Source organism: Roseovarius sp. (genome assembly GCF_965228755.1).
Taxonomy (GTDB): Bacteria; Pseudomonadota; Alphaproteobacteria; order Rhodobacterales; family Rhodobacteraceae; genus Roseovarius.
Genome location: NZ_CBDDIG010000008.1, coordinates 329,800 through 531,444 on the forward strand (window position 1 = coordinate 329,800; position 201,645 = coordinate 531,444).

The window sequence follows — 201,645 nt, forward strand, 5'->3', positions numbered from 1 at the left end:
CCGTGTCTTCGGCATACCGGCGCGGTTGCGGGCGGATGGCAGCGAACCGCTGGCGCCAGCGCCCGAGGCGGTGCAGGCGGCCGTGGCGCAGGCGCGCCGGGCCGGGGCCGAGGGGATCGTCGTGTCGTTCCTTCACAGCTGGCGCAACGGCGCGCAGGAGGCGACGGTGAAGGCCATGATCGAGGCCGAGGCGCCCGATCTCTTCGTCTTCACCTCCTCCGAGGTCTGGCCGGTCATTCGCGAGTACGAGCGCAGCTCGACGGCGATCCTCAACGGATATGTGCACCCGCGCGTGGCCGGCTATCTCGCGGCGCTGGAAGCCCGGCTGGAGGGGCGCGGGGTGCCTGCGAAGGCGCTGCTGACGAAATCCAATGGCGGGCTGATGAGCGCCTTCGAAGGGCGGCGCGACTGTGTCTCGATGCTGCTTTCGGGCACCGCCTCGGGCGTGATGGGCGCCGCGTGGCTGGCCCGGCAATCGGGCGCGTCGCGGGTTCTGACACTGGATATCGGCGGCACGTCGGCCGATTTCGCGCTGATCGTGGATGCCGAGGTTCAATACGGGACGGATGAACGGATCGGGGATTTTCCCCTGCATATCCCTTCGGTTTCTGTAAGTTCCATTGCCATCGGCGGAGGCTCGATCGCCACTGTCGACAGCCATGGCGTGCTGCGGGTCGGGCCGGAGTCCGCCGGATCGACTCCGGGCCCCGCCTGCTACGGGCGCGGCGGCACCGAACCCACGGTGACGGATGCGATGGCCGTTTGCGGATGGCTGGGGCAGGTCGAGCTGGCCTATGGCCAGTTGAACATCGACCGCGACCTGGCCCGCGCGGCGGTCGCACGCCTTGCAGGGCCGGCGGGCCGCAGCGTGGACGAGACGGCACAGGCCATTCTGGATATCGCGGTGTCGGAACTGTTCGTCGAGGTCGAGAAGCTGGGCTCGCGCGCCGGGGTCGACCTGCGGGACTTCACGCTGATGCCCTTTGGCGGCGGCGGGCCGATGCTGGGCGCGTTCCTGGCGCGCGAACTGGGGATGTCGCGCGTGCTGGCGCCTCGCCGGCCGGGCGTGGTGTCCGCGCTGGGCGGGCTGGTGGCGGACATGCGGGGGGATTTTCTGCAAACCGTCTTCACCGCGTTGGATGCCGGCGCCGTGCCGCAACTGGGCGCCGCGTTCGACGCGCTGCGGACCGAGGGGCAGGCATGGCTCGCGGCCCAGGGCCACGACGGCCCGGCGCAGATCCGCCTTTCGGCAGACATGCGCTATGCCGGGCAAAGCTACGAGATCGAAACCCCGTTGGAGCCCGGCTGGCTGACCGATCCGGGCCGGATCGCCGCGGCCTTTCACGAGACGCACCGCCAGATCTACGATTTCGAGGACAGGAGCGGCGCCATCGAGATCGTCAACCTCCGGCTTTCGGCGATCGGCATCACGCCCAAGCCGGACATGGCGGAAGAGGTCGCTGTCGGCGCGTCACGGGCCACCCCTGCGCGTCACGTGCCGGTCCACCTGCACGAGGCCCGGGACATCCCCCTGTTCCAGCGGGCCGATCTCATGCCCGGGGCGGAATTCAACGGTCCGGCCGTGGTCTGCCAGGAAGACACCACACTGGCCATTCCCGACGGCGCCACCGCGCATGTCGACCGGCATCTAAACATCCACCTCGAATTCGCGGAGTGATCCCTTGTCCGACAAGATGACCCTTCAGGTTCTGGCCAACCACGCCCGCGCGGCGGCCGAGAACATGGCCTATACGCTGCATCGCACGGCGCATTCCGCCTTCGTCAAGGAAACCCAGGATTTCACCGTCATGAACATGGACCGCGCCGGCGATACCTTTGCCGTGCCGATGGACCTTGGCGCCACGTGGTATCCCGGCCTGACCTACGGGCGGGCCATCGACATGATCGACGACTACCGCCCCGGCGACGTGGCCTTTACCAATGACCCCTATTCCGGGCACGTCGCCACCCACGCGCCGGACACGCATCTTTGGAAGCCCGTCTTTCACGAGGGCGAGATTGTGGCCTGGACAGGCGGGCATATTCACAACACCGACATGGGCGGCGCGGTGCCTGCGTCGCTGTCGCGCTCGCTCACCGAGATTCACCAGGAAGGCGTCCGGTTTCCGCCGATGAAACTGGTGAACGAAGGGGTCTTCGACGAGCAGATCCTGCGGATCATGGAAACGAATGTCCGCAAGCCCGGCCTCAACATCGGGGATATCAAGGCGCTGGTGGGCGCGCTCAACACCGGCGAACGCAAGGTGCATGCGATGCTGGCGCGCTTCGGACGGCAGAATTTCCTGTCGGGCGTGGCCGCGCTCAAGGACCAGGCGGAAGCCCAGGCGCGCGAGATTCTGCGGGCCATACCCGATGGCGACTACTGCTTTGCCGATTACGCGGACGAGGACAGCGATTTCGCCAATCCCTGCCGGCTCAACCTGACCCTGCGCATCCGCGGTGACAGTGCCGAGCTCGATTTCACCGGGTCCGACCCTCAGCTTGGGTCGTCGCTCAACGTGCCATCGGGCGGTGATCCGCGTCACACCATCCTGATGGTGGGGGTCTACTACGTGCTCTACACGCTCAACCCGCGTCTGTTGCTGAACACCGGGCTGACGCGACCCTTCACCTGTATCGCGCCGGAGGGGACCGTGCTGAACCCGGTCGCGCCCGCGGCTGTGGGGATGCGGTCGCTGACCTGTGCGCGCCTGCGTTCGGTCATTTTCGGCGCGTTCAGCCAAGCGGTGCCCGAACGGATGCCCGCCGCGCCCGCGGGCAACAATTGTATCGTCAATGTCATGACCCATGACGAGCGCAGCGGGCAGAAGATCATCGCCGCGGTGAACCCTGTGGTTGGCGGTGGCGGCGGGATGCCGGACCGCGACGGCACCAACGGGTCGGGCGCCGATGCGGCCTATCTGCGCAACACGCCGATCGAGATCACCGAAACCGAGGTGCCGGTGGAGTTCGTGAAGTACGGGCTTGCCCGTGACACCGGCGGCGCCGGGCGCTGGCGCGGGGGGCTGGCCACGGAAATGGCGTTCCGCGTTTTCGCACCCGACACGCGCATCACGGCGCGCAACCGCGACCGCTCGCGCTTTCGCCCCTGGGGTGTCCTGGGCGGGCGCGCGGCGGGGCTGGCCGAGATGGTGGTCAATCCCGGCACGCCCGAGGCCCGCCGGATGGGAAGCGCCGACACCGCCATATTGCAACCGGGTGACGTGCTGTCGCTGCGGTCGGCCGGCGGAGGCGGGCGCGGCGATCCGATGGAACGCGAGACCTGGCGCGTCGCGCTGGACGTGCAGCGCGGGCACGTATCCGAAAAGGCGGCACGGACCGAGTATGGCGTGGTGCTGGGAGCCGGAGAGGTGGACGAAGAGGCGACCGCCAAGCTGCGCGCCGCGTCGCGTGCGCATGAGGGACATTTCCATTTCGGCCCCGAGCGCGAAGCGTTCGAGGCGCAATGGACCCCCGCGGCCTATGCGCGCCTGACCGATATCCTGATGGCGCTGCCCGTGCATTGGCGCTTTTTCGTCAAGACGGAGATTTTCCGTCGGATGGAGGCGCGATCGGGCGCCGAAGGGGTCGCTGCCGCCTTCGACGAGACCTGCGCGCGGTTTCCCGATATCCCGCACGCGCAGGCCACCGCCGAGGCCGCGGAATGAGCCAGACCGGCACCACGGAACCAGGTCGCCTGCAGAGACTGGCCGAAACGGAACGTCCCGCGCTGGCCTTCACCTTCGAAGGGCGCGCCCTGACCGGCCTCGAAGGAGACACGGTGTTGACCGCCATCCTGGCGGCGTCGCCCTATCTGCGCGAGGCGGAGTTCGGGCCGGAACGGCGTGCGGGGTTCTGCCTGATGGGCGCGTGCCAGGATTGCTGGCTCTGGCAGGAGGGCGGCCCGCGTCTGCGCGCCTGTTCGACCTTGCTGCAGGAGGGGATGCGCCTGCGCGCGGCCCCACCCGACGGCTGGCCCGGGCCGCGGCCATGACGCGCGTTCTGATCGTGGGGGCGGGCCCTGCGGGGGGTCGCGCGGCGGAAACACTCGTCGCCGCCGGTCTGCGCCCGGTTGTCGTGGACGAGGGCGCGCGCGCGGGCGGGCAGATATATCGTCGACCGCCCGAAGGCTTCCAGCGGCCGCCCCGCACGCTTTACGGGTCCGAGGCCGGGAAAGCCACTCGGTTGCATGAGACCTTCGATGACCTCGTGCGGAACCGGCTGATCGACTATCACCCCCGGTGCAGCGTTCTGGGCCTGCGGGACGGGGCCGCGCAGGTGCTGGGCCCCGAGGGCGTGTATTCGATGGCCCATGATCGCCTGATCATCGCGACCGGGGCGACGGATCGGCTGGCGCCCGTGCCGGGCTGGCAGATGTCGGGTGTCTACACGCTCGGTGCCGCGCAGATTGCGCTCAAGTCGCAGGGGGTCGCGCTTGGCCGTCGCATTGTTCTTGCAGGCTCCGGGCCGCTTCTGACGCTCGTGGCATCCCAGCTGATCGCCGCGGGGGCCACGGTTGCGGCGGTGCTGGATACCGCGCCCTGGCGCACGCAGGTCCGGGGCGGGATCGGCATGGCGCTGTCCCGCCCTCGGGTCACGCTGCGCGGTCTGCGCCTGCGGGCCGGCCTGGGCAGGCTGTATTCGGCCGGCGTCACCCTGACCGGGATCGAGGGAGACGGCGGCAGCCCCGGCGCCGTCACCTGGAAGGACGCGCGGGGCCGGGGGCACCGGACGACCTGCGATACGGTGGCGCTCGGGTGGCATCTGCGGGCCGAAACCGCGCTGGCCGAATTGGCGGGCGCAGAGTTCGCATGGTCGGAAGCCTGGGCCCAGTGGCTGCCCCGAACGGACGCGGCGGGGCGGGCCCATGACGGGCTTTACCTGGCGGGGGACGGGATGGCCCTGCTGGGCGCCGATGGGGCAGAAATTGCCGGGCGCCTGGCCGCGCGGGCCTGCCTTGCCGATCTCGGCTATCGCACGGATGCGGGCGGCCATGCCCGCGATCTGCGCCGGATGCGGCGCATGGGCCGTTTCGCCAGCGCCGTTGCCCATGCGTTTCCCTGGCCCTCGGATATGGTCCGGGCCTTGCCCGATGAGGCGGTGCTTTGCCGCTGTGAAGGCATCACCGCGGGCGAGCTGCGCCGGAGCCTGGCCCTGTCGGGACCGGAGGCGAACCGCGCCAAATCCCTCAGCCGGGTCGGGATGGGGCGCTGCCAGGGTCGGTACTGCCAGATCGCGGGGGCCGAGGTTATCGCGGCCCGTTCTGGGTGTGATCTTGCCGGTGTCGGGCGCCTGCGGGCGCAACCGCCGGTGCGCCCGGCGCCACTTGGCCTGCTCGCGGCGGGCGTCGAAGCGCGCGAGTGAGCGACACAATCTTCTGCGCCCGACGCCGGCGCTGGCAGCGAAAAATGCCGCCAGTCGAGCGCTTTCGGCAAATGGTATCAGGCCGTTCGCGCCAGACTGCGGGCAACTGACAAGAGGTTCCCATGACACTTGCCTTCGATCCTGCGGTGGTGACGTTGCCGCGCGGGCATCACATCGGCGGAAAATACGTGCCCGCTCGCGAAGAGATTGACGTGACGACCCCTTCGAACGGTGCCGTCCTGGGGGCGGTGCCCCGGGCCGATGTGTCGATCGTCGACCGTGCGGTCGAGGCCGCGCGGACCGCCTTGCGCACATCCGGATGGGGCCGTGCGGCCCCGCGCGACAGGTTGCGGGCACTGCTACGCTGGGCCGACCTGATCGAGCAGGAGGCCCCGGCGCTCGCCCGGCTGGAAGCGGTCTGTTCGTCGCGCCCCGTGGCCGACGTGGTGGCGGGCGATATCCCGGTCACGGCCGAGCAGATCCGCTTCTTCGCGGAATTCGCCGACAAGGAATGCGACGCGCTGGCGCCCACCGCAGAGGGCCACCTGGGCATGATCACCTCGGAGCCGCATGGCGTAGTGGGTGCCATCACGCCCTGGAACTTTCCGATCTCGATGGCCGGTTGGAAACTGGGGCCCGCCCTGGCCGCCGGCAACGCGGTGGTGCTGAAACCGTCCGAGATGACGCCGTGGTCGGCCCTTTACATGGCCGAGCTCTCGGTGCGGGCGGGTCTGCCGGAGGGGCTGGTCAACGTGGTTCTGGGAGATGGTCCGCAAACCGGCGCGGCGATCACCGGGCACCCCGGCATCGACAAGATATCCTTTACCGGCTCGACCCGCGCAGGTGCCGCGATCATGGAAAACGTCGCCCGTTGCGGAATAAAGCCGATGACGCTGGAGCTTGGCGGCAAGAGCCCGATGGTGGTTTTCGAGGATGCCGATCTCGACCTCGCCGTTGACTGCCTGGAAAAGGGCATCCTGCCGAATGCCGGGCAGTTCTGCGTGGCCGGGTCGCGCATGATCGTGGCCCGCGGTATTGCCGACGCATTGGCGCAGCGCCTGACCGAAAGGTTCAACCGGCACGAGCCCGCGGCCACCTGGGCCGAGCGTTCCGGCTTTTGCCCGATCATTTCCGAGGCGCAGCTCGACCGGATCGACAGCCTTGTGCGCGCGGCGTGCGAGCAGGGCGCCGAGGCGCTGTGCGGGGCTGCGCGGTTTGACCGCGAGGGCAGCTATTACCGGCCCACGCTTCTGACAGGGCCGTCGCCCGACAACCCTGCCGTCACCGAGGAGATCTTCGGGCCGGTCGCCACCTTCCAAACCTTCGAGACCGAGGACGACGCCATCGCCATGGCCGCGCATCCGACCTACGGGCTGTGCGCCGGCATCTTCACCCGCGACCTCGGCCGCGCACTGCGCGTGTCGCGCCGGATCGAGGCGGGAACGGTCTGGATCAACCGCTACGGCCGCTCGCGCGATCACATCCTGCCCACCGGCGGGTGGAAGGCCAGCGGGCTGGGCAAGGACCTTGGGCGCGAAGCCTACCACGCCAACCGCCGCACGAAATCCGTGCTGGCGACGATCTGAATGACCGACACGAAGGAATTTCCATGAGCGATCACCATATTGCCCTGATCCCCGGTGACGGGATCGGCGTCGACGTTACCGAAGCCGCCATGAAGGTGATGTACGTGGTCGCCGAGCTGGAGAATTTCACGCTGCGCACCGAGACGTTCCCGTGGTCCTGCGCCTATTACCACGAGACGGGCGCGATGATGCCGCAGGACGGAATCGAGACGCTGCGCGCCTTCGACGCGATATTCCTGGGGGCAGTCGGCTGGCCCGAAACGGTGCCCGACGCGGTCTCGCTGCACGGACTTCTCCTCCCGATACGGAAGGCTTTCGACCAGTACGCCAATATCCGTCCGCACCGCCTGTTGCCGGGGGTCGAGGGGCCGTTGAAATCCGAGGCGTTCGATATTCTCTGCATCCGCGAAAACACCGAGGGCGAATATTCCGGCGCGGGCGGCCGCGTGCACCAGGGGCGGGAGAACGAGGTGGCCGTGCAGACCTCCGTCTTCACGCGCAGCGGGGTGGAGCGCATCCTGCGCTTCGGGTTCGAGCAGGCACGCGCGCGGCGCGGTCACCTGACCTCGGTCACCAAGTCGAACGCGCAGCAATACTCCATGGTCTTCTGGGATGACGTGACGCGCGCTCTTGCCGCCGACTATCCCGACGTCACGGTCAGCCATGTCCATATCGATGCCATGGCGGCCAAGATGGTGATGAATCCCGAAGAGCTTGACGTGATCGTGGCGTCGAACCTCTTCGGAGACATCCTGACGGATCTTGGCGCGGCCATCCAGGGCGGGCTTGGCTTTGCCGCGTCGGCCAACATCTGCCCCGACCGGTCGGCACCGTCGATGTTTGAGCCCGTGCACGGCTCGGCCCCGGATATCGCGGGCAAGGGTATTGCCAATCCCATCGCCGCCATCTGGTCCGGCGCGATGATGTTGCGCCACCTGGGCGAAAGCGCCGCTGCCGACCGGGTGGAGCGGGCCATCGCGGCAGCGACGGGCGAGGGAATCGGCATTCGCCCCGGCAGCCACGGCACGGACGAGATTACCAATGCGGTGATTGCCGCGATGAAAGGTTGAACGATGAAGCTCTCTGATCCCGATCTCTTTCGCCAGGCCGCGCTGATCGACGGCGCGTGGGTCGCCCGCCCTGACATGCAGGTGACGAACCCCGCGACCGGGGCCGTCATGGGCACGATGCCCGACATCACCGCCGCGGAGACCGAGCGCGCGATCGTGGCCGCCGAAACGGCGATGCGGGACTGGCGGGCACGGACCCATGCCGCGCGTGCCGATATCCTGATGCGCTGGCACGACCTGGTTCTTGAGAATACCGAAGACCTCGCGCGTATCCTGACCGCCGAACAGGGCAAGCCGCTGGCCGAGTCCCGCGGCGAGGTGGCCTATGGCGCGTCGTTCATCCGCTGGTTCGCCGAGGAGGCCCGGCGCATCGACGGTGCGATCATCCCGTCCCCGGTTCCCGGGAAGAAGATCCTTGCGATGAAGGAACCGGTGGGTGTCTGCGCGATCATCACGCCGTGGAACTTTCCCATCGCGATGATCACGCGCAAGGTGGCGCCCGGCCTGGCGGCAGGATGCACCATGGTGGTCAAGCCGTCCGACTTCACGCCTTATTCCGCGCTTGCGGTGGCAGTCCTGGCCGAGCGGGCCGGCATCCCAAAGGGGGTGCTGAACGTCTTGACCGGGCGGCCGGAGGACATTGGCAGGGCGCTGACGGCCTCGCCGGTGGTGCGAAAGCTGTCCTTCACCGGCTCCACCCGTGTCGGTGCGCTTCTGGCGGAGCAATGCGCCCCGACGTTGAAGAAGCTTTCGCTGGAACTGGGCGGCAACGCGCCCTTCATCGTGTTCGACGATGCCGATCTCGAGGCAGCTGTCGAGGGCGCGATGCTCTCGAAATTCCGCAATGGCGGGCAGACCTGTGTCTGCGCGAACCGCATCCTCGTGCAGTCGGGGATACACGACGCGTTCGTGGCGGCGCTGTCAGAGCGCGTGGATGCCCTCAGGGTCGGGCCGGGGGACGAGGACGGCACCGACGTGGGACCGATGATCAACGAGGCCGCGATTCAGAAGATCACCAGCCATGTCGAGGATGCCCTGTCGAAGGGGGCGAAGCGCAGCACCGCCGCGCGTGATCTGGCACCACATTACGCCGATCCGATGGTGTTGACCGACGCCACGCCCGACATGAAGCTTGCCAGCGAAGAGACCTTTGGCCCCGTCGCGCCGATTTTCCGTTTCGACAAAGAGGACGAGGCGATAACATTTGCCAACGGGACGCCATTTGGACTTGCGGCCTATTTCTACACCCGGGATCTGGCGCGTGCGTTCCGCGTGGGCGAGGCGCTGGAATTCGGTATCGTGGCGCTGAATACCGGGGTGGTCAGCCATGCCGAAAGCCCGTTTGGCGGCGTCAAGGCATCGGGGCTTGGCCGCGAAGGGGCGCGGGAAGGGATCGAGGAATATCTCGAGACCAAGGCGTTTCACGTGGGCGGACTTGCCGGTTCCTGACAGCGAACCAGGCGCGGACACGGCACCGCCCGTTTCCGCGCCACGCACGACCCGTGATGCCACCTACAAATCGAACCTTGACAAAGGCAGCATTTTACATACAGGCTGGTCGGTATGTCCAATCGCGTGAAGCCACCCAGACGAACCCAGACCGAGCGCAGCGACCGCACGCGCAAGCTGTTGCACGAGGCGACCATAGCCCTGCTCATGGAGACGGGCTATTCCAACACGACCTCCCTCGGTATCGCCAAGCGCGCCGGGGTTTCGCGGGGCGCCCAGACCCATCATTACCCCGAGAAGATCGACCTGATCGTGGCCGCGACCGAGGATATGTTCGACACGTTTGCCGAAGGCCTGGCAGAGCAGGCGCGCCACCTGCGCTCGGGCAAACTGAGCCTCGATGCGTTCCTGGAACTGGTCTGGCTCCGGATGCTGGACGGCGACTGGTTCTACGCCTCGCTCGAGATCATCGTGGCCGCGCGCGGGGACGCACAGCTTCGCCAGCGGCTTCAACCCGCCATCTTTTCGCTTCACAACCGGTTCGAGGCGATCTGGCGGGAAACCTTTACCGCGGCCCCGGATTCGGATGCGGATCCCGTGATCATCATGAACATCTTTCTGAACGTGTTCCGCGGCATGGCCGTCCAGGCCGTCCTGCGGCCAGACAAGGCGTTTCTGCAAGATATGCTGAAAGTGACATCCGGTCTTTTGCGCGAGCAGGTCAGACCGGTCGTGGAGTAACAATTTTACCCCGTAAAAAACAGACTGGCTCGTTTGTAAAATAAAAAACAGTCCACCCGACAGGAGATCAAACAATGAAGACAAGATTGAAACTGATCGCGGCCATGATGATGGCAGCGCTGCCCGCCACGGCACAGGAGGTGCCCGGTGTCACCGATGACAGCATAACCATCGGGGTGATGGGCCCGTTCTCGGGCAATGCCTCCTCCTACAGCAAGGCGCTGGTCGGCATGATGGCCTATTACGACAAGGTCAATGCCGAAGGGGGCGTGCACGGCCGCAAACTCGTGGCCATTCCCGAAGACACGGCTTGTGATCCGAACAAGGGTTTGGCCGCCGCGAAGAAACTCATCTACCAGGACGAGGTGTTCATGCTGCACGGCAACTCGTGCTCCGGCGTTGCGGTCGCCGTGCGGCCGGTGGTCGAGGAAGCCGGGCTGCCCTGGCTGGTGGCCCACGCGGTGAGCGATTCCATTTCGACCCCGCTGGCGCGCAACATCTTCCATGGCGTTCCGACCGGCTCGGCCAACGGGCGGGCTATGGCCCAGTTCGTGCTGTCGAAGCCCGATACCGAAAAGGTCGCCATCATCGAGCATTCCAACGACTGGGCGCACAGCTATTCCAACCCGGCGCGCGAGTACCTGACGGAAAACGGGGTGACACCGGTGGCCGAGCTGACCATGGAGCGCGGCCAGACAGACGCCACCGCCCAGGTGCTCAAACTGCGCGAGCAGAAGCCCGATTTCGTCATCGCCGCCCTTTACGAGGCTGAAACCGCGATCTTCCTGCGGGATCTGAAGAAATACGGGCTGGGTGAGATCCCCGTGATGGGTACGGCCGGCACCGACCTGGAAAATACCCTCAAGCGCGTGGGCGATTTCGAAACGGTCAAGAACTACTACGTGATTCATTCCTACGTGGACAATCTCGACGGGCCCAAGCTTCAGCCGGTGCGCGACATCCTGGCCGAATATGCGCCCGACGAGGAACTGTCGACCTTCAGCTTCGTCTCCATCGGCTCGGCCAAGGCCCTCGTGGCCGCGCTCGAGGCCGTCGGGCCGGACCTGACCCGCGAAAAGCTGATCGCCGCGATGGAAGGCATCGAGAATTTCGAGACGGGCGTCCTGTCGGCGCCGATCACGTGGAGCGCGACGGATCACCAGGGCGTCAAGGGCTCGGCCGTTGCCGGCTTCGTCGACGGGAACCCCACCGTCCTGAAATCCTGGAATACCCCCTACTAAGCCACTCTAACCAGGGCCGAGGGCGAACGCCTTCGGCCCCTCCCCGGGAGTTCTTGAAATGTTGATGCAGCTCACGATCAGTGGGGTCTCTCAGGGTGCGATCTATGCGCTGATCGCCCTGTCCCTCACCGTGGTCTACCGCTCGACCACGATCGTCAACTTCGGGCATGGTGATTTCGTCATGGCCGGCGCCTTCATCAGCTACGTGCTGGTGGTCCTGCTGGGCGTGGCGTTCGTCCCGGCGGCGGTGCTGGCGGTGGTGGCCATGTTCCTCCTTGGCCTTGCCTTCAGCCGCGGCCTGATCCGCCCGATCCGGGGCGGGCCGCATATCGGTTTCGCCCTGATGTGCATTTCCGCGGGCTACGTGTTCCGCGGTATCGCCCGCATCGTGTGGGGCCGCGAAGTGCTTCCGATGCCCCGCGTCTTCGATATCGACCCGATCTTCGTCGGCGACCTGATCATCACCGGCGACGCGGTCTTCATCCTGTCGACCACCGCCATCATGCTTGTGGTGTTCTTCGGCGTGCTGGCGCTGACCGATATCGGGAAGATGGTGCAGGCCGTCTATCAGTCGGCGCGCGGCGCGCAGCTGATCGGTATCAATGTCGACCGCTTCAAAGACTTCACCTGGGGGATCGGTGCCGCCCTGGGCGCCATTGGCGGCATTCTCATCGCGCCGATCTCGCTGCTGCATCCGGACCTGGGGGCCAGCTTTCTCATCAAGGGTTTCGCGGCCATGACACTCGGCGGGTTCGGCTCGCTCTACGGTGCCGTGCTGGGCGGGCTGATCCTGGGTCTCAGCGAACAATACGCGGGTGCCTATATCGATTCCGCGCTGATCGACATCACCGCTTACCTCGTGATCGTCCTTGTCCTGTTCTTGCGGCCGCACGGGCTGTTCGGGCGCAAGGCCGTTGTGAAGGTGTAAGCCGATGATGCCGACCGCTTCACAGCTCCGCTTCCGCACGGCCCTGTTCTGGGCCGTTCCCCTGCTGCTCCTGGCGCTGCCGATGGGCACCAACGCCTATGTGCAGTTCATCGCCAACAGCATCGTGATCTTTGCGCTGGTCGCGCTGGGGTTCAATTTCGTCATCGGCAACCTGGGTCAGCTGGCCTTTGCCAACACCGCGTTGTTCGGCCTCGGGGCCTATGGCTCGGCCATTCTCGTCAACAGCTTCGGCCTGCCCTGGATCCTGTCCATCCCGCTGGCGGGGCTGGCCGGGGCGGCGGGCGGCTTCCTGGCCTCGGCCGCCGCGCTGCGGGGCATCCGCCTTTATTACCTGGCGATCATCACGCTGGCCTTTGGCGAGCTGATGCGCTGGCTGTATGTCCACGGCAAGGCCGTCACCGGCGGCACCGATGGTATGGCCATAGCGGCACAGTCGCTGTTCGGCATCTCGCTGAGCGACGATCGCGCGAAGTTCTACATCTTCCTCGCCGTTGCCGTGCTGTTGTTCAAGGCGACCCTGAACATCCTGCGCTCGCGTGTGGGGCGCTCCGTCATGGCGGTGCGGGAAAACGAGGTGGCCACGGCCTCGCTCGGCATCCCGACAGCGCGGATCATCGTCTTTTCCTTCATGTGGTCGGGCTTCGTGGTGGGCTGCGCGGGGGCGCTGTTCGCGCTCCACACAAGCTACGTCTTCCCGGAAAGCTTCGGAATGCTGCACCTGATCGTCAGTTTCGCGATGGTGCTGGTCGGCGGCCTTGGCTCGGTGCTGGGCGCGGTGCTGGGGGCGGCGGCGCTGACCATCCTGCCGGAATACCTGCGCAGCTTCCCCGGCATGGAAGAACTGTTCTTCGGCCTGATCGTCATCGGGGTGTTGCTGGTGCTGCCTGACGGGCTGGCCAGCCTGCTGCGCAAACTGTCACCGATCTTCGTCGAACGCTATTACAGGGAATGAGACCATGACCCAACTCCTCGACGTCGAGGGCCTCGATGTCCGCTTTGCCGGCCTCCACGCCCTGCGCGATGTCTCGCTGACATTGCAGCCGGGCCAGATCATGGCTGTGATCGGCCCCAACGGAGCTGGCAAGACAACGCTTTTCAACGCCATTTCGGGATACGTTCAGCCCAGCAGCGGCAGCGTGCGCCTCCGGGGCCAGGATGTCGCCCGGCTGTCACCGCACCGGATCGCCGAACACGGCATCCGCCGCACCTTCCAGAACGGCGGGCTGTTCCCGGCGCTGACGGTTCTGGAAAACGTGCTGACCGGCCTCCACGCCCAGACCGAGGGCAGCATCCTGGACGTGATCCTCGGGCGTAGCCGGGCCCTGGCGTCGGAACGCGACATGATCGCCAGGTCGCGGGAGCTTCTGGCACTCATGCAGATGGACCACATGGCCGACACCCCTGCGAAGGACCTCTCGGGCGGCCAGCAACGGATCGTCGAGATCGTCCGCACCGTCGCGTCCGATCCGCCCGTGCTGCTGCTCGATGAGCCGGCTGTCGGCCTGTCCCCGCTGGCCCGCGACCAGATGATGGACATCATCAACCGCATGGCCGGCGAAAAGGGCGTCGGCGTCCTGCTGATCGAACATGCGGTCGAACTGGTCATGGCCGGCGCCGACCGGATCATGGTGATGGCGGCAGGCCAACGCATCGCCGAGGGCACCCCTGCCGAAATCCGCGAAGACCGCGCTGTGCTGGAGGCCTATCTTGGACATGCCTGAAACGTTGATGACAATCCGCGACCTGAACGTCGCCTATGGCAAGAAGCCGATCCTGCGCGACGCGACATATGACATCGTCAAAGGCGAATGCCTGACGCTGCTCGGGGCCAACGGATCGGGCAAGTCCACGTCGCTCAACGCGATCTGCGGCTTCGTCCGGCCGGTCTCCGGCTCGGTCCGGCTGGGCGACCAGGAACTGGCCGGCCTCGCGCCACACCAGATTTTCTCGCACGGGGTGGCCCAGGTCAGCCAGGCGCGCGACCTGTTTCCCGACCTCTCGGTCGAGGACAACCTTCGGCTCGGGGCCATGCGCCGCGGCTCGAAAGACTCGGCCAACACCCTGGCCGGCATCTACGACCGCTTTCCCCGCCTGGCCGAGCGCCGGAAACAGCCCACCCGCACGCTCTCGGGTGGCGAACAGCAAATGGTCGCCATCGGTCGCGCCTTGATGTCACAGCCTCGGCTTCTGCTTCTCGACGAACCCTCTGGCGGCCTGTCGCCCGAATTCTGCGAGGAGATCGCCGTGCTCATGGACGGGCTGAAAGGCGAGGGCGTGACCATGCTGATGGTCGAGCAGAACCTCAAGCTGGCCTTCCGGGCGGCGGACCGCTTCATCGTGCTGCGCGACGGGGCCGTCGTCGATGGCGGCGACGTCAAGGCGATGGAGCATGACCACGATGCGATCATCAAGAATATCTACCTCTGAGAATGGAATGGAACATGACCGACAAGAACCTGCACGACGATCTGATTGTCTTTGACGGGCTGATTATCTCGAACTGGGGCGGGGATATCTTCGATGCCATGCGCAAGGGCGGCCTGACCGCGGCCAACTGCACCTGTTCGGTCTGGGAGAACTTCCGCGATACGATGCTCAATATCGCCGCGTGGAACGGCATGTTCTCGGAATTCGGCGACCAGATCACCAAGGCGGTCACCATCGCGGATATCCGGCGTGCAAAGGCAGAGGGCAAAACCGCCATCGTCCTGGGCTTTCAGAACACCTCGGCGTTCGAGGACCGGGTGGAATTCGTCGAACTGTTCAAGCAACAGGGCGTCGGCATCGTTCAGATGACCTACAACACCCAGAACCTCGTCGGCAGCGGATGCTACGAAAGCACCGATAGCGGCCTCTCGGATTTCGGCCATGACATCGTCGCCGAGATGAACCGCGTCGGCATGCTCTGCGACCTGTCCCATGTCGGCCCGAAAACGTCGGAGGACGTGATCCGCGCCTCGAAACGGCCGGTGGCCTACAGCCACTGCCTGCCGCACGGTCTCAAGGCGCACCCCCGCAACAAGACCGACGACCAGCTCCGCCTGATCGCCGATCATGACGGCTTCGTCGGCGTCACCATGTTCCCGCCCTTCCTGCCGCGCGGCAATGACTCGTCGGTCGATGATTACGTCAGCGCCATCGACTACGTGGTGAACCTCGTGGGCGAAGACCGTGTCGGCTTCGGCACCGATTTCACCATGGGCTATGGCAAGCCGTTCTTTGAATATCTCAACCGCGACAAGGGCACCGGCCGCCAGTTGACGGAAATCTGGGACGTGGAATTCCCCGACGGGCTTGAAAGCATCGCCGATTTCCCCAACCTCACCGCCGCGATGGAACGCGCCGGCTGGTCCGAGGGCAAGATCCGCAAAGTCATGGGCGAGAACTGGCTCTCGCTCCTCGACAGGGTGTGGTGATGCGCCGGTGAGGCAGCCGCCAAGGCTGCCTCAGAGCCAACGGTTGTTGTCGTGGGGTGATCGCAGCGTCGGGGACAGCGCCCCCTTCCAACACCGCGGCTTATCCGCTAAAGCCCGCGTAACTTCGAAAAACCGGCGGAAGACGCACGATGAAATTCACCCTGTCCTGGCTCAAAGACCACCTTGATACGACCGCCACGGTCGACGAGATCGCCGAGGCGCTGACGGATCTCGGTCTCGAGGTCGAGGAAATCTCGAACCCCGCCGCCCGCCTGTCGGCCTTTACCATCGGCAAGGTCGTCAAGGCCGAGCAGCATCCCGATGCCGACCGGCTCCGCGTCTGCCAGGTGGAAACCGACGAGGGCGAGAAGCAGATCATCTGCGGCGCGCCCAATGCCCGCGAGGGGATCACGGTCGTGATCGCCAAGCCAGGCGTCTACGTGCCCGGCATCGACACCACGATCGGCGTCGGCAAGATCCGCGGCATCGAGAGCTTCGGCATGATGTGTTCCGAGCGCGAGATGGAACTCAGCGAGGAACATGACGGCATCATCGAGCTGCCCTCGGGCGAGGTCGGCCAGAGCTTCACCGACTGGCTGGCCGAGAACGACCCGGCCAAGGTCGACCCGGTGATCGAAATCGCCATCACCCCCAACCGCCCCGACGCGCTGGGCGTTCGCGGCATCGCGCTCGACCTTGCCGCGCGCGGCATCGGCACGATGAAGCCGGCGCCCCAGGCGCATGTCGAGGGGCAGTTTCCCTGCCCGATCGAGGTCACCATCGACCCCGACACCCGCCAGGACGGCTGCCACGTCTTCGCCGGTCGCCTGATCCGGAACGTCAAGAACGGCCCCAGCCCCGAATGGCTGCAGGACCGCCTGCGTGCCATCGGCCTGCGCCCGATCTCGGCGCTGGTGGATATCACCAACTTCTTCACCCATGACCGCAACCGCCCCCTCCACGTGTTCGACGCCGACAAGGTCAAGGGCAACCTCCGCATCCACCGCGCCAAGGGGGGCGAGACGCTGACCGGGCTCGACGAGAAAACCTACACCTTCTCGGAAGGGCAGGTGGTGATCTCCGACGACGAGGGCATCGAGAGCATCGGCGGCATCATGGGCGGGCTCGCCACGGGCTGCACCGAGGAGACGACCAACGTCTTCCTCGAGGCCGCCGTCTGGGACCACATCCAGATCGCCCATACCGGCCGCGCGCTCAAGATCAACTCAGACGCCCGCTACCGCAACGAGCGCGGCATCGACCCGGAGTTCAACATGGAGGGCCATGAACTGGCGACGCAGATGATCCTCGACCACTGCGGCGGCGAGCCCTCGAACGTGATCGTCGCCGGCGAGGTGCCGGATGTCAGCCGCGCCTATCGGCTCGACCCGGCGCGGGTGCAATCGCTCGTCGGCATGGACATCCCCGAAAGCGACCAGCGCCAGACGCTCACCCGCCTCGGCTTCCGGCTCGAGGGCAACATGGCCCACGTGCCCAGCTGGCGCCCCGACGTGATGGGTGAGGCCGACCTGGTGGAGGAGGTGGCCCGCGTCGCCTCGCTCACCAAGCTGCAGGGCAAGCCCATGCGCCGCATGACGGCCGGCGTGCCCAAGCCGATCCTCAGCCCGATCCAGAAGCGCGAACAGATCGCGCGCCGCACATGTGCGGCGCTGGGCTACAACGAATGCGTCACCTACAGCTTTATCGACAAGGCGGCGGCCGAGCTCTTCGGCGGCGGCACCGATGCCGAGATGCTGGCGAACCCGATCAGCTCGGAAATGAGCCATATGCGCCCGGCGCTGCTGCCCGGCCTGTTGCAGGCCGCCGCCCGCAACCAGGCGCGGGGGATCATGGATATGGCATTGTTCGAGGTGGGCCACGCCTTCCAGGGCGGCGAGCCCGGCGAACAGCACCTGCTCGCCACCGGTATCCTTGTCGGCCGCACCGGTCCCAAGGACGTGCACGGCCAGTCGCGCGCCGTCGATCTGTATGACGCCAAGGCCGATGCCGAGGCCGTGCTTTCCGCCATCGGCGCCCCGGCCAAGGTGCAGATCCTGCGCGGTGCCGAGGGCTGGTGGCACCCGGGCCGCCACGGCAAGATCTGCCTTGGCCCCAAGAAGGTGTTGGCCGTCTTCGGCGAACTTCACCCCAAGGTGCTGCGCGAGATGGACGTCAAAGGCCCCGTCGTCGGCTTCACCATCTGGCCGGCCGAGGTGCCGCTGCCCCGCAAGGCCGGCGCCAATCGCGGCGCGCTCGAGGTCAGCGGGTTGCAGGCGGTCGAGCGTGACTTCGCCTTCGTGGTCGATGCGAATGTCGAGTCGCTGAACCTCGTCAACGCCGCCGCCGGGGCCGACAAGGCCCTGATCGAAGACGTGCGCGTCTTCGACGAGTTCATCGGCGGCAGCCTCGGCGAGGGAAAGAAAAGCCTCGCTATCACCGTGCGCCTGCAACCGACCGACAGTACGCTGAAAGAGGCCGATATCGAGGCCGTCTCGCAGAAGATCGTCGAGAAGGTCGAGAAGGCCACCGGCGGCGTGCTGCGCAAGTGACGTGACCCGCCGGTCACAGTTTCCATGGGTGAAATTCAGAAGGGCTTGAGGCGACTCGGGCCCTTCTTCTATTCAGGCGCCTTACGCAACGACTCCCCAATTGGCTGGAGAGAGACATGTCTGCACACGGCTGGCGGCAAGGACCGCCCGAAAAGACCCTCTAGTTGCCCGCGGCCTGACCTGCGGGCGCGATGGCGCATACCCCAGGATCAGACCCATGACCCCCGAAGAGATCTTCCGCCTGCGGCAGGACCTGCCGAGGGCGGAGCCGTTCAACTACTACACCGACCGCGAAAGCGCGTGGCTGCTTCAGGCATTGCTGCCCGAGGACACGCCCGTGCGCGCCCTGCGGCAGGGCCGGCTGGCCAGGCTGCTCGACCGGCCACTGGTGAAACCCCTCACCGCCGCGGGCGACGGGATCATCCGGCGCGCCGATCTTCAGGTGTTGGCCCACGCCGACGGCAGCTTTCTCTACGACAGCCTCTCCCCCGCCACGCTCACCGCGCTGGAACGGGCCTTCGACCTGCCGTGGCTCGATTTCGAGTTGAGCTTCACCGTCTGGGGCAACAACAACTGGCACTGGGCCCAGACCAGCCGCCCGGGGGTCAACGTCGTCCTCCAGCTCAACTTCCCCGGCGATCACGCGGCCCTCCTGGAACGCACCGTTGGGCTGCAGGACCGTGGCAAGTTCGAATGCTCCCGCCACCCGGTGCGCCGCACCGGGCGGCCGACGCTGGCATGGGCGCGGCTCGATATCGACCACGGGGCCGGGGTGGCCCTGATCGAGGAGGTTCAGTCCGACTGGCTGCGCTTCGTCCGGTGGGAGCTGGACGACCTGCGCCGCCTCCGCCCCCGCTCGCGCGCCCTGCGCGATACGCAGGCCTACGAGGCGGCACTGACTGCGCGCTACGGGAAGGTCTGGCCCCGCGCCATGCTTCTCGCCGCGCTCATGCTGCTGCGCGACCGGTTGGGGATTGCGGAAATCTATTATCACCAGCCGGGGCCGGGGGCGGTGCTGAAACACTGCAAGCCGCCTGTCTCGCTGTACTCGTCGCTGCCCAAGGCGTTCTGTTTCGAGCCCACGCGTGACGTCCCGCCCTTCCTGCGTCCCAAGCGGCGCAAGCACCTGTCGCGGCTGCCGAAAGACGGGCCGCTTTTCTGGAAGATGGCCTTCTAGGGGCAGGCGAGGGGTTGCCCCCGCCTGTCCCCACGCTATCCCTTGGGCGGATCAAGAAGGAGGAATGACCCATGGGGCTCAAAGTTTACCTGTCCGGTGAAATCCACACCGACTGGCGCCAGCAGATCGTCGACGGGGCCCACGGGCTCGACATTTGGTTCAATTCACCGGTAACCGATCATGGCGCTTCCGACGATTGCGGGGTGGCGATCCTCGGTGCCGAGGACGACAAGTTCTGGCACGACCGCAAGGGCGCGCTGGTCAATTCCATCCGCACCCGCAAGGGGATCGAGGAGGCCGATGTGGTCGTCGTCCGCTTCGGCGACAAGTACAAGCAGTGGAACGCCGCCTTCGATGCCGGTGTCGCCAGCGCGCTGGGCAAGTCGCTGATCATCCTGCAGCCGCCCGAGCACGACCACGCACTGAAGGAGGTCGACGCCGCCGCCATGGCCGTGGCGCGCGAGCCGGGGCAGGTGGTCGATATCCTGCGTTACGTGCTGGAAGGCACGCTGCCGGGCTGAGGCTCAGCGCCGGAGCCCGTGCACCAGCAGCGCCTTGCGCTCGATGCGAAGGCCGTGGCCGGCGCGGTACCGGTCGTGCAGGGCGATGAATTCCTCGCGGAAATCCGCCCGCCGGTCGGCCGACAGCCCCTCCGCGGTGGCGCGGACCGGCCCGAAACCGATCAGGTACTCCTCCCAGACCGTCTCGGCGTCGGGCGCGAACAGCGTCGTGGTGAGCGGCTGACAGGCGAGGTCGAAATCGCCCGCCAGGGTCTGCTCGATCCAATCCTCATCGCCCCAGTCCATAGGCGAGACCTCGGGCGGCGGTGCATCGGAATAGCGTCCGGCCAGCCCGAAGAAGGTCGCGATGTAACCTTCGGGATCGTCGAGCCATGTCAGCAGCACCATCCGCCCGCCCGGACGGGTAACCCGCGCCAGTTCGGCGGCAGCGGTCTTGGGCTGCGATGCGAACATTACCCCATAGGTCGAAAGCACCCCGTCGAACGCCGCGTCCTCGAAGGGCAGCGCCTCGGCTTCGGCCTGCCGGAACGAGAGCCGCCCGCGCAGATGCGCCGACAGCTCGCGCGCCGCCTCGAGCAGCGGCGCGGCGATGTCGACCCCGGTCACCTCGGCGCCCATCTCCGCCGCCATCCGCGCGGCGCGTCCGGTGCCTGTGCCGATGTCCAGCACACGCTCGCCGTCCCGCGGCCAGAGCGCCTGAACCGCATGGCCAAGCCCGTCGTTCAGGCCGAAACTGATACGCTCATAGGCCGCGCCCGGTGAACCCCAGAGGGCCGCGGTGGGGGAAATGTCGTCCTTGGGCATGGCATGCCTCCTCTTGTAAACGGTGATCCACGGCAAGTATCCCCGGCGCCCGACGCGCAAGACAGTGCAGAATCTGGAGTGTTTTTCCGGGCCTGCTCCTGTACCATCGCGGGGGCGAGGAGGTGCGCCCATGAAGGGATACGGCCAGTTCTGCCCGATCGCCAAGGCCGCCGAACTGTTCTGCGAGAAGTGGACGGCGCTGGTGATCCGCAACATTTCCGCCGGGGCACACCGGTTCAGCGACATCCACCGCGGCGTGCCGCTGATGTCTGCCACACTGTTGTCGAAACGCCTGAAGCACCTGGAAGCCGAGGGAATCGTGACCCGCCGCCGGGCCGAGCGCGGCAAGCACTGGCGCTACGAGTTGACGGAGGCGGGCGCCGAATTCGTGCCGCTGGTCGGGCAACTGGCCGTGTGGGGTCGCCGCTGGTCACGGCGCGAGCTGGACGAGGGAGAGCTGGATCTGGGCCTGCTGATCTGGGGTCTGGAATACACCGTCGATCCGGCGGCGTTCGGGGCGGGCCGGACGGTGGTCGAGCTTTGCTTCACCGACCAGCCCCGCCACAAGTCAAGGGCGTGGTTCGTGAACGAAGGCGCCGAGTGTACGCTCTGCATGACCGACCCGGGCTTCGAGATCGACCTCTACCTTGCCGCCACGCTGGCGAACATGATCCACGTCTACCGCGGGGATATCGGGCTTGCGGCGGCCATCGGGTCGGACAGGCTCGAGGTGATCGGCGACCGGCGGCTCGCGGCCCGCCTGAAAGACTGGCTCAATCTCGGGCCGCTGGCGGAGATGCCGCCGGCACGCCCCGCACCGGCTCAGGACACGAAATCAGGCTCGTTGCAGCCCATCGCGTCGGTGGCCGAGCCCATCGGCGCGACCACGTCGAAAGTCACGGAATAAATCACCCGGCCATTGGAGGTGGCCGACATCGTCCATTTGCCCGGCGTCACCTCGTATTCGGCATCGAAGGAAAAGCTGGCATAGCCCATGTCGTCGGCCCGCAGGTAGGTCTGCCAGCTTTCGTTGGTGATACCGGCGGCGCCGTGCGGCGGGTGTTCCACATGCACGGTGGCCGGCCCTTCGAACTGCGGCAGCACCTGCACACGCACGCCGAATTCGACCCCGATCTCGGCCGGTACGGTGGTGCCGCGATAGGTGAAAGGCGGCGGGTCGGTGACAAGCGAGACGGTGCCCGAGATCGTATCCTCGGCCAACATCTCCTCCTCCGTCTGCAGCTTGCACATGTACCCGAATTCAAGCTGCGCCACCCCGTCGGTGACGGGGTTCGCCGCCATCGGCGTGCCGCAAACGAAAAGGGCCATGCACAGGGCCGCTTTCGCGAAACCGGTATGCATGGCCCGAAGCATCGGAGAGCGCCGCCCCTACCCGATCGCCGCCGCTTTGACGTCGTCGTCGATATAGGGCTGGTACTGTTCGAAGTTGTCCGCAAACATCTTCACCAGCTTGGCGGCCTGCGCGTCGTAGCCTTCCGGGTTGCCCCATGTCCGGCGCGGGTCGAGCAGGACCTCCGGCACGCCCGGCACCTTGATCGGAACCTCGAAGCCGAAATTCGGATCCTTGCGGAAATCGACCTTCGACAGCGACCCGTCCAGCGCGGCGGTCAGCAGGGCGCGCGTGGCCTTGATCGGCATCCGCGAGCCGGTGCCATAAGCGCCGCCCGTCCAACCGGTGTTGACCAGCCAGCAGGTCGCGCCGTGCTTGGCGATCTTCTCGCGCAGCAGGTTGCCATAGGCTTCCGGCCGGCGCGGCATGAAGGGGGCGCCGAAGCAGGTCGAGAAGGTCGGCTGGGGCTCGGTCACGCCGCGCTCGGTTCCGGCCACCTTGGCGGTGAAGCCCGACAGGAAGTGGTACATCGCCTGCGCCGGCGTCAGCCGCGCGATCGGCGGCAGCACGCCGAAGGCGTCGCAGGTCAGCATGATGATGTTCTTGGGATGCCCGCCAAGCGCGTTGGACGAGGCGTTCGAGATATACTCCAGCGGATAGGCACAGCGCATGTTCGCGGTCAGCGAATCGTCGGCGAAGTCCAGCTCCAGCGTGTCCTCGTCATAGACCATGTTCTCGATCACGGTGCCGAACTTGGAGGTGGTGGCGTAGATCTCCGGCTCGGCCTCGGGATCGAGGTTGATGGTCTTGGCATAGCAGCCACCCTCGAAGTTGAAGGTGCCGCGATCCGACCAGCCATGCTCGTCATCGCCGATCAGGATCCGCTCGGGGTCGGCCGACAGGGTGGTCTTGCCGGTGCCCGACAGGCCGAAGAAGATGGCGGTGTCGACCGGGTTGCCGCGAGCGTGGTTGGCCGAACAGTGCATCGGCATGATGCCCTTTTCCGGCAGGATGTAGTTGAGCAGGCTGAAGACCGATTTCTTGTTTTCGCCCGCGTATTCCGTGCCGCCGATCAGGATGACCTTGCGGTCGAAGTTCAGCGCGATCACCGTGTCCGACTGGCAATCGTGCTTCTTCGGGTCGGCCTTGAAGCTGGGGCAGTTGATGACGGTGAAATCGGCCACGAACCGGTCGAGCGCCTCGCGCTCGGGGCGGCGCAGCATGTGGCGGATGAACAGCCCGTGCCAGGCCAGCTCGGTGATCATGCGCACATTGATCGAATGCGCCGGGTCGGCGCCGCCGATGAGATCCTGAACATAGTAGGTGCCGCCGCTCTTCGACATGTGGGCCAGCATGTCGTCATACAGCCTGTCGAAACCCTTGGGGCTCATCGCGGCGTTGTTTTCCCACCAGATGCTGTCGGCGACGCTGTCGGTCTTGACGACGTGTTTGTCCTTGGGCGAGCGGCCGGTGAACTTGCCGGTCGACACCAGGAACGTGCCGCCGCGGCCCAGCCGCCCCTCGCCGTTGCGCAGCGCCGCCTCGATCAGGGCCGGTTCGATGAGATTGTAATGGACATTGTCCAGCCCCTTGATGCCTTGATCCTCAAGCCGGAATTGCGGGTTTACCCGTCCGAATGCCATGTTCTGCAAACTCCTTGGTCGCGGTGGCCGTGCCGAGGCCGGCCCAGAAAAACTCGCCACCGGTGACGCCCCGGTGTGGCGATGCGCGTCGCCTCGCGATTTGGCTCATAACATGACGGTTTCTTGATTGAACAGGACGCTTTCGCGCAGTTAGCGCAACCAACGTCAAGTTAGCGCAACCAGAGCGGCAGACCGCCAGATCCGCCAGATTGATTGCGGCGCGGGTGAGTCAATTTAGCCATTCCTAAGCATTTTCGGCCTCAAATACCGGCGTGCCGGAGGCTGATTCGCACTTTGGGATTGATTAAAAATGGCGAAAAGGCGCATAATGCCGAAAAAAGCAGGCAATTTGGGCAGCTAAAGGGATCACATCATGTCAAGAATCGCCCTTGTGGACGATGACAGAAACATTCTTACGTCCGTTTCCATGACGCTCGAGGCCGAGGGTTTCGAGGTCGATACGTACAATGACGGTCAGCAGGCGTTCGACGCCTTCAGCAAGAAGCTGCCCGACATGGCCGTGCTCGACGTCAAGATGCCGCGGATGGACGGGATGGATCTGCTCCAGCGCCTGCGCCAGAAAACCTCGATGCCGGTGATTTTCCTGACTTCCAAGGATGACGAGATCGACGAGGTGCTGGGCCTGCGCATGGGCGCCGACGATTACGTCAAGAAGCCCTTCTCGCAGCGCCTTCTGGTCGAGCGCATCCGCGCCCTGCTGCGCCGGCAGGAGGCGAACGCCGGCGAGATCGTCGCCGACACCGAGGATACCAAGGTGATCGAACGCGGCGAGCTGCGGATGGATCCTCTGCGCCACGCCGTCGCCTGGAAAGGGCAGGACGTGTCGCTGACCGTGACCGAGTTCCTGCTGCTGCAGGCCCTGGCACAGCGCCCCGGTTTCGTCAAAAGCCGCGACCAGCTGATGGACGTGGCCTATGACGACCAGGTCTACGTCGACGACCGCACCATCGACAGCCATATCAAGCGCCTCCGCAAGAAGATGCGGATGGTCGATCCGGAGTTTTCGGCCATTGAGACGCTTTACGGGATCGGGTACCGTTATAACGAAGAATAATGGCGCTGGCCGAGGGGATAAACGTGCGCGATCAGTCGCTCTCTGACGACGATGGCGTCGTCCTCGGAGATGATTTCGTAGCCCCGGAAAACGTGGTCGAAGACGAGGTTCGTATTCGCCGCGAGAAGCGGGGCTATTTTTCGCGTGGCGGCGCGTCGCTGACCCGCAAGATCATCACCTTCAACCTGATCGCCCTCAACGTCCTCGTCGCCGGCATTCTCTATCTCAACTCGTCGCGCGACGGGCTGGCGCAGCAACGCGCCGACAGCCTGGCCAGCGAGACCGAATTGATCGCCGACGTGTTCGAGGCCCAGCTTCCCGCGGCCGCGCCGGTCAGCCTTGCCACCGGCGACGGCATCGATGTCGACGCCACGCTGGAGGGGATCGACCTGCGCCCGGGGATCGAGGTCTATGTCTTCGACCCCGACGGCCGCCTGGCCGGCCATGTCGAAAGCAGCGCCGACGGCTACGAAACGCCGGCCGACCGCCACCCGACCTATATCACCGACGCGATTTCCTGGGTGTGGGACAGGGTCTCCGCCCCGTTCTCGCCCGAGTCCGAGCGCCGCCCGCCCCCCAGCGTCGAGGAGCAGGTGCGCGCCCTGGTCGCGCCCACGCTCCAGAACGGCTCCAGCGTCGGCCGGGGCCAGAACGTGCACAGCTCGGTCTTCTCCGTCGCCTCGCCGATCATCCAAGGCGACACGCCCGTGGGCGTGGTCGCCGTCGCCAACACAACCGGCGAAATCGACCAGCTTGTCCGGGTCGAGCGCGAGCGCGTGCTGCAGATGTTCCTGGTCGCGACGCTGGTTTCTGTGGGTCTCAGCCTGATCCTTGCCTCGACCATCGCCAACCCGCTGGCCGAGCTGGCCGCCGCCGCCGAAGTGGGCGGCGCCCGCAACCGCGCCAAGGGCGGGCAGGGCGGGCGCATCCGCATCCCCGACCTGACGGCGCGCCCCGACGAGATCGGCCGCCTCTCTGGCGCGCTGCGCGGCATGGTCGCAGCGCTCTACCACCGGATCGACGGCAACGAACAGTTCGCCGCCGACGTGGCGCACGAGATCAAGAACCCGCTCGCCTCCCTCCGCTCCGCCGTCGGCACAATGCGGCTCGCCAAGCGCGAGGATCAGCGTTCGAAACTGCTCGACGTGATCGAGCATGACGTGCGCCGCCTCGACCGGCTCGTCAGCGACATCTCCAACGCCTCCCGCCTCGACAGCGAGCTGGTGAAGGAGGAACAGGAAGCCTTCGACCTGATCGGCATGCTGACCAACCTGTCGCAATACCTGGGCGAAGAGGCCGAGAAAAAGGGCGTCGAGTTCATCACCGACTTCCCGAAAGAGCCGATCATCATCACCGGGCTCGAAGGGCGGCTGGCGCAGGTCTTCGTCAACCTGATCACCAACGCCATCAGCTTCTGCGAGGATGGCGACGCCATCCGCCTCTGGGCCCGCAAGCGCGAGAACCGCGTCGTCGTCGTGGTCGAGGATACCGGCCCCGGCATTCCCGACCAGGCGCTCACCAAGATCTTCCAGCGCTTCTATTCCCAGCGGTCCGAGAAGGATTTCGGCAACAATTCCGGCCTCGGCCTGTCGATCTCCAAGCAGATCGTCGAGGCGCATGACGGCGTCATCTGGGCCGAGAACATCCGCCCCACCGATGCCGACCTGACCTCCGACCCGCTGGGCGCCCGCTTCGTCGTCGGCCTGCCGGTCTGACCCATGCCGCGCGGCGAGAGCCACCCTTCCTGCACGGTCCCTTCGACTGGCGAGACGATCCTGCACGCCTCCTGCGTTGCACGCGACGGGCGCGCGGTTCTGATCCTCGGCGCCTCGGGCAGCGGCAAGTCGGGGCTGGCGCTGCAGCTCATGGCGCTGGGCGCTGGGCTGGTCGCCGATGACCGCACCCGTCTCTGGCGCGAGGGCGACGCGCTGATGGCCGATGCCCCGCCTGCGCTCCGCGGTCGGATCGAGGCGCGCCAGGTCGGAATCCTGACCGCCCCGCCCGCCGGCCCGGCCCCGGTGGCGCTGGTCATCGACATGGACGAGACCGAAACCGACCGCCTGCCGGATCACCGTTTGGTCACATTGTTGGGAGCAGACATACCGCTTGCCAGAAAATCCGAACTGGCGCATTTTCCCGCGGCGATCCTGACATATCTATGCGGGACACGGGACGCATGACGGAAAGGCGCGCATGGCACAGGATGCCGTGACAAATCGGGTTATTCTTGTCACCGGCCCCTCGGGCGCGGGGCGGACGACCGCGATCCGCGCGCTGGAGGATATCGGCTACGAGGCGATCGACAACCTGCCGCTCTCGTTCCTGCCGCGCCTGCTGGACGGGCCGGTCTCGGACAAGCCGCTGGCGCTGGGTATCGACGTGCGCAACCGCGACTTCTCGGCCTTCGGCCTGATCGAGGCAATCGACCGCGAGGGCGGCGAAAGCCCGGTGGGCATGCAGGTCCTCTACCTCGACTGCAGCACCGACGTGCTGCTGCGGCGCTTCTCCGAAACCCGCCGGCGCCACCCGCTCGCCCCCGCCGAAAGCCCCGACGAGGGCATCCAGCGCGAGGCCGACCTGCTCGGCCCGATCAAGGCGCGGGCCGACATGCTGATCGACACCTCCGAGATGACCCCGCACGACCTGCGCGCCGAACTGGCCCGCTGGTTCGCCCCCGAGGGCAAGACGCGGCTGGCCGTCACCGTCCAGTCCTTTTCCTACAAGCGCGGCCTGCCGCGTGGGCTCGACATGGTGCTCGACTGCCGCTTCCTGCGAAATCCCTATTGGGACCCGGCCCTGCGCGGGCGTGACGGTCGCGACGCCGACGTGGCGGCCTATGTCGCCGCCGACACCCGCTTCGCGGCCTTCCGCGACAAGGTCGCCGACCTGGCTCAGCTTCTGCTCCCGGCCTACGAGGCCGAGGGCAAGGCCTATCTCTCCATCGGCTTCGGCTGCACCGGCGGCCAGCATCGCAGCGTCGCCATGGCCGAAACCCTCGCCAAGGCCCTTGCGGACAGCGGCTGGCAGGTGTCTATAAGGCACCGCGAGCTAGAGCGGCACGCCCCCGCAGGTCCGCCGCCCCGCTCCGCACAGGACGCCGTCGCAACGAAGGGAGGCGACAAGCTTTGATCGGGATCGTGATCGTCGCGCATGGCGGTTTGGCCCATGAATACGTGAAGGCGATCGAGCATGTCGTCGGCGCCCAGCCCGGGCTGCGCGGCATCACCATCGAGAACGATTGCGACCGCGCCGGCAAGCAGGCCGAGATCTGTGCCGCGGCCGACGAGGTCGACACCGGCGGCGGGGTGGTCATCGTCACCGACATGTTCGGCGGTTCGCCCTCCAACCTTTCGCTCAAGGCCTGCCAGCCTGACAACCGGCGTATTCTGTACGGTGCCAACCTGCCGATGCTGATCAAGCTGGCGAAAAGCCGCCACCTCGACGTTGCAGAGGCCGCCCGGGCCGCTATGGATGCCGGGCGCAAATACATAGACAGCCACAACGTGACGACCGAGTGAGCTGGAAGCCAGGAAAAGACGAAGACCCGATGAGCGAAGCGATTTCACGGCATCTGAAGATTGTGAACGAGAAAGGGCTGCACGCCCGCGCGGCAGCCAAGCTCGTCGAGGTCGCCGAAGGATTCGACGCCTCGGCCGAAGTCACGCTCGACGGCCAGTCCAGCGGCGCCGACAGCATCATGGGGCTTTTGATGTTGGCAGCGTCGAAAGGAAAGACTATTGACGTGCGCGCGTGGGGTCCGGACGCGGAAGCCCTGGCTGACGCGGTCGAAGCGCTTGTCGCCGACCGCTTCGGCGAGGCGATGTGACGCGCGCCCCGCACAAAAGCGGCATGGGACGGGATTGAACCACGTGGCGGACGCAAAGGACCAGGCCCAGCAGCCCCCCGGCGAAACGGTGAATTTCACCAAGTACGACCGGCGCAGCCTGACGTATGCCAATTCCTTCGATTCGCCCGGCACCGCCTTCACCATCCGCGCGATCGAGTGGTTCACCGGCAAGCTGACCATCATCAAGATGATCCGCGAGTTCGAGAAACGCGGCGCGCCGACGGGCCAGCCCTTCTGGCGCGCGGCCCTCGACACGATGGGCATTCCGCTGGAAACCCCGCAGGAAGAGATCGACAACATCCCCCCCGACGGCCCGGTCGTCGTGGTGGCCAACCACCCGCACGGGCTGGTCGACGGCATGATCCTCGCCGACCTGATCGGCCGCCGCCGCACCGATTACAAGATCCTTACCCGCGCCCTGCTGACCGGCATCGACGAGGTCGCGGCCTCCTACATGATCCCCGTGCCCTTCCCGCATGAACCCGACGCCCAGCGCAAATCGGTCGAGATGCGCGCCAATGCCATGGCGCATCTCAAGGAAGGCGGGGTGATCTCGGTCTTCCCCTCCGGCGTGGTCGCCTCCTCCGACACCATGTTCGGCCCAGTGATCGAACGGGAATGGAACGTCTTCACCGCCCAGATGATCCGCCGCTCGGGCGCGACCGTGGTCCCGATCTTCTTCCCCGGCTCCAACTCCCGCGTCTACCAGGCCGCCAACCGCATCTCCGCCACCCTGCGGCAAAGCTTCCTGCTGCACGAGGTGGTCAAAAGCTGCAACCACCCCCAGCGGCCCGTGGTCGGAAAACCCATCGACGCCGAGCACATGGAAATGCTCCATTCCGACCCGCGCGGCTTCATGGCGTGGCTGCGTGAACACACGCTGAAGCTGGGGGAAGGCACACGGTAGCATCGCCGCATTATTGATTTCTGAAGAAATAAATACTATATTCCTTTCCATGGAAAGGAATGCGCCATGACCACCCTCGCACAGCCCCGCGTAGACCAAAGCAGACAGCCCGGCCGTGTGCTGGCCAAGGCCGCGTTCAACGCCGCCGGCGAACTGGGTCTCAGCCAGAAGGAACTTGCACGCATCATCGGCGTGAGCGAGGCGACGGTGTCGCGCATGAAGGGCGGCGGTTATGACCTCTCCGGCAAGTCCAACGAGCTGGCCATCTGCCTCGTCCGCGTCTTCCGCTCGCTCGACGCCATCTCCGGCAGCGATCTGGCCACCATGCGCGGTTGGGTGCGCAACCCCAATACCGATCTCAACGCCGCCCCGGTCGAGCTTCTGCTGACCGCGCCCGGCCTGATCACCGTCATGAACTATCTCGATGCCGCCCGCGCCCCGCTCTGACGGGCCGGTCACGCCCTACCGCAACGCGGCGTGGCGGCTGATCGAGGGGCAGTTCCGCGCCTCGACCACGCGCATCGTCGACACGATCGACGAACAGCAGGTGCTGGAAAACCTGCTGGAAGAGAGCAAGCCGCCGGTGCCCGAACCCTGCCGCCATCTCGACTACCAGCTCTGGTCGCCCTTCCGCTACGGCCGTTACCCGCGCGCCTCCCGCTTCCGGCGCGCGGGGCCCACACCCGGCGTCTGGTACGGGGCCGAGCAGGTGCTCACCGCCGTCGCCGAAAGCATTTGGGGCGCCCTGCGCTTCTTCGCCGCCTCGCCCGGCACCCCCATGCCCCGCAACCCCGTCGAACACACCGCGATCAAGGCCGAACTGCACACGCCCTTCTGCGCCGATCTCACCGCACCCGGCTGGGCGGGTTTGGGCAATTGGACCGATCCCGATGACTATACCGATTGCCTCGCGCTCGCCGAGGCCCTTCGCGTCCGGGGCGTCGAGGCCATCCGCTACGCCTCGGCCCGCGCCCCCGACCATGCGCCCAATATCGCCGTCCTCGCCTGCGCGGCCTTCGCCAAACCCGCGCCCGTCTCCCTTCAGACCTGGCGCATCCAGCTCACCGAAACCCGCGTCCGTGCCCATTGCGACACCCTGCGCCAATGGCACGAATTCACTGTCGGCCCGCACGCCCTCGCCCGGGCCTGACCGCCCCGCCTTTCATCTTTCCCAAAATACTCGAATAACCCGGCCGCGCCGCTCAGCGCGTCGGCACCGGCGTCTCGCCCCGGTAATCGTAGAACCCGCGGCCCGTCTTCCGGCCCAGCCAGCCGGCCTCGACATACTTGGTCAGAAGCGGGCAGGGCCGGTACTTGGTATCGGCCAGCCCGTCATGCAGCACGTTCATGATCGCAAGGCACGTGTCCAGCCCGATGAAATCCGCCAGCTCCAGCGGCCCCATCGGGTGATTGGTGCCCAGCTTCATCGAGGTGTCGATCGAGGTGACGCTGCCCACACCCTCGTACAGCGTATAGACCGCCTCGTTGATCATCGGCATCAGGATGCGATTGACGATGAAGGCCGGGAAATCCTCGGCGCTGGCCGCCGTCTTGCCCAGCTTCTCCACCACGGCGTGGCACGCGTCGAAGGTCTCCTTGTCGGTCGCGATCCCGCGGATCAGCTCCACCAGCTGCATCACCGGCACCGGGTTCATGAAATGGAAGCCCATGAACTTCTCCGGCCGGTCGGTGCGGCTGGCCAGCCGGGTGATCGAGATCGACGAGGTGTTCGAGGTCAGGATCGTGTGCGGCTGCAGATGCGGCACGAGATCCTCGAAGATCGCCTGCTTCACCGTCTCCCGCTCGGTGGCGGATTCGATCACCAGGTCGGTCTGGCCAAGGTCCTTGAGCTCCAGCGTCGTGGTCAGCCGGCCCAGGGCGGCGTCCATCTCCGCCTGCTCCATCTTGCCGCGGCCCACCTGGCGTTCCATGTTCTTGCGGATGTTGCCGACGCCCTTGTCCAGCGCCTCCTGCGTGATGTCGGTCAGCAGCACGTCATAGCCCGCCTGCGCCAGCACATGCGCAATGCCGTTGCCCATCTGACCCGCGCCCACCACGCCCACTTTCCGGATATCCATCGGCTCGCCTCTGTCCTTCGTTTCGGCGCCACCATAGGCCCCCCGGCGGCCGGGCCGCAAGGGGCCGCGCGCCCCGCGAACCCCGCCGATTCCCGTAAAACTCGCGACGATTTCGCCCTTTAGCGGTTTCTCAACGCCCATCGGCGAATCCTGTCCGCGGGAAAACGAAAACGTGGTGGGAAACATGTACCAGGAAAATGCGGGGCGCTTGCCCTCGGGTGTCGATCAATGCCGGTATGACGGGTCGCGTCTGCTCTTTCGCGGGCCGCGCCGCACGCTCGAGGGCGATTTCGTCGCCTGTCTCGGCGGCACGGAAACCTTCGGCAAGTTCATTTCACAACCCTATCCCGACCTGCTGGAGGGGATGACGGGCACGCCTTGCGTGAATTTCGGCTGGCCCAATGCCGGGGTCGATGTCTTCGCCAAGGATGGCGCGCTGCTCGATTGTGCCGGGCGCGCGCGGCTCTGCGTGCTGCAGGTGCCCGGCGCGCTCAACATGTCGAACATGTACTACCGCGTGCACCCGAGGCGGAACGACCGCTTCCTCCAGGCGACCGACGCGATGAGAGAGCTGTTCCCCGAGGTCGACTTCACCGAGTTCAGCTTCACCCGGCACATGATGCGCCACCTGCACGCCCTCTCCGGCGAGCGGTTCGGGTATGTCCGGCGTGAGCTCGAAACCCTCTGGGTGGCGGGGATGAAGGACATCCTTCAGCGCATCAAGACCCCCGTGGCGTTGCTCTGGCTCTCGGCCCGCGCGCCCGAGGCCGCCGGCGGGGCAGACCCCTGGGACGACCCGGCGCTCGTCACCCGCGACATGATCGAGGCGCTGCGAGGACAGGCCCATGCCATCATCGAGCCGGGGCTGAGCGCCGCCGACCGGGGCATCGACCCCGCGCCGCAACATTCGCCGCAGGTCCGTCGCATCGCCCAGGAAATGCTGAGCCCCCGCGCCCACGAACGCGCCGCCGAGGCGCTGCGCCCGGTGCTGGCAAGCATCCTCGAGACCTGAAACGCAAAAGGGCCCGCCAAACCGGCGGGCCCCCTTCCATTCCGCAGGTGCGCGGCCTCACAGCTTCTCGGTCAGCTCCGGCACCAGGGTGAACAGGTCACCCACCAGCCCGTAATCGGCCACCTGGAAGATCGGCGCCTCCTCGTCCTTGTTGATCGCGACGATGATCTTCGAATCCTTCATGCCCGCAAGGTGCTGGATGGCCCCCGAGATGCCGACGGCGACATAGAGGTCCGGCGCCACGACCTTGCCGGTCTGACCGACCTGCCAGTCGTTCGGCGCAAAGCCCGAGTCGACAGCCGCACGGCTCGCGCCAACGGCGGCGCCCAGCTTGTCGGCCAGTTTCTCGATGATCGCGAAGTCCTCCTTCGAGCCCACACCGCGGCCGCCGGAGACGACGATGCCCGCGCTGGTCAGTTCCGGACGATCGCTCTCGGCCACCTTGTCCTCGACCCATTCCGACAGGCCGGGGTTCTCGGCCGCCGAAGTGGTCTCGACCGGTGCGGCCGATTGCTCGCCCGCCGCGTCGAAATTGGCGGTCCGGATCGAGACGACCTTCTTGGCGTCCTTCGACTTCACCGTCTGGATCGCGTTGCCCGCGTAGATCGGCCGTTCGAACGTGTCGGCATCGACCACGCCCGCCACGTCCGAGATCACCATCACGTCCAGCAACGCGGCCACCCGGGGCAGCACGTTCTTGGCGTCGGTGGTGGCAGGGGCGACGATGTGGTCGTAATCACCCGCAAGGCTCACGATCAGCGCCGCGGTGGACTCGGCCAGCCGGTGCCCCAGCGAGGCATCCTCGGCCACCAACACCTTGCTCACACCCTCGATCTTCGCGGCCGCTTCGCCCGCGGCGGCGGCAGAGCCCCCGGCACAGAGCGCGGTCACGTCGCCCAGGTTGGCACAGGCGGCCACGGCCTTCGCGGTGGCGTCCAGCGCCAGTTCACCGTCATTGACTTCGGCAAGAAGAAGAACAGCCATCACACGACCCCCTTTTCTTTGAGTTTGGCCACCAGCGTATCCACGTCCGGCACGATCTCACCGGCCTGGCGCGCTTCCGGCTCTGTGGTCTTGACCACCTCGAGGCGCGGGCTGACATCGACGCCGTAATCCTCGGCGGTCTTCTCGTCGAGCGGCTTCTTCTTCGCCTTCATGATGTTCGGCAGCGACGCATAGCGCGGCTCGTTGAGGCGCAGATCGACGGTGACGATGGTCGGCATCTTGACCTTGATGGTCTGCAGACCGCCATCGACCTCGCGGGTGATCTTGGCATGGTCGCCCTCGATATCCAGCTCGGAAGCGAACGTGCCCTGCGACCAGCCCAGCAGGGCCGACAGCATCTGCCCGGTGGCGTTCATGTCGTTGTCGATTGCCTGTTTCCCGGCGATCACCAGGCCCGGCTGCTCTTCCTCGACCACTTTCGCGAGGATCTTGGCCACGGCCAGCGGCTCGATGTCCTGGTGCACGTCATCCGCAGCCACCACGAGAATCGCCCGGTCCGCGCCCATCGCCAGCGCCGTGCGCAGCGTCTCCTGCGCCTGCTTCACGCCGATCGAAACGGCCACGACCTCTTCGGCCTTGCCCGCTTCCTTCAGACGGATCGCCTCTTCCACCGCAATCTCGTCGAACGGGTTCATCGACATCTTGACGTTGGCGAGATCGACACCCGATCCGTCCGCTTTCACGCGGACCTTCACGTTGTAGTCGATCACGCGCTTGACAGGTACCAGCACCTTCATCGCGTTCTTCTCCTTAAAGTGGTTGAAGAGCCGCAATGCGGCCCCTCATCAAACGGTCTCCCGCGCGTTGATATATGTTTGTGATGGCGGGAAACAGGGGAAAATCGTCACGTTTGCGGCCACAGACGTCGCGTTTTCGCAGTTTCCCGCTGAAATCGGACAGGACGCTTTTGAAAACCGGCAGGCGGGCGCACGAAAGATTCTTGCCCTGCCAACCGGCCGTTTACCTAGCGGTTCTTGCCCGGCACCCAGAGGATATCGGCCTTGCCCCCGTCATTGGCGATTCGGGCGGCCACGAAGAACCAGTCGCTCAGCCGGTTGAGATACTTCACCGCCGCCGGGTTCACCGCCTCGTCCACCGCCAGCTCGGTCGCGTGCCGCTCGGCCCGGCGCGACACGGTCCGGCACAGGTGCAGGTAGGCGGCAAGCTCCGACCCGCCGGGCAGGATGAAGCTGCGCAGCGGCTCCAGCTCGCCGTTCATCGCGTCGATCTCGGCCTCCAGCCGCGCCACCTGGGTGTCGGATACGCGCAGGGGCGTGTATTCCGCTTCCTTGTCCTTCTCCATGTCCGGCCGGCACAGGTCGGCGCCAAGGTCGAACAGGTCATTCTGGATCCGCGCCAGCGCCTCGTCGCTTTCGCCGCTGGTCTTCAGCCGGGCCAGGCCCACCGTGGAGTTCACCTCGTCCACCGTGCCATAGGCCATCACCCGCATCGAATGCTTGGCCACCCGCGCGCCGTTGCCCAGCGCGGTATCGCCGGCGTCGCCGGTCCTGGTGTAGATCTTGTTCAGAACGACCATGTCACTGCCCTCCCTGTCGGCGGATGTAGACGAAAAGCAGGATCAGGACGACCGCCACCGCCTGCGCGATGATGCGCCAGCGCATGAGCTTGTTCGCCCGCTTGCTGTTCTCCAGCCCTTCCTTGCCGAACGTGCTGATCCCGAACAGAAGGATGGCGGCGACAACGCCACAGGCCAGCGCCACCAGGATGAAAAGCGGGTCGTCGAGCATGGGGTCGGCCTCCGTTGCGGTCCTGCCCGCCCATGTAGAGCGGATGCGCCGTCAGGCGAAAGGGAAAAACCGTCGCGGGGGGCGTCACCCCTTCGAGATCAGCCAGTCCAGCGCCCGCGTCGGCAGCACCCGCTTCAGCGCCCCCATCAGGTAGGTGGGCGTCGTCACGTAATAGCGCGGCCTTGGCCGGGGCGATTCCAGCGCATGGATCAGCTTCTTCGTCACCGCCGAGGCCGGCAGTTCGAACGTGTCGCGCCCCCGGTCCTCGTAGAGCCGGTGCAGAAGCCCCTCGTACTGCTCCCGCCGGGCCGAGCCCTTCCAGTCGATCCAGCGCTCGAAATGCGGGATCGAGTTGACCCGGATCTTCGAGGTCACGGGCCCCGGCTCGATCAGGATGACGTGAATACCGGTGCCCCGCATCTCGATCCGAAGCGTGTCAGTCAGCCCCTCCAGCGCCCATTTCGAGCTCACGTAGGCCCCGCGCCACTGCGCCACCACGAATCCCAGGATCGAGGAGTTCTGCACGATCCGCCCGTGCCCCTGCCGCCGCATCACCGGGATCACCTGCCGCGTCAGCTCGTGCCAGCCGAAGAAATTCGCCTCGAACACCTCGCGCAGCCCGTCTGTCGGCAGGTCCTCCACCGCGCCGGGGCAGGCGAAGGCGCCGTTGTTGAACAGCGCGTCGAGCGTGCCGCCGGTGGCGTCGAGCACCTCTTTCAGCCCCGCGGTGATGGTCGCGCTGTCCTCGTAATCGATCCGCGGGCTCTCGAACCCCGCCTCGCGCATCCGGGCGCAGTCTTCCTCTTTCCGGCATGACGCGAATACCCGCCAGCCCCGCGCGCGCATCCCCTGCGCCGCATCCCACCCGATGCCCGAGGAACACCCGGTAATGAGAAGTGATCGGTCGGACATCAGCGCCGCGCGGCCCGGGTCATTCCGGCTCGGTCACCAGCCACTCGGCCAGCCACCCCGTCTCGTAGGATTCCACGATCCGCACGTTGAGCCAGCCGTGGCCGGGATCCTCCAGCACCGCCACCTCGGTGCCCTTGGTCACCTGCGCCACCCGGTCGAAGGTCAGGCCGGGGCCCGAGCGCAGATCGACCATGCCCTCCTTGACCCAGCGCAACTGCGACGGGTCGAAGCTCGGATCGCCCAGCGCGGCAGACACGGCGGCGTCGATCGATTCCTGCGTCTCGAAATTCCGGTCGTCGATGTTCATCTGCAGAAGCTCCGCCTTGGGGCGGCTCGCCTCGGCCTCTATGACGCCCAACCCGTCGCTGCGGGTGGCGGCCAGCGTGACGGAAAGCTCCTCGGTCTCGGCCTCGGTCTCTTCCATGCCGTCCATCATCGCCTCGACCTGTGCCAGCGTCTGCAACTGGCGGTTCAGGTCTGCCTGCCGGGTGTCCTCTTCCGGCTCGGACTCGGGCTTTTCGATCTTCGATTGCACCTGGATGGAATTTTCGACCGGCGCGTAGTCGGCCCCGCCGCTCAGCACGTAGAACGACCAGCCCAACGCCACGAATGATACCAGTACGAAACGCCACATGGCGTACGATTCTCCCCAAGTGTTCAGGCAACGAACGTCAAACTACATGATTCGGTTGCATCCATCACAGGAAAAGGCGCACAAGGGGCCCGCTTGACGCTTTACGACCGTTCCCGCCGAAGCTATCACAGCATCTATGAGTGATTTGCTCGACGACCCCAATATAGACCCCGAAGCTGTGGCAGAACCGCTACGCCGTGCCATCGGCGAGCGCTACCTGACCTATGCGTTGTCGACGATCATGCACCGTGCGCTGCCCGATGCGCGCGACGGGCTGAAACCCGTGCACCGCCGCATCCTCTTCGCCATGCGCGAGCTGCGGCTCTCCTCCACCGGGGGCTTCCGCAAGTCGGCCAAGATCTCGGGCGACGTGATGGGCAACTACCACCCCCATGGCGACGCCGCGATCTACGACGCCATGGCGCGGCTGGCACAGGATTTCGCGGTGCGCTACCCGCTGGTCGACGGGCAGGGGAACTTCGGCAATATCGACGGCGACAACCCCGCCGCCAGCCGCTACACCGAGGCCCGGATGACCGCCGTCGCCGAGGCGATGCTCGACGGGCTGAACGAGAACGCGGTCGACTTCCGCGACAATTACGACGGCACCCTGCGCGAGCCTGTGGTGCTGCCGGCCTCCTTCCCGAACCTGCTGGCCAACGGCTCCTCGGGCATCGCGGTCGGCATGGCCACCAACATCCCGCCGCACAATATCGGCGAGCTGGTCGATGCCTGCCTGCACATCATCGCGACACCCGACTGCCGCGACGACACGCTCCTCAATTTCGTCAAGGGCCCCGACTTTCCCACCGGCGGCGTTGTCGTCGAACCGCAGGAAAGCATGGCCCAGGCCTACCGCACCGGCCGTGGCGCCTTCCGCCTGCGCTGCCTGTGGAACACCGAGGATCTCGGCCGCGGCCAATGGCAGATCGTCGTCACCGAAATCCCCTACCAGGTTCAGAAATCCAAGCTGATCGAGAAGCTGGCCGAGCTGATCCAGACCAAGAAAGTGCCGATCCTCGCCGACGTGCGCGACGAAAGCGCCGACGACGTGCGCATCGTGCTCGAACCCCGCTCGAAGAATGTCGAGCCCGACGTGCTGATGGGCATGCTCTACCGCAACTCCGACCTCGAGGTGCGGTTCTCGCTCAACATGAACGTGCTGATCGACGGGGTCACGCCCAAGGTCTGCTCGATGAAGGAGGTGCTGCGCGCCTTCCTCGACTTCCGGCGCGAGGTGCTGATCCGCCGCTCGCGGCACCGGTTGCAGAAGATCGACCACCGGCTCGAGGTGCTGCAGGGCCTGATCACGGCCTTCCTGAACCTCGACCGGGTGATCGAGATCATCCGCTACGACGACGATCCCAAGGCGGCGCTGATGTACGAGGACTGGAGCAAACCGCACCAGGCCTCGCTCATCCGCGCGATGGATGAGAGCCAGTATCGCTCGCCCCTCGCCGGTGTCGATACCGCGTCGCTGACCCTGATCTCCGAGGCCGACGCGGCGGCCACCGGCATCCTCGCCGAAACCGCCCCCGAACGGGAAATGCCGCAGATGTACGAGGGCCGCGAGAACGGCCTCTCGGACGTGCAGGCCGAGGCCATCCTCAACATGCGCCTCCGCAGCCTGCGCCGGCTCGAGGAAGAGGCGCTGGTCAAGGAACGCGACGACCTGATGGCCGAACGTTTCCAGATCGAGGACCTGCTCGAAGACGAATCCGTGCAGTGGACCGCCATCGCCAGCCAGTTGAAAGAGGTCAAGAAGACCTTCGGCAAGGACTACGAGGGCGGCGCCCGCCGCACCCGCATCGAGGAGGCCGGCGAGGTCGAAGAGGTGCCGCTCGAGGCCATGATCGACCGCGAGCCGATCACCGTGGTCTGCTCCAAGATGGGCTGGATCCGCGCCATGACCGGCCATATCGACCTCACCCGCGAGCTGAAGTTCAAGGATGGCGACGGCCCCCGCTTCATCTTCCACGCCGAAACCACCGACCGCCTGCTGGTCTTCGACTCGAACGGCCGCTTCTACACGCTCAGCGCCGCCAACCTGCCCGGCGGGCGCGGCATGGGCGAACCGCTGCGCCTGATGGTCGACCTGCCCAACGAGGCCGAGATCATCTCGCTCTTCATCCACCGACCGGGCGCCAAGCTGCTCGTGGCGTCCTCGGCGGGCGACGGCTTCCTCGTGGGCGAGGATGACGTGGTCGCCCAGACCCGCAGCGGCAAACAGGTGCTCAACGTGCGCGGCGACGTCCGCGCGCATGTCTGCAAGCCCGCCACCGGCGACCACGTCGCCTGCGTCGGCGAGAACCGCAAGGTGCTGGTCTTCCCGGCCGACGAACTGCCCGAGATGGGCCGCGGCAAGGGCGTCCGCCTGCAGCGCTACAAGGATGGCGGGCTCTCCGACGCCACCACCTTCAACCTCGCCGAGGGCCTCAGCTGGCTCGACCCGGCCGGCCGCACCCGCACCGAGACGAATCTCGAGGAATGGCTCGGCAAACGCGCCGGCGCCGGCCGCATGGCCCCCCGCGGCTTCCCCCGCGACAACACCTTCACCTAAGGCTTGAAGCCGCGTAGGCGCCCCCGTTTCTTCTGGCCCGAAATATCCCGGGGAGCTTGAGGGGCTGGCCCCTCAATCCCTCACCCTCCACACGCGCAACGCCCGAACCCTAGGCCGCCTCGCGAGACGGGCTGCCGGGCCCGGCGAGCGGCGCGGCCTCCAGCCACACCCCGCCCTCGGGCCTCAGCGTCAGGATCATCACCGGCTTCGGCTCCTTCCCCGCCACCGGCGTGAACCGGAACCGCGCCAGAAGCGTACCAAGGATGATCACCGCCTCCTGTATGGCAAAGGACGCCCCGATACAGATACGCGGCCCGTCCCCGAAGGGCAGGTAGCCATAGCGCGGCACCGCCTTGCGGTCGCTGAACCGCTCGGGCCGGAAGGCGTCCGGATCCTCCCACAACAGGTGATGCCGGTGCAGCGCATAGATCGGGATCATCACCGTATCCCCGGGCCGCACCTCCCGCCCGCACAGCTCGTCCTGCGCCATGGCGGTGCGCGACACCATGCCCGCCGGCGGGTAGAGGCGCAGCGCCTCGTCCACGATCATCCGGATGTAGGGCAAGTTCGCCACGTCCTCGCCGGTTACCGTCTGCCGGTCCCCCAGCACCTCGGCCAGTTCCGCCCGCGCCTTCTCCTGCACCCGCGGATCGAAGGCGCAGAGGTACAGCGCCCATGACAGTGTCAGCGCCGTCGTCTCATGCCCCGCCACGATGAAGGTCAGCAGGTTGTCGCGCAGCTCGGCCGTGTTCATCTGCCGCTTCGTCTTGGGGTCTTCCCCCTCAAGCAACAGGTCCAGCAGGTCGGGCACGCCCTCGGGGCCCCGTTCCCGCCGCGCCTCGATCGCCTGGTCCGCGATCCGGTGCATGTCCCGCACCGGCCCGCGCGAATAGATCAGCCGCCCGGGCCGCGGCACCCAGTTCGGCGCGCCCAGCACGTCGAGCAGGGAAATCCGGCCCGCCTCGGCGATATAGGCGTCGATCCCCTGGTGCACCCCCTCGGCATCGAACATCCCGTCGCCCGAAAACGTCACGTCGGCGATGACGTCGAAGGTGGTGCGCACCATATCCTGCGCCACGTCCACCGCCCGGTTATGGGCCGCACCGATCCGCTCGGCGCTGCGTTCCGCCGCTGCGCTCATGACGGGGGCAAGGTTCATGACGTTGCGGTGCGAAAAGACCGGCGCCGCCGTCCGCCGCTGCCAGCGCCAATGCGCGCCCTCGGCGATGAACAGCGACTCGCCGATCGCCGGCTTCAGCAGGTTCTTCGTCACCAGCGATTTCGGATAGCTGTCGAGGTTCTCCAGCAGCATCCGCCGGATGGCATCCGGGTCCATCACCATGTGCCAGCGCTTGGCTGTGCGCCCTGACACCATCGGCTGTCTCGTGGCAATCTCGGGGATGATCGACAGGATGTTGCTGCGCGCCGCGTTCAGGCTGCCGAGGATACCCAGCGGCCGGGTGCCCAGCGGTACCTTCACCGGGGTCGGGGCGTCCTTGAGGCTCATGGCATGGCTTCCTTTCCGCTTCTCCGGATATAGGCACAAGGCCCGCCCGGGGCAAATGCCGCGGCCCGCGTTGCGATGGCGGCACCGCTGCTGTATCCAGTCGGGACGCATTCTACCGGAAAGGGCCGCGGATGCCGCGTCTGATCGTTGTCTGTCTTTTCGCGCTGGCCCTCGCCGCCTGCACCGATGCCGGCGATCTCGACGCCCCCCCGGCGGATCTCGGCGACTTTCACCTCGGTCACAACGTCGTGGTCGCGCCCAAGCTCTTCAAGGGCCCGTTCTCGCGCGAGGCCAGCAAGGCGGAATGGATCGCGGTGATGAAGGCGGCGGTCGACGAGCGCTTCGGCCGGTACGAGGGCACGCGCCTCTATCACCTCGGGATCAGCGTCGACGGCTACGTGCTGGCCCAGCCCGGCATCCCGGTGGTCGCCGCGCCGAAATCCCTGCTGATCCTCAACGTCAATCTCTGGGACGATGCGGCGGGCAGGAAGCTCAACCCCGCCCCCAAGCGGATCACCGTCGCCGAAAGCTTCTCCGCCGATACCGTGGTGGGCTCCGGCCTGACCCTGACGCGCGACGAGCAGATGCAGAACCTCGCCCGCAACGCCGCCAAGCAGATCGAGACATGGCTGCGGAAGGAGAAACGGGCGAAGGGCTGGTTCGACAGCGGCCCGGCGCGCAAGCCGCGCACACCGGCCAAACCGGCACCGGAACCGGCACCCGCCCCCGAGGAACCGCCCGCCAGGACCGCGCCGAAACCGGCGCCGGCCCCGGCCGCCGAGGCCGGCGAAAGCCCCGGCGCGGCCCCATCCGACCCTGCGGACGCCCCGCGCCGGCGTTCGCAGGAAGCGCTTGATTTCCCCCGCGCAACCCAATAAATGCGCGCGGAGTATCAATTCGGGCCGTCTGGCCCCCCAACAGCATGAGAGCGCCCCGAGATATGGCAAAGGAAAAGTTTGACCGTTCGAAACCGCACGTGAACATCGGCACGATTGGGCACGTTGACCACGGCAAGACGACGCTGACCGCGGCGATTACCAAGCAGTTCGGCGAGTTCAAGGCGTATGACCAGATCGACGCGGCGCCGGAAGAGAAGGCGCGCGGGATCACCATCTCGACCGCGCACGTGGAGTACGAGACCGAGGCGCGCCACTATGCCCACGTCGACTGCCCCGGCCACGCCGACTACGTGAAGAACATGATCACCGGTGCCGCCCAGATGGACGGCGCGATCCTGGTGGTGAACGCGGCCGACGGCCCGATGCCGCAGACCCGCGAGCACATCCTGCTGGCCCGCCAGGTGGGCGTGCCCGCGCTGGTGGTGTTCCTCAACAAGGTCGACCAGGTCGACGACGAGGAGCTGCTCGAGCTGGTGGAGATGGAAGTGCGCGAACTTCTGTCGGCCTATGACTTCCCGGGCGACGACGTGCCGATCGTGGCCGGTTCGGCCCTGGCCGCGCTGGAAGACCGCGACGACAACATCGGCAAGGACAAGATCGCCGAGCTGATGGCCGCCGTCGACGAGTACATCCCGACGCCTGAGCGCGCCGTGGACCAGCCCTTCCTGATGCCGATCGAGGACGTGTTCTCGATTTCCGGCCGCGGGACGGTTGTGACCGGCCGTGTCGAGCGTGGCGTGATCAACGTGGGCGACGAGATCGAGATCGTCGGCATCAAGGACACCAAGAAGACGACCTGCACGGGCGTCGAGATGTTCCGCAAGCTGCTCGACCGCGGTGAGGCCGGCGACAACATCGGCGCGCTGCTGCGCGGTGTCGACCGTGACGACATCCAGCGGGGCCAGGTGCTGTGCAAGCCGAAATCGGTGACGCCGCACACCAAGTTCGAGTGCGAGGTCTACATCCTGACCAAGGATGAAGGCGGCCGTCACACGCCGTTCTTCGCCAACTACCGCCCGCAGTTCTACTTCCGGACGACGGACGTGACCGGCACCGTGACCCTGCCCGAGGGCACCGAGATGGTCATGCCCGGCGACAACCTGAAGTTCGGTGTCGAGCTGATCGCCCCGATCGCCATGGAAGACGGCCTCCGCTTCGCCATCCGCGAAGGCGGCCGCACCGTGGGTTCGGGTGTCGTGTCCAAAATTATCGAGTGATCGCCGCGCAGGCATCGCTTCAAGACTTCGAAAGGGCGCCCCTTGCGGCGCCCTTTCCTTTTCGCCGCCCCCCTGCTATCAGCCTCCCGCAGCCAATGGAGGGAACCATGGACCAAGCCGCCTGATCGCCTAACCCGACCCCGGACCGATCTATCGCGAGGCTTGCCATGCACCGCCCCTTTCCCGGCGCCGATACGCGCCATCCGCTGACCCTTCCCGACGGCCATGTCCACACCGGCACCGTCTTCCTGAAAAACGCCATCGACCATCCGCGCATCGAGGTGGGCGATTACACATACGCCAGCGCCCATGTCCCGCCCGAGGACTGGGCGGCGCACCTGGCGCCTTACCTCTACCCGGGCTCGCCCGAGCGGCTGCAGATCGGCCGTTTCTGCCAGATCGCCGATGGCGTCACCTTCATCACCGCCTCGGCCAATCACCGGCGCGACGGGTTCTCGACCTTTCCCTTCGCCGTCTTCGACGGCGGGCTCGAGGCGGGCCGCCCCTCGCTGCCGCAAAAACCTGATCCGGACACCGTAATCGGCCATGACGTCTGGCTGGGGCAGGGGGTGCGGGTGCTGCCCGGGGCCCGGCTTGGCCACGGCGTCATCGCCGGGGCGGGGGCCGTGGTGGCGGGGCATGTCCCGCCCTACACGCTGGTCGCCGGCAACCCGGCACGCCTCGTGCGCACCCGCTTCGACGCCGCCACCATCACCCGCCTGCTCGCCATCGCCTGGTGGGACTGGCCGATCGACCGCATCCTCGCCCACGAGGCGGCGATCTGCGGGGCCGACCTTGCCGCGCTCGAGCGCGCGGCGACCGGGTAATCCGCTCCCGCCCGGAATCCCCCGCCTTCCCCGAAATCGGGCTTGAACTTTCGCAGGCGTTGCCGTATCCGGGGCTTCGCTTGCGAAGGGGTATAGCTCAGCTGGTAGAGCGACGGTCTCCAAAACCGTAGGTCGCGGGTTCGAGCCCTGCTGCCCCTGCCATTCCTCCAGACACACCGACCCTCCGGAAACGCCCCTTTTGCGGGCGTCCTCACGCATGCGCACCCGCCATGGATGAATACGATTCGAATCGAATCGTGGATAGTCTCGACAGGGGAAATTTCCCATCGTCCCGGCACCGGAAACAGTTTTTTCCCAGCGAAATCAGTGTTGCCGAAAATGGGGCCGAAACGGGGCGAAAATGCGGCGCTCCACAATTCAGTCCGATAAATGCCACATTTGCGCCATAATTGAACCACAGAAAAACCCCCGTTCCCGGCGCGGCCCGAATGGGCGCCGGCACCGGGGCAGGCGTGGGGGCGTCAGACAAGTTGAACGAGTGCTGCCATGACCAAGTTTGTTGTCCTTTCGAAAACGAACCCGCACCTGCCCCACGATTCCGTCGAGCTGCAAAGCCCGCCGCCCGAGGACGCGTCGAACGACGATGTCGCGCAGAAGAACGCCGAGCTTTACATCAGCCAGCTGATGCAGGGCGACGGCCGTGCCGAGCCCGCGCTTGCCGACGCAACGCCCGAGCCCGCCGCGCAGCCGACGCCCCAGCCGAAGGGCGCCCGGTCGCTGCCGCCGCTCGAACCCCAGGAAGACCTCAGCGAGGAGCAGCGCCTGCGCGCCGCCTTCTCCGCCGAGGAGGATGAAGAGGCCGAGGCACCCCGCACCGGCCCGCTCTCGCGCATCCGCCCGCGTCACGCGGCCACCGTCGCGCTGGTGCTCATCGCCTTCTTCTGGCCGATCCACCTGGGCGGGGCCATCCTCGTCTTCGCGTGGTTCGCCGTGCTGGCGATTCACACGCTGCGCTACCTCGTGACCGCCGGGCACTGGCACCGCTTCGCCCGCCGCCGCCCGGTCTCCGCGGAACGGATGCGCCGCGCGATCGACCGCGCCGCCCTGCGGCTCGACACCGTGCTCGACTACCTTCCCGACAGCCTGGCCGAAAGCCTCGCGCTGCCCGACATGTCACAGCCGGTCGCCCGGGCCCGCGCCCCCCGCCACGGCGGCATGCGCACCTCCTGAACCCTTCCACTGGCACGCCTCAACGGGTCACACCCGCCCGGTTTCCCGGGCGGGTCTTGTCTGGACACTTGAATTCGCGCGGGGCTGCGCGTATGTCCGCCCGCAACGCGCATTCAGCTACAGGCATATCCGCACATGGCAATGACCAATCCGCTTCAGTTCATCCAGCAGGTCCGCTCGGAAGTCGCAAAGGTCGTCTGGCCCACCCGGCGCGAGGTGTTCCTGACCACGGTCATGGTCTTCATCATGGCCACCCTGACCGCGATTTTCTTCGCCCTGGTCGACCTGCTGATCCGCACCGGGCTGACGGGTGTCCTGGGCTTCTTCGGCTGAGCCTCAGAAATTCACCCCCTTGCCCTTGATTTCAAGGCGGTTTGGGGGTAGGCCAGCCGACACTCCGATACATGGCGCGCGGCGATTCGTGTTGCGCGCCGCTTTTTGTTTCGGGGACTTCGGGCCAAGGGCCTGAAAACACGAATATATCCGGCATCGCGCCGGGCTTGACAGGACTTGGTTGAACGATGGCAAAACGGTGGTACTCGGTTAGCGTTCTCTCGAATTTCGAGAAGAAGATTGCCGAGCAGATCAGACAATCCGTTGCCGAGCAAAGCCTCGAGGACGAGATCGACGAGGTTCTCGTGCCGACCGAGGAAGTGATCGAGGTGCGCCGCGGCAAGAAGGTCACGGCCGAGCGCCGGTTCATGCCGGGCTACGTGCTGGTCCACATGGAAATGTCGGACAAGGGCTATCACCTGATCAACTCGATCAACCGCGTCACCGGGTTCCTTGGTCCGCAGGGCCGCCCGATGCCGATGCGCGACGCCGAGGTGAACGCCATCCTGAACCGCGTCCAGGAAGGCGAGGAAGCACCGCGCACCCTCATCTCCTTCGAGGTGGGCGAGAAGGTGAAGGTCAACGACGGCCCGTTCGAGGATTTCGACGGCATGGTCGAGGAAGTCGACGACGACAACCAGCGCCTCAAGGTGATGGTGTCGATCTTCGGCCGGGAAACCCCGGTCGAGCTGGAATACACGCAGGTCACCAAGCAAGGCTGACCGCGCCCGAAATGCCCGGGTCTCCCGGGATGCCGAAGTGGAAGGCGAGCGCATCGCGATGCGCGGACCGGACCACACAACAAAGATCCCGCAGGGGCGCGCCCCCGGGAAGTTGGAAGTAAAGGAGAGGCCTCATGGCCAAGAAACTCGCAGGCACGATGAAGCTGCAAGTGCCCGCAGGTCAGGCGAACCCGTCCCCGCCCGTGGGTCCGGCGCTTGGTCAGCGCGGTATCAACATCATGGAATTCTGCAAGGCGTTCAACGCCAAGACGCAGGAGATGGAACCGGGCGCACCGTGCCCGACCGTCATCACCTACTATCAGGACAAGTCCTTTGAAATGGACATCAAGACGCCGCCGGCGTCCTATTACCTGAAGAAGGCCGCCAAGCTGAAATCCGGCGCCAAGACGCCGGGCCGCGAGTCCGTCGCGACCGTGTCGCCGAAACAGCTGCGCGAAATCGCCGAGGCCAAGTGGAAGGACCTCAACGCAAACGACGTCGAAGCCGCGATGAAGATCATCGCCGGTTCCGCACGCTCCATGGGCATCGAGGTGAAGTAAGATGGCAAAGCTCGGAAAACGCACCCGCGCCGCCCGCGAGGCCTTTGAAGGCAAGATGAACGTGACCGTCGAAGAGGCCGTCGCGCTGGTCAAGAACAACGCCAAGGCCAAGTTCGACGAAACCGTCGAGATCGCGCTGAACCTCGGCGTCGACACCCGCCACGCCGACCAGATGGTCCGCGGCGTCGTCGGCCTGCCCAACGGCACCGGCAAGGATGTCCGCGTCGCCGTCTTCGCCCGCGGCCCCAAGGCCGAAGAGGCCGAGAAGGCCGGTGCCGACATCGTCGGCGCAGAGGACCTGATGGAAACCGTGCAGTCGGGCAAGATCGACTTCGACCGCTGCATCGCCACGCCGGACATGATGCCGATCGTCGGCCGCCTGGGTAAGATCCTCGGCCCGCGCAACCTGATGCCGAACCCCAAGGTCGGCACGGTGACGATGGACGTGGCCGACGCCGTCAAGGCCGCCAAGGGCGGCGAGGTGCAGTTCAAGGCCGTCAAGGGCGGGATCGTTCATGCCGGCATCGGCAAGGCCTCCTTCGACGAGGCGAAGCTGGTCGAGAACGTGCGCGCCTTCGTGACCGCGGTGAACAAGGCCAAGCCGGCCGGCGCCAAGGGCACCTACATGAAGAAGATCTCGCTCACCTCGACCATGGGGCCGGGCGTTTCGATCGACGTGGGCGACGCGGCCAGCCTGGCCGACGCCTGAGAATTTGCCTCCGGTCTCTAGGGGCCGGGGCGAATGGCGGGGCCGCCAAGGTGGTCTCGTCCTGTCCGAGATGGAGGGTTGGGCATCCGCCCAATAATTCCTTCCTGAGATGGGGAACGAGTTGAGATTCCATGCGAAGGCCCTGCCTTCGGGTGATCTTGGTCTCGGGACCCTGAAATTGGACCCGAACGGCGGGGCAACCCGCCAGAACTGAGCCGGGGGGCAACCCCCAAATTTGGAGTGAAACTGTGGATAGAGCCCAGAAAGAGAAAGTGGTCGAGGAACTCGGCCAGATCTTCGAAAGCTCTGGCGTTGTAGTGGTCGCCCACTACGCGGGTCTCACGGTTGCAGAAATGCAGGATCTTCGCGCTCGCGCCCGCGCGGCCGAAGCATCCGTTCGCGTTGCCAAGAACAGGCTCGCCAAGATCGCCCTTGAGGGCAAGCCGTGCGAAAGCATTGCCGATTACCTCACGGGCATGACCGTGCTCACCTTCTCGGAAGACCCTGTGGCAGCAGCCAAGGTCGCCGAGGACTTCGCCAAGGATAACAAGAACTACGAGATCCTTGGCGGGGCAATGGGCTCGGATCCCCTGGACCGGGCCGGTGTCGAAGCCGTGTCGAAGATGCCCTCGCGCGACGAGCTTATCGCTCAGATCGCAAGCTGCATCGGCGCACCCGCTTCGAACATTGCCGGGGCCATTGGCGCACCTGCCTCGAACATCGCGAGCATCCTTTCGACCATCGAAGAGAAGGCCGAAGCTGCATAAGCGCAACTGGAACATCCCGCGTGTGGGGCAATCGCCCGACGTTGGAACACAAACTTGGAAAACGGAAAGAGCTGTAAAATGGCTGATCTGAAGAAACTCGCCGAAGAGATCGTTGGTCTGACGCTTCTCGAGGCACAAGAACTGAAAACCATCCTGAAAGACGAGTACGGCATCGAGCCCGCCGCTGGCGGCGCCGTCATGATGGCCGGCCCGGCCGGTGGCGACGCCGGTGGCGACGCTGGTGAAGAGCAAACCGAATTCGACGTGATCCTGAAGTCCGCTGGCGCTTCCAAGATCAACGTCATCAAAGAGGTGCGCGCAATCACCGGTCTTGGCCTGAAAGAAGCCAAGGAACTGGTCGAAGCCGGTGGCAAGGCCGTCAAGGAACAGGTTTCCAAAGACGAAGCAGAAGACCTCAAGAGCAAGCTGGAAGCAGCTGGCGCAGAAGTCGAGCTCAAGTGATCAGGCCCGGCGGTGCGACGGATCACGCCGCGCCGCCGGTTCCCGGTTCATCTGCAAAGGCACGCCCCCCGCGGCGTGCCTTTGTGCATTGAAAGGGCAGGGGACACGCTCCCGCCTCCATGTAACCCCAGGCCGATCCGTCCCGCATGACCGCCCGCCGCACATATCTCTTCCCGCTGCCCGAGGTGGCCAAGCCGGTCGGCGGCGTGAACGTGCTGCTCCAGATCATCGAGGTGCTGCGCCGTGCCGGCTATGACGCCGCGCCGCTCTACGCCTCGCCCGGCTATACCTACCGCTTCTGGCCCTACACCGGCGACGCCTTCCACGACCCTGCGCTCGCCTCGCTCGCCAACCCGTTCGAACGCCGCCTGACCCGCCTGAAGCAGAAGCTCTCCGGCCTGCTGCCCCGCAGCGGCGCCAACCCTTTCCGCCGCCCCGGGCCGGGCGATGTCATTGTCGCCCCCGAATTTTGCCTGACCGAAATCGCCCGCGTCTATCCCGACAACCCCCTCGTGCTGGCCGTGCAGAACGGCTTCGGCCTGCTGCTGGCCCGCCACTGGGACAAGACCGGCAATGTCATGGGCAAGGTCGATGCCGCCTTCTCCATCTCCGAGGCCTGCCACGCCGCCCTCCGCCACGCCTATCCCGGCCCGGCCGAGCGCATCACCCTCCCGGTGGACCAGCCCGGCCTCGACTATACCGAGGCCAAGCAGCGCCGCATCGCCTACATGCCCCGCAAACGCCCCGAACAGGCCCGCTTCGTCGCCGACACGCTGGCCGCCCTGCCCGAACTCAAGCGGTGGGAGCTGACGCCGATCGACGGCCTGCCCCCCGGCCAGGTCGCCGCCGCCCTGCGCGAGGCGCTCATCTTCCTCTCCTTCTCGGAACAGGAGGGCTTCGGCCTGCCCCCGGCCGAGGCGATGAAGGCCGGCTGCATCACCATCGGCTATGCCGGCATCGGCGGAGAGGAATTCTTCGACGCCACCACCGGCATCAAGGTGCCCGACGCCGATTTCGCCGCCCTGATCGACGCCACCCGCGCCACTGTTACCGAGTATGACCGCGACCCGGCCCGCCTTGATTCGCTCCGCCGTGCCGCCTCGGCCGTGATTGCCAGGAAATATTCCCGCAGCGCCTTCGAAACCACCGTCAAATCCGCCTGGGCGGGCCTCGATGCCGCCCTCGGTCCCGCTGAAAACCCGAAGGGAAGCAAGGTAAACCATACGTGAGCGAGAAACCGCCCTTGACGCCCTTGCGGTCCGAACAAATATGATGCTACGAGATCACCTCACTTAACGCATCTTGCCAAACCTGTACGTACGCAGGTTTGGCTAGGTGCGTTTCGATGTCCGAGCGTTCAGCCTGGCACGCTGCACAGGAATGGGACACCGAACCGCCTGAACAGTCACTTCGCCGGTTGCCGCCCCGCGAAGTGGCGTGAGTACAAGGACAGCGCCCTTATGCCCGCGAGCTATCTCGGCCAGAAACGTCTCCGCAAATATTATGGCAAAATCCGCGAAGTGCTGGAGATGCCGAACCTCATCGAGGTTCAGAAATCCTCCTACGACCTTTTCCTGAACTCCGGCGACCAGCCCGACCCGCAGGACGGCGAAGGCATCAAGGGGGTTTTCCAGTCGGTCTTCCCGATCAAGGATTTCAACGAAACCAGCGTGCTGGAATTCGTCAGCTACGAGCTGGAAAAACCCAAATACGACGTCGATGAGTGCATGCAGCGCGACATGACCTACAGCGCCCCGCTGAAGGTCACCCTGCGCCTGATCGTGTTCGATCTCGACGAGGATACCGGCGCCCGCTCGGTCAAGGACATCAAGGAACAGGATGTCTTCATGGGGGACATGCCGCTCATGACCCCGAACGGCACCTTCGTCGTCAACGGCACCGAGCGCGTGATCGTCTCCCAGATGCACCGTTCGCCCGGCGTGTTCTTCGACCACGACAAGGGCAAGACCCATTCCTCGGGCAAGCTGCTCTTCGCCTGCCGGATCATTCCCTATCGCGGCTCCTGGCTCGACTTCGAATTCGACGCCAAGGATATCGTCTTCGCGCGGATCGACCGTCGCCGGAAACTGCCGGTGACCACCCTGCTCTATGCCCTCGGGCTGGATCAGGAAGACATCATGAACGCGTATTACGATACGGTCGACTACAAGCTGAAAAAGAAGAAGGGCTGGGTCACCAAGTTCTTCCCCAACCGCGTGCGCGGCACCCGGCCGACCTATGACCTGATCGACGCCGCTTCGGGCGAGGTGATCGCCGAGGCCGGCAAGAAGATCACGCCCCGCGCCGTCAAGAAGCTGATCGACGACGGCAACGTGAAAGAGCTTCTCGTTCCCTTCGAGCAGATCGCGGGCCGTTTCGTGGCGCGAGACATCATCAACGAGGAAACCGGCGCGATCTATGTCGAGGCCGGCGACGAGCTGACGATCACCCGCGACAAGGACGGCGAAATCACCGGCGGCACGGTGATGGACCTGATCGAGGCGGGCGTCACGGATATTCCCGTGCTCGACATCGACAACATCAATGTCGGCCCGTACATGCGCAACACCATGGCGCAGGACAAGAACATGAACCGCGAAACCGCGCTCATGGATATCTACCGCGTCATGCGCCCGGGCGAGCCGCCGACGGAAGAGGCCGCCTCGGCTCTCTTCGACACGCTGTTCTTCGATGGCGAGCGCTACGACCTCTCCGCCGTGGGCCGCGTGAAGATGAACATGCGCCTCAACCTCGACAAGCCCGACACCCAGCGCACGCTGGACCGCGAGGATATCGTGGCCTGCGTCAAGGCGCTCGTGGAACTGCGCGACGGCAAGGGCGACATCGACGACATCGACCACCTCGGCAACCGCCGGGTGCGCTCGGTCGGCGAGCTGATGGAGAACCAGTACCGCGTCGGCCTCCTCCGTATGGAGCGCGCCATCAAGGAGCGTATGTCCTCGGTCGAGATCGACACCGTCATGCCGCAGGACCTGATCAACGCCAAGCCGGCGGCGGCCGCGGTACGGGAATTCTTCGGCTCCTCGCAGCTGTCGCAGTTCATGGACCAGACCAACCCGCTGTCCGAGGTCACCCACAAGCGGCGCCTCTCGGCGCTCGGGCCGGGCGGCCTGACGCGCGAACGCGCGGGCTTCGAGGTGCGCGACGTTCACCCGACCCACTATGGCCGGATGTGCCCGATCGAGACGCCGGAAGGCCCGAACATCGGCCTGATCAACAGCCTCGCCACCTTCGCCCGCGTGAACAAGTACGGCTTCATCGAGACGCCCTACCGCCGCGTGAAGGACGGGCAGGTCACCGACGACGTGACCTACATGTCCGCCACCGAGGAAATGCGCCACACCGTCGCCCAGGCCAACGCCACGCTCGACGACAACGGCAAGTTCGTCAACGAGATGGTCAACACCCGCCAGTCGGGCGAATACATGCTGGCCCCGGTCGAGCATGTCGACCTGATCGACGTCTCGCCCAAACAGCTGGTCTCGGTCGCGGCCTCGCTCATTCCGTTCCTCGAGAATGACGACGCCAACCGCGCGCTGATGGGCTCGAACATGCAACGTCAGGCGGTGCCGACGCTCCGGTCCGAGGCCCCGCTCGTGGGCACCGGCATCGAAGGCGTCGTCGCGCGCGACTCGGGCGCCTCGGTGCTCGCCCGCCGCGCCGGCGTGATCGACCAGGTCGACGCCCAGCGGATCGTGATCCGCGCCACCGAGGATCTCGAAATCGGCGATCCCGGCGTGGATATCTACCGCATGCGCAAGTTCCAGCGCTCGAACCAGAACACCTGTATCAACCAGCAGCCGCTGGTGAAGGTGGGCGACACCGTGGGCAAGGGCGAGGTCATCGCCGACGGCCCGTCGACCGACCTGGGCGAACTGGCACTCGGCAAGAATGTGGTCACGGCATTCATGCCGTGGAACGGCTACAACTTCGAAGACTCGATCCTGATCTCGGAACGCATCGCCCGCGATGACGTGTTCACGTCGATCCATATCGAGGAATTCGAGGTCGCCGCCCGCGACACCAAGCTCGGACCGGAAGAGATCACCCGCGACATCCCCAACGTCGGCGAGGAAGCCCTGCGCAACCTCGACGAGGCGGGCATCGTCTATATCGGCGCCGACGTGCAGCCGGGCGATATCCTCGTGGGCAAGATCACCCCCAAGGGCGAAAGCCCGATGACGCCGGAAGAGAAACTCCTCCGCGCCATCTTCGGCGAAAAGGCCTCCGACGTGCGCGACACCTCGCTGCGCGTGAAGCCGGGCGACTACGGCACCGTGGTCGAGGTTCGCGTCTTCAACCGCCACGGGGTCGAGAAGGACGAGCGCGCACTCCAGATCGAGCGGGAAGAGGTCGAACGCCTCGCCCGTGACCGCGACGACGAGCTCGCCATCCTCGAGCGCAACATCTACGCCCGTCTGAAGGACCACATTCTCGGCAAGGTCGCCGTGAAGGGGCCCAAGGGCGTCAAGGCCAACTCGGAAATCACCGAGGAGCTGCTGGAAACGCTTTCGCGCGGCCAGTGGTGGCAGCTTGCGCTGAAGGAAGAGAAGGACGCCCAGATCGTCGAGGCCCTGAACGAGCAGTACGAGGCGCAGAAACGCACCCTCGACGCCCGTTTCGAGGACAAGGTCGAGAAGGTCCGCCGCGGCGACGACCTGCCGCCGGGCGTGATGAAGATGGTCAAGGTCTTCATCGCCGTGAAGCGCAAGCTTCAGCCGGGCGACAAGATGGCCGGCCGTCACGGCAACAAGGGCGTCATCTCCAAGGTGGTCCCGATGGAAGACATGCCCTTCCTTCAGGATGGCACCCCGGTCGACTTCTGCCTCAACCCGCTCGGCGTGCCGTCGCGGATGAACGTCGGCCAGATCCTCGAAACCCACATGGGCTGGGCGGCCCGCGGCCTCGGCATCAAGATCGACGAGGCGCTGCAGGAATACCGCCGCTCGGGCGACCTGACCCCGGTCCGCGAGGCGATGAAGATCGCCTATGGCGACGATGTCTACGAAGAAGGCATCGCTCCCATGTCCGAGGAAGGGCTGGTGGAAGCCGCCGGCAACGTCACCCGTGGCGTGCCGATCGCGACCCCGGTCTTCGACGGTGCGAAAGAGCCTGACGTGAACGACGCGCTGAAACGCGCGGGCTTCGACGAAAGCGGCCAGTCCATCCTGTATGACGGCCGCACCGGCGAACAGTTCAGCCGCAAGGTGACCGTCGGCGTCAAGTACCTGCTCAAGCTGCACCACCTTGTCGACGACAAGATCCACGCACGCTCGACCGGGCCGTACAGCCTCGTCACCCAGCAGCCGCTGGGCGGCAAGGCCCAGTTCGGCGGCCAGCGGTTCGGCGAGATGGAGGTCTGGGCACTGGAAGCCTACGGCGCGGCCTACACCCTGCAGGAAATGCTGACGGTGAAATCCGACGACGTGGCAGGCCGGACCAAGGTCTACGAGTCGATCGTCAAGGGCGAGGACAATTTCGAGGCCGGCGTGCCCGAAAGCTTCAACGTGCTGGTGAAGGAAGTCCGCGGCCTCGGCCTCAACATGGAACTCCTGGACGAGGAGGAAGACGAGTAACGGCGCACTCCGGTGAGTTAGGCCCACCCTGCGATCCGTAGGGGGGGTGCCAACCCACCACCGCCGAACGGCTTCCTCCTTACCCGATCAAAGGATTTGAACATGAACCAGGAACTCACGAACAACCCGTTCAACCCTGCGGCCCCCGCCAAGGTGTTCGACGAAATCAAGGTCTCGCTGGCCAGCCCGGAACGCATCCTCAGCTGGTCCTACGGCGAGATCAAGAAGCCCGAAACCATTAACTACCGCACGTTCAAGCCCGAGCGTGACGGCCTGTTCTGCGCGCGCATCTTCGGCCCGATCAAGGACTACGAATGCCTGTGCGGCAAGTACAAGCGGATGAAATACCGCGGCGTCGTCTGCGAGAAATGCGGCGTCGAGGTCACGCTCCAGAAGGTCCGGCGCGAGCGCATGGGCCATATCGAGCTGGCCGCCCCCTGCGCCCATATCTGGTTCCTGAAATCGCTGCCCTCGCGCATCGGCCTCATGCTCGACATGACCCTGCGTGACCTCGAGCGCGTGCTCTACTTCGAGAACTACGTCGTGATCGAGCCGGGCCTGACCGACCTGACCTACGGCCAGATGCTCACCGAAGAAGAGTTCATGGACGCCCAGGACGCCTACGGCATGGATGCCTTCACCGCCAATATCGGCGCCGAGGCGATCCGCGAGATGCTGCAGAACATCGACCTCGAATCCGAGGCCGAGCAGCTCCGCGCCGACCTGGCCGAGGCCACCGGTGAACTCAAGCCCAAGAAGATCATCAAGCGCCTCAAGGTCGTCGAGTCCTTCCTCGAATCCGGCAACCGCCCGGAATGGATGGTCATGACCGTGATCCCGGTGATCCCGCCGGAACTGCGCCCGCTCGTCCCGCTGGACGGCGGCCGCTTCGCGACCTCCGACCTCAACGACCTCTACCGCCGCGTGATCAACCGGAACAACCGCCTCAAGCGGCTGATCGAACTGCGCGCGCCCGACATCATCGTCCGCAACGAAAAGCGGATGCTGCAGGAATCGGTCGACGCGCTCTTCGACAACGGCCGCCGCGGCCGGGTCATCACCGGCGCCAACAAGCGCCCGCTCAAGTCGCTCTCCGACATGCTCAAGGGCAAGCAGGGCCGCTTCCGCCAGAACCTTCTCGGCAAGCGGGTCGACTTCTCGGGCCGTTCGGTCATCGTGACCGGCCCGGAACTCAAGCTGCACCAGTGCGGCCTGCCCAAGAAGATGGCGCTCGAGCTGTTCAAGCCGTTCATCTACTCACGGCTCGAAGCCAAGGGCATGTCCTCGACCGTCAAGCAGGCCAAGAAACTGGTCGAGAAGGAACGCCCCGAAGTCTGGGATATCCTCGACGAGGTGATCCGCGAGCACCCGGTTCTCCTGAACCGCGCGCCCACGCTTCACCGCCTCGGCATCCAGGCCTTCGAACCCGTGCTGATCGAAGGCAAGGCGATCCAGCTTCACCCGCTCGTCTGCTCGGCGTTCAACGCCGACTTCGACGGTGACCAGATGGCCGTCCACGTGCCCCTCTCGCTGGAAGCCCAGCTCGAGGCGCGCGTCCTGATGATGTCGACCAACAACGTCCTGTCGCCCGCCAACGGCGCCCCGATCATCGTGCCGTCGCAGGACATGGTCCTCGGCCTCTACTACACCTCGATCATGCGCGAAGGCATGAAGGGCGAAGGCATGGTCTTCTCCTCGATCGACGAGGTGCAGCACGCGCTCGACTCGGGCGAGGTGCACCTGCACGCCAAGGTCACCGCGCGCCTTCCCCAGATCGACGAGGAAGGCAACGAGGTGGTGCAGCGGTTCGAAACCACGCCGGGCCGCGTCCGTATCGGCGCGCTCCTGCCGCTCAACGCCAAGGCGCCCTTCGAACTGGTCAACCGCCTCCTTCGCAAGAAAGAGGTGCAGCAGGTCATCGACACCGTCTACCGCTACTGCGGCCAGAAGGAGAGCGTGATCTTCTGCGACCAGATCATGTCGATGGGCTTCAAGGAAGCCTTCCGCGCCGGCATTTCCTTCGGCAAGGACGACATGGTCATCCCCGACACCAAGTGGACGATCGTCGAAGAGACCCGCGAACTCGTGAAGGGCTTCGAGCAACAGTACATGGACGGTCTGATCACCCAGGGCGAAAAGTACAACAAGGTCGTCGACGCCTGGTCGAAATGCAACGACCAGGTGACCGAGGCGATGATGGGCACCATCTCGGCCGAGATCACCGACGAGAGCGGCGCCGTGCAGGAACCCAACAGCGTCTACATGATGGCGCACTCGGGCGCGCGGGGCTCGGTCACGCAGATGAAACAGCTGGGCGGCATGCGCGGCCTGATGGCCAAGCCGAACGGCGACATCATCGAGACGCCGATCATCTCGAACTTCAAGGAAGGCCTCACCGTGCTGGAGTACTTCAACTCCACCCACGGCGCCCGTAAGGGTCTGTCGGATACGGCACTCAAGACCGCCAACTCCGGCTACCTGACCCGCCGACTCGTCGACGTCGCGCAGGACTGCATCGTGCGCCAGCACGATTGCGGCACCGAACGCGCGATCACCGCCGAGGCCGCCGTCAATGACGGCGAAGTGGTGGCGTCGCTGGCCGAGCGCGTGCTGGGCCGTGTCGCGGCCGAGGACATCCTCGACCCGGCAACGGGCGAGGTGGTCGTCGCCAACGGCCAGCTCATCGACGAGCGCCTCTCCGACGCAATCGACCAGGCTGCCGTGCAAACCGCCCGGATCCGCAGCCCGCTGACCTGCGAGGCCGATGACGGTGTCTGCGCCATGTGCTACGGTCGTGACCTCGCCCGCGGCACCATGGTCAACACCGGCGAAGCGGTCGGCATCATCGCCGCCCAGTCGATCGGCGAACCCGGCACCCAGCTGACGATGCGGACCTTCCACATCGGCGGCGTGGCGCAGGGTGGCCAGCAGTCGTTCCTCGAAGCCAGCCAGGAAGGCACGGTCGAGTACGAGAGCGCCCAGACGCTCGAGAACTCGTCGGGCGAAACCCTGGTCATGGGCCGCAACATGAAACTGCGGATCATGGGCGACAACGGCGCCGAGCTGGCCAGCCACAAGATCGGCTACGGCTCCAAGCTGTTCCTCAAGGAAGGCGACAAGGTCAAGCGCGGCGACAAGCTGTTCGAGTGGGATCCCTACACCCTGCCGATCCTCGCCGAGAAGAGCGGCACCGCCCGTTTCGTCGACCTCACCAACGGCGTCTCCGTGCGCGAGGTGACCGATGACGCCACCGGCATGACCCAGAAGATCGTGACCGACTGGCGTGCCGCCCCCCGCGGCAACGAGCTGAAGCCCGAGATCCTGATCGCCGACGCCGATGGCGAGCCGGTGCGCAACGATGCCGGTCACCCGGTCACCTACCCGATGTCGGTCGACGCCATCCTGTCGATCGAGGACGGGCAGGAGGTCAGCGCCGGCGACGTGGTCGCCCGGATCCCGCGCGAAGGCGCCAAGACCAAGGACATCACCGGCGGTCTGCCGCGTGTGGCCGAACTCTTCGAGGCACGTCGCCCGAAGGATCACGCCATCATCGCGGAAATCGACGGCTACGTCCGCTATGGCCGCGACTACAAGAACAAGCGCCGGATCAGCATCGAACCGGCCGACGAGTCGCTGGAGCCGGTCGAGTACATGGTGCCCAAGGGCAAGCACATCCCCGTTCAGGAAGGGGATTACGTGCAGAAGGGCGACTACATCATGGACGGCAACCCCGCGCCCCACGACATCCTGTCGATCATGGGGGTCGAGGCCCTGGCCGATTACATGATCAACGAGGTGCAGGAGGTCTATCGTCTGCAGGGCGTGAAGATCAACGACAAGCACATCGAGGTGGTCGTCCGCCAGATGCTCCAGAAGTGGGAGATCCTCGACAGCGGGGAAACCACGCTTCTCAAAGGCGAGCATGTGGACAAGGCCGAATTCGACGCGGCCAACGAAAAGGCCATCGCCAAGGGCAAGCGCCCGGCACAGGGCGAGCCGATCCTTCTCGGGATCACCAAGGCTTCGCTCCAGACCCGGTCGTTCATCTCGGCGGCGTCGTTCCAGGAAACCACGCGCGTGCTGACCGAAGCCTCGGTCCAGGGCAAGCGTGACAAGCTGGTCGGCCTCAAGGAAAACGTCATCGTCGGCCGCCTCATCCCGGCGGGCACCGGTGGCGCGACCCTCAAGGTCCGCTCGATCGCCCAGGGCCGCGACAACGTGGTCATCGAGGCCCGCCGCGAGGAGGCCGAAGCGGCCGCCGCGCTCGCGGCCCCGGATGCCAACGACGTGGTCGGCGGCGACGAGTTCGACAACTTCGTCGAAACGCCGGAAAGCCGCGAAGAATGAGCATCGCTCTGACGGAAACAAAGAAAGGCCCCGCCACCCAGCGGGGCCTTTTTCGTTTTGGGGCATACATTGCTGTCGGGATATCGCCCGGAATCAAGCCGAAGGCGCCGGGCGAGCGCCGGCCCGTCCCCACGGGCAGGCGCTTTGGCGGGTGTTGCGTGACGTTCTCAGGGAACATGTGCTCGGCACCATAAACCGCCCACCAATCCCGTTGCAGCGCCTCCCCACGGGCCGCCGCCCGCCCGACGCCCCCCAACCCCTCTCGGAAAACCACCACCGTAAGGTGGGTGAAACCCACCTCCCCACCTTCTCAAAACCCGAAGATGTAAAGCACCCTTGACATAGCGGCCAACCTTCCCCAAATGTAAAGCACACTTTACAAAAGGAGGCCGCCCGATGAAACGCAACCTCGCCCTCATGCTCGTGGGCTTTGCCGCCTACGCCTTCGCCCTGGTCTTCTCGCAGAAGCTCCTGCAAACCGGCCCCCACGGCGATACCGCCCGCATCCTCCTCTCCCTCGCCCCCATGTTGCCGGCGGTCTTCATCTGCGGGGTCATCATCCGCACCATCCGCCACCTCGACGAGATGCAGCGCAAGCTGCAGGTCGAGGCGCTGGCCTTCGCCTTCGCCGGAACCGCCCTCCTCACCTTCGGCTACGGCTTCCTCGAAGGGGCGGGCCTGCCGACGCTGTCGATGTTCGTGGTCTGGCCGCTGATGGCAGCGCTCTGGGTGATCGGCACCGTCATCGGCCGCATCCGCTACGGATGAAGAACCGCATCCAGGAACTGCGCCGCCAGCGCGGCTGGTCGCAAGCCGACCTTGCCAGCCAGCTCGGCGTCTCCCGCCAGACGGTCAACGCCCTCGAACGCGGCCGCTACGACCCCAGCCTGCCGCTGGCCTTCACCATCGCCCGCCTGTTCGGCGCCGCCATCGAGGAGGTGTTCGAGCCCGATCCGGACTGACCCGCAACGCCCGGCGCGTTAACCCGGCCCGACGGGCCGGGGTGTCGGCAAAAAATACCGACGTAATACCGACGTGATACCGACGCGATACCGACATCGCGTTTCGCCATGTTTTCAGTGAATTAACCGTGATTCGCCGCGAACAGGGGATTCACCCCCAGGTGGGGTGGAATTTACCCGCTGTCGACAGCGTGAAGATCTCGCACCCGTCCGCCGTCACCCCGATGGAATGCTCGAACTGCGCCGAAAGCGACTTGTCCCGCGTGATCGCCGTCCAGTCATCCGACAGCACCTTGGTCTCCGGCCGCCCGAGGTTCACCATCGGCTCGATGGTAAAGAACATGCCTTCCTCCAGCACCGGCCCCGTACCGGGGCGGCCATAGTGCAGCACGTTGGGCGGCGCATGGAACACCCGGCCCAGCCCGTGACCGCAGAAGTCCCTGACAACGCTCATCTTATGGCCTTCGACGAAGCTCTGGATCGCGTGGCCGATATCGCCGAACGTGTTGCCCGGCTTCACCGCCTCGATCCCCTTCATCAGGCTGTCATGGGTCACCTGCATCAGCCGCTCGGCATAGGGCTTCGGCTGGCCGGCCACGAACATCCGGCTGGTGTCGCCATACCAGCCATCGACGATCACCGTGACGTCGATATTCAGGATATCGCCATCCATCAGCGTGTCATCCGTGCGCCGGTTGGTGTCATTCTTCCACTTCGGCAGCTTGCTTCCCGGAATTCCGTGGCAAACCACGTGGTTGACGCTGATACAGCTCGCGTGCTGGTACCCCTTGTACCCGATCGTCGCCGAGGTCGCCCCGGCCTTGTTGACATGGCCCTCGATCATCCGATCGAGCGCGCCGGTGGTCTGGCCCACCTGCACATGCGGCGCCACCTCGTCGAGGATACGCGACGCCAGCTCGCCGGCCTTGTGCATGCCGGCAAAGTCGTCCCGCTCATGGATGCGGATCCCGTCGCGTGTCAGCTTGCCGCGATGTTCGTTCTTCACGGTTGGCTCCCGTAACTACCCGTTCCGCGTCTATCTATGACAGATGCCCCGGATGCGCCAGAGGGCCCGCCTGCGGCCTTCTGCGCCACGCGGTTCCGGTGTAATCTGCCATCATTGTCAGACCAAAGGTAGTGCCATGAATGGATTGTCCAAGCTTTTTCACCTGTTAGCCTCTGCCCTGCTTGTCTCTGCGGCGGCCCCGGTCCGGGCCGATGACTGCCTCGCCGAGGTTCAGGCCCTCTGGGCCACCGGCGCCCCGCTCGACGCCTACCAGCGCCCGCAGCACCGCCACGTCAACACCGTGCGCGATGCCGACGGGAACGTGACACAGGTCTACCAATCAATCATCGAAACGCCCCTGCGCACCATCGCCGGCGTCGAAGGCGCCCATATGACGATGGCGATCGACAACGATATCTGGACAGGCCCGGGCGAAAACGGTCCCTGGACCCCGCAACAGGGCTTCACCGGCGACCGCCGCGCCCAGCACGAGGCCGACCGGCAGCAGCGACAGGCCAACGTGACCGCTGTCACCTGCCACGGCACGGTCAAGGTCGACGGCGCCAGCTACCACTCCTACAGCTTCACCACCAAATCCGACCCGAACGAGGAGATGGGCGGCATCTGGTACGGCTCCTCCGACACGGTCTATATCGACCCGGAGAGCCGACAGGTGATGATCTGGGAGATGGGCACGTTCGTTTCGTCCTGGGCGCCGGAACCCAACGGCGAACAGCACCGCGTGGTCTATACCTACGACCCCTCGGTCAAGCTCACCCGGCCGGAGTGAACGCCAGCGGCCCCGCCACGTCCACGGCGTCGGGGGTGATCGCACAGCCAAGGCAGATGGTCTCGACCCCGGCCGCGCTGGCCGCTTCGTAGGCCGCGGCATAGGCCGGGTCGATATCCGCCGCCAGCGTGACCGCCGCGCAATCCGTCCTCTGAACCAGGAACAGCATCACCGCCCGGTGCCCGGCCCGCGCCATTTCCGCCAGTTCCAGCAGGTGCTTGCGCCCCCGCGCCGTCACGCTGTCGGGAAACTCCGCCAGCCCCGCCTGCCGCGACAGGGTGACCGACTTTACCTCCACGTAGGCATCCGGCAACCCCTTCTCCTGCAACAGGAAATCAATCCGGCTGCCGGCGCCGTACTTCCGCTCGGGCAGCACCGTGCCATAGCCTTCCAGCCCCGGCACCGCCCGCGCCTCCAACGCGGCTTTCAGCGCCCGGTTCGGCAGCCCGGTATCGACCCCGGTGAAATGCCCATTGCCGTGATCCACCAGCCGCCAGCCATAGTTCAGCTTCTTCCTCGGGTCGTCATTGGGCTCGACCCAGATGCGCATTCCCGGCTCCGCCAGCCCCATCATCGAGCCCGGATTGGCGCAATGCGCCACCACTTCGCGCCCGTCCGCTTCCAGCCGGATATCGGCCAGGAACCGTTTGTACCGGCGAAGAAGCCGCGCCGGCTCAAGAGGGGTTTGAAAGCGCATGAATCAGGGCCTATACCGATCTGACGACCCGTTCAAGAAAGGCCGCCGATGCCCAACCCCACCGCCGCCATGCTCGTCATCGGGGATGAAATCCTCTCGGGCCGCACGCGCGACGCCAACATGCACCACCTCGCCAAGGTGCTGACGGAACGCGGCATCGACCTGCGCGAGGTGCGCGTGGTCAGCGACGACCCCGACGCCATCACAAACGCCGTGAAAACGCTGTCGGACACCTACGATCACCTCTTCACCTCGGGCGGCATCGGCCCCACCCATGACGACATCACCGCCGACAACGTGGCCCGCGCCTTCGACACCCCGATCGACGTGCGCGAGGATGCCCGCGCCCTGCTTGCAGCCCATTACGAGAAAAGCGGCCAGGCCCTGAACGAGGCCCGCCTGCGCATGGCCCGCATTCCCGAGGGCGCCACGCTCATCGACAACCCGGTCAGCATTGCGCCGGGCTTCACGCTGGGCAACGTGCATGTCATGGCCGGCGTCCCCCGCATCTTCGAGGCGATGCTGGAAAGCGTCCTGCCGACCATCACCGGCGGGTCGCCGGTGCTGTCGCAAACCCTACAGATCATGCGGCCCGAGGGCGACATCGCGGGCCCGCTGGCCGAGCTGGCACAGCGCTATCCGGACCTGTCCATGGGCTCCTATCCGTTCCAGCGCGAGGGGGCGTTCGGCGCCAATGTCGTGCTGCGCGGGCCCGATTCCGAAAGGCTCGACGCCGCGATGGCCGAGCTGCAAAAGGCGTTCCCGGAATGACCCCCGACATCGAAACCCTCTACGGCGTGATCGACGCCACATGGGCCCCCGCCGCCATGACGCAGGCCGGTCCCTGGACGATCCGCGAAGGGCAGGGCGGCGGCCAGCGCGTCTCGGCCGCCACGGCGAACGGCCCGGTCACCGAGGGCGACTTGCCGCAAGCCGAAGATGCGATGCGCGCGCTTGGCCAGACACCGCTTTTCATGATCCGCAGGGGGGATGACGCGCTCGACACGATGCTCGATGCGCGCGGCTACAAGGTGGTCGACCCCGTGAACCTCTGGATCGGCCCGGCCCAGCCCCTCGCCGACGAGGCCGGCCCGCGCGCCAAGGCCTACGCCGTGTGGGAGCCGCTGGCGATCCAGATCGACATGTGGGCCGATGGCGGCATCGGCCCCGGCCGCATCGCGGTGATGCACCGGGTCGCCGCCACCAAGACCTCGATCATCGGCCGGTTCGAACACACCCCCGCCGCCACCGCCTTTGTCGGCCTGCATGCGGGCGTCGGCATGATTCACGCACTCGAAGTGCCAAAGGCGATGCGCCGCAAGGGCGTCGCCGTGCGCGCCTGCCGCCAGGCCGCGCTCTGGACGGTGCAGAACGGCGGCACGTTCATCTCGGCCCTCTGCACACAGGCCAACACCGGCGCCAACGCCCTCTATGCTTCCCTCGGCCTTGGGGTTGTGGGACAGTACCACTACCGCAAACTACAGGAAGACAGCCCGTCATGAGCCAAGACGATCAGCCCACCGCCCTCGATCTGCCGATGGCCGACCCGCTGCCGCCCGAGACGCGGAAATACTTCGACGTCTGCATGGACAAGCTGGGCATGGTGCCGAACGTGCTGAAGGCCTACGCCTTCGATATCGACAAGCTCAACGCCTTCACGGCCATGTATAACGACCTGATGCTGGCCGACAGCGGGCTGACCAAGCTGGAGCGCGAGATGATCGCGGTGGTCGTCTCCTCCATCAACCGCTGCTGGTACTGCCAGGTGGCCCATGGCGCGGCCGTGCGGGCGCTCTCGGGCAAGCCCGAACTGGGCGAGGCGATGGTGATGAACTGGCGCATGGCCGACCTCGATGCGAAACAGACCGCCATGCTGTCCTTCGCCGAGAAGGTGACCAAGGCCAGCGCCGAGGTGATCGAGGATGACCGGCAGGCCCTGCGCGATGCGGGCTTCTCCGACCGCGATATCTGGGACATTGCCAGCGTCGTCGGCTTCTTCTCGATGTCGAACCGCGTGGCCAGCGCGACGGGGATGCAGCCCAACCCCGAACACCACGCCCAGGCGCGCTGACGCCGTTGGCCGGGCTGAAGCGCCTCCTTCTCCTGTTCCCGCTTCTGGCCGGGGGCGCCTGCATGGCGCAGGCGCTCGACCTGACCGTGCCGGGCGATGCCGACCTGACCCGCGAAGAGCAGAGCGCGGCCGAGTCCTACCTGCTGCCCACCGGCCCCTTTGCCGACGGAAAGGTCCCCTCGATCGACGTCGAAGGCCTTGTCACCCGCCAGGCCTGGCGGATCGAGGGCGAGGGGCTGACGACGCTCAAGCTGCTGACCCCGCTGCGCGACCAGCTGCAGGAGGCGGGCTACGAAATCCTCTTCGACTGCGCCGACCGGGAATGCGGCGGCTTCGATTTCCGCTTCAACATCAGCGTCCTGCCCGCGCCCGACATGTTCGTCGACCTGTTCGATTTCCGCTTCCTGTCCGCCCGCAAGAAGGACGGGGCCGCCGCGGAATACGTCTCCTGCCTCGTAAGCCTGACGGGAGAGACCGGGTATCTCCAACTCGTCACCGTGGGCGGCGGGCAGGCCCCCACCATCGAGATCGGCGAGATCGGTGCCGTGACGCCGGCCACACCGCCGCAACCGGTGGAGGCGGCGAAGCTGATCGAACAATTGCTGGGCCAGGGGCACGTCGTGCTCCCCGACCTCGAATTCGACAGCGGCTCGGCGGCATTGGCGGAAGGGCCGTACGATTCTCTCGCCGCGCTTGCCGCCTTCCTGAATGCCGATGCGGCGCGGCGCATCGCGCTGGTCGGCCATACCGACACGGTGGGCGGGCTCGACCCGAACGTCGCCCTCTCCCGCCGCCGCGCGGCATCGGTGCTGGAACGGCTGGTGTCGCGCTATGAAGTGCCCCGTGCGCAGATGGAATCGAACGGCATGGGCTACCTCTCGCCCGTGGCCCCCAACACCACCGAGGCCGGGCGCGAGACCAACCGCCGGGTTGAAGCCGTCCTGCTGAACGCCGAATGACCGGGATGTCCGGATCCGCCTCGCTACGCCTGCTCGCCTGCCAGATCGACGTGCCGCCCATGACCCGCGCCGAGGAGCGTGACGCCCACCTGTCCCGGACAACCCGGCTGGTCTCCGACGCGCTGTCCGAGCGGCCCGCCGATCTTGTCGTACTGCCCGAACTGTCCAGCATCGACTACTCCCGCCCCGCCTTCGATGCGCTGGATGCACTGGCCGAACCGCTGGAGGGCCCGTCTTTCCAGGCATGGGCAAGGGTGGCACAGATGCATGACGCTCATATCGTCTTCGGCTTTGCCCGACAGGCCGGCCCCGACAGGTTCATCAGCATGGGTGTCGCCGCCCCGGATGGCACCTGTCTCGGCGCCTATGACAAGCTGCATCTCTGCCAGTACGGCGCCTCGATGGAGAAGGAATATTTCACCCGCGGCGATCACGTCCTGACCTTCGAGGTCAACGGCCTCACCTGCGCCCCGATCGTCTGCTACGACATCCGCATCCCGGAACTGTCCCGCAGCCTGACCCTGAAGCACGGGGCCGACATCATCCTGCACAGCGGCGCCTATTACCGCGACGAGAGCTTTGCGACCTGGCATGACTTCATCACCGCCCGGGCGCTGGAGAACCAGGTCTACCTGCTCAGCCTGAACCGGGCGGGCACACATTTCGGCGGCTCGGCCTTCTGCCGCCCGTGGATGGATGGGACCCGGCCGAAACACCTGTTCGACCCCCACAAGGAAGACCTCCGCTGGTTCGACGTGACCAGAACCGAGATCGCCGAGGCGCGGGAGGGATACACATTCCTGAAGGACCGGCTGCCGGATTACGATGCCCTGCCGCGCGACTAGCCAATGCGCAGGAATCGGGGCGCACGGCCCCCCGAAACGCGCTATCCTCCCCGGCAACGCCGAAGGAGGCCGCCCATGTATTCCGCAACCCTGCCCACCCCGGTCGGCCCGCTGACCGTCACCAGCAACGGCACCGCCATCACCCGCGTCACGTGGGACGCGCCCGAAGGCCATGACAATCGCCCCGAACTAACCGAGGCCCTGTCACAGCTCGACGCCTATTTCGCCGGAACGCGCAAGGAATTCGACCTCCCCCTCGCTGTCGAGGCGCCCGATTTCCAGGTCGCGGTCTGCGAGGTCATGCAATCCATCCCCTTCGGCGAAACGCTCACCTACGGCGATATCGCCAAGCGACTCGGCGTGCCCGCCCAGGCCGTGGGCCAGGCCTGCGGCGGCAACCCGATCCCGGTGATCATCCCCTGCCACCGTGTGCTCGGCGCGACCTCACTTGGCGGGTACTCGGGTGAAGGCGGGGTGGAAACGAAGGTCTGGCTCCTGCGCCACGAGGGCGCGGCGGGCCTGCTGCTCTAGGCCTTGCGCCGTTCCGGGATGATCTGCTGCACGATCCCGGCAAACAGCAGGTAGACGCTCGTCGTCACCAGCCCCCAATGCGCCCAGCTTTCCGGGTGGAAATCGACCCACGCCGCCCAGCCGGCAAAGAAGGTCCACGCCACCGCGATCGGCAGCGTCACGACCCGCCAGCGTTTGGTCCGCGCCGGGTGCACGAATTTCAGCGGCAGGAACATCGCCACCGCCATCGACACCACCAGCACGAGGATCAGCCAGAAGTTCGGCTCGACCGCGAACAGCACCAGCACCAGCATGTTCCAGCAGCCGGGAAAGCCGTGGAACGAGTTGTCCTTGGTCTTCATCTTGGTGTCGGCGAAATACATCGCGCTGGCATAGGTGATCACGATGATCGCGAACCAGCCCGTCCAGCCCGGCAACAGGTCGGAGCTGAACAGCGCGAAAGCCGGGATGAAGACATAGGTCAGGTAGTCGATGATCAGGTCGAGCAGCACGCCGTCGAACCGGGGCGAATACTTCTGCACCTGGTAATGCCGGGCCAGCGGCCCGTCGACCCCATCGACGGCAAAGGCCACCACCAGCCAGAGGAACATCAAGTCCCATTTCTCGTCCACCGCCGCCAGCATGGCCAGCATGGCGAACACCGCGCCGGTCGCGGTCAGAAGGTGAACGAGGAGGGCCTTGAACCTGTCCGTCATGGCGTTGTCATGACGCAAAACGGCCTGCGGCGCAATCAGGCTTTGGGGTGGGCACGACGATAGACCTCCATCAGCCGCGCGGTGTCGACGGCGGTATAGGCCTGCGTCGTGGAAAGCGACGCGTGGCCAAGCAGTTCCTGGATCGCCCGCAGGTCGCCGCCGGCGTTCAGCAGATGAGTGGCAAAGCTGTGGCGCATGGCGTGCGGCGTCACGCTGGCGGGCAGGCCAAGCTGCATGCGGACCTGCTCGACCACCTTCTGCACCGCCCGCGGCCCCAGCGCGCCACCACGTACGCCGCGGAAGACCGCAGCACCCGGCTCGGCGGGGTAGGGGCAAAGCCGCAGGTACACGGCGACGGCCTCGCGCGCCGGCGCGATGACGGGCACGATCCGCTCCTTGCCGCCCTTGCCGATGATCCGCAGCACCTCGCCCAGCGGCAGGTCGGCACCTTTGAGGGCAAGCGCCTCGGATATCCGCAGCCCGCAACCGTAAAGCAGGGTCACCACCGCCTGATCCCGCGCCGCGACCCACGGCTCTTGCGATTGCAGGTCGAGCGTGTCGATCACCCCCTGCGCGGCATCCTCGGCCAGCGGGCGGGGCAGCTTCTTCTGGAACTTGGGCGCCTTCGCCGCCATCACCGTGGTGGCGTCGAAATCCTCGCGCTCGGACAGCCAGCGATAGAAGCTCTTCACCGCCGACAGTTTCCGCGCCAGAGACCGCGCGCCAATCTCCTGCCCGCGGCAGCGCGCCATCCAGCTTCGCATGTCTGACAGGGTGACGGACTTGAGCGCGCCAATGCCCTGCAAGCCGCCCTTGTGCTCTGTCAGGAAGCCCAGGAAGCCCGACACGTCCCGCCGGTAGGCATCAAGCGTGTTGTCCGAGGCGCGCTTCAGCGCCTTCTGCGATTGCAGCCAGCCCTGAAGCGCGGACTGTGCGGCGTCGGAGATCATGACAGCCAGCGGCGCATCGCCCTTTCGAATACGCCGGTGAAAAAGGCCAGCAGGTCGGTGCCCTGCTGCGGGCTGAACTGGTGCGGATCCTCGGCCCCCATGGCCAGCATGCCGGGCAGGCGGCCTTTGCCGAAATCGAGCATCAGGCAGGCCTCCGACCGGATGAACTGCGCCCGCGCGCCATAGATTCGCGCGTCGCCCTCGCTCAACTGCCGCAGGGTGACCTGCCGGGGTTGGCCGGGCCGGCCCGCGGTCAGGTAATCCTCGATGAAACCGGGCTCGGCCACCGACAGCACGTCGCCCAGCTTGCGCACCGCCGGATCCTCGTCATCCTGCACCGTTTCCAGCACCAGCTTGACGCAATCCACCCGCAGGATATCCGCCACCTCGCCGCCGAGGTCGCGCAGGAAGGTCTCGAAATCCGTCGGGTCCAGCATCCGCAGGATGGCGCGATGCACCTGGTTGGTGCCCGACAGGTTCTCGTATGCCGCCGCGATCACGCTGCGATGCGTATCCTCCAGCCGGGCAAGCCGTGCCTCGAGCCGTTCCATCGCGATCCCGCGCAGATCGACGATATTTCCGCCCATCGCGCGCTCGTTGGCCGCGATCAGGGCGCGCATAAGGTCCTGATCCTCAAGGATGACATCGGGTTGCGAGATGATTTTCTCGCGCATCTGGTCGTTCATGGCTGGGCTGCTGCTCATTCCTGCCTCTTTATCTTTTTCGATTTTATAGCACGCCCTACAGGATTTTCTGCCCTGTTTTTTCCCAATCACTCAGGAACGCCTCGAGCCCTTTGTCGGTCAGCGGATGCTGCGCCATTTTCTTGATCACGTCCGGCGGCGCGGTCATCACGTCCGATCCGATGCGCGCGGCCTCGAAGGCGTGATTCACCGTGCGGATCGAAGCGGCGAGGATTTCGGTTTCGAAATCGTAATTGTCATAGATCTGCCGGATATCCGCGATCAGTTGCATCCCGTCGAGGTTGATGTCGTCCAGCCGCCCGATGAACGGGCTGATGAAGCTCGCCCCCGCCTTGGCCGCCAGCAGCGCCTGGTTGGCCGAGAAGCACAGCGTCACGTTGACCATGTGCCCCTCGTTGGTCAGCACGTTGCAGGCCTTCAGCCCGTCCCATGTCAGCGGCACCTTCACGGCGATATTGTCGGCGATCTTGGCCAGCTTGCGGCCTTCCGCGATCATGTCGTCGGCCTTCAGCGCCACCACCTCGGCGCTGACCGGGCCGCTGACGATCTCGGTGATCTCCTTGGTCACCTCGAGGATGTCACGCCCCGATTTCAGGATCAGCGAGGGGTTCGTGGTGACCCCGTCGACGACGCCGAGGTCGTTCAGTTCCTTGATCGCGTCCACATCTGCGGTATCTACGAAAAACTTCATGGCGCACCCTTTCAAGCGGCTTGGGTCTGGTTGGCTTTGCGTTTACCCCATAGATTGATTTGCCGAAACCCTTGAAGGAGCGATTGCGTGGCCGAAGCGCCGGGATTCTTTGCCGAAGGCGAGCTGGTGGGCGTGCTGACCACGCAGCCGCTCGACCGGCTGCTCGACTACAAGGCGCCCGAGGGCGGCTGCCATCCCGGCGCCTTCGTCGAGGTGCCGCTGGGCCCGCGCAAGGTGCTTGGCGTGGTCTGGGGGCCGGGCAAGGGCGATTTCGACGCCTCGAAGATCCGCTCGGTGATCCGGGTGCTCGACGCGGCGCCGATGCGCAAAGAGTTGCAGGCCTTCCTCGAACGGGCCGGCGACTACACGCTCACCTCCATGCCCGCGATGCTGCGGCTGGCCACCCGCGCGCCGGGGCTGGGCGACCCGCCCTCGATGCGCAAGGTCTATCGCCTCGGCGATGCCGAACCCGAGCGCATGACCGATGCCCGCCGCCGGGTGCTCGAGGTCCTGCGCGACTATGGCGGGCTGTCCTTCACGCTCAAGGAACTGGCCGAACAGGCCGGGGTGACCTCCTCGGTGGTCAAGGGCTTGGTGAAGCACGGCGCCGTGCGGGAAGAGGACACGCCGCGCGACGTGCCCTTTCCGACGCTGCAACCCGATATCGCCGGGGTGGACCTGACCGTCGAACAGGCCGAGGCGGTCGAGGTTCTGCAAGAGGGTATCCGTTCCGGCGCCTACGGCACGACGCTGCTGCGAGGGGTGACCGGGTCGGGCAAGACCGAGGTCTATCTCGAAGCCGTGGCCGAAACCCTGCGCCAGCGGCGTCAGGCGCTGGTGCTGCTGCCTGAGATCGCGTTGACCACCGAGTTCCTCACCCGGATCGATGCCCGCTTCGGCGCCCGCCCCGCCGAGTGGCATTCCGGCGCCACGATGACCGAACGCCGACGCATCTGGAAGATGGTGGGGCAGGGCGGCGCGCAGGTCGTCGTCGGCGCCCGGTCGGCCCTGTTCCTGCCTTTCCGCGACCTTGGCCTGATCGTCGTCGACGAAGAACACGACACCTCCTACAAGCAGGAGGACGGCGTGCTCTACAACGCCCGCGACATGGCCGTTCTGCGCGCCAGCCTGTGCGGCGCGCAGGTGGTGCTGGCCTCCGCCACGCCCAGCCTCGAAAGCTGGGCCAATGCCGAGGCGGGCAAGTATCGCCGGCTCGACCTGACCTCCCGCTTTGGCGAGGCGGTGATGCCCGAGATGCGCGCCATCGACATGCGCGCCGAAACCCTGCCGTCACAGCGCTGGGTCTCGCCCACCCTGCAAAAAGCGGTCGAGGCGCGGCTGGCGAAAGGGGAACAGGCGCTCCTGTTCCTCAACCGCCGCGGCTATGCCCCGGTGACGATCTGCCGGGCCTGCGGCCACCAGGTGGGCTGCGACCATTGCGACGCGCGGATGGTCGAGCACCGCTTCCTCAAGCGCCTGATGTGCCACCAGTGCGGCGAGACCAAGCCGATGCCGCAGGTCTGTCCAAGCTGCGGGGCCGAGGACCGTATGGCCGCCGTCGGCCCCGGTGTCGAGCGGATGTCGGAAGAAGCCGCCGCGATTTTCCCCGGCGCCCGCATCGCCACGCTCTCCTCCGATCTTTTTGGCTCGGCCCGCGCATTGAAAGAGCAGATCGCCGAAATCGCCGAGGGCGGGGCCGATATCATCATCGGCACGCAGCTTGTCGCCAAGGGACACAACTTCCCCAACCTCACGCTGGTGGGCGTGATCGACGCCGATCTCGGGCTTCAGGGCTCCGACCTGCGCGCCGCCGAGCGCACCTTCCAGCTCATGCGCCAGGTGGCCGGCCGCGCCGGGCGCACCGACAAGCCCGGCACGGCGCTGCTCCAGACCTTCCAGCCCGAACACCCGGTGATCCGCGCCATCCTGTCGGGCGACGAGGAAGGCTTCTGGGCCGCCGAGGCCGACGAGCGGCGTCAGGCGGGCGTACCCCCCTATGGCCGGATGGCCGGCATCGTCCTCTCCTCGACCGACATGCAGGAAGCCTTCGACATCGGCAACCATCTGGCCCGCAACGATGGCCCCCTGCGCGCCGCCGGCGCACAGGTCTTCGGCCCGGCCCCGGCGCCCATCGCCCGGGTGCGCGGGCGGCACCGGGTGCGGCTGCTGGTCAAGGCCCCCAAGGGTGTGGCGCTGCAAGGTCCGGTGGCGCAATGGGTGGGGCAGGTGCGCGGCTCGAACCAGTTCCGGCTGAGTGTCGATATAGACCCGCAAAGCTTTTATTGATCCACCCCGCTTGACCGGGCGACGGGGCACCCGTCCAATGCGGATATGGAGGATGTCATTGTCATAGGCGCGGGGCCCGCGGGGCTTGCGCTGGGCGCCTGCCTGAAGGGCGAAGGGCTGGCGCCGCTGATCCTTGAACGCGAAGATACCGTTGGCAGCGCATGGCGCCGCCACTACCGGCGGCTCGCGCTGCATACCGACAAGAAACGCTCGTCCCTGCCCGGCCTGCCGTTTCCCGAGGAGGCGCCCCGCTACGTGCCGCGGACCCAGGTTGTCGCCTATCTCGAGCGCTATGCCGAGGCGTTCGGCCTGCACCCCCGCCTTGATGCGGAAGTGGCCAGGGCGGAACCAATGGAAACCGGTTGGCATGTGACGCTGACCACGGGCGAGTCACTCGCCACCCGCGCCCTCGTCTTTGCCACCGGTGTCTCGGAAACCCCGCATTTTGCCACGTGGCCCGGCCTCGACAGCTTCCCCGGCCCGGTCATCCATTCCCGCGCCTACCGCGCGCCCGGTGACCTGCCGGGCGAGCGGGTGCTGGTGGTGGGGTTCGGCAATTCCGGGGGCGAGCTGGCCCTCGACCTGTCCGAGGCCGGCCGCAAGGTCGACATCGCCGTGCGTAGCCCGGTCAATCTGCTCCCGAAGGAGCTGTTCGGGCGGCCCATCGGCAACTGGGAGGTGCTGCAACGCATTTTCCCCTACCGCGTGGCCGACGCGATCACCGCCCCGATCCTGCGCTGGAAGATGGGCGACTATGCCCGCCTCGGCCTGCGCAAGTCCGACAAGGGCCCCATCGCACAGGTGCGCGAGGACGGGCGTATCCCGCTGATCGACATCGGTACGCTCGACCTGATCCGCCGCGGCCGGATAAAGGTACGCCCCGGCCTGTCGCGCATCGAGGGCGCGCTGGTCACGTTCGACGACGACACCAGTGCGCAGTACGACGCGATCCTTCTGGCCACCGGCTACGAGGTCGACCTGCGCCCGATCCTCGGGGCCATGCCGGACGTGCTCGACGAGACCGGCCGCCCCGTCGCCTCGGGCGAACAGCTGGCGCCGGGGCTGTGGTTCTGCTCCTATCACACCGTGCCCAACGGCCAACTCCGCGAAATCTCGCGGCAGGCGCCGGAGATCTCGCGGGCCGTCGCGGCATATCTGTCGGCACGAACGGCCTGACGCACAGGCCATTGTGCGTCAATAGCGCTCGCCATTCCCGGCGCTACGGCGTAAAGCAGCGGCATGACCCGCACCGTCCCCCTTGCCGAAGCCCACAACCTGCCCGTCTGGCGGCGCCCGGTGACGCTTCTCTTCCTGATGGCCGCCGCCATGCCGGTGGCGTTCGCCACGTGGTCGGCGCTGCTCAACAATTTCGTCATCGAGGTGGCGGGATTCGACGGCAAGGATATCGGCTGGCTGCACACGGTGCGCGAAATCCCCGGCTTCCTCGCCATCGGCGTGATCGCCATCATCATCTTCATGCGCGAACAGGTGCTGGGGCTGGTGTCGCTCCTGCTTCTCGGCGTGGCGACGGCGGTGACGGCGTGGTTCCCGAGCCTTGGCGGCATCCTGACCATCACCATGCTCAGCTCGATCGGCTTCCATTATTACGAGACGGTCAACCAATCGCTGCAACTGCAATGGCTCGACAAGCTGCGCGCGCCCAAGATGCTGGGCTGGTTGCTGGCGGCGGGGTCGGCGGCGACGCTGGTGGCCTATGGCCTGATCGTCGCCCTGTGGGAGCCGCTGGGCCTGACCTACAACATCGTCTACCTACTTGCGGGCGGTTTTACCGCGGCCGTGGCGATCTTCTGCATGTTCGCCTATCCGCAGTTCGAGGCGCCCAATCCGCAGATCAAGAAGATGATATTGCGGCGCCGCTACTGGCTCTATTACCTGCTGCAATTCATGGCCGGTGCCCGGCGGCAGATCTTCGTCGTCTTCGCCGGGTTCATGATGGTCGAGAAGTTCGGTTTCGAGGTGCACGAGGTCACGGCGCTGTTCCTGATCAACCTCGTCGCCAACATGATCTTTGCCCCGCTGATGGGCCGGGCGGTGTTCCAGTTCGGCGAGCGTGCCACGCTGATCTTCGAGTATGCCGGGCTGGTGATCGTCTTCCTGGCCTATGGCGGCATCTACTATTTCGGCTGGGGCGTGCTGCTTGCGGCCACCCTTTACGTGGTCGACCACATGCTCTTCGCGCTCGCACTGGCGCTGAAGACCTACTTCCAGAAGATCGCCGATCCGGGCGACATCGCGCCCACCGCTGCCGTCGCCTTCACCATCAACCACATCGCGGCGGTTTTCCTGCCGGCGCTGCTGGGTTATCTGTGGCTCGTCTCGCCCGGGGCGGTGTTCCTGCTGGCGGCCGGCATGGCGGGCACCTCGCTGTTGCTGGCCATGCTGATCCCGCGTCACCCCGAACCGGGGCACGAGACGATCCTGTCGGGCGCGGCCCCCGCCCCGGCCGAGTGACGCACGACAAGGACGAGGCCCCATGCCCACCTACACCGCGCTGACCACCCTGTCCGGCAAGGCCCCCGCCGAGGCGCTGGGCGAGGATCTCGATCGCCTGACGCCCGAGCCCACCGGCATCGGCACGTTCGAGATCGAGGACGGCTCCGGCCTGTGGGAGGTTGGCGCCTATTTCGACGAACAACCCGACGAGGCCGGGCTGGCCGTTCTGGCGGCGATGCATGGCGCCAAGCCCTTCGTCGTGTCAGAACTGCCCGAGGTCGACTGGGTCGCCAAGGTCCGGCGAGAGCTGGTGCCAGTCGAGGCGGGCCGCTTCTTCGTCTATGGCAGTCACGATGCCGACAAGGTGCCGACCGACAGCGTGCCGCTGCTCATCGAGGCGTCGATGGCCTTCGGCACCGGCCACCACGGCACGACGCAGGGCTGCCTGCGGGCACTCGACAAGCTCGCGAATGACGGCTTCACGGCCAGCCGCGTGCTCGACCTCGGCTGCGGCACGGCGGTGCTCGCCATGGGCGCGGCGCGTATCTGGCCGGAGGCCACGATCCTCGCCAGCGACATAGACGAGGTGGCGGTCGAGGTGGCAGAAGCCAACCTTGCGGCAAACGGGCTGAACGGACGGGTCGGTTGTCTCGAGGCCGAAGGGCTCGACCATCCGGGCATCGCCGGGGCCGCGCCCTTCGACCTGATCTTCGCCAACATTCTCAAGGGCCCGCTCATCGCGCTGGCGCCCTCGATCACCGAGGCGCTCGCGCCGGGGGGATTCGTGATTCTCTCCGGCATCCTCAACGAACAGGCCGACGAGGTGATCGCGGTCTATTCGGAGGCTGGAAACAGTCTTTTCGACCGCTCCGAGATTGGTGAATGGACCACGACAGTTTTACGCAAACCTGTCTGAAAAGCAGTGAAAAAGCGGTCTTTTCAAGGCGCGCGCCCAAGTTTCGCCACATTTCCGACCTAGTTCTCGCCGCAATGTGGTGGGGGCCACGTTGAAAGAATACTGGTGCTGTCATGAGTAAATGGTTCGAGAAATCGCGCGGTCTGCAACAGGCGGCCAAATCGCTTCAGGTATGGTCCGCCCGCGACGGGCAGGCTGATACCGGCGACGATGGCGTGATCGTTCTCACCAGCCCCCGACCCGAAGCCGCGATTACCCTCAAGGGGTTCACGCTACTGGTGGCCGGGTTCCTTGCCTTCAAAGGGGTCGTCATTGCGCATCTCGGCCTTGCCGTCTACGCCGAGGCCATTGCGGTGCTCGAACAGGGTTCGATGCTGGAACAGGCCGGCGCCTTCATCATGCGCCCGGATGTCGTCTCGCAGGCCGTCGCGGCCCAGCTTCTCCAGTTCGTTCAGTAAGCTTCGTTCATTATCTCGTACGCCCCGTTCGGGCACACTCTCTCAAAACGAAAAAGCCCTGTGCCGATGGTCCCGGCGCAGGGCTTTCACGTGAGTGGCGGCCCCTCAACGGGGGCTGCGGAACACTCAGAACGTGATCCGGTCGATGTCGCCACGAATCAGGCCGATGTCGTCAAGCTCACGGTCGCTCAGTTGCGACAGCGCCTTGCGGGTCATGCGGGCGTCGTTCCATGCAGCAACGGTGCCGAACAGTTTGAACAGGCCGCCGAAAAGGCCGGCATGCGATGCGGTACGGGTGGTGTCCAGGACAGCCATGGGAGTCTTCCTTCTAAACGCGCGGATTGCGGATATGTGTGATTTATAGAGCGCCAGATAATTGGGCATTCGTACAACAGCAAGCTGGCTTCCTGCATAGTCCATATGCAATTCCTGCAAGGCTCGGGTGGCGGATAAACGCCTGTTAACAAGACGTTTTTGTAAAGGCCGGCCGGCTGACGCTGCGTCGCGGCATGAATCCGACATCCGCCGGTCCGGAAACGCCTCCCTGCCGGGCAGAACCGCAATCCGCTTGGCGTATGTTCCCGTTTCGTGCTATGGGTTCGGGAAACGACAAGAACGGGCAGTGGAACATGCGGGTAGTGGGCATCGACCCCGGGTTGCGAAACCTCGGTTGGGGCGTGATCGACGCGGAGGGCAGTCGCCTGACGCATATTGCCAACGGCGTGTGCAAGTCGCAGGGCGCGGATCTGGCGGAACGGCTTCTTTCCCTGCATCGGCAGCTGACCGAAATCCTCAACCGGTTCTCGCCCCAGGCCGCGGCCGTCGAACAGACCTTCGTCAACAAGGACGGTGCCGGCACGCTCAAGCTGGGGCAGGCCCGTGGCATCGCGATGCTGGTGCCCGCGCAGTTCGGGCTGGCGGTGGGGGAATACGCCCCCAACACGGTCAAGAAGACAGTCGTTGGCGTGGGTCACGCCGACAAGGTCCAGATCGCCCATATGGTGAAGGTGCAACTGCCCGGCGCCGAGATCGCGGGGCCTGATGCCGCCGACGCGCTGGCCATCGCCATCTGCCACGCCCATCACGTGCGAATGCCGGCGATGCGGAGGGTCGGCACATGATCGGGCGCCTTGCCGGCCGGATCGACTATCGCGCCGCCGACCACGTGCTGATCGACGTGCGCGGCGTGGGCTACCTCGTCTATTGCTCCGAGCGAACGCTGCGTGCACTGCCGGCCACGGGTGAGCACGTGGCGCTTTATACCGACCTGCTGGTCCGCGAGGATTTGCTGCAGCTCTATGGTTTTACCACGCTGGCCGAGAAGGAATGGCACCGCTTGCTGATGAGCGTGCAGGGCGTGGGGGCCAAGGCCTCGCTCGCCATTCTCGGCACGCTGGGGCCCGATGGGGTGGGCCGGGCCATAGCGCTGGGCGACTGGAACGCGGTGAAGGCGGCCAAGGGGATCGGGCCGAAGACGGCGCAGCGGGTGGTCAACGAGCTGAAGGACAAGGCGCCGGAAGTGATGGCGATGGCGGCGGTCTCATCCCAGACTGCCCCCGCGCCGGACACCGACGGCGACGTGATCGAACCCGCGATACCTGCTACACCCGCTGCCGCCCCGTCCGGCCCGGGCGCGCAGGCCGAGGCCTTGTCGGCGCTCACCAACCTGGGCTATGCCCCGGGCGAGGCCGCCGGCGCCGTGGCGCAGGCGGCGGGCGACGCGCCCGAGGCCGAGACGGCGGAACTGATCCGCCTGTCGCTCCGCCTGCTGGCGCCGAAAGGGTAGGTAGATGGCACCGCTCACCGGACGTTACAGCCCGTTTCGCGACAAGGCCCCCGCATGACCGGCCCCGACCCCACCCTGCGGCCCGATCCGCTGCCCGAGGATGCCGAGCGCAGCCTGCGTCCGCAGGCGTTGCAGGAGTTCATCGGCCAGCAGGAAGCCAAGGCCAACCTGCGCGTTTTCATCCAATCGGCCCGCCAGCGGGGCGAGGCGATGGATCACACGCTCTTTCACGGGCCCCCAGGTTTGGGCAAGACGACGCTGGCCCAGATCATGGCCAAGGAGCTTGGCGTGGGCTTCCGCATGACCTCTGGCCCGGTGCTGGTCAAGGCGGGCGATCTGGCGGCGATCCTGACCAATCTCGAAGCCAATGACGTGCTGTTTATCGACGAGATCCACCGCCTCAACCCGGCGGTGGAGGAGGTGCTTTATCCGGCGATGGAGGATTTCGAGCTGGACCTCGTGATCGGCGAGGGGCCGGCGGCGCGCACCGTGCGGATCGAGCTGCAGCCCTTCACTCTGGTCGGCGCCACCACGCGGCTGGGCCTGCTGACCACGCCGCTGCGCGACCGGTTCGGCATTCCGACGCGCCTGCAATTCTACACCGAGGACGAATTGCACGAGATCGTCACACGAAATGCCCAGCTGCTCGGTGTGCCCGCCGACAATGACGGCGCGCGCGAGATCGCCCGCCGCTCGCGCGGGACGCCGCGCATCGCCGGGCGCCTGCTGCGCCGGGTGGTGGATTTCGCGGTGGTCGAAGGCGACGGGCATATCACCAAGGCGCTGGCCGACGGGGCGCTTACCCGATTGGGTGTCGACCACCTCGGCCTCGATGGCGCCGACCGGCGCTATCTCGCGTTGATCGCCGAGGCCTACCAGGGCGGGCCGGTCGGCATCGAGACCATGAGTGCGGCGCTGTCGGAAAGCCGGGATGCGCTGGAGGAGGTGATCGAGCCCTTCCTGCTGCAGCAGGGCCTGATCCAGCGCACGCCGCGCGGGCGGATGCTGGCGCAGCGGGGCTGGCGGCACCTGGGGCTCGAGGCGCCGGGGCCGAAGGGGCAGAACGACCTGTTCGGCAAGTGAGATCGCCCGTGCCGGGCGATGCCTTCGGCGAGGATATTTGGAGCCAGAAGAAGCCGGGCGGGATTGCGCCGGGGGGCGCGGCTGCGTAAGTCGGGACCATGGCAGAGACGATGACCCCGCAAGAGATCGAGGCGCTGTTCACCCGCGCTGATGGCAGCTATCTTTTCGCCCGCTGGGGCCGGCCGATCGTGCCGGTGGTGTTCGGGGTCGACGACAAGACGCTTTCCACCGTGAAGGGCGCGATCGAGGCGGTGGTCGGGCTGGCCGGGCACCAGATGGCCGAGACCGACCCGGAGCTGGGCGTCAACTGCATGTTCTTCTTCTTCCGCGACTGGGACGAACTGCTGGAGGTGCCCGATCTCGACCGGCTGATCGAGGGGCTGGAGCCCTTGGTGGCGAAGCTGAAGGAGGCCGATGCCAACCAGTACCGCGTCTTCCGCTTCGACGAGCAGGACGCGATCAAGGCGGCCTTCGTCTTCCTTCGGATGGATTCGGAACTCAGCAGGATCCCCGCCGAAACGCTGGCGCTGGGGCAGGTGGTGCAGACCATCCTGCTGTGGTCGGACACGGCCTTTACCGACAGCTCGCCGCTGGCGCGGGTGCCCGAGGGCGACCGGGTGATCCTGCGGCCGGATATCGCCGGGGTGATCCGGGCGGGTTATGACCCGGTGATGCCGGCGGTCGCGCACGACCCGAGCCATGCGCTCAGGCTGGCGGCAAGGCTCGGGCGGGAGCAGTAGAGGCCGCGGCGATGCGCAGTTTCCTCGCCGTTCCCGTTCCCGAGGAGCAGGCCGAGCCCCTGCTTGACGTGCAGCATGCGCTGGAAGTGGGCCGCCCGGTGCCGCCCGAGAACTGGCATGTCACGCTGGCCTTCCTCGGCAACCAGCCGCAGGACGTGCTGGAGCATCTGCATGACCGGCTTGCCGAACTGGAAGCCCCCGCCTTCGACATGCGCATCGCCGGGGCCGACATCTTCGGCGGCCGCAAGCCCAGCCTGCTTTACGCCGGGGTCGACATGTCGGAGGCGCTCGGCCACCTGCGCAAGAAGGTCCGCCAAGTGGTGCGCAGCGCGGGCATCGACCTGCCCCGCGAACGCTTTCGCCCGCATGTCACGCTGGCGCGGTTCCGCAAGCGGATGACCATGCTGGAAACCCAGCGGATTGCAGGCGTGCTGGAAGCCTGGGGCGATCTGGAGGCCGGGGTGATCCCGGTCGGGCATTTCACCCTGTACCGCTCGATCGCCGGCCCGGATGGTATGATCTACGAGTCGCTGGCCGAATACCCGCTCGGCCAGCGACCCGAAGGTGATTAGCTTTCCCGCTTGATCTCGACCGAGTGCGGATAGGGGATCGAGATGCCGCCCTTGTCGAAGGCTTCCTTCACCGCCTTCGTCATGTCGAACTTGAGGTTCCAGTAATCGGCGGCATTGCACCAAAGGCGCACGCCCAGGTCGACGCTGCTGTCGCCCAGGTTGGTGACCCGCACCCACGGTTCGGGGTCCTCGAAGACGCGCGTGTCGGCCTTCGCGAGATCGAGGATGATCTGCATGGCCTTGTCGGGGTCGTCGGCATAGTCGATGCCGAAGGACAGGTCACAGCGCCGGGTGTCGTGATGGGAATAATTGGTGATGATCGACCCCCACGCCTGGCCGTTGGGCACGATGATCTGCACGTTGTCGGGCGTGACAAGCTCGGTCACGAATAGGTTGATGTCGACGACCGTGCCGGCGGTGCCGCCGATATCGACGAACTGGCCGTTCTTGTAGGGCCGGAACAGGATGATCATGAACCCCGCCGCCAGGTCGCCCAGCGTGCCCTGAAGGGCCAGCCCGATGGCCAGCGTCGCGGCGCCCAGCACGGCGACAAGGCTGGTCGCCTCGATCCCGAACAGGCCGAGGATGGCGGTCAGCACCATCAGCAGGATCACCCACTTGACGATGCTGGCGATGAAATTGCCGATCGTGTTGTCGATCTTGGGGTTGGCATTGACGCGGCGGCGGATCAGCCCGCTGACGGCCCCGGCGACGATCCAGCCGAGGATCAGGACGATGACCGCCTTGACCGCGTTGATCACCAGCGGGGCGTACCCGTTGGCTGTTTCCATGATGCCTTCCATCTGTCCCTCCTGCGATGCCCGTCGGGCCGGGTTGGTACGAAAATTGCATTCCCGACATTGAAATCGTTGCCAGAGCACGAGGGGGAAATAAAGCCCGGGCTGGGCTGACGCCGGAAAATACAGCCGCCGGGGCGCGGAATCGGGTTTCGGGCGCAGAGGTCACGGGTTAACGTCCGCGCCATGACACATCGCTTCGCCATTCGCGTATACTACGAAGACACCGACATGGGCGGCATCGTCTACCATGCCAATTTCCTGAAGTTCATCGAACGGGCCCGCAGCGAGTGGGTCGCCGGTCTTGGGCTGGATCAGAACGCGATGCGGGAAAAGGGCGTGGTCTTTGCCGTGCGCCGGGTCGAGGCGGAGTACCTGCAGCCCGCGCGCTATGGCGATGACCTCGAGGTGCAGACGACCACCGCTTCGGTCTCCGGCGCGCGGCTTGTGATGGATCAGGTGGTTCTGCGCGGCGGCCAGCGCCTGTTCGAGGCACAGGTGACCGTGGCATGCATGAACCTGGCCGGACAGCCCGTCAGGCTGCCGGCGGAGGTCCGCAAACGCCTTCATTAGAAGCGGAAAACGGCAAATATCCGCCACAGCCCGCCCCGGCGCCACCGCTGACGCGGAAGTGATGGCTTTCCTTATGGATTTCCGCTAGGTTCCGGGGCAATGAGGCCGGTGAACAAGGCCCTTCGGGACGAAACGACGTCAAAAAGAGCAGGCAGATGGAAGCAGAAACCCTGGCAATGGCACAGGAGATGGATTTCTCCCTGTGGGCGCTGTTCGCGCGTGCCACGATTGTAGTCAAACTCGTGATGATGATGCTGATTGTCGCCTCGTTCTGGGCGTGGTCGATCATCATCCAGAAACTCATCACATATCGCCGCGCCCGGGCCGAGGCCGAACGCTTCGACGCCCGGTTCTGGTCGGGCGATCCGCTGGACGAGCTTTTCGACGAGATCGGCCCCGATCCCAACGGCCAGTCGGAACGGGTCTTCGCCGCCGGCATGATGGAATGGCGGCGCTCGCATCGCGACGATGGCGGGCTGATCCCGGGCGCGACGGCGCGGATCGACCGGAACATGGACGTGGCCGTCGCCAAGGAGGCGGATTCGCTGCAAAGCGGTCTGTCGGTGCTGGCCACGGTCGGCTCGACCGCGCCGTTCATCGGCCTGTTCGGCACGGTCTGGGGCATCATGCACGCCTTCATCGGCATCGCCGAGCAGCAGAACACCAACATCGCCGTCGTGGCGCCCGGTATTGCCGAGGCGCTGCTGGCCACGGGCCTTGGCCTGCTGGCCGCCATTCCCGCGGTGATCTTCTACAACAAGCTCAGCGGCGACAGCGACCGGATCGTGGCGGGCTACGAGGCCTTCGCCGACGAGTTCTCGACCATTCTCAGCCGCCAGCTGGACAGCTAACCCATGGGCGCAGGTGTCGTTCAGAAAACCGGGGATCACGGCCGCAGGCGGCGCGGCCGCGGCCGGTCGCGCCCGATGGCCGAGATCAACGTCACGCCCTTCGTCGACGTCATGCTGGTGCTGCTGATCATCTTCATGGTCGCGGCGCCGCTGATGACCGTCGGCGTGCCGGTGGAGCTGCCCAAGACCGCCGCCAGCGCCCTGCCGACCGAGCAGGAGGAGCCGCTGACGGTGACGATCACGCCCGAGGGCACGGTGATGCTGCAGACCACCGAGATCGCCACCGAGCAGCTTGTCACGCGCCTTCGCGCCGTGGCCGCCGAGCGCGAGAGCGCGCGGATTTTCCTGCGCGCCGACGGCAACGTGCCCTATTCGCTGGTGATGCAGGTCATGGGCGCGCTCAACCGGGGCGGATTTTCCAACATCGGCCTCGTGACCGATACCGGCGGGCCGACGCTCGACGAGGACGGCTGACGCGTGTGGCATGAACACCGGTCAGATCATATCCGGGGCCGGACACGCTGGCCTGATCTTCTGGGCTCTGTTCGGAGGGGTGTTTCGTGACGTGCCCCCGCCAAATGAAGTGACCGAGGTCACCGCCATCTCCGCTGACGACTTTGCCGCGCTGATGGCGCCGGAGCAGTCGCCCGAAGCCGTCGCCAATGTCGACACGCCCGAACCGCCCGAGGCGGGCGAAGCGCCGGGCATGACCTCCGAGGCAGATGCCGTTCCCGAAACGGCCCAGCCCGAGGCGGCCGAAACCGCCGAACCCGATACGCCCCCCGAGGTGACCGAGCCCGACCCGCCCGCACAGGCCGAGGTCAGCGAGGAACCCCCCGTCATGCAGCCCCCGCAGGAGGATACCGCGGCGCTGGTTCCCGACCGCTCGCCCGAGACCCGCCCGCGCGAGGCCCCGCGCGTGGCCCCGGAACCCGTCGCCCGGCCGGAACCGGACGTGCAGATCGACGATGTCGACCAGCAGGAGACGGCGCCCGACGAAAACGCCGAACCGGTCGAGGAAGACCAGGAAGAAACCGCCCGCCAGGAGGCCACGACCGAGATCGTGACCGAGGCCGACGACCCGGCAGATGCCGCGCCCAGCCGCTCGCTGCGGCCCCGGACGCGCCCAACCCGTCAGGCCCAGGCCGAACCGGAACCGGAGGCCCAGCCGCAGCCCGAGCCACAGGAGCCGGAACAGACCGAAACCGCGGCACAGCAAAGCCCCGAGACCGACGAGAACGCCGTCGAGAACGCCCTTGCCGAAGCCCTGGGGGGCAGCGAAACCAAACCCGACAGGACCCCCTCCGGCCCTCCGCTGACCGCGGGAGAGAAGGAAGGGCTCCGCGTCGCCGTGCAGCAATGCTGGAACGTCGGCAGCCTGTCGTCCGAAGCGCTCGCCACGACCGTCGTCGTCGGCGTCTCGATGTCGGAAGATGGCCGTCCGATCACCGCGTCGATCAAGATGCTGGGCTCGTCGGGGGGAAGCAACTCGGCCGCCCAACAGGCCTTCGAGGCCGCCCGCCGCGCGATCATCCGCTGTGGCGCGGACGGCTACAAATTGCCACCGGAGAAGTATGATCAGTGGCGTGACATTGAAATGACATTCAATCCGGAGAAAATGAGGATCAAATGATGCGATACATGCTCAGCCTCCTTGCGGCCCTTTTCATTCTGGCCGCGCCCGCCCTCGCCCAGGACACGGCCGAGAGAGAAGGGCCACTCCGGATCGAGATCACCGAGGGTGTGATCGAGCCCTTGCCCTATGCCGTTCCGTCCTTCGTGGCCGATACCGCGGCAGCCTCGGAATGGGCCGACAAGATTTCCCGGGTGGTCGCCTCCGACCTGAACGGCACCGGCCTCTTCCGCGAGATCCCGGCCGAGGCGCATATCGCCCGGATCAGCAACTTTTCCAGCCCGGTGCAGTTCTCGGACTGGAAGGCGATCAACGCGCAGGCGCTGATCACCGGCGCGGTCAGAACCGAAGGCTCGGGCCGGATCGTGGTCAGCTTCCGACTTTACGATGTCTTCGCCGGGCAGGAGATGGGGCAGGGCCTTCAGCTTGTCGGTACCGAACAGGGCTGGCGCCGCATTGCCCACAAGGTCGCCGACCAGGTCTACAACCGGCTGACCGGGGAAGACCCGTATTTCGACAGCCGGGTCGTCTTCGTGTCGGAAGACGGGCCGAAGGACGCGCGCCAGAAGCGGCTGGCGATCATGGATTACGACGGTGCCAACGTCACCTACCTCACCGACAATTCCTCGCTTGTGCTGGCGCCCCGGTTCTCGCCGCAGGGGGACCAGGTGCTGTATACGAGCTACGAATCCGGTTTCCCGCGCATCTACGTGCTCAACGTCGAAACCGTCGGCCGGCGGGTGCTGGAAAGCCAGGACGGCACGATGAGCTTCGCCCCGCGCTTCGCCCCGGACGGGCAGACCGTGGTCTACAGCCTCACGCGCGGCGGCAATACCGACCTCTACTCGATCCAGATCGGCTCGGGCCAGACCACGCGGCTCACCAACGCCCCTTCGATCGAAACCGCCCCCAGCTTCAGCCCGGATGGCAGTCGGATGGTCTTCGAAAGCGACCGTTCCGGCACGCCGCAGCTTTACATCATGCCCGCCGGCGGCGGCGAGGCGCAGCGGATCAGCTTCGGCCAGGGCCGTTACGGCACGCCGGTCTGGTCGCCGCGCGGCGACCTCATCGCCTTCACCAAGCAGTCGAAGGGCCGCTTCCACATCGGCGTCATGCGCACCGATGGCAGCGAGGAGCGCCTGCTGACCGCGTCGTTCCTCGACGAGGGGCCGACGTGGGCGCCGAACGGCCGGGTCATCATGTTTTCGCGCGAGACGCAGGGCGCACAGGGCAGCACCAGCCTCTATTCCGTCGACATCACCGGCCGGAACCTGAAACAGGTGCCGACGCCCTCCGGCGCATCCGACCCCTCCTGGTCGCCCCTGCAGAAATGAACAGCATCGCCAAAGGCCCGCGTTTCCAACGCCGCACCGCTGTGCTAGAAGGTGCAAGAGGGCCAGGATCAACATTGGACCGAGACAAATCTGATACGTGAGGCATCGACATGACTTTTCTCAGCAAGACAATCCTGGTGGTCGCGGGGCTGGCCCTGGCCGCCTGCAGCAACCCTGACCGGTTCAACGACTCGGCATCGGCCAACGCCGCCAACAGCGCCGTTGCCGGGACCGCGCAAGACCCGACCTCGCCGCTCTATTTCCAGCAGTCGGTGGGTGACCGGGTACTGTTCGAAGTCGACCAGTCCAACCTGTCGCCGACCGCGACGGCCACGCTGGACGGCCAGGCCCAGTGGCTGATGCGCAACGCCGATTACAACGCGGTGATCGAAGGCCACGCCGACGAGCAGGGCACGCGGGAATACAACGTGGCCCTCGGCGCGCGCCGGGCCAATTCGGTGCAGGAATACCTGATCACCAAGGGTGTCGCCGCCAGCCGGCTCAAGGTCGTCTCCTACGGCAAGGAACGCCCGATCGAGATCTGCAGCGAGGAAGCCTGCTATGCCAAGAACCGCCGCGCGGTGACGGTGATCTCGGCCGGGCCGACGAGCTAAGGGAGAATGGCCGTCATGCGCCCGGTTTGGATTGGATTTCTGGTTGCCGTGCTGGCTTTGGCCGGTGCGGCCCAGGCACAGAACAGGGATGAAACCCTCGCCGACATCCGACAGGAGATGTCGGTGCTGTACGTCGAGTTGCAGAAGCTCAAGCGCGAGCTCAGCACCACCGGCGGGGTCAACGACGCACAGGTCGGCGGCTCGGTGATCGACCGTGTCGGCGCCATCGAAAGCGAGCTTCAGCGCCTGACCTCGAAAACCGAGGAGCTGGAGTTCCGCATCGACCAGGTCGTCAACGACGGCACCAACCGGCTTGGCGACCTCGAGTTCCGCCTCTGCGAGCTCGAAACCGATTGCGACGTGGGTCAGCTCGGTCAGAGCACCACGCTGGGCGGCACCGCGCCCTCGACCGGCAGCACCGCGGGTTCGCAATCCGGGACGAGCGGCAGCATCGGCAGTGACAGCTCCTCCAGCAATACCGGCGCCAGCACCGGCTCGGAAACGAGCGGCGTGCAGATGGCGGTGGGCGAACAGGCCGATTACGACGAGGCCGCCAAGGCGATGGAAGAGGGCGATTACGCCGCCGCAGCCGACCAGTTCGCGCTGTTCATCAAGAACTATCCCGGCAGCCCGCTGGAAGCAGAGGCCGGGTTGAAACGCGGCGAAGCGCTCGAGAAGGCCGGCGAGACCTCCAAGGCCGCGCGCGCCTATCTCGACACGTTCAGCGCCGCGCCGAACGGGCCCAAGGCCCCCGAGGCGCTGTTCCGGCTGGGTCGGGCGCTGGGCCAGCTCGGCCAGACCGACGAGGCCTGCGTGACGCTCGCCGAGGTCGGTTTCCGCTTCCCCAACACCCAGCCCGCCCAGAACGCCCAGGCCGAGAGACAGGCCCTCTCCTGCCAGTGACGGACCTGGCTGCGCGCCTGCGGCAGCAGATCGCCGGTGCATTCGGCGCGGACCGTCCGGAACGTCTTGGCGTTGCTGTCTCTGGCGGCAGCGACTCGTTGGCCCTTCTGACATTGCTGAATGACTGGCGCGCCACGGGCGGGCCCGATCTGCATGCCGTGACGGTTGACCATGGTCTGCGGCCCGAGGCGGCGGAGGAGGCGCGCATGGTCGGGCGCATCTGCGATGACTGGGCCATGCCCCATACCATCCTGCAATGGGCCGGCTGGGACGGAAATGGCAACCTGCCCGACGCGGCAAGACGGGCACGATACAGGCTCATGGCCGAATGGGCGGTGGACAAGGGCATTCCCGCCATCGCCGTGGCCCATACAGCCGATGACCAAGCGGAAACCTTCCTGATGCGGCTGGCCCGCGCGGCCGGGCTCGACGGGCTGTCGGCCATGGCGCCGCGCTGGCAGCAGGGGGGCGTCACCTTCCTGCGTCCGGTCCTCAATGCCACCCGGGACGACCTGCGCGAAGTCCTGCGCGACCGTGGCATCGCATGGGCCGACGACCCGACCAACGTCGACCCCGCCTATGAACGCGTGCGGGCTCGGCAGGTGCTCGAAACCCTCGCCCCGCTTGGCATCGAGGCGGCCACGCTGGCCGAGGTTGCAGGCAACCTTGCCGACGCCCGCGGTATCGTCGACACCCAGGTGGCCTTCGCCGCGCGGAACGTGGCCCGGATCGAGGCGGGTGACGTGCTCATCGACCGCACAGCGCTGGCCCGGATCGAGCCCGAGATCACCCGGCGCCTGCTGCAGAAGGCGATCCTCTGGATCAGTGGCGCCGATTACCCCCCGCGCGGACACGCCCTCAAGCGGATGATGCGTACCATTGACGCAGGCGACAGCGCGACCCTGCACGGCTGCCGCCTCATCACCCGCGCGGGCACCCTTCGCATCACGCGGGAGGAGAAGGTCGTGGCCGGGCTCACGGCGCCTCCGGGCGCGCTTTGGGATGGCCGCTGGCGCCTCTCCGGCCCTGAAGCAGAAGGCGCCGTCGTTGCAGCATTGGGCGAAAACGGGCTCAGGCACTGCCCGAACCGGCGAGATTCCGCATTGCCGGCCGCCTCCCTGCGCGCCTCTCCGGCCGTCTGGCAGGGCCAGACCTTGCTGGCCGCACCGCTGGCCGGGCTCGAAAACGGCTGGACGGCAGAGCTCGTGCGCCGGGAAAACCACGACTTTGCCGCACTAATATCGCATTGAACCGCCAGAGATGATGGCTATTTAAGACGGGTAGCGCTTGTGCTAGAGCAGGCCGACCCCCCTTCTGTAAGGAGAATGTCCTTGGGTAACGCGAGAAACATAGCCTTCTGGCTGGTGCTCTTTCTGCTGATACTTGCGCTGTTCAACCTGTTCAGCGGCTCAGGCAGTACCCTGCAAAGCAAGCAGATACGTTACTCGGAATTCGTCGAGGCGGTCGAGGACGAGACGGTCAGCCAGGTCACCCTGGATGGCGAGAACGTGCGCTTTCGCAGCACCGATGGTCAGGACTACGTGACCATCAAGCCGGAAGACGCCGAGCTGACCCCGATGCTGATCGAGAAAGGCATCCCGATCACCGCCGAGCCGCAGGAACAGTCGGGCTTCCAGACCTTCCTCATCTCGCTCCTGCCCTTCGCGCTGCTCATCGGCGTGTGGATCTACTTCATGAACCGCATGCAGGGCGGCCGCGGCGGCGGGGCCATGGGCTTTGGCAAGTCGAAGGCGAAGATGCTGACCGAGAAGCATGGCCGCGTGACGTTCGACGACGTGGCCGGCATCGACGAGGCCAAGGAAGAGCTCGAAGAGATCGTCGAGTTCCTTCGCAACCCGCAGAAATTCTCGCGCCTCGGCGGCAAGATCCCCAAGGGCGCGCTTCTGGTTGGCCCTCCGGGCACCGGTAAGACGCTTCTGGCCCGCGCCATCGCGGGCGAGGCGGGCGTGCCCTTCTTCACCATTTCCGGCTCGGACTTCGTGGAAATGTTCGTGGGCGTCGGTGCCTCCCGCGTGCGCGACATGTTCGAACAGGCCAAGAAGAACGCGCCCTGTATCGTCTTCATCGACGAGATCGACGCCGTCGGCCGCCACCGCGGCGCCGGCTACGGCGGCGGCAATGACGAGCGCGAACAGACCCTCAACCAGCTCCTGGTCGAGATGGACGGGTTCGAAGCCAACGAAGGCGTGATCATCATCGCGGCCACCAACCGCAAGGACGTGCTCGACCCCGCGCTGCTGCGCCCCGGCCGGTTCGACCGCCAGATCACGGTGCCCAACCCCGACATCAAGGGCCGCGAGAAGATCCTCGCCGTCCACGCCCGCAAGACGCCGCTGGGCCCGGATGTCGACCTCCGGATCATCGCCCGTGGTACGCCCGGCTTCTCGGGTGCCGACCTTGCCAACCTCGTGAACGAGGCGGCGCTGATGGCAGCCCGCGTGGGCCGGCGTTTCGTCACCATGGACGATTTCGAGAACGCCAAGGACAAGGTGATGATGGGCGCCGAGCGCCGCTCGATGGTCCTGACCGACGACCAGAAAGAGAAAACCGCCTATCACGAGGCGGGCCACGCCATCGTCGGCCTTGCCCTGCCGAAATGCGACCCGGTCTACAAGGCCACGATCATCCCGCGCGGCGGCGCGCTGGGCATGGTGGTCAGCCTGCCCGAGATCGACCGCCTGAACTGGCACAAGTCGGAATGTGAGCAGAAGCTGGCGATGACCATGGCCGGCAAGGCGGCCGAGATCATCAAGTACGGCCCTGACAACGTGTCGAACGGCCCGGCCGGCGATATCCAGCAGGCCAGCGGCCTGGCCCGCGCCATGGTCCTGCGCTGGGGCATGTCCGACAAGGTCGGTAACGTCGATTACGAACAGGCCCACGAGGGCTACATGGGCAATGCCGCCGGTGGCTTCTCGGTCTCGGCCCATACCAAAGAACTGATCGAGGGAGAGGTCAAGCGCCTGATCGACGAGGCCTACGAGCACGCCCATGCCATCCTGACCGAGAAAAAGGACGAATGGGAACGCCTGGCCCAGGGGCTTCTGGAATACGAGACCCTCACCGGCGAGGAGATCGAACGGGTGATCCGGGGCGAGCCGCCCGAGTCCGATGACGATGGCAGTGCCCCCGAGAAGGAAGAAAAACCCTCGGTCACCGCGATTCCCAAGACCAAGCCGAAATCATCGCCGGGTTCCGGCGAAGGCGGAATGGAGCCCGAACCCTCCACGTGACGACGAAGGCACGCAGTTCAGACTGGAACCCGGGCGCCTATGCCCGGTTCCACGATTTGCGCCTGCGCCCCGGTCTCGACCTGCTGAACGCGGTCAGCCGGATGGGGGCGGGCGACATTGTCGACCTCGGCTGTGGCAACGGGGCGATGGGCGACGCACTCCGGGCCCGTGCCGGCGGCCGCGAGGTGATCGGCGTCGACGCGTCCCCCGCGATGCTCGAGAAAGCGCGCCAGTCCCAGGCCTACGCCAAGCTGCAACAGGCCGATATCCGCGACTGGCACCCGACGCGGGCGCCGGGGCTGATCCTGTCCAACGCCGCCCTGCACTGGGTGGGCGGGCATGAGAAACTCATGCCGCGTCTGGTGTCGATGCTGGGCAAGGGCGGCACGCTCGCCGTCCAGATGCCGCATCAGAACAAGGCCCCCTCGCACCGGGTCTGGCTGACCCTCGTGGACGAGCTGTTTCCCGGCCGGGTCGAGAAGATGGGCACACCCGGCGTGATGGCCCCCGTCAAGTACGAGGAACTGCTTGCCTCGAAGGGGCAATTCCGGATGTGGGAAACCGAATACTACCAGCGGCTCGTGGCCGAGGGCGGCAGTCACCCCGTGCGACGTTTCACGGAAAGCACCTATGCCCGTCCGGTGCTGCAGGCGCTCGAGGACGACGAGAGGGCCGAACTGATCCGCCGATACGAAGATGTCATGCGCGCGGCCTACCCGGCGCGCAAGGACGGTTCGGTGCTGTTCCCCTTCCGGCGGCTGTTCTTCACGCTGACCGTCTGAACCGCCCGTCGGGGGCGATTGTGCCGGTCACAACTTACCGATTGACCCCCGGTGCCGCTTTGCCGAAGCTGCGCGCGAATTGCCGCTTCGGAAAGGACAGGCCATGCCCGCGCTCAAACCCACCGAATTCAAAGGCACAGTCACATGGCTGGGCGTCGTGGGAGAAGAGCGCGAGGGCATCCGCTCGGCCCCCAATCCGAAACTCTTCGCCAGCTTCGCCGGGGTCGAAGGAGAGATTCACGGCGGGCTGACCCGACCGTCCTGCGTTCGGGTAAGAACACAGTATCCCGAGGGCACCGAGATCGCCAATGTTCGCCAGTTCACCATCGTGTCGGCCGAGGAACTGTCGGCGATTGCCGAAGCGATGGAGATGGACGAGATCAAGCCGGAATGGCTCGGTGCCTCCATCGTCGTCGAGGGGATCCCGGATTTCACCCATGTGCCGCCCTCGGCGCGGCTGCAGAACGAGGCGGGCACCTGCCTTGTCATCGACATGCACAACCGGCCCTGCATCTTCCCGGCCAAGGAAATCGAGAAGGATCACCCCGGCCTTGGCAAGCGTTTCAAGCCCGCCGCCGAGGGGCGACGCGGCGTGACCGCGTGGGTCGAGCGCGAGGGGCCGCTGGCAGTGGGCGACGTGATGCGCCTGCACGTGCCCGACCAACGCGCCTGGTCGATGCTGGACGAAGCGCGGCAGGCCTGAACCATAGCCATGCCGAACACGCTGCCGCCTTTCCAGACGGTCTCGACCGGCTTCGTCGTGGCCATGGTCGGGTTCTTCAGTTCCTTTCCGATCTTGTTGCAGGGCGTTCAGGGCGTCGGTGCCAACCCCGCACAGGCCGCCTCGGGCCTGATGGCGGCGGCGGTGTCGATGGGGCTGGCCGGCATCGTGCTGAGCCTCTGGACACGGGCGCCCGTTTCGGTCGCATGGTCGACCCCGGGTGCCGCGCTGCTGGCCGTGACGGGCACGGTCGAGGCCGGGTTTGCCGGCGCTGTCGCGGGGTTCCTGACTGCCGGGGCGCTGACGGTTCTGGCGGGGTTGTGGAAACCCTTGGGCCGGTTGGCCGCGGCGATTCCCACGCCGCTCGCCCACGCGATGCTGGCGGGGGTGCTGCTGCCGATCTGTCTTGCCCCGGTGGTGGCCCTGGCCGAGACGCCGGCGGTCATCGCGCCGACGATCCTGACATGGTTCCTGCTGGGTCGGGTCAACCGCCTGCTGGCGGTGCCCGGCGCCGTGGTCGTGGCCGCCCTGACGATCGCGGTCACCGCAGACCTGTCCGCCTGGGCACCGGGCGCGTTGCTGAAAGCGCCCGAACTCGTCATGCCGCAATTCTCGTTGCCGGCCGTGATCGGCATCGGCCTGCCGCTTTTCATCGTCACCATGGCCACCCAGAACATCCCCGGAATCGCCGTGATGCGCAGTTACGGCTTCACCCCGCCGCCCGGCCCGCTATTCGCCTCTGTTGGCGGGTTCTCGATCCTGTCGGCCCCGTTCGGCGCGCCGGCCACCTGCCTTGCGGCGATCACGGCCGCGATGTGCTCGAACGAGGACGCTCACCCCGATCCCGCAAAACGCTACTGGTCGGCGGTCATGGCCGGCGTGTTCTATTGCATCCTCGGCCTCTTCGCCGGGGTGATCACCAGCTTCGCGGGCCTCGCGCCGCCGATGTTGATGACGGCCGTGGCGGGGGTGGCCCTGCTGGGCGTCTTCGCCGGCTCGGCCGCCGCCGCGCTGGAGCCCGATCGCACGCGCGAGGCCGCGGCGATCACCTTTGTCGTCACGGCCTCGGGCGTCACCGTCTTCGGGCTGGGGGGCGCGGTCTGGGGGCTGCTGGCGGGGGGCATCGTGCAGATCCTGCGCGAGACCGGATGGGGCAAGCAGTAAACCGGGGCTTCCCCCGCGCCCCGGCTTGCGGCATCAAGACGGCATGACACCGGATGATCTTGTCCTGACCCCGCTCGGCCTGCGATTTGGAGGTCGCCGCTATCCCTGCAGCATCGGTCGCGGCGGGCTGAGCACGGACAAGCGCGAAGGGGACGGGGCGACGCCGGTCGGGACGCATCGAATCGTCGGCATGCTCTACCGTCCCGACAGGATGTCCCGGCCTGCCGCCTGGGCGCGGCCGATCCGGCCCGGCGACCTCTGGTCGGATGCGCCGGACGATCCGGCGTACAATCACCTTGTCACCCGGCCCTACGCTGCCTCGCACGAGGTGATGCGCCGGGGCGACCCGCTGTACGATCTCTTACTGGTGACCGACTGGAACTGGCCGGAGGCGACCCCGGGGCGCGGCTCCTGCATCTTCCTGCACCGCTGGCGGCGGCCGGGCTATCCGACGGCGGGATGCGTGGCGTTCCGCCCCGATCACCTGCGCGAGATCGCGGGGGCGATCCGACCCGGCACGCGGCTGATCGTGCGGCCGGGGTCGTTCCGGTAGCCTCGGAGGTAAGCTCAGCCGGTCCGCTCTCCGAAGATTGCGCTGCCCACACGCACATGCGTCGCGCCGAAGGAGATCGCCTTCTCGAAATCCCCGCTCATGCCCATCGACAGGCCGCTCAGCCCGTTACGCTCGGCAATCTTCGCCAGCAGGGCAAAGTGAAGGCTGGCCTCCTCGTCCACCGGGGGGATGCACATCAGGCCCTTCACCGGCAGGTCGAGCGCCTTGCACTCGGCGATGAAACCGTCCGCCGCGCCGGGCAGGATGCCGGCCTTCTGCTCTTCCTCGCCGGTGTTGACCTGAATGAACAGATCCGGACAGTGCCCCTCTTCCTGGGCCAGCCGGGCCAGCGTCTTCGCCAGCTTGGGGCGGTCGACCGAGTGAATCGTCTGGAACAGGTCAAGCGCCTGCCGCGCCTTGTTGGTCTGCAATGGGCCCACGAGGTGGAGGTCAATCCCGTCGAACCGCTCGCGGAACTCCGGCCACTTGCCATCGGCTTCCTGCACGCGGTTCTCGCCGAAGCAACGGTGGCCCGCCTCCAGAACCGCCGCCACGCGTTCGTTCGGCTGTTTCTTGGAAATCGCCACCAACTGCACGCTTCCCTCGGCGCGGCCGGCCTGGCGTTCCGCTTCCGCGATCCGGGCTTTGATGGTTTCAAGGCTCACGGGCAGATCCCCCCCCTTCGGCGTCTCTCACAGGTCTGCCACAGGGCGCACGACTGCACAATCTCTGCCGCACTCGCTCAAGGGTTTGGCGGCACTGGGGTAAACTCCTTGCCCCGGTCCCAGTGGTTGGATAGTAGAGGAAGGGAAACAGTGACGGGCGACTATGATGATCCACCTCCGTTTGAAAACAGCGCTCCTCGTGCTTCTGTGCGCCGGGCTGGTCGCATCGTGCAGCGGTTTCCGCGACACCAAGATCCGCGAAAGCGCGTTCGAAGTCGAAACCGGCCCGAATGCCGGCAGTGCGGTCGACGACGGGTCGAGCCTGCTCGACATCTTCCGCGATGGCGGGGCGAAGGTGAAAGTGAACCGCTACCTCTGGAACGCGGCGCTTCAGACGCTCGACTTCCTGCCCGTCCAGAGCGCCGACCCGTTCACCGGCGTGATCACCACCGGCTATGGCCGCCCGCCGGGCGGCGGACGCGCCTATCGCGCGACCATCCTGATCAGCGATCCGGCGCTCGACGCCCGCTCGCTCAACGTCGCCCTGCAAACGCAGAGCGGCCCGGTCAGCGCCGGCACCCAGCGCGCGGTGGAGGATGCGATTCTCGCCCGGGCACGGCAACTTCGGGTCCAGGCCGGGAAATTCTGATCGACAAGGTTTGAGCGTCAGTCGCGCGGCGGCCCGGGAGGGGCGCTGCGCATCACCGTGTCGACCCACGAAAGCTGCCGCGGCAGGCAGGTCTTCTGAAGGTCGTACTCGCCGATCATCAGCCGCCGCGCCGCCTGGCCCAGGGCACGGCGCTGCGCCTCGTCCTCGAGCAGCTCGCACACCCGCTCCACCAGCCCGTCCTGATCGAAGAAATCCACCAGCCGTCCGGTCTCGCCATCGCGAATCACCTCGCGCACCGGCTCCGTGCCGCTGGCCACGATGGCCGCTTCGCAGCTCATCGCCTCCATCAGGCTCCAGCTCAGGACGAAGGGGTAGGTCAGGTAGACATGCACCCGGCTGACCTGCAGCAGTTGCACGAACTGGCTGTAGGGGATGCGGCCGAGGAAGTGCACCCGGTTCCAGTCCTTCGTGGCGATGCGCCCGCGCACTTCGTCGATGAAGATCTGCTTCCACGTCTGCCCCTTTGGCGGCTGGGCGCCATAGCTCACCTCGTCACCGCCGACGATCAGCACCGTGGCGTTCGGCCGTTCCTTCAGCAGGCGCGGCAGGGCACGCATGAACACGTGATAGCCGCGATAGGGCTCGAGGTTGCGATTGACGAAGGTGATCACCTCGTCGTTGCGGCTGACGTCCAGATCCCCGATCTGCAATCGCACGTCCGGATTCGGGCTGGCCGTGTCGGTGTCGATCCCGTCATGGCAGACGGTGATCCTGTCGCGAAACTCGGGCGGGAAGGTATCCGCCTGGAATTTCGTCGGGCTGATCCCGGCCGTGGCGGCGGGGAAATGCAGGTGATTGTTGATGTTCTTCATCCGGATGCGCAGCGGCTGAAGCTCCGCATCGCCGGTCTCGAATTCCGGGTCGAAGGCCAGATGCGGATAGCCCGACCGGTGATAAAGCTCGCAGTAAAGCCCGATGCGGGCCGAGGGCCAGACATCATGCAGGAACATCGGCTCGCCCCAGCCGGGATGGGCCAGGATCAGGTCGGGCACGAACCCGTTGTCGCGCAATTTCCGGGCCGCAAGGAAACACGCCTGCCCGCGCGTGACCTTGCTGTCTAGGTCCAGCAGCCACGGGTGCACCTTTTGCCCGCCCCGGTCGGGCAGGGCGTAGGGCAGCACCTTGACGCCCTTCCATGTGGTGGGCTCCTTGACCCGCAGGGTGAGCGACACGCATTGATGCCCTTTCGATGCCAGCAGCGGCGCCAGGTGCTTGTACTGGCCCGGAAAATTCTGGTGAATGAAAAGAATATTCATCGTGAATGCTGCCCGCTCGACTTTTTCCCCTTATAGGCCGGCGGTTTCCGGCTGCAAAGACGCGCATTTTTCGCGCCCCCGCTCTGGACGCTCGCGCGCTCTGGCCCTATCACCCCAGAGGATCAGACAGATGCAAGGACGGGCAGGCCATGTCGCGCTATTCCGCCGGTGAAATCGAAGCCAAGTGGCAAGAGGCCTGGGACAAGGCCGGGGTGTTCCGCGCCGAGCGGTCACAGGACAAGCCCAAGTATTACGTGCTCGAGATGTTCCCCTACCCCTCGGGCCGCATCCACATGGGTCACGTGCGCAACTACACGATGGGCGACGTGATCGCGCGTCACAAGCTGGCCACGGGCCACAACGTGCTGCATCCGTTTGGATGGGATGCTTTCGGGCTGGCTGCCGAGAATGCAGCCATCGAGAAGGGCGTACACCCAGCCAAATGGACGTATCAGAACATCGCAGACATGAAGGAGCAGATGAAGCCCTTGGGCATCTCGCACGATTGGTCACGCGAAATCGCCACATGTCACCCTGAGTATTATCGTCACCAACAGGCGATGTTCCTCGATTTCCTCGAGAAGGGCCTCGTCTACCGCAAGAACGCCGTGGTCAACTGGGATCCGGTCGACATGACCGTGCTCGCCAACGAACAGGTGATCGACGGCAAGGGATGGCGCTCGGGCGCCGAGGTCGAGCGGCGCGAGCTGACACAGTGGTTCTTCAAGATCTCCGACTTCTCGGAGGAACTGCTCGAGGCGTTGGGCGGGCTCGACAACTGGCCCGCGAAGGTGCGGCTGATGCAGGAGAACTGGATCGGCAAGTCGCGCGGGCTTCAATTCAGCTTCGAGCGTACCGATGGCGGCGAGATCGAGGTCTACACCACCCGGCCTGACACGCTTCTCGGCGCGTCCTTCATTGGCATTTCGCCCGATCATCCGCTTGCGAAGGAGTTGGCGGAGAGCAACCCCGACGTGGCTGCCTTCCGAGCCGAGTGTTCCAAGGGCGGCACCACGGAAGAGGCGCTTGAGAAGGCCGAGAAGCTGGGTTTCGACACCGGCCTGACCGTGAAGCACCCGCTCGACCCGAACTGGGAGCTGCCCATCTGGATCGCCAACTTCATCCTTATGGATTACGGCACCGGCGCCATCTTCGGCTGCCCGGCCCATGACCAGCGTGACCTCGATTTCTGCCGCAAGTACGACCTGCCGGTGATCGACACCTTCTTCGCGATTGATGACCAAACGCCGGTCGCGACTGAGGCTTTCGTGCCGCCCAAGACCGACAAGGTGAAGTGGGTGAACCACTTCGCCGGCATCGACGTGGCCACCGGGCAGGAAGCGATCGACGCCACCATCGACTATGCCGAAAAGCAGGGTTGGGGCACCGGCGTCACCAAGTACCGCCTCCGCGACTGGGGTCTCAGCCGCCAGCGTTACTGGGGCTGCCCGATCCCGGTGGTGCATTGCGAAAGCTGCGGGGTCGTGCCCGAGAAGAAGGAAAACCTGCCGGTCGAGCTGCCCTATGACGAGGACGGCAAGCCGATCGACTTCGCCACGCCCGGCAACCCGCTCGACCGCCACCCGACATGGCGCGACTGTGCCTGCCCGAAATGCGGCGCGCCGGCGAAGCGCGAGACCGACACGATGGACACCTTCGTCGACAGCTCGTGGTACTTCGCCCGCTTCACCGCGCCGCGTGCCGAGACGCCCACGGACATGGTCGAGGCCGAGTACTGGATGAATGTCGACCAGTATATCGGCGGCATCGAACACGCGATCCTGCACCTGCTCTATTCCCGTTTCTTCGCCCGGGCGATGCATATCTGCGGCCACCTGCCCGAGAAGGCGATCGAGCCGTTCGATGCGCTGTTTACACAAGGCATGGTGACCCACGCGATCTACCAGACCAGGGATGACAAGAACCGCGCGGTCTATCACTTCCCGGAAGACGTAAAAGAGGGCGAAGGCGGCATGCGCCTCAAGGCGACGGGCGAGGCGGTGGAAATCGTCCCCTCCGCCAAGATGTCGAAATCGAAGAAGAACGTGGTCGACCCGGTCAACATCATCCGCGAGTTCGGCGCCGATACCGCGCGCTGGTTCGTCCTCTCCGACAGCCCGCCCGAGCGCGATGTGGAATGGACGGCGGCCGGCGCCGAAGCGGCGTTCAAACACCTTGCCCGCGTCCATCGCATCGTCTCCGAGATCGCCGAAAGCGACGCGCCGGCCAATGCCGAGGCCGACACCGCCCTGCTGCGCGAGATGCACAAGACCATCCATGACGTAACCGGCGGGGTCGAAAGCTTCGGCTTCAACGCCGCCATCGCCAAGCTTTATGCCTTCACCAACACGCTGGCCCGCTCGCAGGCCGGGGCGGAGGCCAAGCGACAGGCGGCGGTGACGCTGGTACAGCTCATGTCGCCGATGACGCCGCACCTGTCCGAGGAACTCTGGTCGACGCTGGGGCAGGAGGGGCTTGTCACCACCGCCAAGTGGCCCGAGGCCGACGACGCGATGCTGGTCGACGATACCATCACGATGCCGATCCAGATCAACGGCAAGCGCCGGGCCGAGATCGAGGTGCCCAAGGACATGGACAAGGCAGAGGTTGAAAAAGCCGCCCTGTCGAACGATGCTGTGATCAGGTCGCTGGATGGGGCCCAGCCCAAGAAGGTTATCGTCGTCCCCGGTCGGATCGTGAATGTCGTCGTTTAGCCGCCGTCTCTTCCTCTTGTCGGGTGCCGCGCTGGCCGGCTGTGGCTTCACGCCCGCCTATGGGCCGGGCGGGGCAGCGACGAAACTCCAGAACGCGGTGCTGGTGGACGAGCCCGACAGCCGGCGGGGATACCTCCTGACCCGCCGGTTCGAGGAACGGCTGGGCCGGGCCGATCCGGGGCGCTATGCGCTGTCCTACTCGATCCAGATCAACGAGAGCGCCATCGCGATCTCGTCGAACAACGTCATCACCCGGTACAACATGCTGGGCACGGTCACCTTTGCACTGCGTGACATCGCCACCGACCGCGTGTTGACCAGCGGCAAGGCCGACAGTTTCACCAGCTATTCCGCCTCTGGCACCACGGTCGCCACGCAGGCCGCCCGGCGCGACGCCGAGGCGCGGCTGATGACCATCCTCACCGACATGATCATCACCCGGCTGACGGCCGAGGCCGCCACCCTTCCGGCATGAAACTCTCCCCGCGCGACGCGCCCGGCTATTTCGCCCGGCCCGAGCCAAACCGGGCGGGGCTGCTGATCTACGGCACCGACGCGATGCGTGTGGCGATGCGGCGGCAGGAGGTGATCAAGGCGCTGATCGGTCCGCAGGGCGAGGAGGAGATGCGCCTGACCCGGATGAACGGGGCCGAGCTGCGGAAAGATCCGGCGATGCTGCTCGACGCGGTGAAGGCGCAGGGCTTCTTTCCGGGGCCACGGGTGGCCTTCGTCGAGGATGCGAATGACAACGTGGCAGGCCCGGTGACGGATGCCCTGACCGAGTGGCGGGAGGGCGATGCTCAGGTGGTGGTGACCGCCGGGCAGCTCAAGGCCACGTCGAAGCTGCGCAAGCTGTTCGAGGGGCACAAGAACGCCTTTGCCGCCGCCATCTATGACGATCCGCCCTCGCGCGCCGAGATCGAGGAGGTGCTGAAGAAGGCGGGGCTGAAGGATATCGGTTCCGACGCGATGCGCGACCTGACCGCCTTGTCGCGAGAGCTCGACCCCGGCGATTTCCGTCAGACGGTCGAGAAGCTGTCGCTCTACAAGCTGGACGACGATCAGCCCCTCGGCCCCGAGGATGTCGCCGCCTGCGCGCCCGTATCGACCGAGGCCGAGATGGACGACGTGCTGCATATCGTGGCCGAGGCCCGGCCGGGAGAGATCGGGCCGGTGATGAAGCGCCTCCGGGCACAGGGGGTTCAGCCGGTCGGCCTCTGCATGGCCGCCTCCCGCCATTTCCGCACGCTCTACGCCGCCGCCTCCGACCCGAACGGCCCGGCCCAGGGCATCGCCCGCGTGCGCCCGCCGGTCTTCGGGCCGCGTCGCGACCGGATGCAGCGGCAGGCCCAGGCCTGGGGGGCGGCGAAGCTGGAGGAAGCCGTGACCCTGCTGACCGACACCGACCTTCGCCTTCGCTCGGCCGGGCAGACGGCCCCGGACATGGCGCTGGTGGAACGGACACTGATCCGGCTGGCGATGATGGTCCGGCGCTAGGCGGGCTCCACCCGCACCCGCCTGGCCGCCAGCACCAGCCCCGCCAAAACCACCACCCCTACCAGCACCGACCAGCCCAGCACCGTCTGGATACCGGCGTGATCCATCTCCTCCGTGCCTGCCATGGTGCGGGAGACGAGGTAGAGCGTGCCGGCGAAGGCGAGCCTTCCGCAGAAGCTTTGCAGGGACAGGTAGGTGGCCCGCCCGCCGTTGGTCAGGAGCGACTGGACGCGGGCGAGGAGGAAGGGGCGGGAGAGGGAATCGGGGACCATGCGCAGGAAGAGGAACGCGATGACGATGAGCGAGTCGCTGAGGGCCAGCACGCCGCAGAGGGCGATCTGCATGGCGAAGGCCAGCAGCAGGATGGCGGGCAGGCCGAGGTATGCCCTGAGGCGCGGGACGAAGAGAGAGGCCGCGACCGAGATCACCATCATCGCGGAGGTCACCCCACCGCTGACCACCGGCGCCTCGGCGGCGAGGCCGGCCTTGGTGAGGGCGTCGAGGATGAAGGGCTGGCCGAAGACGAAGGGCAGATGGCTGAAGCCGTACATCGCCACGCTGAGGACGAAGAGCCAGGCCAGCACCGGCTGGCGGAGGGCGGCGCGCAGGGTGGCCAGTTGCGAGAGGGGGGTGGCCTCGTCGATCTCCTGCGGCGGTTCGCGGAAGGACATTGCCAAAGCCAGAACGACCAGCCCGGCAAGCATGCCCAGCCAGAAGGGGGCAGTGATGTCGCCCCGGTAGAGCAGGCCGCCGGTCACGGCGGAAACCGCCAGCGCTGTGAAGGAGAAGCGCCAGGCGACGAGCTCCTGGTGCTCGACTTCACCCTCGCGGCCGGTGGCCGCGAGGGTTTCGTAGAGAAAGGCGCTGTCGGTCCCGGAGGAAAACGCCATCGCTGCGCCGATCAGGACCTGTGCCAGGCAGAACGGCAGAAAGCCGTCTCCGGTGGCGAGCAGGGCCGCCCCGCTGACGCCCGCCAGCCCCGAGGCGATCAGCGTCACACGGCGGCCCAGCCTGTCCGACATCCAGCCCGAAGGCACCTCGAGCGCCGTGGTCGCCACGTCGAAGACCGCGTAGAGCAGAACCGCCTCGGCGGCCGACAGGGTGGTCTGGAAATACAGGAACCAGACCGCCTGCCAGAAGATCAGGCCCTGGAAGAAGCGGAACCAGCGGTAGAGACGGATGTTCCGCGCCATCGACGCGGGCAAACGGTCAGCCTCCGGGCGCGAACTGCGCGATGACCTCGGCCCCGGTCATTTTGTGCGTGTCGCCCGCGAAGGCATAGCCTGCGGGTTTCTCGTCATAGAAGACCTCTTCCGTCAGGGTCACGCCGGAGGGGTCGTCGAGCAGGCCGAGGCAGACGAACATGTCACCCTGGTGCGGGCCGGGGGCGGTGAGGCGGTAAAAGAGGTTGGTGCCGCAGGTCTTGCAGAAGGCGCGCTCGGCCCAGTCGGAAGAGGGGTAGCGGGCGATGCTGTCCTCTCCTTCGAAGGTGGCCTTGCCGGCGGCAACGGGGATCGCGAGATAGACCCCGCCCGACCATTTGCGGCACATGTTGCAATGGCAGGCGCCGGTTTCCTTCGGGGCTTCGGCAAACTCGATCTTCACGGCGCCGCAGAGGCAGGATCCGGTGCAGGTCATTCGGGGGTATCCTTTGATTGGGTGTTTCGGGATCACCCTAGCGGAAGGCCCTGAAAGTTTCTGTCAGGAATGGCCCGCCGGGATTGTCACGGCCACGGTGGCGGGGCAGGGTGGCTCCCGGTGACCGAAAGGAGAGGATCGGGACATGTACAAGGTGATCGGCAGCCGCGCGTCGCGCGGGCTTCGGGTGCTGTGGATGCTGGAGGAGCTGGGCCAGCCCTACGAGCATGTCCCGGCCAAGCCGCGCAGCGACGAGGCATTGGCGGCGAACCCCTCGGGCAAGATCCCGGCGCTGCAGGTCGACGGCGAGACGATCACCGATTCGGTGGCGATCATGACCTACCTGGCCGACCGGCACGGGGCGCTGACCTATGGCGCCGGAACGCTGGAACGGGCGCGGCAGGATGCGCTGACGCTGATGATCCTCGACGAGGTGGAGGGGCTGGTCTGGATGGCGGCGCGGCACAGTTTCGTGCTGCCCGAGGCGCAGCGGATGCCGGAGGTTAAGAAATCGTTAAAGTGGGAGTACGAACAGGTTCTGCCGAGGCTGGAGGCGGCCCTGACCAGCCCGTTCCTGACGGGCGAGATGATGACCATCCCAGACATGCTGCTGGCCCATTGCCTGAGCTGGGCCGAGCGGGCGGGCTTTGCCGAGGCGCCGGCAAAGCTGGCCGACCTGCGTTCCCGGATGGAGGCGCGGGATGCCTTCCAGCGGGTGCTGGCGCTGCCGTGAGGGTGCGCGGCGGATCGTGTCACGCGGCCTCCGGCTTGCCCGCCGGTGTGACTGCCACAGGTTAACGCGGTATGGATGACCCGATCTGCCCGCTCTGCGGCCGCCCGATCCCGCCCGAGGCCCGGCAGAGCCTGCATCACCTCGTGCCCAGGCTGAAGGGCGGCAAGGGCGGGCCGGTCGTGCTGTTGCACCAGATCTGCCATAACGAGATCCACGCCACGCTGACCGAGGCGGAGCTGGCGCGGGAGTATGCCAGCATCGACGCGCTGAAGGCGCATCCGCGGCTGGCGAAGTTCATCCGGTGGGTGGCCAAGCGCCCGCCGGGCTTTCATTCCAAGACACCGGGGGCACGGCGCAAGCGCTAGGCGGTGGCGGGCGTTTCGGCCAATGCTTCCGTGATCCGCTGGGCCATGAAGTCGATCAGCAGGCGTGTCTTTGGGTCCTGGTGGCGGCGGTGGGCGTAGAGGCAGCCGAGCTGTACCGGCACCGGTGGGCAGTCTTCCAGCACCGGCACGAGGCGGCCCGCGGCGAGGTGATCGGCCACCTCGAACCGGGGTTTCAGGATGATGCCGTAGCCGTCGAGCGCCCAGCTCGTCAGCACGTCGCCATCGTCGGATTCGAACGGCCCCTTGACCGAGTAGCGCTCGACCCCGTCGGGGGTTTCCAGCGGCCACTGGAATTCCTGCGCGCCGGGATAGCGGAGGTTGAGGCAGTCATGGGCGCCCGAGGTCAGGTCGGTCGGGCGTTTCGGGTGGCCCTTGTTTTCGAGGTATGCGGGCGCGGCGCAGAGGATGCGGGGGCAGTCGGCAATCTTGCGCATCTTGAGGGTGGAATCGCGCGGCAGCCCGAGGAAGAAGGCCACGTCGAGCCCTTCGCCGGGCAGGTCGAGCGCCCGGTCGGACAGGCGCAGGCGGATGTTGATGAGCGGGTAGGCTTCCTTGAAGGCCGGCACGTGCGGCGCGATCAGGCGGCGGCCGATGCCCAGCGGCGCGGCGATGAACAGCGTGCCGCGCGGCGTGCGGGTGACGGAGGTGATTTCGGCCTCGGCATCCTCGACCGCCTCGAGGATCTTGCAGGCGCCGGGATAGAACAGGCGGCCCTGTTCCGTCGGGTTCAACTGGCGCGTGGTGCGCTGGAACAGGCGGACGCCCAGATGCTCTTCCAGTTGTGAAATCCGGGCCGAGGCGACGGCCGCCGAGATGCGCTGATCACGGGCGGCGGCGGACATGTTGCCCAGTTCGTAGACACGCACGAAGGTCCGGATATTGTCGAGATAGGCCATGGCTCGGTGATCTTCAGGTTCTGTTTGAAACTGATCTGTTTTTTCATTCAATAGAGAAGAATATGCAGGCGCGCTAGGGTGGTGCCGTCTGAAGGAGTTTTCGGCCAATGTACGAACTGACGATCATCTGGGACTGGCTTGGCTTCGCCATCCGCTGGCTGCATGTCATCACGGCGATGGCGTGGATCGGGTCTTCGTTCTACTTCATCGCGCTCGACCTTGGCCTGCGCAAGGCGCCGGACCTGCCGGAGGGGGCGCATGGCGAGGAATGGCAGGTGCATGGCGGCGGGTTCTACCATATCCGCAAGTACCTCGTGGCGCCGGAGCGGATGCCGGAGCACCTGACATGGTTCAAGTGGGAGAGCTATTCGACGTGGCTTTCCGGCGCCGCGCTGCTGGCGGTGGTCTACTGGGCCGGGGCGGAGCTGTACCTGATCGACCGGGCCAAGGCGGATCTGGCCGTCTGGCAGGGGATCGCGATTTCGGCGGCCTCCCTGGGCGTTGGCTGGCTGGTCTATGACCGGCTGTGCAAATCGCCGCTGGGAGAGCGGCCGACGCTGTTGATGGTGCTCTTGTTCGGGCTGCTGGTGGCGATGGGGTGGGGCTATACGCAGGTCTTCACCGGCCGGGCGATGATGCTGCACCTGGGCGCCTTCACGGCAACGATCATGACGGCGAACGTGTTCCTGATCATCATCCCGAACCAGAAGATCGTGGTGGCGGATCTGAAGGCGGGCCGGGTGCCGGATGCCAAGTACGGGAAGATCGCGAAGCTGAGGTCGACGCATAACAACTACCTGACTTTGCCGGTTATTTTCCTGATGTTGAGCAATCATTACCCGCTGGCGTTTGCGACCGAGTGGAACTGGGTCATCGCGGCGCTGGTGTTCCTGATGGGGGTGACGATCCGGCACTGGTTCAACTCGCACCATGCCGGGACGGGCAACCCGCATTGGACATGGGCGGTGACGGTGGTGCTGTTCCTGGCGATCATGTGGCTGTCGACGGCGCCCCTCCGGCAGGGGGATATCGAGGCGGCGGAGGCAAGGGAAATGTCTGCGGCTGAAAGGGTTTACGCCGAGGCCGAAGGGTTCGAGGAGGCCCGCGATATCGTGCTGGGGCGGTGTTCGATGTGCCATGCGCGGGAGCCCGTGTGGCAAGGGGTCAGGCGGGCGCCGAAGAACGTTTTGCTGGAGACGGAGGCGGAGATTGCGGCCCATGCGACGCCGATTTTCCTGCAGTCAGGGGCGAGCCATGCGATGCCGCCGGGGAACGTGACATGGATGGAAGAGGACGAGCGGCGGGCGATCGTTTCGTGGTATCGGGGGGCGAACGGGGGGTGAGTTTCGGCCTGAAATCGACGTCGGTATAACGTCGGTATTTTGTCGGTATTACGTCGGTGCGCGGGGAGGCCCGATATCTTGAAAAGTTATCGGTTCGAAGTCTTTTCAAGACTTCGGTTGGGGGCCTCAGAGGATGTCGAGGGCCTTTTCCGGGGGGCGGGCGATGATGGCCTTGTCGCCGGAAAAGATGACGGGGCGTTCGATGAGTTTCGGGGCCTCGGCCATGGCCTTGAGGAGGGTGTCGTCGGGGTCGGATTTCGACAGGCCCATTTCCTTGAAGACGGCTTCGCCGGTGCGGATCATCTCGATGGCGGGTAGGCCGAGTTTCGACCGGGCGTCCTGGAGTTCGGCGAGGCTGGGCGGCTCGTCGAGGTAGCGGCGGATGGTGATCTCGACGCCGCGTTCCTCGAGCAGGGCGAGGGCCTGTCGGGATTTCGAGCAGCGCGGGTTGTGCCAGATGGTGATCATAGCCAGTCCTTTGTCTTGGTGCCGACGGCGTCGGCCACCGATGCGAAGCCGTCCTGTTCGAGGAGGCGGTCGAGGCCGCGGGCGATGTCTTTGACCAGCGAGAGGCCCTCGTAGACCATGGCGGAGTAGAGTTGCACGGCGGAGGCGCCGGCGCGGATCTTGGCGTAGGCGTCTTCGGCGGAGCTTATGCCGCCGACCCCGATGAGGGGGATGTCGCCGTTGGTGAGTTGCGACAGCTTCGCTAGTACGCGGGTGGATTTCTCGAAGAGCGGGCGGCCGGAGAGGCCGCCGGCCTCGCCCTTCGCGGGGCTTGTCAGGCCCTCGCGGGACAGCGTGGTGTTGGTGGCGATGATGGCGGAAAGGCCCGACTGGCGGGCGACGTCGGCGATCTCAGAGAGTTCTGCGTCGGTCAGGTCGGGGGCGATCTTGAGGAAGATGGGGATCTCTTTCGGCAGGGTGTCGCGGGCGGCCATCACCCCGGCGAGGAGGGAGGCCAGCGCCTCGGCGCCCTGCAGGTCGCGCAGCTTCTCGGTATTGGGGCTGGAGACGTTGACGGTGGCGAAGTCGAGATGGGGGCCACAATGGGCCAGCACGCGGGCGAAATCCTCGGCGCGGTCGGCGCTGTCCTTGTTGGCGCCGAGGTTGAGGCCGATGACGGCGTCGCGGGGGCGGGTGGCGAGGCGGAGGCCGACTGCCTCCATGCCGTCGTTGTTGAAGCCGAAGCGGTTGATGACGGCGCGGTCCTCGGTGAGGCGGAAGAGGCGGGGGCGGGGGTTGCCCGGCTGGGGGCGCGGGGTGACGGCGCCGGCCTCGAGGAAGCCGAATCCGGCGCGGGAGAGGGGGCTGAGGGCGGTGGCGTTCTTGTCGTAGCCCGCGGCAAGGCCCACCGGGTTGGGCAGGTGGAGGCCGGCCAGTTGGGTGCGTAGACGGGGGGAGGTGACGAGGCCCGGCAGCGGCACGGCGCCGAGGCGGAGGGCCTGCAGGCTGAGCCCGTGGGCGGTTTCGGGGTCGAACCGGTGGAGGAGGGAGAGGCCCGCGCGCTCGAGGAGGTTCATCCGAAGGCCCCGCCTGCCTCGGTGGGTTTGCAGCGGATGAGGCGCGAGGTGCGCACGGCGGCCCGTCGGTGGATCACGGCGTCGCGGTACACCGGGTCGGTGACCATTTCGAGGAAGGCGTGGGCCGTGGGGTAGCGGGCGATGAAGGCGTGATTCCACGCCTCCGTCGCGGGGCCGATGAGCATCGCCTGCATCTCGCCCCGCCAGAGGATCGACGCGCCGAGGCGGTCGATGATAGGGGCGGTTTCGGCGCCGTAGCGGCGGTAGGCCTCGGCGCCGGTGAGGCCGGCATTGGCGAGGTCGTGCCCCTCGGGGTAGGCGGCGTGGGAGCGCAGCGCGACGAGGTTGAGCATCTCGATCGGGTGGTCGCGGTCGAGATCCTTGAAGAGCTGGAACTGCGGACGGGTCGGGTCGACATGGCCGGCAATGTCTTCGGGGAAGACGTGCACGCCGCCCGCCAGCGGCAGGGGCTCGACGCGGGCGATGTCGGCAAGGTGCAGCGCGCGGTAGAGATGCGGGAAGAGGGCGCCGCCGCGGGAGGGCTCCCATTTCAGGGCATCGCCCATCTCGTCGGCCTCGACCGAGATGAGAATGAGGTCATCGGCCCCGGCGAAGTGCTTCGCCGCGGTCTCGGCGGCCTGCTGCGGCGTCGAGAAATGGATGTACCCGTCGGCCAGGTCGACCGGCGCTCCGGCGGTTTTGCCGTCGCGGCGCAAGACCTGCCATTCGTCGGCGCGGAAAATCTTGAGGATCAGCATGGCGCGGTGATGCCCCGCCGTCATGCGCCGGTCAAGCGGGAAGGCTTTGACGGATGGCGAAAGGGCGGGCAAACTCCGGGATATACCAACAGGAGATTGAGACCATGCTGACCCGTCTTGCCCTTGCGGGCGTTTTCGCAGCAGCCGCCGGGATGGCGCAGGCCGATTACGTGCTGACCATCCTGCATACCAACGATTTCCACGCCCGGTTCGAGCCGATCAACAAGTACGATTCGACCTGCGGCGAAGAGGACAACCAGGCCGGCGAATGCTTTGGCGGCTCGGCCCGGCTGGCCACGGCGATTGCGGATTTCAAGGCGCACGCGATCAACCCGATCCTGGTCGACGGGGGCGACCAGTTCCAGGGCACGCTGTTCTATACCTATTACAAGGGGCAGCTCGCGGCCGAGATGATGAACCGGCTGGGCTATGACGCGATGACGGTGGGCAACCACGAATTCGACGACGGACCGGAGGTGCTGCGCGGTTTCATGAACGCGGTGGAGTTCCCGGTGCTGATGTCGAACGCGGATGTGAGCGGGGAGCCCCTGCTGGCCGATGTGCTGATGAAATCGACGGTGATCGAGCGCGAGGGCGAGAAGCTGGGGCTGATCGGCCTGACGCCGCAGGATACGGACGAGCTGGCAAGCCCGGGGCCGAACATCATCTTCACCCCGCCGGCCGATGCCGTGCAGGCCGAGGTCGACAAGCTGGAGGAGCAGGGGGTCAACAAGATCATCGTGCTGAGCCATTCGGGCTATGGCGTCGACCTGGCGGTGGCGAAGGCCACGACGGGCGTCGACGTGATCGTGGGCGGGCATTCGAACACGTTCCTGTCGAACGACGACGCTTCGGCTGCCGGTCCCTATCCGACGATGGTGGGCGACACGGCGGTGGTGCAGGCCTATGCCTATGGCAAGTACCTGGGCGAGCTGGTGGTGACCTTCGACGACGCCGGCAAGGTGGTTGACGCGCGGGGCCAGCCGCGGCTGATGGATGCCGCGGTGGCCGAGGACGAGGGCGTGAAGGCGCGGATCACCGAGGCCGCGCAGCCGCTGGAGGAAATCCGCAACAAGGTGGTGGCCGAGGCCGCCGCGCCGATCGGCGGCGACCGGGTGAACTGTCGCTCGGGCGAGTGCGAGATGGGCAACCTGGTGGCCGACGCGATGCTCGACCGGGTGAAGGGGCAGGGGATCGAGGTGGCCTTCATGAACGGCGGCGGCGTTCGGGCCAGCATCGACGCGGGTCCGATCACCATGGGCGAGGTGCTGACGGTGCTGCCCTTCCAGAACACACTGTCGACCTTCCGGGTCAGCGGCGCGGTGCTGAAGGAGGCGCTGGAGAACGGGGTGAGCCAGTTCGAGGAAGGCGCCGGGCGGTTCCCGCAGGTGGCGGGGATGAGCTTTGCCGTGGACCCGACCAAGCCGGTGGGCGAGCGGATCTCCGACGTGATGGTGGGGGGCGAGGCGCTCGATCCGGAGAAGCTCTACGGCGTGGCGTCGAACAACTACATCCGCAATGGCGGGGACGGCTATGCGATGTTCGTCGACGCGCAGGACGCCTATGATTTCGGGCCCGACGTGGCGGACGTGACGGCGGAGTACCTGGCGGCGAACGGGCCTTACACCGCCTATACGGACGGGCGGATCAAGGTGGGGATGCAATAGGAGGCTTGCGGCGGTTCCTGGGGGCCAGCCCCCAGACCCCCGGGATATTTCCGGCCAGAAGAAGCAGGGGCGGGTGCCCACTTTCGGCCGGGTGCCGATGCGGCGGCGAAGCTAGGGACGCGCCGGGAATAACCTGCATTGAGCTGTCAGCCATTTCCCCGCCGCCATGCGTTTCTGAACATGACGGCGATAGGTGTCAGGAGGCAGGGGGTGACTGCGCCGGTGGCGCCGGGAATTGCAGAACCAGCAGGCCGCCACGATGTTGGCGGAGGCGTCCCTCCCCCCTTCGCAGCGTGGAAGGAGATGTTCGGCGGTACAGCGCAGGGCCTTTGGTGGGCGGGCCTGGAGTGAGGCCGCTGGCGCATCCCACATCGGCAGGTCGCAGTAATAGCATCGGCCGTTCTGAGCGATCATCTTTGTTCGGCGGATATCCTTGAGATTTCCCATGCGGTGGGTCCTTTCTTCGACTTCGTGAGAAGCGAATGCGCGGCGCCGCTGTGGACGCTCCCCGGCAGGAAGCTTTTGCTCGCGCGAGACCCGATTGTTCGTGGTTCCGCAATCCGGATGGCGACATCTGGGGGAAACCCCGGCAGATCCGATCAGGCCATGACGAGATCGGGATGGTGAACACCATCCATCGCTTCTCGCAGGGTAGGCGCTGGTATTGTGGCTGTCAATGAGCCCGGCGCGAGTTGCGCCCCAAGGTGATGGATGACGGGCAATTTATCCCGTCTGGCGCGTGGTGCGATTGCCTGGCGTTCTGGCCGCGTGGTGCGTGGCCGTCAGTCTTCTCGCCAGCGACGGGTGGCTGCGGCGATGCGGGCGCCGAAGTGGCGGGCGGTTTCGAGGTCGTGCGCGTCGACCATCTGCGACTTGTCGCGGGAGGAGGTGGCCATCAGGCCGAGATAGCTGCCCGGGGCGTTGAGGCCGGGCTTGTCGGGGTGGACGGGCGCGCCGATCTCGGCCTGGCCGACCCAGATCATGCCCATCTGCGCCGCGTAGACCGCAAGGCGGATGAGGGTGGAGAGCTTGTCGCCCGAGGCGTAGGTGGCGACAGTCAGGCCGCCCGCGATCTTGTCGCGCCAGGGCAGGTCGGGCCAGCGGTCTGCGGCGTCTTCGAGGAAGCGGTCGAAGCCTGCGGCGGTGGAGCCCATGTAGGTGGGCGACGCGAAGAGGATGGCGTGGGCCTGCTGGAGGGTGTGCCAGTCGGCCTCGGTGATCTGTTCCACGTCGATGAGGGCGCCGCCGCCCGCGCCGTCGGCCACCGCTTCGGCCAGTACGCGGGTGTGGCCGTTGCCGGTGAAATAGGGGATGGCGATCAGGGGCGTGTCTGTCATGGCGCGCAGGCTGCGCCGGAACGGGGGCGGGCGCAAGGCGGATTGCGCACAGATGTCTTTGCATACCTGCACCAAAGCGGCCTATCCTGCGGTCGGGACAGGATAATCCGGGGGGCAGATGAGCAAGGTCAGGGAGCAGTACGAGGCGTTTCCCTATCCCGAGAGGGACCCGGAGGAGGAACGGAAAAGGCTGATCACCGGTTCGCCCTCGCTGCCGCAGGAGATCGACCATTTCGTCTTTGGCGGGCAAAGGGACTGGTCGCGGCCCTTGCGGGTGCTGGTGGCAGGGGGCGGGACGGGCGACGGGCTGATCCAGTTGACCACCTTGCTGACGCAGTATGGCAAGCCCTTTGAGGCGGTCTACGTGGACCTGTCGGAGGCCTCGCGCCGGGTGGCGGAGGCACGGGCCAAGGTCAGGGGGCTGAGGAATATCCGCTTCGTCACCGGGAGCCTGCTGGACGCCGGAGAGTACGGCGAATTCGATTACATCGACTGTTGCGGGGTGTTGCATCACCTGCCGGAGCCGGAGGCCGGGTTCGAGGCGTTGAGGGCCGCGCTGGCGCCCGGGGGCGGGATGGGGTTCATGGTCTATGCGCCCTATGGCCGGTCGGGGGTCTACCCGTTGCAGGCGGCGTTCGGGACGCTTTATGGCGACCTGCCGCCGGGGGAGCGGATCGCCAAGGCGCGGGAGGTGTACGAGCGGCTGCCGGAGGGGCATCCGTTCAAGGCGAACCGGAACGTCAGCGATCACAAGAGCGGGGATGCGGGGTTCTACGACCTGCTGCTGCACACGCAGGACCGGGCGTATGACGTGCCCGATCTGCTGGATGTGCTGGAGCGGACGGGCTGGGCGCTGAGCGGGTTCACGGTGTCGGCGCTCTATGACCCGTCGCGGCTGGCGGAGGTGCCGGAGGGGCTGGGCGAGGGGGCGCGGATGGCGCTGGCCGAGCAATTGCTGGGCACGATCCGGACGCATACGGGCTATGCCGTGCCGAAGGCCGAGGCGCGGGGGCCGGCCAGCGGCAGGAACCGCACTCTGGTGCCGCAGATCAAGGGCGTGCAGGCGGCGCAGTTGGCCCGGGCCGTGGCGCAGGGGCAGAAAGTGACGCTGGGCTCGGAGGGGCTGACCGAGGCGCTGGTGCTGCCGAGGGAGGCCGCGCCGCTGATCGGGGCGGTGGACGGGCGGCGAACCCTGTCGGAGATCGCCGCCGCCTGCCGGGCCGACCCGATCGGGTTCGGGGCGCTCTGGGGGAAGGTGGAGGCGAAGCTGATCCCCTGGGGGATGCTGCTTTATTCCTCGGTGCTGCGGTAAGGGCGGCTGCGGTCACGCGCTCGTGCGGGAGTGTTTGTTGATAGGGCCGGGGGTGGCCCTTTAGGCTGACCGGATCGACAGAAGGAGAGCCGATGACGGGGACCAGGGCGCGCAAGGGCTGGATCGACGCAATCATTTTCGACCTCGGCCGACAGGTGCGATGGTCATTCCTGCCGCCGCTGATGGTCTATTTCGCCTACGGGTTCACCGGGCTGACGGCGATCGTGGGCACGTTCTTCGTCAAGGATTACCTCGACCTGTCGGCCGCCTACCTGGCCGGGCTCGCCTTCTGGGCGGGGCTGCCCTGGGCGCTGAAAATGCCGCTGGGGCACCTGGTGGACATCATCTGGAAGTGGAAATGGCTGCTGGTCTGGATCGGGGCCGGGTTGCTGGCGGCGAGTGTCTTCATCATGTACCTCGTGCTGACCGAGCGCGAATTGATGGCGGCGGTGATGCCGCTGAGCTCGTGGTACGTGACGAGCGTCTTGCTGGCGCCTTGCGGCGTGGTGCTGCAGGACGCGGTGGCCGATGCCATGTCGGTCGAGGCGGTGCCCAAGGTGGACGAGGCGGGCAACCCCATTTCGGACGAGGACGAGAAGGCGATGCATGTGACCATGCAGACGCTGGGGCGCTTCGCGCTGATATCCGGCACGGTCGTGGTGGCGGCGCTCAACATCTACATGTTTCGCGATATCGGCGGGCTGAGCCCGGCAGCCAAGGCGGAGATTTACGCGGATATCTACCTGGCCGCGCTGGCGATCCCGGTGATCTCGGTCTCGGGCGTGGTGCTGGCCGGGGTGCAGAAGGCGGTGAAGAAGCGGCGGCTGGAGCGGCAGGGGCTGGCGCGCGAGGAGGTCGAGGCGGCCTTTGCCCGGCCCGACGAGGAGACCACGCCGAACATGTGGTATTTCATCGGCGGCGGCGCCTTCGTGGCGCTGACGCTGATCTTCGGGCTGGGGCAGGTGCCATACGGGCAGGAGATCATCTTTGCCGGCTCGCTGATCATCGTGATCCTGCTGATGCGGCAGCTGGTGGCGGTGCTGCCGGAGGCGCAGGCGAGGACGCTGATCGGGACGGCGGTGATCATCTTCGCCTTCCGCGCCGTGCCGCGGCCGGGCGACGGGCTGGCGTGGTTCAACATCGACGTTCTGGGGTTCGACCAGCAGTTCCTGTCGGTGCTGTCGCTGATCACCTCGGTGCTGACGCTGGCGGGGATGGTGGTGTTGCGGCCGCTGATGGCGCATCGGTCGATCGTCTATATCGTGGTGCTGCTGACGCTGGCGGCGGGGGTTCTGACCCTGCCGAATATCGGGCTGTATTACGGGATACAGGAGATCACCGCGCCGCTGACCGGGGGCGTGGTGGACGCGCGGTTCATCGCGATCCTCGATACGGCGATCGAGTCGCCGCTGGGGCAGATCGCGATGATCCCGATGCTGGCCTGGATCGCGAAGAATGCGCCGGGGGAGTTGAAGGCCACGTTCTTCGCGGTGATGGCGTCGTTCACCAACCTGGCGCTGTCGGCGAGCACGCTGGGGACCAAGTATCTCAACCGGGTCTACGCCATCCGGCGCGAGGTGACCGACCCGGAAAGCGGGGCGGTGACGATGCAGCAGGACTATTCGGAGCTGGGCTGGCTGCTGATCACGGTGGCGGTGGTAACGGTGGTCGTGCCGCTGGTGGTGGTGGCGATGATCCAGCGGAGCCGGCTCAGAAGCGTGGATTAGCGCTTGCGGAGGAGGGCGGGGTGTCAATACTCCGTGGGTATGATGGGATTGATCACACGATTTGTGGCGGTCGCGCTGGCGGCCCTGCTGGCGGGGCCGGTGGCGGCGGATGAAATCACGGTCTTCGCGGCGGCGAGCCTGAAGACCGCGCTGGACGAGGTGGCCGCCGGGTTCGAGGCGGCGGCCGGGCACGAGGTGACGGTCTCCTATGCCGGGTCGTCGGCGCTGGCGCGGCAGATCGAGCTGGGGGCGCCGGCGGATGTGTTCATCTCGGCCAATCCCGACTGGATGGACCGGCTGGAGGAGGCCGGGAAGGTCGAGCCCGGTACGCGGATCGACCTGCTGGGCAACCGGATCGTTCTGATCGCCCACGGGCAGGGGGAGCCGGTGGAGATCGGGCCGGACATGGACCTTGGCGCGATGCTGGGCGAGGGGCGGCTGGCGATGGCGCTGGTGGATGCGGTGCCGGCGGGGATTTACGGCAAGGCGGCGCTGGAGAGCCTCGGGCAGTGGCAGGCGGTCGAGGAATCGGTCGTGCAGGCCGACAACGTCCGCGCCGCGCTGAAGCTGGTGGCGATCGGCGAGGCGCCGATGGGCGTGGTCTATGCCACCGATGCGGCGGCGGAGGCGGGCGTGAGCGTGCTGGGTGAGTTCCCCGAGGACAGCCACCCGCCCATCGTCTACCCGGCGGCGGCGATGAGCGGGCAGGTCGGGCCGATGGTGGCCGAGTTCCTAGGCTACCTGCAAAGCGGGGCGGCGCGCGAGGTGTTCGAGCGGCACGGGTTCACCGTGCTGGCGGACTGACCGGCATGGGATGGCTTGGCCCCGAGGAGTGGCAGGCGGTGGCGCTGTCGCTTCGGGTGTCGTTCTGGGCGACGCTGGTGGCGCTGCCGCTGGGTATCTTCACAGCCTATGCGCTGGCGCGGTGGCGGTTTCCGGGCAAGCAGGTGGTGAACGGGCTGGTGCACCTGCCGCTGATCCTGCCGCCGGTGGTGACGGGGTACCTGCTGTTGCTGACCTTTGGCACGACGGGGCCGGTGGGGGGGGTGCTGGAGAAGGTGGGAATCGTCTTTGCCTTCCGCTGGACCGGGGCGGCGCTGGCGGCCGGGGTGATGGCGTTTCCGCTGATGGTGCGGGCGATAAGGTTGTCGATCGAGGCGGTGGACCCGAAGCTCGAGGAGGCGGCGGCGACTTTGGGGGCGTCACGGGCCTGGGTGTTCGTGACGGTGACCTTGCCGCTCATCCTGCCGGGGGTCTTGGCCGGGGCCATATTGGCCTTCGCCAAGGCGATGGGAGAGTTCGGGGCGACGATTACGTTTGTCTCCAACATTCCGGGTCAGACGCAGACCTTGCCCTCGGCGGTCTATGCCTTCCTGCAGGTGCCGGGCGGCGAGGGGCCGGCGATGCGGCTGGTGATCGTGTCGGTGGTGATCGCCATGGGCGCGCTGTTGTTGTCCGAAGTGGTGGCGCGGCGCGCGGCGGCACGGGTGGCGGGCGGATGACGCTGGCGGTGGATATCGGGCATACGCTGGGCGGGTTCCGGCTGGAGGTGTCCTTCGAGGCGCCGCCGGGGGTGACGGTGTTGTTCGGGCGGTCGGGGTCGGGGAAGACCTCGGTGGTCAATGCCGTGGCGGGGCTGTTGAAGCCCGACCGGGGGCGCGTGGCGGTGGACGGCGCGGTGCTGGTCGATACGGACGCGGGCCGGTGGCTGCCGCCGCATCGGCGCAGGCTGGGCTATATCTTCCAGGAGGGGCGTCTCTTCCCGCATATGACGGTGAAGCAGAACCTGTCCTATGGACGGTGGTTCGCCGGAAGGGATGCGACCGAGAGCATGGATCACGTGATCGACATGCTGGGGATCGGGCATCTGCTGTCGCGGCGGCCGGGCGGATTGTCGGGCGGCGAGAAGCAGCGGGTGGCGATTGGCCGGGCATTGCTGGCGGGGCCGCGTTTGTTGCTGGCGGATGAGCCGCTGGCGGCGCTGGACGAGGGGCGGAAGGCGGAGATCCTGCCTTATTTCGAGCGGCTGCGGGACGAGGTGTCGGTGCCGATCCTCTATGTCAGCCATTCGGCGGCGGAGGTGGCAAGGCTGGCAACCACGGTGGTGGTCTTGCAGGACGGCTGGGTCGTGCGGCAGGGACCGGCGGGCGAGGTGCTGAGCGATCCGGAGGTGATGCCGACGGGGGTGCGGGGCGCCGGGGCGCTGCTGGTGGCCAGGGTGGCGCGGCATCACGAGGACGGGTTGACCGAGCTGGAGGCGGGCGGCGCGGCGCTGTTCCTGCCGCGGCTCGCGCAAGAGGCGGGGCGCGAGGTGCGGGTGCGCGTGGCGGCGCATGACGTGATCCTGTCGCGGGAGAAACCGGTGGGCTTGTCGGCGCTGAACCTGCTGCCGGGCACGGTCTCGGCGGTTCGGCCGGGGGAGGGGCCGGGGATGCTGGTGTCGCTGGACACGCCCGCCGGCACGGTGCTGGCGCGGGTGACGCGGCGCTCGGCACAGGCGCTGGGGATCGAAGCGGGGGCGGAGTGCTACGCGGTCATCAAGACGGTGGCGATCGCGCCCGAGGATGTGGGCGGGCTTTGACCGGCAGGGCGGGCGCCGCACAGATTTCTTGACGCGTGCCGCCGCGATGGCCGACAGTGGCAGGACCGAGACCGTCGAAACAGGGGCCGGCTGCGATGTCAGGCCGTGACCGGCGGGAAGGGCAGATTGCAGGCGAGACAGGGTCGCGGTGGCGATGGCCACCTCTCCTTTGTTCGGGCAGCGCAACGCTGGCTTGAAACAGGGAGGAACATCATGCGGGTCTTTACGGTTCTCGGACCATCGCAATCCGGTAAATCGACATTGGTGGAGGGGCTGATCGGGTTGGAGGAGCAGCGCGCGCAGGTGCTCGACATTCCCGGCGTGGCGAAGGTGAGCCAGTTCGGTTTCATGGGCGATGACTGGACGGCGGTGGATATTGCCGGTGGCGCGGAAAACCTCTCGACGGCGGGGCCCGCGCTGGCGGGGAGCGATGCGGCGGTGCTCTGCGTCGGGGCCGATCCCGAGGCCGCGGTGCTGGCGGCCCCCTATTTCCGGGTGATCGAAGAAGCAGGGGTTCCCTGCTTTCTTTTTGTGAACCGGGTGGATGCGGCGGCGGGCCGGATGAGCGAGGTGATCGCGGCGTTGCAGGTGTACTGCCGGCACGGGATCGCGTTGCGGCAGGTGCCGATACGCGAGGACGGGGTGATTGTCGGGGCGGTGGACCTGATATCGGAACGGGCCTGGCAGTACCAGGAGGGCATGCCCTCGGCGCTGGTGGAAATCCCCGACAGCGTGGCGAGCCGCGAGCAGGAGGCGCGCGAGCATCTGCTGGAGGCGCTGGCGGATTTCGATGACGGGCTGATGGAGCAGCTGATCGAGGACAAGCAGCCGCTGACCGAGGATGTCTATCATACGGCGACGAGCGTGTTGCAGCATCATGACCTCGTGCCCGCATTGATGGGCTCGGCCGAGCATCGCAACGGGATGCTGCGGTTGATGAAGTCGCTGCGGCACGAGGCGCCGGGGGTCGAGGTGGCCCGTGAGCGGCTGTCGGAGGGCGCGAAGCCGGTGGCCGTGGGGCTGCTGGCCGATCACGTGAAGCACTTGGGCAAGACGGTAATGATACGGGCGCTGGGCGACGGCCTGGGCAATGGCAAGAACCTTGGCGGCAAGGCGGTGGGGAGCATCACCGGGCTCGATGCCAAGTCGCCCCTGCCGGAACTGGCGCCGGGGGATGTGGGGCTGACGATGAAGTCGGACCACCTGAAGGCGGGAGAGGTTTACGAGGCCGGGGCGGCGCATCCGTTGCCGGGCTGGGCCTGTGCGCATGAGCCGGGTTATCGGCGGCTGATTCAGCCGGCGCATGAGCGGGACGAGGCAAGGCTGTCCTCGGCGCTGGAGCGGTTGTCGGAGATAGATACCGGGATACGGGTCGAGCAGGATGCGCAGTCGGGTCATGCCGTGCTTTGCGGGCAGGGGCCGCAGCATTTCCGGCGGCTGGCCGCGAAGCTGGCGGACGGGTTCGGGATCGAGGTGACGGAGCATCACGTGCCGCCCGCCTATCGCGAGACGATCCGCAAGCCGGTGTCGTGCCATCACCGGCACCGGAAACAGTCGGGCGGGGCGGGGCAGTTTGCCGACGTGGTGATCGACGTGGCGCCGCTGGGCCGCGGCGGTGGGGAAACCTTCGACGAGGTGGTGAAGGGCGGCGCCGTGCCGCGCAACTATATTCCGGCGGTGGAGGCCGGGGTGCGCGATGCGCTGACCGAGGGGCCGAACGGGTTTCCGGTGGTCGATGTGAGCGTGACGCTGAAGGACGGCAAGCACCATTCGGTCGACAGTTCCGACTTTGCCTTCCGCACCGCCGGGAAGAACGCGATGAAGGAGGCGATGGCGGAAAGCGGCGCGACGGTGCTGGAGCCGATCGCGCAGGTGCTGATCCACGTGCCCTCGGTCTATGCCGGGGGGCTGGTGCCGACGATTTCCGGCATGAAGGGGCAGGTGATGGGGTTCGAGGGCCACCCGACCGCCGCCGGGTGGGACGTGTTCCGCGCGATGCTGCCGATGACGGCGCTGGACGAACTGACCCATACGCTGGCGAGTGCGGCAAGGGGAACGGCGTGGTTTACGGCGGAGTTCGATCACTACACCGAGGTTCGGGCGGAGGAGTTGGCGAAGGCTTGATCAGCTTGGGGTGATTGTGGCGCGAGGCCCCGGCTCGGGGGCCGGGGCGGGTGTTATGGTTTGAGGGCGGCGAGGGCCGTTTTCAGGTCGAGCGCGCCGTCGTAGAGGGCGCGGCCGGAGATGGCGCCGTTGAGCGGGGCGCCGCAGTCCCGGAGGGCCAGCAGGTCGTCGAGGCTGGAGACGCCGCCGGAGGCGATGACGGGGATCGAGACGGCGTTGGCCAGTGCCGCCGTGGCCTCGATGTTGGGGCCCTGCATGGCGCCGTCGCGGTTGATGTCGGTGTAGATGATCGCGGCGACGCCGGCGTCTTCGAAGGAGCGGGCGAGGTCGGTGACCTGCACGTCGGTTTCCTCGGCCCAGCCGCGGGTGGCGACGAGGCCGTTGCGGGCGTCGATGCCGACGGCGACCTGGCCGGGGAAGGCGCCTGCCGCCTCGCGCACGAGGGCGGGGTTTTCGACGGCCACGGTGCCGAGGATGACGCGGCGCAGGCCCTTTGCCAGCCAGCGCTCGATGGTGGCCATGTCGCGGATGCCGCCGCCGAGCTGGGCGGGGACATTGACGCGCTCGAGGATCGCCTCGACCGCCGCGGCGTTCACCGGCTCGCCCGCGAAGGCGCCGTTCAGGTCGACGAGGTGCAACCATTCGCAGCCCGCCTCGACGAATTGCGCGGCCTGGCTGGCCGGGTCGTCATTGAAGACGGTGGCCTTGTCCATCTCGCCTTTGAGCAGTCGGACGGCCTGGCCGTCCTTGAGGTCGATCGCGGGGTAGAGGATCATCGGCGCGGGTTCCTTTCGTTGCCGTGCCGGGCTTTGGCATGACGCTGCGAAAAATGCAACGCGACCCGACGTCAGACTTGATCGGTTGCGGGAAGGGCCCTCAAGCTGGGGCCATGTTTTCAAGGGAGGAGAACCTATGCGAAAACTCGGAATGATGATCGGCGCGCTTTGCGTGAGCGCAGGCGCGGCCTTCGCCGACCCGGTGGAAGGCACGTGGAAAACCGAGCCGGGCGACAGCGGCGGATACCTGCATGTCAGCGTCTACAGCTGCGGCGAGGCGATCTGTGGCGCGATCCGCAAGGCGTTCAATGCCGAAGGCCAGTCGAACGACAGCTACGAGCATCTCAACAAGCGGATGCTGTGGGACATGCAGGCGGAAGGCGGCGGCCAGTATGGCAACGGCAAGATCTGGGCGCCGGACCGGGGCAAGACGTACAATTCGAAGATGTCGCTGAACGGGAACACGCTGACAGTCGAAGGGTGTGTCGCGGTGTTCTGCCGGGGACAGACCTGGACGCGGGTTCAGTGATCTGAGGCACGGGAGGGGGCGCTGCGCCTAGCGTTGAATTTCCAGCGGAAATTCAACGCCTCCCCCGGGATATTTCGGGCCAGAAGAAGCCGGGGCGGTGTGCTCCGGCTTTCACTTTTCCGGAAATACTCCCGCCGGAGGCATGAAAGTTCTTCTGGTACTCACGGCGCCCAGCGGAGGAAGTTAGCGATCATGCGGAGGCCGGTGGACTGGCTTTTCTCGGGGTGGAACTGGGTGCCGACGATGTTGTCGCGGCCGACGACGGCGGTAACGTCGCCGCCATAGTCGCAATGGGCGAGGCGGTGGGCCGGGTCGGCCACCTGGAACTGGTAGGAATGGACGAAATAGGCGTGGTGGCCGGTGTCGATGCCCTCGAAGATCGGGTGGGGGTGGTCGAGGATCAGATCGTTCCAGCCCATGTGGGGGATCTTGAGCGACGGGTCCGAGGGCGAAATGGCGGCGACGGTGCCGGGGATCCAGTCGAAGCCGGCGGTCTCGGTGTATTCGAGGCCGCGCGTCGCCATCATCTGCATGCCGATGCAGATGCCCATGAAGGGGCGGCCGCCCTTGATGACGGCTTCCTCAATGGCTTCGAACAGGCCGCGGTGGTCGTAGAGTTCCTTCTGGCAGGCCGGGAAGGCGCCGTCGCCGGGCAGGACCACGCGGGAGGCGCGGCGCACGGTGTCGGGGTCGGAGGTGACCACGACCGCGCCCGCGCCGGTCTCGGCCGCCATGCGCTGGAACGCCTTCTCGGCCGAGTGCAGGTTGCCGCTTTCGTAATCGACGATGACGGTGGTCATGGGGCTACAGCGCGCCCTTGGTCGAGGGGATCGCGTCGGCCTTGCGCGGGTCGGTCTCGACCGCGTCGCGCAGGGCGCGGGCGACGGCCTTGAAGGCCGCCTCGGCGATGTGGTGGCTGTTGAAGCCGTGCAGCGCGTCGACATGGAGGGTGATGCCGCCATGGGTGCTGAGCGCCTGGAAGAATTCGCGAACGAGCTCGGTGTCGAACGTGCCGATCTTCGGCGTGGGCAGGTCGACGTTCCAGACGAGGAAGGGCCGGCCCGAGAGGTCGAGCGCCGCGCGCACGAGGGCGTCGTCCATCGGCAGGAGGCAGGCGCCGTAGCGGGTGATGCCTGTCTTGTCGCCCACCGCCTCGCGCAGGGCCTGGCCGAGGGCGATGCCCACGTCCTCGACGGTGTGGTGGTCGTCGATATGCAGGTCGCCGGTGCAGCGGACCCGCATGTCGATGAGCGAGTGGCGCGCCAGCTGGTCGAGCATGTGGTCGAAGAAGCCCACGCCCGTTTCGTTGTCATACTGGCCGGTGCCGTCGAGATCGACGGTGACGTCGATCTCGGTCTCGGCGGTTTTCCGGGTGATCTGGCTTTTGCGCATCCGTGGAATCCGTCAGTGGTTTCGCGCCCTTATAGGGGCGCGCGGGGCGCAGGCCAAGGGCGAGTTCGGGCGGCGGAGGTCAGGCGGCGGCGGGTTGGGCGCGCATGTCGGTCAGGATCTCGGCGGCGATCTCGAAGGAGCGGAGGCGGGCGGCGTGATCGTGGATCATGCCGGTGATCATCAGCTCGTCGGGCTGGAAGGTGTCGATCAGGGTGCCGAGCTGTTGCCGCACGCGGTCGGGGGAGCCTGTGGCCGAGCAGGAGAGCGCCTCGCGGACCTGGGCCAGGACCGGCGCGGGGATCTCCGCTTCGACATTCTCGACCGGGCGGGGCAGCTTGCCCGGCTTGCCGGTTCTGAGGCGGGCGAAGGCGAGGAGTTGCGAGGAGCGGTGATAGGTCGCCTCCTCGTCTGTATCGGCGGCGCAGACGCCGGCGGCCATCATCAGGTGGGGTTTGTCGAGGAATTCCGAGGGGCGGAAGGTCTGGCGGTAGGTCTCGATCGCCTGTTCCAGCATCGCGGGCGCGAAGTGGGAAGCGAAGGCGTAGGGCAGGCCGAGATAGGCCGCGAGCTGCGCGCCGTAGAGGCTGGAGCCGAGAATCCAGACGGGCACATGGGTGCCGGTGCCGGGGATGGCGCGGACGGTAGCGTTCTCGGGCATGTCGCCGAGATAGGCGATCAGCTCCTGCACGTCCTGCGGGAAGCTGTCTTCGGGGGCCATGTGGCGGCGGAGCGCGCGGGCGGTGGCCATGTCGGTGCCCGGCGCGCGGCCGAGGCCGAGGTCGATGCGGTTCGGGTAGAGGGTGGCGAGCGTGCCGAATTGCTCGGCGATCACCAGCGGCGCGTGGTTGGGCAGCATGATGCCGCCCGCGCCGATGCGCATGGTGCTGGTGGCGGCCGCGACCTGGCCGATCACGAGGGAGGTGGCGGCGCTGGCGATGCCGGGCATGTTGTGATGCTCGGCCAGCCAGTAGCGGTGATAGCCGAAGCGCTCGGCGTGTTGGGCGAGATCGACCGTTCCGGCCAGCGCGTCGGCGGCGGTTTTCCCCTCGGGGACGGGGGAGAGGTCGAGGAGCGAGAAATTCTGCATGGGAGGGCCTCCGTTCCCGGTGAAGCTAATCATCGCCGGGGGAGAGGCCAAGGGTGGAGGTGGGGAGAAAACCGGCGACCCCACGGCACGCGGGCCGGGGTGGGCCTAGTCTGATCTGTGGGAAGAAGAATTGGAGCGGGTGATGAGATTCGAACTCACGACATTTACCTTGGCAAGGTAACGCTCTACCCCTGAGCTACACCCGCATCCTTGGGTGAGGCGTGAGATATAAAGACTCAGGCGCCGCTGCAAGGGGAAAATGCAGCAGGGTGCAGGATTTTTCGGCGGAAAGCGGCAGGCTTCAGAAGAGCGCGTGGCCGATCAGGCCGAGGGCGGTGGCCATGAACATGGTGAAGGTGAGGACCATGCCGGCCTGGCGCAGGCGCAGGATCTGGGGGGTGGAGCCCATGCCGACGGCATGAAGCAGGCGGCCGGCGACGAGCGTGCCGCCGAGCAGGTGCAGCGCCCAGAAGGGGGCGCCCTGAAGCTCGGCCAGCAACAGGAGGATCACGCCGAAGGGGGCGTATTCGGCGCAGTTGGCCTGCACCCGGATGCGCTTGCGGAGGTTCTTGTCGTCCTCGTCGCCAAGGGAGATGCGCGCCGAGAAGCGGTAGAAGATGACCCGGAAGCTGAGGAAGACCAGCAGGAGGGCGAGAAGGCCCGCGTAGAGGGGAGTGGCGGTGAGGGGCAAGGGGAGGCTCCTGTTCGGGGTTACCAGCCGGGTGGGATCGGCTGGTCGGACAGCATCGCGCGGACCTGTGCGCGGGTTGCGGCATCGAGATCGTCGAGGATGACGCGGGTAGTGTAGTTGCCGTAGGCTTTCCCGCCCATGTAATACGCCCAGTCGAAGATCTGTTCGCGAGAGAAACGGACCGCGTCACCATAGGCGAACCCGTCCATGTAGAGCGGGTCGTTGTCGAGTTGGCCCGTCCATCTTGCGCCGGCCTTCGCAAGGTTCCTGACCCAGATCACCTCGACCCCGTGCCGTCCGACGTCGAAGCCGACCTTGACCGACGCGTCCGGGGCGGCGCTGCCCGAGCTGTCGAAGGTGTTGCGGACGAAGAGATCGAGCGTGTTCTGCGCGTCTTCGACCGCCGCGTTCATGTGGGTGTCGGTGTTATGATAGGGCGTCACGCCTTCGACGGCTTCCAGCGCGGTGGCCGAGAGCAGGAACAGGGCCAGCAGGGCGGAAAGGTGTTTCATGGCAAGACGTTGGCTCCGACAACAAACCCCGCAACCATAGGTCGCGGGGCTCGCCTGGTAAACAGGGATGTGGCCGTCACTCCAGCTCGATCATGAGGTCCTTGGCGTCGATCTGGCTGCTGGGCTGGACGTGGATGGCTTTGACGGTGGCGTCGCGTTCGGCATAGATGCCGGTTTCCATCTTCATCGCCTCGATGGTCAGGAGCGCGTCGCCATCCTTGACCTTCTGGCCGACCTGCACCGAGACCGAGGCGACGACGCCCGGCATCGGCGCGCCGACATGGTTGGGGTTGCCCGCCTCGGCCTTGGGGCGCTGGGTGGTCTGCGACTTGACCATGCGGTTGGGCACGCGGATGACGCGGGGCTGGCCGTTCAACTCGAAGAACACGCGCACGTCGCCGTCCTCGTTGGTTTCGCCCACGGCCTGGAGCAGGATCTCCATGGTCTTGCCCGGGTCGATCTCGACGCTGATCTCCTCGCCCGGTTCCATGCCGTAGAAGAAGGTCTTGGTGGGCAGGGTGCGGACTGGGCCATAGGTGCGGTGGCGGCCCATGTAGTCGAGGAAGACCTTGGGATACATGAGGTAGCCGTTGAGGTCCTCGTTATCGACGGACTTGCCTTCCAGCTCCTTGACCAGCCTGGCGCGGGTTTCCTCGAAATCGACCGGTTCGAGGTGCTTGCCGGGGCGTTCGGTGTTGGGTTTCTCGCCCTTGAGCACCTTGGCGACGATCTTGTCGGGGAAGCCGCCCGGGGGCTGGCCGAGGTTGCCGCGCATCATGTCGATGACGGAGTCGGGGAAGGCCACGTCGGTGTCCGGGTCTTCGACCTGGTCGCGGGTGAGGCCCTGGCTGACCATCATCAGGGCCATGTCGCCGACGACCTTGGAAGACGGGGTGACCTTGACGATATCGCCGAACATCTTGTTCACGTCGGCATAGGTCTGGGCCACTTCGTGCCAGCGTTCCTCGAGCCCCAGCGAGCGGGCCTGGGCCTTGAGGTTGGTGAACTGGCCGCCGGGCATTTCGTGCAGGTAGACCTCGGAGGCCGGGGCCTGAAGCCCGGATTCGAAGGCCACGTACTGGGCGCGGACATGTTCCCAGTAATTCGACAGAGCCCGGACATGGGCGATGTCGAGCCCGGTGTCGCGCTCGGTATGGGCCATCGCCTCGACGATCGAGCCGAGGCAGGGCTGGGAGGTGCCGCCGGAGAAAGCATCCATCGCCGCATCGACCGCATCGACGCCGGCATTGGCCGCGGCGAGGATGGTGCCGCCGGCGATGCCGGAGGTGTCATGCGTGTGGAAGTGGATCGGGATCGAGACCTCGTCCTTGAGCGCGGTGATGAGCTGGCGGGCGGCGGCGGGTTTGAGGAGGCCCGCCATGTCCTTGAGCCCGAGGATGTGGGCGCCGGCCTTCTCCATCTCCTTGGCCATCGAGACGTAGTACTTGAGGTCGTACTTGGCGCGGTCGGGGTCGAGGATGTTGCCGGTGTAGCAGATCGTGCCTTCGCAGATCTTGCCGGTGTCGATGACCGCGTCCATGGCGACGCGCATATTCTCGACCCAGTTGAGGCTGTCGAAGACGCGGAAGACGTCGACGCCGGTTTCCGCCGCTTGCCGTACGAATTCCTGTACCACGTTGTCGGGGTAGTTGGTGTAGCCCACCCCGTTGGAGGCGCGCAGCAGCATCTGGGTCAGCAGGTTGGGCATGGCGGCGCGCAGCTCGCGCAGGCGCTGCCAGGGGCATTCCTGCAGGAAGCGGTAGGCCACGTCGAAGGTGGCCCCGCCCCAGCATTCGACCGAGAAGAGTTGCGGCACGTTATGGGCATAGGCGGGCGCCACCCGGATCATGTCGATCGAGCGCATCCGCGTGGCCAGAAGCGACTGGTGCCCGTCACGCATGGTGGTGTCGGTCAGCAGCAGGCGATCCTGCGCCAGCATCCAGTCGGCCACCGCCTTGGCGCCCTGCTCTTGCAGCAGGGTCCTGGTGCCGGGCGGCGGCGTGTCGGTGTCGAGCTTCGGCGCCTTGGGCACCGGCGCATCTACCTTGGGCTTGGCCCTTCCTTGCGTTTCCGGGTGACCGTTCACCGTGATGTCGGCGATGTAGGTCAGCACCTTGGTGCCCCGGTCGCGCCGCTTGGCGAACTGGAAAAGCTCCGGTGTCGTGTCGATGAACTTGGTGGTGTATTCGTTCGACAGGAAGGTCGGGTGCTTCAGCAGATTCTCGACGAAGGCGATATTGGTCGAAACACCCCTAATACGGAATTCACGCAACGCACGGTCCATCCGGGCGATGGCGGCCTCGGGGGTTTGCGCATGGGCCGTGACCTTGGTCAGCAGCGAATCGTAGTAGCGGGTGATGACCCCGCCGGAATAGGCGGTGCCGCCATCGAGCCGGATGCCCATGCCGGTGGCCGAGCGGTAGGCGGTGATGCGGCCATAGTCGGGGATGAAGTTGTTGAGCGGGTCCTCGGTGGTGATCCGGGTCTGGAGGGCGTGGCCGTTCAGGGTGATCTCGTCCTGGCTGGCCTTGCGGGTGGCCTCGGCCAGGGTTTTGCCCTCGGCGATCATGATCTGGGCCTGCACGATGTCGATGCCGGTCACCTCCTCGGTGACGGTGTGTTCGACCTGCACCCGGGGGTTCACCTCGATGAAGTAGAACTGGTCGGTTTCCATATCCATCAGGAATTCGACCGTGCCGGCGCATTCGTAGTTCACGTGCTTGCAGATCTTGTAGCCAAGCTCGCAGATCTCGGCGCGCTGGGCGTCGGTGAGATAGGGGGCGGGGGCGCGTTCGACGACCTTCTGGTTGCGGCGCTGGACCGAGCAGTCGCGCTCGAACAGGTGGTACATCTGGCCGTGCTTGTCGCCGAGGATCTGCACCTCGACATGGCGGGCGCGGGTGATCATCTTTTCGAGATACCCTTCGCCGTTGCCGAAGGCGGCGAGCGCCTCGCGGCGGCCTTCGAGCACCTTTTCCTCGAGCTCTTCGGGCTTGGTGACGGGCCGCATGCCGCGGCCGCCGCCGCCCCAGGAGGCCTTGAGCATCATCGGGTAGCCGATCTCCTCGGCCTGCTTGCGGATGACGTTCATATCCTCGCCCAGCACCTCGGTGGCGGGGATGACGGGCACGCCGGCCTCGACCGCGACGCGGCGGGCGGAGGCCTTGTCGCCCAGGGCGCGCATAGTTTCGGCCTTGGGGCCGATGAAGGTGATGCCGTTGGCGGCGCAGGCATCGACGAAATCGGGGTTTTCCGACAGCAGGCCATAGCCCGGGTGGATGGCGTCGGCGCCGGAGTGCTTGGCGACGCGGATGATCTCGTCGATCGAGAGATAGGCCTGGACGGGGCCCATGCCCTCGCCGATGCGGTAGGCCTCGTCGGCCTTGAAGCGGTGGAGGGAGAGCTTGTCTTCCTCGGCGAAGACGGCGACCGTGCGCTTGCCCATTTCATTGGCCGCGCGCATCACGCGGATCGCGATCTCGCCACGGTTGGCGATGAGGATTTTCTTGAAGTCAGCCACCGGCCCGCCCTCCTGACATGCAGTCCATTCCCGGTGGTGCCGCCCTGCGCGCAATGAAATTGCCGCAGTGCAGCACCACTTTGCGCATCTTGTAAGATTTGTGAAAGCTTTGCGCAATGGTGGTGCGCGGGGAATTACCCTTTCGCGAGAATTCCTGCCCGATCGGGGAGGGGGAATTACCCGGTCCGGCGCCGGGGAAGTGATGATATATCAGGAGGTTGGCGGGGGTTGCAGGGCGGACCTTGGAGGGGTGTCGGACGGGGCGACCACCCGGTTGCGCACCTCCTCGAGGGTGCGGATGCCGAGCTGGCCCATGTTGGCCTGAAGGTCGGATTTGAGGATCTGGGCGAGGTGGCCGGGGCCGGTGGGGCCGAGGGCGGCCAGCGCATAGTGCCAGCCGCGGCCCATCATCACGTAATCGGCGCCGAGCGCGATGGCGCGCAGGATGTCGAGCCCGCCCTCGACGCCGCCGTCGAAGACCAGCGGCAGCGAGGTGGCGGCGCGGACCAGCGGCAGGGCGTCGATGGTGGCGGGCGCCGCGTCGAACTGGCGGCCGGCATGGTTGGAGACCCAGAGCGCGTCGACGCCTTCTTTCTCGAGGCGTTGCGCGTCGTCGGGGTTGAGCACGCCCTTGACGATGAAGGGCCCCTCCCACGCGTCGCGGAGCCAGCGCAGGTAGTCCCAGTCGGGGGAGGTTCGCAGCAGGTAGCCCGCGTGCTTGTTCGAGGGCAAGCCCTTGGTATTGGGGGCATAATCGTCGATCATTCGCATCCTTGGCATCCCGCGTTTCGCCATGCCGAAGGCCCAGGCGGGGCTGGTGGCGATGTGGGCGAGAAGGCGGGGGGTGATCCGGGGCGGCTGGGTCAGGCCGGAGCGGACCTGGCGTTCGCGGCGGGAGCCCACGGGGACGTCGACGGTGAGGATCAGGGTGCGGAAGCCGGCGGCTTTCGCGCGTTTCAGCATGTCGGTGCGGATCTCGGGGTCGCGGGGCGGGTACATCTGGAACCAGCCGTGATCGCCCAGCACGGGGGCGACATCCTCGGGGGTCTGGCTGGCGACGGTGGAGAGGCCGTAGGGGATGTTGGCGGCGGCCGCGGCGCGGGCGAGGTGGCGCTCGGCATCGGGCCAGACGAGGCCCGACATGCCGACCGGCGAGATGCCCGCGGGGAGGCCGTAAGTGGTTCCGAGGAAAGGGATTTCCGTGGAGCACTCGATCTCGCCATGGAGGATGGAGGGCATGAGCTGCACCGCGTCGAGGCCGGTGCGGTTGCGGCGGGTGGTGGCCTCGGTTCCGGTGCCGCTGTCGAGAAATTCCCAGACGAAATGCGGCAGGCGGCGGCGGGCGCGGGCGCGCAGGTCGGAGAGGGCGGGATATGCGGTGTCGAGGCTCATGGGAGAGAGCGATAGCAAGCGGCGGCGGGGGGCGGAAGAGGGAATGGTGACGGCGGCGGTTTCTGCGATGCGGCGCGAATCATGGTTAACGGCGTTGTTTTGAAGGGATTTGGACGTCGGTATCACGTCGGTATTTTGTCGGTATCGCGTCGGTGTCCGGGTCTGTGGGGCGAAGGGTTGATGTGGCGTACCGGGCGCAACGGGCGAGATGTTGTGGCGGGCGCAACGGGGCGGGGGCGGAATTTTGGAAAATTCCGGGTCGGAAAATTCGAATTTTCCGGCGCGGGTGGAGAGGTGGGGTGGCGCGGAATTTGCGCATATTCCGGGGCTGGAAAATGCGCATTTTCCATATCGTTTTCCGCGCGGAAAACGGGTGGGCGGAAAGGGGGCTGGATGCCCGGCGGGGTGGCGCCCGTGGCGGGCGGGGGATTGGATATTTTTGCCAAGAAGAAGCGGGTGCGGAGTGAGGGTTGGAGAGGTTGGCGACGGGCTGTTCCGTGGGCCGGGGCGATGCGTGGAAAAATTCATCGGCGACGGGCGGAACACTTGGAGAACATCGGCTTTCCCTCGGTGGCGTTGCGCGCTATTCTGGGGGCATGAGCAGTTTCGACGAGTCCGACGCCTTCGAGGGCGCTTCGCTGGCCGCCCGCGCGATGGCGGCACGGCCCGCGCCGTACCTGGATGACCTCAACCCCGCGCAGCGGGAGGCGGTGGAGGCGCTGGATGGCCCTGTGCTGATGCTGGCGGGCGCCGGGACGGGGAAGACCAAGGCGCTGACGACGCGGCTGGTGCATCTGCTGAACACCGGGCGGGCGCGGCCCAACGAGATATTGTCGGTGACCTTCACCAACAAGGCGGCGCGGGAGATGAAGCTGCGCGTGGGCCGGCTGCTGGGCGAGACGGTGGAGGGGATGCCGTGGCTGGGCACGTTCCACTCGATCTGCGTGAAGCTTTTGCGGCGGCATGCGGAGCTGGTGGATTTGAAGTCGAACTTCACGATCCTCGATACGGATGACCAGTTGCGGCTGTTGAGGCAGCTGGTGCAGGCGGCGGGGATCGACGACAAGCGCTGGCCGGCACGGCAGCTGGCCGGGGTGATCGACCACTGGAAGAACCGGGCGTGGACGCCGGAGAAGGTGCCGGCCGGGGAGGCCTCGGCCTATGACGGGAAGGGCATGGCGCTGTACCGTCAGTACCAGGAGCGGCTGCGCGAGCTGAACGCGGTCGATTTCGGCGACCTGCTGTTGCACATGGTGGTGATTTTCCAGACCCACGAGGACGTGCTGAAGCAGTATCAGCGGTGGTTCCGGTACATCCTGGTGGACGAGTACCAGGATACCAACGTGGCGCAGTATCTGTGGCTGCGGCTTCTGGCCGGGGGGCACAAGAATATCTGTTGCGTGGGCGATGACGACCAGTCGATCTATGGCTGGCGGGGCGCCGAGGTGGGCAACATCCTGCGGTTCGAGAAGGATTTTCCAGGTGCCACCGTGGTGCGGCTGGAGCAGAATTACCGCTCGACGCCGCATATCCTGGCCGCCGCCGGGGGCGTGATCTCCGGCAACAAGGGGCGGCTTGGCAAGGAGCTGTGGACCGAGGTCGACGAGGGCGAGAAGGTTCGGCTGATCGGCCATTGGGATGGCGAGGAAGAGGCGCGCTGGATCGGCGAGGAGATCGAGTCGATGCAGGGCGGGACGCGGGGGATGCGGCCGTTTTCGCTGGACGAGATGGCGATTCTCGTGCGGGCGAGCCACCAGATGCGGGCGTTCGAGGATCGGTTCCTGACGATCGGGTTGCCCTACCGGGTGATCGGGGGGCCGCGCTTCTACGAGCGGATGGAGATCCGCGATGCGATGGCCTATTTCCGGCTGGTGGTTTCTCCGGCGGATGACCTGGCGTTTGAGCGGGTGGTGAACACGCCGAAGCGGGGGCTGGGGGACAAGGCGCAGCAGAAGATCCAGGTGACGGCGCGGCGGAATGGCGTTTCGCTGGTGGAGGGCGCCGCGATCCTGCTGGAGGAGAAGGGGATTGCCGGCAAGGGGGCGGCGGAGCTGTCGAAGCTGATCGAGGGCTTGCGGCGCTGGGGCCGGATGGCCGGGGACCCGAGCATGAGCCATATCGAGCTGGCCGAGGTCGTGCTTGACGAGAGCGGCTATACCGAGATGTGGCAGAACGACAAGACACCCGAGGCGCCGGGGCGGCTGGAGAACCTCAAGGAACTGGTGAAGGCGCTGGAAGGGTTCGAGAACCTGCAGGGGTTCCTGGAACATGTCAGCCTGATCATGGACAACGAAAGCGAGGAGCAGGGCGAGAAGGTGTCGATCATGACGCTGCACGCCGCCAAGGGCCTGGAGTTTCCGGCCGTGTTCCTGCCGGGCTGGGAGGACGGGTTGTTTCCGTCGCAACGCTCGATGGACGAGAGCGGGCTGAAGGGGGTCGAGGAAGAGCGGCGGCTGGCTTACGTGGGGATCACGCGGGCCGAGGAGCTGTGCACGATCTCCTTTGCCGGGAACCGGCGGGTGTACGGGCAGTGGCAGAGCCAGATGCCGTCGCGGTTCATCGACGAATTGCCGGAGGAACATGTCGACGTGCTGACGCCGCCGGGTTTGTATGGCGGGGGCTATGGCGCCGCCGGGCTGGGCGGCAGCGGGATCGAGACGCGGGCGGCGGAGGCGGACGGGTATAACTCGCCCGGATGGCGGCGGTTGCAGGCGCGGGCCGGGCAGCGGCCGCTGAGCCAGCCGCGGGAATCGAAGGCGAGCGTGATCGATGCGCAGGCGGTGAGCAGCCATACGGTGGGCGAGCGGGTGTTTCACCAAAAGTTCGGTTACGGGGCGATCATCGCGATCGAGGGCGACAAGCTGGAGATCGATTTCGAGAAGGCGGGGGTGAAGAAGGTGGTCGCCAAGTTCGTCACCGGGGCGGATGATATTCCGTTTTGAGGTGGTGTGGTGCGGTGCGGTGGCACCCACGCTACGTCCGTTGTTCGAGCGCGTGAATAAAGTTTTCCTTACAGGAGCGGCGGGGGTTGAGATACCCTGGACCGGGTGCCGCGCGGGCGGTTTGATCGGGATCAATGCAAAGGCGGCCCCGGTGGCGCATGATGGCGCGTCAATCGGAGGGTGAGCATGTCGACCGTACGCGAGGAATTCGAGATTGCCCGCCGGCACACGCCGGATTTCGGTGGGCGGACCTTGTGGCTGGAGGCGGGGATGTTCGCCTTTGCCATTGCCGCCACGTGGCTGACGCTGGCCGGGCATATCCCGATTTGGGCCGGGATGGTGGCGAACACGGTGTTTATCTACGGGATCTACACGGTCGCGCACGAGGCGGTGCATGCCAATATCAGCTCGCGCCGGAAGGGGTTGCGCTGGGTCGATACGGTGGCCGGGACGCTGGCCTGTGCGCCGCTGTGGCTGTTCTATCACCAGCACCGGCGGCAGCACATGGCGCATCACGCGCATACGAACGAGGCGAGCGATCCGGATCTTTATGCCAAGGGATCGTTCCCGGTGTGGATCTTCGTCAAGTTGCCGGTGGCGCTGATCAACTATTTCAACCCGGTGGCGCAGTACCGGGAGTGCCGGCGGTTCGGATGCCCGAAGCGGGAGGTGGTCTATACCTTCGTGACCTTCGCGATCTACAGCGCCGCGGTGATCGGGGCGGTGGTGGCCGGGTACTGGAAAGAGGTGCTGTTGCTGTGGTTCGTGCCGTGGTGGGTGGGGCAGACGGTGATGCTGACCTTCTTCACCTGGACGCCGCACCATGACCATACCGAGACGGGGCGGTACCGGAACACGCGGGTGTCGCTGTTTCCCGGGGCCAATGTGCTGTTGCAGGGGCAGAATTACCACCTGATCCACCACATGGCGCCGAGCGTGCCCTATTACCGTTACAAGCCTGTCTTCGACGAGATGCGGCCGCTGCTGGAGCGGAACAACGTGCGGATCGAGGGGATCTGGCCCGACCCGGCGAACGAGCATCCGCCGGGCGCGCATCCGGCGGAGTGAATGTCATGAAGGTCAAGGCTGTGGTTATCACCGGCAAGGGCGGGCCGGAGGTCATGAAGCTGCAGGACGTGGCACTGGCCTGGCCCGGGGGGCCGGGGGACGTGCTGGTGGAGCTGCGGGCCGCGGCGCTGAACCCGGCGGATACGTTTTTCCGGCAGTTGGGCGGGTATATCGACGCCGGGCCGTTCGTGCCGGGGCATGACGGGATGGGCGTGGTCAAGGCGGTCGGGCCGGAGGTGACGGAGGTCGCCGTGGGCGACCGGGTGTGTTTCTGCAATGGCGGGATCGGGGGCACGCCGGGGACCTATGCCGAGGCTGCCGTGGTGCCGGAGTGGCAGTTGGCGAAGGTGCCGGATGGGGTGGATGACCTGACCGCCGCCGCGCTGCCGCTGGTGGCGATCACCGGGTGGGAAGCGCTTGATGAACGGGCAAGGCTGGCCGAGGGGGAGCACGTGCTGATCCATGCCGGCGCGGGTGGTACGGGGCACATGGCGGTGCAGCTGGCGGCGTTGCGCGGGGCAAAGGTGGCGGCGACGGTGAGCGGGCCGGAGAAGGCGCGGCTTGTCGAAGGGTTCGGGGTGGAGCTGGCGATCAATTACCGCGAGACGGATTTCGTGGCGGCCGCGCGGGCGTGGTCGGGCGGGCTGAACGTGGCGCTGGACAACGTGGGCGAAGAGGTGATGACGCGGACTTACGGGGCGATGGCGGCCTATGGCCGGGTGGTCACGCTGATGGGGGTGGCGCCGGATGACGGGGATGTCACGGCCTACAACATGAACCTCGATATCCTGAACGTGATGATGCTGACGCCGATGTGGCTGGGGCTGGAAGGGGCCCTGCGGCGGCAGGCGGGGATCGTGCGGGAGGCGTTGGGGCTGGTGGCCGATGGCAAGCTGCGGGTTCAGCATGCCGAGACGTTCGACCTGGACCGGGCCGGGGAGGCGCATGGGTTGCTCGAGAGCGGGCAGGCGGTGGGGAAGGTCACGCTGCGGATCGGGTAGGGGCGGTGGGTTGGCATCCGCCCCACGGGTCGGGCGTGGCGCTTTTGGCGGGCGTCGTGAGTGAGTATTTTCGGAAAGATGAAAGCCGGGGGTGTCGCCCGGGCGTAGAGAGGCCGGGGCGGGTGGTTTCGGGTGGCCAGGTGGTGGGTTTCACCCACCCTATGGGTCGGACGAAAAAGTGAGTGTTTCTAGAAAGATGAAACCGGGGGGCGGTGGCGTGGACGCTCCCCGGCTCTGGCCCCGGCGCCGGTGAGGGTCAGCCGCGGAGGGCTTTGATCAACTCGTCCTTGGTCATGTCGCTGCGGCCCTCGACGCCGATCTCCTGGGCCTTGTCGTAGAGCTCGTCCTTGGTCCAGTCCTCGTAGGGCGGGTTCTTGCCGCCTTTCTTCGAGGGTTTCTGCTTGTCATTGGCCTGGGCGTTGGCGATGCGGGCGGATTTTTCCTTGGAGTAGCCCTGATCGCGGAGTTCCTGGTACGTGTCTTCGTCCTTGATGCTCGGGTTGGGCATGGGGTGGCTCCTTTGGTGGGGGGTTGAAGGGGTAACGCGAGCGGGCAAGGTTGGTTCCGGTGCGGTTTTGACGGGAAAGGCGGGACGGATGGAGCGGTTGGAAAGCCTTGTCGGCTGTTTTCATGAGGACCTCGAGATACTCGGGGACAGCCTCGAGGAGATTGTATTCGTCGAGGGGACGAGGCTTGCGCAGGCGGGAGAGCTGGAGGCGTTGATCCGGGAGGTCGAGGCGGTTCTGGATCGCGGCAGGTGGGCGGAGGTGAGAGGGATTTTCGACAGGTCGAGTGCCGTGGACGTGTGCGAGCCGGGGCGGGAGCGGGATTTCCTCGAGCGGGTCCGCTTTATCCTGGTCCAGGTCAGGGACGGGAACCACGAGGATTTCGAGGCCCTGGCCGGTGAGGCCGGGTGGACGGCAAAAGACCTTCGGATGGTGGTGTGATCGTACGGGAAGGCGGATTCGAGTACCTGGAGCATGGTGAGTTGGCACCGTCCATCATGGGCAAACGAAAAACGCGGCCGGGGTTCCCCGGCCGCGCTTGTTGTTCTGACGATCCGGTGACGGATCAGGCGATGTCGAAGCGGTCGGCGTTCATCACCTTGGTCCAGGCGGCGACGAAGTCGCGGACGAACTTCTCGTCGTTGTCGTCCTGGGCGTAGACCTCGGCGTAGGAGCGCAGGATCGAGTTGGAGCCGAAGACGAGGTCGACGCGGGTCGCCGTCCAGAGCAGGTCGTCGGTCTTGCGGTTGCGGATCTCGTAGGGGCCGCCCTCGACGACAACCCACTTGTTGCCCATGTCGGTCAGGTTGACGAAGAAATCCGTGGTCAGCGCACCTTCGCGATCGGTGAAGACACCGTGCTTGGTGCCGCCGTGGTTGGTGCCCATGACCCGCATGCCGCCGAGCAGGACGGTCATTTCCGGCGCGGTGAGCCCGAGGAGTTGCGAGCGGTCGAGCAGCAGTTCCTCGGGGCTGACGGAATAGTCGTCCTTCAGCCAGTTGCGGAAACCGTCGGCCAGCGGTTCGAGCGCGTCGAAGCTGTCGGCGTCGGTCATCTCGGCGGTGGCGTCGCCGCGGCCCGGAGAGAAGGGCACGGAGACGGTGTAGCCCGCCGCCTTGGCCGCCTGTTCGACGCCCACGTTACCGGCCAGCACGATCACGTCGGCGAGCGAGGCGCCGTATTCGTCGGCGATCGGCTGCAGGGTCGAGAGGACGCGCTGCAGACGCTCGGGCTCGTTGCCTTCCCAGTCCTTCTGGGGGGCGAGCCGGATGCGCGCGCCGTTGGCGCCGCCGCGCTTGTCGGAGCCGCGATAGGTGCGGGCGCTGTCCCATGCCGTCGAGACCATCTCGGAGAGCGACAGGCCGCTGGCCGCGATCGTCCGCTTGACGGCGCCGATGTCGTAGTTGACCGGGCCGGCGGGGATCGGATCCTGCCAGATCAGGTCTTCTGCCGGCACGTCGGGGCCGATGTAGCAGGCCTTGGGGCCCATGTCGCGGTGGGTCAGCTTGAACCAGGCGCGGGCGAAGGTGTCGCGGAAATACTCCGGGTCGGCCATGAACTTTTCGCAGATGGCGCGATAGGTCGGGTCCATCTTCATGGCCATGTCGGCATCGGTCATGATCGGGTTGTGCCGGATCGAGGGGTCGGTCGCGTCGCGCGGCTTGTCCTCTTCGGCGATCTCGACCGGTTCCCACTGGTTGGCGCCGGCGGGCGACTTCTTGAGCTCCCACTCGTGGTTGAAGAGCATCTTGAGGTAGCCGTCGTCGAACACGGTCGGGTTGGTCGTCCAGGCGCCCTCGATCCCCGAGGTGATGGCCTTGTTGGCCGAGCCGCCGAGGTTGGGGTTGAGCCAGCCGAAGCCCTGCGCCTCGAGATCGGCGCCTTCGGGTTCGGCGCCCAGCGTTGCGGCGTCGCCCGCGCCGTGGCATTTGCCGACGGTATGGCCGCCGACGGTGAGCGCGGCGGTTTCCTCGTCATCCATGGCCATCCGGGCGAAGGTCTCGCGGACCTGTGCCGCCGTCTTGAGCGGGTCGGGTTGTCCGTTGACGCCCTCGGGGTTCACGTAGATCAGGCCCATCTGCACGGCCGCGAGCGGGTTCTGCATCGAGTCGGGCTGGCCGACATCGTCGTAGCGCTCGTCCGAGGGGGCGAGCCATTCCTTCTCGGCGCCCCAGTAGGTGTCTTTCTCGGGGTGCCAGATGTCTTCGCGGCCGAAGGCGAAGCCGAAGGTTTTCAGCCCCATGGTTTCATAGGCCATGGTGCCGGCGAGGATCATCAGGTCGGCCCAGGAAACCTTGTTGCCGTACTTTTTCTTGACCGGCCAGAGCAGGCGGCGGGCCTTGTCGAGGTTGCCGTTGTCGGGCCAGGAGTTCAGGGGGGCGAAGCGCAGGTTGCCGGCGCCGCCGCCACCGCGGCCGTCGGCGAGGCGGTAGGAGCCGGCCGAGTGCCACGCCATGCGGATCATCAGGCCGCCGTAATGGCCGAAATCGGCCGGCCACCAGTCCTGGCTGTCGGTCATCAGGTCGGCCACGTCTTTCTTGAGCGCCTCGACGTCGAGCTTCTTGAGCTCGTCGCGGTAGTTGAAATCGGGGCCCATCGGGTTGGTCTTGGCATCGTGCTGGTGCAGGATGTCGAAGTTGAGGGAGCTGGGCCACCAATCCGTGACGCTGACGCCCGTATGGGTCATCCCGCCGTGCATGACCGGGCACTTGCCGGTCGATTTCATGTCATTTCCATCCATAGCTCTCTCCATCGGTGGCTTTGTCGTTTGGGATCGGGGCAGGGGCCCCGGCCCGGGAATATCTGGCCTGTCGGGATCGGGAGATAACAGGGGATTCATGTCAGAATGCTGACAGCCGGCAGGGTTTTGCCGGGGCTCTGTTATCGGTCCTCCCCTCCAGATTCTGGAATGGTTCTAACAAATCCGTTCGATTGATTTAAGTTGAATTTTCGGATTGTGGCGATAATTTTTTGTTATGGCGAACATCACCCTGAGACAGCTGAAATATTTCGAGGCGCTGGCGCGGCATGGCCATTTCGGGCGGGCGGCGGAGGCCTGTGCGGTGTCGCAGCCGGCCTTGTCGGTGCAGATCCGTGACCTGGAGGAGGATATCGGCGCGCAGCTGTTCGAGCGGGGGGCGCGGCAGGTGCGGCTGACCGCGTTGGGCGAGCGGTTCGCGGACCGGGTGCAGGAGATCTTGCGGTCGGTGGACGAACTGGAGGACCTGGCGCGGGCGAGCGAGGACAAGCTGATCGGGCGGCTGCGGATCGGGGTGATTCCGACGATCGCGCCCTACCTGTTGCCGCGGGTGATCCGGGCGCTGTCGGAGACGCACCGGGGGATCGACATCCATGTGCGCGAGACGCTGACCGACCGGCTGATAAGGGAGTTGCTGGACGGGCGGCTGGACACGGCGATCGTGGCGCTGCCGATTTCCGAGCCGGGGCTGGCGGAGGTGGCGCTGTTCGACGAGTCGTTCATGCTGGTCAGGCCGGGCGCCGAGGCGGGGCAGCCGGTGCCGAGGGCCGAGGACCTGGCGCGGATGCGGCTGTTGCTGCTGGAGGAGGGGCATTGTTTCCGCGACCAGGCGCTGTCGTTCTGCAATATCCGGCCGGCGGTGCCGGGGGACGGGCTGGACGGGTCGTCGCTGTCGACGCTGGTGCAGATGGTGGGCTCGGGCATTGGCGTCACGCTGATCCCCGAGATGGCGGTGCCGGTCGAGACACGATCGGCCGATGTGTCGGTGGCGCGGTTCGGCAAGCCGGAGCCGTCGCGGACGGTGGGGATGATCTGGCGGCGGTCGAGCCCGCTGGCGCCGCAGTTGCAGCGCATCGCCGAGGTGGTGGGCCGGGCCGGGGAGGAGCAGAAAAAGGCACAGGCGGCGGCGGACCATAGTTTCTCCCAGATTGATCCATAATTTACCCCCAATTCGCCTCTAATTCTCAGGATGACTGAAACCGGCCGGAGCGTGGTGCCGGGGCCATGCCCCGTCGCGATTGCGGACCCGGCCGGAGCGAGGCGGGAGCGAGCAGCCCCAAGCCTTTCAAACAAGCGGGTTTTGCCCGTCGGCCTGATGCCGGGACACCGGTGTCGGGGTGGCACAGACGTATTCGAGGACCGCCATGACCGTCTATGTGGTCACGACAGAGAATTGGGACAGCGCCGCTTTCTGGTCAGGGATCAGCGAAGGCGCGGCCGGGCACGGGCTGGATTTCTCGGCGCTGCCGCCGGGCTATTCGGTGGATGTGGACGCCGCGACCGGCGTGATCACCATCAGCGACGGGACGGACAGCTTCACCGTGGGCGAGGCCGGGGTGACCGGGACGGATGCTAATCTCGGCGGCGGCACGCAGCTCGATTACTTCATGTTCGCCTATGGCGGGGGTGGTGGCGACGTGCTGGACGGCACGGGCGGCGCGGACGTGATGGACGGCGAGGACGGCGCCGACACGATCGACGGCGGCGCGGGGAACGATTCGCTGGATGGCGGCGGGGGTGGTGACAGCCTGATCGGCGGCGAGGGCGACGACACGATCACCGGCGGGATCACGGCCGAGGATACCGAGCTGTTCCTCGACTGGAGTGCGGCGGGCAGTGACGGCCAGAGCATCGGCACCGGGTTCACGCAGGATACCGGCGGCATCGACGTCACCGTCACCTATACCGACGAGGGCAACGGCCAGAGCGCCAATGTCGAGACGACGACGGGCCAGTACGTGGGCACGGGCGAGCCGTTCGACGGCAATTCGTCGGTTGAACTGCGCGGGGGTGGCACCACGGGGGATACCGCGACGCTGCGGATGGATTTCTCGGCGGTCGAGGGGTCGGGCTTCGAGGACGAGGTCACCGATGTCAGCTTTCGGATCAACGATGTCGACCAGTCGGGCAGCAGCGGCGGCTGGGAGGACGGGATCACCATCCGGGCCTATGACGAGGAGGGCAACCAGCTTGACGTGACGGTCACCTACCAGGGGGTGAGCGAGACCGGGCCGGATATCCTTGTCGATGGCGAGGGATCGCAGAGCTCGACCGGGGCCAACGGTTCGTTGCTGGTCGAGATCGAGGGGCCGGTGGCCTATGTCGAGGTGGATTACGACCAGCTTGGCGGCAGCGGGCAGGTGATCTGGGTCACCGACGTGCATTTCACCGCGCAGGGCCGGAGCGATGGCGACGACACGATCGAGGGCGGCGCGGGGGACGATTACCTTGTCGGCAACCTCGGCTCGGACGAGATCAGCGGCGGGGCGGGGAACGACACGATCCTGGGCGGTGACGATACGCTGACCACGGGGACCGCCGAGATCGAGATCGTCAACAGCAGTTTCGAGCAGACGAGCCATGGCGACGGTGGCTGGTCGGAGGGCACGCCGGGCTGGGAGACGAGCGGCACGGAAGTGGGGGATTTCAATCCCACGTCGGGCCAGATCGACGAGAGCGACATCGACGGCAGCAACGTCGCCTTCCTCTATGCCAATGGCGACACGCTGAGCCAGACGCTGTCGCAGGAATATACCGACGGGGAGACCTACGAGTTCAACGTCGACCTGGGCGATGCGACCTATGCCGGGTCGGTGAGCTACACGGTCAACATCTATGCCGGCGATACGCTGATCGGGACGCAGAGCGGGACGACCGGGGATATCGACGGGCTGGAGACCGTGACGGTCTCAACCGACGGCTATTCCGACCCGAGCCTGAACGGCCAGCCGATCACCATCGAGATCGTCAACACCGGGGGGACGGACCTTCTGGTGGACAATGTCACCGGGACGGTGACTGGGATCGCGGGTGGCAGCGATACCGACACGAGCGGCGATGTGCTTGACGGTGGCGACGGGGCGGACCTTGTGTTTGGCGGGGCCGGGAACGACACGATCACCGTCGACCAGGGCGACACGGTGGAGGGCGGCGACGGCGACGACCGGTTCGAGCTGGCCGATCTGGACACCACGGGCACGGGCAACGATTCGATCTCCATCACCGGCGGCGAGGGGGACGAGACGGGCGGTGACACGCTGGTCCTGACGCCGGACGTGACCTATGACGACATCACCTTTACCAACACCGATGACAACGCGGCCGGGCTGTCGGGCAATTTCACGATGGCCGACGGGACGTTCGTGGAGTTCTCGGAGATCGAGAACATCATCTGTTTCACGCCCGGCACCAGGATCCTGACCGAGGTCGGCGAGCGGCCGATCGAGAGCCTGAAGATCGGCGACCGGGTGGTGACGCGGGACAGCGGCTTGCGGCCGATCCGGTGGATCGGCAAGCGGACGGTGCCGGGGCGGGGCCGGTTCGCGCCGGTCTGGGTGGCGCCGAACGTGATGGACGGCTCGCGCACGGGCCTTCTGGTGTCGCCGCAGCACCGGATCCTGTTCGCGGGCTACCAGGCGCAGCTGCTGTTCGGGCAGGACGAGGTTCTGGTGGCGGCGAAGCATCTTGTCGACGATGCCGACGTGAAGGTCAGGGAGATGCCGGAGGTGACCTATATCCACGTGATGTTCGACCATCACGAGGTGATCTATGCCGAGGGGATCGCGACAGAGAGTTTCCATGCCGGGGATGTGGGCCTGAGCGCGATCTGCGAGGAGGCGCGGGAGGAGCTGTTCGGGCTGTTCCCGGAGCTGCGGAGCGCGCCGCGGCACATGGGCGATACGGCGCGGCATTGCCTGAAGCGCTACGAGGCGCGGCTTTTGCGGGATTACGACACGATGCAGCGCAAGCGGGTCGGGGTGAGGTAGGCCGGCCCCCGGCCCTTACGTGATCGCCTCGAGCCGTTCCTTGGACAGGTCGCCGGGCACGATGGTCAGCGGGATGGTCAGCGTGCCGGAGTTCTTCGACAGCTGGGTGACGAGCGGGCCGGGGCCCTTCTTGTCGGTGCCGGCGCCAAGGACGAGGACGCCGATTTCGGGGTCTTCCTGGACCTGGGCCATGATCTCGGTCACCGGTTCGCCCTCGCGGATGACCAGTTCCGGGTCGACCCCCTGCTTGTCGCGCATCCACTTGGCGAAGACCTCGAAATGGGCGTGGATGCGCTCGCGCGCCTCTTCCCGCATGATGTCGCCGACGCCGATCCAGTGGTTGAATTCCTCGGGCGGGATCACCGCCAGAACCTCGACCCCCGCGCCGGTATGGGCCGCGCGCATCGCCGCGAAGCGCATGGCGTTCAGGCACTCCTTGCTGTCGTCCAGAACCACAAGAAACTTGCGCATGGTCTCTCTCCTCGCCCGGGGGCATGATGCCCGGAAGACCGGGTGCTGGCAATATCAGGAAACGCGGCGCCGGTTTGCGCGCGTCAGTCGAAGGTGCCGGTGACCCGCCCGAGCAGCATGAAGGCGCGCGACGTGCGGGTGTTCGACAGCTCGGTCAGGTCGGAATCTCTGGCGGTTTCGGTGAAGGCCGAGATCATCCGGTCGAAGATCCGCAGGAAGTGGTGGACGGCGTCGCGGAAGATCGGGTCGTTCTTCATGCGCGCGGCGGTGAGCGCCAGGGACGCGCGGTCGCGGATGCCGCCAAGCTGGGCGATGGAGCGGCCGCGTTCGCCGGCGGCGAAGCGGCGCCAGACCTCGGGGCGGGCGAGGTCGGGGCGGAGGTCGTCCATGTAGATGCCGTCATGCGACATCAGGGTGAGCACGTCCTGCGCCGCCTGGATCAGCTGGGCGGTGGGCCGGTCCTTGAGCGCGCGGCGCAGGGCGGCGAAGCCTTCCTTGTCCTCGGCGGTTTCGGGAAAGTTGAGGGCGCGGATGAAATCGGAGCTGGCCAGCGGCGGCTGCATGTCCTCGGCCGGGGTGCCGAGGGGCAGGGCGACCTGGTCCTCGCCCTGGGGCGAGGCGGCCTCGATCTGTTTGGGGGCCTGCGGCGGGGCGAGCGCGTGGCGGGTCGAGGAAAAGGTGGCGAGCGCCGTTTCGGTCTTGCGCTGGGCGGCGGCGATTTCCTCGAGCTTCTTGGTCACCGACGGCTCGCTGACGGCGTTGCGGTTCTGGCTCTGGGTGATGTAGGCGTGGCGCATGGCGTCGACGGCCACCTGCAGCCGCTGGCTTTCCTCGCGCATCATCCGGGAGGAGCGCGCGGCGGTGGCCGCAACCCAGATCATCGCCACGGGCATGAAGACCACCAGCATCACGAGGATGAACCACACCGCGCCGCCGGCGCCGCCGGTCAGCGCGCCGGTATCCATGAACAGGAAGAACGCCGCCGCCAGGACCAGCCAGACGACAGAGAGGGCCGCGGCGGCCACCTCGACCCCCGTGACCCGTTCGCTGCGTGACTTGTCGTAGATCCCCAGCGGCGTGGGCGGGGTCTGTTGACGGTCGGCCATGGTCTGGACCTGCTAGATATAGGCGATCTTTAGCACTTCGTAGGCCTTGTCGCCACCGGGCGTGCTTACCTCGACGCTGTCGCCCTCTTCCTTGCCGATCAAGGCCCGTGCAATGGGCGATTTGATGTTCAGCAGGCCTTTTTCAATGCTCGCCTCGTATTCGCCGACGATCTGGTAGGTCTTTTCCTCGTCGGTGTCCTCGTCGACCAGCGTGACGGTGGCGCCGAACTTGATCGGCCCGGACAGCTTGGCGGGGTCGATCACGTCGGAGAGGCTGATCGCGCCCTCGAGCTCCTTGATCCGGCCCTCGATGAAGGATTGCTTCTCCTTGGCGGAATGATACTCGGCATTCTCCGACAGGTCGCCATGCTCGCGCGCCTCGGAGATCGCCTTGATGATGGCAGGGCGTTCCACCGACTTGAGCTGTTTCAGCTCGGCTTCGATGGCCTCGTAGCCCTTGCGTGTCATCGGGATTTTTTCCATTCGGAGTGCCCTTCATACTGACGGGGCCGCGCGTGTCGGCCCCGGCCTATTCCCGTTTCAGATGTCGCGACAGATTGCCCCGAGGGCGCCGGACTTTGCAATAGCGGATGCGGGCGGCGCGGGCATTACGTGACCCGAATCGCGGCAATTTGCCGTTTTTAACCATCTCTAACGTCGTGTTCCAATTGACGCGGGCGTTTCCGAGACGATAACCACGTGCGGAGCGAATTCCGGCGGCCGCGTGCCGCGCCTTTGGAAGGAAGACAGATGTCCGAGATCGAACGCGAAGCCATGGAATACGATGTCGTGATCGTGGGGGCGGGCCCGGCGGGCCTGTCCGCGGCGATCCGGCTGAAGCAGCTCGACCCCTCGCGTGAGGTGGTGGTGCTGGAGAAGGGCTCGGAAGTGGGTGCGCATATCCTGTCGGGCGCCGTGCTCGACCCGTGCGGCCTGAACAAGCTGATCCCGGACTGGAAGGAAAAGGGCGCGCCGCTGAACGTGCCGGTGAAGGACGACAATTTCTTCATGCTGGGCGAGGCGGGCAAGATCCGCATTCCCAACTTCCCGATGCCGCCGCTGATGAACAACCACGGCAATTACGTCGTGTCGATGGGCAATGTCTGTCGCTGGATGGCCGAGCAGGCCGAGGCGCTGGGCGTCGAGGTGTTCCCGGGCATGGCGTGCTCGGAAGTGATCTATGGCGAGAACGGCGAGGTGAAGGGCGTGGTGGCCGGCGAGTTCGGCAAGAACCCCGACGGTACGCCGGGCCCGTCCTACGAGCCGGGGATGGAGCTGCATGGCAAGTATGTCTTCCTGTCGGAAGGCGTGCGCGGCAGCCTGTCGAAGGAGGTGATCGCCAAGTACGACCTGTCGAAGGGCAAGGAGCCGCAGAAATTCGGCCTTGGCATGAAGGAGATCTGGGAGATTGACCCGGCCAAGCACAAGCCCGGCAGCGTGACCCACACGATGGGCTGGCCGCTGGGCTCGAACGCCGGGGGCGGGTCGTTCATCTACCACCTCGACAACAACCAGGTCTACGTGGGGTTCGTGGTTCACCTGAATTACAAGAACCCGAACCTGTATCCCTACATGGAGTTCCAGCGCTTCAAGCATCACCCGATGGTGAAGGAGCTGCTGGAAGGCGGCAAGCGCGTGGCCTATGGCGGCCGGGCGATCACCGAGGGCGGGTACCAGTCGATGCCGAAGATGGTGGCGCCGGGCGTGGCGCTGCTGGGCTGTTCGGTGGGCATGGTCAACGTGCCGCGGATCAAGGGCAACCACAACGCGATGCTGTCTGGGATGGCCGCGGCCGAGGCGGCCCATGCCGCGATCGAGGCCGGCCGGGCCAGCGACGAGTTGACCGATTACGAGACCGAGGTGCGCGAGGGCCCGATCGGCAAGGACCTAAAGAAGGTCCGCAACGTCAAGCCGCTGTGGTCGAAATACGGCCTTCTGGCCAGCCTCAGCCTTGGCGGGCTGGACATGTGGACCAACACGCTGGGCTTTTCGCTGTTCGGCACGCTGGGCCATGGCAAGACCGATGCCGAGGCGACCGAGCCTGCCGACAAGCACAAGGTGATCAACTATCCCAAGCCCGACGGCAAGCTGAGCTTCGACCGGCTGACCAATGTCAGCTTCTCGATGACCAACCACGAGGAAAACCAGCCCTGTCACCTGCGGCTGATGGATCCGAGTATTCCGATCGCGCACAACCTGCCCAAGTTCAACGAGCCGGCGCAGCGCTATTGCCCCGCCGGGGTATACGAGGTGGTCGAGAAGGAGAGCGGGCCGGAGTTCGTGATCAACTTCCAGAACTGCGTGCACTGCAAGACCTGCGACATCAAGGACCCGCCCCAGAACATCAAGTGGGTCACGCCGCAGGGGGGCGACGGGCCGAACTATCCGAACATGTGAGCCGTTGAAATCGTGATCGGCCGGGGCGCGGCAAACCGCCTGCCCCGGATTGCCTTGGCCGGGCCGGCAGTCTACGTTTGGGCGGCAACAGGAGCTATAGAAGGCAGGCAACCCCGTGACTCGTACAACGCTCTCGGTACTCGCACTCGCAGCCGCCCTTTTGCAGGGGGGCGCACAGGCCGCCTCGGCCGACGAGGCGGTGGGCTCGTATCTTGCCGCCCGCCAGGCCAGCCTCGACAACGACTATATCGCCGCCGCCGAGTATTTCACCAAGGCGCTGGCCGAGGATCAGTCGAATCCGGCCATCCTGGAAAGCGCGGTCGTGGCCCATGTGTCGCTGGGCCAGTTCGACCAGGCCATTCCCATCGCGCGGAAGATCGAGGATGACGAGCTGTTGAGCCAGGTCGCCTTCATGGTGCTGGTGGCGGACGAGGTGAAGCGCGAGGCGTATGACGACCTGCTCGAACGGTTCGAGCAGGAACACGGGATCGGCTCGCTGGCCGACGGGCTGATCGCGGCGTGGGCGCAGCTTGGCATGGGCGACATGAGCGCCGCACTGGAGCATTTCGACGAGGTGGCCGCCGAGAAGGGGCTGCGCAGCTTCGCCATCTATCACAAGGCGCTGGCGCTGGCTTCGGTCGGTGATTTCGAGGCTGCCGAGCAGATTTTCGCGGGCAAGTCGGACGGCCCGATGCAGCGCACCCGCCGGGGCACGGTGGCCTGGGCCGAGATTCTCAGCCAGCTCGAGCGCAACGACGAGGCGGTGGCGCTGATCGACGATGCGTTCGGGGCCGACCTCGACCCGGAAATCAGCCAGCTGCGCGAGAAGCTGGTGGCGGACGAGCGGGTGCCCTTCTCGCTGATCTCCGGCGCCGCCGATGGCGTGGCGGAGGTGTTCTTTTCGCTGGGCCGGGCGCTGGTCTCGGACACGAGCGAGGATTACGTCCTGCTGTATTCGCGCGTGGCCCAGTATCTCAACCCCGAGCATATCGATGCCGTGATGATGACGGCCGAGTTGTTCGAGGCGCTGGGGCGCTACCAGCTGGCGACCGATACCTACAAGTCGGTGCCGCGCGATCACCCCTCCTTCACCGCCGCCGAGATGGGCCGGGCCGAAGCGCTGCGCCGCGACGACCGGAGCGATGCCGCCGTGGAGGTTCTGGAACAATTGTCGGAGTCGCATCCCGAGCTGCCGATGGTGCACGTGTCGGCCGGCGACCTGTACCGCCAGCTCGAGCGGTTCGGCGACGCCGCGGCCGCCTATGAACGCGCGCTCGACCGGTTTTCCGAGGATGCCGAGGAACAGTGGTTCGTGCATTATGCCCGGGCGATCTGTTACGAGCGGCTGGGCGAGTGGGAGAAGGCGGAATCCGATTTCCGCCGGGCGCTGGAGCTGAACCCGGAACAGCCGCAGGTGCTGAACTACCTGGGCTATTCGCTGGTCGAGAAGCAGATCAAGCTGGACGAAGCGCTGGACATGATCGAGCGTGCCGTCGCCAAGCAGCCCAACAGCGGCTATATCGTCGACAGCCTGGGCTGGGTGCTGTACCGGCTGGGCCGCTACGAAGAGGCCGTGGACCACATGGAACGCGCCGCCGAGCTGATGCCGGTGGACCCGGTGGTGAACGATCACCTGGGCGACGTTCTGTGGGCCGTGGGGCGCAGGAACGAGGCGGAGTTCCAGTGGAAGCGTGCGTTGTCCTTCGTCGACCAGGAGAAGCCGTCGCCCGATATCAAGCCCGACCGCATCCGCCGCAAGCTCGAGGTGGGGCTGGACGTGGTGCTGGAGGAAGAGGGCGCGCCGGCGCTGGAGATCGTCGATGACGGTGGTTGAGGCCTTTGTTCCGGCAAAGGTCAACCTGACGTTACACGTGACCGGCCAGCGCGAGGACGGGTTTCACACGCTCGATTCGCTGGCGATGTTCGCCGATATCGGCGACCGCATGACCATCACCATGCCGGGCGACTATCGCCTGACGGTCGAGGGGCCGATGGCCGAGGGCGTGCCGGCGGACGAGAGCAACCTGGTGCTGCGGGCGGCGCGGATGATGCGGATCAACGCGGATATCCGGCTGGAGAAGCACCTGCCGAATGCGGCCGGCCTTGGCGGCGGGTCCGGCGACGCGGCGGCGACGCTGCGGGTGCTGTCGGGGTTTTCCGGCAAGCCGGTGCCGGGCGACGGGATCGAGCTGGGCGCCGACGTGCCGCTGTGCCTGCAATCGGATGCGGCGCGGGTGACCGGGATCGGCGAGACGGTGACGCCGGTGCCGAACCTGCCGCCGCTGGATGCCGTGCTGGTGAATCCGGGCCTGCCGGTTCTGACGGCGGAGGTGTTCAAGCGGTTGCGGCACAAGGTCAACCGCCCGATGCCTGCCGAGATGCCGTCGTTCGAGACGTCGGCGGAGCTGATCGACTGGCTGCGCGGGATGCGCAACGACCTGCAGGAACCGGCGATCGAGGCCGAGCCGGTGATTCGGCAGGTGTTCGAGACGCTGGAGCGGACGCCGGGCTGTCAGCTGGCGCGCATGTCCGGCTCGGGCGGGACGTGTTTCGGGATCTACCACGATGCGGAAACCGCCGGGTCGGCGGCCGGACGGTTGCAGGAAAGCTTTCCGTCGTGGTGGGTGCGGGCGACGCGGCTGAACGCGCCGAACCTGTTCGGCTGACCGCTCAGGTCAGGCGCGCGACCACGTAATCCGCCAGGTCGATCAACATCCGCCGCACCTCGTGCTCCGGCACTTTGGCCATGGCCGTCTTGGCGCGTTCGGCCCAGGCGAGCGCGTCGTCGCGGGTGCGGTCGAGCGCGTCGTGGAGGGCGAGGATGGCGAGCGCTTCCTCGAGGTCGCCGTCGCGCTGGTCGCCCTTCTCGATGGTGCGTTTCCAGAAGGCGCGTTCCTCGTCCGTGGCACCCGCCACGGCCTTGATCACCGGCAGGGTCAGCTTGCGCTCGCGGAAATCGTCGCCGACATTCTTGCCGGTGGCCTTGGCGTCGCCCTGGTAGTCGAGCAGGTCGTCGGCAATCTGGAAGGCGATGCCGAGCGCGTCGCCGTAATCGTAGAGTGCGCCGATCCGGTCTTCGCCGGCGTTCGAGATCACGCCGCCCACCTCGGTCGCGGCCGAGAACAGCGCCGCCGTCTTGCCGCGCACGACCTGGAGGTAGATATCCTCGTCGGTGCGCAGGTCGCGGGCGGCGCTGAGCTGCAGCACCTCGCCCTCGGCAATGGTGGCGGCCGCGTTGGACAGGATGTCGAGCACCCGCAGGTTGCCGGTTTCGACCATCAGCTGGAAGGCCCGCGCGAAGAGGTAGTCGCCCACCAGCACGCTGGACTTGTTGTCCCACAGCAGGTTCGCCGTGGGCCGGCCGCGGCGCTGCTGGCTTTCGTCGACCACGTCGTCATGCAAAAGGGTGGCGGTGTGGATGAATTCGACCGTGGCGGCGAGGTTGATGTCGAATTCGCCGTCATAGCCGCACATGTCGGCCGTCGCCAGCGTCAGCATGGGCCGCAGCCGCTTGCCGCCCGCCTCGACCAGGTGTGCGGTGACCTCGGGGATGCGGGGCGCGTGGCGTGAGGCCATGCGTTCACGGATCAGGGTGTTGACCGCCTCGAGCCGCCCCGCGAGATGGCGCGCGAGTTCCTCGTGTGGTTTGGTAGAGGCGTGATCCAGTCCCATTCAACTCACCATCACACGGCTCGACAAACCGTGCCCCCTCGCCTTATCTCTTGGCCATGAAACAGCTTTTGCGCACCAACGACCCGGCCTCGATCGCCTTTGCCAAGGCGCTGCTTCAGGGCGAGGGTATAGACTGCTTTGAAATGGACGTAAACATGAGCGTTCTCGAAGGGTCGATCGGTATTTTCCCGCGGCGGATCATGGTCGCGGATTCGGATTACGAGGATGCCGTGCAAGCCCTCACCGACAACGGGATAGAGGTGGATGACGGGGGGTGAGCCGGACGAGGTGACGGCTGACGACTTTCTCGGGGGGCAGCTGCGGATTTACCAGCCGAGGCGTGGATACCGGGCGGGGATCGACCCGGTGATGCTGGCGGCCGGGGTGCCGGCGAAGCCGGGGCAGAGCGTGCTGGACCTTGGCTGTGGCGTTGGCGTTGCGGCACTGTGCCTTGGCCGGCGGGTGCCGGGGCTTCGGCTGACGGGGCTGGAATTGCAGGGTGAGTACGCCGCACTGGCGCGCCGCAACGGGGCGGAGAACGGGCTGGAGTTCGAGGTGGTGGAGGGCGACCTGTCGGACATGCCGGGGACGCTGAGGGAGCGGCAGTTCGATCATGTCATCGCCAACCCGCCCTATTTCGACCGCGCCGCCAGCACCGCCGCTGCCGAGCCGGGACGCGAAACCGCGATGGGCGAGCGGACGCCGCTGGCGGAGTGGGTGAAACAGGCGGCGCGGCGGTGCATGCCCGGCGGACATGTCAGCCTGGTCCACCGGGCCGAACGGCTGCCGGAGCTGCTGGCCGAGACGGCGCGCCGGCTGGGGAGTGTCGAGGTGCTGCCGCTGGTGCCGCGCGAGGGGCGGGAGGCCAGGCTGGTGCTGATCCGGGCGCGAAAGGGCGGACGTGCGAAGTTTCGCCTGCATGACGGCTGGATCCTGCACGCGGGGGTTGAACACCCGGGAGACCGAGAAAACTATACCGCGGCGACCGCCTCGGTTCTGCGGCAGGGCAAGGCGCTGCCGTTTTCCGGCTCATTTTAACAGCATTTGAATCGCATAGTTCCGCTTATGCTGCGCGCGCAGCGTGACAGAGTCATAAATCTGTGATGCACTGAAAAGGTGCATAACGCACATCAGCAACGAGAGGAGACGCCAATGAGCTTGAGTTCACATGTCGAGGAACTGAAGAAGAAACACCAAACCCTCTCCGACCGGGTCGAAGAAGTGCAGCGCTCTCCGGGCGCGTCCGACTTCGAAATCGCCGAACTCAAGAAACAGAAACTGCGCCTCAAGGAAGAGATCGCACGCCTGTCGGAAGACGCCTGAACGACGTCATCCGCCCCTGAATTTCCGAGGTTGATGACAGCTGTCATGGCGTGAATTCACGGGCCTGATCAATCAGATAGCGAGTTGCGTGTCGACGCGACCAGCGAGCGTTTTGTGCGCCGCCAAACCTCACGAAACACCATCGAACGACGAAAAAAGGGGCCGGTCAGCGTGACCGGCCCCGTTGTGTTCGTGGCGCTTTGTCGGCGGAGGATCAGCCGAAGAACTGGGCGCCGTTGGCCGAGATCGTCGAGCCGTTGATGAACTGCGCATCGTCGGAGGCGAGGAAGGTGACGCAGCGGGCGATCTCTTCGGGCTCGCCAAGGCGGCCGGCGGGGATCTGGGCGATGATCTGTTCGCGCACCTTTTCCGGGACGGCCATCACCATTTCGGTGGCGATGTAGCCGGGGCAGACGGCGTTGGCGGTGATGCCGGCGCGGGCGCCTTCCTGGGCGAGGCTGCGGACGATGCCGATGTCGCCGGCCTTGGTCGCGGCGTAATTCACCTGTGCGAACTGGCCCTTCTGGCCGTTGATCGAGCTGATCACGATGACCCGGCCGAACTTGCGCTCGCGCATGCCGGGCCAGACCGGGTGAACCGTGTTGAAGACGCCGGTCAGGTTGGTGTCGATCACCTCCTGCCATTGCTCGGGGCTCATCTTGTGGAAGGGCGCATCGCGCGTAATGCCGGCATTGGCGACGACGATGTCGATCGGGCCGACCTCTTCCTCGACCTTGGCGATGCCGGCCTTGCTGGCCTCGTAATCCGCCACGTTCCACTTGTAGGTCTTGATGCCGGTGGCCTCGGTGAAGGCGGCGGCCTTCTCGTCATTGCCGGCATAGGTGGCGGCGACGTTGTAGCCTTCGGCCTTCAACGCCTTGGAAATCGCCTCGCCGATGCCCCGGCTGCCGCCGGTCACGAGTGCAGTTCTTGCCATGGTTCTCCTCCAGTCTTGTCTTTGCTGTCGGTAACACCGTTACCTTTCGGATTTCGTTCGCGCAATAATGTTGCTCAAAGATCGGCGGCAGGTGCAAGGGCAAATGAAAAGGGCGCCCGAGGGCGCCCTATCCTGCCGGTGTCCGGTCAGTCGCGTTCGACGCACATGGCGACGCCCATGCCGCCGCCGATGCAGAGCGTGGCGAGCCCCTTCTTGGCGTCGCGGCGCTTCATCTCGAAGAGCAGGGTGTTGAGCACGCGGCAGCCCGAGGCGCCGATCGGGTGGCCGATGGCGATGGCGCCGCCGTTGACGTTCACGATCGACGGGTCCCAGCCCATGTCCTTGTTCACGGCACAGGCCTGGGCCGCGAAGGCTTCGTTGGCTTCGACGAGGTCGAGGTCTTCGACGCTCCACCCGGCCTTTTCCAGGGCCTTGCGGCTGGCGCTGATCGGGCCGACGCCCATGATCGACGGGTCGAGCCCGGCGGTGGCGTAGGAGGCGATGCGGGCGAGCGGTTCGATGCCGCGTTTCTCGGCGTCGTCGGCGCTCATCAGCAGGACGGCGGCGGCGCCGTCGTTGATACCCGACGCGTTGGCGGCGGTGACGGAGCCATCCTGTACGAAGGCCGGGCGCAGCTTCTGCATGGCGTCGATGGTGGCGCCGTGGCGGATGTATTCATCCTTGTCGACCACCGTCTCGCCCTTGCGGGTCTTGACCGTGAAGGGGGTGATCTCGTCCTGGAACTTGCCGGCGTTCTGGGCGGCCTCGGCCTTGTTCTGCGAGGCGACGGCGAACTCGTCCTGCATCTCGCGGGTGATCTGCCACTGGTTGGCGACGTTCTCGGCGGTCTGGCCCATGTGGTAGCCGTTGAACGCGTCCCAGAGGCCGTCGCGGATCATGGTGTCGATGTATTTCACGTCGCCCATCTTGTGGCCGGCGCGCAGGTGGGCGGCGTGGGGCGAGAGGGTCATGTTTTCCTGGCCGCCGGCGGCGACGATGCTGGCATCGCCGAGCTGGATGTGCTGGGCGCCAAGCGCGACGGCGCGCAGGCCCGAGCCGCAGACCTGGTTGATGCCCCAGGCGGCGCTTTCGATGGGCAGGCCGGCGTTGACATGCGCCTGGCGGGCCGGGTTCTGGCCCTGGGCGGCGGTGAGCACCTGGCCGAGGATGGTTTCGGAGACTTCGGCCTTGTCGATGCCCGCGCGTTCGACGATGGCCTCGAGCACGGCGGTGCCGAGATCATGGGCCGGGGTGTTGGCAAAAGCGCCGCTGAACGAGCCGACGGCGGTGCGCGCCGCGGATGCGATAACTACGTTGGTCATGTCTTCCTCCACCAGGTGACTGCGTGACCGGAGGCGCCCCGGCGCCCGCCATGGGTGCCTGTGCGGACTCCTCCGCCTTGGCTGGCGTGATACCGCATGGGTGGTGGCCCGGCAACGGTTGGATTGTCACAGGCGGCGGTCAGGCGGTGGCGCTCTCGCCGGCGTCGGTATCCCAGGGCGGGCGCACGGTGGGGGCGCCGAAGAAATAGCCCTGCAGGCAGTCCATTCCGATGCCCTGGAGAAAGGCCGCATCCTCGGCGGTTTCGACGCTTTCGGCGACGCAGACCATGTCGAACTGTTCGGCGACGGACATGAGCGCGCCGGCGAGAACCTGGTTGTCGGGGTCGCGGGCGACGCCGCGGATGAACTGGCCGTCGATCTTGAGGATGTCGAAGTAGAATTGCTTGAGATAGCGGAAGGAGGTGTAGCCGGAGCCGAAATCGTCGAGCGCGAAGCTGACGCCTTCGGACTGCATTTCGGTCATGAAGCTGATCACCAGCTCGGGCACGACGATGGCCGAGCTTTCGGTGATCTCGAGAATCAGGCGCTCGCCCGCCGTGGGGTCGGCGCGCAACCCGTCGCGCAGGATCCGCATCCAGCGCGCATAGCCGACCGAGCGGGCCGACATGTTGATGGCGAGCCGCAGGTCGGGATAGTCGTGCATCGCTTTCAGCCCCTGTTCGAGCGCGATGCAGTCGATCAGGCGGCCGGTTTCCGTCGTCTCGATCTCGGTAATGAAGTCGCACGCCGGAATGATCCGGCCGGTGCTGTCCATCACCCGGATTAATCCTTCGTAAAAGGCGGGCTTGTTCGGCGCGCCGGCGGGCACGATGGCCTGGTAGGCCAGCATCGCGCGATCGTTCTGCACCGCATCGGTTACCATTTCGATAACCGTCCGGTCCCGGCTGGTTACGGCGAAGTTCAGCGGGTTGTCATGCCCGGCCGGAATGTCGGCCCAGAAAGTCGGGTCTTGCCCCATTTGCGCGCTCCTGATTGCACCCGCTTCACAGGGTGGGGCGCAGCCGCTAAGGAAGGCTTAAAGAGCGAATTTGAGCGACCGGGCCGGTCGGGGAGGCATTCCATGGGTGACAGATGTGGCTGGGTGGGCAATGACCCGCTTTACGAGGCCTATCACGACACCGAGTGGGGCGTGCCCGAATGGGACAGCCGGGCGCTTTGGGAGAAGCTGATCCTCGACGGGTTCCAGGCGGGGTTGAGCTGGATCACCATCCTGCGCAAGCGCGACAATTTTCGCGAGTCTTTCCAGGGGTTTGACCCGAACATCATCGCCGGCTGGGGCGAGGCGGAGGTGCAGCGGTGCCTGGCCGATCCGGGGATCATCCGGCACCGGGGGAAGATCGAGGCGACGATCGGGAACGCCCGGGTCTGGCAGCAGATCGAGGCGGAGCAGGGGTTCGACAGGTATCTTTGGGCCTATGTCGGCGGCCGGCCGATCCAGAACCGGTTCGAGAGCCTGGCCGAGGTGCCGACGGAGACCGAAATTTCCCGCGCAATTTCAAAGGATTTGAAGAAAAGGGGCTTCAAGTTCTGCGGGCCGACCATCGTCTATGCCTTCATGCAGGCGGTGGGGATGGTGAACGATCACCTGGTCACCTGTCCCTGTCACGAGCCGGTTCGGAAGCTGGGCTGAAGCCCCGGAATTTCAACGTCGGTATAACGTCGGTATTTTGTCGGTATTGCGTCGGTGCGACATGCCGACCCCGCCCCGGTCAGTCGGGGGCAGGGGCTTGCAGGAACGCCTCGATCATCGGCAGCAGCGCGGGCTGTTCGAGGATGTCGAGATGCGTCGTGCCGGGCAGGATCGCGAGCTGTGCCTCGGGGATCGTGCGGTAGAGGTGGAGGGCGTGCTCGGGCTCGATGAAATCGGTGTCGCCATTGACCACGAGGACCGGCGCGGCGATGGCGGCGATGCGGTCGTCGGGCCAGCCCCAGTCGGAGGTGATGAAGGCGGTGATCTTCTGCATGGTCTGGGGGATCGTGGCGGCGCCGCCGGGGTTCTTGGCCGCGATTTCGGCCGCCATGTCGGCGAAATCCTCTTCGCTGGGCATGAGGGCCAGCACTTCCGGAGAGGGCTGATAGTTCGGATCCTTCTGCATCTCGATCATGCCGGGCATGAAGCCCGAAGGCTGTGACGCGGCGGAGATGGCCACGACCGAGGCGACGCGCTCGGGGGCGTTCACGGCGAGTTCCAGCGCCAGCATTCCGCCGGCGGAGAAGCCCACCACGTGAACGCGGTCGACCGAGAGCGCGTCGAGCACGCCGAGCGTGTCGCGGCGCATGGTCTCGGCGGTGAGGGGGCCGTCATGCAGGGGCGTATGGCCGTGACCCTGCTGTTCGACGCCGATCACGGTATGGGTTTCGGTCAGCGCGGGCAGCATGGCGCCGTAGCTGGCCTCGAAGCTCATCATGCCGCCGTGGAGCATGAGCACCGGCACGGTGTCGGGGGTGAGTTCGCCGTGGACCTCGTAATAGATGTCGTGCCCGTCGACGGAGGCCAAATCGGCCTGTGCGGGGGCGGCAAGCGTGAGGAGGGCGAGCGGCAGGGCGGCGGCCCGGGATAAGCGTTCGATCATGGAATGTCCTGTAGGTTGCGATGCCCGGGGCCGGGGCCCCGGGCAATGTGCCGTGAGGTCAGCCGCGGCGGGCGGCCTCGATGGTGGCGACGTCGATCTTCTTCATCGGCATCATCGCCTGGAAGGCGCGGCTGGCCTCTTCCCCGCCGGCGGCGAGCGCGTCGGTCAGGACGCGCGGGGTGATCTGCCAGGAGATGCCCCACTTGTCCTTGCACCAGCCGCATTGCGATTCCTGCCCGCCATTGCCGACGATGGCGTCCCAGTAGCGGTCGGTTTCTTCCTGGTCATCGGTGGCGACCTGGAAGGAGAACGCCTCGGAATGGGTGAACATCTCGCCGCCGTTGAGGCCCAGGCACGGGATGCCCATGACCGTGAAGGTGACGGTGATGGTGTCGCCCTTCTTGCCGCCCGGATAGTCGGTGGGGGCCTTGTGGACGCCCGTGACCTTGCTGTCGGGGAAGGTCGCGGCGTAGAAATTCGCGGCCTCCTCGGCATCGTTGGTGTACCAAAGGCAGATGGTGTTCTTCGGAGTGGTGGTCATTGCGTTGGTTCCTGGGCCGTCAGGCCGTTTCGGTTTCGCGGGCCGCGTCGGCGGCCTGCCAGTGGTCCATGTGATCGCGCAGGGCGCGCTTGAAGGCGGGCCGGGCGGTGGCGCGGTCGATATAGGCGGTGAGCGCCTTGTGCTCGGCGAGCCCGTCTTCGGACGCGACGTTGCGCAGGGTGTCGATCGTGGCGATGTCGGCGATGCTGAACTCACCGGCGATCCACTCCCGCTCGGCCATCCGCCTTTCGAAGGCGTCGAGCCGGGTTTTCGCGAAGGCGAAGGCGTGGTCGATGACCTCGCCAGCCGGGGGCGGGCCGAAGAAATCGGGGAACTTCCGCGCCAGCAGCATCACCTGCCAGTGCATCGTCGCCATTTCGAGCGTGTTCAGGGCGGCGAAGAGCCATTGCGTGATCTCGGCGCGCCTGTCGTCGGGGAAGAGCGCGCTGCCCTGGGTGACGTGCTGAAGGATGGCGCCGGATTCGAAGAGGATCAGGTCGCCGTCCTTGATGATGGGCACCTGGCCGAAGGGCTGCATCGCCAGGTGCGCCTCGGTTTTCGGGTGCGAGGGCACGGTGGCGGTGTCGTAGGGGCGGCCGATCTCCTCCAGCGCCCAGCGGATGCGGAGATCGCGGACGAAGCCACGGGGGAAGTCGGGTACCCAGTCGAGGGTGTAGAGCGTCAGTGTCATGCCGCCCTCGCGATCTCTGCGGAATCGAAGAGCGGCTCGAACCCGGCATACATCATGCGCGAGGCGTCGAAGGGCATTTTCGACATGTCGAAATCCGACATCTGTTCCTGCATCTTCTTGGTGGCGGCGTCGCAGGTGGCGCGATCGGGCCAGGTGATCCAGCTGAAGAGCGGCATTTCCCCCTTCTCGGCCTTGGTGGCGCGGAAGAAGTCGGTCACCTTGCCCTCGGGAACGAAATCGCCCCAGTTCTCGACCATGCCGGTGGCGCCGAACTGTTCGAACATCTGCCAGCCTTCATCGGCCATCTCGGCATAGGCCTGGCGGTTCTTTTCCGGCACGGCGAGGACGAAGCCCTGGTAATAGCCCGCATCGGTGAGCTTGCCGCGTTCGTAGACGGGTTCGAAGCCGCCATAGATCATCCGGCTGCCGTCGAAGGGCATTTCCGACATGCTGGCCATGGCCGGGTCGGACATGATCTTTTCCCAGCCGGCTTCCGCGGCCGCCTTGTCGGGCCATTCGATCCAGGCGAAGACGACGGTTTCATCCTCTTTCGCCTGCACCGCATCGTGGAAATCGGTGTTCATGCCCTTGGGCACGTCGGCGCCCCAGGTCTCGATCATGCGAAGGGCGCCGTGGGGTTTGAACAGGGTCCATGCCTCGGCGCAGTGGTCGATATAGGCCTGCTTGTTGGCGGTGGGCACGGCCGCGACGGAGGCGGTGTAATAGGTCATCTCGCGTTTTCCTTTGTCCTGAACGGGGCGGCCCGAATCGGGCCCGCTGACCTAGCGTGACACTTGCAGTATGAAAAAACAACTGCTAGTATCAAAACATGACTGAACAGGCGAAAACCCCCCGCCTTCGCTATGACGAAGGCTGTCTTGCCGCCCACGCGCTGAACCTGATCGGGGATCGCTGGGCGCTGCTGGTGGTGCGCGAGCTGGTGTTCGCGCCGAAGCGGTTCCAGATGATCCGGGCCGGGCTGCCGGGGATCACGGCGAGCGTGCTGACCGGGCGGCTGGGCCAGCTGGTCGAGGCCGGGGTGGTGGCGCATGATGCGCGGCTGGGGATCTACAGTTTGACGGAGGCCGGGCACGGGTTGTTGCCGGTGCTGGAGGCGTTGTGCCGCTGGGCGCTGATGGTGCCGGGGCATGACCCGAGCCGGTTCATCAGCCCGACGGCGCTGATGATCTCGATGGGGGTGAACCTGTTGCCCGAGAAGGCCGGGGAGGCCGTGGCCGGGTTCGATTTCGGCAGCGAGGCATTCGAGATGCGGGTTGGGGAGGGCAAGGTGGTGACGCGGGCGGTGGAACGCCCGGAGGCGCCTTTCTTGCTGAAGGGCCACGGGAACGGCATGGCCTCGGCCGTCTATGGGCGGCTGTCGCTGGCGGAGCTGGAGGAAAACGGGCGGGTGAGCGTGCGGGGCGATGGTGCCGCGGCGCAGCGTTTCGTCGACATGTTCGGCCTCCGGCGGGAGGGGGCGGCGACGTAAATGCTTGACATGCGGGGCGTTTGCCCCCATGTGAGCGCTGTCGCTGCGCAGCCGCGTGAGCTTGCCGTGCCCCGATACCGGGCCATCAGCGACACCATACTTTCTAGGTCCCCATCACGCAGGGTTCTTGACGCGACGGCCGGATGGCGCGGGAGACGCCCGCCCGTTCCGAGGCCAGCGCAAACCCTCGACGGCCGCGATGTGGCCAGACGCAAAGGCCGCAGGGACGCGGCCCAAGAAGGATACCCTTTGCAAGATTTTTCCGAATTCGGCCTGTCGCCGAACATCATCGCCGCGCTGACCCGCGCCGGCATCGACAAACCGACCCCGATCCAGACCAAGGCGATTCCGCCGGCGCTGGAGGGGCATGACATCATGGGGCTGGCGCAGACCGGCACCGGCAAGACGCTGGCCTTCGGCCTGCCGCTGGTGGAGCATCTGCTGGCCAACCCCGGCAAGCCGCTGCCGAAGACGGTGAAGGCGCTCGTTCTGGCGCCGACGCGTGAGCTGGTGAACCAGATCGCCGACAACCTTCGCCCGCTGACCGAAGGCACCAAGCTGCGGGTCTTTACCGTGGTGGGCGGCCAGTCGATCAACAAGCAGATCGCGGCGCTGGGCCGGGGGACGGATATCCTGGTGGCCACGCCGGGCCGTCTGATCGACCTGATGGATCGCGGTTCGGTCGACCTGAGCCAGGCGAAATCGCTGGTGCTGGACGAGGCGGACCAGATGCTCGACATGGGGTTCATCCATGCGCTGCGGAAGATCGCGCCGAAGTTGGGCACGCCGCGGCGGACCATGCTGTTCTCGGCCACCATGCCGAAGCAGATGGAGGAGCTGTCGGGCGCCTACCTGACCAACCCGGTGAAGGTGCAGGTGGCGCCCCCGGGCAAGGCCGCCGACAAGATCACCCAGTCGGTGCATTTCCTCGACAAGGGCGACAAGCCCGGCAAGCTGCGCGAGATCCTGACGATGAACAGCGACGCGCTGACGCTGGTGTTCGCGCGCACGAAGCATGGTGCCGAGAAGCTGATGAAGGGGCTGGTGCGTGACGGGTACAACGCCGCCTCGATCCACGGCAACAAGAGCCAGGGCCAGCGCGACCGCGCCATCAAGGCGTTCCGCGAGGGCACGGTGACGGTTCTGGTGGCGACGGACGTGGCCGCGCGGGGGATCGACATTCCCGACGTGGGCTATGTCATCAACTACGACCTGCCAGAGGTGCCGGACAATTACGTGCACCGGATCGGGCGGACCGCGCGGGCCGGCCGCGAGGGCGAGGCGATTGCCTTCTGCGCGCCGGAGGATGCGGACCTGCTGCACCAGATCCAGCGGCTGATGAAGATCGAGGTGCCGGTGGCCAGCGGCGAGAGCCCGCTGCCGGCCAATGGTGCGCGCGGACCGCGCCGGGGTGGCGGGCAGGGCCGGCGTCGCGGCGGCGGGGGCGGAGGTGGCAACCCGGGTAAGGGAAACCTTTTGGAATCGGCGTGCAGATCGTATATCTGCACGCATCTGAGAACAGGACTGCCAGAGCCATGACCGACAGTGCCCCGATCACCCAGGATGTGCTGACGATCCCCCGGAAGCTTCCGGAGGGGCCGGTGAATATCGTCGGGCTGACCCGTGACGGCCTGCGCGAGGCGCTGATTGCCAATGGCACGCCCGAGAAGCAGGCCAAGATGCGGGTCAACCAGATCTGGCAGTGGGTCTACTGGTGGGGCGTGCGCGATTTCGAGGCGATGACGAACCTGTCGAAGGCGTATCGCGCGCAACTGGCCGAGAAGTTCGTCATCGAGATTCCCGAGATGGTGAGCAAGCAGGTGAGTGCCGACGGGACGCGCAAGTATCTCGCCCGGATCGCCGGCGGTCACGAGGTCGAGGTGGTGTATATCCCCGAGACCGACCGGGGCACGCTGTGCATTTCCTCTCAGGTGGGGTGCACGCTGACCTGTTCCTTCTGTCACACCGGCACGCAGAAGCTGGTGCGGAACCTGACCGCCGGGGAAATCGTGGGCCAGGTGATGATGGCGCGCGACGACCTGGGCGAGTGGCCCAAGCCCGGCGAGGGCGCGGGGGAGAAGCCGCGCCTGCTGTCGAATATCGTGCTGATGGGGATGGGCGAGCCGCTTTACAATTTCGACAACGTGCGGGACGCGATGAAGATCGCCATGGATGGCGAGGGGATTTCCCTGAGCCGCCGGCGGATCACGTTGTCGACCTCCGGCGTGGTGCCGGAGATTGCCAAGACGGCCGAGGAGATCGGCTGCATGCTGGCGGTCAGTTTCCACGCCACCACCGACGAGGTGCGCGACAAGCTGGTGCCGATCAACAAAAAGTGGAACATCGCCACGCTGCTGGAGGCGCTGCGGGAGTATCCCAAGGCGTCGAATTCCGAGCGGATCACGTTCGAGTACGTGATGCTGAAGGACGTGAACGACAGCGACGAGGATGCGCGGCGGCTGGTGCAGCTGATCAAGGGCATTCCGGCGAAGATCAACCTGATCCCGTTCAACGAATGGCCTGGCGCCCCGCACCAGCGGAGCGATTGGGAGCGGATCGAGCGGTTCGCGGATATCGTCTACAAGGCGGGCTATGCCAGCCCGATCCGGACGCCGCGGGGCGAGGATATCATGGCGGCCTGCGGGCAGCTCAAGTCGGCCACCGAACGGCAGCGGAAATCGCGCAAGGCGATCGAGGCCGAGGCGGGGATGGGCTGACGGGGTTCCGTCCCGGCGCGGGCGGAATTTTGGAAAAATTCCGGGGTAGAAAATGTGTATTTTCTACCCCGTTTTCTGTGCAGAAAACGGCGCGGTGGCGCCCGGGATCAGCCCGCCATGCGTTGCAGCACGTCGTCGCGGCGGATGAGGCGGTGCCAGATCACCGCCATGGCGATATGGCCGAGGATCAGCAGCGCGAGCACCCAGCCCATTTCGCCATGCAGTTCGGCGGGGGCCTGCATCCAGGCGATTTCCGCCTCGCGGGGTGGGAAGATCTGTAGCCCGAAATAGGAGAAGCCGCGTTTGCCGCCGGCGGCGGCGAGGAGGCGGGTGAAGGGCACGATGACCATCAGCGCGTAGATCGCGACGTGGCCCGCCACCGCCGCCCGGCCGATGAGGTCGCCGGTATGCTCGGGCCGGCGGGGCAGGTTGGCGAGGCCCCACGCGCCGCGGAGCAGCACCAGCAGGAAGAGCGTTGCGCCGAGGGTGTAATGGTAGCTCCAGAGCAGCTCGCGGGTGGCGTTCTCGCGCGGGAGCGCCCAGTGGGCGGCGGCGGAGAGGAACTGAGCCGCGAAGAGCAGGGCCATGCCCCAGTGCAGGATCCGGGTGATCAGGCCGTAGCGGTGGGGGGTGTCGGTGAGGGGGGGCATGTGCGCTCCGGTTCTTCGTGGAATGGATGGTCTGAAATCGGCAGGGCTGGGCCGGGTTAGATCAGGTAATACGTTGATGCTGAACGGGATTGTCGCGCGTTCACGGAAATGTAACCGGCAGGGCGCCGCAGGGCGCCGAGGATTGGGGCACGGCGCGAGGCACTGCCGGGAAAACGGGCCGGTTTGTGATTGCGTCGGGCCGGGCGGGGCCTAGATTAGCCTCATGGTTTCGCCCGAGAACAGTTTTGCGCCCCTGCCGCAGCCGGAGACCGCCGAGGGCGGCCCGCGCCTGACCGGTGTGGAGATCGAGCTGGGCGGGCTGGACGAGGCGCGCTGTGCCGATCTGTGCGCGCGGCACCTGGGCGGCCGGGCGCGGCAGGTGGACGAGGCGATCTGGCAGGTCGAGGACAGCCGGATCGGGGGGCTGAAGGTCTATCTGGATACCGCGCTGCGCCATGCCGACAAGACCGCGCTGCGCGACGCGGCGCTGAGCCTGGGGCGGGAGGTGATCCCGGTGGAGATCGTGACCGACCCGCTGGACCGCGACGGGCTGATCGCGCTGGACGGGCTGCGCGAGGCGCTCAGGCAGGCCGGGGCGCTGGGCAGCGGGGGCGGGCTGTTCTTTGGCTTCGGGGTGCATCTGAACGTGCAGGTGGCGTCGGACCGGGCGGAGGCTATCGTGCCGCCGCTTCTGGCCTATGCGCTGATCGAGGACTGGCTGCGGATCGCCAACCCGATCGACCAGATGCGCCGGGTGCTGCCGTTTGCGGCGGCCTATCCGCGGCGGCTGGTGCGGCGGCTGATCGCGCTGGGGCGCGGGGCGCGGCTGGGGCACGTGATGGATGCCTATGTGCAGGAGGCGCCGTCGCGGAACTTCGGGCTGGACATGCTGCCGGTCTTCGCATGGATCGACGCGGAGCGGATGGGCTCGGTGCTGACCGGGGCCACCTCGGCGCGGCCGACCTTTCATTTCCGACTGCCGGACTGCCGGATCGACGAGCCGGGCTGGACGCTGGACAGCGAATGGCGGCGCTGGCGGACGGTGGAGCGGGTGGCGGCCGAGGCGGATGTCCTGGCCGAGCTGTCGCAGGGCTGGGAGGCGGCCAATGCGGGCGTGCCGATGCCGCGGGCGTTCTGGGCCGAGCGGTGTGGCGCCATCCTGACGCAGCGGGGGCTGGCGGATGCAGGCGGGGGCCCGGCATGAGCCGGCCGGTGATCGCGGTCACCACCTCGCGCCGGTCGGGCTGGCGGATCTTCCCGCTGGTGGCGCTGAACGTCTGGATCGCCGGGGGCCGGTCGGTGCGCTGGGACGAGGCGGGCGAGGTCGACGTGCCGGCGGTGGACGGGGTGATCATCGGCGGGGGCGACGACATATCGCCCGACCTCTATGGCGGGCAGATCGTGACGTCGGCGCGGCTCGACCCCGAACGGGACGCGATGGAGCGCGGGATCGTCGAGGCCTGCTTCGAGGCGAAGAAGCCGGTGCTGGGGATCTGCCGGGGGAGCCAGATGCTCAACGTGGCGCTGGGCGGAACGCTGCACCAGGATGCCTACCAGGTGTACGAGCGGAGCCGGAAGCACTGGACCGTCCTGCCGCGCAAGACGGTGCGGGTGGAGCGGCACACGCGGCTGGCGTCGATCGCCGGGGAGCACGCGATGCGGGTCAACGCGCTGCACAGCCAGGCGGTGGACGAGCTGGGCCGGGGGATGCGGGTGGCGGCGCGCGATCCGGGCGGCATGATCCAGGCGGTGGAGCGGGTGCGCGACCCGTTCGCGCTGGGGGTGCAGTGGCATCCGGAGCATTTGTTCTATGCGCGGCGGCAGAGGCGGTTGTTCCGCGCGTTGGTGGCCGCCGCGGGGGCGCGACGCGAGCAGGAAGCGCAGTTGCAGCGGGTCGACGAGGTGATGTGAGGCGGGCTGTGCCAACGGGTTGCGGAGGAGTGACATGACCGAGACCGAGCGACACCTTGCGGCGCTGTTGCGCGTCGAGCTGACGGCGGTGCATCAGCAGTTCCTGCACATGCTGGTCCTGCGGGCGCTGGGGGACGAGGCGCATTTGGCCCGCGTGACCGCCATCGACGAGGTGGATTTCGCCAACGCGATGGACATTGCCGCGCTGCTGGTGGGGCGGGGTGTTCCCCTGCGGCTTCCGGCGCATCGGGTCCGGCCGGGGCGGGACGTGCCGTCGGTGCTGCGGGCGGAGCGGGAGATGGAGGAGGCCATGGCGACGGTGCTGGGCGCCGCGCGGGCAGAGGATGACGCGGCGCGGGCCTGCATCGCGCGGGCCGCGGCGCCGAGGTCGGATTACCGGGCATGGCTGGAGGCGCGGCTTGCGGAGGCTGGCGCGCCGGGCCCGGATGTCGAGACGGCGCCGGAGCTGGAACGGGTGCTGGCGCTGCTGACCGCGCTGGTGGAACAGGCGTTGCTGCATGCCTTCCTGTCGCGTGTGAAGGCCGATACGGCCGGGGCGGATAACGCCTGGCGGCTGAGCGGGGCGGCGATGCTCTATGCCACGGCGATCGTGCGGGCCGGGCTGGCGGACGGGCAGGGCGTCGTGCCCGGAGAGGTTCCGGGTGTGGGCATGGCGGAGACACCGGAGGCGGCGTTCGAGGCCGACGTGGACCTGACCCGGCAATGCGCCGAGGCGGCGCGGCGGGCCGCCGGGGTGCAGGCGGGACCGGAGATGGGCCGGCTTTGCATGCGGATTGCCGATGCCTGCGACCGGATCGCCGGGATGGAGCGGAACGGCACCTTTCCGGACGGGTTCGGGCGGGCCCCGATGTTCGACGATTTCGAAGCGACCTGTGCGAGGTTCCTGAGCTGAAAGCCCGGCTCAGGCCGCCGCGAAGATACCCGCGCCCTGCCCCAATTCGGCACGATTGTTGCCACAAGGCGAAATTATCCCGGTTTCAGCAACATTACTGTCCGAGGGAAGGAAACAGATATGGAACCGATGAACCCGAACAAGATCCGCGACCTTGTGATGCGCGAGCGCGCGCTGGCCGTGTCGGAACGCGAATGGCAGCATCGCCTGCGCGGCTACGGCTATGGCATCCGCGACACCGACGAGGGGCGCGTGGTGATCTCGCTGGTGCAGGGCAGCGACCTTTGCGCGCTGGGCGCGGCGGCCTGAGTCAGCCTTCCGCCCCGCCAAGCACGCCGGTGCGCACGCCGTAATCCACGGCCAGCTGGTAATCCGGGTCGTCGTCGCTATCGACGACGAGGTGGCCGGCCTTCTTCAGAAGGCGGTGGCAATCCGGGCTGAGATGGCGGAGCTTGATGCGCTTGCCCGCGGCCTCGTATTTCGCCGCGATGGCTTCGATGGCCTGCAGGGCCGATTGATCGACGACGCGGCTGCGCGCGAAATCGGCGATGACGGCATCGGGGTCGTTCTCGATGTCGAAGAGTTCGGCAAAGCCCGCGGCCGAGCCGAAGAACAGCGGCCCCTGGATTTCATAGACCTTGGCGCCGGTTTCGGTGACCGAGTCACGCGTATGGGCATGGATGCGGGTGGCGTTGTTCCACGCGTAGGCCAGCGCCGAGACGATGACGCCCACGACCACCGCGATGGCGAGGTCGTATTGCACCGTGACGATGGTGACGAGCACGATGACCAGCGCATCGGTCAGGGGGACCTTGCGCAGGATCGTGAAGGAGTTCCAGGCGAAGGTGCCGATCACCACCATGAACATCACGCCGACCAGCGCCGCCAGCGGGATTTGCTCGATCAGCGGCGCGGCGAAGAGGATGAAGACCAGCAGGAAGAGCGCCGCCGCGATGGCGGCGATGCGGGTGCGGCCGCCGGATTTCACGTTGATCATCGACTGGCCGATCATGGCGCAGCCGCCCATGCCGCCGAAGAAGCCGGTGACGGTGTTGGCGACGCCTTGCGCGATGCATTCCTGGCTGGCGCCGCCGCGCTTGCCGGTCATCTCGCCCACGAGGTTGAGGGTGAGCAGGCTTTCGATCAGGCCGATGGCGGCGAGGATCACCGCGTAGGGCAGGATGATTTCCAGCGTCTCGAGGGTGAACGGGACCATCGGGATATGCAGCGAGGGCAGCCCGCCCTGGATCGAGGCGAGATCGCCCACGCGGGGGACGTCGAGGCCGAGGGCGATTACGAGCCCGGCGACGATGGCGATGCCGGCGAGCGGTGCGGGGATCAGGCGGGTGATGCGGGGCATGACCCAGATCAGCGCCATGGTGAGCGCGACGAGGCCGAGCATGGTGTAGAGCGGCATGCCCGAGAGCCACTCTCCGCCCGACATGCCGTGATCGGTTTGCACCATGGTGCCGGGCACCTTGAACTGGCCCAGTTGCGCAAGGAAGATCACGATGGCGAGCCCGTTGACGAAGCCCAGCATCACCGGGTGCGGCACGAGGCGGATGAACTTGCCCCAGCGCAGCACGCCGGCGGTGATCTGCAGGATGCCCATGAGGACAACGGTGGCGAAGAGGTATTCGATCCCGTGCTGGGCGACGAGCGAGACCATGACGACGGCCAGCGCGCCGGTGGCGCCCGAGATCATGCCGGGGCGGCCGCCGATCAGCGCCGTGATCAGGCCCACGAGGAAGGCCGCGTAGAGGCCGACGAGCGGGTGGACGCCCGCCACGAAGGCGAAGGCCACCGCCTCGGGCACCAGCGCCAGCGCGACGGTGAGGCCCGACAGGAGCTCGATCCGGAGGCGGGCGGGGGTGAGCGGTTCCTGCGGGTCGGGGCGCAGGTGGGGGATGGCAAGACGGCTGGCTACGGCGGCCTTGAGGTCGCGTGTCACGGGGCGGTTCTCTCTGAGATTTTTCGTTCGCGTTGCGGGGCTGATACTGCAGCGCAGCATCGGACGCCACCCCCCTGGCGGGAAAGGTGCCTTGTGGTGGCTGCATGGATACACCGGGCGGCTTTCCATTCGGGGCGGCGCGGGGCAAAGTGCGGGAAACTCAGGCAGGGAGCGCGACATGACGGAGACGATGATCGGGGTGATCGGCGGATCGGGGCTGTACCAGTTCGACGGGCTGGAGGGCGCCGAGTGGGTGAGCGTCGAGAGCCCGTGGGGCGCGCCGTCGGACGAGGTTCTGTGCGGCCGGGTGGGGGGCGTGAAGATGGCGTTCCTGCCGCGGCACGGGCGGGGGCATGTGCATTCGCCAAGCACGGTGCCCTATCGGGCCAATATCGATGCGTTGAAGCGGCTGGGGGTGACGGATGTGATTTCCGTTTCCGCCTGCGGGTCGTTCCGCGAGGAGATGGCGCCGGGGGATTTCGTGATCGTCGACCAGTTCATCGACCGGACCTTTGCGCGGGAAAAGAGCTTTTTCGGGACGGGTTGCGTGGGGCATGTGAGCCTGGCGCATCCGACCTGTCCGCGGCTGGGCGAGGCGTGCGAGGCAGCCGCCCGGTCGGCGGGGATCACGGTGCACCGGGGCGGGACATACCTGGCGATGGAGGGGCCGCAGTTCTCGACGCTGGCGGAATCGAAGATGTATCGCGAGGTGTGGGGCTGTGACGTGATCGGGATGACCAACATGCCGGAGGCCAAATTGGCGCGGGAGGCGGAGCTTTGTTATGCCTCGGTGGCGATGGTGACGGATTACGACAGCTGGCATCCGCATCACGGCGAGGTGGATATCTCGGCGATCATCGCGACGTTGCAGGGCAATGCCGACAAGGCGCGGGCGATGGTGAAGGGCCTGCCGGGGTTGCTGGGGGCGAAGCGGGAGGCCTGCCCGCACGGGTGCGACCGGGCGCTGGAGTTCGCGATCTTGACGGCGCCGGAGGCAAGGGATCCGGACCTGGTGGCGATGCTGGATGCGGTTGCGGGGCGGGTTTTGTCTTCGCGGTGAGGGCGCTCGCCCGGCACCGCGCCAGGGCGCGGCTTGTTCCGGGCGGGGATGGTGCCGGGCGTTGACGTGGGGGCGGGTTCGGGGTTGGGTATCTCGGGAGAGGTGCCGGGCTGAAGCCCGGCCTAAGGATTGAGAGGGGAGAGTTCCATGCCATTCGATCTCTGGCTGGCCTTTGCGGCCGCGTCGACCGCGCTTTTGCTGATCCCGGGGCCGACCGTGCTTCTGGTGCTGAGCTATGCGCTGAGCCAGGGCAAGCGTGTTGCCGTGGCGAGTGCGACCGGCGTGGCGCTGGGCGACCTGGTGGCGATGAGCGCCTCGCTGATGGGGCTGGGGGCGCTGGTGCTGGCGTCGGCGACGCTGTTCACCGTGCTGAAATGGGCGGGGGCGGTGTACCTGGTCTGGCTGGGGATCAAGCTGTTGCGGAGCGCGCCGGCGGGCGGGCTCGAGGAGGTGCGCGGTGCGCAGGTCAACGGGCGCGGGGTGTTCTGGCACGCGGCGGCGGTGACGGCGCTGAACCCCAAGTCGATCGCGTTTTTCATCGCCTTTGTCCCGCAGTTCGTGACCGTGGGTGAGCCGCTGGCGCCGCAATTCGCCATCCTGATCGCGACCTTCGTGGGGCTGGCGACGGTGAATGCGCTGGCCTATGCGCTGCTGGCCGACAGGCTGCGGCAGACGATCCGGAAACCCGGCGTGATCACCTGGCTGACGCGCGGGGGCGGCGTGGCGCTGATCGGCATGGGAGTGATGACCGCGACCCTGCGCCGGAGCGCATGAGCGGCCATTCCGGCAAGGTTCTGATCCTCGGGGCCGATGGGTTCATCGGGCGGCATCTGGCGTTCGGGCTGCGGGCGGCGGGGTGGCAGGTTGTGGCCTCGGCGCGGCGGTGCGGGCGGCTGGCGCGGATGGGGTTCGAGACGCTGGAGGCCGATCTGGCGGCGCCGGAGGCGGCGACGGTGGATTTCTGGCAGGGGCGGCTGGAAGGTGTCACGCATATCGTGAACGCGGCGGGCGTGCTGAGCGCGTCGGAGGGCGTGGCGGAGGCGGTGCATGTGCGGGCGCCGGGGGCGGTTTACGAGGCGATGGGCGATGATGCGCGGGGCGTGCTGATCTCCGCCGTGGGCATCGACGACAGCGAGACGGGGTTTGCGCGGCACAGGCGTGAGGGCGAGGCGGTGGCGCTGGCGCATGGGATCGTTCCGCTGCGCGCCGGGCTGGTGCTGGGGGAGACGTCCTATGGCGGGTCGTCGCTGGCGCGGGGGCTGGCGGCGTTGCCCGTCGTGATGCCGGTGGTGGGGCAGGGCGACCAGCCGTTCAACCCGGTGCATGCGGCGGACCTGACGCGGGCGGTGGCGCATTTGCTGGTGCATCCGGTGGAGGGGGTGCAGGAGATCGGCGGGCCGGAGGTGGTGACGCAGGCGGAGATGTTGCAGGCCTTGCGGCGCTGGCTCGGGCTGTCGGCGGTGCCGGTTCTACGGCTGCCGGTCTGGCTGTGCCGGGGGATGGGGCGGATGGGCGACGCGATGCGGCTTGGGCCGATCTCGCTGACGGCGGTGAGGCAGTTGGAGGCGGGGGTGCTGGCAGAGCCGAGCGCGGCGGTCAGGGATATGCCGGAGGGGCCGCGGGGGTTTTCGGAGTTCTCGGGGGCGAGGCCCGCGGGGACGCAGGATTTGTGGCATGCGCGGCTGTACCTGATGCGGCCGGTGCTGCGGGTGGTGCTGGCGGTACTGTGGCTGGCCTCGGGGGTGATTGGGCTGATCCTGCCGGCGGCGGAGTTCCTGCCGCTGATCGAGGGCAGCGGCGTGACGGATTGGCTGGCCATCGGGTTCGCGCGGCTGGGGGGTGTGGCGGACCTTGCGATTGCAGGCGCGTTGCTGCGGGGGTGGCGGCCGAAGCTGATGGCCGGCGTGCAGGCGGCGATGGTGCTGGGATACACGGTGGCGTTCAGCGTGCTGGCGCCGGTGTTGTGGCTGTTGCCGCTGGGCGGGTTGTTGAAGAACCTGCCGGTGCTGGCGCTGATCGCGGTGGTCTACGTGCTGGAGGAAGAGCGGTGAGCGTCGATCCGTACCTGCTGGCGAAATGGCTGCATATCCTGAGTGCGACGGTGCTGTTCGGCACGGGGATCGGGACAGCGTTCCAGATGGTGTGGGCGATGCGGACGGGGCGGCTGGAGACGATCCACTCGGTCGCGTCGGGGGTGGTGGTGGCGGACTGGCTGTTCACCCTGCCGGCCGGGATCGTGCAGCCGTTGAGCGGGCTGTGGCTGGTGTACCTGGCGGGGTATGGCGCGGGGGAGCCGTGGCTGGTGGTGACCTACGGGCTCTACCTCGTGGCGCTAGCGGCCTGGGTGCCGGTGGTGCGGCTGCAGATCAGGATACGCGACATGGCGGGCGAGGCGCTGCTGCGCGGCGAGCCGTTGCCGGAGGCAGCGCGGCGGGCGTTTCGGGTGTGGTTCGTGCTGGGCTGGCCGGCGTTCATCGCGCTGGTGGGCGTCTTCTGGCTGATGGTGGCCAAGCCCGCGCTGTGGTGAGGGGGCGGGTCAGCCGTTCTTTTCCACGAAGCCGCGGATGAAGGCACGGATTTCGCGGGCGGCGCTGGTGTCCATCTCCTTGCAGAGCTTGATGAATTCATCACGCTCCTGCTTGTCGAGGCGAAGGATCAACTGGCTGTCTTTCTTGCCCGATTTCTTCTTGTCCTTCTTGTCGTCTTTCTTGGTCACGCTGTTTTCGCCCCTGCCATCTTGACTTTCTGCCAATACAATGTATATACATTGCATATGCAACCGAGGCTAACATAGCGGCCAAACGGCGGGAAAGGAACTGAAAAAATGACACTCGATACGGCAAAGTACTATCTCGTGCGCGAACGGATGGACTGGAAACGCCCGCACCTGCGCTGGGTGCCGAACGCGCTTTACACGCTGATCGTCAGGACGCGGAACGTGCGCTGAGACCGCGCGCCCGGCGGGGCGCGCCCGACCCGGCCCTTGCGAACGGGGCCGGGATCGGCGAAACCGGACCACGGAACCGACATCATCCCGGGGGCCGGACATGCCGAAATCCACCAATGTGAAAGACTATATCCGCACGATCGCCGATTTCCCGCACGAGGGGATCATGTTTCGCGATGTGACGACGCTGTTCGCCGATCCGCGCGGGTTCCGCATGGCGGTGGACCAGATGCTGCACCCCTATGCCGGGCTCAGGATCGACAAGGTGGTGGGGCTCGAGGCGCGGGGGTTCATCCTTGGCGGCGCGATGGCGCACCAGCTTTCGGTGGGGTTCGTGCCGATCCGGAAGAAGGGGAAGCTTCCGGGGAAGGTGATCTCGGAGGATTACCAGCTGGAATATGGCGAGGCGGTGGTCGAGGTGCATGACGACGCGATTGCGGCGGGCGAGACGGTCTTGCTGGTGGATGACCTGCTGGCGACGGGCGGCACGGCGGAGGCCGGGATCCGGCTGATCGAGCGGCTGGGGGGCGAGATCGTGGGCTGTGCGTTCATCATCGACCTGCCGGAGCTGGGCGGCCGGGCGCGGCTGGAGAAGCTGGGGATGGATGTGCACGCGCTTTGTGCGTTCGAGGGGGCTTGAGCGGGGGCGCTTGCGGTGCGATGGCCCGGCTTGTGTGTGGCGCTAGGTCCCGGGTCAGGCCCGGGACGGGTTTTCGGGTGACGGCGTAAACGGGGAATTAACCTTGACGCTCTAGTAGGGAACCAGCCGACCCAGGTCGGCCTTGCTTGCGGGCCTTTCCGTAGGATCGTGCCGGTGCCCCGTTCCCTCCCTCCTAGAACGGGGCGCCAATACGCGGGTCAGGGGTGGGGGATCTCGCCGCTCCAGTTCTCGATGATCTCCATCGCTTCCTTCGCCGTCTCGACGAACTGGAAGAGGTCGAGGTCTTCTGCCGAGATGGTGCCGGCCTCCGACAGCGCCTCCCAGTTGATGATGCTGCGCCAGAATTCCTCGCCGAAGAGCAGGAAGGGGACGCGGTTCATGCGGTCGGTCTGGATCAGGGTCAGCGCCTCGAACATCTCGTCGAGCGTGCCGAAGCCGCCGGGGAAGCAGCAGATGGCGCGGGCGCGCATCAGGAAGTGCATCTTGCGGATGGCGAAATAGTGGAAGTTGAAGCAGAGGCCGGGCGTCACGTACTCGTTGGGTGCCTGTTCATGCGGCAGGACGATGTTGAGCCCGATGGACGAGCCGCCCGCGTCGGCCGCGCCGCGGTTGCCGGCCTCCATCACGCCGGGGCCGCCGCCGGTGGCGATGACGAATTCTTTGCCGTAGGACCCCATGGATTTCATCGTCATCAGCCGGGCGAATTCGCGGGCCTCGTCGTAGAAGCGCGAGAGGCCCGCCAGGGTTTCGGTGCGGGCGGTGTCCTTTTTGGCCGGTTCGGGGATGCGGGCGCCGCCGAAGAGGACGACGGTGCTTTCGATGCCGCGCTCGTTGAGGATCATCTCGGGCTTGAGCAGCTCGAGCTGGAGGCGCACCGGGCGCAGTTCGTCGCGGCAGAGGAAGTCGTCATCGGCAAAGGCAAGGCGATAGGCCGGGGCCCGGGTCTGGGGCGTGTCGGGCACCTGTTCGGCGGTGTTGCGGTCGGAATGGGCGTCGCGGAACTGGCTGTAGCGTTCGTCTTGCATGAAGCGTGTCTTCCCTGCTTGGGTCTGGCCTACTAGGGGTATAGGGTTCGCCCGGATTTGACCAGCGGGAGGGACGCGCGATGGACTGGAAAACCGGGATAGAGGCGGCGTGGCATCGGGTGCGCGGCCATGTGCGGCGGACGCCCGTGGTGGAGGCCCGCGGGTTCGGGCTGGGCTATCCGGTGGAGATGAAGCTGGAGCAGGCGCAGCACACCGGGAGTTTCAAGGCGCGCGGGGCGTTCAACACGCTTTTGTCGATGGAGGTGCCGGCGGCCGGGCTGGTGGCGGCGTCGGGCGGCAACCATGGCGCGGCGGTGGCCTATGCCGGGGCGAAGCTGGGCCATCGGGCGCGGATCTACGTGCCGGAGATGGCGGGGCCCGCGAAGATCGGGCTGATCGAGCGGCTGGGGGCCGATTTGCAGGTGGTGCCGGGGGCCTATGCCAACGCGCTGGAGGCGGCGCGGGCCTACGAGGCCGAGACCGGGGCGATGCAGATCCATGCCTATGACGCGGAGGCGACGGTGGCCGGTCAGGGGACCTGCATGGCCGAGTGGGAGGACCAGGGGCTGCAGGCCGACACGGTGCTGATCGCCGTGGGCGGCGGCGGGCTGATCGGCGGGGCGCTGGCGTGGCTTCAGGGGCGGCGCAAGGTGGTGGCGGTGGAGCCCGAAACCTCCTGCGCGCTGCATGACGCGTTGAAGGCCGGCGGGCCGGTCGATGTGGAGGTGTCGGGCGTGGCGGCCAACGCGCTGGGAGCCAGGCGGATCGGGGAGATCTGTTACGGGCTGGCCGAGGCGCAGGGGATCCAGAGCGTATTGGTTGGTGATAGCGCTATCACCGAGGCGCAGACGGCCCTGTGGCAGGAGATGCGGCAGCTGGTGGAACCCGCAGGCGCGACGGCGCTTGCGGCGCTGATGGCGGGGGCCTACGTGCCAGAGCCCGGCGAGCGGGTGGCGGTGCTGCTCTGCGGCGGAAATATCGCGCCTGACCCGCTTTCGGCGGGATGATGCCCATTTCCGGTGTGGTGGAGACTGACGGGGAACGGATGCGCCGGACAGGCGTTTTTAACCCCAGCTTACCGGCGGTGACTCTGCCGGACAGCGCAGTCTTTAACAGCCACAAGGATTCGAGCCATGAAGACGCAAATTCTGACCATGACCCTGATCGGAACAATGGGTGCCGGTGCCGCATTTGCGGAAACCAGCGCCACCGCCGTGACCGACCTGAACCTGCGTGCTGGCCCCGGGCCGCAACAGAACATCGTCGGCGTCATCCCCGCCGAAGGGGCCGTGAACGTCCACGGCTGCCTTGCCGAAAATGCCTGGTGCAAGGTCAGCTTCGACGGCGTCGAGGGCTGGGCCTACGGGGATTACCTGTCGGCCTCGCTTGACGGCGAACAGCTGATGATCGCGCCGAACCGTGACCAGATCGAGGTGACCACGGTGACCTACGAGGACAACAATGCCGACGACGTTGCCGCGGGCGGTGCCGCCGGTGGCCTCATCGGCGCGATTGCTGGCGGCCCGGTGGGCGCCGCGGCCGGCGCTGTTGTCGGTGGCGCGCTTGGCGGGGCCAGCGATCCGGGCGAAGAAACCATCGTCTATGTCCGCGAGAACCCGGTCGAGCCGGTCTATCTCGAAGGTGAAGTCGTGACCGGCGTGCAACTGCCCGTGGCGGTGACGCTGACCACCGTTCCGACGTCGGAATACCGCTATGCCTATGTCAACGGCGTGCCCGTTGTTGTCGACCCGGCCGAGCGGCGCGTGGTCTACATCGTGCGGTAACACCGCACACCCGACAAATGCGAATACCGGCGGGCGCAGCATGGCGCCCGCCGGTTTTTTCGTTCCGGCGAGGGGCCCGTGCCGCGAAAGGCCGGTGCGGCGTCGCATTGCGATCTGACCGGCGCCCCCGTATAGGGCATGGCAGCGAGAACCAGACCTGTCACGGAGACGCCCGATGTCGAACGCCCAACTTGAACAAGCCATCGAAGCCGCGTGGGATTCACGCGACAGCATCACCCCCTCGACCGGCGGCGAGACGCGCGAGGCGATCGAGGACACGCTCAACGCGCTGGACAGCGGCAAGCTGCGCGTGGCCGAGCGGCAGGATGACGGCGAATGGCGCGTCAACCAGTGGGCCAAGAAGGCCGTTCTGCTGGGCTTCCGCATCAAGGACATGGAACAGCATGACAACGGCCCGCAAGGCGGCGGCTGGTGGGACAAGGTCGACAGCAAGTTCAAGGGCTGGGGCGACAACCAGTGGAAGGCCGCCGGGTTCCGGGCGGTGCCGAACTGCATCGTGCGCAAGTCGGCCTATATCGCGCCGGGCGTGGTGCTGATGCCGTCCTTCGTGAACCTCGGCGCCTATGTCGACGAGGGGACGATGGTGGATACCTGGGCCACCGTGGGCTCCTGTGCGCAGATCGGCAAGGGCGTGCACCTGTCGGGCGGCGTGGGGATCGGCGGCGTGCTGGAGCCGATGCAGGCCGGCCCGACGATCATCGAGGACAACTGCTTCATCGGGGCGCGGTCGGAGGTGGTCGAGGGCTGTATCGTGCGCGAGGGCTCGGTGCTCGGCATGGGGGTCTATATCGGCCAGTCCACCAAGATCGTCGACCGGGAGACCGGCGAGGTCTTCATGGGCGAGGTGCCGCCCTATTCGGTGGTGGTGTCGGGCTCGATGCCGACGAAGAACAACCTCAACCTCTATTGCGCGGTGATCGTGAAGCGGGTGGACGAGCGGACCCGCTCGAAGACCGGGATCAACGAGCTGCTGCGGGATTGAGACCCATACCCACATGACGCGCATCTTTCGCCGTGGGCAGGCGGTGGCCGATCTGGTCGCACTGCTGCATCCGGTCGACGGGCCGCTGGCCGTGGCGATGTTCGGGGTGGGGGGTGTGTCCGCGACGCGGCTGCGGGACTGGTTCGAGGGGATGGCGCGCGATCCGTTCGGGCTTGACCCTTTCGACGGGATTACCGCCCTCCCGGCGCGCATCCTGCGGGAGGGTGGGACGGAGGGCGGGCCTGCCCTTCCCGTGTTTGCGATGAACCTTGCCGCCTCGCTTGCCGCAGGGCGGGACGAGGTGGGGCTGGCGGATCTTTGGCCAACGGTTTCCGGGGAGGTTGCCCTTCAGCCGCGTCCGGTTCGTGCGGCCTTGTTCAACGGCATGCGCGAAGCTGTGGCGGGGCTTGGGCCGGCACATCCGTCGATTTCGGAGGCGGAGTGCCTGTCGCGATCGCGGGCGGAGGTCTGCGCGGCGTTGTGCGCCCTGGCCCGCGCCGCTGGTCCTGAAGAGCGCCGGGCCGTGGCGATGGCGGATTACGGCAATGGCTGGGAACAGCACCTGTCGCGGTTGAACGACGTGATCGACGCGCGGGCCTGTGTCATCGCGGAACAGGACGGCGGCTGGTTCCCGCTGGAAACGGTGCAGCTCAAGTCACACTGTCCGGGTGAGCCGGGACATGTTCCGGCGCTGGCGGTTCTTCTGGTGACGTCCATTCACAACGGAGACCAGTTTGGCGACATCGCGTTCCGGTGGGGATGCCAGGCGGCCGAATGGCGGGCTCTGCCAGAGGTGGAGCGCCGCGCCCTGATGGACGGGGTACGACATGTCTATGAAAGCCTGCCCGATTGGGAGCCCGACGCTGGCCTTGACACGGCCTCGGTGATTGATGCGCCGGAGCCGGCCTAGCCCGTCGGCATGACATGGACTTCTCGCACTTCGGTGCGGGGGTCTTGCGTGAGCGCGAAGATGACCGCCCCGGCAATATCCTCGGGCTTGAGCTTGTCGGGTTTGGCCTCGTCGAAGAAGGGCGTGTCGACCATGCCGGGCGAGATCAGGGTGCAGCGCCCGCCCCAGTCGCGCATTTCCTCGGACATGTTGCCGGCATAGCCGTGGACGAACCACTTGGAGGCCGAGTAGATCGAGCCCTTGATGTGGTTGCGGCCGGCGGCGGAGCCGGTGAGGAGGAGGTGGCCGCGCGTCTTGCGCAGTTCCGGCAGGGCGGCACGGGCGGTGTAGAGCACGCCCATCACGTTGAGATCAATGAGCTTGCGCCATTCCTCGGGGTCGCCGCCCTCGGTGCCCGGTTTGTCGAGCCCGGTGCCGGCATTGGCGAAGGCCGCGTCAAGGGTGCCGAAGCGGTCGACGGTGCGGCGCACGGCGTCTTGTTGCGCGGCGAGGTCGGTGGCGTCGCCGGGGAGGGCGAGGGCGGCCTCGCCCAGTTCGGCGGTGAGGGTGTCGAGCTTGTCGGCGGAGCGGGCCATGAGGCCCACGTTCCAGCCCGCCTTGACGGCGGCGCGGGCGGTGGCGGCGCCGATACCGGTGGAGGCGCCGGTGATGAAGAGGGTCTTGGGCATGGGGGGCTCCCGTTCGGTCTGCGTTGGGGCGGGAGGTGTGGCGTTGTGCGCGGTTGGCAAGGGGGGCGAGATCTTTAAAAGATCTCGATCCGTTTTCTTTCAAACAAAACGGTTACTTGGAGCGGCCGGGCTTTTCGCCGACGGGGCCGCCGGCCTTCTTCCAGCCGGAGAAGCCGTCGTCGATATGGCTGACGTTATCCAGCCCCATCTCCTGGGCCGTGCGGGCGGAGAGGGCGGAGCGCCAGCCGGAGGCGCAGTAGAAGACGAAGCGGTTGCCGGTCTGGAACTGGTCCTTGGCGTAGGGCGAGTCGGGGTCGATCCAGAACTCAAGCATGCCGCGCGGGCAGTGGAAGGCGCCGGGGATCATGCCCTCGCGGTCGAGTTCGCGCGGGTCGCGGAGGTCGACGAAGGTGACGCCCTCGGCGCCGTGCTGGTCGAGGTAAGCGGTGGCGGGGGCGTGGTCGACCATGGCGTTCGCCTCGGCGACCATGTCCTTGATGCGTTTCATCGGTGCGGTCCCTTTGCCGTTTCCGGGAAGGTATGGCCCGCGGTCGGGAATGCAAGCGGGATTGACTTGGGGGCCCGCGTGGCGCAGGGCAGGGCGGAACGGAAAGGGTGACGGTCATGTCGGGAAACAGCAAGACGCCGCCGCGCCGGCAGCAGGTGTTCACGCTTCTGGTCGAGGTCGGGCGGAAGGCGGGGGACGGGCTGCCGGAGAAGGCCACGGGTGCGGCGCTGGTGGTCTATGCCAGCGGCGTCGACGAGGCCGAGGCGGTGCGCGAGACGGTGGCGATCCTGAAGCAGGCGGATACCGCGCCGCTGGACGTGTCGGGCTATGGCACGCTGGAGGAGCGGGAGGCCGAAGGCCATGACATCAGCGACGAGGAACGCGCGCTGATGCAGCGGGCGCTGGACGAGAACGCGGTGATCGTGGCGCAGATGACACCGTTCTACGACTAAAGCACCCCGTCTTTAACCTGAGACATATCCGGCAGCCTTGAAGTAGTTCCAGCACTCTTCGGTTGAGTAGAGGTCGCAGATGTCGGCGAGTGCGTTGAACATGTCGGTGAAGCTGCGCGCGCCGATCCGGCGCAGGTGTGCTTTGAGCTTGGAGAATGCCATTTCGATGGGGTTGAGGTCGGGACTGTAGGGCGGCAAGAATAGGAACCAGCATCCTGCCCTGCGCATCGCTTTTTCCGCTTCGGCGTTCTTGTGCGTGGCGAGATTGTCCAGAATGACCACGGTTCCAGGTGAGAGTTCCGGCACCAGCACCTTTTCGACGTAGGCGGTGAAGGCCGCGCCATCCATGGCCCCTTTTATCACCCAGGGTGCGATCATCGCATCGGCGCTCAACCCGGCGATGAAGGTCTGGGTGCCCCATGACCCGAACGGGGCGTCCATGATCAGGCGCTCTCCACATCGCGACCATCCCCGCTGTCTGGCCAGGTTTGTCTTCACGGATGTTTCGTCAATGAAGACAACGCGTTCCGGCTGCGCCATCACGGCCGGAATACGGTGCCTGAACCAGTCTTCGCGCTGCCGCCTTACCTTGGCACGGCGGCGCTCGGTGGCGACCAGTGACTTTTTTTGTATGTGTAGCCGAGCTTGCGAAGGAACTTTCCAATCGCGTTGGGATGCGCGCTGACGCCCGTCGCATCATACAGCGCCGCGCTCAGCTCAGGCATCGTTATATCGCCATCATGCTCGATGATTTCGGCAAAGAAGGACCGATGAGGGTCCAACTTGCCCTTGCCTTTCGGCCGGCCCTGAGGTGCAGCCGCCGCTCGGCCTGTCCGCCGGATCGCAAGCGCCCAGCGGGCTCCAGTGGCTGGCGACAGCTTCAAACGCAACGCCGCCGCGCGACCGCTCAACCCTTCCTCAATATATCGCTGAAACCGCGCCCGGAGCGCCGATGGCAAAGGTGCTGACATGATCCATCCTCCCAAACAGGATGAATCACAAAATCATGCGCGTGGGAATCGCCGCGATTCAGGTTAAAGGCGGAATGCTTTAGGTCTTCACAGATCGACGGTGATCCGGGTGCCCGGCCCCGCCCCGTCGACCGTGAGCGTGGCGCCGAGGGAGTCGGTGAGCGCGGTGACGATGCTGCCGCCGACGCCCGGTACGCGGTCGTGCCCGGTTGTGTCGAGCCGGCCGTCGCCGTGTTCGGCGCGGTCGCGCTGTTCCCTGATGGTGGCGGCGCCGTAGGGCCAGTCGTAGCCCTCGGGAATGCCGTTGCCGTCATCCTGTACGATCAGGCGGACGGTGCCGTCGTCCAGCCGCGTGAAGCGGATATCGACGGCGCCGGTGTCCCGGCCCTCGAAGGCATGTTCGAAGGCGTTGGTCACGAATTCCGACAGCAAGAGGCCAAGCCGGGCGGCGTGATCGACGGGCAGCGAGATGTCGTCGCACTCGACGTTGAGGCGGATCGAGCTGCGCGGCTCGAGGCTGGCGACGACCGAGGCGATGCGGCTGAGATAGGCGCCGGCGGCGAGGTTCGTGTCGGAATCGCCCGTGGCATTGGTGTTGAGCAGCTCGTCGTAGAGAACCGACAGCGCCTCGATCCGCCGGCTGATGGCCTTGAGCGACTCGGCCGTGACCTCGCGCCGGGCCTGGATGCGGATCATGCTGACGATCATGGAAAGGTGGTTCTTCACCCGGTGCTGCAATTCGCGGAGCAGCTGGAGCGACGTGTCCTCGGTGATCGACTGCGCGCCCTTGTCGGGCACGGGGACGCTGCGCTGAAGCCCGAAGAACCCGTTGAGCTGGCCCTGCGGGTCGTGGATCGGGGCGAGGAGAAGCTGGTTGCGGAAGGTGGTGCCGTCGGCCCGGTGGTTGGTGAGGATGACCTCGAATTCCTCTTCGCCGCGCAGGCCCTGGCGAATGCGTTCGACGGCCTCGGGCTCGGTTTCCGGGCCCTGGAGGAACCGGCAGTTCCGGCCGACCGCGTAGTCGCGGCTGTAGAGGGTCAGCGCCTCGAACGCGCTGTTTACATAGGTGATCGGGTTGTCGGGCAGGCGGGGGTCGGTCAAAACCATCGCGAGCGGTGACCGCCGGATTGCCGTCGTTATCATTTGGTCGTCATCGCCGAGCCGTTCCTGATCCATCCGCAATATCCCCTGAGATCGGCCGGACAGTTCACTGTGCACCGGTCAGGCCGACCGACTAATGTTAACGTCTCTAAAGGTTGTGATCTGTACGATATCGTACCAACGCTGCCATGAAATAGTCCATTTTACCCCTCCGGCAACAATGTTGCATAGGCGCCGCGGACCCGGTCGTAGCATTCGCAGCTGGCCTTGCGCAGGCCCTTGTGGTCGGTGACGGCCATGCGACCGTGAGAATAGGTGATCAACCCTTCCTCGCGCAGTTCGGCCGCCACCTTGGACACCGTCGCGCGGCGCACGCCCAGCATGTGCGACAGGAACTCGTGGGTCAGGTTCATGTGCCTGCCATCGGCGCGGTCATGCATGGTCAGCAGCCAGCGGGACAGGCGCTGGCGCGCGTCATGGGCGCCGTTGCAGGCGCCGGAGACCATGACCTGAAACAGCACCGCCTGCACCGTGGCGAAGAGCACGTGGCGGAATGCGTCCTTCTCCAGCAGGCTGACGAACCGTGCGGCGGGCAGCCGCAGCGCCGTGCCGCCGACCTGGATCTCGTTGGCGGTGAGCTGGGCCTCGCGGCCGAGGGTGAGGTTGATGCCGGTGCAGGCCTCGCGCCCGATATTGGCCATCTCGATGGTCGACCCGTCGCCATAGGTCGCGAGCACCGAAATGACGGCGGATTCGGGAAAATAGACGGCCTCGGTTCGTTCCCCCACCTGATGCAACACCGTGCGGGCGTCGAACTCGACCAACTCGCAATGCCCCTGCACCTCCTGACGTGTGGCAGGCGGCAAAGCCCTCAAAACCCTGTTCTGTGTCTCCTGCACCATGCGTTGAGAACGCGGGCAGACGAATTTGGTTCCTGCCGCTCAAGCTGCCCGGCTGCTGGCCAGTGTCACCGCCTCGAAGGGCTTGAGGATGGGCCAGGCGGGCTGGGCGTGTTCGGGCAGGCGGGCGCGGTCGAACCCGGCGAGTACGCTGGCAGCCAGCGCGTCGGGCTTGCGGCGGATGCGGCCGATGAGCAAGCTGGAGACGGCGCAGCCCGAGGCGATCACCGCATCGTGGCCGGGCAGGAGGACCTGGTAGTAGGTGACCATTTCCGGCCCCTTGGCCCAGAAGGCCGAGACGTTGTTGACGAGATGCCGGGCGGGCACCAGCACCGCCTCGCGGCCGAACATGTACTCGACATCCGAGCCGCGCATCACCAGCTTCTGGTTGGGCGAGACGGCAATGTCGCGGGTCAGGCCGAAATAGCCGGCGCGCAGGCGGATCGGGTGGAAACTGCCCTTGGCGGGCACGGTGCGGCGGACGACCTGCAGCACCGGCACCTGTTCGCCCCGGTCGGTGATCACCACGTCGCCGCGGCGGATGCGGTGGACGGGGGTTTCGCCCATGCTGGTCAGGATCCGGGTCTGCGAGGTCAGGCCCGGCATCGGGCCCACCGGCTCGACCGCGTCGGAGACGGCGTGGAAGGTGACCTCGCGGTCGGTCTCGGACTGGCCGCGGCGGAGGGTGAGTTCGCGCAGGTCGTCGAGCACCATGGGCCGCGAGTTGGGCAGGTCGACGGAATGGGTGCTGTTGGGGTAGGGCCGCTCGATGCTCAGCCGGCCGGTGCGGCCGGGGGCATCCCAGCTGTAGCTCAGGCGCACCACGTCGGTGCGGTCGTTGTAGGGGCAGGGCAGGATGGCGGTGCGGGTGTCACCCTCCTGCGCCTCGATCAGCACGACGCTGCCGCCGGGCAGGGCCTGGAGCGAGAAGGTGCCGGACCAAGGGTGCGAGCGGCGGAAGGCCAGCAGGGTCTGGGGCCGGTTGTCGGGGGAGAGGCGGGTTTCGACCAGCAGGGTGCCGCGGGGCAAAAGGCTGTCGGGCGGAAGGCGTTCGCCGGTGTCGGGCGCGCCGCCGGCACCCTGAAGCGAGAACCATGCGGAGGTGCGATCGCTGACGCCGATCCAGGTCATGCCCGGGCCGCCGTGTCATCTGTCGGACGCTCGACATTCCTGCTCATGCCTGCCTGTCCCGCCTCTTGTTCGGTCGGGGCCGGACCCATGCGCGCGGGGGAAGACGGGCGGTGTGCCCGTATCCTGTGGGACAGGTTGTCGACTGTCCGCCCGGTTCGCGGCCTGTTGCGGCCGCCATGGTATGCCCTGCCTCGGGGTTTTTATTGGGGGTTGCGTATCAGATTTGTCCTTGATTGTTAAGCGTTATTCACGAGGGTGAAGAAACCGGCCAGAGCCTGTGGCCGAGACCCGACCCAGCCGAAAGGACCTTGCATGACCCAGCCCATCGACCCTGTCGCCCTGACCGCCGACCTGATCCGCTGCCCCTCGGTGACGCCCGAGGAGGGGGGCGCGCTGGCATTGCTGGAGGCGCGGCTGAGCGAGGCGGGGTTTGCCTGTGCGCGGGTTGACCGGAACGGGGTGGCGAACCTCTTCGCCCGCTGGGGCGAGAAGGGGGCGGCGAAGAGCTTTGGCTTCAACGGGCATACCGACGTGGTGCCGGTGGGGGACGAGGCGGCGTGGACCGTGGCGCCCTTCGGGGCGGAGGAGAAGGACGGGTTCCTGTGGGGGCGCGGGGCGACCGACATGAAATCGGGCGTGGCGGCCTTTGCCGCGGCCGCCATTGATTACGTGACGCAGACGCCGCCGGAGGGGGCCGTGATCCTGGCCATCACCGGCGACGAGGAGGGCGACGCGGTCGATGGCACGGTGGCGCTGCTCGACTGGATGGAGCGGGAGGGCGAGCGGATGGACGTCTGCCTTGTGGGCGAGCCGACCTGCCCCGACCGGATGGGCGACATGATCAAGATCGGGCGGCGCGGGTCGCTCTCGGCGTGGTTCACCATCACCGGGGTGCAGGGGCATTCGGCCTATCCGCACCGGGCGAAGAACCCGCTGCCGGCGATGGCGCGGCTGATGGACCGGCTGGCGAGCGAGGTGCTGGACGAGGGGACCGAGCATTTCGATCCCTCGACGCTGGCGGTGGTGACGATCGACACCGGGAACCCGGCGACGAATGTCATTCCGGCGCAGTGCCGGGCGACGGTGAACATCCGGTTCAACGATGCGCATGAGAGTTGGGGGCTGATCGACTGGATGCAGGGCGAGCTGGACCGGGTGGCCGACGCGTTCGGCGTGACCGGCGAGATGGAGGTGAAGGTGTCGGGCGAGAGCTTCATCACCCCGCCGGGGGCGTTGTCGGACATGGTGGCGCAGGCCGTGGAGGCCGAGACCGGCGTGGTGCCGGTGCTGTCGACCACGGGCGGGACATCGGATGCGCGGTTCGTCAAGGATCACTGTCCGGTGGTGGAGTTCGGCCTTGTGGGCCAGACGATGCACCAGGTGGACGAGCGGGTCGAGGTGGAGCAGATCCGGCAGTTGAAGGCGATCTATGGCCGGATCCTGCGGGAGTATTTCGGGTGACGCTGACGGTCGGGCCGACGGAGGATATCGCCGCCTGTGTGGCGCTGCGCCGGGCGGTGTTCATCGAGGAGCAGTCCGTTCCCGAGGACGTGGAGCAGGACGGGCGTGATGGCGAGGCGCATCACGTGCTGGCGGTGCTGGACGGGGTGCCGGTGGGGTGCGGGCGGATATTGGTCGACGGGGCGACGGGGAAGATCGGGCGGGTTTGCGTGCTTCGCGAACATCGCGGGCAGGGGATCGGGCTGGCGCTTGTCGGGGCCTGCCTGGAGGTGCTGCGCGGGGTGCCGGGGGTGACCCGGGCGGAGCTGGGGGCGCAGAGTTATGCGATCGGGCTTTACGAGCGATTAGGGTTTACGGCCTATGGCCCGGAATTCGCCGATGCCGGCGGGCAGCCGCACCGGATGATGGGCCGCAGCCTGTGAAGGCGCGGCGGCAGGTCGTGGTGATGCTGAAGGAGCCGCGGGCAGGGCGGGTGAAGACGCGGCTGGGCCGGGAGATCGGGATGGTCGAGGCGGCGTGGTGGTTCCGGCACCAGACGGCAAGGCTGTTGCGGCGGGTGGAAGACCCGCGCTGGCGGCTGGTGCTGGCGGTGGCGCCGGACCGGGGCGGGATGGCCAGCCGGGTTTGGCCCGCGCATTTGCCGCGGGTGGCGCAGGGGCGTGGCGACCTCGGGGACCGGATGGGGCGGCTGCTGAGGGCGATGCCGCCGGGGCCGGTCTGCATCATCGGGGGGGATATCCCGGGGGTGCGCAAGGCGCATTTGGCCAAGGCTTTCAGGATGTTGGGTGAACGTGACGCGGTCTTTGGACCGGCGGAGGACGGCGGGTTCTGGCTGGTCGGGATGAAGCGCGTGGCGCGGCCGCCGGCGGGGCTGTTTTGGGGGGTGCGGTGGTCGACGGGGGCGGCGCTGGAGGACAGCGTGGCGAGCCTTTCGGGGTGCCGCGTGGGGTTCTGCGACACGTTGCGGGATGTGGACCGGGCGGCGGATTTGGTCGGGTAGGGGGGTGATTTTCCAGCGGGGTGAGAGGTGGCTTTCACCCACCCTACGGGCCGATTTCCAACGTCGGTATTACGTCGGTATTACGTCGGTATTGCGTCGGTGCGGGGGGCCGGGCGGCGGGGTCAGGGATTGGGGTGGTTTTGCTTTGTCGCGGGTCCGGGCCGGGGACTCATGCGGGGCGAGGTCCCGGCTCGGGGCCGGGACGGGGTGTGGTTGTCTGGGGGCGAGGGGTTTGGTTTTGCCGCCGGTGCGGTTTGGGACGCGCCCGGAACAGGGCCGCGCCTTGGCGTGGCGCCGATGGCGGGACGGGACCGAAATCGGGGTATCGTTGCCGGTTGGCAGCGGTTCCTGATCTGCCCGCCCCGGGCCTGACCCGGGGCCTCTGGAGGGGCGAGGTTCCCGCTGGGGCGCCGGGGCGGAGGCAGTGTGAGGCGAAGTCCCGGCTCGGGGGCCGGGACGGGTGGGACAGGGCGCGCCGGGTGGGCTTGCGCCTTGCCGGTGTCCGTGCGACGTAACCGCGACCACAAGCGGAGTTGACGATGCGCGTGCGGCTTGCCGTTCTTTGCCTGGCCTACGTGCTGAGCCAGTTCTTCCGGGCCTTCCTGGCTGTTCTGAGCGAGCCGCTGGGCCGCGACCTGGGGGTGACGGCGGAGGATTTGTCCTTTGCCTCGGGCCTGTGGTTCTTCACGTTTGCCCTGATGCAGCTGCCGGTGGGCTGGGCGCTGGACCGGATCGGGCCGCGGCGGACGGCGTCGGTGCTGCTGGGGATCGGCGGCGGCGGGGGGGCGGCGCTGTTCGCGGTGGCGACGCAGGGCTGGCATATCGACGTGGCGATGGTGCTGATCGGGATCGGGTGTTCGCCGGTGCTGATGGCGTCCTATTACATCTTCGCCCGGCAGTTTCCGCCCGCGCGGTTCGCCACGCTGGCAGCGCTGATGCTGGGGGTGGGGTCGGTCGGCAACCTCGTGGCCTCCTACCCGATGGCCTTTGCGGCGGAGACGATGGGGTGGCGGGCGTCGCTGGCGGGGCTGGCCGGGGTTTCGCTGATCGTCTCGCTGGGGATCGGGGCATGGGTGCGCGACCCCGAGGCGCCCGAGGGCGAGGCGAAAGGGTCGCTGGCCGACCTGCTGCGGATGCCGGTGCTGTGGGCGATCATGCCGCTGATGTTCATTGCCTACGCCCCCTCGGCGGCCATCCGGGGGCTGTGGATGGGGCCGTACCTGGCGGATATCCACGGGCTGGATACCGGGCAGGTGGGGCAGGCGACGCTGGTGATGGGGATCGCGATGATCGCGGGCACGCTGGCCTATGGCCCGCTGGACCGGGTGTTCGGGAGCCGCAAGTGGGTCGTGTTCGGCGGCAACCTTTTGGCGGCCGGCTGCCTGTTCCTGCTGGCGGCGATGGCCGAGGGCGGCGTGGCCGCCGTGGTGGTGCTGTGCGCGGCGATCGGGTTTTTCGGCGCCTCCTTCCCGATGATCATCGCGCATTCGCGCGGCTTCTTTCCCCCGCACCTGGCGGGGCGGGGCGTGACGCTGATGAACATGTTCGGGATCGGCGGCGCGGGGGCGGCGCAGTTCGGCTCGGGGCCGCTTCATGCCGCGGTGACGGCGCAGGCCGGGGCCGGTGCGGCCTATGCGACGCTGTTCGCGGTTTTCGGTGCGGTCTTGATTCTCGGCCTGGTGATCTATCTGTTCAGCCGCGACTCGATGGACTGAGATATCCGCTTTCACTCGGGCCGCTGACACTGTATGGAAGCCGCCGTTGATCCATTCCGATCAGGAGTCTGAATTATGGGATACAAGGTCGTTGTCGCGGGTGCCACGGGCAACGTGGGCCGTGAAATGCTGAACATCCTGGCCGAGCGCCAGTTTCCGGTGGACGAGATCGCCGCGCTTGCGTCGCGCCGCTCTCTGGGCACCGAGGTGAGCTTTGGCGACAAGACCCTCAAGACCCAGGATCTCGACACGTTCGATTTCACCGGCTGGGATATCGCGCTGTTCGCCATCGGGTCGGACGCGACGAAGACCTATGCGCCCAAGGCCGCCAAGGCCGGCTGTGTAGTGATCGACAACTCGTCGCTCTACCGCTACGACCCGGACGTGCCGCTGGTGGTGCCGGAGTGCAACCCCGAGGCGGTCGAGGGCTATGCCAAGAAGAACATCATCGCGAACCCCAACTGTTCGACCGCGCAGATGGTGGTGGCGCTGAAGCCGATCCATGACCGCGCCAAGATCAAGCGCGTGGTGGTAAGCACCTACCAATCCGTCTCGGGCGCCGGGAAGGAAGGGATGGACGAGCTTTGGGACCAGACCAAGGACATCTACAACCCGACCCGCGAGATCGCGCCGAAGAAATTCCAGAAGCAGATCGCGTTCAACGTGATCCCGCATATCGACGTTTTCATGGAAGACGGCTCCACCAAGGAAGAGTGGAAGATGGTGGTCGAGACCAAGAAGATCGTCGACCCGTCGATCAAGGTGACCGCCACCTGTGTGCGGGTGCCGGTGCTGGTGGGTCACGCCGAGGCGGTGAACATCGAGACGGAAGAGTTCCTCGACGAGGACGAGGCGCGCGACATCCTGCGGGAGAGCCCGGGCATCATGGTCGTCGATAAGCGCGAGGACGGCGGCTATGTCACGCCGATCGAGTGCGTGGGCGATTACGCCACCTTCATCAGCCGCATCCGGCAGGACCCGACGATCGACAACGGGCTGAACCTGTGGTGCGTCAGTGACAACCTGCGCAAGGGCGCGGCGCTGAACGCGGTGCAGATTGCCGAGACGCTGGGCAACCGGGTGCTGAAGAAGGCGTGAGGGCCGACACAGCCAAGGATTATGGAAGGGCGCCTTCGGGCGCCCTTTTTCGTGGTGCCGGGTGGGTCGGGGGGCCGCCGCAGGTTCGATCCGAGCCGATCGGGACAAAAAATGCGTAAAGTTGCGCAGCCCCGCCAAGGAGCTTGTCTTGGGCCGCGTCTAACGGAGATAGTCGATACCAAACACTCAGGAGCTTTCCCCATGCAACGTCTCGCTTTTGCCCTTGCCCTGTTGCCCTCTGCCGTGCTGGCCGAGGATATCCCGCTGATCAGCGACGTCACCGGCGTCACGCTTTATCCCGACGGCGCGACCGTGACCCGCGAGGTGCCGTTCAGCGCGCCGGCCGGGTCGCACCAGTTGCTGCTGACCGACCTGCCGCGCAACACGCCGCTGGCCTCGGTCCGGGTGGCGGTCGAGGGGGCGCAGATGGGCAGTGTCAGCACCCGCAACGATTTCGTGCCGCCGCGGACGGAGGAGACCAATGCCGCCATCGAGGCCGCGGAGGACCGGGTCGAGCTTCTGGAAGAGGAGTTGCGGAACCGGCAGGCGGCGATCGAGTCGATCCGGCTGGAGGCGAAGGCGGCCGAGGCGCGGGTGGAGTTCCTCGAGTCGCTCGGCAAGGGCGAGGGGGTGGCGGCGCTGGATGTGGAGAAGCTGATGGCGCTGTCGGAGATGATCGGCAGCGAGACGCTGGCCGCGTTGCAGACGGCGCAGGGTGCCCGGCGCCGGGCCGAGGCGGCGGCGCGGGAGTTGACGGACCTGCAGGAGGATCTGAAGCGGGCACGGCAGGCGCTGGCCGCGCTGGTTCCGGAGCGGGAGGACCGCGCGATGCTGGCCGTGGCCGTTCGGTCGGATGCGCCGGCGGAGGGCACGCTGACGGTGACCTACAATATCTACGAGGCGGGGTGGCAACCGGTCTATGACCTGCGGCTGGAGCGGGAGAGCGGCGAGCTGGACATCGAGCGCGGCGCGCTGGTCTACCAGCAGACCGGCGAGAACTGGAACGACGTGGCGCTGACGCTGTCGACCACGCGGCCCTCGGGGCAGGTGGTACCGGGCGAGGTGTGGCCGTGGCTGCGGCGGATCTTCGACCCCGAGGCGCCGGTGCCGATGCCCAAGCCGCTGGTGCGGGCCGAGCCGCAGGCGGGCTATGCCGCCGACGAGGCAATGGAAGAGGCGGCGATGGCGCCGGCGCCGGTGCAGGCGATTGCGCAGTTCGACGGGCTGTCGGTGACCTACAGCTATCCCGAGACGGTGGATGTCGCCTCGGGCGCCGACAACCTGCGGATCACGCTGGGCACGCTGGAGACCGAGGCCGAGCTGGTGGCGCAGGCGGTGCCGCTGACCGATACGAACGCCTACCTGATGGCGGAGTTCACCAACGAGGCCGAGGAGCTGATCCTGCCGACGCACGAGGCGAGCTTCTACCTCGACGGGCGGTTTATCGGGACGCGGGCGCTTGAATTGATCCCCGCCGGCGGCGAGGCCGAGCTGTCCTTCGGGCCGATCGAGGGGCTGCGGCTGGAGCGCACGGTGCTGGGCCGGAACGAGGGGGATCGCGGCATGATCTCGCGCTCGACCGAGCTGACCGAGGAGGTGCGGATCGAGATCGAGAACCTGACCGGGGAAGCCTGGCCGATGCGGGTGCTGGACCGGGTGCCCTATTCGGAGCAGGAGGACCTCGAGATCGAGTGGAACGCCGCGCCGCATGCCTCGGAGATGGACGTGGACGGCAAGCGTGGCGTCCTGGCGTGGGATTTCGAGATCGCGGCGGGCGAGGAGAAGGAGATCACCCTGACGCATACGCTGGAATGGCCGGAGGGGATGGTTCTGCAGTGATCTGAGAGAGGGTTGTCGGTCACCAGCTTCCGAAGACGGTGTCGGGAGTTGGTGGCGATGGATGTGGGCCGGGTGGAGCTTTCAGCCGTTCGCCACATGTGCTCGATTTACGCTGCAACTGCGAAACCACGTGTAAGGAAGGGCGGAAAGCGTGAGTTCGCTGCGAGTGCAAAGTATTATGCAAGCTTATTGAAAGCGGACATTGCAGCACAGCCTTTAGACGTTTTCACCTATGATTGGATTGGTCGGGCGTCTTTGTCGCCGTCAATCCACAAAAGGAATACCTGCAAAGCGCATTACTGGTTAAATAAAGGCGATGTGTTCTGGTGCCGCGACAGCAAATGTGAAAGACGATGAACTTAAAGAGCTTGCAGTTGCCAATGCTCTTCAAAGTCGGGCAGTGACGCAAATGTTTTCGTACAAGATGCTTTCATTTCATCTGTGGAGATCAAGAGCAAAAATGATCTGCCATGAAGGTCTGAGACACTCTTAGCACGCGACAAGCCTTCGATCAGTGTCGAACGCACGGTCCAGGTGTCTACAGACTCACGATGAGCTATCCAACTTACTGGTGCATGTACATACTCAACTCGCGACTTTTTAAAGTGATCTAATGCGGATTTGGTAGATTTATAAAGTCCGAAAAAATCAGGATATTTTCGAGTGTCTATGATTGATACTGGCTTTTGGTTGGCAAGCAGATTTGAAAAACCGAAATAATCCATCTCGCTCATAGGTACAACGAACAAGTAATCGCGCTCGAATTCGTCAAACAGACTCAACTGCTTGGCGTTCTCAAAACTCCATTGTTCGCGTGACTGCGAAGCGTCCTCACCCTCAGATGCGTCGTGTACGAGCGTTAGGTTCGCTCTACGCATCTGACACCTCCCGACCCAATCTGCTCTCCAATGTCACGTACGAGACTTTATAGTTGTCTAACGGCCCGCCCCAAGCCGGCGATCCGCTTAGTCGCTTGCCTGTGATCTTATCTTTGTAGTCTCTGTCTTTCAAGAAAACTCGCCGGTACATACGGGGAGAGACACCTACGAAAGGCTTAAAAAGTACCTTTGGTGTCGTTTCTGATCGAGTGACATCGTCGCTCGGCAACCCAGCTTGCCCACGAGATTTCCTGCTCTCTACCGCAGAGGGGGCCACCCAATCGTCGGACTCTGTGGTGATTGCATCGGAGTGAAGCGCAGTCGCTCGACTCTTTGGGTACGGTTCAATGAACTGGACCTCATCGATGCCTGCCGCCACAATGTGGCGCGCACAGTAGTGACAAGGATAGGTTGTTACAAACAGTCTACAGCCTTTCGGTGATACCCCTGCTAGCGAAGCAGAGAGGATGGCATCCATTTCAGCATGCACAGCCCGGCTGAATTCAATCAAACCCCCCAGTCGCGTACCACGGATTTTCTTTAAAACGTCACCCCTCGTTGCTGACGAAGTCAGTTCAGGAAAAGCGTCTATCAGCTCCTCGATGATTTGATTTTGCTCGTTGTTACTGCTGCAGTACACGGTTTCTCTGAAAGCGCATCTATGATCACTGTGGTCCGACGGCTCAAAATCTTCCCCGTAAACTCCTCCACCTGCCTTAGGCGCTTCGTTCGTGCCTGTGGAGACAATAGTTCCCGATTGGTTAACGAGTGCTGCACCCACCTGTCTTGAAAGGCACGCGCTTCTCATTTGAGCGCTTCTCGCATGGTGCATAGCTGTTTCTGAGATGGTTGGCCTCACGATGCGGTCTTGCGCGACCAAGGATACGAACCGCTTCAATTGGTCATTCATCCCAGTGATGCTGAGATCGTCTTCCCCAGCGGCGGAGTTATCTACAAAGAAATCAGCTTCATGAAACGTGTCAGACACATGCTGTCCAAATTTTTCTGGTGCGTCTTCATCCCTGTCTAGGAAAAGGCGAACACTCTCCTTCGTCTCGGTGGAGCCCCACTCAGCGCGATCAAATAGGTTCTCTCGGATGCGTTTTTCGCGCACCACCGGGTCGCAAACGATCCCCACCAAGGCAAACGCGTCCTGGTACACTCGACGCAAGAGGTTCGCTTCCGCAGGGTGACGAAGCGAATCGATAATGTAAACGCGTTTGCGCCCGTCGGGTTCGACCCCGCCTTCCAGGGCACCCTCCACCTTCTGCATCCTCGCTCGTTCGCTAGTGATCTTCTTCAGAATGTATCGCGCGACTGCGGAATGATCTTCCGTCCCTCCAAGGTAATTTCCTTTTCTTAGGTCATCCCCTCGGTCTTGCATAATGGTAATGCTATCAAGGCTTTTCCTGGCTCCGCTTTCTGGAGCTTTCAAGCCAAAGCTCAACGCTGCATCGCGAATGAGCGAACTCGCTTTGATGATCACTGCCTCATAATGATAGTCATCTTCAAAGAAAGACTGGATACGTTTAGCAGCGGTTCCTGATCCAGCACCGGCAGGACCTACGATAGCGACAAAAAGTTCGTTGCTGTGGTGTTTTGCAAGTAGCGTCTGCCCAGACAGCCCATCTCCAGTTTCTACCAAGTTCGAAGCAGCACTTGTCTCAGCCATCTGAAATTCAACCTCAAATACAACTAGTCTTTTCTAATCCATTGTTAAGTCGTGCCTTTGTAGATTGCTATAGCGTTAAGGTAATGGGCAAAGGATAATTCTATCGCAAAGCACCGAACCTAGAAGACAGTTGGCCATGGTAGGTGCCGCGAATGACTGATAAGCGGGCTGCGGATGCAGCATGTCAAGATGCTTCCCGATGACCGGTATGGGCCGAGATCCCCACCGTGATACCAATTGCAAAGAGCCCCGAAAGGAAGACCGCCGGCAGCATTTCCCCTGTGCGCCCCCATCGCAGCGCCACGGTGAAGACAGCAAAACCCAAGGCCGATCCAAGCGCGGCGAGGCTGCCCCTCAGAACGACGCCCCCAGACTTGTCGGCAACCATGATCGCGATCCCGCCGACGGCGGCGGCAATCGCTATCCACGTTGCGGCGCGCACGGGCTCTCGGAGCACGATCCAGCCAAGCACTGCCGCCATGAACGGCGCTGTGGCGAAGAGCAACATGGCATTGGCAACTGAGGTAAGCTGGATCGCGTAGATCCCGCCGGAATAGGCCGCCACCAACGACAAGCCGGCAATGACGCCCGGAAAGCCCGCCCGGCGCACCTGGGCGAACGGACTTTCGCCCGAGCGAATGCGAATGACGATGTAGAGAAACAAAGACAGGCTGATCGACCTGTAGAGCAGGATCTGCCAGACAACGGCCTCCTCGATGAGGCGGATGCCGAGGCCGACAGTGGACCACAGCACGCCGGCCGCAAACACAAAGAACACGCCATGCTTGTGACTCTGCGCTACGGAAGCTGGAGGGGTTGCATCTGTCATTCGGTACCAATCCAGTACGTTCGTTTTTCAGTCTGTCGATGCAGAAGCTATCCCCACCCTCTCATCTGCGACCTGGACGACCTGAGTGCGCTGTTCCTGGCCTCAACCATCCGCAACCACCCGGTTTCCAGTTACTGCCATTAAAGCACGACAGCATGTCAATAGGTCCGTGGATGCAAGTCGGCTCACGATGGAACTGAATGCGCATTTCGCACCTCGCATGCGCCAGGCAATCTCTCACCCCCACCGACATAGCAAAGGGGAGCCGTGTTCCCACGGCTCCCCTTGCTGCTCTGATGCTCAAATCACGCGCCTCGATCAGGCGACCAGCGACAACCCCGCGCTCACGTCCCGGGGCTGCTCCCCGCTGTCGATGAACGGGATGATCGAGAAGGTCTTGCCGCCTCGCTGTTCTTCGTTCTGGACGGCGTTGACGCGCAGATCGCCATCGGGCGTGTTGATCAGGAGCGACAGGTAGTCGTTGCCCGTGCGACTGCTCCTGGCCATCCAGGCGGAGCCGACGCGGATTGCCTTGCCACGGGGCGAGCTGACCTCGATCCGGTAGTCGGGATGGGTCTCCTCGGTCTTGAACTCGTTCTCGATGAGCATGAATTCGAGGTCGAACATCATGTTGGCGATGTAGCCGGCAAAAGCGTTGTCGGCATCCATCGCGGTCAGCTCGCCCGAGATTGAGCCGGACTTCATGACGCCGTTCGAAACCAGCGGGATGATCTCGAACTCGCCGCTCTGCGCGGCACGCGCGTCCTGGGTTTGCACGGCATTGGCGCGGAACGGCCCGAGGCCGACATCGATCTGCATCGAGATATATGGATTGCCGCTGGAATTGCCGGTTTCGTTCCAGGCCGTGCCGATACGCACCTTGCGGCCCGACTTGTTCACCGCGGTCACGTCGAAGTCCGGGCTGCGCTCTGACATCTTTGGACGGGTTTCAAGCTGAATGGCGATATCGAATTGCGTCGAGTGGATTGTGCCCGAATATTGCGCGGCTGCGGTTTCGGCGTGGCGGGTCAGGGTTCCTGCGAACATGGGATGGTTCCTTTTGGGTTGGCCGGTGCCTGGCGGTCTTGCCAGCGCATCCGGGATTGCGTTTTCGACCCCTCATGGGACCACAAACCAGAAAGCCTGCTTTCCTTTCTTCCCGGCCTGTCGGTCAGCGCTGCCCGCCGGTGCGATCGTGTCGCCTCTCGGCCCGGAGCGACGCCCCTCCCCTGCCCGTCTGCCCTCAGATGGCGATACGGGTTTTCCGCGTCGTTACCTTCCGTCCCTGCGGCAAAAAACTCTGCCTCATTTCCATTCAACCGTTGCCCGCTCCGGTCAGTAAGACCGATGCTGCTGCCATTGGGCCAGTAGATGATCAGGAACTGGCCCAGGCGGTCCTTGTGCACACGGTAGCCGGTATTGGCCCAATGGACGGTTTGACCCGCATCGATGGCGGCCTTGATTTCATCGAGTGTCATGATCTCCCCCTTGCCTATTCTGCTGCCACTGAAGCGGCGTCTGGCAGCTGCCCCACGATCCGGGCCAGAATGCCCGCTGTGTCGACCCCGTCCCCATGCGGCAGAAACACCCGCAGCTGGAAAGCGATGATCTCGGTGAAGCAGCCGAGGGCCTTGAGGCCTTCGATCATGCCCCGATCCGCACCGCACAGTTCGAGGCGCATCTCGCCTGCGACGCGCCGACGTCTCAGGGTCAGCCCCCGGCCCAGGTCGACCGGCGCGGTGGTGCCCAGGGCTGCGGTCAGCATCTCCTGCGGCGTTCGCGGGTTGGAGACGAGGAACCGCGCGCGCAAAGCCGCCGCGCCTTCCTCGCTCAACGTGCGCCCGATCATGCTGGATCCGCCATCCGGCGTGACCCGGTAGATGCGTTCGTTCGTGGTCGGAATGTCCTTCCAGATCGGCAGCAGCAGCCCGGTCAGCAGGTAAAGCCTGGTCGTTGTGGTTTTTGGGAGGGCGGTGGCCTCGGCGTCCCAGACCCGAATGAACTCGTGCGGCCCGATCCCTTCCCAGGCGGAGGCCTCAAACCGGGACTCCTCGAGATAGCTCGAGCCGTTCGGCCGCACCGCCTTGCGCATCGACGTGACGATATCCTCGTCATACATCTGCATGGGGCGCGTCGAGATCAGCGCCACGCGGCCGGAGGCGCGGTTGATCATCATGGTCTTGTCCGGATTGCGCGACAGCGCCTCTTCCCCGGTCAGCACATGCACCGGGTCGGTCACCTCGAGGCCGACGATCCGCGTCACGGCACCGGATTTCGGACAGGTCCAGAGATCTTCGGTCGAGACTTGCTCGATCTTCTCGCCGCGCAGGGTTTCGACGCCGACATCGAGCGTGCCCGCCGCGCGCGCCCGTTCGGTCTGGTCGGAGATCCGCCTCATGAACTCCGCGAATAGCGCGTTCTGCATATGGATCGGCAGCGCCAGAACCCGGTTGAGGAAACGTTGAATCGGCGGAAGCTCTTCAAGCAGCACCCCGTCCTTGTCGATCAGGCGCAGCGCGATCCAGTCGGTGAAGCTCTCATAGCTCATCGCCTCGGCCCGCCCGGCGGCGAGATCGGCGAAATAGCCGCGCAGCGCCGCACGCGCGATCGGGCTTTCGAGATTGTCCTCCTCGCGGAACATGCCCTGCGAGCCGGTCTCGCGCTGGCCCTTGGTGAGCGCTCCCAGCTGATCGAGACGTTTGCTTATCGTGGACGTGAAGCGCTTCTCGCCATGCACGTCCGAAGTGCAGACCCGGAAAAAGGGCGCGCTGAGCTGGGCCGAGCGGTGCGTGCGGCCAAGCCCCTGGATCGCCCCATCGGCGCGCCAGCCAGGTTCCAGCAGGTAATGCCGCCGCCGCTTCTGGTTCTTCGCCGATCTCGAGGCATGATCGGAGCGGCCCGTCCCGCCTGCATCCGAGAAGATCAGGATGTCCTTCTCGCCATCCATGAAGGCCTGCGTCTCCGATGAATTGCTGCTGGCGCTGCGTTTCTCGATGAAGAGGTGGCCGTCCTCTGCCTTCAAGGGTCGGATGGAGCGCCCGGTCACTTCAGCCACGACCTCGTCTCCAAAGGTCCAAAGGATCTGGTCGAGCGCCGAGGGGATCGGCGCCAGTGTCATCAGTTCCATCATCGCCGCGTCGCGCAGGGCGAGCGCCTCGCGCGAGACAACCAGCGCGCCGGTCTCGTCGCGCAAGGGTTCTGCCACCGTGTTGCCGTCGATCTCCACGAGCGTTTGCGCGTGGATCGGGAAAGCCTGTTCGAGGTAGGCGAGAACGTAATCTCGGGGGGTCAGGGCGCCCGCGACCAGTTCGTCCTGCGGGTCCATCGCGTCGAGCCGGCGCTTCAGCAGGCTCTCCCCCGTCGAAACCACCTGGACAACACAGGCATAACCTTCGGCCAGATCGTCCTCGATGGCGCGGATCACGGTCGGGGCCTTCATGCCCATGAGAAGGTGGTTGAAGAAGCGCTGTTTCGTGCTCTCGAACCGGGACTTGGCCGAAGCGCGGGCGGCAGAGGCGTTGGTCTCGCCCGAGGCGTCGTTGACGCCGGTGGCGGTGAGGGCCGCCTCGAGATTGTGGTGGATGGTGCGTAATCGCGAGGACGCGATAATGCGAAGGTGTCCAGGATTCATTTGTGTTTTCCTTGGCTTCTGGATATCGGCGCGGCCTTTGCTGCGCATTATTTTGATTGCAAACCTCGGCGGCTTTCCAACCGTCTGAGGAGACACTCATGTTGAAGTTGCACGACGAGCTGATCGCCGAGCTCGCGAAATCGCTCACGGAGCAGAACTACAATCCGGTGGTCGTGACGAACCATCGGCTCTACGCCCGTCGGTTCCTGGACTACCTGGCCGAGCGCGACATGCCGGTGGCGATGGTGACGCCAGCGCAGGTCGATCAGTATTTTCTCCACGCAGTCCATTGCTTTCATGATCGCTACGGTCGGCCGCCCAGCTCGCGCTGGCACAGGCTACCAAATACGGCGATCGGCAGGTTGCTCCGGCTGGCCCAAGGCACATGGCCGCCAGAGGCTGAAATCGAACCCGTTAAGATGCTCCGGCACGCCATTTGCCATGATTACGAAACTTGGATGCGCGACGAGCGCGGGCTGGCAGATGAAACTATCGACGCGCGGCTCCGGGAGGCGCGGCGCTTTCTGGACTGGTATTTCGGCCGCAGTGGTGCCGACGGTCTCCGAAGCTTGGCCGTACGGGACATCGATCGCTACATGGACATGCGCGCGGTCGGACTGCGACGGATATCGCTCGCGGCATCTGCTGCGTGGCTTCGGTCCCTGCTGCGCTATCTCCACCTGTCGGGGCGGGTTCCGACCGATTTGAGCCCGCAGGTCATCGGCCCGATGCTCTATGCCTATGAGGATGTTCCTTCGATCCTGGACCGCAGCCAGATCGACATGGTTCTGAAGGCCACCGCCAGGGACAGATCGCCGAGGGGGCTGCGCGACCATGCTATTTTGCTGATGCTCGCCATCTACGGACTGCGAGAAGGCGAGATCTGCAGTCTCCGGCTCGAAGACATCGACTGGCACGCGGACTCGCTGCGCATCCGTCACACCAAGACCAATGCCTGTTCCTACATGCCGCTGCTGACGCCGGTCGGCGATGCGGTGCTCGACTATCTGCGCCTCGGGCGCCCGCAGGTCGAAAGCCGGGAGGTCTTCATCCGCTCCCTCGCACCCTATACCAGGATGAAGAACCTCTATGGCATGGTCGACGGGCGCCTGGCGGCCGCAGGCGTTGTGCCGGTGGGAAAGCGTGGCCCACATGTCTTCCGCCACGCGCGTGCGGTTGAACTGCTGCGGGCGTCGGTTCCGCAAAAAATCATCGGCGACGTGCTCGGGCACCGATCAACCGAGTCCACCAACGCCTATCTCAAACTTGCCACCGAAGATTTGCGGGCTGTAGCGCTCGACGTGCCCGGATCGGAGGTGCTGTCATGAGCGCCTGGCACGATCCCGATTTGCTTGCCGTCGAGGACTTTCTCCGCATCTCCCGGTTCGGACAGAGAAGCAGTTACACTTACCGGTGGATCCTTCGCAGCTTCGAGGATGTTGCGCGCCGGCACTCAGCAGTGGATCGCCAGATGCTCGAGGACTGGCTGGGGGACATGGCAACGCGGTGGAAATTGTCGACGCTGTTGAACCAGGTCTGCATCGTTGACCGCTTCCTCGACTATCTGGTCCAGAACGAGTTGATCCCCGGCAATCCCGTCGCCGAGCTTCGCAGGCAGCACAATATCAAGCAGAACAAGCCGATCTGGCGGGCTCTTGCCTCCCCCAATCCCGACGAGGCACTTGCCGCGTTGTGCCAGCCTGCGCCCTACGGCAGCGTTCTGGGCGACTTCATGCGTGACCATGTCGCGCTGATGCGAAACCGGGGATACCAGTATGAGACGCAGGCTCACTGGTTGCTGCGGTTTGACCGGTTCCTGCAGGCTCATCCGGAACTGGCGGACGAGCCGCTCGAGACGATGCTGTCCCATTGGGCAGCGGCCAAGTCCACCCGCAATCACGCGGCGGAATGCCAGAAGCTGGGGCGCATCCTGACCAAGGCGCGGCACCGGCTCGATCCGAACATTCCGCCGAAACGCTTCAACCCACGACCGGAACGAGAGGTGGCTCGGGAGCACCGGCAACCGCATATCTTCAGCCCGGCTGACATCCGGCACATGCTCGAAGTTGCCCGTTCCTATCCGTCGCCGCATGCCCCGCTGCGGCCGTGGACCCTCTACACCATGATCCTGCTTGCCTATTGCGCCGGGCTTCGACGTAGTGAGATTGCGCGGCTCGATTTGGGCGACGTCGACCTTCAATCCGGCACGATCACGGTCCGGGAAACGAAGTTCTACAAGACCAGGATCCTGCCTCAGTCGGACAGCGTCATGACCGAACTACGTGCCTATCTCGATGCGAGGCGGCGCGCAGGTGCTCCACAAGACAAGCAATCGGGGTTGTTTTGGCAGGGCCACTTCAAGGGCCACCATACTCCGGAGACGGTCACCACGATGATCACCAACGTCATGCGCCGCGCCGGATTCAAGCCACCCTCCGGACGGACGGGGCCACGTGTGCATGACCTGCGGCATTCGATGGTCGTGAACCGGATCCTTCAATGGTACCGGATCGGCATCAACCCGCAGGACCGCCTGCACTTCCTCTCGACCTATCTGGGTCACCGGGACATCAACTCGACGCTGGTCTACATCACCGTCACGCAGGATCTTCTGCAGGAAGCCAGCGAGCGGTTCCGCGCCGTCGGCGCCCCCTGTCTCAACGGGGAGGCGCTGTCATGAAAGCCACAAATCCCTTCCCCGAACTGTTGCGGGCCTTCTTCCAGGAATGGCTGGCGGAACAGCGTAGCGCCTCGATCCATACCATCAAGTCCTATCGGGACACCTGGCGGATGTTGCTCCGGTTCGTCGCGGAGCGAAACGGCGGCGGTGTCGCACGGATCACGCTGGCCGACGTCTCCGCCAGCGAGGTGCGCGCGTTCCTTACCCATGCCGAGCATGGTCGCAAGGGCACGATCGGCACGCGCAATTGTCGGCTTGCCGCGATCCGCAGCTTCTTCAGCTTCGTGGCGGACAAGGACCCTGAATATATCGCCCAATGCGCCGAGGTCCTCACGATCCCGCTCAAGCGAAAACCTACCGCCGCGCCCTGCTACCTTGAGCCAGGGGAGGTCGAGGCCATTCTCGCGCAGCCCGACCGGTCGACCATTGAAGGGATGCGAGACCATGTGCTGCTGTCGCTGCTCTATAATAGCGGTGCGCGCATCCAGGAGGCGCTCGATCTGTGTCCCGGCGCGATCCGTTTTGAAGCACCGTATTATGTGCGTCTTTACGGCAAGGGGCGAAAGGAACGCATCTGCCCGCTCTGGCCGGAAACCGTGGCTTTGATGAAGAAGCTGCTGGAGCGGCAGCCACGCGCGCCGGATGAGCGCATCTTCGTCAATCGCTACGGCGAGCCACTGGGAGCTTCGGGCGTGCGGTTCAAGCTGGCGGCCTACGTCGCGGCCGCGGCGAAAACGACGCCCTCGCTGCGTTTGAAACATGTGACGCCGCACAGCTTCCGGCACGCGACGGCCGTCCACCTCGTCGCGGCGGGCGTCGACATCACCGTCATCCGCAGCTGGCTGGGGCATGTCAGCCTCGACACGACCAACCACTACGCTCAGGCCAATCTCGAAACCAAGCGAAAGGCGCTCGAACAGGTCGGCGTTCCGGCAGAAGGAAATCGACCCGCGCGATGGAAACGTGACGCGGACCTGCTCGCCTGGCTCGATACTCTCTGACCCCAACCGAAGGAGAAATAATGTGAAGGACGCAGCCCCGATATCCCCGAAAAATAGCGATGGTGCCGCGTTCCTTCGCATTATCGCGTCCTCGCGATTACGTACGTTATGCGCAGCTGCGCATAAGGTGCGGAAGGCGCCTGCATAGGCGTCGTAGATCCTGGTCTGGGCCGGCGTGAGTGCGTGTTCGAGCACGTCATATTCCACCCCTTCGAAGCTGAGCGCGCGGGCGGTGTAGAGCCCGAGCGTCTTGAGATCGCGTGCCACGACCTCCATGGCCGCGACGCCGCCCGCTTCCATCGCCGAGACGAAGCTCTCGCGGCTCGGGAACGGGTAGTCCGGCCCCTGCCCCCAGAGACCCAAGCGCGCGGCATAGGCGAGGTTGTGCACACTGGTGGCGCCTGTCGCCGAGACGTAGAAGACCCGGGCTCGCGGGGCGGCGAGTTGCAGCCGAAGACCCGACAGGCCCTGCTGCGAGGGTTTGACGCCCCTGCCCTGCTCGGATCCCGCAGCATTCTGCATGGCATGGGCTTCGTCAAAGGCCAGCACGCCGTCGAAGTCCTCGCCCATCCAATCGAGGATCTGGCTCAGCCGCGTGGTGCCACATTTGCCCGCCGAGCGCAGCGTGGCGTAGGTGACAAAGAGGATGCCGTCGCCCATGGGGATGGGCTGATCCGGTTTCCACTTGGAGAGTGGCTGAATATCGGCGGGCGAGCCACCAAGGTCGGTCCAGTCGCGGATGGCATCTTCGATGAGCGTGGCCGATTTGGAGACCCAGAGCGCCTTGCGACGCCCGGCGAGCCAGTTCACCAGGATGAGCCCTGCGCATTCCCGTCCCTTCCCGCAGCCGGTCCCGTCGCCGAGGAAGTAGCCAAGGCGATAGGCGCGCGCGTCCGGATCCTCGTCCGCGCGCGTCAGCTTGGTCTGATCCTCATCGATGGTGAACCGCCCCGGCAGGTCGCGCCCATGGGCATCGTTCGCCATGATGATGGTCTCGAGCTGCGCCTCGGAGAGGTGCCCTTCTTCGACCAGCTTGGCGGGCAGGCGCAACTCTTCGGCGGGTGCGCTTGAGGGCGCGGGCGGCGCGACCGAGGCCATGGCGATGCTTTCCACGAGCGGTGTGGGGTGTTCCTGCGCTCCAGGGATCTCGATCCGCTGCGGGCGATACCTGGCGTAGATGTCCGAGACTGGCGTGTTGTCGCGCGGGGTCTCAAGACCCTTGTATGTGAGCGGGATGGCGGCATTGGTCCGCGGCTTGGACGCGGCGCGCGCCACAGCGGCCCGCTTGCGTCTGACAGGCCCAGGAACGCCCGTGGACGCATGCGAGGTCGTCGCAACCGCCTGGGACCGCCGCGACTTCGGCCGCGTCGCCGCCACGTCATCAACATGGGCCAGGGCCTCGTCCAGATCGCGCACGCGGGCGCGGATAAGCTCTGAACTTTCCTGCATCTTGTCGAAGACCATGAGCTGGGTCTCCACGGTGGTGCCGAGCTTGCGGTAAACCTGTCCTGGCATCGTCAATGCGAGGCGCGGGCTCAGGAGCCCGCAGGCGCGCGTCCAATGGGCAGCGTCACGCTCTGGGCAGAACCCCGGCGGCATGATCGCCACTAGCCGCCCGCCGGGTGCGAGGCGCTTGGTAGCCGCGATAAGATGCTTGGCCGAGATGTGCTTGTCCCGGGATCGATCGACCGAGGAGGCAAAGGGCGGGTTCATGACGACCACATCGGGCAGGATCTGGGTCTGCAGCAGATCGTCGATATGCTCGCCGTCATGGCCCGTCACCTCGCCACCGAAGAGGGCCCGCAGGAGGCGCTGGCGAAAGGGAGCGATTTCATTGAGCAGAAGCGTCGCACCGGCCCGGGCAGCGAATAGGGCCAGGGCACCGGTGCCAGCCGAGGGCTCCAGCACGGTCTCGCCCTTGCGGATCGCGGCCGCCCGCACGGTCAGAGCCGAAAAGGGCAGCGGCGTAGAAAACTGCTGGAGCCGGATCTGCTGCTCCGAGCGGCGGGTCTCCGTCAGGAGCCGCGAAGCAAGGAGTTTTGCAGCAGAGTAATCATCCTCACCGCTGTCGCCACGAAGCAGCGCCTGCACAGCCGCCGCCTGCATCATGTCATAGGCCATGCGCCAGTCCCACGCGCCACTGGCATCGCTGCCGAGGAACGTCGTGCGCATGATGCGCGCGAGCGCTGAACTGCGCAGGGGTTGGCTGTCGATCTCCGCGCCGATCTGCGCCAGTGCAGTGGCGAGATCAACGTCGGATTCGACAGGATTGGGGAGCGTTGAGCGGGGCTTGGCCATGGGGATTTTCCTTTGGATCAGGGTCTGAGTTCCAAAGGACAAAAAGCCCGCTTTCGCTTTTCAGGGTGACGAGGTCAGACAGCGCTGGCCACAGTTCTTATCCATGACGACCTCTGCCGCCAGAATCTCTTCGGGCAGAGTCATCCAGGCAAAATTACAGGCATGCGGATCTTAAGTGCGATCAGGGGCCCGCGCAGCGCTTGAATTGGCCCTGGCGCTTTGCATCAATCAAAGCCTGGGCAGCCTGCATCACTTGAAACTGTGATGTTCCCGCGCGTGCATCCTCGAGCGCGGCCTGTACCCTCGCGCGTAACCACGCGTCATACGAAGTCGCTTCAACGGCCACGGAAGTGTTCCTCGAGACCTTTGTCCAAAAGTTTGCCAAGGCCATCGGGCATGTCTGCAACGCGCACCGCAATTGGGAAAGGGCTCCGCTTCATCTGAGGTGCGCGTTGCTCATCGAGTCCGAGGTGCGGTCCTTCCTTTCCCGTTGGGTCCATTGCGCTTTCTCCGACCGTGTCGCGGGCCGATGCTACATCACCTTGCGTGGTGCCGTAAACGGCACTGCCGTAGGGGTCACAGCAAGCCTTCCATGGGCCACTTACCGCCCAGGCGCCGCTTCAAGGGACGTCTCGAAACGCTTGTCTGCCGCCGCGGCTTCTTTCAAAAGCGCGTCGAAATTGTCAGGAGGATTGCCATTGTCCAACATCCCTTTGAATGTCGCATAGGCATCCGTCTTGCTGCCGTAGGCGCGCAGGGTCTTGTCGTCGTTCACCCATGCCAACACGATGACCTTCGCGTCGCTATTGAACCGGTAGAACAACCGGTGTTGTTGGAAGAACTTCGCCCGGAACCAATGCTTACGGTGATCGCCGAGCGTACCGCCTTGCCGGAATGCCGAGGCACCCGGATCCGCCGGTATGGCCTCGGTCACCAGCTTGAAGATGGCGGCCAGCCGCTTCGTGCAGTTTTTCTTGCGCCAAGTCTTTGGGTCGCGCGTTCTACGCGCCTCGACCTCCTCGATCAGCCCTTCAAGCTGATCAAGAAAGAGCGGATGCGCATAGATCGACCATCCGTTTACGACGAGTGGCGCCTGGGCGGGCATAGTTAAGCCGGTCATTCATCCTCGAGCGAAAGCGGCGCATCGAGATCAACGTCAACGTCTCCGACCAGCGCCACAAGACGGTCATGCAAAGCCCCATCGAACGCCCGAATGCGGTCCGGATGCGCCTTGATATCGGCTTCGACGAAATCCAGAAACGCGCCGAGCGCAGGATCTTCCTCCTCTGTGCGCACGGGCTCAATATAGACCCTGCCACTCGGCTCCGTGCAGTAGCGGATCTGATCGCCCTTGCCCAGCTTCAGCTGCTTGCGCACACCCGCCGGCACGGTCGTCTGATACCGATCCGTGAGCTTCGATACATCTTGTGCGAGCGCTGTCATGGCAGTCTCCTGAACAAAAGGGGCCTTTGCTACTCGTGCTAGGTAATGCATTTGCATTGCCGTGTCAAGACAAGCCGCAGGATATGCCGTCGCCGGAGAGGTCGGTCAACCCTCCGGCGCAGCACCTATTCTCGCCCCGCCAGGAACTCGGCCAGC

The 201,645-nt window shown here is 66.2% G+C and carries 197 protein-coding genes, 2 tRNA genes and 4 pseudogenes (1 of these 203 only partly in view); 131 read left to right on the forward strand and 72 right to left on the reverse strand.

Features of this window, described 5'->3' with window-relative positions; translation table 11 throughout:
- The 17 genes from ACO07J_RS15405 to ACO07J_RS15485 all read left to right on the forward strand — a co-directional run.
- Positions 1 to 1,678: the 3' portion of a hydantoinase/oxoprolinase family protein gene (locus ACO07J_RS15405; RefSeq protein ID WP_422030532.1), read on the forward strand. 377 nt of this gene lie to the left of the window's left edge; 1,678 of the gene's 2,055 nt are visible here — the last part of the coding sequence; its start codon lies off the left edge, out of view; its stop codon occupies positions 1,676 to 1,678.
- 4 nt (positions 1,679 to 1,682) lie between these two features.
- Positions 1,683 to 3,668: a hydantoinase B/oxoprolinase family protein gene (locus ACO07J_RS15410; RefSeq protein ID WP_422030534.1), complete on the forward strand. Its 1,986-nt coding sequence runs from the start codon at positions 1,683 to 1,685 to the stop codon at positions 3,666 to 3,668.
- Entirely contained in the window at positions 3,665 to 3,994 is a 330-nt protein-coding gene (locus ACO07J_RS15415) for a (2Fe-2S)-binding protein (RefSeq protein WP_422030536.1), read from the forward strand. The genes ACO07J_RS15410 and ACO07J_RS15415 overlap by 4 nt, the downstream gene beginning before the upstream one ends.
- The gene (locus tag ACO07J_RS15420) at positions 3,991 to 5,364 is read left to right on the forward strand and encodes an FAD-dependent oxidoreductase (protein WP_422030538.1); all 1,374 of its coding nucleotides are present in this window, start codon (positions 3,991 to 3,993) and stop codon (positions 5,362 to 5,364) included. Before ACO07J_RS15415 ends, ACO07J_RS15420 begins: the two co-directional genes overlap by 4 nt.
- A 122-nt stretch (positions 5,365 to 5,486) precedes the next feature.
- Positions 5,487 to 6,950, forward strand: a complete 1,464-nt coding sequence (locus ACO07J_RS15425) for an aldehyde dehydrogenase family protein (RefSeq protein ID WP_422030540.1) — start codon at positions 5,487 to 5,489, stop codon at positions 6,948 to 6,950.
- Positions 6,951 to 6,973: 23 nt separating this feature from the next.
- Positions 6,974 to 8,020, forward strand: coding sequence for a tartrate dehydrogenase (locus ACO07J_RS15430; RefSeq protein WP_422030542.1), 1,047 nt, complete (start codon positions 6,974 to 6,976; stop codon positions 8,018 to 8,020).
- Between the two features lie 3 nt (positions 8,021 to 8,023).
- A complete protein-coding gene (locus tag ACO07J_RS15435; RefSeq protein ID WP_422030544.1) occupies positions 8,024 to 9,469 on the forward strand; it encodes an NAD-dependent succinate-semialdehyde dehydrogenase in 1,446 nt (481 codons plus the stop codon).
- Between the two features lie 114 nt (positions 9,470 to 9,583).
- A complete protein-coding gene (locus ACO07J_RS15440; RefSeq protein ID WP_422030546.1) occupies positions 9,584 to 10,210 on the forward strand; it encodes a TetR/AcrR family transcriptional regulator in 627 nt (208 codons plus the stop codon).
- 74 nt (positions 10,211 to 10,284) lie between these two features.
- Entirely contained in the window at positions 10,285 to 11,451 is a 1,167-nt protein-coding gene (locus tag ACO07J_RS15445) for an ABC transporter substrate-binding protein (protein ID WP_422030548.1), read from the forward strand.
- A 58-nt stretch (positions 11,452 to 11,509) separates the two neighbouring features.
- Positions 11,510 to 12,379, forward strand: coding sequence for a branched-chain amino acid ABC transporter permease (locus tag ACO07J_RS15450; RefSeq protein ID WP_422030550.1), 870 nt, complete (start codon positions 11,510 to 11,512; stop codon positions 12,377 to 12,379).
- Between the two features lie 7 nt (positions 12,380 to 12,386).
- Positions 12,387 to 13,352, forward strand: coding sequence for a branched-chain amino acid ABC transporter permease (locus ACO07J_RS15455; protein WP_422030552.1), 966 nt, complete (start codon positions 12,387 to 12,389; stop codon positions 13,350 to 13,352).
- Positions 13,353 to 13,356: 4 nt separating this feature from the next.
- Entirely contained in the window at positions 13,357 to 14,121 is a 765-nt protein-coding gene (locus tag ACO07J_RS15460; RefSeq protein ID WP_422030554.1) for an ABC transporter ATP-binding protein, read from the forward strand.
- Between the two features lie 7 nt (positions 14,122 to 14,128).
- On the forward strand, positions 14,129 to 14,827 hold the full coding sequence (locus ACO07J_RS15465) for an ABC transporter ATP-binding protein (protein WP_422030556.1): 699 nt from the start codon (positions 14,129 to 14,131) through the stop codon (positions 14,825 to 14,827).
- Between the two features lie 14 nt (positions 14,828 to 14,841).
- Positions 14,842 to 15,816 carry a dipeptidase gene (locus ACO07J_RS15470; protein ID WP_422030558.1) on the forward strand — a complete coding sequence of 325 codons (975 nt, stop codon included), beginning with the start codon at positions 14,842 to 14,844 and terminating at the stop codon, positions 15,814 to 15,816.
- Positions 15,817 to 15,965: 149 nt separating this feature from the next.
- Positions 15,966 to 18,365, forward strand: a complete 2,400-nt coding sequence (gene pheT / locus ACO07J_RS15475; RefSeq protein ID WP_422030560.1) for a phenylalanine--tRNA ligase subunit beta — start codon at positions 15,966 to 15,968, stop codon at positions 18,363 to 18,365.
- Between the two features lie 217 nt (positions 18,366 to 18,582).
- Positions 18,583 to 19,542 (forward strand): hypothetical protein, encoded by a 960-nt coding sequence (locus tag ACO07J_RS15480; RefSeq protein WP_422030562.1) that lies wholly within the window; start codon positions 18,583 to 18,585, stop codon positions 19,540 to 19,542.
- A 71-nt stretch (positions 19,543 to 19,613) separates the two neighbouring features.
- A complete protein-coding gene (locus tag ACO07J_RS15485) occupies positions 19,614 to 20,063 on the forward strand; it encodes a YtoQ family protein (RefSeq protein ID WP_422030564.1) in 450 nt (149 codons plus the stop codon).
- Positions 20,064 to 20,066: 3 nt separating this feature from the next.
- Here ACO07J_RS15485 and ACO07J_RS15490 read toward each other — a convergent pair whose 3' ends face one another.
- Positions 20,067 to 20,867: a class I SAM-dependent methyltransferase gene (locus tag ACO07J_RS15490; protein ID WP_422030566.1), complete on the reverse strand. Its 801-nt coding sequence runs from the start codon at positions 20,865 to 20,867 to the stop codon at positions 20,067 to 20,069.
- A 130-nt stretch (positions 20,868 to 20,997) separates the two neighbouring features.
- Between ACO07J_RS15490 and ACO07J_RS15495 the strand changes: the two genes are divergently transcribed.
- The gene (locus ACO07J_RS15495; RefSeq protein ID WP_422030568.1) at positions 20,998 to 21,774 is read left to right on the forward strand and encodes a winged helix-turn-helix transcriptional regulator; all 777 of its coding nucleotides are present in this window, start codon (positions 20,998 to 21,000) and stop codon (positions 21,772 to 21,774) included.
- Here ACO07J_RS15495 and ACO07J_RS15500 read toward each other — a convergent pair.
- Together ACO07J_RS15500 and ACO07J_RS15505 are read right to left on the reverse strand one after the other, a co-directional pair.
- Entirely contained in the window at positions 21,690 to 22,196 is a 507-nt protein-coding gene (locus tag ACO07J_RS15500) for a DUF3859 domain-containing protein (protein ID WP_422030570.1), read from the reverse strand. The genes ACO07J_RS15495 and ACO07J_RS15500 overlap by 85 nt on opposite strands.
- A 60-nt stretch (positions 22,197 to 22,256) precedes the next feature.
- Complete coding sequence (locus ACO07J_RS15505; protein ID WP_422030572.1) at positions 22,257 to 23,861, reverse strand: phosphoenolpyruvate carboxykinase; 1,605 nt, start codon at positions 23,859 to 23,861, stop codon at positions 22,257 to 22,259.
- 373 nt (positions 23,862 to 24,234) lie between these two features.
- Between ACO07J_RS15505 and ACO07J_RS15510 the strand changes: the two genes are divergently transcribed.
- The 9 genes from ACO07J_RS15510 to ACO07J_RS15550 all read left to right on the forward strand — a co-directional run bounded on the left by ACO07J_RS15510 (position 24,235) and on the right by ACO07J_RS15550 (position 30,840).
- The gene (locus tag ACO07J_RS15510; protein WP_300893768.1) at positions 24,235 to 24,936 is read left to right on the forward strand and encodes a response regulator transcription factor; all 702 of its coding nucleotides are present in this window, start codon (positions 24,235 to 24,237) and stop codon (positions 24,934 to 24,936) included.
- Positions 24,936 to 26,651 carry a sensor N-terminal transmembrane domain-containing protein gene (locus ACO07J_RS15515; RefSeq protein WP_422030575.1) on the forward strand — a complete coding sequence of 572 codons (1,716 nt, stop codon included), beginning with the start codon at positions 24,936 to 24,938 and terminating at the stop codon, positions 26,649 to 26,651. Before ACO07J_RS15510 ends, ACO07J_RS15515 begins: the two co-directional genes overlap by 1 nt.
- A gap of 3 nt (positions 26,652 to 26,654) precedes the next feature.
- Positions 26,655 to 27,116 (forward strand): HPr kinase/phosphorylase, encoded by a 462-nt coding sequence (locus ACO07J_RS15520; protein ID WP_422030577.1) that lies wholly within the window; start codon positions 26,655 to 26,657, stop codon positions 27,114 to 27,116.
- Positions 27,117 to 27,129: 13 nt separating this feature from the next.
- Positions 27,130 to 28,065, forward strand: coding sequence for an RNase adapter RapZ (gene rapZ, locus ACO07J_RS15525; RefSeq protein ID WP_422030578.1), 936 nt, complete (start codon positions 27,130 to 27,132; stop codon positions 28,063 to 28,065).
- Positions 28,062 to 28,454 carry a PTS sugar transporter subunit IIA gene (locus tag ACO07J_RS15530; RefSeq protein WP_422030580.1) on the forward strand — a complete coding sequence of 131 codons (393 nt, stop codon included), beginning with the start codon at positions 28,062 to 28,064 and terminating at the stop codon, positions 28,452 to 28,454. Before rapZ ends, ACO07J_RS15530 begins: the two co-directional genes overlap by 4 nt.
- Before the next feature lie 29 nt (positions 28,455 to 28,483).
- Entirely contained in the window at positions 28,484 to 28,762 is a 279-nt protein-coding gene (locus tag ACO07J_RS15535) for an HPr family phosphocarrier protein (protein ID WP_422030582.1), read from the forward strand.
- Positions 28,763 to 28,805: 43 nt separating this feature from the next.
- The gene (locus tag ACO07J_RS15540; RefSeq protein WP_422030584.1) at positions 28,806 to 29,690 is read left to right on the forward strand and encodes a lysophospholipid acyltransferase family protein; all 885 of its coding nucleotides are present in this window, start codon (positions 28,806 to 28,808) and stop codon (positions 29,688 to 29,690) included.
- 66 nt (positions 29,691 to 29,756) lie between these two features.
- Positions 29,757 to 30,137 carry an MbcA/ParS/Xre antitoxin family protein gene (locus ACO07J_RS15545; RefSeq protein ID WP_422030586.1) on the forward strand — a complete coding sequence of 127 codons (381 nt, stop codon included), beginning with the start codon at positions 29,757 to 29,759 and terminating at the stop codon, positions 30,135 to 30,137.
- A complete protein-coding gene (locus ACO07J_RS15550; protein ID WP_422030588.1) occupies positions 30,115 to 30,840 on the forward strand; it encodes an RES family NAD+ phosphorylase in 726 nt (241 codons plus the stop codon). Before ACO07J_RS15545 ends, ACO07J_RS15550 begins: the two co-directional genes overlap by 23 nt.
- 52 nt (positions 30,841 to 30,892) lie before the next feature.
- Here ACO07J_RS15550 and ACO07J_RS15555 read toward each other — a convergent pair whose 3' ends face one another.
- Entirely contained in the window at positions 30,893 to 31,768 is an 876-nt protein-coding gene (locus ACO07J_RS15555; protein WP_350130982.1) for a 3-hydroxybutyryl-CoA dehydrogenase, read from the reverse strand.
- Between the two features lie 184 nt (positions 31,769 to 31,952).
- Between ACO07J_RS15555 and ACO07J_RS15560 the strand changes: the two genes are divergently transcribed.
- Positions 31,953 to 32,780: a DUF6473 family protein gene (locus ACO07J_RS15560; RefSeq protein ID WP_422030591.1), complete on the forward strand. Its 828-nt coding sequence runs from the start codon at positions 31,953 to 31,955 to the stop codon at positions 32,778 to 32,780.
- A 57-nt stretch (positions 32,781 to 32,837) separates the two neighbouring features.
- On the opposite strand, the gene ACO07J_RS15565 is transcribed toward ACO07J_RS15560, so the two are convergent.
- The 6 genes from ACO07J_RS15565 to ACO07J_RS15590 form a co-directional block, all read right to left on the reverse strand.
- On the reverse strand, positions 32,838 to 33,764 hold the full coding sequence (locus tag ACO07J_RS15565; RefSeq protein ID WP_350130984.1) for an electron transfer flavoprotein subunit alpha/FixB family protein: 927 nt from the start codon (positions 33,762 to 33,764) through the stop codon (positions 32,838 to 32,840).
- A complete protein-coding gene (locus tag ACO07J_RS15570) occupies positions 33,764 to 34,522 on the reverse strand; it encodes an electron transfer flavoprotein subunit beta/FixA family protein (protein ID WP_165198498.1) in 759 nt (252 codons plus the stop codon). Before ACO07J_RS15570 ends, ACO07J_RS15565 begins: the two co-directional genes overlap by 1 nt.
- Positions 34,523 to 34,749: 227 nt before the next feature.
- Entirely contained in the window at positions 34,750 to 35,322 is a 573-nt protein-coding gene (locus tag ACO07J_RS15575; RefSeq protein WP_422030594.1) for a cob(I)yrinic acid a,c-diamide adenosyltransferase, read from the reverse strand.
- A 1-nt stretch (position 35,323) separates the two neighbouring features.
- A complete protein-coding gene (locus tag ACO07J_RS15580; RefSeq protein WP_422030596.1) occupies positions 35,324 to 35,533 on the reverse strand; it encodes a twin transmembrane helix small protein in 210 nt (69 codons plus the stop codon).
- 84 nt (positions 35,534 to 35,617) lie between these two features.
- Positions 35,618 to 36,445: an SDR family NAD(P)-dependent oxidoreductase gene (locus ACO07J_RS15585; protein ID WP_422030598.1), complete on the reverse strand. Its 828-nt coding sequence runs from the start codon at positions 36,443 to 36,445 to the stop codon at positions 35,618 to 35,620.
- Between the two features lie 19 nt (positions 36,446 to 36,464).
- On the reverse strand, positions 36,465 to 37,079 hold the full coding sequence (locus ACO07J_RS15590; RefSeq protein WP_422030600.1) for an SH3 domain-containing protein: 615 nt from the start codon (positions 37,077 to 37,079) through the stop codon (positions 36,465 to 36,467).
- 136 nt (positions 37,080 to 37,215) lie between these two features.
- Between ACO07J_RS15590 and ACO07J_RS15595 the strand changes: the two genes are divergently transcribed.
- Complete coding sequence (locus ACO07J_RS15595) at positions 37,216 to 39,639, forward strand: DNA topoisomerase IV subunit A (RefSeq protein WP_422030602.1); 2,424 nt, start codon at positions 37,216 to 37,218, stop codon at positions 39,637 to 39,639.
- Positions 39,640 to 39,748: 109 nt separating this feature from the next.
- On the opposite strand, the gene ACO07J_RS15600 is transcribed toward ACO07J_RS15595, so the two are convergent.
- A complete protein-coding gene (locus ACO07J_RS15600) occupies positions 39,749 to 41,146 on the reverse strand; it encodes a cytochrome P450 (protein WP_422030604.1) in 1,398 nt (465 codons plus the stop codon).
- Positions 41,147 to 41,277: 131 nt separating this feature from the next.
- Between ACO07J_RS15600 and ACO07J_RS15605 the strand changes: the two genes are divergently transcribed.
- From ACO07J_RS15605 to ACO07J_RS15680, 16 genes are all read left to right on the forward strand, one after another.
- Positions 41,278 to 42,024, forward strand: a complete 747-nt coding sequence (locus ACO07J_RS15605; protein WP_422030606.1) for a hypothetical protein — start codon at positions 41,278 to 41,280, stop codon at positions 42,022 to 42,024.
- A 62-nt stretch (positions 42,025 to 42,086) separates the two neighbouring features.
- Positions 42,087 to 43,262, forward strand: coding sequence for an elongation factor Tu (tuf, locus tag ACO07J_RS15610; RefSeq protein ID WP_422025827.1), 1,176 nt, complete (start codon positions 42,087 to 42,089; stop codon positions 43,260 to 43,262).
- Between the two features lie 167 nt (positions 43,263 to 43,429).
- Positions 43,430 to 44,089 carry a CatB-related O-acetyltransferase gene (locus ACO07J_RS15615; protein WP_422030608.1) on the forward strand — a complete coding sequence of 220 codons (660 nt, stop codon included), beginning with the start codon at positions 43,430 to 43,432 and terminating at the stop codon, positions 44,087 to 44,089.
- 86 nt (positions 44,090 to 44,175) lie between these two features.
- Positions 44,176 to 44,251: transfer RNA gene (locus tag ACO07J_RS15620), tRNA-Trp, on the forward strand.
- A gap of 345 nt (positions 44,252 to 44,596) precedes the next feature.
- Positions 44,597 to 45,280: a hypothetical protein gene (locus ACO07J_RS15625; RefSeq protein ID WP_422030610.1), complete on the forward strand. Its 684-nt coding sequence runs from the start codon at positions 44,597 to 44,599 to the stop codon at positions 45,278 to 45,280.
- 135 nt (positions 45,281 to 45,415) lie between these two features.
- The gene (secE, locus tag ACO07J_RS15630) at positions 45,416 to 45,613 is read left to right on the forward strand and encodes a preprotein translocase subunit SecE (protein WP_057816445.1); all 198 of its coding nucleotides are present in this window, start codon (positions 45,416 to 45,418) and stop codon (positions 45,611 to 45,613) included.
- 188 nt (positions 45,614 to 45,801) lie between these two features.
- Positions 45,802 to 46,335 (forward strand): transcription termination/antitermination protein NusG, encoded by a 534-nt coding sequence (nusG, locus tag ACO07J_RS15635; protein ID WP_300896468.1) that lies wholly within the window; start codon positions 45,802 to 45,804, stop codon positions 46,333 to 46,335.
- A 134-nt stretch (positions 46,336 to 46,469) separates the two neighbouring features.
- On the forward strand, positions 46,470 to 46,895 hold the full coding sequence (gene rplK, locus ACO07J_RS15640; protein WP_350158542.1) for a 50S ribosomal protein L11: 426 nt from the start codon (positions 46,470 to 46,472) through the stop codon (positions 46,893 to 46,895).
- Between the two features lies 1 nt (position 46,896).
- Positions 46,897 to 47,604: a 50S ribosomal protein L1 gene (rplA, locus tag ACO07J_RS15645; RefSeq protein WP_422030613.1), complete on the forward strand. Its 708-nt coding sequence runs from the start codon at positions 46,897 to 46,899 to the stop codon at positions 47,602 to 47,604.
- A gap of 248 nt (positions 47,605 to 47,852) precedes the next feature.
- Complete coding sequence (rplJ, locus tag ACO07J_RS15650; RefSeq protein WP_300896465.1) at positions 47,853 to 48,371, forward strand: 50S ribosomal protein L10; 519 nt, start codon at positions 47,853 to 47,855, stop codon at positions 48,369 to 48,371.
- A 78-nt stretch (positions 48,372 to 48,449) separates the two neighbouring features.
- The gene (gene rplL, locus ACO07J_RS15655) at positions 48,450 to 48,833 is read left to right on the forward strand and encodes a 50S ribosomal protein L7/L12 (RefSeq protein WP_350130851.1); all 384 of its coding nucleotides are present in this window, start codon (positions 48,450 to 48,452) and stop codon (positions 48,831 to 48,833) included.
- A 146-nt stretch (positions 48,834 to 48,979) separates the two neighbouring features.
- Positions 48,980 to 50,062 (forward strand): glycosyltransferase, encoded by a 1,083-nt coding sequence (locus ACO07J_RS15660; protein ID WP_422030616.1) that lies wholly within the window; start codon positions 48,980 to 48,982, stop codon positions 50,060 to 50,062.
- A gap of 231 nt (positions 50,063 to 50,293) precedes the next feature.
- Complete coding sequence (gene rpoB / locus ACO07J_RS15665) at positions 50,294 to 54,430, forward strand: DNA-directed RNA polymerase subunit beta (RefSeq protein ID WP_422030618.1); 4,137 nt, start codon at positions 50,294 to 50,296, stop codon at positions 54,428 to 54,430.
- A 102-nt stretch (positions 54,431 to 54,532) separates the two neighbouring features.
- Positions 54,533 to 58,777, forward strand: coding sequence for a DNA-directed RNA polymerase subunit beta' (gene rpoC, locus ACO07J_RS15670; protein ID WP_422030620.1), 4,245 nt, complete (start codon positions 54,533 to 54,535; stop codon positions 58,775 to 58,777).
- Between the two features lie 396 nt (positions 58,778 to 59,173).
- The gene (locus tag ACO07J_RS15675) at positions 59,174 to 59,545 is read left to right on the forward strand and encodes a hypothetical protein (protein WP_422030622.1); all 372 of its coding nucleotides are present in this window, start codon (positions 59,174 to 59,176) and stop codon (positions 59,543 to 59,545) included.
- Entirely contained in the window at positions 59,542 to 59,739 is a 198-nt protein-coding gene (locus ACO07J_RS15680; protein WP_422030623.1) for a helix-turn-helix transcriptional regulator, read from the forward strand. The genes ACO07J_RS15675 and ACO07J_RS15680 overlap by 4 nt, the downstream gene beginning before the upstream one ends.
- Positions 59,740 to 59,890: 151 nt before the next feature.
- On the opposite strand, the gene map is transcribed toward ACO07J_RS15680, so the two are convergent.
- Positions 59,891 to 60,745: a type I methionyl aminopeptidase gene (gene map, locus ACO07J_RS15685; RefSeq protein ID WP_422030625.1), complete on the reverse strand. Its 855-nt coding sequence runs from the start codon at positions 60,743 to 60,745 to the stop codon at positions 59,891 to 59,893.
- Between the two features lie 136 nt (positions 60,746 to 60,881).
- Between map and ACO07J_RS15690 the strand changes: the two genes are divergently transcribed.
- Entirely contained in the window at positions 60,882 to 61,535 is a 654-nt protein-coding gene (locus ACO07J_RS15690; RefSeq protein WP_422030627.1) for a hypothetical protein, read from the forward strand.
- On the opposite strand, the gene sfsA is transcribed toward ACO07J_RS15690, so the two are convergent.
- Complete coding sequence (gene sfsA, locus ACO07J_RS15695; RefSeq protein WP_422030629.1) at positions 61,519 to 62,232, reverse strand: DNA/RNA nuclease SfsA; 714 nt, start codon at positions 62,230 to 62,232, stop codon at positions 61,519 to 61,521. The two genes, ACO07J_RS15690 and sfsA, sit on opposite strands and share 17 nt — an antisense overlap.
- Positions 62,233 to 62,280: 48 nt before the next feature.
- Between sfsA and ACO07J_RS15700 the strand changes: the two genes are divergently transcribed.
- The 6 genes from ACO07J_RS15700 to ACO07J_RS15725 all read left to right on the forward strand — a co-directional run bounded on the left by ACO07J_RS15700 (position 62,281) and on the right by ACO07J_RS15725 (position 66,638).
- Positions 62,281 to 63,003, forward strand: a complete 723-nt coding sequence (locus tag ACO07J_RS15700) for a competence/damage-inducible protein A (protein ID WP_422030631.1) — start codon at positions 62,281 to 62,283, stop codon at positions 63,001 to 63,003.
- Positions 63,000 to 63,734, forward strand: a complete 735-nt coding sequence (locus ACO07J_RS15705; protein WP_422030633.1) for a GNAT family N-acetyltransferase — start codon at positions 63,000 to 63,002, stop codon at positions 63,732 to 63,734. Before ACO07J_RS15700 ends, ACO07J_RS15705 begins: the two co-directional genes overlap by 4 nt.
- Entirely contained in the window at positions 63,731 to 64,303 is a 573-nt protein-coding gene (locus ACO07J_RS15710) for a peroxidase-related enzyme (protein WP_422030635.1), read from the forward strand. The genes ACO07J_RS15705 and ACO07J_RS15710 overlap by 4 nt, the downstream gene beginning before the upstream one ends.
- A 5-nt stretch (positions 64,304 to 64,308) precedes the next feature.
- Positions 64,309 to 65,262 (forward strand): OmpA family protein, encoded by a 954-nt coding sequence (locus tag ACO07J_RS15715; RefSeq protein ID WP_422030637.1) that lies wholly within the window; start codon positions 64,309 to 64,311, stop codon positions 65,260 to 65,262.
- Positions 65,263 to 65,267: 5 nt separating this feature from the next.
- Positions 65,268 to 66,107 (forward strand): carbon-nitrogen hydrolase family protein, encoded by an 840-nt coding sequence (locus tag ACO07J_RS15720; protein ID WP_422030639.1) that lies wholly within the window; start codon positions 65,268 to 65,270, stop codon positions 66,105 to 66,107.
- Positions 66,108 to 66,182: 75 nt separating this feature from the next.
- Positions 66,183 to 66,638: a methylated-DNA--[protein]-cysteine S-methyltransferase gene (locus tag ACO07J_RS15725; protein WP_422030641.1), complete on the forward strand. Its 456-nt coding sequence runs from the start codon at positions 66,183 to 66,185 to the stop codon at positions 66,636 to 66,638.
- Here the strand turns inward: ACO07J_RS15725 and ACO07J_RS15730 are convergent.
- The 4 genes from ACO07J_RS15730 to fsa are packed head-to-tail and all read right to left on the reverse strand — an operon-like array spanning position 66,635 to position 69,678.
- Positions 66,635 to 67,333 carry a CDP-alcohol phosphatidyltransferase family protein gene (locus tag ACO07J_RS15730; RefSeq protein ID WP_422030643.1) on the reverse strand — a complete coding sequence of 233 codons (699 nt, stop codon included), beginning with the start codon at positions 67,331 to 67,333 and terminating at the stop codon, positions 66,635 to 66,637. The genes ACO07J_RS15725 and ACO07J_RS15730 overlap by 4 nt on opposite strands.
- A gap of 35 nt (positions 67,334 to 67,368) precedes the next feature.
- Positions 67,369 to 68,283 carry a tyrosine recombinase XerC gene (locus tag ACO07J_RS15735; protein ID WP_422030645.1) on the reverse strand — a complete coding sequence of 305 codons (915 nt, stop codon included), beginning with the start codon at positions 68,281 to 68,283 and terminating at the stop codon, positions 67,369 to 67,371.
- Complete coding sequence (locus ACO07J_RS15740; protein WP_422030647.1) at positions 68,280 to 68,987, reverse strand: DUF484 family protein; 708 nt, start codon at positions 68,985 to 68,987, stop codon at positions 68,280 to 68,282. The genes ACO07J_RS15735 and ACO07J_RS15740 overlap by 4 nt, the downstream gene beginning before the upstream one ends.
- Before the next feature lie 37 nt (positions 68,988 to 69,024).
- The gene (fsa, locus tag ACO07J_RS15745) at positions 69,025 to 69,678 is read right to left on the reverse strand and encodes a fructose-6-phosphate aldolase (protein ID WP_300896445.1); all 654 of its coding nucleotides are present in this window, start codon (positions 69,676 to 69,678) and stop codon (positions 69,025 to 69,027) included.
- A gap of 87 nt (positions 69,679 to 69,765) precedes the next feature.
- On the opposite strand from fsa, the gene ACO07J_RS15750 reads away from it, so the two are divergent.
- From ACO07J_RS15750 to ACO07J_RS15770, 5 genes are all read left to right on the forward strand, one after another.
- Positions 69,766 to 71,964 carry a primosomal protein N' gene (locus ACO07J_RS15750; protein WP_422030649.1) on the forward strand — a complete coding sequence of 733 codons (2,199 nt, stop codon included), beginning with the start codon at positions 69,766 to 69,768 and terminating at the stop codon, positions 71,962 to 71,964.
- A 45-nt stretch (positions 71,965 to 72,009) separates the two neighbouring features.
- Positions 72,010 to 73,140 (forward strand): flavin-containing monooxygenase, encoded by a 1,131-nt coding sequence (locus ACO07J_RS15755; RefSeq protein WP_422030651.1) that lies wholly within the window; start codon positions 72,010 to 72,012, stop codon positions 73,138 to 73,140.
- Between the two features lie 63 nt (positions 73,141 to 73,203).
- Positions 73,204 to 74,436 carry an MFS transporter gene (locus ACO07J_RS15760; protein ID WP_422030653.1) on the forward strand — a complete coding sequence of 411 codons (1,233 nt, stop codon included), beginning with the start codon at positions 73,204 to 73,206 and terminating at the stop codon, positions 74,434 to 74,436.
- Positions 74,437 to 74,458: 22 nt separating this feature from the next.
- Complete coding sequence (locus ACO07J_RS15765) at positions 74,459 to 75,334, forward strand: 50S ribosomal protein L11 methyltransferase (RefSeq protein ID WP_422030655.1); 876 nt, start codon at positions 74,459 to 74,461, stop codon at positions 75,332 to 75,334.
- 113 nt (positions 75,335 to 75,447) lie between these two features.
- Positions 75,448 to 75,792, forward strand: a complete 345-nt coding sequence (locus ACO07J_RS15770) for a hypothetical protein (RefSeq protein WP_422030657.1) — start codon at positions 75,448 to 75,450, stop codon at positions 75,790 to 75,792.
- A 126-nt stretch (positions 75,793 to 75,918) separates the two neighbouring features.
- Here the strand turns inward: ACO07J_RS15770 and ACO07J_RS15775 are convergent, their stop codons facing one another.
- Complete coding sequence (locus ACO07J_RS15775) at positions 75,919 to 76,107, reverse strand: DUF1127 domain-containing protein (RefSeq protein ID WP_422030659.1); 189 nt, start codon at positions 76,105 to 76,107, stop codon at positions 75,919 to 75,921.
- A 314-nt stretch (positions 76,108 to 76,421) separates the two neighbouring features.
- Between ACO07J_RS15775 and ruvC the strand changes: the two genes are divergently transcribed.
- The 5 genes from ruvC to thpR all read left to right on the forward strand — a co-directional run bounded on the left by ruvC (position 76,422) and on the right by thpR (position 79,973).
- On the forward strand, positions 76,422 to 76,913 hold the full coding sequence (gene ruvC, locus ACO07J_RS15780) for a crossover junction endodeoxyribonuclease RuvC (protein WP_422030901.1): 492 nt from the start codon (positions 76,422 to 76,424) through the stop codon (positions 76,911 to 76,913).
- Positions 76,910 to 77,578 carry a Holliday junction branch migration protein RuvA gene (ruvA, locus tag ACO07J_RS15785; RefSeq protein WP_422030661.1) on the forward strand — a complete coding sequence of 223 codons (669 nt, stop codon included), beginning with the start codon at positions 76,910 to 76,912 and terminating at the stop codon, positions 77,576 to 77,578. Before ruvC ends, ruvA begins: the two co-directional genes overlap by 4 nt.
- A gap of 54 nt (positions 77,579 to 77,632) precedes the next feature.
- Positions 77,633 to 78,661, forward strand: coding sequence for a Holliday junction branch migration DNA helicase RuvB (gene ruvB, locus ACO07J_RS15790; protein ID WP_422030663.1), 1,029 nt, complete (start codon positions 77,633 to 77,635; stop codon positions 78,659 to 78,661).
- Between the two features lie 110 nt (positions 78,662 to 78,771).
- On the forward strand, positions 78,772 to 79,401 hold the full coding sequence (locus tag ACO07J_RS15795) for a hypothetical protein (protein WP_422030903.1): 630 nt from the start codon (positions 78,772 to 78,774) through the stop codon (positions 79,399 to 79,401).
- Between the two features lie 11 nt (positions 79,402 to 79,412).
- Positions 79,413 to 79,973, forward strand: coding sequence for an RNA 2',3'-cyclic phosphodiesterase (gene thpR, locus ACO07J_RS15800; protein WP_422030665.1), 561 nt, complete (start codon positions 79,413 to 79,415; stop codon positions 79,971 to 79,973).
- On the opposite strand, the gene ACO07J_RS15805 is transcribed toward thpR, so the two are convergent.
- Positions 79,970 to 80,776: a mechanosensitive ion channel family protein gene (locus ACO07J_RS15805; RefSeq protein WP_422030667.1), complete on the reverse strand. Its 807-nt coding sequence runs from the start codon at positions 80,774 to 80,776 to the stop codon at positions 79,970 to 79,972. The genes thpR and ACO07J_RS15805 overlap by 4 nt on opposite strands.
- A gap of 180 nt (positions 80,777 to 80,956) precedes the next feature.
- Here ACO07J_RS15805 and ybgC point away from each other — a divergent pair, with 180 nt between their 5' ends.
- The 13 genes from ybgC to ACO07J_RS15870 all read left to right on the forward strand — a co-directional run bounded on the left by ybgC (position 80,957) and on the right by ACO07J_RS15870 (position 93,152).
- Positions 80,957 to 81,343: a tol-pal system-associated acyl-CoA thioesterase gene (ybgC, locus tag ACO07J_RS15810; protein ID WP_422030669.1), complete on the forward strand. Its 387-nt coding sequence runs from the start codon at positions 80,957 to 80,959 to the stop codon at positions 81,341 to 81,343.
- Between the two features lie 155 nt (positions 81,344 to 81,498).
- A complete protein-coding gene (gene tolQ, locus ACO07J_RS15815; RefSeq protein ID WP_422030671.1) occupies positions 81,499 to 82,194 on the forward strand; it encodes a protein TolQ in 696 nt (231 codons plus the stop codon).
- A 3-nt stretch (positions 82,195 to 82,197) separates the two neighbouring features.
- On the forward strand, positions 82,198 to 82,668 hold the full coding sequence (gene tolR, locus ACO07J_RS15820) for a protein TolR (protein WP_422030673.1): 471 nt from the start codon (positions 82,198 to 82,200) through the stop codon (positions 82,666 to 82,668).
- 91 nt (positions 82,669 to 82,759) lie between these two features.
- Positions 82,760 to 83,827, forward strand: coding sequence for an energy transducer TonB (locus tag ACO07J_RS15825; RefSeq protein ID WP_422030674.1), 1,068 nt, complete (start codon positions 82,760 to 82,762; stop codon positions 83,825 to 83,827).
- Positions 83,824 to 85,161: a Tol-Pal system beta propeller repeat protein TolB gene (gene tolB / locus ACO07J_RS15830; protein WP_422030676.1), complete on the forward strand. Its 1,338-nt coding sequence runs from the start codon at positions 83,824 to 83,826 to the stop codon at positions 85,159 to 85,161. The genes ACO07J_RS15825 and tolB overlap by 4 nt, the downstream gene beginning before the upstream one ends.
- Before the next feature lie 110 nt (positions 85,162 to 85,271).
- The gene (pal, locus tag ACO07J_RS15835) at positions 85,272 to 85,775 is read left to right on the forward strand and encodes a peptidoglycan-associated lipoprotein Pal (RefSeq protein ID WP_422030678.1); all 504 of its coding nucleotides are present in this window, start codon (positions 85,272 to 85,274) and stop codon (positions 85,773 to 85,775) included.
- 15 nt (positions 85,776 to 85,790) lie between these two features.
- Entirely contained in the window at positions 85,791 to 86,678 is an 888-nt protein-coding gene (gene ybgF, locus ACO07J_RS15840; protein ID WP_422030680.1) for a tol-pal system protein YbgF, read from the forward strand.
- A complete protein-coding gene (gene tilS / locus ACO07J_RS15845) occupies positions 86,675 to 87,928 on the forward strand; it encodes a tRNA lysidine(34) synthetase TilS (RefSeq protein ID WP_422030682.1) in 1,254 nt (417 codons plus the stop codon). Before ybgF ends, tilS begins: the two co-directional genes overlap by 4 nt.
- A gap of 81 nt (positions 87,929 to 88,009) precedes the next feature.
- The gene (ftsH, locus tag ACO07J_RS15850; protein ID WP_422030684.1) at positions 88,010 to 89,932 is read left to right on the forward strand and encodes an ATP-dependent zinc metalloprotease FtsH; all 1,923 of its coding nucleotides are present in this window, start codon (positions 88,010 to 88,012) and stop codon (positions 89,930 to 89,932) included.
- A gap of 62 nt (positions 89,933 to 89,994) precedes the next feature.
- Complete coding sequence (locus ACO07J_RS15855; RefSeq protein WP_422030905.1) at positions 89,995 to 90,714, forward strand: methyltransferase domain-containing protein; 720 nt, start codon at positions 89,995 to 89,997, stop codon at positions 90,712 to 90,714.
- Positions 90,715 to 90,817: 103 nt separating this feature from the next.
- Positions 90,818 to 91,417 (forward strand): MOSC domain-containing protein, encoded by a 600-nt coding sequence (locus tag ACO07J_RS15860; RefSeq protein WP_422030686.1) that lies wholly within the window; start codon positions 90,818 to 90,820, stop codon positions 91,415 to 91,417.
- A 9-nt stretch (positions 91,418 to 91,426) separates the two neighbouring features.
- Positions 91,427 to 92,599: a benzoate/H(+) symporter BenE family transporter gene (locus ACO07J_RS15865; protein WP_422030688.1), complete on the forward strand. Its 1,173-nt coding sequence runs from the start codon at positions 91,427 to 91,429 to the stop codon at positions 92,597 to 92,599.
- Between the two features lie 43 nt (positions 92,600 to 92,642).
- Entirely contained in the window at positions 92,643 to 93,152 is a 510-nt protein-coding gene (locus ACO07J_RS15870; RefSeq protein WP_422030690.1) for a L,D-transpeptidase family protein, read from the forward strand.
- A 14-nt stretch (positions 93,153 to 93,166) separates the two neighbouring features.
- Here the strand turns inward: ACO07J_RS15870 and ACO07J_RS15875 are convergent, their stop codons facing one another.
- Positions 93,167 to 93,817, reverse strand: a complete 651-nt coding sequence (locus tag ACO07J_RS15875) for a YggS family pyridoxal phosphate-dependent enzyme (protein ID WP_422030692.1) — start codon at positions 93,815 to 93,817, stop codon at positions 93,167 to 93,169.
- A 163-nt stretch (positions 93,818 to 93,980) separates the two neighbouring features.
- Between ACO07J_RS15875 and ACO07J_RS15880 the strand changes: the two genes are divergently transcribed.
- Positions 93,981 to 94,466: a DUF3576 domain-containing protein gene (locus tag ACO07J_RS15880; RefSeq protein ID WP_422030694.1), complete on the forward strand. Its 486-nt coding sequence runs from the start codon at positions 93,981 to 93,983 to the stop codon at positions 94,464 to 94,466.
- 17 nt (positions 94,467 to 94,483) lie between these two features.
- Here ACO07J_RS15880 and ACO07J_RS15885 read toward each other — a convergent pair whose 3' ends face one another.
- The gene (locus tag ACO07J_RS15885) at positions 94,484 to 95,743 is read right to left on the reverse strand and encodes a glycosyltransferase (RefSeq protein WP_422030696.1); all 1,260 of its coding nucleotides are present in this window, start codon (positions 95,741 to 95,743) and stop codon (positions 94,484 to 94,486) included.
- A gap of 149 nt (positions 95,744 to 95,892) precedes the next feature.
- Between ACO07J_RS15885 and leuS the strand changes: the two genes are divergently transcribed.
- The 3 genes from leuS to holA are packed head-to-tail and all read left to right on the forward strand — an operon-like array spanning position 95,893 to position 99,954.
- A complete protein-coding gene (leuS, locus tag ACO07J_RS15890; RefSeq protein WP_422030698.1) occupies positions 95,893 to 98,457 on the forward strand; it encodes a leucine--tRNA ligase in 2,565 nt (854 codons plus the stop codon).
- Complete coding sequence (lptE, locus tag ACO07J_RS15895; protein ID WP_422030700.1) at positions 98,444 to 98,932, forward strand: LPS assembly lipoprotein LptE; 489 nt, start codon at positions 98,444 to 98,446, stop codon at positions 98,930 to 98,932. Before leuS ends, lptE begins: the two co-directional genes overlap by 14 nt.
- The gene (gene holA / locus ACO07J_RS15900) at positions 98,929 to 99,954 is read left to right on the forward strand and encodes a DNA polymerase III subunit delta (RefSeq protein WP_422030702.1); all 1,026 of its coding nucleotides are present in this window, start codon (positions 98,929 to 98,931) and stop codon (positions 99,952 to 99,954) included. The genes lptE and holA overlap by 4 nt, the downstream gene beginning before the upstream one ends.
- Here the strand turns inward: holA and ACO07J_RS15905 are convergent.
- Positions 99,951 to 101,159 carry an MFS transporter gene (locus ACO07J_RS15905; RefSeq protein WP_422030704.1) on the reverse strand — a complete coding sequence of 403 codons (1,209 nt, stop codon included), beginning with the start codon at positions 101,157 to 101,159 and terminating at the stop codon, positions 99,951 to 99,953. The two genes, holA and ACO07J_RS15905, sit on opposite strands and share 4 nt — an antisense overlap.
- 4 nt (positions 101,160 to 101,163) lie before the next feature.
- Positions 101,164 to 101,592 carry a GFA family protein gene (locus ACO07J_RS15910; protein ID WP_422030706.1) on the reverse strand — a complete coding sequence of 143 codons (429 nt, stop codon included), beginning with the start codon at positions 101,590 to 101,592 and terminating at the stop codon, positions 101,164 to 101,166.
- Positions 101,593 to 101,737: 145 nt separating this feature from the next.
- Here ACO07J_RS15910 and ACO07J_RS15915 point away from each other — a divergent pair, with 145 nt between their 5' ends.
- Together ACO07J_RS15915 and ACO07J_RS15920 are read left to right on the forward strand one after the other, a co-directional pair.
- Positions 101,738 to 102,325, forward strand: coding sequence for a glutathione S-transferase family protein (locus ACO07J_RS15915; RefSeq protein ID WP_422030708.1), 588 nt, complete (start codon positions 101,738 to 101,740; stop codon positions 102,323 to 102,325).
- Positions 102,326 to 102,396: 71 nt separating this feature from the next.
- On the forward strand, positions 102,397 to 102,690 hold the full coding sequence (locus tag ACO07J_RS15920; protein ID WP_422030710.1) for an HNH endonuclease: 294 nt from the start codon (positions 102,397 to 102,399) through the stop codon (positions 102,688 to 102,690).
- Here ACO07J_RS15920 and ACO07J_RS15925 read toward each other — a convergent pair.
- Complete coding sequence (locus ACO07J_RS15925) at positions 102,687 to 103,607, reverse strand: LysR family transcriptional regulator (protein ID WP_422030712.1); 921 nt, start codon at positions 103,605 to 103,607, stop codon at positions 102,687 to 102,689. The two genes, ACO07J_RS15920 and ACO07J_RS15925, sit on opposite strands and share 4 nt — an antisense overlap.
- Before the next feature lie 107 nt (positions 103,608 to 103,714).
- On the opposite strand from ACO07J_RS15925, the gene ACO07J_RS15930 reads away from it, so the two are divergent.
- Complete coding sequence (locus ACO07J_RS15930) at positions 103,715 to 104,950, forward strand: urate hydroxylase PuuD (RefSeq protein WP_422030714.1); 1,236 nt, start codon at positions 103,715 to 103,717, stop codon at positions 104,948 to 104,950.
- A gap of 126 nt (positions 104,951 to 105,076) precedes the next feature.
- On the opposite strand, the gene arsC is transcribed toward ACO07J_RS15930, so the two are convergent.
- The 4 genes and pseudogenes from arsC to ACO07J_RS15950 form a co-directional block, all read right to left on the reverse strand.
- The gene (gene arsC / locus ACO07J_RS15935) at positions 105,077 to 105,418 is read right to left on the reverse strand and encodes an arsenate reductase (glutaredoxin) (protein ID WP_422030716.1); all 342 of its coding nucleotides are present in this window, start codon (positions 105,416 to 105,418) and stop codon (positions 105,077 to 105,079) included.
- A complete protein-coding gene (locus tag ACO07J_RS15940) occupies positions 105,415 to 106,473 on the reverse strand; it encodes a quinone-dependent dihydroorotate dehydrogenase (protein WP_422030718.1) in 1,059 nt (352 codons plus the stop codon). Before ACO07J_RS15940 ends, arsC begins: the two co-directional genes overlap by 4 nt.
- A complete protein-coding gene (locus ACO07J_RS15945) occupies positions 106,470 to 106,826 on the reverse strand; it encodes a DUF1330 domain-containing protein (RefSeq protein WP_422030907.1) in 357 nt (118 codons plus the stop codon). The genes ACO07J_RS15940 and ACO07J_RS15945 overlap by 4 nt, the downstream gene beginning before the upstream one ends.
- A gap of 81 nt (positions 106,827 to 106,907) precedes the next feature.
- A pseudogene (locus ACO07J_RS15950) lies at positions 106,908 to 107,231 on the reverse strand (DUF952 domain-containing protein); the annotation flags it as partial.
- A gap of 104 nt (positions 107,232 to 107,335) precedes the next feature.
- Between ACO07J_RS15950 and ACO07J_RS15955 the strand changes: the two are divergent.
- Positions 107,336 to 108,898, forward strand: coding sequence for a bifunctional metallophosphatase/5'-nucleotidase (locus tag ACO07J_RS15955; protein ID WP_422030720.1), 1,563 nt, complete (start codon positions 107,336 to 107,338; stop codon positions 108,896 to 108,898).
- A 111-nt stretch (positions 108,899 to 109,009) separates the two neighbouring features.
- On the opposite strand, the gene ACO07J_RS15960 is transcribed toward ACO07J_RS15955, so the two are convergent.
- Positions 109,010 to 109,345, reverse strand: a complete 336-nt coding sequence (locus tag ACO07J_RS15960; protein WP_422030722.1) for an HNH endonuclease — start codon at positions 109,343 to 109,345, stop codon at positions 109,010 to 109,012.
- A 335-nt stretch (positions 109,346 to 109,680) separates the two neighbouring features.
- Positions 109,681 to 110,235 carry a flavodoxin family protein gene (locus tag ACO07J_RS15965; protein ID WP_422030724.1) on the reverse strand — a complete coding sequence of 185 codons (555 nt, stop codon included), beginning with the start codon at positions 110,233 to 110,235 and terminating at the stop codon, positions 109,681 to 109,683.
- A 118-nt stretch (positions 110,236 to 110,353) separates the two neighbouring features.
- Between ACO07J_RS15965 and ACO07J_RS15970 the strand changes: the two genes are divergently transcribed.
- From ACO07J_RS15970 to ACO07J_RS15995, 6 genes are all read left to right on the forward strand, one after another.
- Positions 110,354 to 111,547 carry a class I SAM-dependent methyltransferase gene (locus tag ACO07J_RS15970; RefSeq protein ID WP_422030726.1) on the forward strand — a complete coding sequence of 398 codons (1,194 nt, stop codon included), beginning with the start codon at positions 110,354 to 110,356 and terminating at the stop codon, positions 111,545 to 111,547.
- A 92-nt stretch (positions 111,548 to 111,639) separates the two neighbouring features.
- Positions 111,640 to 113,274 carry a hypothetical protein gene (locus ACO07J_RS15975; RefSeq protein WP_422030728.1) on the forward strand — a complete coding sequence of 545 codons (1,635 nt, stop codon included), beginning with the start codon at positions 111,640 to 111,642 and terminating at the stop codon, positions 113,272 to 113,274.
- Between the two features lie 42 nt (positions 113,275 to 113,316).
- Entirely contained in the window at positions 113,317 to 114,078 is a 762-nt protein-coding gene (modA, locus tag ACO07J_RS15980) for a molybdate ABC transporter substrate-binding protein (protein ID WP_422030730.1), read from the forward strand.
- A gap of 5 nt (positions 114,079 to 114,083) precedes the next feature.
- The gene (modB, locus tag ACO07J_RS15985) at positions 114,084 to 114,776 is read left to right on the forward strand and encodes a molybdate ABC transporter permease subunit (RefSeq protein ID WP_422030732.1); all 693 of its coding nucleotides are present in this window, start codon (positions 114,084 to 114,086) and stop codon (positions 114,774 to 114,776) included.
- A complete protein-coding gene (gene modC / locus ACO07J_RS15990) occupies positions 114,773 to 115,855 on the forward strand; it encodes a molybdenum ABC transporter ATP-binding protein (RefSeq protein WP_422030734.1) in 1,083 nt (360 codons plus the stop codon). Before modB ends, modC begins: the two co-directional genes overlap by 4 nt.
- Positions 115,856 to 116,068: 213 nt before the next feature.
- Positions 116,069 to 117,979: an elongation factor G gene (locus ACO07J_RS15995; protein ID WP_422030736.1), complete on the forward strand. Its 1,911-nt coding sequence runs from the start codon at positions 116,069 to 116,071 to the stop codon at positions 117,977 to 117,979.
- Positions 117,980 to 118,032: 53 nt separating this feature from the next.
- Here ACO07J_RS15995 and hisA read toward each other — a convergent pair whose 3' ends face one another.
- The gene (gene hisA / locus ACO07J_RS16000) at positions 118,033 to 118,755 is read right to left on the reverse strand and encodes a 1-(5-phosphoribosyl)-5-[(5-phosphoribosylamino)methylideneamino]imidazole-4-carboxamide isomerase (RefSeq protein ID WP_422030738.1); all 723 of its coding nucleotides are present in this window, start codon (positions 118,753 to 118,755) and stop codon (positions 118,033 to 118,035) included.
- 136 nt (positions 118,756 to 118,891) lie between these two features.
- On the opposite strand from hisA, the gene ACO07J_RS16005 reads away from it, so the two are divergent.
- Positions 118,892 to 119,284: a DUF2147 domain-containing protein gene (locus ACO07J_RS16005; protein ID WP_422030740.1), complete on the forward strand. Its 393-nt coding sequence runs from the start codon at positions 118,892 to 118,894 to the stop codon at positions 119,282 to 119,284.
- Positions 119,285 to 119,445: 161 nt separating this feature from the next.
- On the opposite strand, the gene hisH is transcribed toward ACO07J_RS16005, so the two are convergent.
- From hisH to ACO07J_RS16045, 8 genes are all read right to left on the reverse strand, one after another.
- On the reverse strand, positions 119,446 to 120,084 hold the full coding sequence (gene hisH, locus ACO07J_RS16010) for an imidazole glycerol phosphate synthase subunit HisH (protein ID WP_422030742.1): 639 nt from the start codon (positions 120,082 to 120,084) through the stop codon (positions 119,446 to 119,448).
- Positions 120,085 to 120,088: 4 nt separating this feature from the next.
- Positions 120,089 to 120,676: an imidazoleglycerol-phosphate dehydratase HisB gene (gene hisB, locus ACO07J_RS16015; protein WP_422030744.1), complete on the reverse strand. Its 588-nt coding sequence runs from the start codon at positions 120,674 to 120,676 to the stop codon at positions 120,089 to 120,091.
- A gap of 79 nt (positions 120,677 to 120,755) precedes the next feature.
- Complete coding sequence (locus tag ACO07J_RS16020; RefSeq protein WP_422030746.1) at positions 120,756 to 121,763, reverse strand: LLM class flavin-dependent oxidoreductase; 1,008 nt, start codon at positions 121,761 to 121,763, stop codon at positions 120,756 to 120,758.
- Positions 121,764 to 121,894: 131 nt separating this feature from the next.
- Positions 121,895 to 121,969, reverse strand: a tRNA-Gly gene (locus ACO07J_RS16025).
- Positions 121,970 to 122,064: 95 nt separating this feature from the next.
- On the reverse strand, positions 122,065 to 122,454 hold the full coding sequence (locus ACO07J_RS16030) for an MAPEG family protein (protein WP_422030748.1): 390 nt from the start codon (positions 122,452 to 122,454) through the stop codon (positions 122,065 to 122,067).
- A 20-nt stretch (positions 122,455 to 122,474) separates the two neighbouring features.
- On the reverse strand, positions 122,475 to 122,966 hold the full coding sequence (locus tag ACO07J_RS16035; RefSeq protein WP_422030750.1) for a DUF2314 domain-containing protein: 492 nt from the start codon (positions 122,964 to 122,966) through the stop codon (positions 122,475 to 122,477).
- A gap of 76 nt (positions 122,967 to 123,042) precedes the next feature.
- Complete coding sequence (locus ACO07J_RS16040; protein ID WP_422030752.1) at positions 123,043 to 126,486, reverse strand: pyruvate carboxylase; 3,444 nt, start codon at positions 126,484 to 126,486, stop codon at positions 123,043 to 123,045.
- A 210-nt stretch (positions 126,487 to 126,696) separates the two neighbouring features.
- On the reverse strand, positions 126,697 to 127,878 hold the full coding sequence (locus ACO07J_RS16045) for an alpha-hydroxy acid oxidase (protein ID WP_422030754.1): 1,182 nt from the start codon (positions 127,876 to 127,878) through the stop codon (positions 126,697 to 126,699).
- A gap of 596 nt (positions 127,879 to 128,474) precedes the next feature.
- Here ACO07J_RS16045 and ACO07J_RS16050 point away from each other — a divergent pair.
- The 3 genes from ACO07J_RS16050 (at position 128,475) to ACO07J_RS16060 (ending at position 132,889) form a co-directional block, all read left to right on the forward strand.
- Complete coding sequence (locus tag ACO07J_RS16050; RefSeq protein WP_422030756.1) at positions 128,475 to 130,820, forward strand: ATP-dependent helicase; 2,346 nt, start codon at positions 128,475 to 128,477, stop codon at positions 130,818 to 130,820.
- Between the two features lie 186 nt (positions 130,821 to 131,006).
- Positions 131,007 to 131,888: a fatty acid desaturase family protein gene (locus tag ACO07J_RS16055; RefSeq protein WP_422030758.1), complete on the forward strand. Its 882-nt coding sequence runs from the start codon at positions 131,007 to 131,009 to the stop codon at positions 131,886 to 131,888.
- Between the two features lie 5 nt (positions 131,889 to 131,893).
- A complete protein-coding gene (locus tag ACO07J_RS16060; protein ID WP_422030760.1) occupies positions 131,894 to 132,889 on the forward strand; it encodes an alcohol dehydrogenase catalytic domain-containing protein in 996 nt (331 codons plus the stop codon).
- A gap of 256 nt (positions 132,890 to 133,145) precedes the next feature.
- Here the strand turns inward: ACO07J_RS16060 and ACO07J_RS16065 are convergent, their stop codons facing one another.
- Positions 133,146 to 133,397, reverse strand: coding sequence for a DUF7218 family protein (locus ACO07J_RS16065; RefSeq protein WP_300891526.1), 252 nt, complete (start codon positions 133,395 to 133,397; stop codon positions 133,146 to 133,148).
- An 88-nt stretch (positions 133,398 to 133,485) separates the two neighbouring features.
- On the opposite strand from ACO07J_RS16065, the gene ACO07J_RS16070 reads away from it, so the two are divergent.
- The gene (locus tag ACO07J_RS16070; protein ID WP_422030762.1) at positions 133,486 to 133,836 is read left to right on the forward strand and encodes a hypothetical protein; all 351 of its coding nucleotides are present in this window, start codon (positions 133,486 to 133,488) and stop codon (positions 133,834 to 133,836) included.
- A gap of 124 nt (positions 133,837 to 133,960) precedes the next feature.
- Here ACO07J_RS16070 and katG read toward each other — a convergent pair whose 3' ends face one another.
- Positions 133,961 to 136,135 carry a catalase/peroxidase HPI gene (gene katG, locus ACO07J_RS16075; RefSeq protein WP_422030764.1) on the reverse strand — a complete coding sequence of 725 codons (2,175 nt, stop codon included), beginning with the start codon at positions 136,133 to 136,135 and terminating at the stop codon, positions 133,961 to 133,963.
- A gap of 235 nt (positions 136,136 to 136,370) precedes the next feature.
- Here katG and ACO07J_RS16080 point away from each other — a divergent pair, with 235 nt between their 5' ends.
- Both ACO07J_RS16080 and ACO07J_RS16085 read left to right on the forward strand, forming a co-directional pair.
- Complete coding sequence (locus ACO07J_RS16080; protein ID WP_422030766.1) at positions 136,371 to 137,312, forward strand: hydrogen peroxide-inducible genes activator; 942 nt, start codon at positions 136,371 to 136,373, stop codon at positions 137,310 to 137,312.
- A gap of 205 nt (positions 137,313 to 137,517) precedes the next feature.
- A complete protein-coding gene (locus ACO07J_RS16085) occupies positions 137,518 to 140,139 on the forward strand; it encodes a Hint domain-containing protein (RefSeq protein ID WP_422030768.1) in 2,622 nt (873 codons plus the stop codon).
- A 15-nt stretch (positions 140,140 to 140,154) separates the two neighbouring features.
- Here the strand turns inward: ACO07J_RS16085 and ACO07J_RS16090 are convergent, their stop codons facing one another.
- The 3 genes from ACO07J_RS16090 to greA all read right to left on the reverse strand — a co-directional run bounded on the left by ACO07J_RS16090 (position 140,155) and on the right by greA (position 142,199).
- A complete protein-coding gene (locus tag ACO07J_RS16090) occupies positions 140,155 to 140,610 on the reverse strand; it encodes a universal stress protein (RefSeq protein WP_422030770.1) in 456 nt (151 codons plus the stop codon).
- 83 nt (positions 140,611 to 140,693) lie between these two features.
- Positions 140,694 to 141,716 carry a hypothetical protein gene (locus ACO07J_RS16095; protein WP_422030772.1) on the reverse strand — a complete coding sequence of 341 codons (1,023 nt, stop codon included), beginning with the start codon at positions 141,714 to 141,716 and terminating at the stop codon, positions 140,694 to 140,696.
- A gap of 12 nt (positions 141,717 to 141,728) precedes the next feature.
- Positions 141,729 to 142,199, reverse strand: a complete 471-nt coding sequence (greA, locus tag ACO07J_RS16100; RefSeq protein ID WP_422030774.1) for a transcription elongation factor GreA — start codon at positions 142,197 to 142,199, stop codon at positions 141,729 to 141,731.
- Positions 142,200 to 142,466: 267 nt separating this feature from the next.
- Between greA and ACO07J_RS16105 the strand changes: the two genes are divergently transcribed.
- From ACO07J_RS16105 to ACO07J_RS16115, 3 genes are all read left to right on the forward strand, one after another.
- Complete coding sequence (locus ACO07J_RS16105) at positions 142,467 to 144,113, forward strand: 4Fe-4S dicluster domain-containing protein (RefSeq protein WP_422030776.1); 1,647 nt, start codon at positions 142,467 to 142,469, stop codon at positions 144,111 to 144,113.
- 115 nt (positions 144,114 to 144,228) lie between these two features.
- Positions 144,229 to 145,947, forward strand: a complete 1,719-nt coding sequence (locus ACO07J_RS16110; RefSeq protein WP_422030778.1) for a tetratricopeptide repeat protein — start codon at positions 144,229 to 144,231, stop codon at positions 145,945 to 145,947.
- Positions 145,934 to 146,779 carry a 4-(cytidine 5'-diphospho)-2-C-methyl-D-erythritol kinase gene (locus ACO07J_RS16115; protein ID WP_422030780.1) on the forward strand — a complete coding sequence of 282 codons (846 nt, stop codon included), beginning with the start codon at positions 145,934 to 145,936 and terminating at the stop codon, positions 146,777 to 146,779. Before ACO07J_RS16110 ends, ACO07J_RS16115 begins: the two co-directional genes overlap by 14 nt.
- Positions 146,780 to 146,783: 4 nt before the next feature.
- Here ACO07J_RS16115 and ACO07J_RS16120 read toward each other — a convergent pair whose 3' ends face one another.
- On the reverse strand, positions 146,784 to 147,785 hold the full coding sequence (locus ACO07J_RS16120; protein WP_422030782.1) for a polyprenyl synthetase family protein: 1,002 nt from the start codon (positions 147,783 to 147,785) through the stop codon (positions 146,784 to 146,786).
- Between the two features lie 56 nt (positions 147,786 to 147,841).
- On the opposite strand from ACO07J_RS16120, the gene ACO07J_RS16125 reads away from it, so the two are divergent.
- The 3 genes from ACO07J_RS16125 (at position 147,842) to ACO07J_RS16135 (ending at position 149,108) form a co-directional block, all read left to right on the forward strand.
- On the forward strand, positions 147,842 to 148,063 hold the full coding sequence (locus ACO07J_RS16125) for a DUF2007 domain-containing protein (protein ID WP_422030784.1): 222 nt from the start codon (positions 147,842 to 147,844) through the stop codon (positions 148,061 to 148,063).
- Positions 148,050 to 148,823: a tRNA1(Val) (adenine(37)-N6)-methyltransferase gene (locus ACO07J_RS16130; protein ID WP_422030786.1), complete on the forward strand. Its 774-nt coding sequence runs from the start codon at positions 148,050 to 148,052 to the stop codon at positions 148,821 to 148,823. Before ACO07J_RS16125 ends, ACO07J_RS16130 begins: the two co-directional genes overlap by 14 nt.
- 114 nt (positions 148,824 to 148,937) lie before the next feature.
- Entirely contained in the window at positions 148,938 to 149,108 is a 171-nt protein-coding gene (locus ACO07J_RS16135) for a YdcH family protein (protein WP_350130237.1), read from the forward strand.
- 214 nt (positions 149,109 to 149,322) lie between these two features.
- Here the strand turns inward: ACO07J_RS16135 and phbB are convergent, their stop codons facing one another.
- From phbB to ACO07J_RS16150, 3 genes are all read right to left on the reverse strand, one after another.
- Complete coding sequence (phbB, locus tag ACO07J_RS16140; protein ID WP_422030788.1) at positions 149,323 to 150,045, reverse strand: acetoacetyl-CoA reductase; 723 nt, start codon at positions 150,043 to 150,045, stop codon at positions 149,323 to 149,325.
- Positions 150,046 to 150,191: 146 nt separating this feature from the next.
- Entirely contained in the window at positions 150,192 to 151,367 is a 1,176-nt protein-coding gene (locus ACO07J_RS16145) for an acetyl-CoA C-acetyltransferase (protein WP_422030790.1), read from the reverse strand.
- Between the two features lie 139 nt (positions 151,368 to 151,506).
- Complete coding sequence (locus ACO07J_RS16150) at positions 151,507 to 152,346, reverse strand: EAL domain-containing protein (protein ID WP_422030792.1); 840 nt, start codon at positions 152,344 to 152,346, stop codon at positions 151,507 to 151,509.
- A gap of 102 nt (positions 152,347 to 152,448) precedes the next feature.
- Between ACO07J_RS16150 and ACO07J_RS16155 the strand changes: the two genes are divergently transcribed.
- Entirely contained in the window at positions 152,449 to 153,018 is a 570-nt protein-coding gene (locus tag ACO07J_RS16155) for a DNA-3-methyladenine glycosylase I (RefSeq protein ID WP_422030794.1), read from the forward strand.
- 79 nt (positions 153,019 to 153,097) lie between these two features.
- Here the strand turns inward: ACO07J_RS16155 and ACO07J_RS16160 are convergent, their stop codons facing one another.
- Genes ACO07J_RS16160 through ACO07J_RS16175 form a run of 4 tightly spaced genes read right to left on the reverse strand, consistent with a single transcriptional unit; the run spans position 153,098 to position 155,924 of the window.
- Positions 153,098 to 153,961 carry an alpha/beta fold hydrolase gene (locus ACO07J_RS16160; RefSeq protein ID WP_422030796.1) on the reverse strand — a complete coding sequence of 288 codons (864 nt, stop codon included), beginning with the start codon at positions 153,959 to 153,961 and terminating at the stop codon, positions 153,098 to 153,100.
- 58 nt (positions 153,962 to 154,019) lie between these two features.
- Positions 154,020 to 154,502 (reverse strand): VOC family protein, encoded by a 483-nt coding sequence (locus tag ACO07J_RS16165; RefSeq protein WP_422030798.1) that lies wholly within the window; start codon positions 154,500 to 154,502, stop codon positions 154,020 to 154,022.
- Positions 154,503 to 154,521: 19 nt separating this feature from the next.
- On the reverse strand, positions 154,522 to 155,193 hold the full coding sequence (locus tag ACO07J_RS16170) for a glutathione S-transferase family protein (RefSeq protein ID WP_422030800.1): 672 nt from the start codon (positions 155,191 to 155,193) through the stop codon (positions 154,522 to 154,524).
- Positions 155,190 to 155,924, reverse strand: a complete 735-nt coding sequence (locus ACO07J_RS16175) for a DUF1428 domain-containing protein (RefSeq protein ID WP_350130254.1) — start codon at positions 155,922 to 155,924, stop codon at positions 155,190 to 155,192. The genes ACO07J_RS16170 and ACO07J_RS16175 overlap by 4 nt, the downstream gene beginning before the upstream one ends.
- A gap of 98 nt (positions 155,925 to 156,022) precedes the next feature.
- Here ACO07J_RS16175 and ACO07J_RS16180 point away from each other — a divergent pair, with 98 nt between their 5' ends.
- The 3 genes from ACO07J_RS16180 to rlmN all read left to right on the forward strand — a co-directional run bounded on the left by ACO07J_RS16180 (position 156,023) and on the right by rlmN (position 159,399).
- Complete coding sequence (locus ACO07J_RS16180) at positions 156,023 to 156,682, forward strand: winged helix-turn-helix transcriptional regulator (RefSeq protein ID WP_422030802.1); 660 nt, start codon at positions 156,023 to 156,025, stop codon at positions 156,680 to 156,682.
- A 249-nt stretch (positions 156,683 to 156,931) separates the two neighbouring features.
- Positions 156,932 to 158,221 carry a DEAD/DEAH box helicase gene (locus ACO07J_RS16185; protein WP_422030804.1) on the forward strand — a complete coding sequence of 430 codons (1,290 nt, stop codon included), beginning with the start codon at positions 156,932 to 156,934 and terminating at the stop codon, positions 158,219 to 158,221.
- On the forward strand, positions 158,218 to 159,399 hold the full coding sequence (gene rlmN, locus ACO07J_RS16190) for a 23S rRNA (adenine(2503)-C(2))-methyltransferase RlmN (protein ID WP_422030806.1): 1,182 nt from the start codon (positions 158,218 to 158,220) through the stop codon (positions 159,397 to 159,399). Before ACO07J_RS16185 ends, rlmN begins: the two co-directional genes overlap by 4 nt.
- 107 nt (positions 159,400 to 159,506) lie before the next feature.
- Here the strand turns inward: rlmN and ACO07J_RS16195 are convergent, their stop codons facing one another.
- Positions 159,507 to 160,049, reverse strand: coding sequence for a cytochrome b (locus ACO07J_RS16195; protein WP_422030808.1), 543 nt, complete (start codon positions 160,047 to 160,049; stop codon positions 159,507 to 159,509).
- A 223-nt stretch (positions 160,050 to 160,272) separates the two neighbouring features.
- Here ACO07J_RS16195 and ACO07J_RS16200 point away from each other — a divergent pair, with 223 nt between their 5' ends.
- The 4 genes from ACO07J_RS16200 (at position 160,273) to ACO07J_RS16215 (ending at position 163,182) form a co-directional block, all read left to right on the forward strand.
- Positions 160,273 to 161,253, forward strand: a complete 981-nt coding sequence (locus ACO07J_RS16200) for an amidoligase family protein (protein WP_422030810.1) — start codon at positions 160,273 to 160,275, stop codon at positions 161,251 to 161,253.
- Positions 161,250 to 161,960, forward strand: coding sequence for a gamma-glutamyl-gamma-aminobutyrate hydrolase family protein (locus ACO07J_RS16205; RefSeq protein ID WP_422030812.1), 711 nt, complete (start codon positions 161,250 to 161,252; stop codon positions 161,958 to 161,960). Before ACO07J_RS16200 ends, ACO07J_RS16205 begins: the two co-directional genes overlap by 4 nt.
- Before the next feature lie 34 nt (positions 161,961 to 161,994).
- Positions 161,995 to 162,873: a hypothetical protein gene (locus tag ACO07J_RS16210; protein WP_422030814.1), complete on the forward strand. Its 879-nt coding sequence runs from the start codon at positions 161,995 to 161,997 to the stop codon at positions 162,871 to 162,873.
- A gap of 120 nt (positions 162,874 to 162,993) precedes the next feature.
- Entirely contained in the window at positions 162,994 to 163,182 is a 189-nt protein-coding gene (locus ACO07J_RS16215) for a hypothetical protein (protein ID WP_422030816.1), read from the forward strand.
- 1 nt (position 163,183) lies between these two features.
- Here the strand turns inward: ACO07J_RS16215 and ACO07J_RS16220 are convergent, their stop codons facing one another.
- Entirely contained in the window at positions 163,184 to 164,884 is a 1,701-nt protein-coding gene (locus ACO07J_RS16220; RefSeq protein ID WP_422030818.1) for a SulP family inorganic anion transporter, read from the reverse strand.
- A gap of 118 nt (positions 164,885 to 165,002) precedes the next feature.
- Here ACO07J_RS16220 and ACO07J_RS16225 point away from each other — a divergent pair, with 118 nt between their 5' ends.
- The 4 genes from ACO07J_RS16225 to ACO07J_RS16240 all read left to right on the forward strand — a co-directional run bounded on the left by ACO07J_RS16225 (position 165,003) and on the right by ACO07J_RS16240 (position 168,411).
- Complete coding sequence (locus tag ACO07J_RS16225) at positions 165,003 to 165,884, forward strand: S-methyl-5'-thioadenosine phosphorylase (protein ID WP_422030820.1); 882 nt, start codon at positions 165,003 to 165,005, stop codon at positions 165,882 to 165,884.
- Positions 165,885 to 166,031: 147 nt separating this feature from the next.
- Positions 166,032 to 166,658, forward strand: a complete 627-nt coding sequence (locus ACO07J_RS16230) for a LysE family translocator (protein WP_422030822.1) — start codon at positions 166,032 to 166,034, stop codon at positions 166,656 to 166,658.
- Positions 166,655 to 167,935 (forward strand): DoxX-like family protein, encoded by a 1,281-nt coding sequence (locus tag ACO07J_RS16235; protein ID WP_422030824.1) that lies wholly within the window; start codon positions 166,655 to 166,657, stop codon positions 167,933 to 167,935. Before ACO07J_RS16230 ends, ACO07J_RS16235 begins: the two co-directional genes overlap by 4 nt.
- On the forward strand, positions 167,932 to 168,411 hold the full coding sequence (locus ACO07J_RS16240) for a DUF2269 family protein (RefSeq protein ID WP_422030826.1): 480 nt from the start codon (positions 167,932 to 167,934) through the stop codon (positions 168,409 to 168,411). Before ACO07J_RS16235 ends, ACO07J_RS16240 begins: the two co-directional genes overlap by 4 nt.
- A 9-nt stretch (positions 168,412 to 168,420) precedes the next feature.
- Here ACO07J_RS16240 and ACO07J_RS16245 read toward each other — a convergent pair whose 3' ends face one another.
- Entirely contained in the window at positions 168,421 to 168,600 is a 180-nt protein-coding gene (locus ACO07J_RS16245) for a hypothetical protein (protein ID WP_422030828.1), read from the reverse strand.
- Between the two features lie 108 nt (positions 168,601 to 168,708).
- Here ACO07J_RS16245 and ACO07J_RS16250 point away from each other — a divergent pair, with 108 nt between their 5' ends.
- Positions 168,709 to 168,831: a hypothetical protein gene (locus ACO07J_RS16250; RefSeq protein ID WP_422030830.1), complete on the forward strand. Its 123-nt coding sequence runs from the start codon at positions 168,709 to 168,711 to the stop codon at positions 168,829 to 168,831.
- 100 nt (positions 168,832 to 168,931) lie between these two features.
- On the forward strand, positions 168,932 to 169,471 hold the full coding sequence (locus ACO07J_RS16255) for an adenine phosphoribosyltransferase (protein ID WP_422030832.1): 540 nt from the start codon (positions 168,932 to 168,934) through the stop codon (positions 169,469 to 169,471).
- A gap of 218 nt (positions 169,472 to 169,689) precedes the next feature.
- Here ACO07J_RS16255 and ACO07J_RS16260 read toward each other — a convergent pair whose 3' ends face one another.
- Complete coding sequence (locus ACO07J_RS16260; RefSeq protein WP_422030834.1) at positions 169,690 to 170,517, reverse strand: TIGR00730 family Rossman fold protein; 828 nt, start codon at positions 170,515 to 170,517, stop codon at positions 169,690 to 169,692.
- A gap of 80 nt (positions 170,518 to 170,597) precedes the next feature.
- On the opposite strand from ACO07J_RS16260, the gene ACO07J_RS16265 reads away from it, so the two are divergent.
- The 4 genes from ACO07J_RS16265 to ACO07J_RS16280 all read left to right on the forward strand — a co-directional run bounded on the left by ACO07J_RS16265 (position 170,598) and on the right by ACO07J_RS16280 (position 174,214).
- Positions 170,598 to 171,524 carry a threonine/serine dehydratase gene (locus ACO07J_RS16265; protein ID WP_422030836.1) on the forward strand — a complete coding sequence of 309 codons (927 nt, stop codon included), beginning with the start codon at positions 170,598 to 170,600 and terminating at the stop codon, positions 171,522 to 171,524.
- 126 nt (positions 171,525 to 171,650) lie between these two features.
- The gene (locus ACO07J_RS16270; protein WP_422030838.1) at positions 171,651 to 172,301 is read left to right on the forward strand and encodes a DUF1236 domain-containing protein; all 651 of its coding nucleotides are present in this window, start codon (positions 171,651 to 171,653) and stop codon (positions 172,299 to 172,301) included.
- Between the two features lie 175 nt (positions 172,302 to 172,476).
- On the forward strand, positions 172,477 to 173,304 hold the full coding sequence (gene dapD, locus ACO07J_RS16275; RefSeq protein ID WP_422030840.1) for a 2,3,4,5-tetrahydropyridine-2,6-dicarboxylate N-succinyltransferase: 828 nt from the start codon (positions 172,477 to 172,479) through the stop codon (positions 173,302 to 173,304).
- A gap of 13 nt (positions 173,305 to 173,317) precedes the next feature.
- Positions 173,318 to 174,214, forward strand: a complete 897-nt coding sequence (locus tag ACO07J_RS16280; RefSeq protein ID WP_422030842.1) for a hypothetical protein — start codon at positions 173,318 to 173,320, stop codon at positions 174,212 to 174,214.
- Here ACO07J_RS16280 and ACO07J_RS16285 read toward each other — a convergent pair.
- Together ACO07J_RS16285 and ACO07J_RS16290 are read right to left on the reverse strand one after the other, a co-directional pair.
- Complete coding sequence (locus ACO07J_RS16285) at positions 174,211 to 174,882, reverse strand: SDR family oxidoreductase (RefSeq protein WP_422030844.1); 672 nt, start codon at positions 174,880 to 174,882, stop codon at positions 174,211 to 174,213. The two genes, ACO07J_RS16280 and ACO07J_RS16285, sit on opposite strands and share 4 nt — an antisense overlap.
- A gap of 112 nt (positions 174,883 to 174,994) precedes the next feature.
- Positions 174,995 to 175,390: a rhodanese-like domain-containing protein gene (locus ACO07J_RS16290; RefSeq protein WP_422030846.1), complete on the reverse strand. Its 396-nt coding sequence runs from the start codon at positions 175,388 to 175,390 to the stop codon at positions 174,995 to 174,997.
- Between the two features lie 116 nt (positions 175,391 to 175,506).
- Between ACO07J_RS16290 and ACO07J_RS16295 the strand changes: the two genes are divergently transcribed.
- Positions 175,507 to 175,842 carry a hypothetical protein gene (locus ACO07J_RS16295; protein WP_422030848.1) on the forward strand — a complete coding sequence of 112 codons (336 nt, stop codon included), beginning with the start codon at positions 175,507 to 175,509 and terminating at the stop codon, positions 175,840 to 175,842.
- Positions 175,843 to 175,854: 12 nt separating this feature from the next.
- Here ACO07J_RS16295 and ACO07J_RS16300 read toward each other — a convergent pair.
- The 4 genes from ACO07J_RS16300 to ACO07J_RS16315 form a co-directional block, all read right to left on the reverse strand.
- A protein-coding gene (locus ACO07J_RS16300) for an IS630 family transposase (RefSeq protein WP_422029650.1) occupies positions 175,855 to 176,813 on the reverse strand; the annotation gives its coding sequence in 2 pieces (ribosomal slippage) (positions 175,855 to 176,469 and positions 176,472 to 176,813; 957 coding nt in all).
- 87 nt (positions 176,814 to 176,900) lie between these two features.
- The gene (locus tag ACO07J_RS16305) at positions 176,901 to 177,956 is read right to left on the reverse strand and encodes a PAS domain-containing protein (RefSeq protein WP_422030850.1); all 1,056 of its coding nucleotides are present in this window, start codon (positions 177,954 to 177,956) and stop codon (positions 176,901 to 176,903) included.
- A gap of 161 nt (positions 177,957 to 178,117) precedes the next feature.
- The gene (locus tag ACO07J_RS16310; protein ID WP_422030852.1) at positions 178,118 to 178,780 is read right to left on the reverse strand and encodes a Crp/Fnr family transcriptional regulator; all 663 of its coding nucleotides are present in this window, start codon (positions 178,778 to 178,780) and stop codon (positions 178,118 to 178,120) included.
- Positions 178,781 to 178,855: 75 nt separating this feature from the next.
- Positions 178,856 to 179,944, reverse strand: a complete 1,089-nt coding sequence (locus tag ACO07J_RS16315; RefSeq protein ID WP_422030854.1) for a Hint domain-containing protein — start codon at positions 179,942 to 179,944, stop codon at positions 178,856 to 178,858.
- 312 nt (positions 179,945 to 180,256) lie between these two features.
- Between ACO07J_RS16315 and dapE the strand changes: the two genes are divergently transcribed.
- The 7 genes from dapE (at position 180,257) to ACO07J_RS16350 (ending at position 187,414) form a co-directional block, all read left to right on the forward strand.
- Positions 180,257 to 181,405, forward strand: coding sequence for a succinyl-diaminopimelate desuccinylase (gene dapE, locus ACO07J_RS16320; protein ID WP_422030856.1), 1,149 nt, complete (start codon positions 180,257 to 180,259; stop codon positions 181,403 to 181,405).
- A complete protein-coding gene (locus ACO07J_RS16325) occupies positions 181,402 to 181,827 on the forward strand; it encodes a GNAT family N-acetyltransferase (protein WP_422030858.1) in 426 nt (141 codons plus the stop codon). Before dapE ends, ACO07J_RS16325 begins: the two co-directional genes overlap by 4 nt.
- 23 nt (positions 181,828 to 181,850) lie before the next feature.
- The gene (locus ACO07J_RS16330) at positions 181,851 to 182,405 is read left to right on the forward strand and encodes a TIGR04282 family arsenosugar biosynthesis glycosyltransferase (protein ID WP_422030860.1); all 555 of its coding nucleotides are present in this window, start codon (positions 181,851 to 181,853) and stop codon (positions 182,403 to 182,405) included.
- A 539-nt stretch (positions 182,406 to 182,944) separates the two neighbouring features.
- Positions 182,945 to 184,120, forward strand: coding sequence for an MFS transporter (locus tag ACO07J_RS16335; protein WP_422030862.1), 1,176 nt, complete (start codon positions 182,945 to 182,947; stop codon positions 184,118 to 184,120).
- 75 nt (positions 184,121 to 184,195) lie between these two features.
- Positions 184,196 to 185,218: an aspartate-semialdehyde dehydrogenase gene (locus ACO07J_RS16340; RefSeq protein WP_422030864.1), complete on the forward strand. Its 1,023-nt coding sequence runs from the start codon at positions 184,196 to 184,198 to the stop codon at positions 185,216 to 185,218.
- A 201-nt stretch (positions 185,219 to 185,419) separates the two neighbouring features.
- Complete coding sequence (locus ACO07J_RS16345; RefSeq protein ID WP_422030866.1) at positions 185,420 to 187,057, forward strand: mucoidy inhibitor MuiA family protein; 1,638 nt, start codon at positions 185,420 to 185,422, stop codon at positions 187,055 to 187,057.
- 96 nt (positions 187,058 to 187,153) lie between these two features.
- Positions 187,154 to 187,414 (forward strand): DUF6527 family protein, encoded by a 261-nt coding sequence (locus ACO07J_RS16350; RefSeq protein ID WP_422030909.1) that lies wholly within the window; start codon positions 187,154 to 187,156, stop codon positions 187,412 to 187,414.
- 2 nt (positions 187,415 to 187,416) lie between these two features.
- Here ACO07J_RS16350 and ACO07J_RS16355 read toward each other — a convergent pair whose 3' ends face one another.
- From ACO07J_RS16355 to ACO07J_RS16380, 6 genes and pseudogenes are all read right to left on the reverse strand, one after another.
- Positions 187,417 to 187,935 (reverse strand): hypothetical protein, encoded by a 519-nt coding sequence (locus tag ACO07J_RS16355; RefSeq protein WP_422030868.1) that lies wholly within the window; start codon positions 187,933 to 187,935, stop codon positions 187,417 to 187,419.
- The gene (locus ACO07J_RS16360) at positions 187,928 to 189,607 is read right to left on the reverse strand and encodes an anti-phage dCTP deaminase (RefSeq protein ID WP_422030870.1); all 1,680 of its coding nucleotides are present in this window, start codon (positions 189,605 to 189,607) and stop codon (positions 187,928 to 187,930) included. Before ACO07J_RS16360 ends, ACO07J_RS16355 begins: the two co-directional genes overlap by 8 nt.
- A gap of 184 nt (positions 189,608 to 189,791) precedes the next feature.
- The gene (locus ACO07J_RS16365) at positions 189,792 to 190,436 is read right to left on the reverse strand and encodes an EamA family transporter (protein WP_422030872.1); all 645 of its coding nucleotides are present in this window, start codon (positions 190,434 to 190,436) and stop codon (positions 189,792 to 189,794) included.
- Positions 190,437 to 190,754: 318 nt separating this feature from the next.
- Positions 190,755 to 191,483: a DUF736 family protein gene (locus ACO07J_RS16370; protein WP_422030874.1), complete on the reverse strand. Its 729-nt coding sequence runs from the start codon at positions 191,481 to 191,483 to the stop codon at positions 190,755 to 190,757.
- A gap of 149 nt (positions 191,484 to 191,632) precedes the next feature.
- A pseudogene (locus tag ACO07J_RS16375) lies at positions 191,633 to 191,914 on the reverse strand (hypothetical protein); the annotation flags it as partial.
- Positions 191,915 to 191,928: 14 nt separating this feature from the next.
- Positions 191,929 to 194,037 (reverse strand): annotated as a pseudogene (locus ACO07J_RS16380) (strawberry notch C-terminal domain-containing protein); the annotation flags it as partial.
- 128 nt (positions 194,038 to 194,165) lie between these two features.
- Here ACO07J_RS16380 and ACO07J_RS16385 point away from each other — a divergent pair.
- Genes ACO07J_RS16385 through ACO07J_RS16395 form a run of 3 tightly spaced genes read left to right on the forward strand, consistent with a single transcriptional unit; the run spans position 194,166 to position 197,748 of the window.
- Positions 194,166 to 195,395 carry a site-specific integrase gene (locus tag ACO07J_RS16385; protein WP_007803583.1) on the forward strand — a complete coding sequence of 410 codons (1,230 nt, stop codon included), beginning with the start codon at positions 194,166 to 194,168 and terminating at the stop codon, positions 195,393 to 195,395.
- Positions 195,392 to 196,747 (forward strand): tyrosine-type recombinase/integrase, encoded by a 1,356-nt coding sequence (locus tag ACO07J_RS16390; RefSeq protein WP_007803294.1) that lies wholly within the window; start codon positions 195,392 to 195,394, stop codon positions 196,745 to 196,747. The genes ACO07J_RS16385 and ACO07J_RS16390 overlap by 4 nt, the downstream gene beginning before the upstream one ends.
- Entirely contained in the window at positions 196,744 to 197,748 is a 1,005-nt protein-coding gene (locus ACO07J_RS16395; RefSeq protein WP_007803296.1) for a tyrosine-type recombinase/integrase, read from the forward strand. The genes ACO07J_RS16390 and ACO07J_RS16395 overlap by 4 nt, the downstream gene beginning before the upstream one ends.
- 123 nt (positions 197,749 to 197,871) lie before the next feature.
- On the opposite strand, the pseudogene ACO07J_RS16400 reads toward ACO07J_RS16395, so the two are convergent.
- The 4 genes and pseudogenes from ACO07J_RS16400 to ACO07J_RS16415 form a co-directional block, all read right to left on the reverse strand.
- Positions 197,872 to 200,046: pseudogene (locus ACO07J_RS16400) on the reverse strand (strawberry notch-like NTP hydrolase domain-containing protein); the annotation flags it as partial.
- Between the two features lie 181 nt (positions 200,047 to 200,227).
- Complete coding sequence (locus tag ACO07J_RS16405) at positions 200,228 to 200,437, reverse strand: StaA (RefSeq protein WP_422030877.1); 210 nt, start codon at positions 200,435 to 200,437, stop codon at positions 200,228 to 200,230.
- Positions 200,438 to 200,647: 210 nt separating this feature from the next.
- Positions 200,648 to 201,166: a type II toxin-antitoxin system YhaV family toxin gene (locus tag ACO07J_RS16410; protein WP_422030879.1), complete on the reverse strand. Its 519-nt coding sequence runs from the start codon at positions 201,164 to 201,166 to the stop codon at positions 200,648 to 200,650.
- Complete coding sequence (locus ACO07J_RS16415) at positions 201,163 to 201,489, reverse strand: type II toxin-antitoxin system PrlF family antitoxin (protein WP_422030881.1); 327 nt, start codon at positions 201,487 to 201,489, stop codon at positions 201,163 to 201,165. Before ACO07J_RS16415 ends, ACO07J_RS16410 begins: the two co-directional genes overlap by 4 nt.
- Between the last annotated feature and the right edge of the window lie 156 nt (positions 201,490 to 201,645).

Bases quoted from the DNA above. Each gene is read 5' to 3' on its own strand.
- ACO07J_RS15415 (WP_422030536.1), top strand. From the start codon at position 3,665: ATGAGCCAGACCGGCACCACGGAACCAGGTCGCCTGCAGAGACTGGCC.
- ACO07J_RS15420 (WP_422030538.1), top strand. From the start codon at position 3,991: ATGACGCGCGTTCTGATCGTGGGGGCGGGCCCTGCGGGGGGTCGCGCG.
- ACO07J_RS15425 (WP_422030540.1), top strand. From the start codon at position 5,487: ATGACACTTGCCTTCGATCCTGCGGTGGTGACGTTGCCGCGCGGGCAT.
- ACO07J_RS15430 (WP_422030542.1), top strand. From the start codon at position 6,974: ATGAGCGATCACCATATTGCCCTGATCCCCGGTGACGGGATCGGCGTC.
- ACO07J_RS15435 (WP_422030544.1), top strand. From the start codon at position 8,024: ATGAAGCTCTCTGATCCCGATCTCTTTCGCCAGGCCGCGCTGATCGAC.
- ACO07J_RS15440 (WP_422030546.1), top strand. From the start codon at position 9,584: ATGTCCAATCGCGTGAAGCCACCCAGACGAACCCAGACCGAGCGCAGC.
- ACO07J_RS15445 (WP_422030548.1), top strand. From the start codon at position 10,285: ATGAAGACAAGATTGAAACTGATCGCGGCCATGATGATGGCAGCGCTG.
- ACO07J_RS15450 (WP_422030550.1), top strand. From the start codon at position 11,510: ATGTTGATGCAGCTCACGATCAGTGGGGTCTCTCAGGGTGCGATCTAT.
- ACO07J_RS15455 (WP_422030552.1), top strand. From the start codon at position 12,387: ATGCCGACCGCTTCACAGCTCCGCTTCCGCACGGCCCTGTTCTGGGCC.
- ACO07J_RS15460 (WP_422030554.1), top strand. From the start codon at position 13,357: ATGACCCAACTCCTCGACGTCGAGGGCCTCGATGTCCGCTTTGCCGGC.
- ACO07J_RS15465 (WP_422030556.1), top strand. From the start codon at position 14,129: ATGACAATCCGCGACCTGAACGTCGCCTATGGCAAGAAGCCGATCCTG.
- ACO07J_RS15470 (WP_422030558.1), top strand. From the start codon at position 14,842: ATGACCGACAAGAACCTGCACGACGATCTGATTGTCTTTGACGGGCTG.
- pheT (WP_422030560.1), top strand. From the start codon at position 15,966: ATGAAATTCACCCTGTCCTGGCTCAAAGACCACCTTGATACGACCGCC.
- ACO07J_RS15480 (WP_422030562.1), top strand. From the start codon at position 18,583: ATGACCCCCGAAGAGATCTTCCGCCTGCGGCAGGACCTGCCGAGGGCG.
- ACO07J_RS15485 (WP_422030564.1), top strand. From the start codon at position 19,614: ATGGGGCTCAAAGTTTACCTGTCCGGTGAAATCCACACCGACTGGCGC.
- ACO07J_RS15490 (WP_422030566.1), bottom strand. From the start codon at position 20,867: ATGCCCAAGGACGACATTTCCCCCACCGCGGCCCTCTGGGGTTCACCG.
- ACO07J_RS15495 (WP_422030568.1), top strand. From the start codon at position 20,998: ATGAAGGGATACGGCCAGTTCTGCCCGATCGCCAAGGCCGCCGAACTG.
- ACO07J_RS15500 (WP_422030570.1), bottom strand. From the start codon at position 22,196: ATGGCCCTTTTCGTTTGCGGCACGCCGATGGCGGCGAACCCCGTCACC.
- ACO07J_RS15505 (WP_422030572.1), bottom strand. From the start codon at position 23,861: ATGGCATTCGGACGGGTAAACCCGCAATTCCGGCTTGAGGATCAAGGC.
- ACO07J_RS15510 (WP_300893768.1), top strand. From the start codon at position 24,235: ATGTCAAGAATCGCCCTTGTGGACGATGACAGAAACATTCTTACGTCC.
- ACO07J_RS15515 (WP_422030575.1), top strand. From the start codon at position 24,936: ATGGCGCTGGCCGAGGGGATAAACGTGCGCGATCAGTCGCTCTCTGAC.
- ACO07J_RS15520 (WP_422030577.1), top strand. From the start codon at position 26,655: ATGCCGCGCGGCGAGAGCCACCCTTCCTGCACGGTCCCTTCGACTGGC.
- rapZ (WP_422030578.1), top strand. From the start codon at position 27,130: ATGGCACAGGATGCCGTGACAAATCGGGTTATTCTTGTCACCGGCCCC.
- ACO07J_RS15535 (WP_422030582.1), top strand. From the start codon at position 28,484: ATGAGCGAAGCGATTTCACGGCATCTGAAGATTGTGAACGAGAAAGGG.
- ACO07J_RS15545 (WP_422030586.1), top strand. From the start codon at position 29,757: ATGACCACCCTCGCACAGCCCCGCGTAGACCAAAGCAGACAGCCCGGC.
- ACO07J_RS15550 (WP_422030588.1), top strand. From the start codon at position 30,115: ATGCCGCCCGCGCCCCGCTCTGACGGGCCGGTCACGCCCTACCGCAAC.
- ACO07J_RS15555 (WP_350130982.1), bottom strand. From the start codon at position 31,768: ATGGATATCCGGAAAGTGGGCGTGGTGGGCGCGGGTCAGATGGGCAAC.
- ACO07J_RS15560 (WP_422030591.1), top strand. From the start codon at position 31,953: ATGTACCAGGAAAATGCGGGGCGCTTGCCCTCGGGTGTCGATCAATGC.
- ACO07J_RS15565 (WP_350130984.1), bottom strand. From the start codon at position 33,764: ATGGCTGTTCTTCTTCTTGCCGAAGTCAATGACGGTGAACTGGCGCTG.
- ACO07J_RS15570 (WP_165198498.1), bottom strand. From the start codon at position 34,522: ATGAAGGTGCTGGTACCTGTCAAGCGCGTGATCGACTACAACGTGAAG.
- ACO07J_RS15575 (WP_422030594.1), bottom strand. From the start codon at position 35,322: ATGGTCGTTCTGAACAAGATCTACACCAGGACCGGCGACGCCGGCGAT.
- ACO07J_RS15580 (WP_422030596.1), bottom strand. From the start codon at position 35,533: ATGCTCGACGACCCGCTTTTCATCCTGGTGGCGCTGGCCTGTGGCGTT.
- ACO07J_RS15585 (WP_422030598.1), bottom strand. From the start codon at position 36,445: ATGTCCGACCGATCACTTCTCATTACCGGGTGTTCCTCGGGCATCGGG.
- ACO07J_RS15590 (WP_422030600.1), bottom strand. From the start codon at position 37,079: ATGTGGCGTTTCGTACTGGTATCATTCGTGGCGTTGGGCTGGTCGTTC.
- ACO07J_RS15595 (WP_422030602.1), top strand. From the start codon at position 37,216: ATGAGTGATTTGCTCGACGACCCCAATATAGACCCCGAAGCTGTGGCA.
- ACO07J_RS15600 (WP_422030604.1), bottom strand. From the start codon at position 41,146: ATGAGCCTCAAGGACGCCCCGACCCCGGTGAAGGTACCGCTGGGCACC.
- ACO07J_RS15605 (WP_422030606.1), top strand. From the start codon at position 41,278: ATGCCGCGTCTGATCGTTGTCTGTCTTTTCGCGCTGGCCCTCGCCGCC.
- tuf (WP_422025827.1), top strand. From the start codon at position 42,087: ATGGCAAAGGAAAAGTTTGACCGTTCGAAACCGCACGTGAACATCGGC.
- ACO07J_RS15615 (WP_422030608.1), top strand. From the start codon at position 43,430: ATGCACCGCCCCTTTCCCGGCGCCGATACGCGCCATCCGCTGACCCTT.
- ACO07J_RS15625 (WP_422030610.1), top strand. From the start codon at position 44,597: ATGACCAAGTTTGTTGTCCTTTCGAAAACGAACCCGCACCTGCCCCAC.
- secE (WP_057816445.1), top strand. From the start codon at position 45,416: ATGGCAATGACCAATCCGCTTCAGTTCATCCAGCAGGTCCGCTCGGAA.
- nusG (WP_300896468.1), top strand. From the start codon at position 45,802: ATGGCAAAACGGTGGTACTCGGTTAGCGTTCTCTCGAATTTCGAGAAG.
- rplK (WP_350158542.1), top strand. From the start codon at position 46,470: ATGGCCAAGAAACTCGCAGGCACGATGAAGCTGCAAGTGCCCGCAGGT.
- rplA (WP_422030613.1), top strand. From the start codon at position 46,897: ATGGCAAAGCTCGGAAAACGCACCCGCGCCGCCCGCGAGGCCTTTGAA.
- rplL (WP_350130851.1), top strand. From the start codon at position 48,450: ATGGCTGATCTGAAGAAACTCGCCGAAGAGATCGTTGGTCTGACGCTT.
- ACO07J_RS15660 (WP_422030616.1), top strand. From the start codon at position 48,980: ATGACCGCCCGCCGCACATATCTCTTCCCGCTGCCCGAGGTGGCCAAG.
- rpoB (WP_422030618.1), top strand. From the start codon at position 50,294: ATGCCCGCGAGCTATCTCGGCCAGAAACGTCTCCGCAAATATTATGGC.
- rpoC (WP_422030620.1), top strand. From the start codon at position 54,533: ATGAACCAGGAACTCACGAACAACCCGTTCAACCCTGCGGCCCCCGCC.
- ACO07J_RS15675 (WP_422030622.1), top strand. From the start codon at position 59,174: ATGAAACGCAACCTCGCCCTCATGCTCGTGGGCTTTGCCGCCTACGCC.
- ACO07J_RS15680 (WP_422030623.1), top strand. From the start codon at position 59,542: ATGAAGAACCGCATCCAGGAACTGCGCCGCCAGCGCGGCTGGTCGCAA.
- ACO07J_RS15690 (WP_422030627.1), top strand. From the start codon at position 60,882: ATGAATGGATTGTCCAAGCTTTTTCACCTGTTAGCCTCTGCCCTGCTT.
- sfsA (WP_422030629.1), bottom strand. From the start codon at position 62,232: ATGCGCTTTCAAACCCCTCTTGAGCCGGCGCGGCTTCTTCGCCGGTAC.
- ACO07J_RS15700 (WP_422030631.1), top strand. From the start codon at position 62,281: ATGCCCAACCCCACCGCCGCCATGCTCGTCATCGGGGATGAAATCCTC.
- ACO07J_RS15705 (WP_422030633.1), top strand. From the start codon at position 63,000: ATGACCCCCGACATCGAAACCCTCTACGGCGTGATCGACGCCACATGG.
- ACO07J_RS15710 (WP_422030635.1), top strand. From the start codon at position 63,731: ATGAGCCAAGACGATCAGCCCACCGCCCTCGATCTGCCGATGGCCGAC.
- ACO07J_RS15720 (WP_422030639.1), top strand. From the start codon at position 65,268: ATGTCCGGATCCGCCTCGCTACGCCTGCTCGCCTGCCAGATCGACGTG.
- ACO07J_RS15725 (WP_422030641.1), top strand. From the start codon at position 66,183: ATGTATTCCGCAACCCTGCCCACCCCGGTCGGCCCGCTGACCGTCACC.
- ACO07J_RS15730 (WP_422030643.1), bottom strand. From the start codon at position 67,333: ATGACGGACAGGTTCAAGGCCCTCCTCGTTCACCTTCTGACCGCGACC.
- ACO07J_RS15735 (WP_422030645.1), bottom strand. From the start codon at position 68,283: ATGATCTCCGACGCCGCACAGTCCGCGCTTCAGGGCTGGCTGCAATCG.
- ACO07J_RS15740 (WP_422030647.1), bottom strand. From the start codon at position 68,987: ATGAGCAGCAGCCCAGCCATGAACGACCAGATGCGCGAGAAAATCATC.
- fsa (WP_300896445.1), bottom strand. From the start codon at position 69,678: ATGAAGTTTTTCGTAGATACCGCAGATGTGGACGCGATCAAGGAACTG.
- ACO07J_RS15755 (WP_422030651.1), top strand. From the start codon at position 72,010: ATGGAGGATGTCATTGTCATAGGCGCGGGGCCCGCGGGGCTTGCGCTG.
- ACO07J_RS15760 (WP_422030653.1), top strand. From the start codon at position 73,204: ATGACCCGCACCGTCCCCCTTGCCGAAGCCCACAACCTGCCCGTCTGG.
- ACO07J_RS15765 (WP_422030655.1), top strand. From the start codon at position 74,459: ATGCCCACCTACACCGCGCTGACCACCCTGTCCGGCAAGGCCCCCGCC.
- ACO07J_RS15770 (WP_422030657.1), top strand. From the start codon at position 75,448: ATGAGTAAATGGTTCGAGAAATCGCGCGGTCTGCAACAGGCGGCCAAA.
- ACO07J_RS15775 (WP_422030659.1), bottom strand. From the start codon at position 76,107: ATGGCTGTCCTGGACACCACCCGTACCGCATCGCATGCCGGCCTTTTC.
- ruvC (WP_422030901.1), top strand. From the start codon at position 76,422: ATGCGGGTAGTGGGCATCGACCCCGGGTTGCGAAACCTCGGTTGGGGC.
- ruvA (WP_422030661.1), top strand. From the start codon at position 76,910: ATGATCGGGCGCCTTGCCGGCCGGATCGACTATCGCGCCGCCGACCAC.
- ruvB (WP_422030663.1), top strand. From the start codon at position 77,633: ATGACCGGCCCCGACCCCACCCTGCGGCCCGATCCGCTGCCCGAGGAT.
- ACO07J_RS15795 (WP_422030903.1), top strand. From the start codon at position 78,772: ATGACCCCGCAAGAGATCGAGGCGCTGTTCACCCGCGCTGATGGCAGC.
- thpR (WP_422030665.1), top strand. From the start codon at position 79,413: ATGCGCAGTTTCCTCGCCGTTCCCGTTCCCGAGGAGCAGGCCGAGCCC.
- ACO07J_RS15805 (WP_422030667.1), bottom strand. From the start codon at position 80,776: ATGGAAGGCATCATGGAAACAGCCAACGGGTACGCCCCGCTGGTGATC.
- ybgC (WP_422030669.1), top strand. From the start codon at position 80,957: ATGACACATCGCTTCGCCATTCGCGTATACTACGAAGACACCGACATG.
- tolQ (WP_422030671.1), top strand. From the start codon at position 81,499: ATGGAAGCAGAAACCCTGGCAATGGCACAGGAGATGGATTTCTCCCTG.
- tolR (WP_422030673.1), top strand. From the start codon at position 82,198: ATGGGCGCAGGTGTCGTTCAGAAAACCGGGGATCACGGCCGCAGGCGG.
- tolB (WP_422030676.1), top strand. From the start codon at position 83,824: ATGATGCGATACATGCTCAGCCTCCTTGCGGCCCTTTTCATTCTGGCC.
- pal (WP_422030678.1), top strand. From the start codon at position 85,272: ATGACTTTTCTCAGCAAGACAATCCTGGTGGTCGCGGGGCTGGCCCTG.
- ybgF (WP_422030680.1), top strand. From the start codon at position 85,791: ATGCGCCCGGTTTGGATTGGATTTCTGGTTGCCGTGCTGGCTTTGGCC.
- ACO07J_RS15860 (WP_422030686.1), top strand. From the start codon at position 90,818: ATGCCCGCGCTCAAACCCACCGAATTCAAAGGCACAGTCACATGGCTG.
- ACO07J_RS15865 (WP_422030688.1), top strand. From the start codon at position 91,427: ATGCCGAACACGCTGCCGCCTTTCCAGACGGTCTCGACCGGCTTCGTC.
- ACO07J_RS15870 (WP_422030690.1), top strand. From the start codon at position 92,643: ATGACACCGGATGATCTTGTCCTGACCCCGCTCGGCCTGCGATTTGGA.
- ACO07J_RS15880 (WP_422030694.1), top strand. From the start codon at position 93,981: ATGATGATCCACCTCCGTTTGAAAACAGCGCTCCTCGTGCTTCTGTGC.
- ACO07J_RS15885 (WP_422030696.1), bottom strand. From the start codon at position 95,743: ATGAATATTCTTTTCATTCACCAGAATTTTCCGGGCCAGTACAAGCAC.
- leuS (WP_422030698.1), top strand. From the start codon at position 95,893: ATGTCGCGCTATTCCGCCGGTGAAATCGAAGCCAAGTGGCAAGAGGCC.
- lptE (WP_422030700.1), top strand. From the start codon at position 98,444: ATGTCGTCGTTTAGCCGCCGTCTCTTCCTCTTGTCGGGTGCCGCGCTG.
- holA (WP_422030702.1), top strand. From the start codon at position 98,929: ATGAAACTCTCCCCGCGCGACGCGCCCGGCTATTTCGCCCGGCCCGAG.
- ACO07J_RS15910 (WP_422030706.1), bottom strand. From the start codon at position 101,592: ATGACCTGCACCGGATCCTGCCTCTGCGGCGCCGTGAAGATCGAGTTT.
- ACO07J_RS15915 (WP_422030708.1), top strand. From the start codon at position 101,738: ATGTACAAGGTGATCGGCAGCCGCGCGTCGCGCGGGCTTCGGGTGCTG.
- ACO07J_RS15920 (WP_422030710.1), top strand. From the start codon at position 102,397: ATGGATGACCCGATCTGCCCGCTCTGCGGCCGCCCGATCCCGCCCGAG.
- ACO07J_RS15925 (WP_422030712.1), bottom strand. From the start codon at position 103,607: ATGGCCTATCTCGACAATATCCGGACCTTCGTGCGTGTCTACGAACTG.
- ACO07J_RS15930 (WP_422030714.1), top strand. From the start codon at position 103,715: ATGTACGAACTGACGATCATCTGGGACTGGCTTGGCTTCGCCATCCGC.
- arsC (WP_422030716.1), bottom strand. From the start codon at position 105,418: ATGATCACCATCTGGCACAACCCGCGCTGCTCGAAATCCCGACAGGCC.
- ACO07J_RS15940 (WP_422030718.1), bottom strand. From the start codon at position 106,473: ATGAACCTCCTCGAGCGCGCGGGCCTCTCCCTCCTCCACCGGTTCGAC.
- ACO07J_RS15945 (WP_422030907.1), bottom strand. From the start codon at position 106,826: ATGCTCAACCTCGTCGCGCTGCGCTCCCACGCCGCCTACCCCGAGGGG.
- ACO07J_RS15955 (WP_422030720.1), top strand. From the start codon at position 107,336: ATGCTGACCCGTCTTGCCCTTGCGGGCGTTTTCGCAGCAGCCGCCGGG.
- ACO07J_RS15960 (WP_422030722.1), bottom strand. From the start codon at position 109,345: ATGGGAAATCTCAAGGATATCCGCCGAACAAAGATGATCGCTCAGAAC.
- ACO07J_RS15965 (WP_422030724.1), bottom strand. From the start codon at position 110,235: ATGACAGACACGCCCCTGATCGCCATCCCCTATTTCACCGGCAACGGC.
- ACO07J_RS15970 (WP_422030726.1), top strand. From the start codon at position 110,354: ATGAGCAAGGTCAGGGAGCAGTACGAGGCGTTTCCCTATCCCGAGAGG.
- ACO07J_RS15975 (WP_422030728.1), top strand. From the start codon at position 111,640: ATGACGGGGACCAGGGCGCGCAAGGGCTGGATCGACGCAATCATTTTC.
- modA (WP_422030730.1), top strand. From the start codon at position 113,317: ATGGGATTGATCACACGATTTGTGGCGGTCGCGCTGGCGGCCCTGCTG.
- modB (WP_422030732.1), top strand. From the start codon at position 114,084: ATGGGATGGCTTGGCCCCGAGGAGTGGCAGGCGGTGGCGCTGTCGCTT.
- modC (WP_422030734.1), top strand. From the start codon at position 114,773: ATGACGCTGGCGGTGGATATCGGGCATACGCTGGGCGGGTTCCGGCTG.
- ACO07J_RS15995 (WP_422030736.1), top strand. From the start codon at position 116,069: ATGCGGGTCTTTACGGTTCTCGGACCATCGCAATCCGGTAAATCGACA.
- hisA (WP_422030738.1), bottom strand. From the start codon at position 118,755: ATGATCCTCTACCCCGCGATCGACCTCAAGGACGGCCAGGCCGTCCGA.
- ACO07J_RS16005 (WP_422030740.1), top strand. From the start codon at position 118,892: ATGCGAAAACTCGGAATGATGATCGGCGCGCTTTGCGTGAGCGCAGGC.
- hisH (WP_422030742.1), bottom strand. From the start codon at position 120,084: ATGACCACCGTCATCGTCGATTACGAAAGCGGCAACCTGCACTCGGCC.
- hisB (WP_422030744.1), bottom strand. From the start codon at position 120,676: ATGCGCAAAAGCCAGATCACCCGGAAAACCGCCGAGACCGAGATCGAC.
- ACO07J_RS16020 (WP_422030746.1), bottom strand. From the start codon at position 121,763: ATGCAGAATTTCTCGCTCCTCGACCTCTCCCCCGTCCCCGAGGGGAAA.
- ACO07J_RS16035 (WP_422030750.1), bottom strand. From the start codon at position 122,966: ATGAAACACCTTTCCGCCCTGCTGGCCCTGTTCCTGCTCTCGGCCACC.
- ACO07J_RS16045 (WP_422030754.1), bottom strand. From the start codon at position 127,878: ATGAGCCTCGACACCGCATATCCCGCCCTCTCCGACCTGCGCGCCCGC.
- ACO07J_RS16050 (WP_422030756.1), top strand. From the start codon at position 128,475: ATGAGCAGTTTCGACGAGTCCGACGCCTTCGAGGGCGCTTCGCTGGCC.
- ACO07J_RS16055 (WP_422030758.1), top strand. From the start codon at position 131,007: ATGTCGACCGTACGCGAGGAATTCGAGATTGCCCGCCGGCACACGCCG.
- ACO07J_RS16060 (WP_422030760.1), top strand. From the start codon at position 131,894: ATGAAGGTCAAGGCTGTGGTTATCACCGGCAAGGGCGGGCCGGAGGTC.
- ACO07J_RS16065 (WP_300891526.1), bottom strand. From the start codon at position 133,397: ATGCCCAACCCGAGCATCAAGGACGAAGACACGTACCAGGAACTCCGC.
- ACO07J_RS16070 (WP_422030762.1), top strand. From the start codon at position 133,486: ATGGAGCGGTTGGAAAGCCTTGTCGGCTGTTTTCATGAGGACCTCGAG.
- katG (WP_422030764.1), bottom strand. From the start codon at position 136,135: ATGGATGGAAATGACATGAAATCGACCGGCAAGTGCCCGGTCATGCAC.
- ACO07J_RS16080 (WP_422030766.1), top strand. From the start codon at position 136,371: ATGGCGAACATCACCCTGAGACAGCTGAAATATTTCGAGGCGCTGGCG.
- ACO07J_RS16085 (WP_422030768.1), top strand. From the start codon at position 137,518: ATGACCGTCTATGTGGTCACGACAGAGAATTGGGACAGCGCCGCTTTC.
- ACO07J_RS16090 (WP_422030770.1), bottom strand. From the start codon at position 140,610: ATGCGCAAGTTTCTTGTGGTTCTGGACGACAGCAAGGAGTGCCTGAAC.
- ACO07J_RS16095 (WP_422030772.1), bottom strand. From the start codon at position 141,716: ATGGCCGACCGTCAACAGACCCCGCCCACGCCGCTGGGGATCTACGAC.
- greA (WP_422030774.1), bottom strand. From the start codon at position 142,199: ATGGAAAAAATCCCGATGACACGCAAGGGCTACGAGGCCATCGAAGCC.
- ACO07J_RS16105 (WP_422030776.1), top strand. From the start codon at position 142,467: ATGTCCGAGATCGAACGCGAAGCCATGGAATACGATGTCGTGATCGTG.
- ACO07J_RS16115 (WP_422030780.1), top strand. From the start codon at position 145,934: ATGACGGTGGTTGAGGCCTTTGTTCCGGCAAAGGTCAACCTGACGTTA.
- ACO07J_RS16120 (WP_422030782.1), bottom strand. From the start codon at position 147,785: ATGGGACTGGATCACGCCTCTACCAAACCACACGAGGAACTCGCGCGC.
- ACO07J_RS16125 (WP_422030784.1), top strand. From the start codon at position 147,842: ATGAAACAGCTTTTGCGCACCAACGACCCGGCCTCGATCGCCTTTGCC.
- ACO07J_RS16130 (WP_422030786.1), top strand. From the start codon at position 148,050: ATGACGGGGGGTGAGCCGGACGAGGTGACGGCTGACGACTTTCTCGGG.
- ACO07J_RS16135 (WP_350130237.1), top strand. From the start codon at position 148,938: ATGAGCTTGAGTTCACATGTCGAGGAACTGAAGAAGAAACACCAAACC.
- phbB (WP_422030788.1), bottom strand. From the start codon at position 150,045: ATGGCAAGAACTGCACTCGTGACCGGCGGCAGCCGGGGCATCGGCGAG.
- ACO07J_RS16145 (WP_422030790.1), bottom strand. From the start codon at position 151,367: ATGACCAACGTAGTTATCGCATCCGCGGCGCGCACCGCCGTCGGCTCG.
- ACO07J_RS16150 (WP_422030792.1), bottom strand. From the start codon at position 152,346: ATGGGGCAAGACCCGACTTTCTGGGCCGACATTCCGGCCGGGCATGAC.
- ACO07J_RS16155 (WP_422030794.1), top strand. From the start codon at position 152,449: ATGGGTGACAGATGTGGCTGGGTGGGCAATGACCCGCTTTACGAGGCC.
- ACO07J_RS16160 (WP_422030796.1), bottom strand. From the start codon at position 153,961: ATGATCGAACGCTTATCCCGGGCCGCCGCCCTGCCGCTCGCCCTCCTC.
- ACO07J_RS16165 (WP_422030798.1), bottom strand. From the start codon at position 154,502: ATGACCACCACTCCGAAGAACACCATCTGCCTTTGGTACACCAACGAT.
- ACO07J_RS16170 (WP_422030800.1), bottom strand. From the start codon at position 155,193: ATGACACTGACGCTCTACACCCTCGACTGGGTACCCGACTTCCCCCGT.
- ACO07J_RS16175 (WP_350130254.1), bottom strand. From the start codon at position 155,924: ATGACCTATTACACCGCCTCCGTCGCGGCCGTGCCCACCGCCAACAAG.
- ACO07J_RS16180 (WP_422030802.1), top strand. From the start codon at position 156,023: ATGACTGAACAGGCGAAAACCCCCCGCCTTCGCTATGACGAAGGCTGT.
- rlmN (WP_422030806.1), top strand. From the start codon at position 158,218: ATGACCGACAGTGCCCCGATCACCCAGGATGTGCTGACGATCCCCCGG.
- ACO07J_RS16195 (WP_422030808.1), bottom strand. From the start codon at position 160,049: ATGCCCCCCCTCACCGACACCCCCCACCGCTACGGCCTGATCACCCGG.
- ACO07J_RS16200 (WP_422030810.1), top strand. From the start codon at position 160,273: ATGGTTTCGCCCGAGAACAGTTTTGCGCCCCTGCCGCAGCCGGAGACC.
- ACO07J_RS16205 (WP_422030812.1), top strand. From the start codon at position 161,250: ATGAGCCGGCCGGTGATCGCGGTCACCACCTCGCGCCGGTCGGGCTGG.
- ACO07J_RS16210 (WP_422030814.1), top strand. From the start codon at position 161,995: ATGACCGAGACCGAGCGACACCTTGCGGCGCTGTTGCGCGTCGAGCTG.
- ACO07J_RS16215 (WP_422030816.1), top strand. From the start codon at position 162,994: ATGGAACCGATGAACCCGAACAAGATCCGCGACCTTGTGATGCGCGAG.
- ACO07J_RS16220 (WP_422030818.1), bottom strand. From the start codon at position 164,884: ATGCTGCGCTGCAGTATCAGCCCCGCAACGCGAACGAAAAATCTCAGA.
- ACO07J_RS16225 (WP_422030820.1), top strand. From the start codon at position 165,003: ATGACGGAGACGATGATCGGGGTGATCGGCGGATCGGGGCTGTACCAG.
- ACO07J_RS16230 (WP_422030822.1), top strand. From the start codon at position 166,032: ATGCCATTCGATCTCTGGCTGGCCTTTGCGGCCGCGTCGACCGCGCTT.
- ACO07J_RS16235 (WP_422030824.1), top strand. From the start codon at position 166,655: ATGAGCGGCCATTCCGGCAAGGTTCTGATCCTCGGGGCCGATGGGTTC.
- ACO07J_RS16250 (WP_422030830.1), top strand. From the start codon at position 168,709: ATGACACTCGATACGGCAAAGTACTATCTCGTGCGCGAACGGATGGAC.
- ACO07J_RS16255 (WP_422030832.1), top strand. From the start codon at position 168,932: ATGCCGAAATCCACCAATGTGAAAGACTATATCCGCACGATCGCCGAT.
- ACO07J_RS16260 (WP_422030834.1), bottom strand. From the start codon at position 170,517: ATGCAAGACGAACGCTACAGCCAGTTCCGCGACGCCCATTCCGACCGC.
- ACO07J_RS16265 (WP_422030836.1), top strand. From the start codon at position 170,598: ATGGACTGGAAAACCGGGATAGAGGCGGCGTGGCATCGGGTGCGCGGC.
- ACO07J_RS16270 (WP_422030838.1), top strand. From the start codon at position 171,651: ATGAAGACGCAAATTCTGACCATGACCCTGATCGGAACAATGGGTGCC.
- dapD (WP_422030840.1), top strand. From the start codon at position 172,477: ATGTCGAACGCCCAACTTGAACAAGCCATCGAAGCCGCGTGGGATTCA.
- ACO07J_RS16280 (WP_422030842.1), top strand. From the start codon at position 173,318: ATGACGCGCATCTTTCGCCGTGGGCAGGCGGTGGCCGATCTGGTCGCA.
- ACO07J_RS16285 (WP_422030844.1), bottom strand. From the start codon at position 174,882: ATGCCCAAGACCCTCTTCATCACCGGCGCCTCCACCGGTATCGGCGCC.
- ACO07J_RS16290 (WP_422030846.1), bottom strand. From the start codon at position 175,390: ATGAAACGCATCAAGGACATGGTCGCCGAGGCGAACGCCATGGTCGAC.
- ACO07J_RS16295 (WP_422030848.1), top strand. From the start codon at position 175,507: ATGTCGGGAAACAGCAAGACGCCGCCGCGCCGGCAGCAGGTGTTCACG.
- ACO07J_RS16305 (WP_422030850.1), bottom strand. From the start codon at position 177,956: ATGATAACGACGGCAATCCGGCGGTCACCGCTCGCGATGGTTTTGACC.
- ACO07J_RS16315 (WP_422030854.1), bottom strand. From the start codon at position 179,944: ATGACCTGGATCGGCGTCAGCGATCGCACCTCCGCATGGTTCTCGCTT.
- dapE (WP_422030856.1), top strand. From the start codon at position 180,257: ATGACCCAGCCCATCGACCCTGTCGCCCTGACCGCCGACCTGATCCGC.
- ACO07J_RS16330 (WP_422030860.1), top strand. From the start codon at position 181,851: ATGCTGAAGGAGCCGCGGGCAGGGCGGGTGAAGACGCGGCTGGGCCGG.
- ACO07J_RS16335 (WP_422030862.1), top strand. From the start codon at position 182,945: ATGCGCGTGCGGCTTGCCGTTCTTTGCCTGGCCTACGTGCTGAGCCAG.
- ACO07J_RS16340 (WP_422030864.1), top strand. From the start codon at position 184,196: ATGGGATACAAGGTCGTTGTCGCGGGTGCCACGGGCAACGTGGGCCGT.
- ACO07J_RS16345 (WP_422030866.1), top strand. From the start codon at position 185,420: ATGCAACGTCTCGCTTTTGCCCTTGCCCTGTTGCCCTCTGCCGTGCTG.
- ACO07J_RS16350 (WP_422030909.1), top strand. From the start codon at position 187,154: ATGTGCTCGATTTACGCTGCAACTGCGAAACCACGTGTAAGGAAGGGC.
- ACO07J_RS16355 (WP_422030868.1), bottom strand. From the start codon at position 187,935: ATGCGTAGAGCGAACCTAACGCTCGTACACGACGCATCTGAGGGTGAG.
- ACO07J_RS16360 (WP_422030870.1), bottom strand. From the start codon at position 189,607: ATGGCTGAGACAAGTGCTGCTTCGAACTTGGTAGAAACTGGAGATGGG.
- ACO07J_RS16365 (WP_422030872.1), bottom strand. From the start codon at position 190,436: ATGACAGATGCAACCCCTCCAGCTTCCGTAGCGCAGAGTCACAAGCAT.
- ACO07J_RS16370 (WP_422030874.1), bottom strand. From the start codon at position 191,483: ATGTTCGCAGGAACCCTGACCCGCCACGCCGAAACCGCAGCCGCGCAA.
- ACO07J_RS16385 (WP_007803583.1), top strand. From the start codon at position 194,166: ATGTTGAAGTTGCACGACGAGCTGATCGCCGAGCTCGCGAAATCGCTC.
- ACO07J_RS16390 (WP_007803294.1), top strand. From the start codon at position 195,392: ATGAGCGCCTGGCACGATCCCGATTTGCTTGCCGTCGAGGACTTTCTC.
- ACO07J_RS16395 (WP_007803296.1), top strand. From the start codon at position 196,744: ATGAAAGCCACAAATCCCTTCCCCGAACTGTTGCGGGCCTTCTTCCAG.
- ACO07J_RS16405 (WP_422030877.1), bottom strand. From the start codon at position 200,437: ATGGCCTTGGCAAACTTTTGGACAAAGGTCTCGAGGAACACTTCCGTG.
- ACO07J_RS16410 (WP_422030879.1), bottom strand. From the start codon at position 201,166: ATGACCGGCTTAACTATGCCCGCCCAGGCGCCACTCGTCGTAAACGGA.
- ACO07J_RS16415 (WP_422030881.1), bottom strand. From the start codon at position 201,489: ATGACAGCGCTCGCACAAGATGTATCGAAGCTCACGGATCGGTATCAG.